At 71.4% G+C, this 208,676-nt stretch carries 180 protein-coding genes and 14 pseudogenes (1 of these 194 only partly in view); 95 read left to right on the forward strand and 99 right to left on the reverse strand.

Annotated features, from left to right (window positions below):
- A protein-coding gene (locus tag EKH77_RS31850; RefSeq protein ID WP_126917638.1) for a transglycosylase SLT domain-containing protein crosses the window boundary here: on the forward strand, nt 1-62 show its 3' end. The gene continues 595 nt to the left of window position 1, outside the view; only the last 62 of its 657 coding nucleotides appear in the window; its start codon lies beyond the left edge, outside the window; it ends in the stop codon at nt 60-62.
- An 80-nt stretch (nt 63-142) separates the two neighbouring features.
- Here the strand turns inward: EKH77_RS31850 and EKH77_RS31855 are convergent, their stop codons facing one another.
- Nucleotides 143-1,729, reverse strand: a complete 1,587-nt coding sequence (locus tag EKH77_RS31855; protein ID WP_126918424.1) for a M4 family metallopeptidase — start codon at nt 1,727-1,729, stop codon at nt 143-145.
- Between the two features lie 597 nt (nt 1,730-2,326).
- Between EKH77_RS31855 and EKH77_RS31860 the strand changes: the two genes are divergently transcribed.
- A complete protein-coding gene (locus EKH77_RS31860) occupies nt 2,327-3,052 on the forward strand; it encodes a transglycosylase SLT domain-containing protein (protein ID WP_126917639.1) in 726 nt (241 codons plus the stop codon).
- 227 nt (nt 3,053-3,279) lie between these two features.
- Here EKH77_RS31860 and EKH77_RS31865 read toward each other — a convergent pair whose 3' ends face one another.
- Nucleotides 3,280-3,627: a VOC family protein gene (locus tag EKH77_RS31865; protein ID WP_126917640.1), complete on the reverse strand. Its 348-nt coding sequence runs from the start codon at nt 3,625-3,627 to the stop codon at nt 3,280-3,282.
- Between the two features lie 325 nt (nt 3,628-3,952).
- On the opposite strand from EKH77_RS31865, the gene EKH77_RS33280 reads away from it, so the two are divergent.
- The 3 genes from EKH77_RS33280 (at nt 3,953) to EKH77_RS31875 (ending at nt 6,136) form a co-directional block, all read left to right on the forward strand.
- Nucleotides 3,953-4,123 carry a hypothetical protein gene (locus EKH77_RS33280; RefSeq protein WP_164737930.1) on the forward strand — a complete coding sequence of 57 codons (171 nt, stop codon included), beginning with the start codon at nt 3,953-3,955 and terminating at the stop codon, nt 4,121-4,123.
- 63 nt (nt 4,124-4,186) lie between these two features.
- Nucleotides 4,187-4,927: a class I SAM-dependent DNA methyltransferase gene (locus tag EKH77_RS31870; RefSeq protein ID WP_126917641.1), complete on the forward strand. Its 741-nt coding sequence runs from the start codon at nt 4,187-4,189 to the stop codon at nt 4,925-4,927.
- Between the two features lie 642 nt (nt 4,928-5,569).
- The gene (locus tag EKH77_RS31875; RefSeq protein ID WP_126917642.1) at nt 5,570-6,136 is read left to right on the forward strand and encodes a hypothetical protein; all 567 of its coding nucleotides are present in this window, start codon (nt 5,570-5,572) and stop codon (nt 6,134-6,136) included.
- A 15-nt stretch (nt 6,137-6,151) separates the two neighbouring features.
- Here the strand turns inward: EKH77_RS31875 and EKH77_RS31880 are convergent, their stop codons facing one another.
- Together EKH77_RS31880 and EKH77_RS31885 are read right to left on the reverse strand one after the other, a co-directional pair.
- Complete coding sequence (locus EKH77_RS31880) at nt 6,152-6,574, reverse strand: carboxymuconolactone decarboxylase family protein (RefSeq protein WP_240667652.1); 423 nt, start codon at nt 6,572-6,574, stop codon at nt 6,152-6,154.
- A gap of 258 nt (nt 6,575-6,832) precedes the next feature.
- Nucleotides 6,833-7,723 carry a S41 family peptidase gene (locus tag EKH77_RS31885; RefSeq protein ID WP_126917643.1) on the reverse strand — a complete coding sequence of 297 codons (891 nt, stop codon included), beginning with the start codon at nt 7,721-7,723 and terminating at the stop codon, nt 6,833-6,835.
- A 109-nt stretch (nt 7,724-7,832) separates the two neighbouring features.
- On the opposite strand from EKH77_RS31885, the gene EKH77_RS31890 reads away from it, so the two are divergent.
- The 10 genes from EKH77_RS31890 (at nt 7,833) to EKH77_RS31935 (ending at nt 20,723) form a co-directional block, all read left to right on the forward strand.
- The gene (locus tag EKH77_RS31890) at nt 7,833-8,540 is read left to right on the forward strand and encodes an RraA family protein (RefSeq protein ID WP_126917644.1); all 708 of its coding nucleotides are present in this window, start codon (nt 7,833-7,835) and stop codon (nt 8,538-8,540) included.
- Between the two features lie 156 nt (nt 8,541-8,696).
- The gene (locus EKH77_RS31895; protein ID WP_126917645.1) at nt 8,697-11,801 is read left to right on the forward strand and encodes an AfsR/SARP family transcriptional regulator; all 3,105 of its coding nucleotides are present in this window, start codon (nt 8,697-8,699) and stop codon (nt 11,799-11,801) included.
- Between the two features lie 129 nt (nt 11,802-11,930).
- Nucleotides 11,931-12,950, forward strand: a complete 1,020-nt coding sequence (locus EKH77_RS31900) for an L-tyrosine/L-tryptophan isonitrile synthase family protein (protein WP_240667653.1) — start codon at nt 11,931-11,933, stop codon at nt 12,948-12,950.
- Entirely contained in the window at nt 12,947-13,867 is a 921-nt protein-coding gene (locus EKH77_RS31905) for a TauD/TfdA dioxygenase family protein (RefSeq protein ID WP_206279971.1), read from the forward strand. Before EKH77_RS31900 ends, EKH77_RS31905 begins: the two co-directional genes overlap by 4 nt.
- The gene (locus EKH77_RS31910) at nt 13,864-15,378 is read left to right on the forward strand and encodes a 4-hydroxyphenylacetate 3-hydroxylase family protein (RefSeq protein ID WP_126917647.1); all 1,515 of its coding nucleotides are present in this window, start codon (nt 13,864-13,866) and stop codon (nt 15,376-15,378) included. The genes EKH77_RS31905 and EKH77_RS31910 overlap by 4 nt, the downstream gene beginning before the upstream one ends.
- 59 nt (nt 15,379-15,437) lie before the next feature.
- Nucleotides 15,438-17,306 carry an asparagine synthase (glutamine-hydrolyzing) gene (asnB, locus tag EKH77_RS31915; RefSeq protein ID WP_126917648.1) on the forward strand — a complete coding sequence of 623 codons (1,869 nt, stop codon included), beginning with the start codon at nt 15,438-15,440 and terminating at the stop codon, nt 17,304-17,306.
- Nucleotides 17,306-18,280: a quinone oxidoreductase family protein gene (locus EKH77_RS31920; protein ID WP_126917649.1), complete on the forward strand. Its 975-nt coding sequence runs from the start codon at nt 17,306-17,308 to the stop codon at nt 18,278-18,280. The genes asnB (EKH77_RS31915) and EKH77_RS31920 overlap by 1 nt, the downstream gene beginning before the upstream one ends.
- Nucleotides 18,281-18,308: 28 nt before the next feature.
- Entirely contained in the window at nt 18,309-19,202 is an 894-nt protein-coding gene (locus EKH77_RS31925) for a catechol 1,2-dioxygenase (protein WP_126917650.1), read from the forward strand.
- A gap of 173 nt (nt 19,203-19,375) precedes the next feature.
- Complete coding sequence (locus EKH77_RS31930) at nt 19,376-20,020, forward strand: DUF4360 domain-containing protein (RefSeq protein WP_126917651.1); 645 nt, start codon at nt 19,376-19,378, stop codon at nt 20,018-20,020.
- A gap of 52 nt (nt 20,021-20,072) precedes the next feature.
- Nucleotides 20,073-20,723 (forward strand): DUF4360 domain-containing protein, encoded by a 651-nt coding sequence (locus EKH77_RS31935; protein WP_206279972.1) that lies wholly within the window; start codon nt 20,073-20,075, stop codon nt 20,721-20,723.
- Nucleotides 20,724-20,799: 76 nt separating this feature from the next.
- Here EKH77_RS31935 and EKH77_RS31940 read toward each other — a convergent pair whose 3' ends face one another.
- Nucleotides 20,800-21,864, reverse strand: coding sequence for a cobalamin-independent methionine synthase II family protein (locus tag EKH77_RS31940; protein WP_126917652.1), 1,065 nt, complete (start codon nt 21,862-21,864; stop codon nt 20,800-20,802).
- Nucleotides 21,865-22,097: 233 nt separating this feature from the next.
- Between EKH77_RS31940 and EKH77_RS31945 the strand changes: the two genes are divergently transcribed.
- From EKH77_RS31945 to EKH77_RS31955, 3 genes are all read left to right on the forward strand, one after another.
- Nucleotides 22,098-23,060: an alpha/beta hydrolase gene (locus EKH77_RS31945; RefSeq protein WP_126917653.1), complete on the forward strand. Its 963-nt coding sequence runs from the start codon at nt 22,098-22,100 to the stop codon at nt 23,058-23,060.
- Entirely contained in the window at nt 23,057-24,244 is a 1,188-nt protein-coding gene (locus EKH77_RS31950; protein ID WP_126917654.1) for an acyltransferase family protein, read from the forward strand. Before EKH77_RS31945 ends, EKH77_RS31950 begins: the two co-directional genes overlap by 4 nt.
- 97 nt (nt 24,245-24,341) lie before the next feature.
- Nucleotides 24,342-25,265, forward strand: a complete 924-nt coding sequence (locus EKH77_RS31955; RefSeq protein ID WP_126917655.1) for a MurR/RpiR family transcriptional regulator — start codon at nt 24,342-24,344, stop codon at nt 25,263-25,265.
- Nucleotides 25,266-25,513: 248 nt separating this feature from the next.
- Here the strand turns inward: EKH77_RS31955 and EKH77_RS31960 are convergent, their stop codons facing one another.
- From EKH77_RS31960 to EKH77_RS31990, 9 genes and pseudogenes are all read right to left on the reverse strand, one after another.
- Nucleotides 25,514-26,563, reverse strand: coding sequence for a methyltransferase (locus tag EKH77_RS31960; protein ID WP_206279973.1), 1,050 nt, complete (start codon nt 26,561-26,563; stop codon nt 25,514-25,516).
- Between the two features lie 61 nt (nt 26,564-26,624).
- Nucleotides 26,625-27,029: a hypothetical protein gene (locus EKH77_RS34655; protein ID WP_346429107.1), complete on the reverse strand. Its 405-nt coding sequence runs from the start codon at nt 27,027-27,029 to the stop codon at nt 26,625-26,627.
- Nucleotides 27,030-27,208: 179 nt separating this feature from the next.
- A pseudogene (locus tag EKH77_RS34660) lies at nt 27,209-27,463 on the reverse strand (SDR family oxidoreductase); the annotation flags it as partial.
- A gap of 123 nt (nt 27,464-27,586) precedes the next feature.
- Nucleotides 27,587-28,585 (reverse strand): histidinol-phosphate transaminase, encoded by a 999-nt coding sequence (locus EKH77_RS31970; protein ID WP_126917656.1) that lies wholly within the window; start codon nt 28,583-28,585, stop codon nt 27,587-27,589.
- A 12-nt stretch (nt 28,586-28,597) separates the two neighbouring features.
- Entirely contained in the window at nt 28,598-28,819 is a 222-nt protein-coding gene (locus tag EKH77_RS34205; protein WP_240667654.1) for a BBE domain-containing protein, read from the reverse strand.
- 26 nt (nt 28,820-28,845) lie between these two features.
- Nucleotides 28,846-30,198 (reverse strand): FAD-binding protein, encoded by a 1,353-nt coding sequence (locus EKH77_RS31975; protein WP_240667655.1) that lies wholly within the window; start codon nt 30,196-30,198, stop codon nt 28,846-28,848.
- Nucleotides 30,199-30,242: 44 nt separating this feature from the next.
- Nucleotides 30,243-32,009, reverse strand: coding sequence for a thiamine pyrophosphate-binding protein (locus EKH77_RS31980; protein WP_126917657.1), 1,767 nt, complete (start codon nt 32,007-32,009; stop codon nt 30,243-30,245).
- Nucleotides 31,996-32,706 carry a hypothetical protein gene (locus EKH77_RS31985; protein ID WP_240667656.1) on the reverse strand — a complete coding sequence of 237 codons (711 nt, stop codon included), beginning with the start codon at nt 32,704-32,706 and terminating at the stop codon, nt 31,996-31,998. The genes EKH77_RS31980 and EKH77_RS31985 overlap by 14 nt, the downstream gene beginning before the upstream one ends.
- Nucleotides 32,707-32,825: 119 nt before the next feature.
- Nucleotides 32,826-33,842 carry a 3-oxoacyl-ACP synthase III family protein gene (locus EKH77_RS31990; protein ID WP_126917658.1) on the reverse strand — a complete coding sequence of 339 codons (1,017 nt, stop codon included), beginning with the start codon at nt 33,840-33,842 and terminating at the stop codon, nt 32,826-32,828.
- Nucleotides 33,843-34,146: 304 nt separating this feature from the next.
- Here EKH77_RS31990 and EKH77_RS31995 point away from each other — a divergent pair, with 304 nt between their 5' ends.
- From EKH77_RS31995 to EKH77_RS32005, 3 genes are all read left to right on the forward strand, one after another.
- On the forward strand, nt 34,147-35,088 hold the full coding sequence (locus EKH77_RS31995) for a helix-turn-helix transcriptional regulator (protein WP_126917659.1): 942 nt from the start codon (nt 34,147-34,149) through the stop codon (nt 35,086-35,088).
- A gap of 44 nt (nt 35,089-35,132) precedes the next feature.
- A complete protein-coding gene (locus EKH77_RS32000; protein ID WP_126917660.1) occupies nt 35,133-35,954 on the forward strand; it encodes an SDR family NAD(P)-dependent oxidoreductase in 822 nt (273 codons plus the stop codon).
- A gap of 133 nt (nt 35,955-36,087) precedes the next feature.
- A complete protein-coding gene (locus EKH77_RS32005; RefSeq protein WP_126917661.1) occupies nt 36,088-36,852 on the forward strand; it encodes an IclR family transcriptional regulator in 765 nt (254 codons plus the stop codon).
- Nucleotides 36,853-36,924: 72 nt separating this feature from the next.
- On the opposite strand, the gene EKH77_RS32010 is transcribed toward EKH77_RS32005, so the two are convergent.
- Entirely contained in the window at nt 36,925-38,358 is a 1,434-nt protein-coding gene (locus EKH77_RS32010) for a phosphocholine-specific phospholipase C (protein WP_126917662.1), read from the reverse strand.
- Between the two features lie 309 nt (nt 38,359-38,667).
- Between EKH77_RS32010 and EKH77_RS32015 the strand changes: the two genes are divergently transcribed.
- The 3 genes from EKH77_RS32015 to EKH77_RS32025 all read left to right on the forward strand — a co-directional run bounded on the left by EKH77_RS32015 (nt 38,668) and on the right by EKH77_RS32025 (nt 42,300).
- Nucleotides 38,668-39,558 (forward strand): DMT family transporter, encoded by an 891-nt coding sequence (locus tag EKH77_RS32015; RefSeq protein WP_206279974.1) that lies wholly within the window; start codon nt 38,668-38,670, stop codon nt 39,556-39,558.
- A gap of 171 nt (nt 39,559-39,729) precedes the next feature.
- Nucleotides 39,730-40,980 carry a cytochrome P450 gene (locus EKH77_RS32020; RefSeq protein WP_126917663.1) on the forward strand — a complete coding sequence of 417 codons (1,251 nt, stop codon included), beginning with the start codon at nt 39,730-39,732 and terminating at the stop codon, nt 40,978-40,980.
- A gap of 192 nt (nt 40,981-41,172) precedes the next feature.
- Nucleotides 41,173-42,300: an amidase domain-containing protein gene (locus EKH77_RS32025; RefSeq protein WP_240667657.1), complete on the forward strand. Its 1,128-nt coding sequence runs from the start codon at nt 41,173-41,175 to the stop codon at nt 42,298-42,300.
- Between the two features lie 70 nt (nt 42,301-42,370).
- Here EKH77_RS32025 and EKH77_RS32030 read toward each other — a convergent pair whose 3' ends face one another.
- A complete protein-coding gene (locus tag EKH77_RS32030; protein ID WP_164737978.1) occupies nt 42,371-43,117 on the reverse strand; it encodes a TetR/AcrR family transcriptional regulator in 747 nt (248 codons plus the stop codon).
- Nucleotides 43,118-43,251: 134 nt separating this feature from the next.
- Here EKH77_RS32030 and EKH77_RS32035 point away from each other — a divergent pair, with 134 nt between their 5' ends.
- Nucleotides 43,252-43,476 carry a hypothetical protein gene (locus tag EKH77_RS32035; protein ID WP_126917665.1) on the forward strand — a complete coding sequence of 75 codons (225 nt, stop codon included), beginning with the start codon at nt 43,252-43,254 and terminating at the stop codon, nt 43,474-43,476.
- A gap of 9 nt (nt 43,477-43,485) precedes the next feature.
- Here EKH77_RS32035 and EKH77_RS32040 read toward each other — a convergent pair whose 3' ends face one another.
- Both EKH77_RS32040 and EKH77_RS32045 read right to left on the reverse strand, forming a co-directional pair.
- Entirely contained in the window at nt 43,486-44,592 is a 1,107-nt protein-coding gene (locus tag EKH77_RS32040) for a PP2C family protein-serine/threonine phosphatase (RefSeq protein ID WP_126917666.1), read from the reverse strand.
- Between the two features lie 111 nt (nt 44,593-44,703).
- Complete coding sequence (locus tag EKH77_RS32045) at nt 44,704-45,900, reverse strand: PucR family transcriptional regulator (RefSeq protein ID WP_126917667.1); 1,197 nt, start codon at nt 45,898-45,900, stop codon at nt 44,704-44,706.
- 178 nt (nt 45,901-46,078) lie between these two features.
- Between EKH77_RS32045 and EKH77_RS32050 the strand changes: the two genes are divergently transcribed.
- From EKH77_RS32050 to EKH77_RS32060, 3 genes are all read left to right on the forward strand, one after another.
- A complete protein-coding gene (locus EKH77_RS32050; RefSeq protein WP_240667658.1) occupies nt 46,079-47,032 on the forward strand; it encodes an SGNH/GDSL hydrolase family protein in 954 nt (317 codons plus the stop codon).
- Nucleotides 47,033-47,254: 222 nt separating this feature from the next.
- A complete protein-coding gene (otr(A), locus tag EKH77_RS32055) occupies nt 47,255-49,237 on the forward strand; it encodes a tetracycline resistance ribosomal protection protein Otr(A) (protein ID WP_126917669.1) in 1,983 nt (660 codons plus the stop codon).
- Nucleotides 49,238-49,353: 116 nt separating this feature from the next.
- Nucleotides 49,354-50,274: an MBL fold metallo-hydrolase gene (locus EKH77_RS32060; protein ID WP_126917670.1), complete on the forward strand. Its 921-nt coding sequence runs from the start codon at nt 49,354-49,356 to the stop codon at nt 50,272-50,274.
- Here the strand turns inward: EKH77_RS32060 and EKH77_RS32065 are convergent.
- Nucleotides 50,265-51,839: an APC family permease gene (locus EKH77_RS32065; RefSeq protein WP_430981042.1), complete on the reverse strand. Its 1,575-nt coding sequence runs from the start codon at nt 51,837-51,839 to the stop codon at nt 50,265-50,267. The genes EKH77_RS32060 and EKH77_RS32065 overlap by 10 nt on opposite strands.
- A 182-nt stretch (nt 51,840-52,021) precedes the next feature.
- On the opposite strand from EKH77_RS32065, the gene EKH77_RS32070 reads away from it, so the two are divergent.
- Both EKH77_RS32070 and EKH77_RS32075 read left to right on the forward strand, forming a co-directional pair.
- On the forward strand, nt 52,022-53,251 hold the full coding sequence (locus tag EKH77_RS32070; protein ID WP_126917672.1) for a cytochrome P450: 1,230 nt from the start codon (nt 52,022-52,024) through the stop codon (nt 53,249-53,251).
- Nucleotides 53,252-53,325: 74 nt separating this feature from the next.
- Nucleotides 53,326-53,910, forward strand: coding sequence for a dihydrofolate reductase family protein (locus EKH77_RS32075; RefSeq protein WP_126917673.1), 585 nt, complete (start codon nt 53,326-53,328; stop codon nt 53,908-53,910).
- A gap of 16 nt (nt 53,911-53,926) precedes the next feature.
- Here EKH77_RS32075 and EKH77_RS32080 read toward each other — a convergent pair whose 3' ends face one another.
- Nucleotides 53,927-55,090 (reverse strand): PP2C family protein-serine/threonine phosphatase, encoded by a 1,164-nt coding sequence (locus EKH77_RS32080; RefSeq protein ID WP_240667660.1) that lies wholly within the window; start codon nt 55,088-55,090, stop codon nt 53,927-53,929.
- A 225-nt stretch (nt 55,091-55,315) separates the two neighbouring features.
- Here EKH77_RS32080 and EKH77_RS32085 point away from each other — a divergent pair, with 225 nt between their 5' ends.
- Nucleotides 55,316-56,122, forward strand: coding sequence for a class I SAM-dependent methyltransferase (locus EKH77_RS32085; RefSeq protein ID WP_126917674.1), 807 nt, complete (start codon nt 55,316-55,318; stop codon nt 56,120-56,122).
- A 307-nt stretch (nt 56,123-56,429) separates the two neighbouring features.
- Here the strand turns inward: EKH77_RS32085 and EKH77_RS32090 are convergent, their stop codons facing one another.
- The 3 genes from EKH77_RS32090 to EKH77_RS32100 all read right to left on the reverse strand — a co-directional run bounded on the left by EKH77_RS32090 (nt 56,430) and on the right by EKH77_RS32100 (nt 59,469).
- Nucleotides 56,430-57,137: a TetR/AcrR family transcriptional regulator gene (locus tag EKH77_RS32090; RefSeq protein ID WP_126917675.1), complete on the reverse strand. Its 708-nt coding sequence runs from the start codon at nt 57,135-57,137 to the stop codon at nt 56,430-56,432.
- Between the two features lie 43 nt (nt 57,138-57,180).
- Entirely contained in the window at nt 57,181-57,627 is a 447-nt protein-coding gene (locus EKH77_RS32095) for a hypothetical protein (protein ID WP_126917676.1), read from the reverse strand.
- A 93-nt stretch (nt 57,628-57,720) separates the two neighbouring features.
- Nucleotides 57,721-59,469 (reverse strand): SpoIIE family protein phosphatase, encoded by a 1,749-nt coding sequence (locus tag EKH77_RS32100; RefSeq protein ID WP_240667661.1) that lies wholly within the window; start codon nt 59,467-59,469, stop codon nt 57,721-57,723.
- Nucleotides 59,470-59,813: 344 nt separating this feature from the next.
- Between EKH77_RS32100 and EKH77_RS32105 the strand changes: the two genes are divergently transcribed.
- Complete coding sequence (locus tag EKH77_RS32105) at nt 59,814-61,385, forward strand: FAD-dependent oxidoreductase (RefSeq protein WP_126917677.1); 1,572 nt, start codon at nt 59,814-59,816, stop codon at nt 61,383-61,385.
- Nucleotides 61,386-61,418: 33 nt separating this feature from the next.
- Here EKH77_RS32105 and EKH77_RS32110 read toward each other — a convergent pair whose 3' ends face one another.
- The 4 genes from EKH77_RS32110 to EKH77_RS32125 all read right to left on the reverse strand — a co-directional run bounded on the left by EKH77_RS32110 (nt 61,419) and on the right by EKH77_RS32125 (nt 66,523).
- The gene (locus tag EKH77_RS32110; protein WP_126917678.1) at nt 61,419-63,101 is read right to left on the reverse strand and encodes a DUF885 domain-containing protein; all 1,683 of its coding nucleotides are present in this window, start codon (nt 63,099-63,101) and stop codon (nt 61,419-61,421) included.
- Between the two features lie 186 nt (nt 63,102-63,287).
- Entirely contained in the window at nt 63,288-64,061 is a 774-nt protein-coding gene (locus tag EKH77_RS32115; RefSeq protein ID WP_126917679.1) for a hypothetical protein, read from the reverse strand.
- A gap of 145 nt (nt 64,062-64,206) precedes the next feature.
- Nucleotides 64,207-65,844 (reverse strand): purple acid phosphatase family protein, encoded by a 1,638-nt coding sequence (locus tag EKH77_RS32120; RefSeq protein ID WP_126917680.1) that lies wholly within the window; start codon nt 65,842-65,844, stop codon nt 64,207-64,209.
- A 112-nt stretch (nt 65,845-65,956) separates the two neighbouring features.
- The gene (locus tag EKH77_RS32125) at nt 65,957-66,523 is read right to left on the reverse strand and encodes a DJ-1/PfpI family protein (RefSeq protein WP_126917681.1); all 567 of its coding nucleotides are present in this window, start codon (nt 66,521-66,523) and stop codon (nt 65,957-65,959) included.
- Between the two features lie 213 nt (nt 66,524-66,736).
- Between EKH77_RS32125 and EKH77_RS32130 the strand changes: the two genes are divergently transcribed.
- From EKH77_RS32130 to EKH77_RS32145, 5 genes are all read left to right on the forward strand, one after another.
- Nucleotides 66,737-67,801, forward strand: coding sequence for a radical SAM protein (locus tag EKH77_RS32130; RefSeq protein ID WP_164737931.1), 1,065 nt, complete (start codon nt 66,737-66,739; stop codon nt 67,799-67,801).
- Nucleotides 67,802-67,829: 28 nt separating this feature from the next.
- Entirely contained in the window at nt 67,830-70,580 is a 2,751-nt protein-coding gene (lanL, locus tag EKH77_RS32135; RefSeq protein ID WP_164737932.1) for a class IV lanthionine synthetase LanL, read from the forward strand.
- A gap of 1 nt (nt 70,581) precedes the next feature.
- Nucleotides 70,582-70,680, forward strand: coding sequence for an ALQxL family class IV lanthipeptide (locus EKH77_RS33490; RefSeq protein ID WP_206279975.1), 99 nt, complete (start codon nt 70,582-70,584; stop codon nt 70,678-70,680).
- A 110-nt stretch (nt 70,681-70,790) separates the two neighbouring features.
- The gene (locus tag EKH77_RS32140) at nt 70,791-71,147 is read left to right on the forward strand and encodes a DUF805 domain-containing protein (protein ID WP_126917684.1); all 357 of its coding nucleotides are present in this window, start codon (nt 70,791-70,793) and stop codon (nt 71,145-71,147) included.
- A 69-nt stretch (nt 71,148-71,216) separates the two neighbouring features.
- Nucleotides 71,217-72,296 carry a polyprenyl synthetase family protein gene (locus EKH77_RS32145; RefSeq protein WP_126917685.1) on the forward strand — a complete coding sequence of 360 codons (1,080 nt, stop codon included), beginning with the start codon at nt 71,217-71,219 and terminating at the stop codon, nt 72,294-72,296.
- 2 nt (nt 72,297-72,298) lie between these two features.
- On the opposite strand, the gene EKH77_RS32150 is transcribed toward EKH77_RS32145, so the two are convergent.
- From EKH77_RS32150 to EKH77_RS32165, 4 genes are all read right to left on the reverse strand, one after another.
- On the reverse strand, nt 72,299-72,979 hold the full coding sequence (locus EKH77_RS32150; protein WP_164737979.1) for a DedA family protein: 681 nt from the start codon (nt 72,977-72,979) through the stop codon (nt 72,299-72,301).
- A 136-nt stretch (nt 72,980-73,115) separates the two neighbouring features.
- Entirely contained in the window at nt 73,116-74,174 is a 1,059-nt protein-coding gene (locus EKH77_RS32155; RefSeq protein WP_126917686.1) for a methyltransferase, read from the reverse strand.
- A 104-nt stretch (nt 74,175-74,278) separates the two neighbouring features.
- A complete protein-coding gene (locus EKH77_RS32160) occupies nt 74,279-76,309 on the reverse strand; it encodes an APC family permease (protein ID WP_126917687.1) in 2,031 nt (676 codons plus the stop codon).
- A 104-nt stretch (nt 76,310-76,413) separates the two neighbouring features.
- Nucleotides 76,414-76,647 carry a hypothetical protein gene (locus EKH77_RS32165; RefSeq protein WP_126917688.1) on the reverse strand — a complete coding sequence of 78 codons (234 nt, stop codon included), beginning with the start codon at nt 76,645-76,647 and terminating at the stop codon, nt 76,414-76,416.
- 347 nt (nt 76,648-76,994) lie between these two features.
- Between EKH77_RS32165 and EKH77_RS32170 the strand changes: the two genes are divergently transcribed.
- From EKH77_RS32170 to EKH77_RS32210, 8 genes are all read left to right on the forward strand, one after another.
- Entirely contained in the window at nt 76,995-78,431 is a 1,437-nt protein-coding gene (locus EKH77_RS32170; RefSeq protein ID WP_126917689.1) for a WGR domain-containing protein, read from the forward strand.
- A gap of 54 nt (nt 78,432-78,485) precedes the next feature.
- Nucleotides 78,486-79,163 carry a YoaK family protein gene (locus EKH77_RS32175; protein WP_126917690.1) on the forward strand — a complete coding sequence of 226 codons (678 nt, stop codon included), beginning with the start codon at nt 78,486-78,488 and terminating at the stop codon, nt 79,161-79,163.
- A gap of 57 nt (nt 79,164-79,220) precedes the next feature.
- On the forward strand, nt 79,221-79,805 hold the full coding sequence (locus tag EKH77_RS33285; protein WP_164737933.1) for a hypothetical protein: 585 nt from the start codon (nt 79,221-79,223) through the stop codon (nt 79,803-79,805).
- Nucleotides 79,806-79,994: 189 nt separating this feature from the next.
- Entirely contained in the window at nt 79,995-81,089 is a 1,095-nt protein-coding gene (locus EKH77_RS32185) for a mechanosensitive ion channel family protein (protein WP_126917691.1), read from the forward strand.
- A 77-nt stretch (nt 81,090-81,166) separates the two neighbouring features.
- Nucleotides 81,167-81,892, forward strand: a complete 726-nt coding sequence (locus EKH77_RS32190; protein ID WP_126917692.1) for a hypothetical protein — start codon at nt 81,167-81,169, stop codon at nt 81,890-81,892.
- A gap of 155 nt (nt 81,893-82,047) precedes the next feature.
- Nucleotides 82,048-82,644 carry a dihydrofolate reductase family protein gene (locus EKH77_RS32195; RefSeq protein ID WP_126918433.1) on the forward strand — a complete coding sequence of 199 codons (597 nt, stop codon included), beginning with the start codon at nt 82,048-82,050 and terminating at the stop codon, nt 82,642-82,644.
- A gap of 276 nt (nt 82,645-82,920) precedes the next feature.
- Nucleotides 82,921-84,696 carry a protein kinase domain-containing protein gene (locus tag EKH77_RS32205; protein WP_126917694.1) on the forward strand — a complete coding sequence of 592 codons (1,776 nt, stop codon included), beginning with the start codon at nt 82,921-82,923 and terminating at the stop codon, nt 84,694-84,696.
- Between the two features lie 85 nt (nt 84,697-84,781).
- Nucleotides 84,782-85,729, forward strand: a complete 948-nt coding sequence (locus tag EKH77_RS32210; protein ID WP_126917695.1) for an RNA polymerase sigma-70 factor — start codon at nt 84,782-84,784, stop codon at nt 85,727-85,729.
- Nucleotides 85,730-85,786: 57 nt separating this feature from the next.
- On the opposite strand, the gene EKH77_RS32220 is transcribed toward EKH77_RS32210, so the two are convergent.
- Genes EKH77_RS32220 through EKH77_RS32230 form a run of 3 tightly spaced genes read right to left on the reverse strand, consistent with a single transcriptional unit; the run spans nt 85,787 to nt 87,702 of the window.
- Nucleotides 85,787-86,734, reverse strand: a complete 948-nt coding sequence (locus EKH77_RS32220; protein ID WP_126917696.1) for an NAD-dependent epimerase/dehydratase family protein — start codon at nt 86,732-86,734, stop codon at nt 85,787-85,789.
- Nucleotides 86,735-86,743: 9 nt separating this feature from the next.
- Nucleotides 86,744-87,244, reverse strand: a complete 501-nt coding sequence (locus EKH77_RS32225) for a GNAT family N-acetyltransferase (RefSeq protein ID WP_126917697.1) — start codon at nt 87,242-87,244, stop codon at nt 86,744-86,746.
- Entirely contained in the window at nt 87,241-87,702 is a 462-nt protein-coding gene (locus tag EKH77_RS32230; protein WP_126918434.1) for a MarR family winged helix-turn-helix transcriptional regulator, read from the reverse strand. The genes EKH77_RS32225 and EKH77_RS32230 overlap by 4 nt, the downstream gene beginning before the upstream one ends.
- 267 nt (nt 87,703-87,969) lie before the next feature.
- Here EKH77_RS32230 and EKH77_RS32235 point away from each other — a divergent pair, with 267 nt between their 5' ends.
- Complete coding sequence (locus EKH77_RS32235) at nt 87,970-89,037, forward strand: alkene reductase (RefSeq protein WP_126917698.1); 1,068 nt, start codon at nt 87,970-87,972, stop codon at nt 89,035-89,037.
- Nucleotides 89,038-89,066: 29 nt separating this feature from the next.
- Here EKH77_RS32235 and EKH77_RS32240 read toward each other — a convergent pair whose 3' ends face one another.
- The 4 genes from EKH77_RS32240 to EKH77_RS32255 form a co-directional block, all read right to left on the reverse strand.
- Nucleotides 89,067-89,687 (reverse strand): DinB family protein, encoded by a 621-nt coding sequence (locus EKH77_RS32240; protein WP_240667663.1) that lies wholly within the window; start codon nt 89,685-89,687, stop codon nt 89,067-89,069.
- A 358-nt stretch (nt 89,688-90,045) separates the two neighbouring features.
- Entirely contained in the window at nt 90,046-90,573 is a 528-nt protein-coding gene (locus EKH77_RS32245; protein WP_240667664.1) for a hypothetical protein, read from the reverse strand.
- 157 nt (nt 90,574-90,730) lie between these two features.
- The gene (locus EKH77_RS32250; protein WP_126917699.1) at nt 90,731-91,042 is read right to left on the reverse strand and encodes a hypothetical protein; all 312 of its coding nucleotides are present in this window, start codon (nt 91,040-91,042) and stop codon (nt 90,731-90,733) included.
- Between the two features lie 142 nt (nt 91,043-91,184).
- On the reverse strand, nt 91,185-91,718 hold the full coding sequence (locus EKH77_RS32255) for a GNAT family N-acetyltransferase (protein WP_126917700.1): 534 nt from the start codon (nt 91,716-91,718) through the stop codon (nt 91,185-91,187).
- Between the two features lie 127 nt (nt 91,719-91,845).
- Here EKH77_RS32255 and EKH77_RS32260 point away from each other — a divergent pair, with 127 nt between their 5' ends.
- The 3 genes and pseudogenes from EKH77_RS32260 (at nt 91,846) to EKH77_RS32270 (ending at nt 94,765) form a co-directional block, all read left to right on the forward strand.
- The gene (locus EKH77_RS32260) at nt 91,846-92,607 is read left to right on the forward strand and encodes a class I SAM-dependent methyltransferase (RefSeq protein WP_126917701.1); all 762 of its coding nucleotides are present in this window, start codon (nt 91,846-91,848) and stop codon (nt 92,605-92,607) included.
- Between the two features lie 182 nt (nt 92,608-92,789).
- A pseudogene (locus tag EKH77_RS32265) lies at nt 92,790-93,932 on the forward strand (TROVE domain-containing protein); the annotation flags it as partial.
- 446 nt (nt 93,933-94,378) lie between these two features.
- Nucleotides 94,379-94,765: a VOC family protein gene (locus EKH77_RS32270; RefSeq protein WP_206280064.1), complete on the forward strand. Its 387-nt coding sequence runs from the start codon at nt 94,379-94,381 to the stop codon at nt 94,763-94,765.
- An 86-nt stretch (nt 94,766-94,851) separates the two neighbouring features.
- Here EKH77_RS32270 and EKH77_RS32275 read toward each other — a convergent pair whose 3' ends face one another.
- Entirely contained in the window at nt 94,852-95,559 is a 708-nt protein-coding gene (locus EKH77_RS32275; protein ID WP_126917703.1) for an SDR family oxidoreductase, read from the reverse strand.
- A 537-nt stretch (nt 95,560-96,096) separates the two neighbouring features.
- On the opposite strand from EKH77_RS32275, the gene EKH77_RS32280 reads away from it, so the two are divergent.
- The 5 genes from EKH77_RS32280 (at nt 96,097) to EKH77_RS32300 (ending at nt 100,021) form a co-directional block, all read left to right on the forward strand.
- On the forward strand, nt 96,097-97,365 hold the full coding sequence (locus EKH77_RS32280) for a phosphatase PAP2 family protein (RefSeq protein ID WP_276319270.1): 1,269 nt from the start codon (nt 96,097-96,099) through the stop codon (nt 97,363-97,365).
- 136 nt (nt 97,366-97,501) lie between these two features.
- Nucleotides 97,502-98,071 (forward strand): TetR/AcrR family transcriptional regulator, encoded by a 570-nt coding sequence (locus EKH77_RS32285; protein ID WP_126917704.1) that lies wholly within the window; start codon nt 97,502-97,504, stop codon nt 98,069-98,071.
- A gap of 66 nt (nt 98,072-98,137) precedes the next feature.
- Nucleotides 98,138-99,325, forward strand: a complete 1,188-nt coding sequence (locus tag EKH77_RS32290) for a GDSL-type esterase/lipase family protein (RefSeq protein WP_126917705.1) — start codon at nt 98,138-98,140, stop codon at nt 99,323-99,325.
- Between the two features lie 121 nt (nt 99,326-99,446).
- Entirely contained in the window at nt 99,447-99,764 is a 318-nt protein-coding gene (locus tag EKH77_RS32295; RefSeq protein WP_126917706.1) for a DUF6247 family protein, read from the forward strand.
- Entirely contained in the window at nt 99,761-100,021 is a 261-nt protein-coding gene (locus EKH77_RS32300; protein WP_126917707.1) for a hypothetical protein, read from the forward strand. The genes EKH77_RS32295 and EKH77_RS32300 overlap by 4 nt, the downstream gene beginning before the upstream one ends.
- A gap of 29 nt (nt 100,022-100,050) precedes the next feature.
- Here EKH77_RS32300 and EKH77_RS32305 read toward each other — a convergent pair whose 3' ends face one another.
- On the reverse strand, nt 100,051-100,218 hold the full coding sequence (locus EKH77_RS32305; RefSeq protein ID WP_206279976.1) for a hypothetical protein: 168 nt from the start codon (nt 100,216-100,218) through the stop codon (nt 100,051-100,053).
- 164 nt (nt 100,219-100,382) lie between these two features.
- On the opposite strand from EKH77_RS32305, the gene EKH77_RS32310 reads away from it, so the two are divergent.
- Nucleotides 100,383-101,789 carry an alkaline phosphatase gene (locus EKH77_RS32310; protein WP_240667665.1) on the forward strand — a complete coding sequence of 469 codons (1,407 nt, stop codon included), beginning with the start codon at nt 100,383-100,385 and terminating at the stop codon, nt 101,787-101,789.
- 77 nt (nt 101,790-101,866) lie between these two features.
- On the opposite strand, the gene EKH77_RS32315 is transcribed toward EKH77_RS32310, so the two are convergent.
- Entirely contained in the window at nt 101,867-102,709 is an 843-nt protein-coding gene (locus EKH77_RS32315) for a glycoside hydrolase family 19 protein (protein WP_430981043.1), read from the reverse strand.
- A gap of 403 nt (nt 102,710-103,112) precedes the next feature.
- Here EKH77_RS32315 and EKH77_RS32320 point away from each other — a divergent pair, with 403 nt between their 5' ends.
- The gene (locus EKH77_RS32320) at nt 103,113-103,535 is read left to right on the forward strand and encodes a cysteine/serine endopeptidase inhibitor (protein WP_126917710.1); all 423 of its coding nucleotides are present in this window, start codon (nt 103,113-103,115) and stop codon (nt 103,533-103,535) included.
- Here EKH77_RS32320 and EKH77_RS32325 read toward each other — a convergent pair.
- Both EKH77_RS32325 and EKH77_RS32330 read right to left on the reverse strand, forming a co-directional pair.
- The gene (locus tag EKH77_RS32325) at nt 103,513-104,910 is read right to left on the reverse strand and encodes an MFS transporter (RefSeq protein ID WP_240667666.1); all 1,398 of its coding nucleotides are present in this window, start codon (nt 104,908-104,910) and stop codon (nt 103,513-103,515) included. The genes EKH77_RS32320 and EKH77_RS32325 overlap by 23 nt on opposite strands.
- Complete coding sequence (locus tag EKH77_RS32330) at nt 104,907-105,914, reverse strand: zinc-dependent alcohol dehydrogenase family protein (protein ID WP_126917711.1); 1,008 nt, start codon at nt 105,912-105,914, stop codon at nt 104,907-104,909. The genes EKH77_RS32325 and EKH77_RS32330 overlap by 4 nt, the downstream gene beginning before the upstream one ends.
- A gap of 189 nt (nt 105,915-106,103) precedes the next feature.
- On the opposite strand from EKH77_RS32330, the gene EKH77_RS32335 reads away from it, so the two are divergent.
- The 3 genes from EKH77_RS32335 to EKH77_RS32345 all read left to right on the forward strand — a co-directional run bounded on the left by EKH77_RS32335 (nt 106,104) and on the right by EKH77_RS32345 (nt 109,152).
- Nucleotides 106,104-107,102, forward strand: coding sequence for a LacI family DNA-binding transcriptional regulator (locus EKH77_RS32335; RefSeq protein ID WP_126917712.1), 999 nt, complete (start codon nt 106,104-106,106; stop codon nt 107,100-107,102).
- A 70-nt stretch (nt 107,103-107,172) separates the two neighbouring features.
- The gene (locus EKH77_RS32340; protein WP_126917713.1) at nt 107,173-108,114 is read left to right on the forward strand and encodes a carbohydrate kinase family protein; all 942 of its coding nucleotides are present in this window, start codon (nt 107,173-107,175) and stop codon (nt 108,112-108,114) included.
- 252 nt (nt 108,115-108,366) lie between these two features.
- Nucleotides 108,367-109,152: a VOC family protein gene (locus EKH77_RS32345; RefSeq protein ID WP_126917714.1), complete on the forward strand. Its 786-nt coding sequence runs from the start codon at nt 108,367-108,369 to the stop codon at nt 109,150-109,152.
- Nucleotides 109,153-109,175: 23 nt separating this feature from the next.
- Here EKH77_RS32345 and EKH77_RS32350 read toward each other — a convergent pair whose 3' ends face one another.
- The gene (locus EKH77_RS32350; RefSeq protein WP_240667667.1) at nt 109,176-109,550 is read right to left on the reverse strand and encodes a peptidase inhibitor family I36 protein; all 375 of its coding nucleotides are present in this window, start codon (nt 109,548-109,550) and stop codon (nt 109,176-109,178) included.
- Nucleotides 109,551-109,820: 270 nt separating this feature from the next.
- Here EKH77_RS32350 and EKH77_RS32355 point away from each other — a divergent pair, with 270 nt between their 5' ends.
- From EKH77_RS32355 to EKH77_RS32370, 4 genes are all read left to right on the forward strand, one after another.
- On the forward strand, nt 109,821-110,867 hold the full coding sequence (locus EKH77_RS32355) for an alpha/beta fold hydrolase (protein ID WP_126917716.1): 1,047 nt from the start codon (nt 109,821-109,823) through the stop codon (nt 110,865-110,867).
- A gap of 44 nt (nt 110,868-110,911) precedes the next feature.
- Nucleotides 110,912-111,109 carry a hypothetical protein gene (locus EKH77_RS32360; protein ID WP_126917717.1) on the forward strand — a complete coding sequence of 66 codons (198 nt, stop codon included), beginning with the start codon at nt 110,912-110,914 and terminating at the stop codon, nt 111,107-111,109.
- 60 nt (nt 111,110-111,169) lie between these two features.
- On the forward strand, nt 111,170-111,730 hold the full coding sequence (locus EKH77_RS32365; protein ID WP_126917718.1) for a CGNR zinc finger domain-containing protein: 561 nt from the start codon (nt 111,170-111,172) through the stop codon (nt 111,728-111,730).
- Nucleotides 111,731-111,965: 235 nt separating this feature from the next.
- The gene (locus EKH77_RS32370) at nt 111,966-115,178 is read left to right on the forward strand and encodes a bifunctional cytochrome P450/NADPH--P450 reductase (protein WP_126917719.1); all 3,213 of its coding nucleotides are present in this window, start codon (nt 111,966-111,968) and stop codon (nt 115,176-115,178) included.
- A 9-nt stretch (nt 115,179-115,187) separates the two neighbouring features.
- On the opposite strand, the gene EKH77_RS34210 is transcribed toward EKH77_RS32370, so the two are convergent.
- The 8 genes and pseudogenes from EKH77_RS34210 to EKH77_RS32405 form a co-directional block, all read right to left on the reverse strand.
- Nucleotides 115,188-115,826 carry a TetR/AcrR family transcriptional regulator gene (locus EKH77_RS34210; RefSeq protein WP_240667821.1) on the reverse strand — a complete coding sequence of 213 codons (639 nt, stop codon included), beginning with the start codon at nt 115,824-115,826 and terminating at the stop codon, nt 115,188-115,190.
- Between the two features lie 210 nt (nt 115,827-116,036).
- Nucleotides 116,037-117,179: pseudogene (locus EKH77_RS34215) on the reverse strand (MFS transporter); the annotation flags it as partial.
- A 103-nt stretch (nt 117,180-117,282) separates the two neighbouring features.
- Nucleotides 117,283-127,011: a non-ribosomal peptide synthetase gene (locus tag EKH77_RS32380; RefSeq protein WP_126917721.1), complete on the reverse strand. Its 9,729-nt coding sequence runs from the start codon at nt 127,009-127,011 to the stop codon at nt 117,283-117,285.
- A gap of 29 nt (nt 127,012-127,040) precedes the next feature.
- Complete coding sequence (locus EKH77_RS32385; protein ID WP_126917722.1) at nt 127,041-128,828, reverse strand: acyl-CoA dehydrogenase family protein; 1,788 nt, start codon at nt 128,826-128,828, stop codon at nt 127,041-127,043.
- Nucleotides 128,829-128,869: 41 nt separating this feature from the next.
- Nucleotides 128,870-130,486, reverse strand: a complete 1,617-nt coding sequence (locus EKH77_RS32390; protein WP_240667822.1) for an amino acid adenylation domain-containing protein — start codon at nt 130,484-130,486, stop codon at nt 128,870-128,872.
- 80 nt (nt 130,487-130,566) lie between these two features.
- A complete protein-coding gene (gene asnB, locus EKH77_RS32395) occupies nt 130,567-132,381 on the reverse strand; it encodes an asparagine synthase (glutamine-hydrolyzing) (RefSeq protein WP_126917724.1) in 1,815 nt (604 codons plus the stop codon).
- A 142-nt stretch (nt 132,382-132,523) separates the two neighbouring features.
- On the reverse strand, nt 132,524-133,792 hold the full coding sequence (locus EKH77_RS32400) for a cytochrome P450 family protein (RefSeq protein ID WP_126917725.1): 1,269 nt from the start codon (nt 133,790-133,792) through the stop codon (nt 132,524-132,526).
- Between the two features lie 142 nt (nt 133,793-133,934).
- On the reverse strand, nt 133,935-137,726 hold the full coding sequence (locus EKH77_RS32405) for a type I polyketide synthase (RefSeq protein ID WP_240667668.1): 3,792 nt from the start codon (nt 137,724-137,726) through the stop codon (nt 133,935-133,937).
- A 401-nt stretch (nt 137,727-138,127) separates the two neighbouring features.
- On the opposite strand from EKH77_RS32405, the gene EKH77_RS32410 reads away from it, so the two are divergent.
- Nucleotides 138,128-138,454 carry a DUF6191 domain-containing protein gene (locus EKH77_RS32410; protein WP_126917726.1) on the forward strand — a complete coding sequence of 109 codons (327 nt, stop codon included), beginning with the start codon at nt 138,128-138,130 and terminating at the stop codon, nt 138,452-138,454.
- Nucleotides 138,455-138,529: 75 nt separating this feature from the next.
- On the opposite strand, the gene EKH77_RS32415 is transcribed toward EKH77_RS32410, so the two are convergent.
- A complete protein-coding gene (locus tag EKH77_RS32415; protein WP_126917727.1) occupies nt 138,530-139,279 on the reverse strand; it encodes an SDR family oxidoreductase in 750 nt (249 codons plus the stop codon).
- Nucleotides 139,280-139,608: 329 nt separating this feature from the next.
- Here EKH77_RS32415 and EKH77_RS32420 point away from each other — a divergent pair, with 329 nt between their 5' ends.
- On the forward strand, nt 139,609-140,034 hold the full coding sequence (locus tag EKH77_RS32420; protein ID WP_126918440.1) for a contact-dependent growth inhibition system immunity protein: 426 nt from the start codon (nt 139,609-139,611) through the stop codon (nt 140,032-140,034).
- A 259-nt stretch (nt 140,035-140,293) separates the two neighbouring features.
- Here EKH77_RS32420 and EKH77_RS32425 read toward each other — a convergent pair whose 3' ends face one another.
- From EKH77_RS32425 to EKH77_RS32470, 7 genes and pseudogenes are all read right to left on the reverse strand, one after another.
- Nucleotides 140,294-140,740: a hypothetical protein gene (locus EKH77_RS32425; protein ID WP_126917728.1), complete on the reverse strand. Its 447-nt coding sequence runs from the start codon at nt 140,738-140,740 to the stop codon at nt 140,294-140,296.
- A gap of 474 nt (nt 140,741-141,214) precedes the next feature.
- Nucleotides 141,215-141,691 carry a hypothetical protein gene (locus EKH77_RS32430; RefSeq protein ID WP_240667669.1) on the reverse strand — a complete coding sequence of 159 codons (477 nt, stop codon included), beginning with the start codon at nt 141,689-141,691 and terminating at the stop codon, nt 141,215-141,217.
- A gap of 29 nt (nt 141,692-141,720) precedes the next feature.
- A pseudogene (locus tag EKH77_RS32435) lies at nt 141,721-142,077 on the reverse strand (GNAT family N-acetyltransferase); the annotation flags it as partial.
- A gap of 87 nt (nt 142,078-142,164) precedes the next feature.
- Complete coding sequence (locus tag EKH77_RS32440) at nt 142,165-143,514, reverse strand: MFS transporter (RefSeq protein WP_240667670.1); 1,350 nt, start codon at nt 143,512-143,514, stop codon at nt 142,165-142,167.
- Between the two features lie 465 nt (nt 143,515-143,979).
- A complete protein-coding gene (locus EKH77_RS32450) occupies nt 143,980-145,119 on the reverse strand; it encodes an FAD-dependent oxidoreductase (RefSeq protein ID WP_126917731.1) in 1,140 nt (379 codons plus the stop codon).
- A gap of 920 nt (nt 145,120-146,039) precedes the next feature.
- Nucleotides 146,040-146,477 carry a glutaredoxin domain-containing protein gene (locus tag EKH77_RS32465; protein WP_126917734.1) on the reverse strand — a complete coding sequence of 146 codons (438 nt, stop codon included), beginning with the start codon at nt 146,475-146,477 and terminating at the stop codon, nt 146,040-146,042.
- Nucleotides 146,478-146,979: 502 nt separating this feature from the next.
- Nucleotides 146,980-147,825, reverse strand: a complete 846-nt coding sequence (locus tag EKH77_RS32470; RefSeq protein ID WP_126917735.1) for an amidohydrolase family protein — start codon at nt 147,823-147,825, stop codon at nt 146,980-146,982.
- Nucleotides 147,826-147,913: 88 nt separating this feature from the next.
- Between EKH77_RS32470 and EKH77_RS32475 the strand changes: the two genes are divergently transcribed.
- Nucleotides 147,914-148,276 (forward strand): MerR family transcriptional regulator, encoded by a 363-nt coding sequence (locus EKH77_RS32475; protein WP_126917736.1) that lies wholly within the window; start codon nt 147,914-147,916, stop codon nt 148,274-148,276.
- A 323-nt stretch (nt 148,277-148,599) separates the two neighbouring features.
- Here the strand turns inward: EKH77_RS32475 and EKH77_RS32480 are convergent, their stop codons facing one another.
- From EKH77_RS32480 to EKH77_RS32500, 5 genes are all read right to left on the reverse strand, one after another.
- Nucleotides 148,600-149,112 carry a hypothetical protein gene (locus tag EKH77_RS32480; RefSeq protein ID WP_126917737.1) on the reverse strand — a complete coding sequence of 171 codons (513 nt, stop codon included), beginning with the start codon at nt 149,110-149,112 and terminating at the stop codon, nt 148,600-148,602.
- A gap of 137 nt (nt 149,113-149,249) precedes the next feature.
- Nucleotides 149,250-149,891, reverse strand: coding sequence for a hypothetical protein (locus EKH77_RS32485; protein ID WP_126917738.1), 642 nt, complete (start codon nt 149,889-149,891; stop codon nt 149,250-149,252).
- Nucleotides 149,892-149,910: 19 nt separating this feature from the next.
- The gene (locus EKH77_RS32490; protein WP_126917739.1) at nt 149,911-150,255 is read right to left on the reverse strand and encodes a DUF6980 family protein; all 345 of its coding nucleotides are present in this window, start codon (nt 150,253-150,255) and stop codon (nt 149,911-149,913) included.
- 110 nt (nt 150,256-150,365) lie between these two features.
- On the reverse strand, nt 150,366-155,213 hold the full coding sequence (locus tag EKH77_RS32495; protein WP_126917740.1) for a tetratricopeptide repeat protein: 4,848 nt from the start codon (nt 155,211-155,213) through the stop codon (nt 150,366-150,368).
- A gap of 78 nt (nt 155,214-155,291) precedes the next feature.
- A complete protein-coding gene (locus EKH77_RS32500) occupies nt 155,292-155,618 on the reverse strand; it encodes a trypco2 family protein (protein ID WP_126917741.1) in 327 nt (108 codons plus the stop codon).
- A gap of 206 nt (nt 155,619-155,824) precedes the next feature.
- Between EKH77_RS32500 and EKH77_RS32505 the strand changes: the two genes are divergently transcribed.
- Both EKH77_RS32505 and EKH77_RS34930 read left to right on the forward strand, forming a co-directional pair.
- A complete protein-coding gene (locus EKH77_RS32505; RefSeq protein WP_126917742.1) occupies nt 155,825-156,112 on the forward strand; it encodes a hypothetical protein in 288 nt (95 codons plus the stop codon).
- A 9-nt stretch (nt 156,113-156,121) separates the two neighbouring features.
- Nucleotides 156,122-156,316, forward strand: a pseudogene (locus EKH77_RS34930) (barstar family protein); the annotation flags it as partial.
- A 50-nt stretch (nt 156,317-156,366) separates the two neighbouring features.
- On the opposite strand, the gene EKH77_RS32510 reads toward EKH77_RS34930, so the two are convergent.
- Entirely contained in the window at nt 156,367-156,828 is a 462-nt protein-coding gene (locus EKH77_RS32510) for an SRPBCC family protein (protein WP_126917743.1), read from the reverse strand.
- A 453-nt stretch (nt 156,829-157,281) separates the two neighbouring features.
- On the opposite strand from EKH77_RS32510, the gene gvpO reads away from it, so the two are divergent.
- The 11 genes from gvpO to EKH77_RS32570 all read left to right on the forward strand — a co-directional run bounded on the left by gvpO (nt 157,282) and on the right by EKH77_RS32570 (nt 163,476).
- The gene (gvpO, locus tag EKH77_RS32520; RefSeq protein WP_126917745.1) at nt 157,282-157,554 is read left to right on the forward strand and encodes a gas vesicle protein GvpO; all 273 of its coding nucleotides are present in this window, start codon (nt 157,282-157,284) and stop codon (nt 157,552-157,554) included.
- Between the two features lie 151 nt (nt 157,555-157,705).
- Complete coding sequence (gene gvpJ, locus EKH77_RS32525) at nt 157,706-158,134, forward strand: gas vesicle protein GvpJ (protein ID WP_126917746.1); 429 nt, start codon at nt 157,706-157,708, stop codon at nt 158,132-158,134.
- Nucleotides 158,131-158,850 (forward strand): GvpL/GvpF family gas vesicle protein, encoded by a 720-nt coding sequence (locus EKH77_RS32530; protein WP_126917747.1) that lies wholly within the window; start codon nt 158,131-158,133, stop codon nt 158,848-158,850. The genes gvpJ and EKH77_RS32530 overlap by 4 nt, the downstream gene beginning before the upstream one ends.
- Nucleotides 158,850-159,065, forward strand: a complete 216-nt coding sequence (locus EKH77_RS32535; protein WP_126917748.1) for a gas vesicle protein GvpG — start codon at nt 158,850-158,852, stop codon at nt 159,063-159,065. The genes EKH77_RS32530 and EKH77_RS32535 overlap by 1 nt, the downstream gene beginning before the upstream one ends.
- A gap of 38 nt (nt 159,066-159,103) precedes the next feature.
- Complete coding sequence (locus tag EKH77_RS32540) at nt 159,104-159,466, forward strand: gas vesicle protein (protein ID WP_126917749.1); 363 nt, start codon at nt 159,104-159,106, stop codon at nt 159,464-159,466.
- A complete protein-coding gene (locus EKH77_RS32545; RefSeq protein ID WP_164737935.1) occupies nt 159,463-160,494 on the forward strand; it encodes a GvpL/GvpF family gas vesicle protein in 1,032 nt (343 codons plus the stop codon). Before EKH77_RS32540 ends, EKH77_RS32545 begins: the two co-directional genes overlap by 4 nt.
- Entirely contained in the window at nt 160,484-160,684 is a 201-nt protein-coding gene (locus EKH77_RS32550; RefSeq protein ID WP_126917751.1) for a gas vesicle protein, read from the forward strand. The genes EKH77_RS32545 and EKH77_RS32550 overlap by 11 nt, the downstream gene beginning before the upstream one ends.
- Complete coding sequence (locus EKH77_RS32555; RefSeq protein ID WP_126917752.1) at nt 160,681-160,962, forward strand: gas vesicle protein K; 282 nt, start codon at nt 160,681-160,683, stop codon at nt 160,960-160,962. The genes EKH77_RS32550 and EKH77_RS32555 overlap by 4 nt, the downstream gene beginning before the upstream one ends.
- Nucleotides 160,963-161,537: 575 nt before the next feature.
- Complete coding sequence (locus EKH77_RS32560) at nt 161,538-161,759, forward strand: hypothetical protein (protein WP_126917753.1); 222 nt, start codon at nt 161,538-161,540, stop codon at nt 161,757-161,759.
- Nucleotides 161,756-162,664, forward strand: a complete 909-nt coding sequence (locus tag EKH77_RS32565) for a sigma-70 family RNA polymerase sigma factor (protein ID WP_126917754.1) — start codon at nt 161,756-161,758, stop codon at nt 162,662-162,664. The genes EKH77_RS32560 and EKH77_RS32565 overlap by 4 nt, the downstream gene beginning before the upstream one ends.
- On the forward strand, nt 162,661-163,476 hold the full coding sequence (locus tag EKH77_RS32570; protein WP_126917755.1) for a hypothetical protein: 816 nt from the start codon (nt 162,661-162,663) through the stop codon (nt 163,474-163,476). The genes EKH77_RS32565 and EKH77_RS32570 overlap by 4 nt, the downstream gene beginning before the upstream one ends.
- Before the next feature lie 27 nt (nt 163,477-163,503).
- Here the strand turns inward: EKH77_RS32570 and EKH77_RS32575 are convergent, their stop codons facing one another.
- The 4 genes from EKH77_RS32575 to EKH77_RS32590 all read right to left on the reverse strand — a co-directional run bounded on the left by EKH77_RS32575 (nt 163,504) and on the right by EKH77_RS32590 (nt 168,120).
- Nucleotides 163,504-164,727 carry a lipase family protein gene (locus EKH77_RS32575; protein ID WP_126917756.1) on the reverse strand — a complete coding sequence of 408 codons (1,224 nt, stop codon included), beginning with the start codon at nt 164,725-164,727 and terminating at the stop codon, nt 163,504-163,506.
- A 123-nt stretch (nt 164,728-164,850) separates the two neighbouring features.
- A complete protein-coding gene (locus tag EKH77_RS34665; RefSeq protein ID WP_346429093.1) occupies nt 164,851-165,780 on the reverse strand; it encodes a hypothetical protein in 930 nt (309 codons plus the stop codon).
- 943 nt (nt 165,781-166,723) lie between these two features.
- Nucleotides 166,724-167,461, reverse strand: a complete 738-nt coding sequence (locus tag EKH77_RS32585) for a COG4705 family protein (RefSeq protein WP_126917758.1) — start codon at nt 167,459-167,461, stop codon at nt 166,724-166,726.
- 125 nt (nt 167,462-167,586) lie between these two features.
- Nucleotides 167,587-168,120 carry a hypothetical protein gene (locus EKH77_RS32590; RefSeq protein WP_126917759.1) on the reverse strand — a complete coding sequence of 178 codons (534 nt, stop codon included), beginning with the start codon at nt 168,118-168,120 and terminating at the stop codon, nt 167,587-167,589.
- A gap of 136 nt (nt 168,121-168,256) precedes the next feature.
- Here EKH77_RS32590 and EKH77_RS32595 point away from each other — a divergent pair, with 136 nt between their 5' ends.
- From EKH77_RS32595 to EKH77_RS32605, 3 genes are all read left to right on the forward strand, one after another.
- Nucleotides 168,257-168,934: a response regulator transcription factor gene (locus EKH77_RS32595; protein ID WP_126917760.1), complete on the forward strand. Its 678-nt coding sequence runs from the start codon at nt 168,257-168,259 to the stop codon at nt 168,932-168,934.
- Nucleotides 168,924-170,435, forward strand: coding sequence for a HAMP domain-containing sensor histidine kinase (locus tag EKH77_RS32600; RefSeq protein WP_126917761.1), 1,512 nt, complete (start codon nt 168,924-168,926; stop codon nt 170,433-170,435). The genes EKH77_RS32595 and EKH77_RS32600 overlap by 11 nt, the downstream gene beginning before the upstream one ends.
- Nucleotides 170,436-170,575: 140 nt before the next feature.
- Nucleotides 170,576-171,697: a bile acid:sodium symporter family protein gene (locus EKH77_RS32605; protein WP_126917762.1), complete on the forward strand. Its 1,122-nt coding sequence runs from the start codon at nt 170,576-170,578 to the stop codon at nt 171,695-171,697.
- 76 nt (nt 171,698-171,773) lie between these two features.
- Here the strand turns inward: EKH77_RS32605 and EKH77_RS32610 are convergent.
- The 6 genes and pseudogenes from EKH77_RS32610 to EKH77_RS32635 all read right to left on the reverse strand — a co-directional run.
- Nucleotides 171,774-172,274 (reverse strand): annotated as a pseudogene (locus EKH77_RS32610) (alpha/beta hydrolase); the annotation flags it as partial.
- A gap of 98 nt (nt 172,275-172,372) precedes the next feature.
- On the reverse strand, nt 172,373-173,239 hold the full coding sequence (locus EKH77_RS32615; protein WP_126917763.1) for a TauD/TfdA dioxygenase family protein: 867 nt from the start codon (nt 173,237-173,239) through the stop codon (nt 172,373-172,375).
- 21 nt (nt 173,240-173,260) lie between these two features.
- On the reverse strand, nt 173,261-174,268 hold the full coding sequence (locus EKH77_RS32620; RefSeq protein ID WP_126917764.1) for a threonine ammonia-lyase: 1,008 nt from the start codon (nt 174,266-174,268) through the stop codon (nt 173,261-173,263).
- Nucleotides 174,262-175,059, reverse strand: coding sequence for a GNAT family N-acetyltransferase (locus tag EKH77_RS32625; protein WP_164737936.1), 798 nt, complete (start codon nt 175,057-175,059; stop codon nt 174,262-174,264). Before EKH77_RS32625 ends, EKH77_RS32620 begins: the two co-directional genes overlap by 7 nt.
- Nucleotides 175,060-175,399: 340 nt before the next feature.
- Nucleotides 175,400-175,999 carry a cysteine hydrolase family protein gene (locus EKH77_RS32630; RefSeq protein WP_126917766.1) on the reverse strand — a complete coding sequence of 200 codons (600 nt, stop codon included), beginning with the start codon at nt 175,997-175,999 and terminating at the stop codon, nt 175,400-175,402.
- A 93-nt stretch (nt 176,000-176,092) separates the two neighbouring features.
- Nucleotides 176,093-177,334: an MFS transporter gene (locus EKH77_RS32635; RefSeq protein WP_126917767.1), complete on the reverse strand. Its 1,242-nt coding sequence runs from the start codon at nt 177,332-177,334 to the stop codon at nt 176,093-176,095.
- A 122-nt stretch (nt 177,335-177,456) separates the two neighbouring features.
- On the opposite strand from EKH77_RS32635, the gene EKH77_RS32640 reads away from it, so the two are divergent.
- The gene (locus EKH77_RS32640) at nt 177,457-178,392 is read left to right on the forward strand and encodes a LysR family transcriptional regulator (RefSeq protein ID WP_126917768.1); all 936 of its coding nucleotides are present in this window, start codon (nt 177,457-177,459) and stop codon (nt 178,390-178,392) included.
- A gap of 222 nt (nt 178,393-178,614) precedes the next feature.
- Here the strand turns inward: EKH77_RS32640 and EKH77_RS34935 are convergent, their stop codons facing one another.
- The 3 genes from EKH77_RS34935 to EKH77_RS32655 form a co-directional block, all read right to left on the reverse strand.
- A complete protein-coding gene (locus EKH77_RS34935) occupies nt 178,615-178,905 on the reverse strand; it encodes a CsbD family protein (protein ID WP_430981020.1) in 291 nt (96 codons plus the stop codon).
- 79 nt (nt 178,906-178,984) lie between these two features.
- Nucleotides 178,985-179,926 carry a TIGR01777 family oxidoreductase gene (locus EKH77_RS32650; RefSeq protein ID WP_126917769.1) on the reverse strand — a complete coding sequence of 314 codons (942 nt, stop codon included), beginning with the start codon at nt 179,924-179,926 and terminating at the stop codon, nt 178,985-178,987.
- Nucleotides 179,923-180,150, reverse strand: a complete 228-nt coding sequence (locus EKH77_RS32655) for a DUF4345 domain-containing protein (protein ID WP_126917770.1) — start codon at nt 180,148-180,150, stop codon at nt 179,923-179,925. The genes EKH77_RS32650 and EKH77_RS32655 overlap by 4 nt, the downstream gene beginning before the upstream one ends.
- A 212-nt stretch (nt 180,151-180,362) precedes the next feature.
- Here EKH77_RS32655 and EKH77_RS32660 point away from each other — a divergent pair, with 212 nt between their 5' ends.
- Complete coding sequence (locus EKH77_RS32660; protein ID WP_126917771.1) at nt 180,363-180,794, forward strand: GNAT family N-acetyltransferase; 432 nt, start codon at nt 180,363-180,365, stop codon at nt 180,792-180,794.
- A gap of 183 nt (nt 180,795-180,977) precedes the next feature.
- Nucleotides 180,978-181,469 (forward strand): hypothetical protein, encoded by a 492-nt coding sequence (locus tag EKH77_RS32665; RefSeq protein WP_126917772.1) that lies wholly within the window; start codon nt 180,978-180,980, stop codon nt 181,467-181,469.
- A gap of 221 nt (nt 181,470-181,690) precedes the next feature.
- On the opposite strand, the gene EKH77_RS32670 is transcribed toward EKH77_RS32665, so the two are convergent.
- On the reverse strand, nt 181,691-182,443 hold the full coding sequence (locus tag EKH77_RS32670) for a response regulator transcription factor (protein WP_164737937.1): 753 nt from the start codon (nt 182,441-182,443) through the stop codon (nt 181,691-181,693).
- A 176-nt stretch (nt 182,444-182,619) separates the two neighbouring features.
- Nucleotides 182,620-183,297, reverse strand: a complete 678-nt coding sequence (locus EKH77_RS32675) for a TetR/AcrR family transcriptional regulator (protein ID WP_240667673.1) — start codon at nt 183,295-183,297, stop codon at nt 182,620-182,622.
- A gap of 109 nt (nt 183,298-183,406) precedes the next feature.
- Between EKH77_RS32675 and EKH77_RS32680 the strand changes: the two genes are divergently transcribed.
- The 3 genes from EKH77_RS32680 (at nt 183,407) to EKH77_RS32690 (ending at nt 187,969) form a co-directional block, all read left to right on the forward strand.
- On the forward strand, nt 183,407-184,324 hold the full coding sequence (locus tag EKH77_RS32680) for an alpha/beta fold hydrolase (RefSeq protein ID WP_126917775.1): 918 nt from the start codon (nt 183,407-183,409) through the stop codon (nt 184,322-184,324).
- A gap of 394 nt (nt 184,325-184,718) precedes the next feature.
- Nucleotides 184,719-187,394, forward strand: coding sequence for a rifamycin-inactivating phosphotransferase (gene rph / locus EKH77_RS32685; RefSeq protein WP_206279977.1), 2,676 nt, complete (start codon nt 184,719-184,721; stop codon nt 187,392-187,394).
- A gap of 320 nt (nt 187,395-187,714) precedes the next feature.
- Complete coding sequence (locus tag EKH77_RS32690; RefSeq protein ID WP_126917777.1) at nt 187,715-187,969, forward strand: RICIN domain-containing protein; 255 nt, start codon at nt 187,715-187,717, stop codon at nt 187,967-187,969.
- A 167-nt stretch (nt 187,970-188,136) separates the two neighbouring features.
- On the opposite strand, the gene EKH77_RS32695 is transcribed toward EKH77_RS32690, so the two are convergent.
- The 15 genes and pseudogenes from EKH77_RS32695 to EKH77_RS33505 all read right to left on the reverse strand — a co-directional run bounded on the left by EKH77_RS32695 (nt 188,137) and on the right by EKH77_RS33505 (nt 197,700).
- Nucleotides 188,137-189,399, reverse strand: coding sequence for an IS110 family transposase (locus EKH77_RS32695; protein WP_126918442.1), 1,263 nt, complete (start codon nt 189,397-189,399; stop codon nt 188,137-188,139).
- Nucleotides 189,400-189,914: 515 nt separating this feature from the next.
- On the reverse strand, nt 189,915-190,874 hold the full coding sequence (locus EKH77_RS32700) for a D-2-hydroxyacid dehydrogenase family protein (protein ID WP_126918443.1): 960 nt from the start codon (nt 190,872-190,874) through the stop codon (nt 189,915-189,917).
- Nucleotides 190,875-191,236: 362 nt separating this feature from the next.
- Nucleotides 191,237-191,875 (reverse strand): hypothetical protein, encoded by a 639-nt coding sequence (locus EKH77_RS34225; RefSeq protein ID WP_240667833.1) that lies wholly within the window; start codon nt 191,873-191,875, stop codon nt 191,237-191,239.
- A gap of 104 nt (nt 191,876-191,979) precedes the next feature.
- Nucleotides 191,980-192,735, reverse strand: a pseudogene (locus EKH77_RS34670) (M20/M25/M40 family metallo-hydrolase); the annotation flags it as partial.
- Nucleotides 192,736-192,889: 154 nt separating this feature from the next.
- A pseudogene (locus EKH77_RS32710) lies at nt 192,890-193,198 on the reverse strand (alpha/beta hydrolase); the annotation flags it as partial.
- Nucleotides 193,199-193,442: 244 nt separating this feature from the next.
- Nucleotides 193,443-193,607 carry a CsbD family protein gene (locus EKH77_RS32720; RefSeq protein ID WP_126917778.1) on the reverse strand — a complete coding sequence of 55 codons (165 nt, stop codon included), beginning with the start codon at nt 193,605-193,607 and terminating at the stop codon, nt 193,443-193,445.
- 199 nt (nt 193,608-193,806) lie between these two features.
- Nucleotides 193,807-193,962, reverse strand: coding sequence for a DUF6131 family protein (locus EKH77_RS33295; RefSeq protein ID WP_240667824.1), 156 nt, complete (start codon nt 193,960-193,962; stop codon nt 193,807-193,809).
- Nucleotides 193,963-194,244: 282 nt separating this feature from the next.
- Entirely contained in the window at nt 194,245-194,724 is a 480-nt protein-coding gene (locus EKH77_RS32725) for a hypothetical protein (protein WP_126917779.1), read from the reverse strand.
- 72 nt (nt 194,725-194,796) lie between these two features.
- Nucleotides 194,797-195,783 (reverse strand): annotated as a pseudogene (locus EKH77_RS32730) (MFS transporter); the annotation flags it as partial.
- Nucleotides 195,784-196,101: 318 nt separating this feature from the next.
- Entirely contained in the window at nt 196,102-196,533 is a 432-nt protein-coding gene (locus EKH77_RS34940) for an SDR family NAD(P)-dependent oxidoreductase (RefSeq protein ID WP_430981044.1), read from the reverse strand.
- Nucleotides 196,484-196,591, reverse strand: a pseudogene (locus tag EKH77_RS34945) (SDR family NAD(P)-dependent oxidoreductase); the annotation flags it as partial. The pseudogene EKH77_RS34945 and the gene EKH77_RS34940, both read right to left, overlap by 50 nt.
- A gap of 83 nt (nt 196,592-196,674) precedes the next feature.
- Nucleotides 196,675-196,914: pseudogene (locus EKH77_RS34950) on the reverse strand (SDR family NAD(P)-dependent oxidoreductase); the annotation flags it as partial.
- The gene (locus tag EKH77_RS33495; RefSeq protein ID WP_206279978.1) at nt 196,914-197,165 is read right to left on the reverse strand and encodes an SDR family oxidoreductase; all 252 of its coding nucleotides are present in this window, start codon (nt 197,163-197,165) and stop codon (nt 196,914-196,916) included. The gene EKH77_RS33495 and the pseudogene EKH77_RS34950, both read right to left, overlap by 1 nt.
- Nucleotides 197,166-197,167: 2 nt before the next feature.
- A pseudogene (locus EKH77_RS34955) lies at nt 197,168-197,287 on the reverse strand (SDR family NAD(P)-dependent oxidoreductase); the annotation flags it as partial.
- 38 nt (nt 197,288-197,325) lie between these two features.
- Nucleotides 197,326-197,700 (reverse strand): SDR family NAD(P)-dependent oxidoreductase, encoded by a 375-nt coding sequence (locus tag EKH77_RS33505; protein WP_206279979.1) that lies wholly within the window; start codon nt 197,698-197,700, stop codon nt 197,326-197,328.
- Nucleotides 197,701-197,830: 130 nt separating this feature from the next.
- Here EKH77_RS33505 and EKH77_RS32745 point away from each other — a divergent pair, with 130 nt between their 5' ends.
- Entirely contained in the window at nt 197,831-198,184 is a 354-nt protein-coding gene (locus tag EKH77_RS32745) for a His/Gly/Thr/Pro-type tRNA ligase C-terminal domain-containing protein (RefSeq protein ID WP_240667676.1), read from the forward strand.
- Between the two features lie 158 nt (nt 198,185-198,342).
- On the opposite strand, the gene EKH77_RS32750 is transcribed toward EKH77_RS32745, so the two are convergent.
- Nucleotides 198,343-199,086: a class I SAM-dependent methyltransferase gene (locus tag EKH77_RS32750; RefSeq protein WP_126917781.1), complete on the reverse strand. Its 744-nt coding sequence runs from the start codon at nt 199,084-199,086 to the stop codon at nt 198,343-198,345.
- A gap of 454 nt (nt 199,087-199,540) precedes the next feature.
- On the opposite strand from EKH77_RS32750, the gene EKH77_RS32755 reads away from it, so the two are divergent.
- Complete coding sequence (locus EKH77_RS32755; RefSeq protein WP_126917782.1) at nt 199,541-200,017, forward strand: nuclear transport factor 2 family protein; 477 nt, start codon at nt 199,541-199,543, stop codon at nt 200,015-200,017.
- A 997-nt stretch (nt 200,018-201,014) separates the two neighbouring features.
- Here EKH77_RS32755 and EKH77_RS32760 read toward each other — a convergent pair.
- Nucleotides 201,015-202,435: pseudogene (locus tag EKH77_RS32760) on the reverse strand (amino acid permease); the annotation flags it as partial.
- Between the two features lie 1,076 nt (nt 202,436-203,511).
- Between EKH77_RS32760 and EKH77_RS32775 the strand changes: the two are divergent.
- Nucleotides 203,512-204,456 (forward strand): DUF5995 family protein, encoded by a 945-nt coding sequence (locus EKH77_RS32775; protein ID WP_126917783.1) that lies wholly within the window; start codon nt 203,512-203,514, stop codon nt 204,454-204,456.
- A 32-nt stretch (nt 204,457-204,488) separates the two neighbouring features.
- On the opposite strand, the pseudogene EKH77_RS32780 reads toward EKH77_RS32775, so the two are convergent.
- Nucleotides 204,489-205,004: pseudogene (locus EKH77_RS32780) on the reverse strand (hypothetical protein); the annotation flags it as partial.
- A 773-nt stretch (nt 205,005-205,777) separates the two neighbouring features.
- Between EKH77_RS32780 and EKH77_RS32785 the strand changes: the two are divergent.
- The 4 genes from EKH77_RS32785 to EKH77_RS33510 all read left to right on the forward strand — a co-directional run.
- Nucleotides 205,778-206,299, forward strand: coding sequence for a ribosome-inactivating family protein (locus EKH77_RS32785; protein WP_126917784.1), 522 nt, complete (start codon nt 205,778-205,780; stop codon nt 206,297-206,299).
- Nucleotides 206,300-206,531: 232 nt separating this feature from the next.
- Nucleotides 206,532-207,293: a hypothetical protein gene (locus EKH77_RS32790; protein ID WP_126917785.1), complete on the forward strand. Its 762-nt coding sequence runs from the start codon at nt 206,532-206,534 to the stop codon at nt 207,291-207,293.
- Between the two features lie 14 nt (nt 207,294-207,307).
- Nucleotides 207,308-208,159 (forward strand): hypothetical protein, encoded by an 852-nt coding sequence (locus tag EKH77_RS32795; RefSeq protein WP_126917786.1) that lies wholly within the window; start codon nt 207,308-207,310, stop codon nt 208,157-208,159.
- 283 nt (nt 208,160-208,442) lie between these two features.
- A partial coding sequence (locus EKH77_RS33510; protein ID WP_206279980.1) for a hypothetical protein occupies nt 208,443-208,676 on the forward strand: 234 nt, incomplete at its 3' end.

Genomic DNA, 208,676 nt, shown 5'->3' on the forward strand with positions numbered 1-208,676 from the left:
CCTCCTGCGCGTACGCCGCCGACAAGTACGGCTCGATGGACAACGTCAACTCCGCGTACTAAGAGCCACACAACCCCCACGCGTCGCGAAGGGCGGCGGCACCCCACCCCGGGGCGCCGCCGCCCTTTCGTGCTTTCGTGCGTCAGGCGACGTTGACGGCGGTCCAGGTGTCACCGACGACCTTGTACTCCGTGCTGCCGCTGCCGTAGAGGTCGGCCGCGGCCTGGAGGGTGGCCTGGCGGGCGGCCGCGTAGTCGGTGGTCGACGTCATGTACGTGGTCAGCGCCTTGTACCAGACGGCCAGGGCCTTGTCCCGGCCGATGCCGGGGACGGAGGAGCCGTCGTAGGTGGGGCTGTCGTACGTGACGCCGTTGATCGTCTTCGTGCCGCTGCCCTCCGAGAGCAGGTAGAAGTAGTGGTTGGCGATGCCCGACGAGTAGTGGACGTCGACGCCGCCGGCGTCGGGGCTCCAGTAGTCGAGGGAGGCGCCGTCCTTGCTGGGCTGGTCCATGTAGCGCAGCGGGGTGCCGTTGCCGTTGATGTCGATCTTCTCGCCGATGAGGTAGTTCCCCGGGTTGTTCGGGTTCTTGGCGAAGAACTCCACACCGGTGGCGAAGATGTCGCTGGTCGCCTCGTTGAGGCCGCCGGACTCCCCGCTGTACTCCAGGCCCGCTGTGGCCGAGGTGACACCGTGGGTCATCTCGTGGCCCGCGACGTCGAGGGAGGTCAGGGGGTGGGTGTTGCCCTGGCCGTCGCCGTAGGTCATGCAGAAGCAGCTGTCGTCCCAGAAGGCGTTCACGTAGCTGTTGCCGTAGTGGACGCGGGAGTAGGACGCGACGCCGTCGTTGCGGATGCCGTTGCGGCCGAAGGTCTGCTTGTAGAAGTCCCAGGTCTCCTGCGCGCCGTAGTGGGCGTCGACGGCGGCGGTCTGCCGGTTGCTCGCGCTGCCGTTGCCCCAGACGTCGGAGGAGTTGGTGAAGAGCGTGCCGCTGCCGGAGGAGCCCTGGCGCAGGTCGGTGGTCTGGTGCCCGCCGCGCGTGTTGTCACGCATCTGGTACGAGCTGCCGCTCTTCGTGGTGCCGATGGTGACCCGGCCGTTGTACTGCCCCGTGCCGGTGCCGGTCTCGATGCCGTCGAACGCGTAGAGCTTCTTGCCGCTGGTGGCGTCGGTGATGACGTGCAGCTGACTGGGGGTGCCGTCCTTCTGCGTGCCGGTCACCACCGACTCCCAGGCCAGCACCGGCTTGCCGGAGGCGGCCCAGACGACCTTGCGCACGGTGTCCTGGGCCGGGCGGGCGAGGCTGGCGTCGGAGGCGTGCGCGAGCGCGGTCCGCTGCGCCGTGGTGGCGGGGACCTTGGGGGTGGTGCTGGGCACGGCGATGCTCCGGGACGTCGCCTTGGTGACGGTGCGCCGGTCGCCCTTGACGTGCACGACCAGGTCGCCGCCGAGGACGGGCAGCCCCGCGTACGTCCGGTCGTAGCGGGTGTGCACGGTGCCGTCGGCGTCCTTGACGACGTCCCTGGCGACCAGCCGCTCCTGCGTGCCGAGGCCCAGCGACCGGGCGGTGGCCCCGGAACCGTCCTGGGCGGCGGATATCAGGGCGGTGCGCTGGGCGGGGGACGCCGCGGCGGCACCGGCCGACGCCGCCGTACCCGGCGCGGCGCCGGCGGTGCCGGCCTGGACGCCCGCGGCCACCATCGCGGCCGCGGCGACGAACGCCGCGCTCATCCGCGTCCGGCGGGAGGAGCGGAGGGAGGAACGGCGGTCGTCATGGGGGGTGGGTCTCACGCGAACTCCTTGGGCCCGGCCGTTTCGAACGGCCTGCTGCGGGCCCGGCGGCGGGTCGCCGCCGGGGTCGTGCCTGCTGTGCGTTCGGTGGGGTCGTGCGGGGCCCGTGCTGGGACGAGCCGTGGTGAGCGTGCCACCGAATCCGTGTACTTGGCAGGTCCACGACGAAGAGTTGGTCGTGAGTTGACCGATGGATGGGGGAATGACACCGATTACCGGACAGCGAGCGCAGCGTGTTCACACAGTCGCTCGGTGTGGGTGGCGAGGGGCTGCGCTGTGAGGCCGCTCATGGGAGCTGGATCACATACGAAGACGGATAGTGGAGCGCCGATTCGCCCTGCGGCGCGAAGCGGGGATTCTCCGGTGGTCTGAACCTGGTTTTCTTGGGTGTGGCGTAGTAGGTCACACCTTTGCCATGGGCTTTCGCCGCCGCTAACAATTACGGGGTCGCCTGGCGCCGTCGATCGAGAAACGGCGCTCTCTTCGCGCCAATGACGGCCACCGGCGATATCCGCGATTGGAAGGTTCAGCTCAGTTATGCGCTCCACCATCTCCTCCGGCTATACCGCTCTGCCCAAGGCCCACAAGATCTCCGCCACCGCTGTCCTGGTGGCCGCCGGTGCCGCTGTCGCCCTGGCCGCCGTCCCGGCCACCGCCGCCGACACCCACACGCTGAAGACGGTGGCGCAGAGCGCCGGCTCCTTCGGTGAGACCCAGCAGGCCGAGATCGCCCAGCAGACGGACGCCGCCATCGCGCAGGCCAAGACCACCGCCGAGGCCGCCACGAAGACCGCCGCCGACAAGGCCGCCGCCGACGCCAAGGCCAAGGCCGACGCGAAGGCCAAGGCCGACCAGGAGCGCGCCAACCGTTCCACCGAGCGCAAGGCCCTCAAGCCCGCCGCCCCCGCCGCCAAGCCGGCCGCCCCGGCGAAGAAGGCCTACGCGGACAACCTGGACGGCTGGATCAAGCAGTCGATGGACATCCTGAGCGCCAAGGGCATCCCGGCTTCCTACGACGGCATCAAGCGCAACGTCATGCGTGAGTCCACGGGTAACCCGCGTGCGATCAACGACTGGGACGTCAACGCCGTCAACGGTGTGCCGTCGAAGGGCCTGCTGCAGATCATCGACCCGACGTTCAAGGCGTATCACGTCGAGGGCACCTCCTGGGACATCTACGACCCGGTCGCCAACATCACCGCCTCCTGCGCCTACGCCGCCGACAAGTACGGCTCCATGGACAACGTCAACTCCGCGTACTGATCAAGGCCAGATTCCACTCGCGCGACAACCCGGCCCATTGATGGGCCGACACACCACCGCTTGCATGGCTCCGCCCACAGTTGTTCCTGCAGCTTGAGGGGGAAACCTTGCGCGAGCGAAGAGCACGCACAGCAAGACGGACGGCAAGACCGAGAGCTCGCATCACAAGTGCGGCGGCGCTGATCAGCGCCGCCGCACTCGTCGTCCCGGCGCCGCCCGCCGCGCCGTCAGCGGTGGCCCAGCACGTTGACCACCCGTCCGCTGGGGTCGCGAACGAAGAACCGCCGCACGCCCCACTCCTCGTCCTGCAAGGGGTGAATGATCTCCGCACCGTTCTCCCGCATGACCGCATAAGCCGCATCCACGTCGTCCACCTCGACGCTCATGTCGGGGGCGACAGGCGCGGTCTTGTCGCTGGTCATGACGCTGATCTGCGCTGCCGGGCTGGACGGGGAGGCGAGCGTCATGATCCAGCCGTGGTTCATGACCTCCTCGAAGCCCAGCAGGCCATAGAACTCCCGGCTCTCCTGCGCGGCCTCCGACCGGATGTTGGGCACGACACGGCGAACGGCCATCGATGACTCCAAACGAGAACGAACCTGTCTCCTGTCTCTTCCCAGGAGTACTACGGCACGTCCACCGCCGCACGCACTTTCGATACATGCTCTACAAACGACATGAAGCGGGTGCGGAACAAGTCCGGGGCGACCCGGCTCGGGTTCTCGTTGTTGCTGACAGGACGGGGACGGCGGCACCACCGCGGCGGGCGGCGGCCGCTCGCACTTCGCCGAGCTGAAGAGGGACCCCGGTGCCCCGGACCTGTTCGCGGACGTGTCGGAGAAGCTGGTCGACGCGTGACGGGCGCGGGCGTCGAAGGAGTACCCGGCGAACCTGGAGCGGATGACGCCGCCGCGGCGGGTCGCGGAGGCGGCGTTGTCGGAGCCGTCGGGCATCGTGCGGCGGGTGATCTTCCCGGTGGCCGGCGGGGAGAAGACGCTGAAGGCGCTGGAGCCGACCTCCCGCTTGACCACACCGCCGCCGACGAGGACGGCCCGGCCCCAAACCGTGTGATCGGAGCTGGTGGAAGGTAAATGCGTCGACAGCGCCCCTCGGTACCCGGCAAAGTGGCCGCCCGTGACGAGCAGTGAGCTGTGGACCCGTGCGACCGCCGACCGTTACGACGCCGAGGAGGCCGAGATGTCCTCGGTCGCCGTTCTCGGACCGACTCTCGCCTTCCTCTCCGAGCTCGCCGGAGACGGCCGGGCACTGGAGTTCGCCATCGGAACCGGACGAGTGGGCGTCCCGCTCCAGGAACGCGGCGTGCCGGTAGTGGGCATTGAACTGTCCGAGCACATGGCAGCGGTCCTGCGGCGCAAGATCGACGCGGACACGCTCCCGGTAGCCATCGGGGACATGGCCACCACCGTCGTTCCCGGCAAGTTCACCCTGGTCTACCTCGTCTACAACACCATCACGAACCTGCTCACGCAGGACGAGCAGGTCGAGTGCTTCCGCAACGCCGCACGGCATCTGGAGCCCGGCGGCCGATTTGTCATCGAGCTGGGCGTGCCGCCGCTGCGGCTCCTGCCGCCCGGCCAGGGCGCGGTGCCGTTTGACGTCTCAGAGCAGCATCTCGGCTTCGACACCTTTGACCTGGTGCAGCAGATTCTTGTCTCGCACCACTTCACCTGCGATGGTGACGACGGCCGCTACCGCCGCGGCAGCTCCCGGCACCGGTACGCCTGGCCGGCAGAGCTCGACCTGATGGCACGGATCGCTGGGCTCGAGCTGGAACATCGCGTCGCGGACTGGGACGGGGCGCCGTTCACCCAGGACTCCGCGAAGCACATCTCCGTGTGGCGCAAGCCGATCTGAGGTCGGCCACCAGGCCGTCAACGTAAGCCGAGCCTGTCTTGAAACCCCTATCGGGGGGTTCAGGCTTCGCCGGCAGATCAGTGCGCATCCGAGGGTGAGAAAGGCTTCGTGGACGTCGTCGCGTATCTCCCAGCGGATCCGCAGGCGACGGAACCAGCGCGGGTGGGCGAACGCGCGTTCGGTGCCGCGGCGGGCGATCAGCGGCTTCACGACCGAGGCCCCAGACCAGGCGGCGGTACCTGTCGTGGTCGTAGGCCACGGTCGGCCGGCACCAGGTCCGGGCGGCGCTTGGCCGGCCGCGCTTGCCTCGCACCGGCGGCACGGCCTGGAGAAGCGGGATCAGCTGACTTGGGCCCCCCTTAAGGCCCGGATGTGGGAGCCGCCGACCGCCGCCAGGGAGAGTCCAGGGCATCCGTGCTGCGGAGTTCGGCAAGCCGGACCTCGTGAAGCACGTCAGAGGCGCCGGTCGGGCGGCATCGTGCGCCGGACGGGACCCGGGGCGTCGGCGAGTGCTCCCGTGCACGAGCGTAAGGAGCGTGGGGAGGGGCTCAAGCCCGCCGCGCCCGCGCAAGCGGAACGCGTCGTTGACGCGTACACACAACCCGCTGGAGACTGTGTGCCTCATCGCTCACGGGAGGCAACATGCGAGCACGCGTCCTTGCCGTCACCCTCGTCACGGCCGCTGTGGCGGCGGCCGCCACACAGGCCGCCGCGCAGCCGTCGAAACCGCTCCCGCGAACCCCGGCCGCCTGGTGCGCGTCCCAGGGCGGCGTCGCCGGCACGTACCGGCCGTTCTACGACGCCGGCGGCAGGCTCAGCCCGCTCGGCGGGCAGCGGGAGCTGTGCGAATTCACCGCCGCCGACACGTCCCGCATCACCGTGGCCGCCGACACCCTCGACGCCGACCTGCCCACCCTCGCCGCGCTCGCGTACGTCCGCAAGCCGGCGCTGCCGCAGCACCCGCAGGGCAACCCGTCCGCCGTCTACTGCGCGAACCTGGGCGGGACGACCCAGTTCGGCAACCACAAGAGCGACGTCGGCGGCTGGATCAAGGACGGCGAGCCCCGGGACAGCGACCATCTGCGCGACATGTGCCTCTTCGCCGACGGTTCCGCGATCAGCGCCTGGGGCCTGACCTACCACACGGGCGGCGTCATCCGCGGCGCCGACCTCGCCGGCAAGTTCCGCGCCACCATCCCCGCCGCCTGACCGCGCCGCCCCGGTCTACCGTCCCCCGACCGGCAGCAGACCGCGCTCGCCGAACACCTTCTTCGCCACGAACGTCGCGTTGAGCGCCTTGGGGAAACCGCAGTAGACGGCGGAGTGCAGCATCGCCTCGACGATCTCCTCGGGCGTCAGCCCCACGTTCAGCGAGGCGTTGACGTGCACCTCCAGCTGCGGCTCGCACCCGCCGAGCGCGGTCAGCATGCCGATGGTCACCAGCTGCCGGTCCCGGGGCGCCAGGCCCGGGCGGCTGTAGATGTCGCCGAAGCCCCAGGCCGCGACCTGGTGGCCCAGCTCCGGCGAGATGTCCGCGAGCGAGGAGACGACCCGTTCGCCGGCTTCGCCGTCGATGGTGGAGAGCACCCGCATCCCCCGCTCGAAACGGTCCTGGCGGGTCTCCGCGGTCATGTTCTCGGCAGTCATGTCGTGCTCCATCCAGCTCACAGTGTCGTTCCGGCCATCCGGCGACAAACAGAAAACTAGGAGTTGGAGCACACTCCAACGCAAGTCGGCTGCTCCCGCATGTCGCCGCCTTCGCTGCCGGGGACGGCATGAATCCTGCGGCCGGATGGCCGTGGCCGGTGCCATCGCGGCTGCGACACCCGGCACCGCCGAAGTTCCGGACCGGGAAGCCGTCCCCGTCCGGTCCTACGGCCTTGGCCCTGCCCGGTCGAACGCTGCTCAGCCGATCTGCTTACGCAGGTGCTCCAGCGCCGCTTTCAGCGCGTCCCCGGCCGCGACGGCCAGGTCGGGCTCGACACCGACGCCCTCCCAGTTGGTGCCGGTGACCGGGTTGATCGAGCGGGCGGCGGGAACGGTCACGGTCACGTGCGGGGTGACCGGAATACGGTCTGTGGGGTGGGCGCCACCGCGGGTGGTCCGGCCGACCAAGGTGGCGCGCCCCAGCGCCTTGAGGTTGTACGCCAGCTCCTCTCCGCCGGAGAAGGTGAGGTCGCTGGTCAGCAGGGTGACCGGGCGGTCCAGGTAGCGCGGTGCGGCGAGGTGCCCGAGGGTCCAGTACTGGCGGGTCGAGTCAGTGGCCCGCTCGTAGATGTCGTTCAGGTGTACCCCGTCGTCAGCGAAGAAGTAACTGCACCACAACTGCACGCCTTCCGGTGAGCCGCCCCGACACTGCCGCAGGTCGATGACCAGTGCCTCGGTGGGAGCGAGCAGTCGCATGGCGGCAGCGATCGCGGGACCGCCCAGGTCGGCGGGGGCGATCATGCGCAGGTCGAGGTAGCCGATGTTGTCGTCGAGTTGCTCCACCCGCCGGATGCCGTAGTTGCTCTCCCTTGCGTACCGCGCGAAACGGGCGCGAGCGACGTCCTTCGGCTCCTCGTCCATCGACTGCGGCTCCTCGGCCCACAACAGCCGCAAATGCTTGTCCGGGCAGACATTCTGGAGGTCGTCCGTGACTCGCTCGCACAGCTCCCGCACGTCCAGGTCCTGATACGCGCCTTCGTTCAGCCGGCGCCGGATCGCAGCGTCGATGGCAGCCGTCTTTTCGGGGAACACGTAACCGGCGGTGATCCGGGCCAGCGCGGTTTCGAGTATCTCGTGATGAGTCGTCATGCGCGCGATGGTAGGTCCGAGGCGAACGGGCGCCCAACGGATTCCCGTACGTGTCCCCGCCCCTAAACTGACCGTGACCTAGGTGGACATCGCGCATGGGGGAGACCGCATGGACCAGCACGAGCTTCGGAAGCGCTGCGCGTCACTGACCACGGCCCATCTGGCCGACGCGTGCGTGCGCGCCCGGGTCCCGGTGCGCTGCGGGCCCGCCGGGCTGAGCGCCGTGGTGCCCGGCGGCCGGCTGGCCGGCCGGGTGCTGCCCGCCCGGCACGTCGGCAGCGTCGACGTCTTCCTGGAGGCGTTCGAGAACGCCGCGCCCGGCGACGTCCTCGTGGTCGACAACGACGGCCGGCTCGACGAGGCGTGCGTCGGCGACCTCGCGGTGCTGGAGGCCCGGGGCGCCGGGCTGGAGGGCGTCGTGATCTGGGGGCTGCACCGCGACACCGCCGACATCCGGGCGATCGGGCTGCCCGTCTTCAGCCTCGGGGCGATCCCGGCCGGGCCCTTGCGCCTCGACGCCCGCCCCGGTGACGCGCTGGGCTCCGCCACGGTGGGGGAGTGGACGGTGAGCCGCCGGGACGTGGTCGTCGGTGACGACGACGGCGTGCTGTTCCTTCCGGCCGACCGCGCCGGAGAGCTCCTCGCGCTCGCGGAGAGCATCCGCGACACCGAGCGCCGCCAGGCCGAACGCATTCGCGCGGGCGTCTCCCTGCGCGACCAGGTGCGCTTCGACGCCTACCTCGCCCGGCGCCGGGAGGACCCGTCCCTGACGTTCCGTGACCATCTGCGGGCCGTGGGCGGGGCCATCGAGGAGTAGTCGAGGAGCAGCGGTCCCGGTCCGTACCGCCCCTGACCACGGCAAGTGGAACATCGTCCACCGCATTCACCCTAAGGTTGAAGGACTTACATTCGTTCGAGTCGCGAACGGCGGAGCGGTGACGCGCTGTGCCCTGCGGCCGGTGGAAGGGTGGCCATGCGGGTCGATGTTCCGCGCGTCGAGTTCAAGGTGCTGGGGCCGCTCGAGGCCGTCGCGGACGGCCGGGCCCTGCCGCTCGGCGGGCCGAAACAACGCACGCTGCTCGCTACGTTGCTGGTCAACGCCAACACCGCCGTGTCCGCGGACCGTCTGTGCGACGAGATCTGGGGGGAGAGCCCGCCCGCGTCCGCCCACGCCAACGTCCGCAGCTACGTCGCCGCCTTGCGCAGGGTGCTCGGTCCCGCCTCCGGCGAGGACCGGCTGAGCCTGGGCCACCGCGGCTACCAACTGCGCGTGGACCCCGACGAGCTGGACCTGTACCGGTTCGAGGACCTGGTCGCCCGGGGACGGGTCGCGCTGGCGGAGGGCGACCAGCGAAGAGCGGTCTGCAATCTGCGGGAGGCGCTCGCGCTGTGGCGCGGCCGCGCGTTCGACCGGGTGACGCACCACGAGGCCCTCCAGATCGAGGTGGCGCGCGTCGAGGAGGCCCGGCTGACCGCCTTCGAGGACTACGCCGAGACCCGGCTCGCCCTCGGCGAACACCGGGAACTCGTCGGCCAGTTGCTGGCGCAGGTGGAGCGCGACCCGCTGCGCGAGTCACTGTGGGCCAAGCTGATGGTGGCCCAGTACCGCTGCCACCGGCCGGGCGACGCGCTCAAGTCGTACGCCCTCGCCCGCGCCGCCCTCCGGGACGAGCTCGGCCTCGAACCCGGCGACGAGCTCCGGGGACTGCACCGCGCGGTGCTCACCAGGGACCCGGCGCTGGGCGACGCGCCCGGCCGGCCCGTCCAGCCGGTACGGCCCGTGGCCGTCTGGCGGCCGGACCCCCGGCTCCCCTCCGACATCGCCGACTTCACCGGGCGCGACCTGGTGATGTCCCGCGCCGCCGCGCTCCTCGAACTCGCCGCCGCGCGTCCTGTGGGCGCGCTCCCATCCGCCGGCCCGTCCGCCGGGCCGGCCCCGGCCGCGTCCGTGGTGGTCCTCACCGGCCCCCCGGGCGTCGGCAAGACCACCCTGGCCACCCGCCTCGCCCACCTGCTGCGGCACGCCTTCCCCGACGGCCAGCTGTTCCTCCACCTGGACGGCGCGCGCGGCCCCCGGCGCACGCCCGCCGCGCTCCTCGCGGAACTGCTGCGCCGCGCGGGCGTCCCCGGCTCGTCCGTGCCCAGGGCGACCGTGGACCGCGTCGCGATGTTCCGCTCCCTGGCGGCCGACCGGAAGGCGCTGGTCGTCCTCGACGACGTACGGGACGCGGACCAGATCCGCCCGCTGCTCACCGGCGCCCCCGAATGCGCCGTCCTCGCCACCAGCAGGAACCGGCTCGCCGGCCTCGACGGTGCCCACCTCATCGACATCGCCCCCTTCGACGACGAGGAGGCGGCCACCCTGTTGTGTCGCATCATCGGCACCCGGCGCCTCGCCGTGGAACCGGAGGCGACCGAACAGGTCCTGGCGGGCTGCGCCGGTCTGCCCCTGGCCCTGCGCGTCGCGGGCGCGGCCCTCGCGAGCCGCCCCCACTGGCGGGTGAGCTGCCTGGCCGACCGTCTCGCCGAGGCACGAGGGTGCCCCGAGGAGCACCGGCACCCGGCGGGAGAACTCACCGCCCACGTCTGGCTCGCCGCCACCTACCGCGATCTGCCGTCCGACGCCGCGCGGGCCTTCCGCGCCATCGGCATGCTCCCCTCACCCGAGTTCCCCGCCTGGGCCCTCACCGCCCTCCTGACCGCCCCGCCCGGCGACCGCCCCGCGGACCCCGACCCGCACCCCTCCCATGAGCCCGGCGCCGGGTCCGGCCGTACCACCGACGCCCTGCTCGCCGCGCTGCTCGAAGCGAACCTCGTACGCGTCGCCCGTGTCGACGGTCAGGGACGGCCCCGCTACCGCACCCACGAGCTGCTGCACGCCTACGCCGCCGAGCGCGCCCTCGCCGAGGAGAGCGAGGAATGGCGGCGGGCGGCCGTGGCACGGCTGCTCGACGACTGCCTCTGCCGCGTCCGCGCCGCCGCCGAGCGGCTCGTCCGGGCGGGTACCGGCGACGTCGCCGGTACCGGGCCCGGTACCGGCGAACCCCAGAGGGCCGCGACGGACGACCCGTTCGGCTGGCTGGAGAGCGAACGGCCCGGCCTGGTCACGGCCGTCGAGTTCGCCGCCGCCTCCGGCTACGGCGCGCAGACCGCCGAACTCGCCGCCGTCATGGAGGACATCTGCCACCAACGGAACTGGTGGGACGAGTGGGAGCGGGTCGCGGAGGCCGCGCTCGACCGGGCCACCGCCGACGGCGACCCCGTCGCCGCCGCCGTCGCCCAGGGCTCCCTGGCCAGGGCCCTGGCCGTACGGGGGCAGGTGGACGAGGCCGTGACCCGCTGGGCCCCGGCCATCGAACGCCTCGACGAGCTGGGCGAGGAGCACCACGCCGCCCGGCTGCGCACCCACCGCAGCTTCGCCGTCGCCGACCGGGGCATGGCCGCCCTCGCCCACGAGGACGCCGAGACGGCCGCCGCCGTCATGGAGCGCCTCGGCGACGCGCACGGCCGGGTCGTCGCCCTGCGCAGCCTGGGCTCCGCCCTGCTGTGCCGGCAGCGCGAGGCGGCGGCCATCGACGTCCTGGAACCGGCCCTGGAGGCGGCGGAGCGGCTGGGCCACCCGCTCGCGCTCGCCGACGTCCTCCAGATGCTGGCCCGGGCCGAGATCGGGCACGGCAGGTTCGGCCGCGCCGCCCGTCATCTCCACCGGGCCCTGGCCGGGTTCCGCATGGTGCGGCACCGCCCGGGCGAGGCGTACGCCCTGCTGACGCTGGGACAGATGCACGTCGGCCTCGGTCTCGACCAGGCGCCCCGCGCGCTTGGCCCGCTCGGCGAGGCGGCGTCCATCTTCGCCGAGCTCGGCGAACGCCGGGGCGCGGCCCTCACCGCGTACTGGCTGGGCCGCACCCACGCAGCCCTCGGGGACCCGGGCCGGGGCGCGGGCCACCTCGCCGAGGCCCTGGCCGGGTTCCGGGGCCTGCGCATGCCGTACTGGGCCGAGCGCGCCCGGCTGGAGATAGCCGCCGCGCGCACCGGCACCCCGGCACGCCCCCTCGCCCAGGGAACACCCTCGGCATAGCGCCCGGCCCCCTTCACCACGGCGCGGCGCGCGGGCCCGACAGGCCCGCGCGCCGCGCCGCGTGGTCCTTGTGCGTTTCTCATGCGCCCGCCCGGCACCGTGGGAGCCACGTCCACGAAGGGAGACGCGGTGTCCGATCCAGCCGCACCCGATATCGAACTGGCCGCCGTCGAAGTACTCCGGGAGGTCCTCGCCCACCAGCGCAGACCGCGCGACGGAGGCTGCGCCGGACGGGTCTGCCTCCGGTGTGTCAGACACCACCTGGACACGGTGCGCAGCGCCATGGAGAGCGGACGGCGCATCGACTTCGTCCTGCCGGCCTTCCCGACGAAGTCGCCCAACCCCGCCAAGGTCCTCGGGCCGCTGCCCGACCTCGCCGAGGAGCTCGCCCTGCGCTTCCTCGACGGGCTGTGCGAGCGTATCGCCGCCATCCACCCGCCCGGCGCCGCCATTCTGCTCTGTTCCGACGGCCGGGTCTTCAACGACCTGCTCGGCGTGAGCGACGAGGACGTCACCGGCTACGTCCGGGGCATCGACCGGATGATCAAGAGGATCGGCGCGACCCACCTCGAGCAGTTCACCCTCGACGACGTCTACAGCGGCGCCGGCCACGTCGACATGCGCGCCATGCTGTCCTCCGGCTACGCCCCCACCGTCGAGGAGCTGCGCGAGGAGGTCCGCGCCGGAGGCGCCCCGCTGGCCATGTACCGGGGCATCACCCGGTTCATGCTGGAGGACCTCTCCGGCCCCGGCTACACCGGCACCCGGTCCGCCCTTCAGCGGCACTGCCGCAAGCTCGCCTACGGCGTCATCCAGCGGAGCAAGGCGTGGGGCGACCTGCTGGGACAGCTCTTCCCCGCCGCCGTCCGGCTGTCCATCCACCCCCAGCCCTGCGCCACGGACAAGATCGGCATCCTCCTCGCCGACACCCCCGACGTCTGGCTGACGCCCTGGCACAGCGTCGCCGTCGAGACCGGCGGCCGCTACACGCTCATGAAGCGGGCCGAGGCCGAGGCGGCGGGCGCCGCGCTGGCGTACCGGGCGGGCCGCCCCAGCCACTACGTCCTGGAACCGGCGGCCGCCGGAACGGCCCCCGCCCCCGCCCCGGCCCCCGCGCACCGCGAGCCGTGGAACAGGGCCTGCGCGTGACCACCACCCCCACCCCCACCCCCACTCCGCCCGAGGAGACCACCGTGACCGATGAGCACGGACCACTCACAGGCCCGCTCCACGACGGCCGCTACGCCGTGACGGCGATCGCCCCCTTCGGCGTGGCGATCCAGGCACCGGAACCCGGCGCCCACGTCCGCGACCTCGCCATCGACCCCCTGCGCGCGCTGGTGCGCGAACACGGCGTCCTCCTGCTGCGCGGCTTCGACACCTTCGGCACGCCCGAGAAGCTCTCCGCGTACTGCGAGCGCTGGGGCGAGCCGAGCGTCTGGCCCTTCGGCACCGTCCTGGAACTGGTCGAGAAGGAGCGGCCCGAGGACCACATCTTCGACTCCAGCTACATGCCGATGCACTGGGACGGCATGTACCGCGAGCAGATACCCGAGTTCCAGATATTCCAGTGCGTGCACGCGCCCGGCGCGGGCAACGGCGGCGAGACCACGTTCTCCGACACCGCCGCCGTGCTGCGGAACACCGACCCCGCGATCGTCGAGCAGTGGTCCCGGGTCACCGGCACCTACCAGCGCAAGATGGAGTTCTACGACAGCGTCACCGTCTCGCCGCTCGTCACCACCCACCCCCACAGCGGCACCCCCGTCATCCGCTACAACGAGCCCACGGCCACCGACGACGCCGGCTTCGTCAACCACCCCGACCTCCGCTTCACGGGCCTGCCCGAGGAGGACATCGCCGAGGCGCACCGCACCCTGCGCGCCGCCCTGTACGACCCCGCGCACCTCTACGCCCACAGCTGGCACACCGGTGACCTGGTCGTCACCGACAACTACTCGCTGCTGCACGGCCGGAACGCCTTCACCAGCGGCGCCCCCCGCCATCTGCGCCGCGTCCAGGTGCTCGGCACCCCGGCGCTGGACAACCCGGGGCTGGTGCGATGACCACCCACGACACCCTCATGACGGGCGACGAGTACCTGGAGAGCCTCCGCGACGGCCGCCAGGTCTATTTGGACGGCGAACGCGTCAAGGACGTCACCCGCCACCCCGCCTTCCGCAACTCCGCCCTGTCGGTGGCCCGGCTCTACGACGCCCTCCACGACCCGGCCACCGCCGACGTCCTCACCGGCGTCGATACGGCCACGGGCATCCGCACCCACAAGTTCTTCAGGCCCAGCCGCTCGGCCGCCGAGCTCGTCGAGGCCCGCGAGGCCATCGCCACCTGGGCGCGGATGAGCTACGGCTTCCTCGGCCGCACCCCCGAGTACAAGGCGTCCTTCATGGCCGGCCTCGGCGTCAACGCCGACTACTACGGCCCGTACGCGGCCAACGCCACCGCCTGGTACGAGGAATTCGCCCGCAAGGCCCTCTACCTCAACCACGTCATCATCAACCCGCCGGTCGACCGCAAGCGCGCCATCCACGACATGGAGGACGTCTACGTCCGCGCCGTGCGCGAGACGGACGCCGGAGTGGTCGTCAGCGGCGCGAAGATGCTGGCCACGGGCTCGGCGATCACCAATGCCGGGTTCGTCGCCCCCGTGGGCTCGGCCGCCCTCGTCCCGGGCAAGGCGGAGCCGTTCGCGCTGGTCTTCTTCGTCCGGATGGACAACCCCGGCGTGAAGCTCGTCAGCCGCACCCCCTACGCCAAGGCCGGGACGAGCCCGTTCGACGCCCCGCTCAGCAGCCGCTTCGACGAGAACGACGCCGTGCTCCTCCTCGACGAGGCGCTGATCCCTTGGGAGGACGTCCTCGTATACCGCGACATCGAGCGCGCCACCGGTTTCTACGCCACCTCCGGCTTCCCCAACCTCTACAACTTCCAGTCCGGGATCCGGCTGAGCGTCAAGCTGGAGCTGATGGCCGGGCTGCTCTCCCGGGGCACCAGGGCGAACGGCACCGACGCCTTCCGGGGCGTGCAGGCCGCCGTCGGCGAGATCGTCACCATGCGCGACATGGTGTGGGCGCTCACCTCCGCCATGGCGTACGACCCCGAGCCCGGCAGCGGCGGCACGGTCGTGCCCCGGCTGGAGCACGCCTCCGCGATGCGGATGTACAACGCCCAGATCTGGGACCGCGTCCACGAGCTCTTCGAGACCACCCTCGGCGGTGCGCCGCTGGCCGTGCCCTCCAGCGCCCGCGACCTCGCCAACCCCGAACTGCGGCCGCTCATCGACCGCTTCTACCGGGGCTCGGACACCAGCGCCGAGGACCGGATCAAGCTCCTCAAGCTGGTCTGGGACGCGATCGGCACCGAGTTCGGCGGCCGCCACGAGCTCTACGAGCGCAACTACTCGGGCAACGGCGAGCAGGTCCGGCTGGACGCGCTGCGCTGGGCCGGCAAGCGCGGCAGCCTCGCCCGCTACGAGGCCCTCGTCCAGGACTGCCTGGACGACTACGACACCGACGGCTGGCGCCGGGGGCCCTGGCAGGACCTGACCCACACCGACTGAGCGCCCCACCGACCGCCGACTGCCGACCGCCGACCGCCACCGAGAAACGGAGACACCACATGTGCGGCATCACCGGGTGGGTCGACTTCACCCGCGACCTCACCGCCGAGCACACCACCGTCACGGCCATGACCCGCACCCTGGCCGCCCGGGGACCCGACGCCGAGGGCGTCTGGCTGGACACCCACGCCGCCCTGGGCCACCGCCGCCTGGCCGTCATCGACCTGGAGCACGGCGCCCAGCCGATGCGCACCCCCGAGCGCGGCCCCGGCGACCGGCCCCGCGCCGTCGTCTCCTACGGCGGCGAGATCTACAACTTCCGGGAGCTGCGCGAGGAACTCGTCCTCCTCGGCCACCGGTTCACCACCCGCGGCGACACGGAGGTGGCGCTGCGCGCCTACCTCCAGTGGGGTGCGGACTTCGTCCACCGCCTCAACGGCATGTACTCGATCGCCATCTGGGACACCGCCCGCGAGGAACTGCTGCTCGTCCGCGACCGCCTCGGCGTCAAGCCGCTCTTCTACTACCCGACGGACGGCGGCGTCCTCTTCGGCTCCGAGCCCAAGGCGATCCTCGCCAATCCCCTGGCCGAGGCCGCCGCCGGGCCCGAGGAGCTGTGCGACGCGCTGCTGTTCCTGCGCACCCCCGGCCGGGTGCCCTTCCGGGGGATGCGCGAGGTCAAGCCGGGCCACCTGGTGCGCGTCGGCCGCTCCGGGATCACCGAGGAGCGCTACTGGGCCCTTACGGCCCGCCCCCACACCGACGACCTGCGGACGACCGTCGCCACCGTCCGCGAGCTTCTCGACGACATCGTCCCCCGGCAGATGGTCGCCGACGTGCCGCTGGTCTCGCTGCTGTCGGGAGGGCTGGACTCCAGCACCGTCACCGCGCTGGCCGCCCGGACCCGGGCCGCCGACGGGGAACGCCTGGCCACGTTCTCCGTGGACTTCACCGGCCACACCGAGAACTTCCGGGCCGACGCCATCCGCCCCACCCCCGACGGCCCCTACGCCCTGGAGGTCGCCCGGCACGTCGGCAGCGACCACCACATGATCACCCTGGACCGGGCGCGGCTCCTCGACCCGGCCGTCCGCAAGGCCGTCCTCGGCGCGTGGGACCTGCCGTTCAACTTCGCGGACCTCGACGTCTCCCTCCACCTGCTCTTCGCCGCCGTCCGCGAGCACGCGACCGTGGCCCTGTCGGGGGAGGGCGCCGACGAGGTCTTCGGCGGCTACCTGTGGTTCTCCGACCCGGAGGCGAGAGCGGCCGGCACCTTCCCCTGGCTCAAGCTGGGCGCCCACCGCGGCCTCGACCCCCGGTCGCTGTTCCACCCGTGGTTCGTGGACGGCATCGACCTCGCCGAGTACGAGGCCGACCTGTACCGCACCGCCCTGGCCGAGGTCCCGCGCCTTGCGGGGGAGAGCGCCGAGGAGCGGCGCACCCGCGAGCTCGGCTACGTCACCCTCACCCGCTGGCTGCCCATCCTGCTCGACAAGAAGGACCGCATGGGCATGGCCGTCGGCCTGGAGGGCCGGGTGCCGTTCTGCGACCACCGCCTGGTCGAGTACGTCTTCAACGTCCCCTGGGAGATGAAGACCTTCAGCGGCGAGGAGAAGGCCCTGCTGCGCGCGGCCGCCGACGGCCTGCTGCCCGAGTCGGTGCTCCGCCGCAAGAAGGCCGCCTACCCCTCGATCCAGGACCCCGCCTACGACCGCGCCCTCATCACCGGCCTCACCAAGGCGGCGGACGACGGCGGGGCGCCGCTGCGCCCCTACCTGGACGCCGGCGCGGTGGAGCGCCTCACCGGCAGGACCGCCACCGGCAGCCTCTCCGAGTTCGAGCGCATCCTCGTCGAATCCACCGTCCGGATGGACGACTGGCTGCGCACCTACGACGTCACGCTGACCGATGTGAAGGGAACGCACTGATGCACGCCATCGAGATCCGGGAGACCGGGGGACCGGAGGTCCAGCTCTACGTCGAGAAGCCCGATCCCGGGCGACCCGGCGAGGGCCAGATCCTCGTCGAGCTCGCCGCCGCCGGCGTCAACTTCATCGACCTCTACCGGCGTGAGGGCCGCTATCCGCTGCCCGTGCCCTGCGTGCCCGGCGAGGAGGGCTCCGGCGTCGTCCTCGCCGTCGGCCCCGGCGTCACCCGCTTCGCGCCCGGCGACCGGGTCGCCTGGACGACCGTGCTCGGCAGCTACGCCGAGCGGGTCCTGGTGCCCGAGGACAAGGCCATCGTGGTACCCGACGCCATCGACCTGCCGACCGCCGGCGGTGTCCTCGTCCACGGCATGACCGCCCACTTCCTCGCCCACGACTCCTACCCGGCCCGCGCGGGCGAGACCGTGCTCGTCCACGCCGCCGCCGGGGGAGTGGGCATGCTGCTCACCCAGATGCTGGGGCGGCGCGGCGTCCGCGTCATCGGCACCGTCTCCACCGGGGAGAAGGAGCGGATCGCCCGCGCCAACGGCGCCGACGAGGTCGTCCGCTACACGGAGACCGACGACCTGGCCGCCGAGGTCCGCGCGCTCACCGGCGGGGAGGGCGTCCACGCGGTCTACGACGGAGTCGGCGCCGCCACCTTCGAGGCGAGCCTCGCCTCGCTGCGCGTGCGCGGCACGCTGGTCCTCTTCGGGGGCGCGAGCGGCGCGGTGCCGCCCGTCGACGTGATGCGGCTGCTGTGGGGTGGCTCGCTGACCCTGACCCGGCCCTATCTGGAGCACTTCCGGGCCACCGTCGAGGAGTTCGAACGGCGGGCGAACGCCGTGTTCCGGGGCATCGCCGACGGCACGCTCAGGTTCACCGTCGCCGGGACGTACCCCCTCGCCGAGGCGCACCGGGCGCACACCGACCTGGCCTCCCGCGCCACCTCCGGAAAGCTCCTCCTCGTCCCGTGAAGTCCCCGTCCTGTAAAGGAGATCCGTCATGGGCGACATCGTCGGCGCGGGCCTGCTCTCGCACGCGCCCGTCATCATGTTCCCCGAGCACATACGCGTCAAGGAGAACGGCGGCCGCGACTTCACCCTCGCGACCGGGCTGCGGCACCTCCGCGAGGAGGTGATCGACACCGTCGAGCACGACACCGTCGTCGTCCTGGACTCCCACTGGGCGACCACGACCGAGACGGTGATCACCTCCCATCCGCGCCGGGCGGGCCTGTTCACCTCGGACGAGATGCCCGGGGCCATCAACCGGCTGTCCTACGACCTGCCCGGCGACCCGGAACTCGCCGACGCGGTCGCGGAGTTCGCGGCGAAGCGCCCGCTGTGGCTCGCGGCGAACGACGACCCGTATCTGCCGATCCACTACGCGACGCTCAACCTCTGGACGTACCTCGGGCGGCCGGAGACGCCCTGGGTGTCCGTCTCGATCTGCCAGACCGCGACCACCGAGGACCATCTGCGGGCCGGCGAGGTGATCGCCGAGGCCGTCGCCCACCTGGACCGGAAGGTGCTGCTGCTCGCCTCGGGCGGGCTCTCGCACCGCTTCCGGCCGCTGGCCGAGCTGCGCGACCGCATGGCCGGGGACCCGGACAACATCGTCACCCCCGAGGCCCGGGCGGCCGACGAGCAGCGGATCGCGTGGCTGGAGGAGGGCCGCCACGACCGGGTCGTGGCAACGATGCCGGAGTACCGGCGCTTCGCCCCCGAGGCGCGTTTCGGCCACTACCTGATGCTCGCCGGAGCGCTGGGCGGCGCGGAGTGCACGGCTCCGGGACGTCGCTTCAGCGCCTATGAGAGCGGTATCGGGACCGGTCAGGTCCACGTCTGGTTCGACCGCCCCGAAGCCGGCTGGCGGCACGGATCGGTCCGCCGGTGAACCACGCCGGGGCCGGGCCGCCCGCCACCTCGGCGGCAGGCCCGCCCCGGCGCTGGACCAGGCGGGGGAGCGGAGGTGGCTGGAGTTGAGCTGTACATGCCCTATGGCCGGTGCTGCCATGGACCGCGCGAAGGGCGTCCTCTCGGACACCACCCACCAGCACGGAGGTTCCCATGCTCAGACCGGTCATCGTCGGCAGCGCGGCCGTGGCGCTCCTCGGCGCCTCCTTCTCGCCCCAGGCCGCCGCGGCGTCCAAGGCTCCTCCGCCCGACCGGATCGTGATCGACGTGGTCGCGGTCAACGGCTCGGGCTGCCCCGCGGGTACGACCGCCGTGGCGGTGGCGCCCGACAACACCGCCTTCACCGTCTCCTACAGCAACTACCTCGCCCAGGTCGGCGTCGGCTCCAAGCCCACCGACTTCCGCAAGAACTGCCAGCTCGGCCTGAACATCCACGTCCCCCAGGGCTTCACCTACGCCATCTCCCGGGCGGACTACCGCGGCTTCGCCCACCTGGAGAGCGGCGCGGCGGGCCTGGAGAAGGCCAGCTACTACTTCCAGGGCCAGTCCCAGACCACCTCCGCCAGCCACCGCTTCACCGGCCCGGTCAGCGACGACTGGCAGACCTCCGACGTCACCGACGTCGCCTCCCTCGTCTACGCCCCGTGCGGCGTGCAGCGCATCCTCAACGTCAACACCGAACTGCGGGTGAGCGCGGGCAGTTCCGACCCGTCGAACACCAACAGCTTCCTCGCCATGGACTCGACCGACGGCAGCGTCAACACCCTCTACCACTTCGCCTGGAAGGAATGCCCCTGACCGGGGGCCGTCCGGTGCCCGAGCGCGCCCCTAGGCAGTGGGAGGGAACTCGATGTCGGTACCGATGACGACCGGTGGCGCGGCCGTGGCGCTCCTCGCCGCGACCTTCACTCCCGGGACGGTGGCCACGACCGTGCCGCCGCCCCCGGACCGGATCGTGATCGACGTGGTGGGAGTCAACGGGTCGGGCTGCCCGGCCGGGACGGCGCACGTGGCCGTCTCGCCGGACAACACCGCCTTCACCGTCTCGTACAGCGGCTACATCGCCCAGGTGGGCGTGGGCGCCAAGCCGACCGACTTCCGCAAGAACTGTCAGCTCAGCCTGAACGTCCACGTCCCCCAGGGCTTCACCTACGCGATCGCCAAGGCCGACTACCGCGGCTTCGCCCACCTGGAGAGCGGCGCCACCGGCCTGGAGCGGGCCAGCTACTACTTCCAGGGCCAGTCCCAGACCGCCTTCGTCAACCACCACTTCAGCGGTCCGCAGAACGACGACTGGCAGGCGTCCGACACCACGGACATCGATCAGCTGGTCTACGCCCCGTGCGGCGCCATGCGCTACTTCAACATCAACACCGAGCTGCGGGTGGACGCCGGCACCTCCGACCCCACCAGGACCACGAGTCTCATGGCGATGGACTCGACCGACGGCAGCATCAACACCCTCTACCACTTCGCGTGGAAGGAGTGTCCCAAGCCGTGAGAGGCCGCCCGTGAGGGCCCGGCCGTAGGGCGGGTGGCGCGCGCGACCGCGCGCGCCACCCGCTCGTGGTACGCGCTCACACCCCCAGTGCCGCGGCGGCCAGGGCGGTGCCCTCGACCCGGGCGCGGACCTTCGCGAACGCGGTCTCGCGGGAGGTGGAGGTGTCGTCGGCGAAGGGGGAGAACCCGCAGTCGTCGCACGTGCCCAGCCGGTCGGCGGGCAGATGGCGGGCGGCGGTCAGCACCCGGTCCCGTACCTCCTCGGGAGTCTCGACGCGCGGGTCGATGGGGTCGGTCACCCCGACGAACACCCGCACATCGGCGGGCAGGTGCTCGGCGATGACGGCCAGCACCTTGTCCGGATCGGGTTCACTCGCGAGCTGGACGTAGAAGTTCCCCGCCTTCAGCCGCAGCAGCCTCGGCAGCAGCCCGGCGTAGTCGACGTCGAGGCTGTGGGTGGAGTCCAGGTCACCGCCGGGGCAGGTGTGTACCCCGATCCGCGCCCGCTCGGCCTCGGAGAACCGCTCCAGCACCCGGTTGTTGAGCTCGACGAACTGCTCCAGCACCCCTCCGGAGGGGTCCAGCTTCAGGGAGAGGCGCCCCTCGGTGAAGTCGAGCTGCACCACGTGCGCGCCGCCCTCCAGGCAGCGCCGGATCTCCGCCTCCGCCTCGTTCGCCAGGTCGTCCAGGAACGCCTCGCGCGGGTAGCCGTCGATGCCGTCGGGCGGATAGAGCAGGCTCAGCGCCGAGGGGGCGATGACGGCCTGCTTGACCGGCACCTTCGCATGCCGCCGGGCGGCCGCCAGGTACCGGTCGGCGTGGCCGGTGTAGCGCAGCGGTCCGGCCGTCAGTCTGGGGAGCCGCCGCGTGTGCCCGTCCGCGAACGGGATCACCACGCCGTCGGGCGCCAGCCGGTCCAGCCCCGCGACGGGATACGTCGCGAAGCTGGGCTTGGCCTGCTCGCCGTCGGTGACGACCGGCGAGCCGGCCTCCTCCAGGCGGGCGATCGTGTCACGGACCGCGAGGTCCTGGGCCGCCGCGAGACCGGCGTCGTCGAGCTCGCCCGACGCGTGGGCCGCCATGGCCGCGAGCAGCTCCGGGGTACGGGGAACACTGCCGATGGGTTCCGTGGGAAGAGTCACCCCGCGAGCGTAGATAACACCCCGTACCCCATCAATCGCACAACTGACCAGTTGTGCAAGGGAATTGACGAAGCGTCGATTTCTGGCCATCCCGCGATGGCGCCGGGCCGGCCCCCTACCCGTCATACCCCGGAGCTACACGAAAGGTGGCTCCCCGGCGGGACGCCGGCCGCACGGCCGTCTCCCTACCTTCCGTACCGCACCCCACAGATCCGGTACGGAAGGACCCACCCATGGCGCCCCGCCCTCGCAGCCGCCGCCTGCGCCGCACCCTGCTCGCGGCCCTCGTCGCCGCCTCGGTGGCCGTTCCGGTGGCGGGCGCCGCCCGGCCCGCGGCCGTACCGGCACCCGCCCCGGCCCCGCTCGCCCCGCTGCGCGACACGGCCCCGGTCACGCTCGCCGAGCGCTACACCACCGGCCGCGCCGGCATCCTGGCCGCCGAACGGACCGCCACCGCCCACGGCGACCACCGGCGCGCCGCCAACCTGCGCGCCATGGCCGACCCCGCCCGGCACTTCCTCTCCTTCGACGGCCGCGACGGCGGCCGCACCGTCGAGGTCCTCGGCGACCTCTCCCACGCCGAGCGGATCGCCGTACTGATACCGGGCTCCGACACCAACCTGGACTCCTACGGGCGACTGCGCGACGGAGCCACGGCCCTCCAGCGACAGCTCGGCGACCGCGCCGCCGTCGTCGCCTGGCTCGGGTACCGGACGCCCACCCTGCTCAGTACCGACACGATCAGCCCCGGCCTCGCCGACTCCGCCGCCCCCGCCCTGCGCGGCTTCGTCCGCGAACTGCGCGCCGCCGCGCCCACGGCCCGGCTCTCCCTCCTCTGCCACTCCTACGGCTCCGTGGTCTGCGGCAGCGCCGCCCCCGGCCTGGACGTCGCGGACATCGTCCTCTTCGGCAGCCCCGGCACCGGCCGCGACAACGCCGCCGCGCTGCGCACCCGCGCCACCGTCTGGGCCGGCCGCGGCGCCGACGACTGGATCGGCGACATCCCCCACGCCCGGATCCCGCTCCACTTCACCAGCGTCGGCTTCGGCACCGACCCCGTCTCGCCCGCGTTCGGCGCCCGGGTCTTCCCGGCGGGCGACGGCGGCCACAGCGACTACCTCAAGCCCGGCTCCACATCCCTGACGAACATCGCCCGGATCGTCTCCGGCCGGACGCCCGAGGGGACGACCCGATGACCTCCCGCGCCGCCCTCCGCGACCTCGTCCGGCGCGTCGAGGCCGCCACCCCGCCCGGCCGGGACCGCGCCCTCGACGCGCTGCGCGCCCTGGCCGTCCTCGGCGTCGTCCTCGGCCACTGGCTGGTGACCGCCCTGGTCGCCGACAGCGGCACCGTCCACGGCGCGAGCCCCTTGGAGCACCTGCCCGGACTCACCCCCGCGACCTGGGTGTTCCAGACCCTGGCCGTCTTCTTCCTCGTCGGCGGGATGGTGGCCGCGCGCGGCCACGCCGCCGCCCGCGCCCGGGGCACCGGCTATGGGGTATGGCTGCGCGCCCGCGTCGCCCGGCTCTTCCGTCCCGTCGTCGCCGTGCTGACCGTCTGGGCCGTGGCGGCGGCCGCCATGCTCGCCGCCGGGACCGGCCCGGACACCGTCCGCACCCTGGGCAACCTGGTGCTCTCCCCGCTGTGGTTCCTGCTGGTCTTCACGGCGCTGACGGCCGCGACCCCGCCGGCCGCCCGGCTCCACCCGGCCTGGCCGCTCGCCGTCGTCCTCACCGTCGACGTCCTGCGCTTCGGCCTCGGCGCGCCCGCCTGGCTCGGCTGGATCGACGTGGCGGCCGGCTGGCTCGTCCCGTACTGCCTCGGCGCCGCCTGGTCCCGGCGCCTTCCCCGGAGCCGGGCGACCGGATGGGCCCTGCTGCTCGGCGGTGGCGCCGCCACCGCCGGACTCGTCCTGTACGCCGGCTACCCGGCCTCCATGGTCGGGGTCCCCGGCGCCCCCGTCTCCAACCTCAACCCGCCCACCCTCGCCGCCGTCACCTTTGGCCTCGCCCAGTGCGGCGCCGCCCTGCTGCTGCTCGGCCCGCTGCGGCGGCTCCTCACCCGCCGCCCCGCCCTCTGGGCGGCCGTGGCCCTGCTCAACCTCTCCGTGATGACGGTCTTCCTGTGGCACCAGACCGCGATGATGGCGGTCACCGCGACCGGCCTGCTCGCCGGCGGCCCGCTGCCCGGCCTCCACACCCCGCCCGACGGGCCCGGCTGGGTGCTCGCCCGGCTCGCCTGGCTGCCCGTGTTCGCGGCCGCCCTCCTGGTGTGCGTGGCCGCGTTCCGGTCGTACGAACGGGGACGCCCCCGCCGGGACCGCCGGACCACGGCCGGACACCGCACCGCCCCCGAAACGGTCCGCCCGGCCGGTTACTGAGCCCTCGACAGGCCCGCCGCATCGGTGGACGATCACCTCTCACCGGTCACGGTGCGTGGGTTATGTTGAGCCGGAGAGTCGAGAAGGGGGCACACCGGTGCGATCAGGGCAGCAGGCACGCGCGCAGGCGTCCGCGATCACCCCGGGCGGGCGGCCCCCGGGGGCCGAGCCGCCCCCGGCCGATGACGTGCGCGCCCTCTTCGGCGGCCACCGGCTGTCCCCGGCCCAGCGGCGCATCGCGCAGTACATCACCGACCACCTCACCGAGGCCGCGTTCCTGTCGATCACGGACCTGGCCGAGCGCGTGGGCGTGAGCCAGCCCTCGGTGACCCGCTTCGCCACCTCCCTGGGCTTCAACGGCTACCCCGCCCTCCGCGAGGCGCTCCAGCCCATCGCCCTGAACGCGGTCGCCGGCGCCCCCGAGGTCCGGGCGGAGAGCCGCCGCAACGAACTCCAGGCGGCCGTCGACGCCGAGATCGCCAACCTGGAGAGCCTGCGCCGCGTCTTCGCCGACACCGACCGGATCCTCGACGTCGGCCGTGAACTGGCCCGCTCGGTCCCCCTGACCGTGCTGGGCCTGCGGATCTCCGTCTCCCTGGCCGAGTACTTCGCCTACGCGGCCCGGCGCGTCCACCCCGACGTCCGCCTGGTCTCCCGGGGCGGCAGCGTCGCCTACGACGCGTTGCTCCAGTCCCGGGAGGCGGGCGGCACCTGGGTCCTCGCCTTCGCCATGCCCCGGCACGCCAAGGAGACCCTGGCGGCCGTCCGGGCCGCCCGCGGCACCGGCCTGCGTGTCGCGCTGATCACCGATCTCACCCTCGGCCCGCTGGTGGACGAGGCGGATGTGACCTTCACCGCACCCACCGGCTCCCGCCTCGTCTTCGACTCGTACGCGGCCCCGGGCGTGCTGTGCGCGGCCCTGCTCCAGGCCATGGCCGACGCCGACCCCGAGCGCACCCAGCTCCGGCTGGAGAAGTACGAGCAGGCGGCGGAGCAGCACGCCTTCTTCCTCGAGGACTGAGCGGGCCCGGACCGACCGGGCCCGTTTTCATCACCTTCGTACGCATGAATTTTTTCATGCCCTTGCGTACTCGGCGGTAAATATATTTACTTCCCCTGGCGCCCTGGTCCGGCGCCATGGTGACGACCACCAGGGACGAGTCCTCCTCATCGCCCCGCGGATGTCGTCCGGGTGGTCCGCTCCCTCGGATCCCCCACTTTCCGGCGGCCCTGGTCTCCCCCTGGACCCGGGCCGCCGGACAGAAACGTTCAGGCCTTGCGCGCCACCAGCGCCCCGTTGATCAGCGGGGCGTCGACGACGAGCCCGAGCCGGCGGACGTCCGTGAAGCCCGCCCGGTTCAGCATTTCGGTGTAGGCGGCACGGCTGCGGTTGGTGCCGGCGGCCGTCTCGACGAGCATGTTGAGGCCCGCCACGGCACCCGCGACCGGACCGGTGCCGTCGTCGTCGAGGAACGCCTCGCCGATGATGACCTCGCCCCCGGAGCCGAGCGCGTCGTGGCACTTCGCCAGGATCCGCGCGCTCTCCTCGTCGCTCCAGTCGTGGAGGATGTTGGTCAGCAGGATGGCGTCGTAGCCGGTGGGCAGGCCGTCGGCGAAGAAGTCCCCGCCCAGCGCGTCCACCCGGTCGCCCACCTCCGTCTCCGCCAGCCGCTTCTCGGCCATCCCGCTGACGAACGGCAGGTCGTAGACGGTGGCCCGCAGGTTCGGGTGGTGCGCGCACAACTCGCCGCAGAAGGAGCCCAGCCCGCCGCCGACGTCCAGCAGCCTCCGGTAGGCGCCGAAGTCGTGCGACAGGGCCATCGCCCGGGCGGTGAACACCGCACCGGAGTGCGCCGCCTTGGGGAAGAGCTCCGCCATGTGCTCGTCCTGCGGGTCGAACAGCGTCTGCTCGGTGTCCGGGTCCCAGGTGTTGGGCCGGTCGGTGCGCAGGGCGACGTCGAGCTTGCCCCACGCGTCGTACTCGCGCCGGTCGGTGAAGGTGACCAGGTCGCCGAAGAAGTAGCGCTTGCCGCGCACCAGGAATTCCTCGGACAGCTCCGAGTTGACGTACCGTCCGTCCCGTTTGTCGAGCAGCCCGAGCGAGGCGCACGCGGTCAGCAGCAGCGTCGCGGGGCGCGGGGCGAGCCCCTCGGCGCTGCCGAACTCCTCGGGCGTGGTGCCCTCGCCGCCGCTGAGCTTGGTGAACAGGTCGAAGTCGAGCGCGACCGCGAGCACCTTGGCGACGCGGAAGCCGTCCGCGATCGCCATCAGGGGCGCCGGGGTCAGCGGCTGGACGCCGGTGTACGAGTGGGTGTTCATACGACCTCCTCCCCGGGTGGCCGGCACCCGCCGGTGCCGGCCACCGCGTGTGTGGACGTGATCAGCGGGCCTGGCCGGCCCAGGCGCCCGCTCCGGCGGCCGCGCGCGCGTACGCGTCGAAGCTCCGGGGCTCACGGCCCAGCGCGTCCCGGACACCGGTGCTCAGGTGCGCGTCGAAGCCGTTGCGGATGGCCGTGAACAGGCCCAGCAACACCCCGGCGTGCTCCTCCGGGACACCGGCCTCGACCGAGCCCTTGAGGAAGGCCTCGCCGTCGAGGTCCACGAAGCGGATCTCCCGGCCCAGCACCGCCGCGATCTTCCCGGCGGCCTCGCCGAAGGTCAGCGCCTCCGGCCCGGACAGCTCGTAGACCTTGCTCGCGTGGTGGTCCTCGGTGAGCGCGGCCACGGCCACGTCGGCGATGTCCTCGACGTCGATGAAGGGCTCCTTGCCCTCACCGGTGGGCACCGCGAGGACGCCCTCCAGGATCTGCGGGAGGAAGAACGCCTCGCTGAAGTTCTGCGCGAACCACGTCGGGCGCAGGATCGTCCACTCCGCCCCGAGTCCCGCACCGCGCGCTCGGAGGTCAGGAACTTCTCGTCGCCCGCCGCGTCGATGCCGCGCGCCGACAGCAGCACCAGCCGGCGGACGCCCGCCGCCACGGCCTGCCGCACGAACGGCGGGACCACGGCCCACGCCTGGCTCGGCACGGTCGGTGCCACCAGGTAGACGGCGTGGACGCCGTCCAGCGCCGCCGCCCAGGTCGACTCGTCCTGCCAGTCGAAGCGCGTCTCACCGCTCCGGCTCGCGGCACGTACCGTCTTCCCTGCCTCCCGCAGCCGGTCCGCCACCCGGCGGCCGGTCTTGCCGGTGGCGCCCAGCACCAAGAATGTCTCGCTCATCTCGTCCTTCCCGTGCTCCGCGATCGGTTGCCCGATCGATGGGTTTTTCCTTCAGTGGTGCAGCCGGCCCGAGGTTCGGCCGGACGCGGTGGGACCCCTCCCCGTGAAGGGAGGGGCCTTTCGTCAGGCGGCCGCCGGTCCGGCGGCGCGCAGGACGAGGTCGTTGGCCTCGGGCAGGCCCACGGTCAGCCGCACGCCTTCGCCCGGGTAGCAGCGCACCAGCGCCCCGGCCCCGCCCAGCGCCGCCGCGAGGCGCTCGCTCGCGTCCCCGGCCCCGAGCCACAGGAAGTTGCCGTGGCTCGGGAAGCTGTGCCAGCCGAGACGGGCGAGCCCCTCGCGCAGCCGGTCGCGCTCGCCGACGATCGCGTCGACGCGCGCCGTGAGCTGCTCCCGCGCCCCCAGCGACGCCGCCACCCCGACCTGGGCGAGCGGGCTGATGCCGTACGGCAGCGACGCCTCCCGCAGCCGCCCCGCGAGCTCCGGCGCCGCGACGCAGTAGCCGACGCGCAGCGCGGCCAGCCCGTAGGCCTTGGAGAAGGTGCGCAGGACCAGGAGGTTGGGGTGGTCCGCGAGGTGGTCCAGCCCGTCGGGGATCCCGGGGTCGCGGGCGAACTCGTGGTACGCCTCGTCCAGGACGACCGTGACGCGCTCCGGCAGGGCCGCGAGGAAGGACTTCAGCGCGATGCGGTCGAAGACCGTGCCCGTCGGGTTGTGCGGGTTGCACAGCACCACGACCCTGGTCCGCGGTGTGACCGCGGCGAGCATTCCGTCGAGGTCCTGCTCACCGGCGGCCGTCAGCGGCACCTGCACGGCCTCGGCCCCGGCCATCCGCGTGATGATGGGATACGCGTCGAACGACCGCCACCCGTACACCACCTCGTCGCCCGGTCCCGTGCACAGGTCGAGGACCTGGAGCGCGATCCCGACCGAACCGTTGCCGACCGCCACCGCCTCACGGGCGACCCCCAGCCAGTCGGCGATCATCCCGACGAGCGTGACCGGGGTGAACTCCGGATAGCGGTTGACCGCGTCCAGCTGCGCCGCGAGGGCCTCGCGGACCTCGGGCAGTGGCGGGTAGGGGTTCTCGTTGAGGTGCAGCCGGAGCTCGTGTAATCGCGTCATCCTTCTCCGACCTCACTTCACCGGTATGGACTGGGCGTGGCGGAAGACGTCGTGCGGGTCGAAGGCCTGCTTGGCCGCGACCAGGGCCTCGAGGTTGGCGGCGTAGTAGAGCTGGTGGGCCGACAGGCCCGAGCTGTTGTACGCCGGGTCGTCGAGGTCGGTGTCCGGGTAGTTGACGTAGCAGCCGTTGGTGACGTCATTGGGCACGGGCACGCCGCCGGTCGGCGCGTACACGTCCGCGTAGAAGTCCCGGAGCCACTTCAGGTGGGGGCCTCGTCCGTGCCGGGCACCCAGGTGGTGACGTAGTGGAGCTCCATCACCGAGTCGCGGTGCGGGTAGGCCGTGGCCTCCCGGGGGCGGGTGTTGATCTTTCCCCCGAAGGTGATCATGAGGAGGCGGGCGGCCGGGTTGCCGTAGGCGACCTCACCCCCGAGGTGCCGGTACATGGCCCGCAGCTGCTCGTCCGGCAGGCAGGCGCGCTGGTAGGCCGACTTGGCCTTGAAACTGAACGTGGGGGTGTTCGGCCCCGTCAGGCTCGGCCACATCGTGGCGTGGAGCCACGGCAGTCGCAGGACCTGCGTCTTGGGCGTCAGGCCGGTGCCCGCGCTCACCGCCGCGAGGAAGTCGTTCAGCAACTGTTCGGAGTCCGGCCGCGTGGCGTCGAACTGCGCGATCATGGAGAACGAGCCCGCCGCGCGCGGCGTCGGCATGAACTGGCTGTAGAGGGCGGCGTACGGCGAGTCCGCGGCGCTGTTGTTCTCGCACCAGGTGCTGTAGTTGCGCACCAGCCGGGTGAAGCTCTCCTCCGTCACCTCGGCCCACTGCCAGGTGACCGTCGAGAGGAAGACTTCCCCGGGCGGCTTGGGCAGCAGCGTGGCCGGGTCGTTCCCCTGCACACCCGGGGCGCGGAACCAGTAGCGGGTGGCGACGCCGAAGTTGCCGCCGCCACCGCCGGTGTGGGCCCACCACAGCGCGCCCTTGGGCCGGCCCTCCTCCCAGTCCTCGCGGGTGGCCACGAGGGTGACGACCTTGCCCGCGGCGTTGACGGTGACGACCTCGACGGCGTGGAGGTAGTCGACGGTCAGGCCGTGCAGCCGCGACAGCGGACCGTGGCCGCCGCCCGCGATGTGCCCGCCGATGCCCACCGACGGGCAGGCGCCGCCGGGGATGGTGACGCCCCAGGCCTTGTACAGCGCCCGGTACACCTCGCCGAGCGTCGCGCCCGGCTCGATGGCGAAGGCGCCGCGCCGCTCGTCGAAGTAGACGGCGTTCATGTGCGACAGATCGAGGAGGAGCTTGGCGTCGATGCCGAAGCCCTCGTAGCAGTGCCCCCCGCTACGGATCGCGATCTTCTTGTCGGCCGCGAACGCCTCGCGGACCGCGTCCTCCACCTGGCGCCGGGTGTGGACCAGACGAATGGACTCCGCGTTCGAGATCCACCGCTGGTTGTACCCGCGCCGCAGGTCCGCGTAGCGGGCGTCGCCGGGCGCGACGGCTACCGCCCCGGCCCGCGCGGCGTCGTCCAGGACCGCGGCGGGCGGTGCCGTACCGAGCGCGACGCCGCCGACGGCGGCCTCCCCGGTGTCGACGACACGGCGAGTGTCCTGCTCCATCTTTCTCCCCCTGATTGTTTTCCGGTGGCGGTGTTTCCTGGTGCTCAGCCGGCGAGTACCCGGCTGTCGGTGCGGCGGCCGACGGCGTACGTCGGCTCGTCCTCCGGGAGGAAGGCCGCGAAGGGCGGCACCTCCTCGACCGGGAGCCGCAGTTCGAGGACGCCCGGCAGATGCGCGTGGGCGTCGTGGTAGTCGGCGAGCCGGACGTGGAGCTCGTCGAGGGTGCCGGCGGTGCCGACCCAGAGCCGGTCTGGGCCGCCCAGCCCGTACGCCACCGTGGCCACGTCCAGCGGCGGGTAGCGCACGGCCTCCAGCCGCGAGTCGAAGAACGTCTGCTGCCGGGTGACGCACATGCCGTGCATGTTGTTGTTGAAGACCACGTACAGCACGGGCAGCCGCTCGGCCACGGCGGTGTGCACCTCGAAGCCGTTCATCAGGAACGCCCCGTCCCCGCAGAGGACCACCGACCGGGTGCCCGGCGCCGAGCCCAGCTGGGCGCCGATGGCCGCGGCGATGCTGTAGCCCATGCCGCCCATGCCCAGCGCGATGGTCGACGAGGCGCCCTCCGGCACGTGCGCCAGATGGATCGCGGCCGAGGCGCAGTTGCCCGCGTCCAGCACGATGTGGCCGTCGCGCGGCAGGTAGGGCTCGAGGGCCCGGATCGCCTGACTCTGCCGCAGGGTGTCGCGGGCGGTGCGCGGCGAGGGCTCCCCGCCCGCGTCGGGCGCCAGCCGCGGACGGTAGCGGAGCAGCTCGTAGCCGTCGGGCGGCGCCGCCGTGAACGGCTCGGCGTCGAGCAGCTCCAGCAGCGTACGGAAGACGGCGCCGGCGTCCCGCGCGACGACCAGGCCGGGCGCGGTGGCCCGCTCCGCCTCCCCGGGGTCGATGTTGACCACGGCCAGGCGCGCCGGGTCCAGCGGGCCCAGCGGCCCCCGGGTCATCACACCGAGCCCGGTGCCGACCGCGACGACCAGGTCCGACTCCTTCAGGTAGCGGTGCGCGGAAGGGTGCCCCACCACGCCCGCCACGCCCAGGAACAGCGGGTCGTCATTGGGGAACTCGCCGCGCGCCGCCATGGTGGCGACCACCGGGACGCCCGCGCGGCGGGCGAACTCGGTGACGACGTCAGAGGCGCCGCCGCGACGCACCCCGTGCCCGATGAGCAGCGCCGGGCGCTCGGCCGAGCGCAGCGCGTCGAACAGCGGGCGGACGGTGTGCGGGGCGGCCTCGGCGGGCGCGAGCAGCGCGGACAGCTCGGCCGGGAAGTCCTCGGGGCGTGGCCCCACGGCCCTCTCGAAGACGTCCCGGGGCAGCAGCAGCGCCACCGGGCCGGGCCGGCCGGTGAGCGCCGCGACCGCGGCGGCGTGGAGCTCGGGCCAGAAGTCGGCCGGGTCCTCGATCTTGGCGACGCGCTTGGTGGTGGCCCGCAGCAGCCCGACCGCGTCGACGGTGCGGCCGATCCCGGACGAGTCCTGGAACGCGCCGCGCCCCTCCAGATGGAGCGGCGGCTGCCCGATGAGGGCGAGCACCGGGACCGACTCCGCGTAGGACTCGGCGAGCCCGGCCAGCAGGTTGACCATGCCGCCACCGGAGGTGGCGCAGCAGACGCCGAGGGTGCGGTGGACCCGCGCCCGGCCGTCGGCCATGAACGCGGCGCCGTCCTCGCGCCGCGCCATCACCGACCGCAGCCGGTCGCCGCCGAGGCGGTGGATGGCGTCGTGGACGTGCTCGATGTTGGCCCCGCTGACCCCGAAGACATAGCGGACGTCCCAGTCGCGGAGCGTGCTGACCAGCGCGTCATCCAGTCGCATCGTTCGGTCCCGACACGCTGGGGGAACCGGCCGGGCCGACGGCGCCGACCGAGAACCGGTGCTCGAGGATGCGCTTGAGGTTGGCCATCTCCACCTTGTGGATCGCGTCGAACTGCGGCCAGATGTCACCGACCCAGTACCGGTCGGTGCGCGCCCGGCCGGCGGCGATGTACTCCGGCACGTCCGTGACCTCACGGTCGTAGTAGGGGTGGCGGCAGTTGGTCCAGATGATCACCGTGCCGGGACGGCGCAGGGTCGGCCAGGCGTCGATGATGGTGAAGTAGTAGCGCATCCAGAGCTCCTGCCCCTGGTCCCAGGCGCAGGGCCAGACCACCTGGCCGTGCTGCGGGCCCTTGGTGACCTCCGCCCGGATGAAGATCTCGGTGTTGGGCTGGATGGCCTCCCGGCCCCGGTAGAGCCCGCCGCCGATGTGCCTCAGCTCCCGCATGCTGTACGACCATTCCTCCAGGGAACGGATGTCGGCGAGATAGTCGAAGACCACGTCGAAGGGGACGTCTATGTGCTCGCCGAGCGTGCAGTAGGGGCCGAATATCTCCTCGTGCGAATAGGTTTCCTTGGTCATGCCGAGCATCAGTTTGTGGATCTCTTCCGCGTCGGTGTTCTCACAGCGAATGAGATCGAGCCGGGCCAGGTCGGAATCGTCGGCGGGCGCGGCGGGATTCGGTTCAGGCGTCATGACGCCTCCTTGAATACTGTGGTCCGGAAAGGTTGTGGGAACGGTGTTTCAACGGCCGTCAAGAAGCCGTATGTGAATTCCCGGAAATCAGCGGAGCGGCACACCGTATCCGGTGGTGCTCACGCGCGGGCGGCGGGCCAGCGCAGCGTCATGGCGCTGACCATGTCCCCGCCGTTGGAGAAGGTGCCGAGGGCAAGGATGTCACCCGGCTTGACCAGGGAGTTGTCCAGCGCGTCGGCCAGGGTCACCGGGATCGATCCCGCGAAGAGATTCCCGTACTTGGCCAGCGTGTCGTGCGTGCGCGGTGGTTCGATGCCACAGCGTCGGCGCCACTCGGCGAGATATTCGTCGTTCGGCTGGTGGGTGATGAGGAGCGAGACGTCCCGGCTCTCCAGCCCGGCCCGGTCGAGGCTGATCCCCACGGCCTCCGGCACCAGGCGCATCGCGTTCTCACGCAGCGCGTCGATGCGCTCACGCGTGAAGTTGACCGTGATGGGGCCGCAGCCGCGCTCCCAGAATTGCCGGAACTGCCCGTCGACCTCATCGGGTTCGAAGCGCAGCAGCCCGTAGTTCTCCCCGTGCGACCGCTCGTACGTGGAGAGAATCGTTTGCTCTCCGGGTGCCAGCAAGGTCGCGGTGGCACCGTCGCCCAGGACGCGCGAGCGCGAGGACTTCTGGAACTCCGGCAGGCGGGAGACGAAGTTGGTGACGGTGAGCACCACGACGTTGCGGTGCTGCCCGGACTCGATGAAGGCGGCGGCCGTCCGCACCCCGGACAGCCAGGAGCAGCAGCTCGTGTCCACCTGGAGGATCATCGCGCGGTCCGCGCCGACGGCCTTCTGCACCGCCGGGCCGATGCCCGGCCAGAAGGTGTCGTTGAAGACGCAGTTGTAGATGATGAGATCCACGTCCGTGGCGGCCACACCCGTACGGTTCAGCAGCTTCTCCACGGCGAGCGCGCCGAGTTCGGCGGAGCTGTGGTCCGGGGAGGCGAAGCGGCGCTCCGCCACCCCCCGAAAAAACGGGTCGTCCCCGAGCTCGTCACCGGCCGACTGCGACCCATTGGTGACGATTCGCTCGGGGAGGAAGTTGACGACATCGATGATCTGGGCAAAGTTCGCCCGGTTGTTGCGCACCCCGTAGTCCCCCCATGTAGCAACTTCAGCCGTCGCGGGCACGGGTGAGTGCCGCAGCACCGGCCCCGACACCTCGAGTATGCGGGCGCCGACGCTCTCCGGGCCATGACGTCCCGCTGTCCTATAGTGACCTGGCAACAACCGGATAGAGGTGTCCTATAGTGACCTGGCAACAAGCGGAAAGCGTGGGAGCGAACAAGGACATTGAGAATGCCGGGGGGCAAAGTTGAGCGATCTGGATTCGACCTGCGTTTCCGTCTACACACTGGCCCTGCGACACGGTTCTTTCGACGAAGTCGCGATCATGGAAAGGCTCGGCGTCCCGCCGGACGAACTGGCCCGGGCCCGTGACACCCTCCACGGCATGGGGCTGCTCTCCGCGACCGGGGCCGGCGGCCCGCTCGTCCCCGTCCACCCCGAACTGGCCGAGGCCGTCGTGGTCGCCCCGCTCGAACGCGACATCCACGAGCACGAGCGGCGCATCGCCCACGTCCGCGGCCAGCTCCACGCGCTGCTGCCCGTCTACCTCGACAGCGCCCCCTCGCCCCACCCGCCGGACGGCACCCGCACCATCCACGACCCCGAGGAGGTCCGGCGCCAACTCGCCGCGGCCGCCCGGCGCTGCCGCGACGAGGCCGTGATGATCCAGCCGAACGGCGGCCGCGACACGGACGCCGTCCGCCACACCCGCGAGTGGAGCCTCGCCCTGCTGCGCAGGGGCGTGCGGATGCGCGTCGTCCACCAGCACGCCGAACGGGCCAGCCTGGCCACCCGCGCCTTCGTCTGCCAGGCCGCCGAGGCCGGCGCCGAGGTGCGCACCAGCGCCGAGGTCTGCGAGTACGTCGTGGTCTTCGACCGGTCCGTGGCCTTCGTGCCCCAGGCGCCGGAGGACGGCACCGACGGCGGCGCGGCGATGGTCACCAACGCGACGGTCGCCGACTTCATGCACCGCCGCTTCGAGGACGTCTGGGTCCTCGCCCAGCCCTTCGACCCTCGGGAGGCCCAGTACGAGAAGGTCGTCGACGAGCTGAACCGCACCGTGCTGCGGCTGATGGCGGCCGGCCTGAAGGACGAGGTGATCGCCCGCCGGCTCGCCATCTCCACCAGAACGTGCCGCCGTTACATGAAGGCCGCGATGGCGGAGCTCGGCGCCGTCAGCCGCTTCCAGGCCGGCGCCCGCGCCGCGCAGGTGGGGCTGCTGGGCGCCCCGGAGCGGCAGGGCCGGCCCGGCACCGCGTCCGTATGATCTTTGACGATATGTCAGCGATCAGCTCCGGAGGCGGTACGACCATGACCGATCAGCGCGTTGTCCTCGTGACCGGCGGCGGGACGGGCATCGGCGCCGCCACGGCCCGGCTCCTGCGCGCGGCCGGGCACCAGGTGGTGATCTCCGGACGCCGCCCCGAGCCGCTGCGGCGCGTCGCCGAGGAGACCGGGGCCCTGGCCCACCCCTCCGACGCCGCCGACCCCGAGGCCGTCGCGGGCCTCGTCGACGCCGCCCTGACCGCCTACGGACGGCTCGACGGCGTGGTGCTCAACGCCGGCGTCGGCCGCGGCGGCGCCGTCGGCGACCTCTCGGTCGAGGACTGGGACACCGTCATCAGCACCAACCTCACCGGCCCCTTCCTGCTCCTGCGCGCCGCCCTGCCGCACCTGCTGGAGACCCGGGGCTCCGTGGTGGCCGTCGCCTCGGTCTCCGCGCTGCGCAACGGCACGGCCAACGCCGCGTACGCCACCTCGAAGGCGGCCCTGCGCCAGCTCTGCTCCTCCCTCGCCGTCGACTACGGCCACCGGGGGCTGCGCGCCAACACCGTCTGCCCCAGCTGGATCCGCACCGAGATGGCCGACCGCCGCATGGCCCGCTTCGCCGAGGAGACGGGCCTGGGGGAGGGCGGCACCGACGCGGCGTACGAGGAGGCGACCCGGCTCCTTCCGGCGGGGCGCCCCGGTGCGCCGGAGGAGGTGGCCGAGGCGATCGCCTGGCTGCTGTCGCCCGCCGCCTCCTTCGTCAACGGCGCCACCCTCACCGTCGACGGCGGCGCGACGGCGGTCGACCCCGGCACCGCCGCGTTCGGCTTCCGTATCGAGGCCCGCGACGGCGCGGCGATGTGACGCCGCCCCGGCCCGGACGGTGGCCGCGGCTCCGCCGCCGGGCGGCCAGCGCATTTAGGGCGCGTTTAGCCCCGAGGAGTTCACTCGTTCCGGACGGCGGCATACGGAGGACGACCTCGGAAGGGGACCGGCGATGGCCAGATCCGCGGCCGGGGGGACCGGCGAGCGGCCGGTTCCCGGACGGGGTGTTCTCGAGGGGGCGTTCGCCCTGCTGGAAGCCCTGGGGCAGGCCGGGGAGGCCGGGCTGACCGCGCTGTCGGCCGACAGCGGGCTGCCCAAGACCACGGCGTACCGGCTCCTGGAGCAGCTGGTCGACCTCGGTGTCGTCGAACATCACGGCACCCGGTACCGGATGGGGTCACGGATGTTCCGCCTCGGGCTGGGCTGGCAGCCGCCACCCGGGCTGTGCGCGGCGGCGCGCGGCCCGATGCGCCGGCTGGCGCGGGCCACCGGCGCCTCGGTCGGGATCTGCGTGCTGCGCGAGGGCCGGACCCTCGCCGTCCAGGGCGTGCCCGGCATGGTGGACCACCTGGCGCCCTTCCAGCCGGGCGCGACCTGGCCCTGGTACGCCGCCGCCGGAAAGGTCCTGGTGGCCGCCGCGTCGCCGAGGGTGCCACTGGACCCGCTGCCGGCCTCCTGGCGACGGGAGGCCATGGCCATCCGCGACGGGGGAGTGGCCCTGGACCGGGAGGAGCTGGTGCCCGGCGTGTGCTGTGTCGCCGTGCCGCTGACGGCTCCGGGCGGCGAGGCCGTCGCCGGGCTGTGCGCGATGGTCGACCCGGCCCACGACCTGGGACGGCTCGCCCGCGCCGTCGCCCGGACGGGCCGGGCCGTCAGCGCGGGCCTGCGGGACCCCGCGCCCGTACGGCCTCCCATGGCACCCGCGCGGGCGTCGTGAACGACGCGACATCCCGCGGCGAGCCCGTGGCGCCGGCCCCGCGCGGGACCGGCGCCACACCGCCGGTGTCGCCTACCGCCGCGGCCGCGTACCCGGCTCCTGCGTCGGCGGCCGCTGCGCGGCCCCCGGGAACGTGGGCGCCGGCAGATGGGCGACGTCCCACTCGGCCTGGCGCAGCCGCTCCTCGGTGTCGCCCGGTAGCGCGGGCGGGGTCGCGGCGGGCGAGCCGAAACCGAAGGCCGAGGTGAGGTCACCGAAGGTACGGCGCCGCCACGCGCTGATGTTGGGCTCCCGCACCCCCGTCCAGCGCTCCAGGAAGCGCAGCACGGAGGTGTGGTCGAAGGCCTCCCCGGCGGCCCAGCCGCCCACCGTCCACGGCGAGACGACCAGGCAGGGCACGCGGAAGCCCCCGCCGATCGGCAGGCCGCCCACGAACTCGTCCTTGGTGCCCTTCGGCGGCACGGGCGGGGGCACGTGGTCGAAGAGCCCGTCGTTCTCGTCGAAGTTCAGGATGAAGACGGTTTTCCGCCACACCTCGGGGTTGTCGGCGATCGCCTCCAGCTTCTTCGCGATGAAGTCCGCGCCCGCGGCGGGCATCGAGTCGGGGTGCTCACAGCCGGCGGTGGTGGGCAGCAACCAGGAGACGGCCGGCAGCCGGTCGTTGCGCGCGTCGTCCTCGAACGTGCCCTCGGCGGACGCGCGCAGCCCCCGCTCGTACAGCGGGCTGCCCGGCTTCGCGTTCTTGAACTGCTGGAACTGCTCCAGCAGGTTCGTCCCGTAGTCGTCCTCCTGCCGGTAGACGCGCCAGCTGACCCCCGCCGCCTCCAGCCGCTCGGGGTAGGTGGTCCAGCGGTACGGCGTGGGGGCCGTGTTGCTGATGACCGGGCCGCCCCGGGTGCCCGACGGGTCGTTGGTGCCGGTCATCCAGTACAGCCGGTTGGGCCAGGTCGGCCCGAAGACCGAGCAGAAGTAGTTGTCGCAGATGGTGAAGGCCTCGGCGAGGGCGAACTGGAACGGGATGTCCTCGCGGGTGTGGTAGCCCATCACGTACGGGGCGTTCTTGCCGTCGGCGTCGGCTCTGCGGTGCGCCGGCATCCAGCGGTCCATCTTCCCGCCGTTCCACGACTCGTGCTGGATCCGCCAGGAGTGGTCGGTGGACGGGATGGCCTGCGCTTTCGTCTTGCGCGTGTCGAGGTGGAAGGGCAGCAGATAGCCCTTGGGGTTCTGCGCGTCGGGCTGGTGGAAGACGCTGCGCCCGTCGGGGAGCTTCAGGGCGTCGGGGTCGGCGAAGCCGCGGACGCCCTTGAGCGTGCCGTAGTAGTGGTCGAAGGATCTGTTCTCCTGCATCAGCAGGACCACGTGCCGGATGTCCTCGAGCGAACCACGTCGCGCCGGGCCGGCGGCCACCGCCTGCTGGACGCTCGACGGCAGCAGCGACAGCGCCGCCGCGCTCGCGGCCGTACCGGCCGCCGTGCCGAGGAGCCTGCGCCGGGTGATGTCGGGCATGGGGATCCCTCCCTGGAGTCGCGCGGTGCCACACGAATGACCGCTACGACTCTCCCGGCGCCCACACGTCAGGGGCAGGGGGGAGGAAGTGAACAAGGTGTCAATTGGCCGTAAAGGGGCGGGAGATGGCGCATACATCCGCTGGTGCTCGGGCCTCGGGGGCGCCCGGGAGCCCGTGGCGTCAGCGGCCGGACGACGGAATCGCGTGGCCGGCCCGCGCGTGGCCGGCCCGCCCCGCCCCACCGCTCTGCCAGTGTCGTCAGCGACAGCCGCCCCGGCCCCGCCCCGCCCCGTCGGAGGAGCCTTTCCGTGTCAGCGCCGTTCGCCGCTCTCTTCGCCGTGCTGGCGGCCGTGAGCAACGCCACCGCCATGGTGCTCCAGCGCGCGGCGGCACGGACCGCGCCCAAGGACGACGCCTTCAGTCTCAGGCTGGTCCGCCATCTGCTCCACCAGCCCGTGTGGTTCGGCGGCATCGCGGCCATCCTCTGCGCGGCGGTCTGTCAGGCGCTGGCCCTGACGATGGGCTCGCTGGCCCTGGTCCAGCCGATCTTCGTCACCGAGCTCCCCTTCGCGCTGCTCATCGCCGGCGTGGCCTTCCGGCGCCGGCTGCCGGGCCGGGGGTGGGCCGCCGTCATCGCCGTCACCGCCGGGATCGGGATGGCGCTGGCGGCGGCCTCGCCCTCCGGTGGGCACGCCGGCGTCGGCCTCGGGCTCTGGGGGCTGACCCTGGCCGTCGCCGCCGGCGCGATGACGCTGTGCGTCGGCGCGGCCCTGCGACGCCCCCGGGGCCGGGCCCGGGCCGCGCTCTTCGGCACCGCCGCGGCCATCGGCTACGCGCTGACCGCCGCGCTGATGAAGGCCGCCGTCCACGCCTTCGCCGCGCACGGCGCCGCCGCCTTCTTCACCACGTGGCAGACGTACGCCTTCGCCGCGTCCGGGGCCTGCTCGCTGTTCCTGCTGTCGAACGCCGTCGAGTCCGGCCCGCTGATCGCCTCGCAGCCCGCCCTCACCCTGGGCGACGCCTCGGTCAGTCTGACGCTGGGGCTCCTGGTGTACGGGGAGCGCATCCGCACCGGGTGGTGGCTGCTCCCCGCGGCGGTCGGCGCCCTGCTGGTGACGGCCGGGGTGCTGGCCCTGCCGGGAGTGGAGCCGCGGGTCCTGAAGGAACCGGCCGACGAGGACGTAACCGACGAGGCGTAGCCGGCGATGGGCCGGACGACGGACCGGGGGTCGCACCGAAGGACCGGTGAATCCCGGCCTTCTGGGGAGCATTCAGCGTTGATACGTTGATATGCACTGTTGTGGGGATCCAGGGCATCGCGGGGATCCCCACGGGTGGACCGACGAGCACCAACGAGGGCGGGCTGGAACGTGCCGGAGTCGACCGAGATCAGCCCCCTCACTTCCGCGGCCGTGTCGGCGGTGTTCCTCACGCCCGGTTCGCCGGATCTGTACCCGGTGATGAAGCGGCTGCGGGACGAGGCCCCGGTGTTCTTCAGCGAAGAGCTGAACATGTGGATCGTGTCGCGGTACGACGACGTCGCGAGGATCCTCAAGGACCCCCGGCGCTTCCCCGCCGCCACCCGGTCCTTCATCCTGGCGAGCTACCCGCCCGAGGTCCGCGAGATCCTCGCCGCCACCAGCACCTTCTCGGCCCCCAACATGGGGTTCGACGACCAGCCGGTGCACGACCGGCTGCGCAGGCCGCTCACCCAGTACTTCTCGTTCCGGGGCGTGGCGCGCCTGGAGGAGCGCATCCGCGCGATCGCCGACCGGCACCTCGACGGGATGCCCAACCGGCCCCCGGCCGACCTGGTCGAGTCGTACGCCCGCCCGCTGGCGAACAGCGTCGTCATCGAGCTGGCCGGCTTCCCGGCCGGTGACCGCGACCGCGTCCTGCGCGGCCACCGGGCCCTCAACGACTTCTTCTTCGGCAGGCCCGCCCCGGACGTCCAGCTCGACTACGCCAAGGACATCCGCGCGTGGGAGGAGTACCTGGCCGGGGTCATCGACGAGCGTCGCGGCCGCCCCGGGGACGATCTGATCAGCCTGCTCACCCGGAAGGTGTCCCAGAAGGAGGCGGACTACACCGACGAGGAGCTCGTCAGCCTCTTCAGCTTCGACATCATCACCGCCGGCATCCGGCCGAGCAGCTTCGCCCTGATCAACATGTGCGACGAGCTGCTCCGCGACCGGCGCCGCTGGGAGGGGCTGCGGGCGGAACCCGGCCGCTTCGACGCCCTGTTCGACGAGACCCTCCGCCGTTCCGGTCTGGCCACGGGGGTCTTCCGCGCCACCGCCGCCGATGTGGAGGTCGAGGGGGTCCGCATCCCGGCGGGCTCGGCCGTCTGGGCCCTGACGGCCTCGGCGAACCGGGATGAACGGCACTTCGCCGCCCCGGACTCCTTCGACCCCCACCGTCCCCACCTCGGCACCAGTCTCCACTTCTCCCACGGGCTGCACTACTGCCTCGGTGTGAACCTCGCCCGGACGGTGACCCGCGCCGGCGTCGCCGCGCTCATGCGCCGCCACCCGGGAATGCGCCGGGTCGCGGAGCGGACACCTGTGTACGAACAGGGCATCAACGTCATCGCCCCCGCCCGGTTCACCGTGGAGTGGTGACCCCCGCAAGCGGCGCCGAGCGCATTCCGGTTGACCGGTTCCCACGGTACGCCCCAAGATCTCCGGGCTCCCGTACACCCCCTTGAACAGGGATTTTTGGTGCTTGAGTCGACCATGTGACCGACGGTACGAAAACTCATGCGAAGATTCCGACTCCCGGTCCGAACGGACCGGGTGACAAGGGGAAACTTCGTGAAGAAGAGAACACTGAGCATCGCCATCGGTGCGACGCTGGCAGTGGGTGCCTCCGCCCTGTTGCTGCCCGGCGCGAACGCGTCCGAAGACCACAAGGTCGACGGCGCCACCACGGCGGCCTTCGGCCGCATCGCCGACGACGTGCTGACCCAGCGCACGGCGGCACTCGTGGACGGACAGCAGGAGCGGGGCTACAACGCCCCGCAGGAGAAGAAGGTGCGCCTCTCCAGCGGTATGGAGAGGACCGAGGGCCGTGGTGTGTCCTCGCTGTACACCCGCAAGAAGCGCCTCGCCTCCCTCGGTGAGGCGTACTCCAACGCCGACACCAAGGTCACGACGGACAAGACGACGGTCAAGGGCGACCGCGCCACGGTCGAGGTCACCGAGACCACCGTCCTGACGTACAAGAAGGTGCACGGCGACGAGCCGGGCACCACCGGCTTCACCTCCCACCACACCCTCACCTTCACCCGCGGCAAGGGTGGCAAGTGGGAGCTGACGGATCTCAAGGCCCAGGAAGACGGCCCGGGTGCCATCAACCAGCCGCAGACCGCTCCGGCCGCTCCCGCCAAGGACACCGAGGGCTTCCCCAAGGCCACCCCGGCCTCCATATCCTGGGGGGCGCGCCCGGTGCCCAAGTCCCAGAAGCCGGGCGGCTACGACTACAAGGCCATGGCCGCCTACGCCGAGAAGTACTGGCGGAACTACAACCCCCAGTACCGCTCGTACGACGCCGGCGGCGGCGACTGCACCAACTTCATCAGCCAGGCCCTGCGGGCCGGCGGCTGGAAGGACGAGCCCGGCTCGGACTCGGACTACCGCAAGTGGTGGTACAACAGCAAGGCCGAGTCGACGTCCTTCGTGGGCGCCAACGAGTGGTCCTGGTACGCCATGTCGTCGAAGCGGGTCACCAACCTGAAGAACGTCTACCAGATGGACGTCGGCGACATCCTCCAGATGGACTTCGACCGTGACGGCTCGAAGGACCACTCCATGATCGTCACGTACAAGAGCCGCGTCGGCATCCCGTACATGACGTACCACTCCACCAACACCTTCCGGAAGTCGCTGGCGAGCATCATCGCGTCCTACCCGGACGCGGTGTACTACGCCTACCGCACCTGACGGTCCGCCCGGTGGGTCCCGCTCCGGCGGGGCCCACCGGGCAACGGCCCCCGGCGGGCCGACGCGTTCGTCACGCCGTCGCCGTCAGTCCGTCGATCATGCGGTCGAGGAGACGGTCGAAGACCGCCTGCGGCGAGGAGTCGTCGACCGGGGACGCCAGGGCCGCCGCGAGCCGGGGGTAGTCGCCGCCCTCCGCGACGGACCGCAGATAGCGGGCCTGGGCCTCGAACAGGGCGCCGGGCGCGCCGCCCGTCGCCTCGATCAGCCGCTCCTGGGCCAGTTCGTACGAGACGTGGCTGGCCACGAAGCCGGTGAGCAGGCTGAAGGTCTCCAGCCGGGCCCGGGCGTCCAGGCCGGCGGGCTCGAGCACGGCGAGGACGTACTCCAGGACCCCCAGGGTGTTGGGGCCGAGCGTCTGCCGGGCGGACAGCGCCCCGGGCAGCCAGGGGTGCCGCCGCATGATCGCGCGTTGTTCCCGGCCGATCCGCCGCAGGTCCGCGCGCCAGTCCCCGGAGGGCTCGGCAGGCAGGGAATGGTCGCCGCCGACGTGATCGATCATGAGCTCCAGCAGCGTCTCCTTGTTGGGGACGTAGCTGTAGAGGGACATCGTCCCGGCCCCGACGCGGGCCGCGACCGCGCGCATGGTGACCGCGGCGAGCCCCTCGGCGTCGGCGAGGGCGACGGCCTCCGCCGTGATCGCCTCGCGGCTGTGCGCCGGCGGCCTGCCCCGGCGCGGGCGTCCGGGGCGCGACCAGAGCCGTTCCGGATCCACCCCGGCGGGACGGCCGGACGAGCCGGACGAGCCGGTACGGGCCATGGCGACCTCCCTTCCTCTTCCGGTCATACCGTGGTCATACCGTCATGAGCTATTACCGTACCCCGTACACGAAAACCAGTGGTGGTTCCGTGCCGGGGCGCATCCACCGGCCCTGACGGATCGTTGGGCCGGGCATGAGAAGGATCGTCGCTCTCGGCGTGCTCGGCACGGCCGTGCTCTGCGCCACCGCGTCCCCCGCCCACGCCGCCCGACCGGGCGCCAAGCCCGAGCCCGTCCCCCTCGGCCGGCTCGCCGCCCCGGCCGAGGCCACGCTGTGCCACGGCGAGACGAAGTCCCTGCCGGTGGTGAGCCAGTACTCCGGGGTGCTCCAGAGCGCGTGCGGCGCCCTGTCCCGCTGACGCCCCCGGTCAGCGGCAGCGCAGGACGGCCACGAGGGCGGCGTCGTCGGTGAGGGTGCCGCCCGCGTGGTGGAGCAGGTCGTCGTGGAGGCGCTGGACCAGCCGTTGCGGGTCGCGTTCCCGCCAGGCGGTGACCCGCTCGGCGAGGGGATAGAAGACGCCCCGCGCGTCACGGGACTCGGTGACCCCGTCCGTGTAGAGCAGGAGCAGGTCCCCGGCCTCGAAGGGGAAGGTCTCCACCTCGTAGTCGTCCGCCTCCATGTCCGAGCCCACGCCCAGCGGCAGGGCCGGGTCACGGACCGTCAGTGGGGTGACCCGCCCCCGGTGCACCAGCAGCGGCGGCGGGTGGCCACAGCTGATCAGCCGGATCACGGGCTCCTCGTCCGGGACGTCCAGCACCGCGGCGGTGACGAACCCCTCCTCGTTGTCCGGCTCGTCCGAGGGCGCCACGGTGTCCCAGTACACGGTGTTGTGCAGATGGGCGACGAGCCGGGCCAGCGGCGGGTTGCGGTGCGCGGCCGCGTGGAAGGCGCCGAGCAGCAGGGTCGTGGACCCGATGGCGGGCAGGCCCTTGCCCCGCACGTCGCCGATCAGGAACCGGTTGCCGTCCGGGGTGCGCGCCGTCGCGTAGAGGTCGCCGCCCATCCGCGCCTCCGCCTCCGCCGCGACGTACACCGCCGCCACCCGCAGCGGGCCGACGCGCTGGGGGAGGGGGCGCAGCAGGTACCGCTGGATGACGTCCGCCACCAGCCGCGCCCGGCCGAGCTGCCGCTCGTGCCGTTCGTGCGCGTAGCGGAAGCCCAAGACGAAGAGCGAGATGGTCAGCAGGGCGCCGATCTGGGCCTCGTGGTTCGCGGTGGTCACCCCGCCCAGAACGGCGCTGAGCACGAGCTGCGCGCCCACGGCCAGGGCCGCGACCAGGGCGACGAGCCGGGGGCTGCCGAACGTCGCCGTGATCGCCGGCGCCACCACCAGGAGCGGGCCCAACTGGATGGACTTCCCCGTCCACAGGTCGAGCACCACGATCAGCGCGATGAGCGCGAGCGGCGCCGCGATGAGCGCGGGGTTGCCGTGCCAGGGCCCCTCGGCCCTCCGCGACCGGGGCCGGAGGTGCATTCCTCCTGCATACATTTCCCGCCGACCGGGACCCGGCTCCGACACGTTTTCCGGCACGTCTTTCCGACGTGCCTCTCCGACGTTCCTTTCCCGTCCCGCCCGCGTGCGCGCTCAGGCCGGGCCGTCGGGCAGCAGCCGCAGGGCGCCGAGCGCCACGGCCAGGTCGGCGACCGCGCGCGGGTCGCGCAGGGAACGGCCCGTCAGCTCCTCCACCCGGCGCAGCCGGTAGCGGACGGTGTTGCGGTGGCAGTACAGCGGCTTCGCCGCCTCCGCCGCCGAACCGCCCGCGGCGAACCACTGCTCCAGCGTCTCCAGCAGCCGGGCGCACTCGGCGGCCGGCAGCTTCAGGACGCCGGCGAAGACCGTCCGCGCGATCCGTCCGGCCTCCTCCGGGGACGCCGCCACCAGCAGGGAGACGGGACTGTCGTCGAACCGGGCCACGCCCGCCGCCCGCCCCCGCGCCCCGGACAGCGCGAGCCGCGCCAGCCGCAGCGCCCGGGGCGTGTCCTGGAGCGCCGCGTACGGCGGGCTGACCCCGACGGGGGAGCCGGCGGCCCGGCCCAGGACGCGCAGGGCCGCCTCCTCGCCGCCCGCGCCCCGCACGGCCACCACGCCCACCTGGAGGTCGGGCAGCAGCCGCCACGCCGAGCGCGCCTCCTCGGCGAGCAGCCGGGACTCGATGCCCGGCAGCGCCTCCCGGCCCGGCGCGGGCACGTCCGCCGCCACCACGACGAACGGCCCCTCGGTCGGCAGCCCCAGCACCTGGGCCGCCTCCCAGACGGTGGTGCGGTCGGTGAGCAGCCCCGTGAACAGGGCCTCGACCAGCGCGGAACGCTCGCGCTCCCGCTGGAGCGCCAGCTCCGAGGCCGCCTCCCGGTAGGCGTCCCCGGCCGCCGCCGCGAGACCCTCGTTCACCCACCAGGCGGCCAGCGAGGCGACGGTGTCGACGGTGATGCCGTCGGCGGCCCGGACCAGGGCGGCCAGCTCGGACCACAGGAACTCGGACCCCACCCGATAGGCGTGCAGCAACTCCGCCAGCGGCGCTCCCCGCCGGGCGTGCTCACGGCCCGTGTTGCGCGCCGGGGCCAGGTCGGCTCCCCGGCGGTCGACGAGCTGACCGAGCACCAGCTCGGTGTTGTCCCGGCAGGAGGCGCCCAGTTCCACGAACGGCACCCGGTCCTCGCTGCCGTAGTAGGCCACCTGGGCCCGGATGCGCAGGGCCATGCGCTCGCTCACGTCCCGCGCGCGCCCCAGCAGCACGGCGGCGGCGGGGGCGACCTCGGCGGGCGGCGGCGAAGTGCGGTTCATGTACCGCAGGTTACAAACAGAGACGGGATCCGGGCGACGTTGTGCCCGGGGACAACGGGCCGACGTCATCACTGTGCACCGGTACGTGGCCCATGGGGCGGGAGCCCACGACGATATCCGCAACGTTACCGGCCGGTTTCGTCGTCCGTTCACCTCTCCGCACCCCCCAGGAGGACCCGTGCCCAGAGCAGCGACCACCACCAAGGACGACGGTACGGACGCCGGCCACGGCGTCACCTCCCGCCGGAAATGGCCCGCCCTGCTGGCGGGCTGCGCCCTCCTCGCCACCCCCCTGGCCACCGCCGTGGCCGGCCCCGCGCAGGCGGCGAGCCCGGCCGGCTCCGGCACTTCCTACTCCGGTACCTCCTACGTGGCCCTCGGCGACTCGTACGCCGCCGGTGCCGGCATCCCCGCCAGCTCCGGGGGCCTGTGCCTGCGCTCCGACCGCAGTTACGGCCGTCTCCTCGCCGCGAGCCTCAAACCGGTCTCGTACACGGACGTCACCTGCGCGGCGGCCAAGGTGGGCGCCCTCACCACGGCGCAGACCGACGTGGGCATCCGTGTCAACGGCCCCCAGCTCGACGCCGTGAAGCCGGACACCAAGCTCGTCACCCTCACCATCGGCGGCAACAACCTCGGCACGTCGGACCTCGGTTTCGTCGACGTCGTCGTGGCGTGCTCCGGCCTGGCCCTCACCAACCCCTTCGGGGCGCCGTGCCGCGACTTCTACAAGGACACGCTCGGCAAGCGCCTGGACGCCGTCGCCCCCCAGCTCGCCGACGGCCTCCAGCGGATCCACGCCAAGGCGCCCGGCGCCAAGGTGCTGATCGTCGGCTACCCGTCGGTCGTACCCGACGACCCGCGGACCTGCCTCGGCAAGATGCCCATCACCACCGGCGACATCGCCTATCTGCGCACCGTCCTTGGCGACCTCAACAAGATGGCCGCCAGGACCGCCGCCGCCAACGACGCCACCTTCGTCGACACCCTCACCCCGACCACGGGGCACGACCCCTGCTCGGCGGACCCCTGGATCGAGCCGCTCATTCCCGGCAAGCCCACCCTGCCGCTCCACCCCAACGCCACGGGTGAGCGCGTCAGGGCCGACGCGGTGCTCAACGCCCTCCGCTGACGACACGGACCGCGCCCCGGGGGAAAACCGTTGGACAACCCCCACGGCGACTGATTGATTTGGCCCCGCACGAGACCGTGCGGGGCCGTTTCACGGGCCATTCCACGGCCATTCACGGGCCACTTCACAGCGGACGCGGAGAGAGGGACATCATGCGGCAGGCGACCGGAGCTCCGACGACCAAGGACCGCATGCCCGCACCCATCACTGTGAAGAGCCCGTATGAACAAGCTGAACCTGGGGATCCTCGCCCACGTCGACGCCGGTAAGACCAGCCTCACCGAGCGCCTCCTCCACCGCACCGGAGTCATCGACACGGTGGGGAGCGTCGACGACGGCACCACCCAGACCGACTCCCTGGAACTGGAACGCCGCCGGGGCATCACCATCCGCTCGGCCGTCGCCGCCTTCGTCCTCGACGACCTCAAGGTCAACCTGATCGACACCCCGGGGCACTCCGACTTCATCGCCGAGGTCGAACGCGTCCTGCGCGTGCTGAACGGCGCCGTCCTGGTGGTCTCCGCCGTCGAAGGCGTACAGCCGCAGACGCGCGTCCTGATGCGCACCCTGCGCCGGCTCGCGATCCCCACCCTGGTCTTCGTCAACAAGACCGACCGCGCCGGGGCGGACACCGACGCCGTCCTCGCCGGAATCCGCAGGCGGCTCACCGGCTCCGCCGTCGCCATGACCACCGTCACGGGCCTCGGCACGCCCGCCACCCGCGTCCGCGCGCGCACCCTCGACGACCCGGCGTTCACCGGCGAACTCGCGGAGGTCCTCGCCGGCCACAGCGACGCCTTCCTGGGCTCCTACCTGGACGACACCCGCACCCTCACGCCCGAGGACTACACCGCGGAACTCGCCCGCCAGACCGCCGAGGGACTCACCCACCCGGTGTACTTCGGCTCCGCCGTCACCGGCGAGGGCATCGACGAACTCCTCTCCGGAGTACGGGATCTGCTCCCCGCCCCGGACGGCGCCCGCCCCGGCGGGGAACCGGCCGGCACCGTGTTCAAGATCGAACGCGGCTCCCGGGGCGAACGGATCGGCTACCTCCATCTGACCGCCGGCAGCCTCGCCGCCCGCGACGAGGCCGTCCTCCACCGCACCGACCACTCCGGGCACCTCACCCGGCACCCCGGCAGGATCACCTCGCTGCGCGTCTTCGAACGCGGCGCCACCACCGTCGAGGCCCGGGCGGAGGCCGGGGACATCGCACAGGTCCGGGGCCTCAAGGACCTCCGCGTCGGCGACCGGCTGGGCCCGGCGGACGGCACCGGACACACCGGCGCCTTCGCCCCGCCCGCCCTGGAGACCGTCGTCCGCCCCCTGCGACCCGAGGCCGCGCCCCGGCTCCACACGGCCCTGACGACCCTCGCCGAACAGGACCCGCACATCGAGCTCCGGCAGGACGCGGACACCGGGGGAGCCGTCCTGCGCCTCTACGGGGAGGTGCAGAAGGACATCATCCACACCACGCTCGCGGAGGAGTTCGGCGTCGCCGTCCGCTTCGAGGAAACCCGCACGGTCCACATCGAGAAGCCCACCGGCGTCGGCGCGGCACTGGAGGAGATCGGTGCCCGCACCGAGAACTACTTCTGGGCGACGGTGGGGCTCCGCGTGGAGCCCGCCGGGCCCGGCGAGGGCGTGGTGTTCCGCCTCGCCGTCGAACTGGGCTCACTGCCCCGGGCGTTCCACAAGGCCATCGAGGAGACCGTCCACGCGACCCTGCGGCACGGCCTGTACGGCTGGCAGGTCACCGACTGCCTGGTGACGCTCACCCACACCGGCTACGCCAGCCCCGTCAGCGCCGCGGACGACTTCCGCAAGGTCACCCCGCTGGTCCTGATGGACGCGCTGCGCCGGGCCGGGACGGAGGTCCACGAACCGGTCGACGCCTTCGAACTGGAGCTGCCCGCCGGCACCCTGAGCCCGGTCCTCGCCAAACTGGCCGAACTGGGCGCGACGCCCTTCCCGCCCGTCGCCGACGGCGACGTCCACCGGCTGGAGGGCCTGCTGGCGGCGGGCCGCACGCACGGCTTCGAGCAGCAGGTCCCGGCGCTCACCCAGGGGGAGGGCGTCTTCCTGTCCGCCTTCCACGGCTACCGGCCCGTCCGGGGACGCCACCCGGTGCGCCCGCGCCCGCAGGGCCCGGACCCGCTGAACCGGGACGCGTACCTGCTGCACGTGCTCAAGCGCCTGTAGCGGAACGGGGGGATCGGGCGCGCGGCCCGCCCGGTCCATGGCCGCTCGACGGGAACTCCAGCCCGGGGACGGACGATGAGCGCGACGGAACCGTCCCCGAGGACCGAGGAGGCCCCATGACCGGCCATGGACCGGGCAGCCGCGCGCCGGAGCCGCTGGAGGTCGCCGACGGCGTGTTCGCCTACGTCCAGCCCGACGGGGGCTGGTGCCTGAACAACGCCGGGCTGATCGTCTCGGCCGGCCGCTCGGCGCTGGTGGACACCGTCGCCACCGAGTCCCGCGCCCGGTCCCTGCGGACCGCCGTGCTCTCCGTAGCGCCGGCCGCCCCCGCGATCCTGGTCAACACCCACTTCCACGGCGACCACAGCTTCGGCAACTTCCTCTTCCCCGAAGCCCTGATCGTCGCGCACGAGGACACCCGCGCGTGGATGGCGCGCGCCGGGCTCCACCTGACCGGACTGTGGCCCGGCGTCGACTGGGGCGCCCTCCGCCCGGCCCTGCCGGAACTGACGTTCCGGGAGCGGGTCACCCTGCACGTCGGGGACACGGAAGCCCAGCTCCTGTCCTTCGGTCCCGCGCACACGGCGGCCGACACGGTGGTCTGGCTGCCCCGGCAGCGCGTGCTGTTCGCCGGGGACCTGGTGATGAACGGGGTGACGCCGTTCTGCCCCATGGGCTCCGTCGCCGGCTGTCTGGAGGCGCTCGACGCGCTGCGCGCGCTGGGCCCCGAGGTCGTCGTCCCCGGCCACGGCCCGGTCGCCGGGCCCGGCGTGCTCGACGACAACGAGGCCTATCTGCGCCGGCTGCGCGTGCTGGCCCGCGACGGCCTGGCGGCCGGTCTCGGCCCGCTCGCCGCCGCCCGCGCGGCGGGCCCCGGCCCGTACGCCGGCTGGGTGGACGCCGAGCGCCTGGTGCCCAACCTGTTCCGCGCGTACGCGGAGGAGCGCGGCGAGGTCCGGGGCAGCCACCTCGACATGGACGAGCTCTTCGCCCGCATGACGGAGTTCCACGGCGAGCCGCCGGCTTGTCACGCCTGAGTGTCCAGCGGGGGCGGCAACTGCCGGACACCCGAACGGACCGCCCAGAAGAAGACGCCCAGCGCGAAGAGGGCGACGGTCAGCGAGTCGTACGGCGCGGGCAGCCGGCCCGAGCCCTTGAACGTGCCGAGCCAGGAGAACAGCGTGAGCACGGCCAGGTAGACGACCAGCCAGGCCCCGGTACGCAGTTCGGCGAGGAGCGGCCCGTCCTGGCCACCCGCGCGCCGCATCACCAGGAAGATCAGCAGCCCGGCCAGGACGAGCGGCAGCGCCAGCCGCAGATCATGCCACCCCGACCAGTACACGAACTCGCTCGACACCACGAAGCTGACGGGCGCGATCCAGCGCAGCCCGGGCACCCAGCCCGCCATCCGCGCACCCGGCTGCCGCCGGAAGACCGCGGCGGCGACGGCCGACGCGGCATAGATCAGCAGATACATGTCGCCCATGATGCTGACGATGCGCTGCCAGCCGCCGAACGGCAGCAGGAAGACCACGATGACGGCGAGGTTCAGCGCCAGCGCCCGGTGCGGGATCCCGGAGCGGCCGTCGACCTTCATCAGCGCCCGGGGCAGGGTGCCGTTCTTGGCGAGGGCGTAGGTGTGCCGGGCGTCGATGGCGACGCCCACGTACGCCGAACCGCCCGGTGAGACGACCGCGTCCGCGTAGAGGAGCGTGGACAGCCAGTGGAGGTTGAAGATCAGCGCCAGCTGGCCGAAGGGCGATTCGAAGCTCACGCCCTTCCAGCCGCCGCCCAGGAGGTCCTCGGGCACGGCGAAGAGGAAGGCCAGCTGGAGCCCCAGATACATCAGCAGCGCCAGCCCGATGCCGGTGAGCACCGAGGCCGGGATGGTCCGGCGCGGGTCGCGGGCCTCGCCGGAGAAGTCCAGCGGGGCCTGGAAGCCGTTCACCGAGTACACCACGCCGCCCCCGGCGAGCGCGGACAGACAGGCGGCGTAGCCGTAGGGCGCGAAACCACCGTGGTCGGTCAGCCGCCCGGAGTGCCAGCCGGAGGCGAGCAGCGCCAGCACGGTGACGACGGGCATGACGACCTTGAAGACCGAGACGAGGTTGTTGAGCCGGGCGAACGTCCGGACCGCGAACCAGTTCAGCGCCGTCAGCAGGGTGCTCAGCGCCACGGCGACGCCCAGGCCGGAGGCGCTGAGGGTGTGGCCCGTGTAGAGGCCGGGGAGATAGTGGTTGGCGTACTGCATGATCGCGCTGATCTCGGCCGCGGTGCCGCCCACCGACAGCAGGACGGACCAGCCGACGAGCGTGCCCACCAGGCGGCCGCTGGCGTACAGCGGCCAGCGGACCGTCCCGCCGCCCTCGGGTCGTGACGCGCCGAGCTCGATCATCACGAGGGCGACGAGCCCGCACAGCACGCCCGCTCCGATCCAGGTGAGCAGGGACGCGGGGCCCGCCGTCTGGGCCGCGTACATCGCGGCGAACAGCCAGCCGGAGCCGACGATGTTGGAGAAACCGATTCCGGTCAGTCCCCAGAACCCCAGGTCGCGGCGGAGCCGCCGCTCCTGGACGGCCACTTCGGGCGTGCCGGGCTCCACCGGCAGCGAACGGTCCGACACGTGTGAGCCCTCCGGGGACGAGTGAGTGCCTGTCATATCGCTTCATACCGCAGCCTTCCCGATGTGAATCGAGCCAGCATGGCGCACTAATGGCTCTTCTGATGGCGCCAACAATGTGCCATCATGGCACCATTGGCCTCACGCCCACACCGGAGGACGCCATGCGCAACGAACCGCCCATCACCCTGCCCGAACCCGCGCCGCTCGACGGACCGCCGCTGGAGCGGCCCCAGGGCTGCCCCTTCGACCCGCCCGCCGAGCTGGCCGGGATACGCGAGAGCCGGCCGCTGCGCCGGATGCGCTATCCCGACGGCCACCTCGGCTGGTTCGCCACCGGCCACTCCGCGGTCCGCGCGATCCTGGCCGACCGCCGCTTCAGCTCCCGCTACGAACTCATGCACTTCCCCGTCGCCCTCCCCGGCCTCACCACCCTCCCCCCGGCCCCCCTCGGGGACATGACCGGCATCGACCCGCCCGAGCACACCCGCTACCGGCGCCTCCTCGCCGGGAAGTTCACCGTCCGCCGGATGCGCGCGCTCACGGCACGGGTGGAGGAGATCACCGCCGACCACCTCGACGCCATGGAGCGCGAGGGCCCCGGCCTCGACCTCGTCACGGCCTACGCCCACCCCGTACCGGCCCTGATGATCTGCGAACTGCTGGGCGTGCCCGAGGCCGAGCGCGCGGAGTTCCGGCGCCGCGCCGCGACCGTCGGCGACGGCAGCGCGTCCGTCGAGGACCAGTACGCCGCCCTGGCCGCCCTCACCGAATTCGTCCGCGAGCTGGTGACCGTCAAGCGCGCCGCCCCCACCGACGACCTGCTCAGCGATCTGACCACCACCGAGCTCACCGAAGACGAGCTCGCCGGCATAGGCAGCTTCCTCCTCTCCGCCGGGCTCGACACCACCGCGAACATGATCGGGCTCGGCGCCTTCGCCCTGCTGAGCCACCCCGCCCAGGCCGCGGCCCTCCGCTCCGACCCCGGCCTCGCCGACCAGGCCGTCGAGGAACTGCTGCGCTACCTGAGCATCGCCCACACCGGGATGCGGGCGGCCTTGGAGGACGTCGAGGTGGACGGCACCCTCATCAAGGCCGGCGAGACGGTCACCCTCTCCCTCCAGGCCGCCAACCGCGACCCCGACCGGTTCCCCGAGCCCGACGCGCTCGACCTGCGCCGCGGCGCCACCGGCCACGTCGCCTTCGGCCACGGCATCCACCAGTGCCTGGGCCAGCAACTGGCCCGCGTGGAACTGCGCGTCGCCCTGCCCGCGCTCTTCACCCGCTTCCCGACGCTGCGCCTGGCCGTCCCGCCCGAGGAGGTGCCGACGCGTGGCCCCATGAGCCTCTACGGAGTCCACCGACTGCCCGTCACCTGGGACGTTGTGGCGTAACTCCCAGTCCCGGCAGGTGAGACATCGTCAATAATGGCGTATCTGCGTCGTCGCCTACGAAATCGAGGATCACCTTGCGCAAGCTCACCTACTTCGTCGCCTGCAGCATCGACGGTTTCATCGGCGACCCGAAGGGTGACGCGTCGTCCATGTACCAGTTCGTCACCGAGGAGTTCCTGGACTTCCTGAAGACGGAATACCCGGAGACCGTCGCCGCCGGAGGCCGCGAGGCCCTCGGCTTCCAGGACCTGGAGAACCGGCGGTTCGACACGGTGGTCCAGGGCCGGGGCAGCTACCAGCTCGCCCTCGACACCGGCGTCACCAGCCCGTACGGGCACCTGCGCGAGTACGTGGCGAGCCGGACGCTCGGGGAGTCGCCCGACCCGAACGTCACCCTCATCACGGAGGACGTGCCCGGCGCGATCCGCAAGCTCAAGGCGGAGGACGGCGAGCTCGGTATCTGGCTCTGCGGCGGTTCCCAGATCGCGGGCGAACTGCTCGACGAGATCGACGAGCTGGTGATCAAGACCTATCCGCAGGTCTACGGCTCGGGCATGCCGATGTTCGGCTCGGACTTCGCGGTCACCGACTTCGCCCTGGAGTCGGTCCGCACCTTCGACAACGGCGCCCTGGTACGGACGTACAGCCGCAAGCGCTGACGCGCCGGGCGCCCGGCTAAGGCCGTGCGCGCGGGGCGATGGCGAGGACGGCCACGTCGTCGTGGAGCGCGAGGGTGTGCCGGGGGAGGTCGGCGTCGAGGAAGTCGATGACCTCCTCCGGCTCCGGGGCCGGGCGGCCGCCGAAGCGGTCGCGCAGCCGGTCCAGGAGGGGGTAGAAGTCCCCGGCCGCGTCACGTGCTTCCACCAGCCCGTCGGTGCACAGCAGCAGCACGTCACCGGGCCCGAAGGGATGGCTGTAGGCGACGGGTCCCTCGGTGCCGAGCGCCGCCAGTCCCAGGGGCAGGGCGGGCGGCCCGGCGAGGCAGCGGACCTCGCCGTCCGAGATCAGTACGGGTTCCACATGGCCGCAGTTGACGATTTCCACCCGCCGCGCGAGCGCGTCGTACTCGACGAGGATCGCGGTGACGAACAGCTCGTCGTCCGGCACCGCCGCCGCCTCGCGCGCCACGCAGCGCTCCATGCTGACGGCGATCTGCGCCAGCCCGCCCGCGTCGTGGACGGCCTGGCGGTAGCAGCCCAGCAGGTCGGCGACGGTCCGCACGGCGGCGAGCCCCTTGCCGCGGACGTCGCCGACGACGGCGCGCTCACCCGCGTCCGTCGCCCGGATGTCGAAGAGGTCGCCGCCGACCAGGGATTCGGCGGGCCGGTAGACCCCGGCCGCCAGCACCTCGCCGACCTCACGGGGCACCGGTCGCAGCAGCGTGAGCATCAGCGCCCTGGCGACCGAGCCGACCCGCACCAGCCGGGCCGCCTGCCGCCGCCGGTGCGCGGCGAGGACGGTGCCCAGGACGCCGACGACGGCGGTGGAGACGTACGCGCCCACGTAATGACGCTCCCACAGATCGTGCGACGGGCGCCCCGCGCAGCACACGCTGCCGGCCAGGGTGCCCTCCAGCGCGACGGCGAAGACCGTGACGGCGGCGACGCCGACGGGGCCGTGCGCGAAGGCGGCGATCACGGGAAGGGCGATGAGCAGGAAGCTCACGGGCCACTGCACGGGCGTGAGCGGTTCGAGCAGCAGCACGGCGGCGACGAAGACGGCGGGCAGCCACCGCATCCAGACCGGCGGCTCGGGCGCCTCCAGCAGGCCGGTGTCGCTCAGCCGCGCCGGACGGGCGACTTCGGCCCCGCAGGGGTCGTCGCGCTGCCGCTGCCTCACCCGCCACTCCTCTCGAGGTTCCCGTCGCGCGGCCCGGGGGCACGGTCACCGCGCCGCCGCGGGCACGACGCGCGGCGGCGCGTCCCGCCATTGAGCCACGGCGGCGCGCTCGTACGACGATCCCGTCAGCGGCACTCGCCCGTCCGGCCGAACGAGCCCGTTCCATCGGCCGAGGCCCCTGAAGGCGGCCTGTACGCGCCGGTGCCGGAGTCCTACTCTCGGCCCGTGACGACGACGCCGCACGGCTATGTCTTCGACAACGAGAACGAGCACGCGGCCGAGCAGCACCGCTGTCTGGCCGCCGCCTACGACCCTTTCACCACCCGCCGGCTGGCCCGGCTCGGCGTGGGCCCCGGCGCGCGGGTGCTGGAGGTGGGGGCCGGGGGCGGCAGCGTGGCCCGGTGGCTGGCCGGGCGCGTGGCGCCCACGGGATCGGTGCTGGCCACGGACGTCACCCCGCGGCACCTGGCGCCCGCGCCGGGCCTGCGGGTGCTCACGCACGACATCACCGCCGACCCGCTCCCGGAGAACGCGTTCGACGTCGTCCACGCCCGTCTGGTCCTGCTTCACCTGCCCGGACGCCTCGACGTACTCCGGCGGCTCGTGGCGGCGCTGCGGCCCGGGGGATGGCTCCAGCTCGACGAGTTCGACGAGACCACCTACGGCCCGCTGATCCCGGTGGGTGAGTCCGGGGAGGGCGCCCGGGCAGCTTACGGCGCGTACCTCCGCGCGAAGACCGCCCTGCTGGAATCCGCCGGAGCGGCGCTGACCTGGGGCCGGGACGCGGCCACCGCCCTGCACGCGACGGGGCTGACCGACATCGACGCGGAGCCCGAGGTTCAGCGCTGGCGCGCGGACTCCCCGGGCACGGCCCTCCAGATCCACAACACCCGGCACCTGTGCGACCGCTTCCTGGCGGCCGGCCTGACCGACGAGGGGCTGAAGGCCGCGCGGGCGGCCATGAGCCACCCCGACTTCCTGGCCGCCTCCTGCCTGATGTACTCGGTCCAGGGGCGGAAGCCGGGCGTCTAGGCCAAGAGAGAAGCCGGGCATCCAGGCCAAGAGACATGCGACAGCCCCCGGCGCTCCGTCCCCGACTCACGAATCTCGGTCGTCGCCTCGACTTCGCCATCGGTTCCGGGCCCTTCCGGGGGCCTAGCCAGTTTGCCGAGATGGGGGTCACTCGGACCCGATGAACGTCTCCATCGGATGGTGCGGCTCTCACCGGTTGTCTGGGTAATGGCAATTTTCCTCCCGCTATGTTCTAAGTCAAGAGGAAACCTGCCGGTAACATCCGCGATGCCCGAGTCGGCCGGGTTTTCCGCGCCGGGCCCGGTTCTCAGGCGCGGGCGGCGACCGTCCGGGCCATCCCCGGCAGGAAGTCCGTGAACAGCTCGTGCACCTCGTGCACCAGCGGCCGCAGCACCCGGAACCGGGCCAGCGACACGCCCCGGGCGGTCAGCCGGGCGCCCCGGACGGCCAGCCGGCGGCTGCGCTCGCCGCCGGGGGAGCGGTCGAAGACCCAGTACATGGTGAGCCCCATCTGCGCGAGCCACATCAGCTCCGGCAGCGCGTCGGCCAGCTCGGCCGGCACCTTCGCCCGGGAGCCCGCCAGCACCTCGCGGTGAATGGCGATGGACGCCTCCCGGGCGTGCTCCGACTCGGAGGAGAAGGGGCTGAGGGGGCTGTCGGGATCGGCGGCGTTCTTGAAGAACTGCGCCGCGAACTCGTGGTACGGCGCGGCGACGTCCAGCCACGCCAGCAGTACTCCGGCCAGCCGCGCCTCCAGATCGGTCTCCCGGTCCAGGACCTCGCGGACGGCGCTCCGGTGGTCGGCGCCGATCCGGTCGTAGAAGCCCTGGATCAGGTGCTCCTTGCCGGCGAAGTAGTAGTACGCGTTGCCGACGGAGACCCCGGCCTCCTTGGCGATGGCCCGCATCGTGGTCTTGTCGTAGCCGCGTTCCTGGAACAGCCTCAGGGCGGTCTCCAGGATCAGGGCGCGGGTCTGCTCGCTCTTGGGGGCTCGGGGCTCTTTCTCTGCTGGCACGGTCAGAGCCTAGTCGCGTGCTCGCGAGGGAGTTCCTCCGGCTTCACTGCCCGGTCGGCGGGGCCCATGGGCCGTGCGGGACGGGGTAGCCGTGCGGGGCGACGGGCCACCCCTGCGGCGGGACCGGCGGGAGCTGCCCGCGGTCCGCCATGCCGCGGCGGCGGAACTTGTTGAGCGCGTACACATTGCCCAGGTGCATCACGCCGAGCGCCAGCAGCACGACGCCGAGCTTGCGCGACAGGGTCTCGAACACCTCCCGGGCGTTCGTGACGGCGGAGTCGTCCTGGAGGTAGAGCGCCACGAATCCCAGGTTGACGAGGTAGAAGCCCACCACCAGCAGATGGTTGACGGCTCCGGCGAGCTTCTCGTCCCCGTTCAGGACATCGGCCAGGAACACCCGGCCGTTGCGGCTCAGCGTGTGGGCGACCCAGATCGTGAGTCCCAGGCCGACCAGCAGATAGATGGCGTACGCGACGACGGTGAGGTCCACGTCCCATGCCTTTCTTGAACGTGTTCAAAACTTTCTTGATCGAGACTGTAGACCTGTTTTTGAACGCGTTCAAGCCGGGGTCCGGGCCGGCTCTCAGGCCGGGTCCCGGCGCAGCCGCGCGGCGAGCAGGGCGATGTCGTCCTCGGCCGGGCCCTCGGCGAGCCGGGACAGGAGCGTGTCGAGGACACCGTCCAAGGGGCCGGTCAGCGGCAGCCGGAGTCGCGTCAGCGCGCGCAGCGACACGTCGATGTCCACCCCCCGCCGCTCCACCAGCCCGTCCGTGTACAGCAGCAGGACGCTCCCGGGCGGCATGCGCACCGTGCGCGCCTCGTAGCCGCACAGCGCGGTGCCCAGCGGGGGACCGGCCGGTACGTCCAGCAACTCGCCCTCGCGGTCCGGACGCAGCAGCACGGGCGGCAGGTGCCCGGCGCGGGCGGCCGTGATCGTGCCCGCGCCGGGATCGATCAGCGCCAGCAGGCACGTGGCGACACGGTCGAGACCGATCCGAGCGGCGTCCCGGTCGGCACGCTCCAGGATCGCGCCGGGCGACGCGCCGGACGTGCCGACGGTCCGCAGCAGGGAGCGGTACTGGCTCATGGCGACGGCCGCCGCGAAACCGTGGCCCATCACATCGCCCATCACCTGGAGGGTCCGCCCGTCGGGCAGCGCCAGCGAGTCGTACCAGTCGCCGCCGACGAGGGCGCTGCGGCCCGCCGGCAGATAGCGCGAGGCCGTCTCGACGTCCGGATGCGGGCTGCCGGGCTCCGACAGCAGGGCGCGCTGCAACTCCAGGGCCATCGCGTGCTCGTGGGTGTACCGACGGGCGTTGCTCACGGTCACCGCGGCCCGCGCGGCCAGCTCCCGCACCACCACGACGTCGTCCTCGGCGAACGGCGGCGATTCCCCCGCCCGCGACAGGATGAGCGTCCCCACCGGGTGCTGCGGCGCCGGCAGGGGCACCACCAACAGGGAGTGGATGCCGGCCGCGCGATAGGCCGCGACGCGGCCGGGGTCCGGGGCCATCCGCCGGAGCAGCTCGTCCGAGGCGAGGTTGCCCACCCACGGCTCGCCGGTGTCGAGGCACCGGCGGATCGCCGAGCCCCGCTGGACGTCCACGTGGTCGCCCGGCTCGCCGAACCGGGCCAGGTGCCGCATCAGTCGCGGCACCGCCGACAGGGCCATGCGGCGCAGCCGCAGCATGCCCGGCGCCGGGGGCGGCGTGCCGCCGGCCTCCTCCTCCGTGATCTCGACGCTCGCGGCGTCGGCCAGCGCCGGCACCAGGAAGTCGGCCAGTTCCGTGCACGTGGTCTCCACGTCGAGGGTGGTCCCGACGCGTGTGGCGGCCGTGTCGAGCAGGGCGAGCCGCTCATGGGCGGCCTCCAGCTCCGTCACGTACTGGCGCAGGCCGCTCACTTCCACGCCGATGCCGCACAGGCCCACGATCCGGCCCTCGTCCTCCAGCCGGTGGTAGACGGTCCGCCACTGGCGCTGCGCGTAGGAGGAGCGGGCGTGGGTGCGTCCCGTGACGGCGACCTCCCGGGGCAGGCCGTCCGCGAGCACCTGCCGCAGGACGTCGTCGGGCCGCTGGAGCTCGGGCAGGACGTCGCCGACGGTACGGCCCAGGAACGCGGCCGCGGGTATGCCGGACATCCGCGCCATCGCCGGGTTGACGTAGAGGTAGCGCAGCCGGGTGTCGAGCACGAAGACGGAGGCCGCGGTGCCCTCCAGCACCTTCCGCAGCAGCCGGTGCTCGCGCGCCCGCGCCGCCTTCTCGTCCGCCCCGTGCGTCGTCTCCGCCTCGGCTGGGAAGAGCCACCGAGGAGGCGGCGTGTCAGCGGCCACCGTCTCCTCCTCGTCTCACCGGCCCGAGGCGGCCACCGTCCATGCTGGCCGCCGTACCCGGGAGCCGCACGCGCGACGGCAGGCCGTCGGCCACCGGCCGGACGGCGCACCGGCGGGCATGCCGCTCCAGGCCACGCCGGTCGGCCGACATCGGCAGGCGGGCCCGGCGTTCCGGCGAACGGGTGAGAGACGGCCCGGCACACGGGGCCGGGCGACGCGGTACGGCGGACTACCGTGCGGATGCGCAGCGGCACGGCGCACCGTGGGCGTCCCGCGTACACCCGGACGGCCGTATTCGGCACCCTCCCACGCTTCGGGCGCCGTGACGCGGGCACCCGGGCGGCATGTCACGCCTTCCCGGCCCAGGCCCCCTTCCCCCCGGCGTCGCCGAGCCGTACTGGACGGCCACCACCGCCCCCACCGTGCCCGGCGCCGGCGCCCTGACGTCCGACCTCACCGTGGACGTCGCCGTCGTCGGCGGCGGCGCGACGGGGCTGAGCACCGCGTGGGAGCTCATCGAGGCCGGGCGCTCGGTCGTCGTGCTGGAGGCCGGACACCTCGCCGCCGGGAGCGCCGGCCGCGCCACCGCCCAGGTGACCGCGCTCCACCCCCTCGGCTACGCCGGGCTGGCCCGGACGCGGGGCGAGGAGGCCGCGCGGCTGTGCGCCCGCTCTATGGCCGAGGCGGTCGACAGGGTCGGCGAGATCGCGGCGGCGCTGCGCGCCGACTGCGACCTGGAGCGGCTGCCCGCCCACGCCTACGCCACCGGCACGACCCGCCACGAGAACCTTCGGGCCGAGGCCGAGGCGGCCCGCGCGGCCGGGCTCGCCGCCTCGTACACCACCGGGACCGGACTGCCCTTCACCATCACCGGCGCCGTACGCGTCGAGGACCAGGCGCAGCTCCACCCGCGCCGCTACCTGCTCGCCCTCGCCCACGACATCCTGGCGCGCGGCGGACGCGTCCACGAGAACACCCGGGTGACCGGTCTCAAGGAGGGCACGCCCTGCCGGGTGACGACCGAGCACGGCCTCGTCGTCACCGCGGCGGACGTCGTCCTCGCCACCCACCACCCCGTCCTCGACCGCGGCCTGCTGTACACCCGCCTCTCGACGCGCCGCGAACTCGCGGTGGCCGCCACGCTGCCCGTCGGGGACGACCCCGGCGGCATGTACGTCACCCGGGAGGACGGCGGCCGGTCGGTGCGCACCGCCCCGTACGACGAGGAGCGCCGCCTGCTGATCGTCACGGGCGAGTGCTCGGCCCCCGGGGACCCGGACGTGGCCCGCCGGTTCGACCGGCTCGTCCACTGGACCACCGAGCGCTTCCCGCGCGCCCGGATCCTCCACCACTGGACGGCCCAGGACCACGAATCCGCCGACGCCGTGCCGTTCGTCGGCCTCCGCCGCCCCGGGGCCGCGCACGCCTACGTCGCCACGGGGTTCGGCGGCTGGGGCCTGAGCGGCGCCGTCATGGCCGGCCGGCTCCTGACGGAGCTCGTCGTCGGACGGACGATCCCCTCGTGGGCAGGCCTGTACGACCCGTGGCGACCCGGCCGCGCGGTACGCGGAGCACCCGCCGCGCTCCGGAACCAGGTGGCCTTCGGGCGCCGCTTCCTGACGGACCGCCTGCGCGCCGGGCGCGCGGCCTCGGAGACGGACGTACCGCCCGGCGGCGGAGCCGTCGTCCGCGTCGACGGCCGCCGGTGCGCGGTCCACCGGCAGGAGGACGGCACCGTGCGCGCCGTCTCCGCGCGCTGTACGCACCTGGGCTGCCTGGTGGCGTTCAACGCCGTCGAACGGACCTGGGAATGCCCGTGCCACGGCTCCCGCTTCGCCCCCGACGGGGCCGTGCTCAACGGCCCCGCGACCCGGCCCCTGGAGATACGGGAGGCCCCCGACGCCGACGACCGGTGACCCGGCGGCGCGTCGGGCGGGACGCCGCCCGGCTCACAGCGCCGCGAGTTCGCGCTCCAGGTCGTCCAACCCCAGGGAACCCAGCGCGAGCGCCTTCATGTGCCACTCCTTGAGATCGAACCCGGCACCGCGGCGGGCGCGGGCGGCCGCCCGGCCCCGCAGCCAGGCGCGCTCGCCCAGCTTGTAGCCGATGGCCTGGCCCGGCCTGCCCAGATAGCGGGTGATCTCGCTCTCCACGTAGTCGGCGGAGTGGCCCGAGTGACGGCCGAGGAACTCCCGCCCCAGGGCGGGCGTCCAGCGCTCCCCGGGGTGGAACGGCGAGTGACGGGGGATCTCCAGCTCCAGGTGCATGCCGATGTCGATGACGACGCGCACCGCACGCATCATCTGGCCGTCGAGATGGCCGAGCCGGTGCGCCGGGTCCGTGAGGAACCCCAGCTCGTCCATGAGCCGTTCCGCGTACAGCGCCCAGCCCTCCAGGGTGGCGCCGACCCTGCCCACCTTCGTCTGGTACCGGGACAGGGTCCCGGCGGCCAGCGTCCACTGGGCCATCTGGAGATGATGGCCCGGCACACCCTCGTGGTACCACGTCGACACCAGGCCGTGGACGGGGAACCGGGTCCGGCCCAGCGTCGGGAGCCAGGTGCGCCCCGGCCGGGAGAAGTCCAGCGCCGGCTGGGTGTAGTACGGCGCGGCGGCGCCGCCCGGGGGAGCGATGCGCGCCTCCACGCGCTTGACCTGCTCGGCCAGTTCGAAGTGCGTACCGTCCAGCGCCTCGATGGCCTCGCCCATCAGCTCCTGGAGCCACCGCCGGACCTCCTCGACGCCCTCGACGGCCCGCCCGTGCCGGTCCAGCCAGGACAGCGCCTCCCACGGCGACCCGGCGCCGGGCAGCACCTTCTCCGCCTCGGCGCGCATCTCCTCCCGCAGCCGGTGGAATTCGGCCCAGCCGTACGCGTACGCCTCGTCCAGATCCAGGTCGGTTCCGCTCCAGAAGCGGGCGGCCCGTATGTACCGCTCGCGGCCCACCACGTCCGGGGCGCCCTCGACGGCGGCGGCGTAGGCGTCCCGGAACCAGTCCCGCGCCTCCGCCACGGCCGCCGTCGCCACCTCCGCTGCCGCCGACAGCTCACCCCGCAGGGTCTCGGGGCCGTCGGCGGTGAACACGGCGAAACCCCCGGTGGCCAGCCACTCCGTCAGCTGGATGACAGTGGTGGCCACTTGCCGGGGAGCCGCGGGCAGCCCCCGCCGCACGCCCTCGGCGAGCGAGGCGCGGTAGCCCTCCAGCGTGCCGGGCACCGCCCGCAGCCGCTGGGCCAGCGCGGCCCAGTCGTCCTCGGTGCCGGTGGGCATGAGCGCGAAGACCTTGCGGACGCGGTGCAGCGGTGAGGAGATGTTGTCGACCCGGCGCAGTTCCTCGCCCGCCTCGTAGTCGTCGAGCCCGGCGGTCAGCCGCTCGCGCAGCAGCTTCGCGCAGAGCCGCTCCACACCCCGGTCCGCGCCCGGGTGGGCCTCGGCCGCGGTCAGCCGCGCCAGGGTGGCGCGGGCGAGGGCGGCCCTCGCGTCGTGCCCGTCGGGGGAGAGATCCGGGAGCCGTCCCGAGCTCAGCGGGTCGCCCATGAACGTACCGACGATCGGGTCGAGCCGGACGAGGTCGTCGACGTATCCGTCGGCGACCTGCCGGGGAAGCGACGCGTCCACGGCTGCATCGGTCATACCGGCTCCCGGAATCACCCGGCGGCGCGCCTCGCCGCTCGCCTTCTCACCCTGCCCAGCGGTCAGGGCGGTGACGCGCGGCCACCGGCGCACCACGTGGATTCGCGCCAGTCGCTCCCGCGCGTCCGCGACTGCGCGCGGGACGGCGCCGGAGCCCTTGGGCTCCGGCGCCGGCGGCCGGGGTGGCTAGACGCCCGCCGCGACGTCCTCACCGGTCGCTCCGGCGACGGCTTCCGGAGCGGCGACGGCGGTGCCGGGGACCGTGTAGAACACCGACTTCTGCTGCCGTTCGCGCTCCACGTCCCCCGTCGAGACGAGGGACTCCAGCGCGTTGCGCACCACCTGGGTGCTGGCGGCGCGCTCGGGGTGCGCCTCCTCCAGCTCCTTGGTGACCTCGCCGGCCGTCCGCGGCTCGTGGTGCTGGGCCAGGAGCCCCAGGACGAGATCCCGGCGCGTGGGCCCGGTCCTCCGGCCGTTCGCCGCCGGCTTCTCGGCTGCCTTCGCCTCCGGCGCGGGGGCGGACTTGGCGCGCGCCGCCTTCGCCTTGCGGGCGCGCTGGCCGGCGGCGGCCTTCTTCGCCCGGCGCGGCCGGGGCACGGCCTGCGGAGCGGCGTCCGGCGCCGGGGCGTCACCCTCGGCCGGCGATTCTGCCGAGGCGTCGTCGGCCGTGACATCGGCCTGAGTGTCGGCCCGGGTATCGGCCTGCAGAGTGGCCGGGGCGCCGGCCGTCGGCCCGGCCTCGGCGGGCCGCTCGCCCCGTCCCGTGCCCGGGGCCGTGGTGACCGCGCCCCGCATCGTGGACAGCCACGCGGCCTCGGTCTCCAACCGCTCCAGGCGTGCCCGCAGTTCCGCGATGCTCGAGCGGATCGCCTCCCGCTCCTTGGTGTTGTTCTCCAGGTCGGCGGCGAACCGCGCCGCGTACCGCTCCTGGATGTTGGTGTCGCCGGATTCGTCGGTCACTGCAGCTCGCTCTCCTCGTAGCCGGTGTTGCTGCGGGATGTTACTCAGCCCGACCAGCCCGCGAGCGGGGTTGACCGAGGTACACCCCCTTTTTCCGGCACGATGGTGTCATCCTTGACGGTTCTTCACCATGGCGCCGCCGGTATCAGGCCCGGTGGGCGTCGGAGCGCGACCGTTCCAGGGTGAAGGTGTCGACCGGAGTGAGGTCGCCGTGGGGCCCACCGAACGTGTAGTACGTGACCCGGATGCGGGTCCGGCCCTCGTGGCGGTCGCCCGGGTCGACGTCGAAGGCCGCGAACCCGTGGGTGTACTTGTGGTCCCGCACGGCGGCCCAAGGAGCGTCCTCGGTGACGTACACCGGCTCCTTGTGACCGGAGGACGTCACCTTGTCGCTCAGGCCCATGATGACCCGGGCCTGCGGGGTGTCGAACATGTCGTCCTGCGTGGTGGCGATGTTCCCGCCCGCGCCGATGACCATGTGGACGGTCCCCTTGCCGGTGTCGATCACATCGGTCCGGGTCGACACCGGGATGGGGGTGCGCGCGTCGTTCGGGAGCGTGCCGCGCAGGGGGTGCGAACGCTCGTAGTGGTGCTCGTGACCGCAGACGACCAGGTCGACGCCGTACTGGTCGAACAGCGGGCCCCACGCCTCGCGGATCCCCAGGTCGCTGCCCGCCGACCGGGTGCTGGAGATCATCGGCTGGTGCATGCACACCACGATCCAGTCGACGCCGCGGTCGGCGCGCGCCGCCTTCAACTCGCGCTCCAGCCAGCGGCGCTGGGCGCCCCCGGAATAGCCGTGGATGTAGGTGTCGCCGCCGTCCTGGAGCGCCACCTCGTCGTTGGCGAGGCTGATGAAGCGCACCGCGCCGACGGTGAACGCGTACCACATGCCCCGGGTCTCCTCGTCCGAGGCGGCGGACGAGCCCGGCAGCGAGAAGTACGTCTGGTAGCCGGCGGCGCCGATGGGCCCGTTGCCCTTCTCGTTCTCGTGGTTGCCCGCGCACGGCATCCAGGGGCGCAGCCGCGTGGAGCGGCTGTTGTTGATGAACCAGTCCGCCCACGTCGCCGGCCGGCTCGTGCCCCACGCGCCCGCGACGGACGCGTAGCAGAGGTCGCCGTTGATCAGGTTGAACAGCGGGGCGACCCGCTCCACGGCGGAGACGATGTCCGCGGACGCCGGCGAGCCGACCTGGCTGCTGGAGTACAGCGGGAAACGGTTGACGGGGGAGGGGACGCCGTCCGGGAGGTGGATGACCCGGCGGAGGTTGGGGGTCGCCTGGTCACCGAAACTGGTGAAGGTGAAGGCGCTGCGGCCGCGCGGCGCGGTGGTGAACGATCCGGTCTCCGGGGTCGCGCCGTCGTGGCCGGCCGAGTACAGGTAGGTGGTCGCCGGGCGGAGGCCGGTGAGCCGGGCGTGGTGGACGTACACCTCCTCCTTCGACAGCGCGTCCCGGTACGTCCTCGTCTCGGCCTCGGCCACCCGCCCGTGCCCGCCGTCGGGCGAACCCAGCCGCACCTGCGGCCGGCGCACGGACTGCGGAGTGATCCAGGAGACGGTCATCTCGGTGGCGGGATCGGTGCCGAACTGGAGATGCACCCCCAGCACGCCGGGCGCCCCCAGCCGGTGGGGCCTGGACTGCAACAGCGGGCCGGTGGAGGGCTGTCCGGCGGGGGCCGTCGCCGGGGCCTGCGCGGCGGCGGCCTCCCCGGCGGCACCGACGACCGAGGCCGCCGCCGCGGCGGAGGAACCCTTGAGCACGGATCTGCGACTGACCGCCATGGAACGCCCTTTTCCGGTGGGGAGGTTGTGAGAGAGGGGCACTGTAGGCGATCGGCGCCGGTCCGAACCGTGATCGTGATCACGACAATACGAGGAATGTACCCGTCCGTTGTCAGGACTTGACGGGAGCCCGCACGCGCAGCAGCTCGACGAAGGCGCGCATCCACGCCGGGTGGTCCGGCCACGCCCGGGCGGAGACGAGGTTGCCGTCCACCACGGCCTCCGCGTCCACGAACGTGCCGCCCGCCAGCCGCACCTCGGGCGCGCAGGCCGGATAAGCGGCCGTACGACGCCCGTCGAGCACCCCGGCCGCCGCCAGGGCCAGCGCGCCGTGGCAGATCTGCGCGACGGGCTTGGCGGCGGTGAAGAAGTGCCGCACGATCCGCAGGAAGTCCTCGTCCAGCCGCAGATACTCGGGCGCCCGACCGCCGGGGATCACCAGGGCCGCGTACCCGTCCGGCTCCACGTCCGCGAACGCGACGTCGGCGTTCCAGGAGTGCCCGGGGTTCTCGGTGTACGTGTCGAAGCCGTCCGTGAAGTCGTGCACCACGAACTGGAGCTTCTTCACGGACGGCGCGGCGATGTCCACCTCGTACCCCTCCTCCAGCAGCCGCTGGTAGGGGTAGAGGACCTCCAGGTCCTCGGCGGCGTCGCCGGTGACGATCAGGACCTTGGGCATGAGGTGCTCCTTCGGCTCGCGGTTCGCGTGGGACGGCCGGGTATGCCTACCCGGCCGCGCCGACGGGGACGCCTGGGGGAGGGGATCGTGTCACCGGGCCGGAACGGCAAACCGGCCCGGCCCGGTCCGCTCAGCGGAACGACGGTCGCCGGCCGTCGCTCCCGCCGCTACGTTCAATCCCGTCCACACGCCCCCAGGGGACGGGAGTGCCCGGTGAAGGAAAACAGCGGTGGCGGCCCCACGGACATCATCTGGGAGATCACCTACGCGTGCCCCCTGCGATGTACGCACTGCTACTCGGAGTCCGGCAGACGGCCGTCCCGGCACCTCAAGGGCGAGCGGCTCCTGGAGCTGACCGACGCCCTGATCGCCCTGCGCCCCCGGAACGTCGTCCTGGCGGGCGGCGAACCCCTCGTGGTGAACGGCGTCCTCGACATCGCCCGGCGCTTCACCGACGCCGGCGTGCGGACCGCCCTCTACACCAGCGGCTGGAACGTCGACCGGGCGAAGGCCGAAGCCATCCTGACGACCTTTCAACGCGTCGCCGTGAGCCTCGACGGCACCACGCCCGAGGTCCACAACCGCATCCGGGGCCGCGACCGCTCCTTCGACCGGGCCATGAACGCGCTGCGCTTCCTTGACGAGGCCTCCCGCGAGCTCACCGCCCAAGGCGTCGCCCACGGCACGTTCGGCATCGACTGCTCCGTGATGCGCGGCAACCTCGATCAGCTCGACGAGTTCTGCACCCGGATCGCCCCGCTCCTCCCCGCGATGCGCACCCTCGTCTTCGGTCTGACCGTACCCGGAGGGCTCGCCAGCCGCGAGGAGTTCGCCGAGCACGAACTCCTCGACGACGAGCAGGTCGCCCGGCTGACCAGCCGGGAACGCACCCGGCACCTCCGCTCCCTCGCCCCCGCCGGGCTGAGCGTCATGGTCGACGACAACATGCGGCTGCTCATGCGCCCCGACGACATCGCCGCCAACGGCGTCCCGCCCGTCCTCCAGGTGGAACCGGACGGCGACGTCCGCGCCATGTCGTCCTACCTGGGCACCGTCGCCAATGTGCTGCGCGACGCCCCGGAGGTCATCTGGGAGCGCGTGGCGGCGCGGTGCGCCGACCCCTTCGTCGTCGAGGCGCTCGGCGGCGTCCGCACCATGCGGGACTGGGCGGCGGCCGCCCGCCGCCTGGACCAGCGCTTCGGCACACCGGCCGACCGGGCCAGGATCGCCGCCCGGACCGCGACCGACCTGCCGGCCCGCCTCCCGGCCCGGCCCTGAGCACCGGCGCCGGCGGAGGATCCCGACCATGGCGCACACGACGACGGCGCACACGACGACGGGAACGGGCGAACACGCGGACACCACGCTCCAGGACCGCGTCCGGTCCGTCCTCGCCGCCCACCGGCTCGACGACTGGCACCTGAGACCCGGCGCCTTCTGGTGCTCCGTCACACCACCCGGCGGAACCACCCGCGTCCAGGGCTGGAAACTCCACCTCTCCGCCACCCCACTGTCCGCCGAGGCGGTGCTGACACGGGCGGCCGAGGTGCTGGCCCGCCACCGGTGCTCGTACAAGTTCGCCGCCACACCCGCCCGGGTGGCGGAACTGTGCTCGCGCGCCGCCGACCGCGCGGGCGGCGGCAAGTTCCTCACCGTCTACCCCGACGACGACGGCCCCCGCCTGCGCGCCCTCGCCGCCGAACTGCACGACGCCACCCAGGGACTGGCCGGGCCCGGCATCCTCTCCGACCGCCCCTACCGCCCCGGCAGCCTCGTGCACTACCGCTACGGCGCCCACCGAGGCGTCACCGTTCTCGCCGACGACGCCACCCGCACGGCCATGCTCAGGGCCCCCGACGGCTCGCTGCGCCGCGACCGCCGCACCGCGTGGTTCGCCCCGCCCGACTGGGCACCCCGCGACCCCTTCACCTTCACCGAGCCCACCGAACCGGGTACTCCCGCGACGCCCCGGCCCGTCCTCCTCGACGGCCGCTACGTCGTCGAGGAAGTCATCCGGCACGCTTTCACCGGCGGGGTCTACCGGGCCACCGACCGGCACACCGGCGCGTCCGTCGTCGTCAAACAGGGCCGCCCCCACACGGACGCCACCCTCGCCGGCCGCGACATCCGCGACGCGCGGCGCCACGAGGCCGCCATGCTGGAGGAGTTCGCCGCCGGCGGTCTCACGCCTCGTCCCGTCGCCCTCTTCGAGCAGCAAGGGGACCTGTTCCTCGTCCTGGAGGACCTCCCCGGCGTCACCCTCCGCCGCTGGGTCGCGGACCGGCTCACCACCGGCGACGCCGACCGGGGCCTGCCCCACGACCTCGTCGTGCGCCTGGCCCTCCGCCTGGTGGACCTCGTCGCGTACGCGCACGGCAAGGGCTACGTACTCCGCGACCTCAACCCCGCCAACCTCCTGGTCACCGAGGACGACGAACTCCGCCTCATCGACCTGGAACTCCTCGTCCGCCACCGCGAACCCATCACCCGGGCGCACACCCCCGGCTACGCCGCTCCCGAGCAGCGCGCCGCCCCGCCCGGCGCCACCGCCTCCTTCTCCTCCGACCTCTACAGCCTCGGCGCCACCCTCTTCCACCTCGTCACCGGCGCGGACCCGCTCCTCGCCCCCGACGAACCGCCCCTGCGCACGGACCGGCAGCGGCTGGGGGAATGGCTCGGCCACCTGGGCCGGGACGACCCCACGGCGCGCCGCCTCACCCCGCTCGTCCTCGCCCTGCTGCGCACCGACCCGGCCCGGCGCCCCGCCCTCGTGGACGTCCGCCGCGCCCTCACCGGACGGGCGGCCCGACCGACGGCCCCGGCGCCGCGACCGGACCTGACTCCGCTCACCGACGGCTGTCTGGCACACCTCCTCGCGACCATGGACCCGGGCGGCACGGACCGGCTCTGGCCGCCGTCGCCCTACGGCGCGACGAGCGACGCCTTCAACGTCCAGCACGGCGCCGCCGGAGTCCTCGGCGTCCTGGCACGCGCCTGCCGCGCCGGCTCCGGCCCTGCCGTGCGCGAGGCCACCGCCGGCGCCGCCGCGTGGATCACCCGCCACGTCGGGCGCGAGCCGCGCGTCCTGCCCGGCCTGTACTTCGGCCGTTCCGGCACCGCGTGGGCCCTCCTCGACGCCGCCGAGGCCCTGGACGACCGGGCTTTGGCCGACGTCGCGGCGGCGCTCGCCCGCCGTGTGCCCCTCGCGTGGCCCAACCCCGACGTCTGCCACGGCACCGCCGGCGCGGCCCTGACCCAGCTCCGCTTCTGGGAGGCCACCGGGGCCGGCGACTTCCTGGACCGGGCCCGCGCGGGCGCCGCCGCGCTGGCCGCGGCGGCCACCCGCCGCGCCGGGCGCCTGCTCTGGCCCGTGCCGCCCGGTTGCCTGTCGGACCCCGCCGAGGTCGTCCACTACGGCTTCGCCCACGGCACTGCCGGTGTCGGCGCGTGCCTGCTCGCCGTGGGCCTGGCCACCGGGGACGGCGACCACCTCGCGCACGCCGACGCCGCCGCCCGCACCCTCCTCGCCGCCGCCGACGTGACCGACGGCGCCGCGTACTGGCCCGCCGGGCCCTCCGGCGGGCCCCGCCGGACCACCTGGTGCGGCGGATCGTCCGGCATCGGCACGTTCCTGCTGCGCATGTGGAGCGCGAGCGGCGACACCGCGTACCTCGACGCGGCCGTCCGGGCGGCGGTCGCGGTCCACCGCTCCCGCCGGCACGCGGGCACCGCCCAGTGCCACGGTCTCGCGGGCGACGGCGAGTTCCTCCTCGACCTCGCCGAAGTGTGCGGCGAACAGCGCTACCGCGACTGGGCCGAAGACCTCGCCGGGTGTCTCCACGCCCGGCACACCCTGCGGGCCGGGCGCGTCCTCGCCCCCGACGAGACCGGGACGTCGGTCCACGCCGACTACGGCACCGGGCTCGCCGGCGTGCTCGCCTTCCTGCTGCGGCTGCGGGACGGGGGTCCCCGCCTGTGGCTGCCCCGAACGCTCACCGGCGCGGGCACGACGGCCGGGCGAGCGCCCACCGCTTCGCTCGGAAAGGGGGTGACATGAGATGACACATGACGTGACCGCCCTCCAGATGCTGGAGGCCGAGCCGACCGAGGCCGCCTTCTGGCCGTGCACGGACACCGTCGTGACCGAGGAGGAGTGAGCAGCCGGGCGCCCCGGCAGCGCCATTGACCAACCCCCCGGGGCGCCCTACGTTCGGCATGAGTGCCCGGTCGTCGAGGACCGGGCCCGTCGCGCTTCCAGGGGGACAAAGTGCACTGGTACGTGGACGTGCTCAAGCGATACGCGACGTTCAGCGGGCGGGCGCGCCGCCCGGAGTTCTGGATGTTCACTCTGATCAACTTCGTCATCGGCATCCTGCTGTCCATCATCGACTCCGCGCTCGGCACGAGCCCCGTCCTAGGGCTCCTCTACAGCCTCGCCGTGCTCCTGCCCGGCCTCGCCGTCGCCGCCCGCCGGCTGCACGACACCGACCGCTCCGGCTGGTGGCTGCTGCTCAGCCTCATCCCGTTCGTCGGGGCCATCGTCCTGCTGGTCTTCCTGGCCAGTGACAGCAAGCCCCATGACAACGCCTACGGGCCGTACGTCCCCGCCCCCGCCACCGCCTGACCCCCCGCCGGGCCCGGCTCCGCCGGACGAGTGCGGGGCCACGCCCCGCACTCGCGGACAATGTCGTCCATGAACGACACCGCCACGGCCACCGCCCTCGAACGCGTCGCCGGACACCGGCACCGGTTCAACGCCCGGTTCGAGACGTACTTCGACTCCCTGGCGGCCGACCTCGGCACCCCCGCGCGGAGCCGCTTCACCCCCCGCTGCCTGGAACTCCTGCGCGACCTCTCCCTGCGCGGCGGCAAACGCCTGCGCGTCGCACTCCTCCACGAGGCCGCCCGGCTGGTCACCACCGACGACGTGCCCGGCCTGGACGAGGCCGCCCTCAGCATCGAGCTGCTCCAGACCCACGGGCTGATCCACGACGACATCATCGACGACGCCCCCGCCCGCCGCGGCGGCCCCTCGACGTACTACGCCTACCGCGAGGAGTTCCCCCGGCACGAACAGACCGCCCTGGGCCTCGCCGTCCTGGCCGGCGACCTCGCCGCCTTCCTGTCCCTGCGCGTCCTCCTGGACGCCGACATCCCCGCCGAGCTGCGCCAGGCCATGCTGCGGGTGCAGACGGACGCGGCGGCGGACACGGTCACCGGCCAGATCCTCGACCTGGAACGGGACTTCGTGCCGCTCCCCGACGAGGAGCTCCTCCACACCGTCACCGACTACAAGACCACCCGCTACTCCATCCTCGCGCCCCTGCGGCTGGGCCTCCTGGCCGCGGGCGAGGACCCCGCCCACCACGACGCGCGGCTGCGCCGCTACGCGACGCTGGTCGGCATCTACGAGCAGATGCGCGACGACTACCTGGACCTGTTCGGCGACGAGAACGTCGTCGGCAAGCCCTCGGGCTCCGACCTCCGCGCCGGCCGCCGCAGCTACGCCCTCAGCGCCGTCCTGGCCGCCGCCACCGACGACGAACGAGCCGTCGTCGAATCCGCGCTGGGCGACCCCCACGGCACGTCGGCGACCGTCGACCGCGTCCGCGAGATCGCCAGGCACCGGGGCGTCGAGGACAGGCTCCGCTCGGACATGCGCCGCTACGCCGAGGAGGCGTCCGCCGAGGCCGCCTCGTGGCACCACTGGCGCGAGGAGGCCGTGACCTTCTTCGCCCGCCTGCCGCTGTGGAGCGTGGAACGCGCGCTCTGACGCTACCGGCTCTCCGCCTCGCTCTCCCGCCGCGCCGCCGTCCGGCGGGACCGGTACAGCTCGGCCGCGACCGGGACGAGCGACACCCCGACGATCACGGCGACGGCGGGGAGGAGGTAGCGGTCGACGTTCGGGATGGACGAACCGAGGGCGTAGCCGCCCAGGATCAGCCCCGACGTCCACAGCAGGCCGCCCGTCACCTGCCACACGGTGAAGGTGCGCGCGGGCACCCGCAGGGCACCCGCCATGGGGTTGAGCACCGTGCGCACCACGGGCACGAAACGGGCCAGCACGATGGCCTTCGCGTACCCGTAGCGCTGGAGGAGGACCTCCGCCCGCTCCGCCCCCTCGCGCAGGCGCGCCGAGCGGCCGTGGGCGAGCAGGGCGCCGCCCGCCTTCCGCCCCAGCAGATAGCCGCACTGCGACCCGGCGAGCGCGCCCACGGCCGCCGAGATCAGCAGCGGCACGAGCGCCAGCCGCACGCCCGTGCCCGAGGCCCCCGTGCACAGCAGGCCCGCCGTGAACAGCAGGGAGTCACCGGGCAGGAAGAACCCGATCAGCAGCCCCGTCTCGGCGAACAGCACGATGCCCACCCCGAGCACTCCGAAGGCGGTGAGGAGCGACTGGGCGTCGAGGACGTTGACGGCCAGCGGCGAGGCCGTCACGAGCGAGGAGGGGGACAACGTCACGGCCCTTTCCAGAGGACGAGCGGGCACGGCGGACCACTGCGCCCCGGCAGATCAAGCATGCCGACAAACCCGGTGACTGTCTACCGCGCTGTAGACGTTTCCGTCGTCCGTGCCGTGTCGGACGGCCGTGTCAGACCGGCGTGGCCTCGATGAGCCGGTACCTGATCGGGTGGGGGAGCGGGGTGATGGCGCGGAGGGCGAAACCGGCCGTGTCGCACAGCGCGGAGAAGTCGTCCGCGGTGCGCTCGCGTCCGCCGACGTTCACCATCATGTTGAGGTCGGTGAGGTAAGGAAAGGCGGAGCCGTCGCCGGGCACGGTGGCCGGCAGGACCGGCTCGACCAGCAGCAGGGCGCCGTCGTCGGGGACGACCGCGCGGATGTGCCGCAGGATCGTCGCGCACCGCTCGTCGTCCCAGTCGTGGATGACGCTCTTGAGCAGGTAGAGGTCGCCGCCCGCCGGGACCGAGGCGAAGAAGTCGCCGGTCTCCAGGGTGACGCGGTCGGTGAGGCCGTCGCGGGCGAAGCGGTCGGCGGCCTGCGCGAGGCCCTCGGCGCTGTCGTGGACGACGCCGCGCGGCCCGGGGTGGGCGCGCAGGATGGCGGCGAGGAGGGTCCCGTCGCCGCCGCCGACGTCGACGACGGTGCCGAACCGGCCGAAGTCGTAGTGGTGGGGGATGGCGTCGGCGGCCATCCGGGTGGCCTGGCTCATCGCGGCGTTGAACTCGGCGGAGAGCTCCGGATGCTTCTTGAGGTGCCCGAAGAAGTCCGTGCCGAAGACGGTGTCGAAGGTGGGCCGTTCCGTCCGCACGCTCTCGTCCAGGAGGTCCCAGCCGCGGAGCATCGCGGGGTCGGTGAACATCCGGGCCACGGACAGCAGGGAGCCGGGGGTGCCGGACCGCAGCAGGTCGCCCGCCGGAGTCGTCGTGAAGGTGCCCGGCGCGCCCTCGGCGAGCAGCCGCAGGGCCGCCAGCGCGCGCAGCAGCCGGTACGTGGCCCGCGGCCGGGTGCCGAGCACCTCGGCGAGGGAGTCGGCCGTGCGTTCGCCGTCGCCGATCAGGTCGAAGACCCCCAGCCGGGTCGCGGCACCCAGGGTCTGGGCCGCCATCTGGCCGAAGGCCAGCCCCATCACGATGCCGTGGTGCTCCTCGTCCGCCGCCGTGCGCCGTCCGTGGTCGTCCGGCTCGCTCATGCCGCCCCCTCCGTTGTGGTGTTCGCGTCCGCCAACTTTTTAGGTGAGCCTAAGTCGGCGCTCACGCGGTGGCAACGGCATTGATCCGAAAGGGATTTGAGGAATCAGCCGCTCCGGTGGTGGTGCTGGTGTGTGGGGGCGGGTTCGCCGCGGCGGGTGGCGCCGGGCGCGCGGCGGGCGGGGTGGTCGGCGCGACCGGCCGAGGTGAGCTGCCAGGGCACGCTGGTGACCATGACGCCGGGGGTGAACAGCAGCCGGCTCTTGAGCCAGAGCGCGGACTGATTGTGCAGCAGGTGCTCCCACCAGTGCCCCACGACGTACTCGGGGATGAACACCCCGACCACGTCGCGCGGGCTCTCGCGCCGGAGGGAGCGGACGTACTCGACGACGGGCCGGGTGATCTCGCGGTACGGAGAGGCGATCACCTTCAGGGGCACGTCGGTGCCGAGTTCCTCCCACTGCCGTTCGAGGGACTTCGTCTCGCCCCGGTCCACCGCGACGGTCAACGCCTCCAGCCGGTCCGCCTTGAAGGCGCGGGCGTAGGCCAGGGCGCGCAGGGTCGGCTTGTGGAGGGTCGAGACCAGGACGATGCCCAGCACCCGGGAGGGCCGGATGAGTTCGCCGCGCGGATCGGTGACGGCGAGCTCCGCGGCGACGGCGTCGTAGTGGCGGCGGATGCCCCGCATCATCACCCACAGCACGATCGCGGCGACGACGGCCAGCCAGGCGCCCTGGACGAACTTGGTGGCCAGCACGATGACCAGAACGAGCCCGGTGACGACGGCGCCGGACGCGTTGATGACCCGGGCCACCTGCCCGCGCCGACGCCGCACGGGGTCGGTCTCCGCGCGCAGTTCACGGTTCCAGTGCCGGACCATGCCGGTCTGGGAGAGGGTGAAGGAGGTGAAGACGCCCAGGATGTAGAGGTGGATCAGGCTGGTGACGTCCGCGCGGTAGAACCACAGCAGCAGCCCCGCGGCCAGGGCCAGCGCGATGATGCCGTTGGAGAACGCGAGCCGGTCGCCCCGGTTGTGCAACTGGCGCGGCAGATAGCGGTGCTGGGCCAGGATCGACGCCAGCAGCGGGAAGCCGTTGAAGGCGGTGTTCGCGGCCAGGATCAGCACCAGCGCGGTGGCGGCCTGCACCAGGTAGAAGCCGACGCTGTGCTCCCCGCCGAACACGGCCGCGGCGAGCTGGGCGATCACGGTCCGCTGCGTGTACGAGCCGCAGTCGCCGGGCAGGCCGGTGAGCCGGCAGGAGTCGTCGGTGATACGCACCTTGGTGATCAGCGCGAGAGCGGTGACCCCCACGAACATGGCCACCGCGATGACGCCCATGACACTCATCGTGGTGGCCGCGTTCCTCGACTTGGGCTTGCGGAAGGCCGGAACGCCGTTGGAGATCGCCTCCACGCCCGTCAGGGCCGTACAACCGCTGGAGAAGGCCCGCAGGCACAGCATGACCAGCGCGAAACCCGCCAGACCCGCGTCCCGCGGGTCGGCGGTGACACCGAACCCGGCGCTCTCCGACACCGGAGGACGGCCCACCGCGTAGCGGAACAGCCCGGTGACCACCATGATCAGCACGGCGGTGATGAAGAGGTACGTGGGCGCCGCGAAGGCCTGCCCGGACTCGCGCATCCCCCGCAGGTTCACCCCGGTGAGCAGCGCGACGAACCCGACCGCCATCAGCACCCGGTACCCCGCCAGCTCGGGCACGGCCGAGATGGTGTTGTCGACCCCGGACGCGACGGACACCGCGACCGTCATGACATAGTCGACCAGCAGTGACGCGGCGACAACCAGACCGGCCGCATCCCCGAGGTTCGTCGAGACCACCTCGTAGGAGCCGCCACCGCTCGGATAGGCGTGCACCACCTGGCGGTAGGAGAGCACCACCACCGCCATCAGAGCCACCACCGCGGCCGCGATCCACGGCGTGAAGTGGAGATACGCCATGCCACCGAGGGTGAGGACGAGGAGGATCTCCTGGGTGGCGTAGGCCACGGAGGACAGCGGGTCGGAGGCGAAGATGGGCAGGGCGAGCCGCTTGGGCAGCAACGTCTCGTGCAGTTCCTCGCTGCGCATGGCCCGGCCGATCGCCAGCCGCTTCAGGAGCCCCGTCATCTTGACCATGGCGAGAGCCTAAGTCCTGTATGACCGTCATATGGCGATATGAGGCGCTGTGCGCGGCGTGGCCACCTCCGGCGTCGTCCCGGCCTTCTCCGGGGGCGCGGAACCTAGCGGCGGCTGTAGGCCAGGAGCAGCACGACGGCGACCAGCGTCACGATCAGCGTGCTCGCGGAGGGCCACGACCCGGGGTCGGTGGCGCCCTCGATCCTGTCGCCGTCGGGGGCGCCGCCCCCGTGCGCGTCCCTGCGGTGCTGGTCCCGCTCCACTTCGGCCTGGTGCTTCGTGGAGACCTCGTCCCAGGTGATACCGCATTTGTCGCACCGGTACTTGTACACGGACACAGTGCCTCCCCCTTTCCGACGCGCTGCCGCGTCATCGCCGGGAATCCGTGGGGTTCCCGAACCCTAGTGCGGGCTCCGCGGGACCTGGAAGGCGATCGGGTGGTCTTCGCCCGATCGAGGGAGAACCCGTAACGGGACGGTGGGGGAGGTGAGCCTGAAGCGTCCACGGGGGCTCGCGCATCGAGCCGGTGCGCCGAGCCTCGTGCGCCGAGCCTCGTGCGTCGGGCCTCGCGGGCCGGGCCTCGTGCGTCGAGTCTCGCGGGCCGGGGCCGATTGTCAGTGGTCGCCCCTAGCGTTTCTCCCAGCTGACAGCCGGTCACCGTGACCGGCGGGAGAGGGGCCGAGCCATGTCCGGAACCAGGACGACCACCTATCTGGAGCTGTCCCAGGAGGGCGGCGGGGCGCACAAGTTCTACGAGGTGACGGTCGACGCGACGACCGTCACGGTCCGCTACGGACGCATCGGCGCCGCCGGCCAGACGCAGACCTCCACCTTCCCCAGCGTCGAGCGGGCCCGGGCCGCCGCGGCGAAGAAGGTCGGCGAGAAGGTCCGCAAGGGCTACGCCCCCGCCGTGCCCGGCGGCCGCGCCGCCCGCCCGGTGACCCGACGCCAGGTCGCCTCCGCGCCCTCCACCGCCCGGGCCGTGGCGCCGGTGCTGTGGCGGTTCCGCACGGGCGCCCCGGCGTTCGGCATCCACGTCGACGAGGACCGCTGCTGGGTCGGCAACCAGGACGGCGACGTCTACACCCTCGGCCACGACGGCGAGGTCCTCGCCCGCTACCGGCTCCCCGACGGCGTCAAGTGCCTCGTCGCGGACGACTTCTGGATCTACGCGGGCTGCGACGACGGCACCGTCTACGACCTCTCCGCCAAACTGCCCTTCGCCGCGTACCAGATCGCTTCCGACGTCGACATCTTCTGGCTCGACATCCACGAGGGCGTCCTCAACGTGGCCGACCGCGACGGCGGGCTGACCGTCATCGACCACGAGGACGAATACCAGTGGTCGCGCAAGAGCCGCGGCGGCCACGCCTGGATGGTCCGCCGCGACGCGCGCGCCGTCTACCACGGCCACAGTGCCGGCGTCACGGCCTACGCCCAGGACGGCGGCGGCGAGCTGTGGCACACCCGCACCACGGGCGCGGTGCTCTTCGGCTGGCAGGAGGACCACGCCGTCTACGCGGGCACCAACCGCACCGTCGTCCAGCGCCTGGCCAAGGCCGACGGCGCCATAGAGGCCACCTACGCCTGCGACTCGGCGGTCTACTCCTGCGCGACCGCCCCGGGCGGCCGCTACGTCTTCGCCGGCGACTCGTCGTCGTCCGTCTACTGCTTCGCCGCGGACGGCACACGGCTGTGGAAGCTCGGCACGGGCAGCGGCTCGGCCCTGTCCATGCAGTACCTCGACGAGAAGCTGTACATGGTCACCACCGACGGCTCCCTGGTGTGCGTCGACGCGAGCGAGGCGGCCATCGCGGCGGCCCAGTCCGGCACGGTGCCGACGCCCCTCGACATCAAGTCGGCCGCCGCCCTGCCGACGTACGCGCCCGCCACCACGGTCCAGAGCGTGTCGGCGGTGCCCGCCGGCGGCATCGTCGTCGAATGCGTCCAGCAGGGCGGCAGGCTGCGCGTCCACGTGGTCTCCGACGGCTACGACCCCACGTGGAACGTCCAGTTCCCGCGCGCCGTACGGCTGCCGGGCGCCCGCTATGTCGTCGAGGAGCTCTCGCCCGCGTCGGGCGGGTTCTACCGGGTCCGGGGCGAGATCAAGCGCGTCCTGTGACGGCCGGAGGATGAGCCGGGAAGAGGGGCCCGGCTCCGCTATCGTGCACACCGTATGACGAAGATGCTGCACCGGGCCGCCGAGCGGCTCTTCCCGGACGGCGCCAACCGGTACGGCGCCCTGCCCGCCCTCCTCGTTCTGCTGACGGTCGTCAGCGGAATCGTCGACGCCGTGAGCTTCCTCGGACTGGGCCATGTCTTCGTCGCCAACATGACGGGGAACGTCGTCTTCCTCGGCTTCGCCCTGGCCGGCGCCTCGGACCTGTCGGCCCGCCACTCCCTGCTGGCCGTCGGCTCCTTCGTCGCGGGGGCGTGGGCGACCGGACGCGCGGCCGGCCGGATCACAGCCAAGGGACGGCTGTTCGTCTCCGTCACCGCCGCCCACACCACGCTCGTCGGCGCGGCGCTCGCCGTGGTCCTCACGACCGGACATCGCGGCGGTGAGGTACAGGCAGCGCTCATCGCACTCCTGGCCTGTGGCATGGGGATGCAGAACGCTGTCGTCCGCAGGATCGCCGTGCCCGACCTGAAGACCACCGTCCTCACCTTCACGATCACCGGCCTCGCCGACGACCCGTTCGGCGCCCCCACGGTGCGCCGTCTCGCCTCCCTCGCCGCGATGTTCACGGGCGCCCTGTGCGGCGCCGCCCTCCACCTCGGCCCCGGGCCCGCCGCCGCGCTGACGGCGGCGACGGCGCTGCTGGCCACCGCCACGGTGGCCGCGCTGACCTGACGACCGGTCGGGCGCCCCGGCGCACGGGTGCCCGAACGGGCCGCGCATCATGAGTGCGTGCACACGAAAACAGCAGGTCGTAGCGTATGGACGTGGTCGGCGGTGGCCGCCTCGTGGGCGGGGCTGGTCGTGGAGATATCGCTCGTGGCGACCGTCCTGTTCCTGTGGGGAATCGCGCACCTCCCGCCCGACGCGGACAGCCCCGCGCTCACCGTTGTCACCCTGCCGCTCTGGCTCGGCGTCCTGGCGGTCCTCTCCGCGATCCTCACCCTGCTGCTCGTCATGCCCGCCGCCACCCTGGCGTACCTGGTGGGCACCCGGGGCGGGGGCGGCGACGCCTGGTGGTGGACGCCCGCCGGAGCCGCCGTGGTGGCGGGCGCGGCCGTGGGCGCGACGGGCCTGGCGGCGGGCGTGGAGGCCGGGGCCGTCGGCGCGCCCGAGGTGTACGCGTGGTGGTGGCTGGCCGTCACGGCGCTCGTCGTTCCGGCGGCACTTCTGGCCCGCCTCTCCGCGCTCCGTACGGCGCGGGGCCGCCCGGGCGGTCTGGCGCGCCCCGTGCTCACCAAGGGCTGCGGCGGCGTCGTGGCCTTCTTCGCCGTCGCGGTGGCCGTGATGCTGCTGGTGGACACGGTCGTCAACTGACCCGGGCGTGCGGGCCCGGTACCCCCGTGGTGCAGGATGAATGATCGCGCCGGGCCGTCCCCGGACCCGGCGCGACCGTGATTTCGGGACAGGCAGGTACAACTTGATGAATCGTTACTCCGGATCGCCGTCTCCGGCAGTGGCGTGGGACGCCGTGGCACCGCTCTCCGGAGCCGAGGGAGGACGCCGGTGAACCGGGCGCTGACTTTGCACGACGCCATCGTCGCGGGCATCTGGGTGGCCGTCGGCCTCGCCGCGGCCCTCGTCCTGCGGGTGATCCTGCGCTGGCTCGCCGAGCGGGCCCTGCGGACCAAGTGGGAGGGCGACGACATCATCGTCGACATCCTGCGCACGATCGCCCCGTGGTCCGCGGTGGCGGGCGGCCTGGCCGCGGCGGCCGCGGCCCTTCCGCTGAACCGTCCGGTCGGGCACATCGTCAACGAGACCCTGACGACGTCCATCGTCGTGGCCGCGACCCTCACCGCCGCCCGCGTGGTCGGCGGCCTGGTGCGGACCGTGGCGCAGTCGCGGTCCGGAGTGGCCGGATCGGCCACCATATTCGTCAACATCACACGCATCGTGGTGATGGCGATGGGCTTCCTCGTCATCCTCCAGACGCTCGGCATATCCATCGCTCCGCTGCTCACCGCCCTCGGCGTGGGCGGTCTCGCGATCGCCCTCGCGCTGAAGGACACCCTGGCGAACCTGTTCGCGGGCGTGCACATCCTCGTCTCGAAGACCGTCCAGCCCGGTGACTACATCCGGCTCAGCAGCGGTGAGGAGGGTTATGTCGTCGACGTCAACTGGCGCAACACGGTGGTGGAGCAGCTCAACAACAACCGGGTCATCATCCCGAACGCCAAGCTCGCCGGCACCAACATGACCAACTTCACCCGGCCCGAGCAGAAGCTGTCCGTCACCGTTCAGGTGGGCGTCGGCTACGAGAGCGACCTCGAGCACGTCGAGGAGGTCACCATCGAGGTGGCCGAGAAGGTGATGAAGGAGGTACCCGGCGCCGTCCCCGACCACGAGCCGGCCGTCCGTTTCCACACCTTCGGCGACTCCCGGATCGGCTTCACGGTGATCCTCGGGGTCGGCGAATTCAGCGACAAGTACCGCATCAAGCACGAGTTCATCAAGCGACTCCATGAGCGCTATCGCGCCGAGGGCATCCGCATCCCCGCACCGGAGCGCACCGTCTCCCTCCGCCAGGGCGGCGAGGCCGCGATCCCGCACCCCCGGGTGTCCCCCGACACGGCGGACCTGCCGCGCCCCGCGGCCTGAACGACGATCACAGACGATCACATGCGTACCCGGCTTCGTCGGTTTCGTCGGCGACGCGGGAGAACGGGAGGAAACACGTGCGCGCCGCTCGATGGAGGACACGGAACGGCGGCTGGGCCCTTGCCGTCGCCCTGACCCTGGGAGCCACGGCCGGTTGCGGCGGCGGTACGGACGCGCGCGACGCGGACCGCCCCACCGCCGCGGGTACGGCGAAGCCCACGGGAACCGGGAAGCCCGTGGGAAGCGAATCTCCCACCACTCCGGACACGGTCCTGGACGCCCAGGCCCTGCGGCGCGCGCTGCCCGACCTCCAGAGCATGCCGACGGGTTGGAGGGCCGGATTGGTGCCGCTCGGCGTCCGGGACGTACCGGAGGCGGAGCGCTGCCGGAAGGACGGCGAGCCGCAGGAGAACTGCACGCTCCACGGGAGCCGGGGCATGGCGCAGTACCGGCCCCAGGGCGATGCCGGCGTCGTCGACATCACCCTGCTCGCCTACCCCGACCTGCGGACGTCGGAGACCGCCTACCAGAACCGCACCGGCTCCGAGGCGGACCGGGGCAGCGCCCTCTCCATGCCCCGCGTCGGCAACGAGAGCGCGGCCTTCGCCCACCCGCGAGCCCCCTACGCCGGGCCGAACATCACGCTGACGGTACGGGTGGGAACCGCCATCGCCGGCCTGACCTACCAGGACGCGGACAAGAACCCGGACAGCTCGCGCGCCCTCCTGTCGGTGGCCCGCATGCAGGCGAAACGCCTCCTCCAGACGGAGCAGGGCCAGCCCGCCACCGCGATCGCCGAATGACGCGACGGGCCGTGCCGGGTTCGCCGGGCGCGGCCCGTGTCGTCGCCGCGCACGGGCATTGTCAGTGGTCGATGCGACGATCTCTCAAGAGACGATCCCTCAAGGGGCGTGCGGCGGGTGCCGCGGCCGTGCGGATCGAGGACGAGGAGCGAGTCGTGCGCATCGTGGTGAGCGAGTTCATCAGCCTGGACGGCATCGTGCAGGCACCGGGCGGGCCCGAGGAGGACACCGACGGCGGGTTCGCCCACGGCGGCTGGTCGCACCCGTTCTTCGAACCGGAGACGGTGGGCGGCGCCTTCGCGGACGCCTTGACGAAAGCCGAGGCACTGCTGTTCGGCCGTCGCACCTGGCAGACGATGGCGGCCGCCTGGCCGGAGCGCGCGGGCGACCCGTTCGCCGACCGGATGAACGCCATCCCCAAGCACGTCGTCAGCCACACCCTGCGCGACGACCAGCTGGCCTGGCACAACACCACCCGTATCCCCGGTGACCAGGTGCTCGTCCGCATCCGCGAACTCCGCGCGACCGAGGGCGGCGACCTGCTCGTCATGGGCAGCCCCACCCTCGTCCGGACCCTCCTCCGGGAGAACCTGGTCGACGAACTCCGGCTCATGATCATGCCGGTGCTCCTCGGCGGCGGAAAGACGATCTTCCCCGGCGACGGCGAGCTGCGCTCCCTGGAGCTGGTCTCGACGGTCACCAGCGGCACGGGCGTCCACGTGTGCACCTACCGGCCGACGGCCGGGAAGTAGCACCCCGACGCTCCGGTGAGCGTCACCCCGGAGTACGGGTCTGGCGCGGCCCCGAGGGCGCGGTGCCGCGCAAGGGCACGGCGGCCATCACCGGCCTGTGGCTGGCGTCGGTGGGCACGCACTTCGCCCTGGGCCTGTGGATCGACCATGCCGCCGTGTGACCGGTCGCCCCGAGCGGCCGGAGCGGGGCGATCCCAGCGTGACCTGGGTGGCCTGTATCGGGTCGTGATGCTTCACAGGCGGACATTTTGTTGCCAGCATCGAGGAAGCAGTTGTGTGTCGTCGCAACGGGGGCGCGACCTGATGAGCCTGATGAAACCCTTGCTGCCCGCCGACCCACGGGTGGTCGGATCGTACCGGCTGGTGGCACGCCTGGGCGGCGGGGGAATGGGACAGGTCTTCCTCGGGCGCTCCCGTGGCGGCCGGACGGTCGCGGTGAAGCTGGTACGGCCGGAGCTCGCCGGGGACCCGGTGTTCCGCAGGCGGTTCGCCCAGGAGGTCGACGCCGCCGGCCGGGTCAACGGCTTCTACACCGCGCAAGTGGTGGAGGCGGACACCGGCGCCGACCCACCATGGCTGGTCACGTCCTACATCCCCGGCCCGTCCCTGCGCGACGCGGTCGACCGCTGCGGCCCACTGCCCGCCGCCACGGTCGCCGTGCTCGGGGCCGGACTGGCCGAGGGACTGGGCGCCATCCACGGCTGCGATCTGGTGCACCGCGACCTCAAGCCCGCGAACGTGATCCTCGCCGAGGACGGTCCCCGCGTCATCGACTTCGGGATCGCCCGCGCACTGGACGCCACCTCCCGCGTCACCCAGTCGGGAGTGATCGGCACCCCGCCCTTCATGTCCCCCGAACAGCTCCAGGGCCGCGAGGCCACCATGGCCAGCGACGTGTTCTCCCTGTCCGCCGTGCTGGCCTATGCCGCCACCGGACGCGGCCCGTTCGGTGACGGCCCCACCGCTTCCGTCGTCTACCGCGTCGTCCATGACGAGCCCGACCTGCTCGGCGTTCCTCCCGAGCTCGCCCCACTGATCGCGGCGGGCCTGGCCAAGGCCCCGGGCAAACGGCCCGGCGTCCGCGAGATCCTGGACCACTGCGCCGCGCACGTCGGCACCACCACGATGTGGCTCCCGCCCGCCGTCACCGACCTGATCACCGAACAGGCGGCACGAACCAGGGCCCTGACCACGGAGGTGGCTCTCCCACCACGACCACTTGCCCCCGCGGCTCCCGCTGTCCCCGCGGCCCCCACGCCCCCCACGCCCCCCGCGAAGGAACCGTCGCGACAGGCCCGGACCGTCAGGGCCCGCTTCAGCGTGGTCTCCGGCTACGACACCCTCTTCATGCCGACGATCCCGGTCGGCCGGTGGGACGGCATCCGGAACGTGACCGTGGTCCGCCCACGCAAGAGGGCGGGCGAGGCGGTCGCCCTCGGCGACCCCTTGCTCGAGGTGGTCGCGGACCGCGACGAATACGTGATCACCTCACCGGTCCGGGGAGTCCTGCGGGCCATGTACCACCGCCCGGGGGAGTCCTTGCGCACCGGCGCCACGATCGCGGTGTTCAGGGCCCGTACGACGCCCACCCCGGCCGTCGCCGCCGGGCGGCCGCCCGAGAAGAACGCGAGCCAAGCCGCCGCCAGCACCGGCCCCACCCACGGCGGACGGCCCTTCCGACGGCGCCTCTCCGCGCGCCACGCGCTGATCGGGTCCCTCGTCCTCGCCGTCGCGCTGGCCGTCATGGCCCTGGTGAGCGTGGAGAGCAGCCTTTTCGAGAAGGGGATCTACACGGCTCAGGCGGGTGACTGCGTCGCCGAGGAGATCAAGTCGACCCACACGGAGTGGTACACCATGCCCTGCCTCCTCATGCGAGCACGCGACTCCTGGAACCACGAGGGCTCCAAGCACTTCTTCAAGGTGTTCCACCGCATCGAAGCGCCGGCCGGCAAGGCGATCGACGACGTCTGCGCCCAGCACCTCACGGACCCGGCGGCCGGGTACCGGACGACCGACTGGGGCGACATGGCCCTGTGCGTGACACTCCTGTGAGACAGGAACACGCATCGTGTGGCACAAGTCACCGGCGTCGGCGTCACGAATCCGGCCCGCGCGGTGTCTACATGGTGAGTCATATATGCAGGGGAGAGGCGACAATCGGCATGCGGGGTGGGCGTTGAGCACGGGGCGGGATTTCGCGGAGTGCCGGCCGCTGCTGTTCACGATCGCGTACGAGATCCTCGGCAGCGCGGCGGACGCCGAGGACGTGGTGCAGGACAGTTATCTCCGCTGGCACGGTGTGGACCAGGAGCGCGTCGAGCACCCGCGCGCGTACCTGGTGCGTACGGTCACCCGGCAGGCGCTGAACCATCTGCGCACGACCCGGCGCCGGCGCGAGGACTACGTGGGGCCCTGGCTTCCCGAACCGGTCCGCACCGAACCGGACGTGAGCGAGGACGCCGTGCTCGCGGAGTCGGTGTCCATGGCGATGCTGCTGGTGCTGGAGACACTGAGCCCGGACGAGCGCGCGGTGTTCGTGCTCCGCGAGGTGTTCGGCTACTCCCACCGTGAGGTCGCCGGCATGGTCGGCAAGACGGAGACCACGGCCCGTCAGATCGCGCACCGCGCCCGCGAGCACGTGCGGTCGAGGCGCAGGCGTTTCCACCACGACCCTCGCGCCGCACAGGAGATCGTCGGCCGCTTCCTGAGCGCGGCCGGCACGGGTGACGTCGCGGCCCTGATGAGCCTGATGGCGCCGGGCGTCGTCCACGTCTCCGACGGCGGAGGCCGGGTCAGCGCCGCCCGCCGCCCGGTCGTGGGACGCGAGAAAGTCGCACGGTTTGTCGCCGGGCTCGCCAGGACGAGCGCGGCCGGAGCCCGGGCGGAGTTCACGAACTGCAACGCCCTGCCCGCGTTGTTGGTCAGCCTGGACGACCGGCTCGACAACGTGCTGATCTTCGAGATCGAGGACAACCTGATCCAGGGCATGTACGCCGTGCGCAACCCCGACAAACTCGGGGCGGCCGTCGCCCCGCGCCCGCTCGACCGGGGGAGGGGCGACGAGGCGGCGGCCGGGAACCCGTGAGGGAAGGGAAGCCGCCACCGCCGCCGCCGGGTGCCCGGGTGCCGGGGTGCCCGGGTGTCACCGGGTGGTGGCCAGTCGCTCACGCCACCAGTCCACCGTCGCCTTCACCTGTTCGGCGACAGGCGTGGCGCGCACGGCGAACGCGGCTTCGTAAGCGCTCGCATCGATGACGAACGGCCGGTCGAACTGGTAGCGGATCTCCTTGAGTTCGCGGATCAGCGGCGAGAACACCGACGCGACACCCAGCACGGCGGGCGGCAGCCCGCGCACCGCGACCGGCCCCGTTCCCGCCTGATCCGCGAGGCGGCCGACCATGTCCCGGACGGACAGCGCGGGCTCCGTCGGGACGTGCCACGCCCGCCCCCACGCCCGCTCCTCACCGGCGACCTCGACCAGAGCCGCGGCCACGTCGGGGAGATAGCTCCAGCTGTGCGGGGCGTCGGGGTTCCCGAGCGTGGAGACCGCCTTGCCGCGCAACAGCCGTGGCACGACCCGCGCGGCCAGATGCCCGCCGTCGGTCACGACGGGCCCGAAAAAGTCCGAGGCCCGCACTTCGACCGCCTTGATACGACCCTGCTCGTGCAGTTTCCGCGCCTGCTCCCACACGGCCGCGCGCACCCGCCCCTTGGGCCCGGTGGCGGCGAGCGGCAGCTCCTCGGTCATGGGACCGTGACCGTTCACGGGCCCGTAGCCGTAGAGGTTGCCCAGCATGACCAGGACGGCCCCGGTGTCCTCGGCCGCCGCGCAGAGCGACGAGGCCAGCGGCGGCCACTCACTCGCCCAGCGATGGTAGGGCGGTGCGGCGCAGCTGTAGAGCGCGGCCGCGCCCCGCACGGCCTCGCTCAGCCGCTCGCTGTCCGCCGCGTCCAACGCGACGTGCTCGATGCCGGGCTCCGGGCTTCGACCCGACCTGGTGACGACCCGTACCGAATGGCCCCGCTCGGCCAGCAGCCGGGCGGTGGCGGCCCCGGCGGGCCCGAATCCTATGACGACATGAAGGTTCACCCGCGAACACTAACGTGAGTGGGTGTCACGGCACCGAGGTGGACGATCCCCGCCCACCTCGTACTGGAGCAGACGCGGCGAGTTCTCGAAGCCGTGCCGGGAGTACGCGGGGACGGCCCGGTCGCTCGAGTGCACCGTCACCCGCTCCAGGCCCAGCTCACGCGCCCATGCCAGGACCGCCTCGATCAGTTCCCCACCCAGGCCGCGGTCACGCTCACCCGGCACCACGTACACGCACTGCACGTCCCCCGACGTCCGCGTGAACGCCCCCGGGTGCGGCACGCGCCCGGTGATCGCCAACCACGCCATGCCGATGACCACGTCGCCCCGGACCAGCACCACGCACCGGTGCGTGGACTCGTTCTCCCGCGCCCACGTCACGAAGCGGGGCACGAACTCGTCCAGCGCGGCGTCGGGAGTCCCGTACTTCTCTCGCACCCAATGCCAGCGAAGCGCGGCGACCGCCGACAACTCCTCGCTCCGGCAGGGGCGGACGGCGATATCGTTCATGCCTTCATCCTGGCGTTGGCACGAGCGAGGTTGACCTCGAACCGCTCGAGTGCGCCCGCGGCGGCCTCACGCTCCGCGCCGGTGAGGCCGTCGGTGGTGAGGCTCTCCAGCTCGTCCCAGACGCGTTCGACTTCCCGGCGCAGTGCCTGACTGGCGGGCGTGGGCTCGATGATGGCGGCCCGTTTGTCGGTGGGGCTGGGGCGGCGGCGGACGAAACCGGCGCTCTCCAGGCGCTTCACCGTACGGGTCATGGTGGCGGCGTCGGAGTCGAGGAGCCGGACGAGATCGGCCTGACGCTGGGGGCCGAGATCCCACAGCTGCATCATCACCAGCTCCTGGCCGGGGTGCAGCCCGACGCGGCGCAGGAGCTGCCCGGCGAGCATGCGGTGCAGCCGGGCGACGCGGAAGATCGCATGGCTGATCGGCCCGGCGCCGGCGGACGAGGGAACCGTGACCATGGCCGCGCCGCGCCCCGCCGTACCGGCGGCGTCGGGCCGCGTCCTCTTGTGGGCGGCTTCCTTCATGGACCAGGCATCCCTTCTAGCGGCAGTATCTGCTCGGACAGCTAAAAGCCTAGCTGCGAGGCGGCCGTGACGCAGACCACCCTCTGCCGGGAATGCCGACGCGAGAGTACTTGTTCGGACAGGTAAATCGGATCCGCTGCCGATCCGCACGGCCCACGGTCGGCAGTCCCCGGACGCCGGCCCGAGCAAAGGACTAGTGACATGACCACTGCGTTCGAACCGTTCCTGCTGGGCGGCGTGCGCCTGGCCAACCGCATCGCCATGGCCCCCATGACCCGCAGCCGCGCCGGCGTGGGCGGCACGGCCACGGAATCGACGGCGGTGTACTACGCCCAGCGCGCCGGCGCGGGGCTGATCGTCACGGAGGGGACCCAGCCGTCGGTCGTCGGCCAGGGCTACCCCGACACCCCGGGCCTCCACTCGGCCGAACAGGTCGCCGCCTGGCGGCCGGTGACCGACGCCGTGCACCGCGACGGCGGCGTGATCTACGCGCAGCTCATGCACACCGGACGCATCGGCCACCCCAGCCTCCTGCCCGACGGTGTCGTCCCCGTCGGCCCGTCACCCGTCGCCGCCAAGGGCCAGGTCTTCACCCACGAGGGCCCGAAGGCGTTCGTCACGCCGCGGGAGCTCACCGACGAGGAGATCCGGCGGACGATCGCCGACTTCGCCGACGCCGCCCGCAACGCGATCGACGCCGGCTTCGACGGTGTGGAGATCCACGGTGCGAACGGCTACCTCGTCCACCAGTTCCTCGCGCCCAACTCCAACCGGCGCACCGACGCGTGGGGTGGCACGACCGAGGGCCGGATCCGCTTCGCGGTCGAGGTGGCCACGGCCGTCGCGGAGGCCATCGGCGGCCACCGGGTGGGCTTCCGTATCTCTCCCGGCAACCCCTTCAACGACATCGCCGAAGAAAACCTCGAGGAGACCTACGGCGCACTCGTGCGCGCGCTCGCGCCGCTGGAACTGGCGTACCTCCACCTGATGGAGGGCCCGCACCGGGGCCTCACCCTGAACCTGCGCGAGAACTGGCCGGGCGCGTTCATCCTCAACCCCTTCACCCACCCGGAGACGACCGGCCCCGACGCGCTCGCCCTGATCAAGGACGGCACCACGGACCTCGTCTCCTTCGGCTCGATGTTCCTGGCCAACCCCGACCTCCCCCACCGCCTGCAGCAGGGCGGCCCCTTCAACACGCCTGACCCGACCACCTTCTACGGCGGTGACGACCAGGGCTACACCGACTACCCGTCACTGACGGCCTGACCCTAGGTTGTTCCGGCGGGGTCGCGGGGTCACCGCTGTCGCGCCCGGTAAAGATCCCGTATCAGCGCGATCTCCGCGCCGTGGTGCAGCAACTCCTGGTTGACCCACCACACGACATCGACGAACGGTTCCTCGGCGTCGCTCCCATGGGGATAGGCGCAGTACCCCACGGTGTCGAGCACGGAATCGTCGTCGATGCCGAGCAGTGCCTTCCGCCAGGCGGCCGCGCCCGCGTCGAACGCCGCGATCGCCCCCGCGACCTCCCCGTGGTCGAGGTAGTCGTCTCGGGTCAGCACGTGGCCGCCCGCCGTGTGGTCCGCGCGTAGGGTCAGCATCTCGCTGAGGTGGCTCAGGCGCCAGGCGATGGTGGTGAACGGCGGCGGCCAGGGGTGCGGGTACGGCGCGGCGTCGCGGCCCCATTCGCCCCTACCGGCCAGGAAGGTCGCTCGCGGCCCCGGTCCGTCCACGCGCCGCCGGACCGACCAGCAGCCCGGGACCGGTTCCCAGAGGAACTCGGCATCGGCCATGGGGCCGACCTCGGTGTCGGCCCCGTCGCCGCTGTCCATGACGGGACCCGTCAGCCGGTCGGCGAGGCGCTTCCGCGCGAAGTCGAACTGCTTCAGCAAGGGCACGAGACGGGACGGGATCACAAGACGCTCCTGCGGCCGGCGGGTCGGCCCGTTGAGGAAGGACGATCTGCTGACCCGCCAGCCTGCCAGAGCCGGCACCGGCACCGCGTCCCAATTTCCGAGGCCTGATCAGGACAGCGCGGCGATGAGCTCTTCGCGGCACGTGACACGGCGGACAGCATTATCCCGGCCCCTACCGTGTCAACCCCCTAGATATGGGGATGTTCGCTCTCGCGAGCACGCGGGATCCTCGTCGATGAGCGGCCCGAACAGGGCCCCGGGCCCCGGCTCCGAGGGGGAGGGAGCCGGGTCCCGCCCCCGTCCGGCCCGGAACGCCCGGGCTGAGCGGTGAGGCGAAGCGGTGAGGCGCGGAGCCCGGTCAGTGACCGGCGGCCTTGACGAGGGCGACGACGGTGCCGATCGCCGCGTCCGCCACCCCGGCCAGCAGTGCGACAGCCGTGTGGGCGCCCATGCGGACGCCTCCGTACCAGCCCCACGCGAACAACACCCCCACGCTCACCCCCGCCGCGGTGAGGAGCGCCGTCCGCAACTCCATCGCCCCGAGAGCGGACAGCGCGATGAGGACCAGCGGTCCGACAGCCGAGAGCAGCAGCGGGCTGGACACGAACAGCGTCTGCCGGAGTTGCCGCCCGCTGTCTTCCGGCCCGTGCATGACCCGATGCGCTTGCCCGTCCGCGACGATGGAAGTCAGCCACAGCCCCACCGCTGTGACCGCGACCGACACGGCGGCACCCCTCGGTCCGGCATGCCCGGAATGCGCCAGGCCCACCACCACCGCGATCATGGTGATCGTCGCGTAGAGACGTTCCTTCAACCTGGACGCGATCAGGACGGCATGATCCAGGTCCTGCCCGGGCCACCCGGATTCCGGGGCCGTGTCGTCCATGGCGCCCACCGTACGGTGGGTCGCCGACGCCGAGCGCCAACCGTTCCGGGGCATCCCCCGGCCGGCCCAGCGTTCGCGCGGCTCGACCACCGCCCCGTGTGCTCCGGGCGGTCACCCGGAGAACACGGGGCGGATCACGCGGCGAAGCCGCTCGTCGTCAGTGGGTGTACAGCCACCAGTAGTACTTGTACTGGTCGTTGTTGTATTCGCGCTTGCACTGGTATTCGTGCCAGTTGCCGTGGTCCTGGCCGTCCTTGCCGGCCTTGCGGCAGGTCTGCTCGTCGGCGTACGGGCCGTGCTTGTCCCAGTGCTCCTTCACCGGGTCGACCTGCTGGCTCGTGGCGCTGCCGCTCGGGCTCGGGGACTCATCCGACGGAGCCGCGACGGCCGCCCCCGCCGTACCGGCCAGCAACAGCACCGCGGTGACGGTCGCCGCCGCCGGTGCGAGGCGGAAGGTCCTCGACTTCATGGGCTTACCTCTTTCCTTGGCATCTGCCCCGATAGTGGGCGCGGAACGCGGCCGCCGGAACGGGCGTACGGGGGCGGGACGCCGAGGACGGCCCGCGCGGGCGGGCTCGAACCTCACGCGGCGTGGGGAAGGAGGTGGGTTGTCACGCGACGGCTTTCGCCCGGCCCTGTGTCGCGGCGCGACAGCAGGTCAACACCTGCGTGACAGTGCCGTCGTCCTCTTCGATGTCCCGGACGTGCTCGAAGCCGATCCTGCCCAGCAGGGCCAGCGAGGCATGGTTCCGCGCGGCCACGGTGGCGTGCACCTCGGGCAGCCCGAGCGTGTCGAAGCCGTAGGCGACGAGCTTCTCCGCCAGCTCGGTCCCCAAGCCGTTACCCCATGCCGTGGGGATCAGGGCGTAGACGATCTCGTGGCCACCGACCACATCGGTCGGTTTGATCTCGGCATGCCCGATCAGGACTCCGTCCCGGCGCACAGCCCAGACGTCGAAAAGCTTCCGGGCGTAGACCTTGGTGAAGATCCGCCCGAACAGGGCCCGGTCGTCCGCCTCGGAGGCCGGGCCGTCGCCCATCCACTGGGACACCCTCGTGTCCTGGAACAGAGCGACGAAGCCTTCTTCGTCCTCCGGTACGTACGGCTCCAGCAACAGGCGCGCGGTGCGCAGAGTCGGGATCATGAACGGCGACGGTAGCCACACGGCACAGAGCGGGGCAATCCACTTTCCCGTGTGCGCCTGACCCGTGCGCGCCGACCCGCAGTCAATCCGGTCGCGGATCCCCAGCACGAACTGGAATGATCCAGACATGGGACGAACCTTCGAGGAGCTGGTGGCGGAGGCGGAAGAGGCCCCCGTGACGGGCTGGGACTTCTCCTGGCTCGACGGCCGGGCCACCGAGCAGCGCCCGTCATGGGGTTATCAGCACATGATGGGCGAGCGCATGGCGCATGCCGCGGCGGCCCTGGACATCCAGACCGGCGGGGGAGAGGTACTCGCCGGGGTGCCGAAGCTACCGCCGCTGGTGGTGGCCACGGAGTCGTGGCCGCCGAACGTGGTCAAGGCCACCCGGCTGCTGCACCCCCTCGGCGCGGCCGTCGTCCACGACGAGGACGAGCCACCGCTGCCGTTCGCTGACGAAGCCTTCGACCTGGTCGTCAGCCGGCACCCGGTGACGGTGTGGTGGGAGGAGATCGCCCGGGTGCTCAGGCCCGGGGGTACGTACTTCTCCCAGCAGGTCGGTCCCGCGAGCGTCTTCGAACTGGTCGAGTACTTCCTGGGCCCGCAGCCGGAGGAGGTGCGCCGCAAGCGGCACCCCGACGACGCCCGCCGCGCGGCGGAGGCCGCCGGGCTGGAGGTCGTCGATGTCCGCGCGGAATCCCTGCGCACCGAGTTCCTCGACGTCGGCGCGGTCGTCTACTTCCTCCGCAAGGTGATCTGGATGGTCCCGGACTTCACCGTCGACCGGTACCGGGACCGCCTGCGCGAGCTGCACGAACGCATCCACAGCGAGGGCCCCTTCGTGGCACACACCGCGCGGTTCCTCATCGAGGCCCGCAAGCCTTACTGACTCCCGGGGTGGGCATCCGTCGGCACCGTCAAGAACCCTTGGCGGCGGCCGGGTGTCCGGTGCGCAGGTGACGGTTACTTCTCGGAACAGCCGGCCGCGGGTTCTCGGCCGCCCTCCGCCGTGCTTCCCCGCATGAGTCCGCATGAATCTTCATGAGCCAGGAAGAATTCGGGGGAATTCACATGGCACGCTTCAACACCCGTGCCGCCACGCCGGCCCGCCCGGCCTCGCTTGTGACCACGACGGGGCACACCCGCACCCACCCCGGCGGCAAGGGGCACGCGCGCGACGACCGCTCCGAGCTGTTCCTGCACGCGGTCGCCGACTTCGTCTCCCAGCAGACCCACTATGAGAAGACCACGGATCGCGACGATCGGTTCGCCGCGCTCGTGAGCAGGCTCGCCGTCGAGGACGCCGCGTGGACCGCCGGCCTCCTGGGACGGCTGCGCGGCGACGGCCGGATGCGCACCGCCTTGCTCGTCGGCGCCGCCGAGTACGTCAAGGCCCGGCTGGACGCGGGCGCCACTGACGGCTCCACGGACGACGGCCCGACGAACCGTCAGCGAACTGTTCGGGGACGCCCTCGACTGCCGCCACAACCCGGACAGCGCCCGCCCGCCCGCCTCGGACCGCACCCTCGCCGCGCACCAGGCGTTGATGGTCGTGCCCGTCGCGGAACGCCGCGCCCTGATCACCGGCCCCGTCGGCGCTGAGCGGCTCGCGGACGCGGGCATGACCTGGGAGGCCGGCATACCTCCATGGGCACCATGGCCCTCGTCCGCAACCTGCGGAACTTCGACGAGGCCGGCGTGTCCGACGAAGTCGCCCAGCGGGTGGCCGCCCGGATCGCCGATCCGCAGGAGGTGGCCCGGTCCGGGCAGTTCCCCTTCCTGTACCTGGCCGCGTACCAGCACGCCCCGTCGCTGCGCTGGGCCTGGTCGCTCGAGCAGGCCCTCGGCCACTCGCTGGCGAACGTCCCGGCGCTCCCCGGCCGGACCCTGATCCCGGTGGACCGCTCCGGCTCCATGTGGTCGCCGCTGTCCGACCGGTCCCGGCTCAACCGCGCGGACGCCGCCGCCGTCTGCGGCACGGCGGTGTCGATGCGCGCCGCGCACGCCGACCTCGTCGAGTTCGGCACGACCAGCGCGCCTGTGGTCCACCGCGAGGGCGAGTCGGTCCTCGAGGTACTGGAACGCTTCGGCAGCCTGGGCGGTACCGACACCACGGAGGCCGTGCGCCGGCACTACCGGGGCCAGGACCGCGTCCTGATCGTCACCGACGAGCAGGCCGCGTACCGCCACGCGCACGGCCCGACCGAGCGGGTCCTGCGGAGACGGGCAGCCCGCATCCGGGCTCTGGGGATCACACCTTGTCCCGCCGGTGTGCCGAAGCTCCCTGGCGAGGCCGGGCTCACCGCGTGGGGTTCAGGTCGTCGAGCTCCGCCATCACATCGGCGAGCGTTGCCTCAGCTAGACACGCAAGTGACAACGGACAGTTTCGCGGCGGCATGACGGAGGATGTCTTCCAGGCACTCGCGGACCACCCCCGACGCACAATCTCGACGAGCTGTCCGAGCGGAACAGTCACGCGCTCTGCGAGGTCTGCGCCCGCCCCAACCATGAGGAACGCGCTGAGCCTGCCGCACTGGAGGCGACCGGAGCTGGTGCGCGCACGCCGCCAGGGCGGCTACACGTTCCATGACCTGCACACCGAACCGCTTGAGCAGATCGCCGTCCGGTGGCTCAGGCGCGAACCCGCCGGAGGCATCATGATCAGCATTCACGTGACCAGCGTCTTCGTCGACGACCAGAGCAGGGCCCTGACCTTCTACACCGACAAGCTGGGCTTCGAGAAGAAGAACGACATCCCCATGGGGCCGGCACGCTGGCTCACCCTCGTCTCCCCGGCCGCCCGCGACGGCGTCGAGCTGCTGCTCGAGCCGGATACCCACCCGGTGGCCAAGCAGTACAAGGAAGGCCTGATGGCGGACGGAGTCCCGGCCGCCTCCTTCTCCGTGGACGACATCCACGCGGAGCACACGCGCCTGACCGGCCTCGGCGTCAAGTTCACCCAGCCGCCGACGCTCATGGAACCGTTCACGACGGCGGTTCTCGACGACACCTGCGGCAACCTCATTCAGCTGACACAGCTGCCGTAAGCCCGCGCTTGAGTTTGACCTCCGGTCCGGCGATGGAACGGGAGTGGCTGCCCCGCCTCGCCGCCCCGCCGCCCCGCCGCCCCGGCTCACCAGGGGATCGGCCCGTCGACGTCGAAGTAGCCTCCGGTGGGGCCGTCCGGGCCCAGTCGTGCCATGCGGACGATGATCTCGGCGCCCTCCTCGACGGTCTGCGTGCCGGAGTGCTGGTTCAGGTCCGTGGCCGTGTAGCCGGGCTCCACCGCGTTCACCCGCATGTTCGGGAAGGCCTTCGCGTACTGCACGGTGATCATGTTGACCGCGGCCTTCGAGGCCGGATAGGCGACGCCGGGGTAACCGAAGCCCGGCGTGTCCGGGTCGGCGGCGCGGGTCAGCGAGGCCAGGCCGCTGCTCACGTTGACCACGACCGGCGCGGCGGACCGCTGGAGCAGCGGCAGGAACGCATGGGTGACACGCACGACGCCGAAGACGTTCGTGTCGAAGACCCGTCGCATCATGTCGGCGGTGATCTCCGCCGGCCCGGCCACACCTCCGTCCGGCGTCCGCTCCTCGATGCCGGCGTTGTTGATCAGGACGTCCAGTCCGCCGTCGGCCTCGATCGTCTTCGCCGCGGCGGCGACGGAGGCGTCGTCGGTGACGTCGAGGACGACCATCCGTGCCCCCAGCCGCTCCGCCGCCCGGCGGCCCCGCTCGGCGTCCCGGCTGCCGATGTAGACCGTGTGGCCCGCCGCGAGAAGACGGCGGGCGGTTTCGTGGCCGAGACCCTTGTTCGCTCCGGTGATCAGCGTTGTCGTCATGATCCCAGTCTTCTCCCAGATGGCGCGGCGAGCCAAGGGCGTACCGTCCGATCACGTCGGCACCGACGGAACGCCCCGTCCCGGTCGGCGCCCCGGCGACAACCGCCTCAAGGCCCGTAACCTTGCGGCGATATGGCGGACCTATCGCGCTGCCGGAGCCCAGGGACTCATGGCGACCGGCCCGGTCGAGGACGAGATCGCGGTGAAGACCGGACCCGCACCGACACGCTGCCGGCGGGGCGGCGGCGGGGCGGCGGCCAGGTGGCCGGGACGCGATCCGCGCCCGGCGCGAGTGCGCCAGCGGGAGTGGCCTTCGCGCCACCCATGACCGGCCAAACCCGCCCCCAACCGCTCCGATAGCATGTTCGATCACAAGACGACCGCCCCCGACGCCCGCCCTTCACCCGAAAACATGTCACCCAGCGCGACAAGCACTCCCTTTACCCAATATCTAACAAAACGGCCGGACAATTGATATCTACAGACTCGCGAATAAATCGTAGATCTGCGTTCTCCGCGTGGCGTCAACCACGGGTAATACTGTGGACCGTGGCGAGTGTGGTGGCCCTCGGATTCCTTGTCGCGCTGGAGATCGCCGCGCGTCACTACGGAATGCGCGGGCCGATTACCAACCAGGCGCGCGAGGTGATATTCGCTCCCAAATCGGGGCCGCTGCTGTACGCCAGCATGGCGTTGATGATGGTGGTGCTCACCTGGCGGGAACGAATGATCGCGGCCGGTGTCGCGGTCGGCATCGACGTCGTCTTCTTTCTGGTGCGGTGGGCGTTCGACGCCAAGATGATGTTCGGCAACGGCGCGCTGTGGGTGGTCCTGGGCTACGCGGTCATCGCTGTCACGCGCCGCACCGGCCGGGAACGCGCCCTGCTGCTGAAGGGCGTCGGGCTGGGACTGCTGCTGGTCGCCGGTCGCAAGACAGGCGACACCTGGCTGCTCGTCACCTCGAAGACCCGCCCGACGGTCCTCGACCAGTACGTGGCGACCGCGGACCACGCGCTGGGCGACCCGTCGTGGCTCGCGGGCCGGATCGTCAGGGCCACCGGCCCGATCGGCGACCACATCCTCGACTACGTCTACATCCAGCTCGCGGTGGCGGCGGTCGTCGTCGCGCTGTACCAGCTGCGCAACGTGGCGGCCGAGCGCCGCTTCCCGAGTCACCACCTGGTGCGCACGTTCCTGGTGATCGGCCTCCTCGGCCCCGGCATCTACATGATCTTCCCGGTGGTCGGGCCGATCTTCGCCTACGGCGCCGACGGCGGGCACTGGGCGGTGGCCGATCTGTGGCCGAACACGCCGCCCACCGGTGTGCCGCACCACATGCCGTTCAACGAGATCACCCCGCGCAACTGCATGCCCAGCCTGCATACGGCGTGGGCCACTGCGATATTCATCCATTCCCGCAGGGGCCCGCGAATTCTGCGCTTCTTCGGTGTGTTCTGGCTGATCGCCACGCTCGGCGCGACGCTGGGATTCGGTTACCACTACGGCACGGACATCGTCGCCGGCGTCGTGTTCACGCTCACGATCGAGGCGGCTCTGCGCTCGCTCGAGCGCGGCTGGGACCGGTCGGGAATCCAGCTGGTCGCCTACGGTGCGGCGGTCTTCACCGCCCTCCTGCTGTCGTACCGCTATCTGTCGGTGGAAATGGCCGAGCAGCCGTGGGTGTTCGGACCGCTGATCATGCTGTCGATGATCTCGGTGATCTACGGCTACATACGGACCACCAAGCTGTGGGAACCGAAAGCCACGCCGGCACGGCAGCCGGAACCACAGCCCGAGCTGGTCTGAGCCTCTGGAGCCACTAGGGCCTCTGGAGCCATGAGGGCTTCTGGGGCCACGAGGCCCCTGGAGCCACACGCCCCTCCCGCTTGCCTAAAGCCTTTAGGTAACTGCATAATCGGTTCAGGCGAACGGGAGGGACGCTATGGCACGCGCGGGACTGACCACGGAACGCCTCGTGCAGGCGGGAGCGGAGCTGGCCGACGAGGTCGGCTTCGACGAGGTGACCGTCTCGGCACTGGCCAGACGGTTCGACGTCAAGGTCGCGAGCCTCTACTCGCACCTGAAGAACTCCCAGGACCTGAAGACCAGGATCGCCCTGCTCGCCCTGGAGGAACTCGCCGACCGCGCCGCCGACGCCCTCGCCGGGCGGGCCGGCAAGGACGCGCTGACCGCCTTCGCCGACGTCTACCGCGACTACGCCCGTGAGCACCCCGGCCGCTACACCGCGGCCCGGCTCAGGCTGGACCCCGAGACGGCGGCCGCGAGCGCCGGCGTCCGGCACGCCCGGATGATGCGGGCGATCCTGCGCGGCTACGACCTGACGGAGCCGGACCAGACCCACGCGGTACGGCTGCTGGGCAGCGTCTTCCACGGCTACGTCAGCCTGGAGGCGAGCGGCGGTTTCAGCCACAGCGCCCCCGGCTCGCAGGAGTCCTGGGAGTGGACCCTGGACGCCCTCGACGCCCTGCTGCGCGCCCGGCCCTCCTCCTGACCCGAAAACGCGCCCGACAAGCGGACCGACAAGCCGACCGACAGGCCCGACCGACAGGCTGAGAGCATGCACACCGCCGAGCACGACTGGATCACCACGCCCATCACCGCGGACATCCTCCGCGGCGCCCTCGACCTGGAACGCACCCCCCACGGCCTGCTGCCGCACCGGCTGCCCGCCCGGGCCCGCGCCCAGTGCGCCGACGGGCAACTCGCCATGGCGGAGTCCCAGCCCTCCGGCGTACGGCTGGCCTTCCGGACGGGGGCCACCGCCGTCGAGCTCGACACGCTGCCCACCAAGCGCGTCTACGTGGGAGTGCCGCCCCGCCCCGACGGCGTGTACGACCTGCTCGTCGACGGCCGCCTGACCAGGCAGGCCCATGTGACCGGCGGAAACACCCTGACCATCGACATGGCCACCGGAACCGCCGAGCACCGGCCCGGCCCGGCCGGCACCGTCCGCTTCACCGGCCTGCCCGAAGGCGTCAAGAACGTCGAGATCTGGCTGCCGCACAACGAGACCACCGAACTCGTCGCCCTGCGCACCGATGCCCCCGTCGAGCCCATACCGGACCGGGGCCGCAGGGTGTGGCTGCATCACGGCAGCTCGATCAGCCACGGCTCCGACGCCGCGAGCCCCAGCACCACCTGGCCCGCGCTCGCCGCCTCCCTCGGCGGCGTGGAACTGATCAACCTGGGCCTGGGCGGCGGCGCCCTGCTCGATCCGTTCACCGCCCGCGCCCTGCGCGACACCCCCGCGGACCTGATCAGCCTCAAGCTCGGCATCAACCTCGTCAACAGCGACCTGATGCGCCTGCGCGCCTTCGCCCCCGCTGTCCACGGCTTCCTCGACACCATCCGCGACGGCCACCCGATCACACCCCTGCTGGTCGTCTCGCCCATCCTGTGCCCCATCCACGAGGACACCCCCGGGCCCAGCGCCCCGGACTTCGCCGCCCTGAGCGGCGGACGACTGCTCTTCCGGGCCACGGGCGACCCGGCGGAGCGCGCCGGCGGGAAACTGACCCTCACCGTCATCCGCGACGAACTGGCCCGCATCGTGCGGCAGCGGGCGGCCGACGACCCGAACCTCCACCATCTCGACGGCCGTGACCTCTACGGCCAGGACGATGCCGCCGAACTGCCCCTGCCCGACCGGCTCCATCCGGACGCGGCCACTCACCGCCTCATCGGTGAGCGCTTCGCCGGGCGGGCCTTCACCACCGGCGGCCCCTTCGCGGACCACACCGCCTGATACTGGGGGAGCCTGACACCGGGGAGGGGGAGAAGGAGGGATGGCCGAAGTGCTCCGTTCCCGTCACGCCCGTCGTATCCCCGGCGGCTACTGTGGCGTTGAGATTCGCATGGAGGATCCCATGAGCGCCCGGCCCGACCACGCACCGGCCCCGCCGTCCGTCCCACCGCCCGCCCCCGCTCCCGCCGCGGCCGTGCGACTGCTCGCGCGCATCCGTGCCGACCGCCGCGCCGAGCGGTGGGTGCCGGCCTTCGAGCAGGACTGGGCGAAGGCCCTGGAAGACGCCCGCTACAGCTACAGCCTCACGCCCGTCCACGATGTCGTGCGCGCGTGGCAGGCGCGCCTGGCCGTCACCCCGGCCGTCGACGCGTTCCTCGCCGCCGGCATGGACGATTCCGACGGCGTCGCGTCGGAGGACGCGCTCGGGATCCGCCCGTGAGCGACGCGGCCTGGCCGGCGCGGCTGTCGCCGAAGGCTCTCGGCGTGCTGGACGCCCTTCCGGAGCCCGTCCGCGAGACACTCCGCGACGTGCTGGACATCGCCTCCCGTGACCCGTGGTCCTTCCCGGCCTTCGACCGCCGGGACCCCGAGGGCGAGGACGTGCGCTCAGCCGCGATCGGGCACCTCACCGCCGTCTACTGGATCAACCGCGCGGCCGCGCGTCTGCACGTCATCGACATCGTCTGGCTCGGCTGACGGACGACCCCGACGCCCGTGCCTCACGGCTACGGTCTCGCGTCGGGCGGCGGCCCGTCGTCGGTCACCGACGACAGGTTCTGGACCTTCCGCGCCTTGTCGACGATGGCCGGCACCGCGTCCAGCGCGGCGGGCGAGAGTCCCTGGGTGCGCGGGGCGAGGTCGCGCACCCGGACGTCGCGCAGCGCCGTGGCCAACCTCAGCTGCGAGCCGACACGTTCGGCCAGTGCCCCTTGTTGACAATTGATCCATGGCACGGCGTACGCTCGCGTGCCAACCCATTCGCTCGAGTGGGCGGCGCGTGGCTCCGAGCCGCCCACGGTCCTGCGAACCCGGTCCCGCGCACTCGGAGGTCAGCACATTGAACGCAGCCACCCACTTACGGCTCTTCCGCACCTCCCGCAACACACCGACCGCCCGTCGCCCCCGTCGCGCCCGCCTTGTGTGGGGCGCCGCGGCACTCCTCGTCGCCGGCGCCGCCCTGCCCACGGCGGCCGCGCCGACGGGCGGGGGGAACGCCGATCACAACCCCCGCAAGGCCAGAAACGTCATCCTGCTCATCGGCGACGGCATGGGCGACCAGGAAGTCACCCTGGCCCGCGACTACACCGTCGGCGCCGGCGGCCGCCTCGCCCTCGACCGCTTCCCCGCGACCGGCAAATACACCACGTACTCCGTCGACAGCAAGGGCCGCCCCGACTACGTCACCGACTCGGCGGCGAGCGCCAGCGGCTGGTCCACGGGCCGCAAGACCGTCAACGGCCGCGTCTCGAAGACGCCGGACACCGACGTCGCCGTGCCCACCGTCCTCGAACTCGCCCGCCGCAAGGGCCTGGCCACCGGATCGGTCACCACCGACGAGCTCACCGGCGCCACCCCCGCCGCCATGGCCTCCCACGTCACCGAGCGCGGCTGCCAGGGCCCGGCCGACATGGCCCGCTGCCCACGCGACACCATCGGCCGCGGCGGGCCCGGCTCCATCGCCGAACAGTCCGTACGGCTGCGCCCGGACGTGCTCCTCGGTGGCGGCCGGCAGCGCTTCGACCAGAGGATCACCGAAGGCCCGTACCGGGGGCTGACCGTGACCCAGCAGGCGGAGAAGCAGGGCTACCACGTCGTCACCGACGAGCGCGGGCTGCGGGCCGCCGGGCCGGACCGCCCGCTGCTCGGCCTGTTCTCGCCGGACTCGCTCCCGGTGGAGTGGAGCGGCAAACGCGCGGCCGCCGGTGGCACCCCGCCGCAGCGCTGTGTCACCAACCCCGCGCGCCCGGCCGGCACCCCGACCCTGGCGGAGCTGGCCACCAAGGCGATCGGGCTGCTGGAGGCCAGGACGAAGGACCGGAGCGGGCCGGACAAGGGCTTCTTCCTCCAGGTCGAGGGCGCCTCCATCGACAAGCAGGCCCACGAGGCCGACCCCTGCGGGCAGATCGGGGAGACCGCCGCGTTCGACCGCGCCGTCAAGGCCGCCCAGGACTACGCCGCCCGCCACCCCGACACCCTGGTGGTCGCCACCGCCGACCACGCCCACAGCACCCAGATCCTCCCCGTCGACGTCAACCCGCCCGGGCTGTCGGCCACCCTCGTCACCGACGAGGGCAGCAGGGTCAAGGTCGGCTACTCCACCACCGACACACCCCAGGATGGCCAGGAGCACACCGGCACCCAGGTGGGCATCTCGGCCCGGGGCCCGAATTCGGACCGCGTCCAGGGAGTCACCGACCAGACCGAGCTGTTCACCACGATCACGACCGCGCTCGGACTGCGCTGACCGCGCGAGGAAATCCGGGCAACCCGTGGCGGTTTCCGGGAAAAGAATTCCCGGAAACCGCCGCGGGATTCCCGCCGTCAGCAGTACAGGTTGCCACCCGGCGTCACGCCGAGGAGCGACGTGAATCGCTGATAGCTCGACACCCGGCTCTGGACCTGGCCGGGGTTGCCGCCATTGCATTCCAGGGAGCCGTTGATGCTGCGGATCGTCTCCCCGAATCCACGGCTGTTGACCATGGCGTCGTGCGGGGTCATGGTGCCGGGGCCGCGCTGGGTGTTCCAGTACCACAGCGCGGTCTTCCAGGAGACGGCCGCGTCGGTCTGGACGAGCGAGGGGTTGTTGAGCAGGTTGATGCCGAGGGCGTCACCCGCCGCCTTGTAGTTGAAGTTCCAGCTGAGCTGGAGCGGTCCCCGGCCGTAGTAGGCGCTCTGGCCGGCCGGGCAGCCGTAGGGCTGGTTGCGGTCGCAGTAGTGGGGGTAGTTGGCGGTGTTCTGCTCGACGACGTAGACCAGTCCGCCGGTCTCGTGGTCGACGTTGGCGAGGAAGGCGGCGGCCTCCTGCTGCTTGATCTCCTTGCTGCCCGTGTTGGCGAATCCGGGGTACGCGCTCAGCGCGGCGACGAGCCCGCTGTAGGTGTAGAAGGCGTTCCGCCTCGGGAACATCTGGTTGAACTGCGCCTCGCTCACCGGGAAGGCGCCGGGCTTGCCGGGATCGCCGCCTCCCTGACAGGTGTACGGGTCCCAGTACCACGTGCTGATGACCGGGTCGTACCCGGGGTTGTCGTGCTCCGCGATGTAGTACCGCCCGTCGGTGTACCGGACGACCGTGCCGGTCGTGTACCAGGTACCCGCGGTCCAGGTCTTCGCGTTGTCGCAGGGGCCGGCGGCGCTCGCCGTGGTGGCGGGGGCGAGGACGGCCATGCCGATCAGGGCCAGTAAGCCCAGCAGCAGGGCCGCGACGCGGTTTCTTCTCACGATGGCTCCTAGTGGGGATCGAGCGAATCGCTGACGGCGAATCAGAGCCGCGAGTGGCGGTCTGCGGGATCTCTCACCGTCGCGAAGTGCAGTGAATATCCGGGCGAGTTTGGATGTCAACAGCAGGTATCGCCACCGGCCTAACTCGCCGTATTTACCCATGACTTCAGGACAACTGCGGCGGAAGGGGCTTGCGAGGGCCTTGAGCGGCGTGGCAACCATATGCCGGAAGCCGGACGCGTGCCGAGGAAATGCCGCTGTCCCAAGGCTTCGTGCGGCGATGAGCCGCCACTGACGCCTCTCCGGGCAAAAGGTTGCCCGAATGGCCCTTGAAATCGAGGAGAGATTTATGCGTGACTTCAAGCGTGCGCGCTACGCGGCCGCTGTCCTGGCCGCCGCGGCCACCGGCATCGCGCTCGGCGCGGGACCGGCGGCGGCGGACGTCCCGATCGGCCGGGCCGTGACGGGCAAGATGACCTACTACACCGACAAGGGCTACGGCGCCTGCGGAACTCCCATCGACGCGACCTCCCAGGACCTGGTCGCGGTCTCGGCCGCGTGGTGGACGTCCGGCAACCCCAACAACGACCCGCTCTGCAAGGGCATATCGGTGGAAGTGAGCTACAACGGCAAGTCCATCAGAGTGCCGGTCAAGGACAAGTGCCCCTCGTGCGACCGCAACCACATCGACCTGAGCCAAACGGCCTTCCAGAAGCTGGCTCCGCTCGACAAGGGCGTGGTCAACGGCATCACCTGGAAGTTCGTCCGCTGACGGAGGCGGGCCCCGGGCGCTGCTGACCTCGGGGGCGGGGAGCACGGCGTTCCCCGCCCCCACCGGGCACGTCCCCCGCACCGTCCGTCGGCGGCACCGGCAGCCCGTCCCCCGGGGACGTGACCCGCAGGCACAGCACAGCGTTGAGCAGCAGCAGTGCCGCGTAGACCCACACCAGGCCCCGGAAGCCGAACGAACCGTATGTCACCGTCCCGATCAGTGGGCCGACCGCGACGCTCAGCCCGGCGCCCAGGGTATACACGCCCATCACCTGGCCCTGTCGCTCCGGCGCCTGGGCGATCATCATCGCGGGCAGCGGTACGTACCCCGCCAGCCCCGCGCCGTAGACGGCGACCGCGACCGCCGCCACCGGGAAGTCGTAACCGGCCGCGGCGGGCAGGTAGTAGCAGAGCAGACAGCCGACGGCGCCGAGCACGCCACCGAACAGGGCACAGGTCTTGCGCCCGCTCCAGTTGTCGCCCAGCACACCGAACACCAGCAGGGCGCCCAGGTTGGCGACCATCATGACGACGAGCAGGGAGTTCCACTCCCCGTCGCTGAAACCCAGGTCCCGCACGAAGAAGGGCATGAAGACCCACATGCCGAACGACGGTGTGGTGTTGATGAGCCGGATGACCAGGCTCACGCCCAGCTTCGGCTTCTCCACCAGGATCCGGAACGTGCCGGCCAGCTCGGCCCGCGCGTCCCGGCCCGGCGCCAGGCCGCTGAACCCCGTCCGCTCGCGGAGCAGCAACAGGACGACGAGAGAGCCCGCGAGGATCACCGCCAGGGACAGCCACAGCGTCCGGTAGAAGCCGAGGGACGGCGTGACCGCGGCGAAGACGAAGGAGCCGATGATCGGGTACCCCGAGCTGTAGCAGAACCAGAACCAGCCGACCGCCTTGCTCTGGTGGTCCCTCGGCGCCACCGCCATGACCCACGACAGGAAGCCGTAGGCGAACATCGGATAGCCGAAGCCACGCAGCCCGTACGTGACCATGACGAGCCAGTAGCTCCCCGCCGGGACGGCGACCCCCAGCATCAGGGCGTGGAACAGCACCCAGATCACCGCCCCCGCCGCCATCACCCGCCGGGGGCCCCACCGGTCGGACAGCAGACCCGCGCCCAGGAACGAGGCCACGGCCGCGGTGACGCCGTAGACGGTGATGATCGCGCCGGCGCCGGTCGCGGAGAACCCGAGGTCGTCGCCGAAGTACTTCGACAGATAGCTCGTCTCCACCCCGTCGCCGATCATGAACAGCAACAGGCCGACGTACCCCCAGAAGAGGGGCCGGGGGATGCCCATCCGGTCCAGCGTGTGCCGTGCGGTGGGGGAGTGGGGTGCGAGGCCGCCCGGCCCGTTCCGGCCGCTCATGACGTCCTCGTCCCCGTCGGCACGATGTGGAGCTTGCGGCCGGTTCCGGCGCGGAAGGCGGCCACCGCCTCGTCGAAGCCCTCCAGCCCGAAGACATCGCTGACCAGCGGGTCCAGGTCGAGCCCGGCGGCGAGCAGGTCGATGGCGGGCTGGAAGCTGTTGTGCACGGCCATCGAGCCGATGATGTCGATCTCGCGGTTGTAGACCGCGAAGGGGGAGAAGGCAGCGGTGCGCGCCGGGTCGGCGACACCGAACTGGAGGAACGTGCCGCCCTTGCGGACCCGGGTGAGCCCGTCCTCGATGGCGGCGACGACGCCGGTCGCGTCGATGACGACCTCGAAGCCCTGCGGCCGGTCCAGCACGTCCGCGTCCGTCGCCACGGCGTCCGCCGCGAACGACTCGGCGAAGGCCAGCCGTTCCGCGTTGACGTCGACCACCGAGACGGAGGCGGCGCCCGCGCCGCGCACCACCGCGGCCATCATCAGCCCCATGGTGCCCGCGCCGTAGATCAGATAGTGCTCGCCGGGGCGGCGCGGCAGCCGGTTGAGGCCGTGCACCGCGCATGACAGCGGTTCGACCAGGCCCGCGGCCGCGTCGGACAGCTCGTCCGGCAGGACGTAGGCGCAGCGGGCCGGCACGGCGACGAATTCGGCGAAGCCGCCGTCACGCGTGACGCCGATCGCGCTGTAGTCGTCGCAGAGGTTGCCGCGCCCGATACGGCAGTAGTGGCAGGCCCCGCAGGGGAGGTTGGGGTCGACGGCGACCCGGGCGCCCACCGCCGGCGCCGTCACGCCCGCGCCGAGGGCCACGACCCGCCCGGTCAGCTCGTGCCCGGGCACCAGCGGATACCCGGCGGAGGGCAGTTCGCCGCCCAGGATGTGCATGTCCGTGCCGCACAGGCCGCACGACGACACTTCGACGACGACCTCGCCGGGGGCCGGGACGGGATCGGCTGTTTCGGTCAACCGTGCCTCACCGGGACCGGTGACCACTACTGCTCGCATCGGCTCGCTCCTCACTTCCTTGTGCGGACTTCCTTGTGCGGTGGCGGGACCGTAACCTCGACGTAAACGCTTGCGCAAGCGTTTACGTCGAAGAAGCCATGAGGTAATTTCGAGATCGGCATCGACGACGGCAGCGGCGGACGACGACAACAGCGGTGGACACCCCGCCGCACAGGAGGCTCGGGGACCATGGCAACGATGGCGGACGTGGCCCGGCACGCGGGCGTCTCCGTGGCCACCGTCTCCCACGTCCTCAACGCGACCCGCCCCGTGCGCCCCGCCACGCGCGACGCCGTCCGGGTCGCCATCGACGAACTGGGCTACACCCACAACACCCTCGCCCGCTCCCTGGTGACCTCCCGTACGAAGTCCATCGGGCTCGCCGTCTCCGCCATCAGCAACCCGTACTTCACCGAGATCTTCCAGGGCGTCGAGGCGAGCACCCTCCAAGCCGGCTACAGCCTCCTCATCGTGGACCCGCACGACGACCCGGAACACGAGCTCAAGGCCGTCCGGCTGCTCCACGAGCGGCGAGTCGACGGCATGATCGTCGCCCCGTCCGCCGCCCCCGGCGCCATGCTCGACCACCTCGACCGGATGAAGGTGCCCACCGTCTTCCTCGACCGCCTCGTGGGCGACGCCTACGACCAGGTGTGCGCGGAGAACGAGGCGCCGATGGCCCGACTGGTCGCCCACCTGGCCGAGCGGGGACACACCCGCATCGCCCTGATCGCCGGAACACCCGGCCTCAGCACCACCACCGAACGCGTCGCCGGCTACCGCACCGGCCTGGCCGAGGCCGGCCTCCCGTACCGCCCCGAACTCGTCGTCGACGGCAACTCCCAGGCCGCCGGCGCCGAACGGGCCACCCACCACCTCCTCGGCCTCGACCGGCCGCCCACCGCCCTGGTGACCGCCAACAACGCCATGACCATCGGCGCCCTCCAGGCCCTGCGCGCGACGGGCCGCAGCGCCCCCGGCGACATGGCGCTCGCCTGCTTCGACGACTTCTCCTGGGCCGACCTGTTCGAACCCCGCCTCACCGCCATCGCCCAGCCCAGCCGCGACATCGGCGCGGCAGCGGTCGGCCTGCTCCTGGACCGGCTCGCCGACCCCGACCGCGCCCCCCGCACCCTCCGGCTGCCCTGCGCCTTCGTGCACCGCGGCTCCTGCGGCTGCACGGACTGAAGTGCCGACCGAAGCCCTGACCGACGCTCACATCCGCTGACCAAGACCTGTCGAAAGGCACCGACCACACATGATCATCGTCGCCGGGGAAGCCCTCATCGACCTCGTCCCCGCAGGGCCCGCCACCGACGACGAGCTGCCCGCCCTCCTGCCCCGGCGCGGCGGCGGACCCTACAACACCGCCGTCGCCCTCGCCCGCCTCGGCTCCCCGGCCGCCTTCTGCTCCCGGCTGTCCACCGACCACTTCGGTGAGGCACTCCTGCGCGCCCTGACGGCGGACGGCGTGGACACCTCCCTGGTCCAGCGCGGCCCCGAACCCACCACCCTGGCGGTGGCGCACATCGGCGAGGGCGGCTCGGCCACCTACACCTTCCACGCGGAGGGCACCGCCGACCGCCTCTTCCGGCTCCCCGCCGGCCTCCCCCCGGCGGCCCGCGCCATCTCCTTCGGCACCTGCTCCCTCGTCCTGGAGCCGGGAGCCGGGGCGTACGAGGAACTGATGCGCCGCGCGTCCGGGAACGGCCTGTTCACCGCGCTCGACCCGAACATCCGGCCGGGCCTCATCCCCGACGCCGACGCCTACCGGGCCCGCTTCCGCTCCTGGCTGCCCCACACCACCGTGCTCAAGCTCTCCGAGGAGGACGCGGCCTGGCTCGCGGAATCCACCGACCTCGAGGCCGCCGTCGATGAGTGGCTCGCGTCGGGTCCGTACGCCGTCGTGCTCACCCGGGGCGGCGCCGGCCTGACCGTCCGCACCCGCGACGGCGTCGAGGTGTCCGTCCCCGGCACGGAGACGGACGTCGTGGACACCATAGGAGCGGGCGACACCGTCAACGCCGCGCTGTTGCACCGCCTCGACCACCACGGCGCGCTCACGGGCACGCCCGCCCTGGACGCGGACCAATGGCGCGACGTCCTGGCCTTCGCCGCCCGCGCCGCCGCGCTGACCTGCTCCCGGGCGGGCGCCCAGCCGCCGTACGCCTCGGAACTCGAGGGCCCGATCCCGCGCTGACCCGCCTGACCGCTGACCGCTGATTGACGCGACGAGCCGGCGCCCGCCCCCACTTCCGCCCGGCCCGGGCGGCGCGGGCCGCTGGGAAGCGGGATGCGTGCACACCGGAGCGCGTCGGCCTCCGGCACGCCGGACGGCGCCTCGGCGGGATTGTCAGTGCCCCCTGCCATGCTGAGAGCCGATCGTCTCCCGCAAGGCCCGCCCGGCCCCCGCCGGGCGCACCGACACGCTCCCGCGGCCGAAAGGGCACCCATGCTGACGTCCACCCAAGTCCCCGGCGGGCCGGCCTGGCTCGACCTCGGCACCCCCGACATCGACGCCGCCGTCGCCTTCTACGGCGCGGTCTTCGGCTGGGAGTACGCCTCGGCCGGCCCCGCCGTCGGCTACGGCTTCTTCCGGCTCGGCGGCAGAACCGTCGCCGGTGTCGGGCCCCTGACGGAGGAGGGGGCCGGCTCGGCCTGGACGGTGTACTTCCGCGCGGAGGACGCCGATGCCACGGCGAAGGCCGTGGAGCAGGCGGGCGGCACGGTCCGCATCGCGCCGGGTGACGTCTTCACCGCCGGCCGGATGGCCGGCTTCACCGACCCCACCGGCGCCGAGTTCGCGGTCTGGCAGGCCCGTGACGTGCGGGGGCTGGATCTGGTCAACGAGCCGGGCTCGGTCAGCTGGGTCGAGCTGTACACGACGGACCTGGCCGCGGCGGACGCGTTCTACCGTGCCGTCCTGCCCTGGGACACCCGGGACCTGCCGGTGGGCGGCGGCCTCCAGTACAAGGTCGCCGGGCCTGCGGGCGGCGGAGTGGAGACCGTGCACGGTGGCCTCATGCAGCTGCCCGAGGGGCACCTGGCGGCGGGTTCCCGCTCCGAATGGCACCCCTATTTCGAGGTCGCCGACTGCGACGCAGCGGTGGCCTCGGCGGCGGGGCACGGTGCCATCGTCCTCATCGAGGCCATGGACGCCCCGGGCATCGGACGCGTGGGCATGTTCCTCGACCCCTTCGGAGCCCCGTTCGCGGTGATCAGAAGCGCCGAGTCCTGACTTCGCCTCGAGGCCCGGCGTGGTCAGCGCCCCTCGCCGGGCGGCGTGCCGCAGCTCGGACCGCCCGGGCCGTCGAACTGCACGGAGCTGAGGAAGTCCCGGTAGGCGGGGAAGAAGTTGCCCTTGCCGGTCGGCCCGGCGGACGTGACGGTCGTGCAGCCGGTGTAGTTGGCGTCGGACCAGAGATGGATGGTCGAAGATGTGCGGTTCCAGTCCGATTCTGCCCGGTCGTTCATGCCGAGAGGGGCGAGGTCCGGCGTGCTTCCGCGTAGCTGGATCATCTCGCCGGTGCCGTCGAGGCCCGAGAACATGCAGTAGTAGCCGACAGGGCAACGGTCGTACCCGCCGGCGGCGTGGGCTGTGGAGACCGGCAGCACGGTGCCGGCCAGTGCGGCCACCGGAACGAGCAGTGTACGCAAGGCGTTTCTCATGTTCGTGTGTCTCCCCGGGCCGGATGACGAAGCCGCGTTGACGAGCCGTTGCGTCAAGGATCGAGGAACCGGCGCTCGGCGCCAAGGGCTGTGCCCACGTTCACCCCTGGGGGTATGTGTCGTGAATTCCTCGCCTCGGCCGCCGATTTCCCGTCACCTGTTTGACCGGTGACGTCAGTCTGTGTGACAGTCGGCCATCGAAGAAGCCGGCGCACATGAACGCACGGAGTGATTCGCATGATCAACAGACGTGACTTCGGCAAGGCCGTGGGGCTGGGCACGAGCGCGGCCGCCGTTTCGCTGACCGGACTGGGGGGCTCGTGGAGCGCGTCCGCCGAGACCCGGAGCGCGTCCGGGACACCGACGCCGACATCGGCAGCCACCCTTCCGCAGCTGAAGCAGATCAAGGCCGGCCTGCTGAACGTCGGCTACGCCGAACTGGGCCCCACCCACGGGCCCGTGGTCATCTGTTTGCACGGCTGGCCGTACGACATCCACAGCTACGTCGACGTCGCCCCTCTGCTGGCCGAGGAGGGCTACCGGGTGATCGTCCCGTATCTGCGCGGTCACGGCACGACGCGCTTCCTCTCCGGCCGGACGTTCCGGAACGGCCAGCAGTCGGCCCTCGCCGTCGACCTCATCGCCCTGATGGACGCCCTGAAGGTGGAGAAGGCCGTTCTGGCAGGCTTCGACTGGGGCTCGCGCACCGCCGACATCGTCGCCGCGCTCCACCCCGAACGCTGCAAGGCCCTTGTCTCGGTGGGCGGGTACCTCATCACCGATCGCCAGGCGAATCTGAAGCCGCTGGCCCCCGAAGCCGAACACGCCTGGTGGTACCAGTACTACTTCGCCACCGAACGAGGCCGGCTCGCCATGGAGGACAAGGCCCTGCGGCACGACCTGACCAGGCTCGTCTGGGACACCGTCTCCCCTACGTGGGAGTTCGACGACGCCACGTTCGAGCGCACCGCGGCAGCGTTCGACAATCCCGACTACGCGTCCGTCGTCATCCACAACTACCGCTGGCGGCTGAGCCTCGCCGACGGCGAGCGCCGCTACGACGGACTCGAGAAGCGGCTCGCCGCGCGGCCGGTCATCGAGGTACCCACCGTCACCCTCGACCCCGAACGGGACCCCTTCACGGCTCCGGGCGCCGACGCCTCGTACCGCGACAGGTTCACGGGCGCGTACGAGCACCGAACCCTGACGGGGATCGGCCACAACCTGCCCCAGGAGGCGCCCGAAGCCTTCGCCCAGGCCGTCGTCGACGCCGACCGATTCTGACGAAGCATCCGGAAGTATCCGCCCGAGATTGAACGGAGTCCGACATGGAACACGGCAGCAACACCGACACCACTGCCGTGGCGGCACGCCGAGCGCGCTTCGGCCGGCTGCCCGAGCGAATCCGCTACGAGGACATGGTCGAGGAAAGGGCGGCCTCGGTGAACGACTCGGCGCGTCACGCCCACGACTCCGAGGGGTCGTGGAAGTTCTTCTCCTGCGTCGCCGTCGACCTCGGCCTCTGAGCGGAGCGCCGGCGGCGGATCTTGCTCGACGCCACACCAGTCACCTGCCAGACTGGTGATGTGAATCTCGACCATGTCTTCGTATGCGGTAATCCGGCACTTGACTTCGCCGCGACGCTGCGAGCGCGCCGCTCGGTGCGCTTCGAGATGTTCACGACGCCCGGCAGGCTGAACGCCTGGCACGTGGAGTCCGGCCTCGTCGACGCGGTCTCCCCCGGGCAGGAGGCCGACGTCGAGCAGGCGAGGGCCGTACGGGAGGCGATCTACCAGCTCGTCACAGCCCGTCGGCTCGGGCAGGAGTACGACAGGGCGGCGCTGACCGTCGTGAACAACGCGGCACGCAAGCCGCCCGCGGTGCCGCAGCTCACTCCGGCGGGGCGATGGACGCAGGCGACGCCGGAAGAAGCCCTCTCCATGGTGGCGCGGCACGCCGTCGAGCTCCTGAACGGGGCGGACGTGCCCCTGCTCAAGGAGTGCGGCAACCCGGAGTGCACCCGCACCTACATCGACCGCTCGCGGGGCATGCGCCGGCAGTGGTGCGGGATGGACTCCTGCGGCAACAAGATCAAGGCAGCCGCGTACCGCGCCCGCAAGAAGACCACGCCCGCAACGTCCCGCTGAGCCGGTCCGATCCGCCTCCGCTCGAATCCGAGCCGCGATCCGCCGCACGTCCGGCTCCCGTTCCACCCCCTCCCCGTTCCGCCCGGATCGTCTTCCGGCCGACGCCGCGTACCCCCTCACCGGTTGAGTCGACCAGCCGTGTCCAGCAACACAATCGCTCGACATTGTCGACTGACAATGTCGTCTGTACGTTGGGCCCCACTCGACTGCTGGAGTGCGACGAAAGGCAAGGCCCATGACGCACACCCCCGTTGGCGCCGCCCGGACGATCCCCGAGCGGCCGGCGCTGCCCCTGATCGGCCATGCCCTCGACCTGCTCAGGGGCGCCGACGGCCACGCCCTTCTGATGAAGGAGGTCAAGGAGCTGGGGCCGGTGTTCCGGCTCCGCGCCTTCGGGACCGAGACCGTCGTCGTCGGCGGCCTGGAGCTGGTGACGGAGCTGTCGGACGAGTCCCGGTTCCGCAAGAGCCTGTCCCCGGACCTGATCGAGGTCCGCCGGTTCGCCGGGGACGGCCTGTTCACGGCCTTCGGCCACGAGCCGAACTGGCGCAAGGCCCACGACATCCTGATGCCGGCGTTCTCGCTCGGCGCGATGCGCGACTACCACGGCACCATGCTCCGGGTCGCCCGGTCCCTGATCGCCGAGTGGGACCGGGCCGCCGGGGAACGGGCGGTGAACGTGCCCGAGGACATGACCCGGCTGACCTTCGACACCATCGGACTGTGCGGCTTCGGCTACGACTTCCAGTCGTTCCGCCGGGACCGGCTCCACCCCTTCGTCGACGCGATGTCACGGACGCTGGCCTTCGCCCAGGAACGGGTCGAATCCATCCCGGGCGCGGAGCTGTTCAAGCGGAAGCAGGCCGAGCGGTTCCGCCGGGACGTCGAGCTGATGACGGATCTGGTCGACGAGGTCGTCCGGCGGCGCAGGGCATCCGGCGACACGAGCACGGACGACCTGCTGGGCCGGATGCTGCACACCCGGGACACGGTGACCGGCGACCCCCTGGACGACGTGAACATCCGCAACCAGGTGATCACCTTCCTCATCGCCGGGCACGAGACCACCAGCGGCGCCCTGTCCTTCGCCCTCCACTATCTGACCAAACACCCCGAAGTGCTCGCGCGGGCCCAGGCCGAGGTGGACGCCCTGTGGGGGGACACGGACACCCCGGAACCCGACTACGGCGACATAGGCAGGCTCACCTACATCCGGCAGGTGCTCAACGAGAGCCTGCGGCTGTGGCCGACCGCACCCGGCTTCGCCGTGGAACCCCTTGAGGACACCGTCATCGGCGGCGAGTACGCCGTGCGCAAGGGGCAGACGCTGACGATCTACACCCCGGCCCTCCACCGCGACCCCGCCTGGGGCGAGAACGTCGAACTGTTCGACCCCGAGCGCTTCACGCCCGAGCGGGAGGAGAAGCGCTCGGTCCACCTGTTCAAGCCGTTCGGCAACGGCGAACGCGCCTGCATCGGCCGCCAGTTCGCCCTCCACGAGGCCACCCTGCTGCTCGGCCTGCTGACGCACCGCTACCGGCTGATCGACCACGCCGACTACCAACTGAAGATCAAACAAACCCTCACCATCAAGCCCGACGGCTTCACCCTCGAACTGGCCCGGCGCACCGACGACGAGCGCCGCCGCCCCACGGCCGCCGCGAGCGACGCCCCCGCCGGCCGGGACGGTTCCCCGACCCGACGGGCCACGGGCACCGCGCTCACCCTTCTGCACGGCTCCAACCTCGGCACCTGCGCGGGCATCGCCCGCGATCTGGCCGCGGCCGGTGACGAACGCGGGTTCGCTCCGACCGTGACACCCCTCGACGACTACGCGTCAGGCGAGAGGCTGAGCGCCGTCGAGGGCCCGGTCGTGATCGTGGCCGCCTCCTACAACGGCAGGCCCACCGACGACGCCGCCGAGTTCGTCGCGTCGCTGGACGGACTCGAGCCCGGCTCGCTCGATGGCGTCCAGTACGCCGTGCTCGGCGTCGGCGACCGCAACTGGGCGGCCACCTATCAGCGCGTCCCCTCCCTCATCGACGAGCGCCTGACGGCGGCCGGCGCCACCCCACTGCTGGAGCGCGGCGCCGCCGACGCCTCCGGTGACTTCGCGGGCGCCGTGGGCCGGTGGACGGACGACCTGTGGACCGCCTTGCTGGAGCGGTACGGCCACCCAACGGCCGCCGGGCCGGAGGAGCCCCAGGGGCACCCGGGCCTGTACGAGATCCAGGACGCCTTCGAGTCGGTCACCGGCGAACTCGCGGCACGGCACGGCGTACAGCCGATGGAAGTGCTCGACGCCTACGAACTCGTCGACATGAGCCATGAACTCGGCCGGTCCAAGCGCTTCCTGAGGCTGCGGCTGCCCGAGGGCGTCACCTACCGCACCGGCGACCACCTGGCCGTGCTCCCGAGCAACCCGGCCGCCCTCGTACGGCGGGTCGCCGACCGGTTCGGCCTCGACCTGGACCGTACCGTCCGGCTCCACGCGCGCCGCCGCGGCGGCGACTCCCTGCCCGTCGACCGCCCGCTGACCCTGCGCCGGCTGCTGACCGACTTCGTGGAGCTGCAGGACCCCGCCACCCGGGAACAGATCGCCGTGCTCGCCGAGCACACCGCCTGCCCACCCGAGAAGCGCCCTCTCGCCGAACTCGCCGCGGCGGACCCCGAGACCTTCCGCGCACGCGTGACGGCCGCCGGACGCAGCGTCCTGGACCTGCTGGAACACCACCGCGCCTGCGAGCTGCCCTTCGCCCGCTTCCTGGAACTGCTCCCGGTCCTCCGCCCGCGCCACTACTCGATCTCCTCGTCCGCCCAGGCGTCGCCCGGCGAGGTGGACCTCATGGTGTCGCTGCTCGCCGCACCCCACCGAAGCGGCGAGGGCACCTTCCGCGGCATCGCCTCCCATCACCTCCGGAACGTGACGGCGGGTGACACCCTTCATGCCCGCGTCCTGCCGTGCGGCGAGACCTTCCGGCTCCCCGAGGACCCGTCCGTGCCGGTCGTCCTGGTCGGCGCGGGCACCGGGCTGGCACCCTTCCGGGGTGCGATCCTCGACCGGCTGTACACCCGGTCGGCCGGAGCGCTGCTGTGCTACTTCGGCTGCGACCACCCCGACGTCGACTACCTCCACCGCGAGGAGTTCGAAGCCGCCGAGGCGGCCGGAGCCGTGAGCATGCGCCCGGCCTTCATGCACGCGCCCGAGAACGGCGCCCGCTTCGTCCAGGACCGCATCACGCGGGAGAGCGAGGAGATCTGGGCCGTACTGAAAGCCGGCGGCCTGGTCCGCGTCTGCGGCGACGGCCGCCGCATGGCCCCCGCCGTGCGGGAGGCGCTCATGACCGTCCACCGTGAGCACACCGGCGGGTCCGACGAGGAGGCCGCCACCTGGCTGGTCTCCCTCGCCGAGTCCGGTCGCTACGCCGAGGACGTCTGGGCCGGCTGACGACGTCCGTCAGCCCGCCACCCGCCGGCCCGTCGGCATCTCCGCCGGCTCCAGCCGCCCCCCGGCCAGGGCGAGCGTCGCGGAGACCAGGACCCGGAGGCCGACGTCCTCCGAGAACTCGTCCGGCGCGTAGAGGCGCTGCAGCGTCAGCCCGTCGAAGCCGGCGAGGAAGAACCGCGCGATCGTCTCCGCGGGCTGGGCGAGCTCGTACCCGGCCCGCGCCGCCGCCTCGGACACCAGCCTCGCCGTCACCTCGCCCACCCCCCGGTAGTAGCCCTCGTAGGCCTCGCTCAGACCGGGGGTCCGCAGGGCGAGCATGCTCAGCTCGGTGAGCAGCCGGTAGCGGGTCGGCTCCTCCCGCACGGTGCGCCACGAGGCGTGGGCCAGCGCGGCGATCGTCTCCTCGAATCCGGCGTCCTCGGGCGTCGCCCGCTCGACCCGCGCGGTCAGATCGTCGGTGAGCCGCTCCAGGACCGCCCGGTACAGGTCCGCCTTCGTACCGAAGGTGTAGTGGACCGTGGCCTGCGCGACGCCGAGCTCGGCGGCGATGGCCCGTGTGCTGCCGGCGGCGACGCCCTCCCTGGTCATGAGGTCGATGGCCGCTTTGATCAGCTGAGGGCGGCGCTCGGCCGCGGAGACGTGAGCCATCGCCCCATCGTACCGACCCAGTCGGACGAACGAGTCGTACGACCAGGTCGAGGTCCCCGTCTCAGCCGTCCACCTCCCGCCGCCGGGCGGCGGACGCGGCGCCCACGAGGAAGAGCGCGGCCCCGAAGGCCTGGACGATCGCCAGCCCCATGAACGTCCGCTGGATGCCCGCGGATTCCACGGCGGTGCCCGCCGCCGCCAGGCCCAGAGTGCCCCCGACAGCGCGCCGGCCGCGATCACGGTGAGGGTGGAGGAACGCAGCGGCGCCGGGATGGCGGCGGTGCGCACCGCCGCCATCGGGGCGTTCGACACACCGTTCAACAGCCCCACCACGACCAGGAAGACCGTCAGCGCACCCGGCCCCAGCGGAAGCAGCAGGGCCAGGAAGGCGATGCCCTGGCCCGCCCGGCCGAGGACGGCCAGGCGCAGGTTGGACAGCCGGCGCAGGGCGGGCCCCACCAGGAAGGTGCCCAGCAGCGCGCCGCCGCCGAAGGCGCCCAGCAGCACACCGGACAGGGTCGACGATCCGTGCCGCAGCAGGACGAAGACGGGGATGAGCGCGAACAGGGCCTGCCAGGCGCTCTCGCCGAGGATCTGGGCGAGCGTCCAGTGGCCGAGCATCCGGTCCCGGAACAGGACGGCCATGCTGTCGCGCAGCCGGCCGCGGCGCGGTGCCACGGCGATGGGAAGGTCGCGCGGCAGGCCCCAGCGGAGCAGGATCGCGGAGCACAGGAAGCTGAGTGCGTCCAGGAACAGCACGGCCGGGGCCCCCATCGCCGCGATGAGCAGTCCGGCGGCCGGCGGTCCGAGCAGGATGGTCAGGCGGGTGGCGCCCTGGAGGCGGGCGTTCGCCTTGCTGAGCAGCGTCTCGTCGTCGCCGACGAGGGCGGGCAGGATGGCCTGCTGGCTGGCCACGTAGGGGGCGAAGAAGGAGCCCACCGCGAAGAGCAGCACCATGAACACCGGCGTGCCGAGCAGTCCGGCCGAGTGCAGCAGCGGCACCAGGGCGATCAGCGGCGCGCGGGCGGTGTCGGCGAGCAGCAGCACCTTCCGGGGGCCCAGCCGTCCCGCGAGGGAGGCACCCAGCAGGCCGAAGACCGCGACGGCGACCATCTGAGCGGCCATCACCTTGCTCATGGCGGCCGGCGACCCGGTGCTCTGCAGGGCGAACCACGGCAGTGCGACGGCGCTCAGCTGGGAGCCCGTCATCGACAGCACCTCCGCGCACAGCAGCGTCCGGAGCGTGGCCCGGTGGTCGGCCATGGCCGTGGCCGTGGCTGTGGTCGCGGTTGCCGGAGTCGGCGGTGAGGCGGCGGGGCTTGTCGATTCCATGTCGTCCTTCGCGGATTCCATGTCGTCCCTTTCGGTTGGTGGAGGCGGATCCCCGGGCCCCTTCGGGCCCGGGCCGCGCCGCCCGAGGAGGTCTCGGGGGCGCGGCCCGGGCCGGCGGGGGCGGTCAGCGGCGGCGCTGGGCCTGCCGTGCGGCGGCGGCGCTGCGGGAGCGGGCCGCCCGGTCGCGCAGGTCGATCCGGGCCCGGGACCCGTCGGCCCCCGTCGCGTCCGCCGGCCTCGGGTGGTCGCCGAGGGCGTCCGCGAGGGCCGCGACCGTCGGGTGCTCGAAGAGCCGCGAGATCGGCAGGTCCCGCTCGAGCACGGCCGTCAGCCGGCTGTGCAGCTTGGCCAGCAGCAGGGAGTTGCCGCCCAGGTCGTAGAAGTTGTCGTGGGCGCCGACCTCGGCCAGGCCCAGGACTTCCGACCACACCTCGGCGATCCGCCGCGCCAGACCCGTGCCGGGCGCGACCCAGTCGGAGCGGGTCGCCAGGTCCTCGCGCCCCGGCCGGGGCAGCGCGGCCTCGTCGACCTTGCCGTTGGGCGTCAGCGGCAGCGCGTCCAGCCAGACGGCGGCCTCGGGGACCATGAAGGCGGGCAGTTTGGCGCGCAGCCGCCCGATCAGCTCCGTCGCCTCCGGGCGCCGCCCGGTGCCCGGCACCAGATAGGCCGTCAGCGCCGGGGAGCGCTTCGGGTCCGCCTGCACCCGGGCCAGGGCCACCTCGGGCTCGGCCAGCAGGACGGCCTCGATCTCGCCCGGCTCGATCCGGTAGCCACGGACCTTGACCTGCCGGTCGGCGCGGCCGAGGAACTCCACGGTGCCGTCGGGCAGCCGCCGGCCGAGGTCGCCGGTGCGGTAGACCACTCCGGGCTCGCCGTCCGGCCCCGTGGGGCGGAAACGCTCGGCGGTGAGTCCGGGCCGGCGCCAGTAGCCCGCGGCGACGAGGGCGCCGCCCAGGCAGATCTCGCCCACCACACCGGCCGGGCAGCGCCGGCCCCGGGCGTCGAGGATCAGGGCCTCCACCCCGGCGAGCGGCCGGCCCAGCCGGTTCAGCGGGCCCTCCTGGTCGCCGGTGAACTCGTGGTGCAGCGCGAACACGGTGGTCTCGGTGGGCCCGTAGACGTTGCGCACCCGGTAGGGGAGATCGGTGGGCGGCCACTGGGTGAAGGCCGCGCCGCCCACCAGGAGGTGGCGCAGGTGCCGGGGCGCCGGGGTGCCCGCGTTCCACATGGCCTCGGCGAGCGGGGTCATCACCAGGCAGGTGGAGATCCGCCGCTCGTCCAGCCAGCTCGCGAGCTCGGGGGCGAGCACCGGGCCCTCCAGCGGGACCACGCAGCCGCCCGAACCGAGGGCCGACCAGATGTCCCACTGCGAGGCGTCGAAGCCGGGGCTGAGGACCTGGGCGACGCGGTCGTGCGGCCCGAGGCCGAACGACTCACGGCCCCACAGCACCAGCCGCCCGAGGCCGCCGTGGCGGACGGCGACGCCCTTGGGGCGGCCGGTCGTGCCGGAGGTGTAGATGACGTAGGCCGTGGACTCGGGATCGGGGACGCGCAGGGTCACCGGGGAGGCGGTGATATCCATGGCGAGGGCGCCGCTGACATCGAGCACCGGGCGGCCCGTGGCGGCGAGCCGCGCGCGCAACGCCGGGTCGTCGGTCAGGACGGCGCAGGCGTCCAGGTCGTCCAGGATGAAGTCGATCCGGTCGTCGGGGTGTCCCGGCTCGATCGGGGAGAACGCGGCCCCGGCCTGCCACGCGGCCAGCATCGCCACGGGCAGTGCGGCGCCCCGGCCGAGCACGAGCGCGACCACGGGATCGGTGGCGCGCAGATGCGGACGGATCCGGTCGGCGAGCGCGTCGGCGCGTTCGGCCAGGCTCCGGTAGTCGAGCGTGCCGTCGGCCGTCTCCACCGCCGGCGCCCCGGGCTGCCGCGCGCACCAGTGGGCCACGAGCTCGGGCACGGTGGTGACGGGCGGCGCGGCCGGGCCGCGCTCGGCCGCCAGGAGCGGCGCGAGGTCGGTGCCGGTCAGCTCCAGTTCGTCGATGGGCGCGTCCAGCCGGTCGGGCAGCGCGTTCATGATCCGGCCGAGGAGCGTGGCGAACTGGGCCACGTCGGCGGGCCGGTAGCGGTCGCCCCGGTAGGTCACCACACCGCTGAGCGCGCTTCCGTCGATGGTGAGCACCACGGTCAGCCCGAGCTTGCCGAGGAAGCCGGCGCCCTGCCGGTCGAAGTCGAAGGGCGTCAGCGGCCGGCCGGCCAGGGTGGGCTGCCGGTCGCTCGCGGTCTCCAGGCTCAGCTGGACGTCGGCGTACGGGGTGCGGCCCGGCCTGCGGGGCGGGTTGAGGCGGTCGACGATCTCCTCGAAGGGCGCGTCCCGGTGCTCCACGGCGCCCAGCAGCTCGGCGCGCATCGCGTTCAGCAGGTCGAGCACCGTCGCCCCGTCGGCGGGACGCGACCGCAGGACGACCGTGTCCAGGCACGGCCCCAGCAGATCGGCGAACTCCGGCTCGTCACGGTGGGCGAGCGGCCCGGCGAAGACCACGTCGTCCGTGCCGGTCCAGCGGTGCAGCAGCGTGGCCAGGGCGGCGGCCGCCGTCAGGTACGGGGTGAAGCCGTGCTCCCGCAGCAGCGGACGCCAGCGCTCCAGCAGACCGTCGGCCAGGGGGATCGGCACGGCGCCGTTGGGGCCGCTCGTCCGGGGCGCGGGGAAGTCCAGGTACGGCGGGGCCCCGGCCAGGTGCTCGGCCCAGTGGGCGAGGTCGGCGGCGCGCTGCGAGCCCTCCCGCCGGGCCTCCTGGGCCGCGACGTAGTCCCGGTACTGAACCCGCCCGCGCGGGGCGGCCGCGCCGGGCGAAGCGACGTCCACGGCCACGTCTGCGACCACCTCTGAGGCTGCCGGGAGCAGCCGGAGCGGCTCGCCGCCGACGGCGGCCGGCAGCCCGAGACCGTCCAGGGGCAGGTCCAGCAGCTCGGGCAGTCCGGCGAGCAGTCGGCCGAACGCCTCGGCCAGCAGCCGGACGTCCTCGGCGGCGAACCGGTCGCCCCGGTAGGAGAAGGCGCCGGAGAGCGTGCCGTCCTGCTCGGAGAGGGTGACGGTCAGCGCGAACTTGGTCTCCTGCTCCCAGAAGGAGTCGAAGAACAGCGGGCGCAGCTCGCTGCCGCCGAGCACGGTGCGACGGCCGCTGAGCAGGTTCATGTTCAGCGCGACGTCCGCGTAGGGCGTCCGGCCCGGGCGCCGCTCCGGCCGCAGCCGCTCCATCAGTTCGTCGAAGGGGGCGCCGCGGTGCTCGAACGCCTCCAGCACCTCGGACCGCATGGCCCGCACCGCGTCCCGCAGCGTTGCGTCCACGGTGGGACGTGACCGCAGCACCGTCAGGTCCAGGCAGGGCCCGAGGAGCTCGGCGAAGCGGCCTCGGTCGCGGGTGGAGACGGGGACGCCGAAAGTGACGTCCGGGCGGCCGGTCCAGCGGTGCAGCAGGACGGCCAGCGCCGTGGCGGCGGCCATGAACCAGGACACGCCCTGCTCGGACTGCAGCCGGCGCAGCCGCTCCATGGTGTTCGCCGGCAGCGGGATCGCGACCGCGCCGTTCGGCCCGGGCACCGTCGGCTCGGGCAGGTGGGCGTACGCGGGGGCGCCGGCGAGCCGTTCGGTGGCGTGGGCGAGGTCGGCGGCGCGGCGATCGCCGTCGCGTTCGGCCTCCTGGTCGGCCACGAAGTCGCGGTACTGGACGGCGGGCGGCTCGGCCGCCCGGCCCTGGGCGACCGCGTTCCAGGACCGCTCCAGTTCGCGCAGCAGCACCGGCACCGACTCGCCGTCGACCACCAGGTGGTGGAGGCAGAGCAACAGGACGCGGTCCGTGCCGCCGGTGTCCGCCAGGGCCACCCGCAGCAGCCGGCCCGAGGCCGGGTCGAAGGGGCGGCGCGCCGCCCGGTCGAGCCAGTCCCGCAGACCGTCGTCGGGCGCGACGGCGGCCCGCAGGTCGAGCGGCTCGATCTCGGGGCTCCACGCCTCGCCGATCAGCTGGCGCAGCCGGTCCCCGTGCTCCACGAAGCGGGTGCGCAGGATCTCCTGGCGCCGGATCAGGTCGTCCAGCGCCCGGCGCAGCAGACCGGCGTCGAGCCCGGCCTCGGCCCGCCAGGCGAGCACCACGTTGTAGCGGGCGTCGTCCGGGGCGGCGCGCTCGGCCAGCCAGATGCGCTCCTGGAAACCGGAGGCGGGCAGCAACTGCCCCGTCGTCGCCTCGTCCGCACCAGCGGAAGCGGCGCCCGTGGGGGCCGTTCCCGTGTGGGCGTCGACCAGGTCGGCGAAGTCCTGCAGCCGGGGGCTCTCGAAGAGGGTACGCAAGGGGAGAGCGGGGCCGAAGTCGCGGGTGACCCGGCCCAGCATCCGCACGGCCAGCAACGAGTGGCCGCCGAGGGCGAAGAAGGAGTCGTCCGCGCCGACCGAGGGCACGCCCAGCAGTTCGGCCCACAGGGCGGCCAGCGTCCGCGCGGTGGGGGTGCGCGGCTCGCCCGTCCCGGCGCTCTCCAGCGGCACGCCGTCGGCGCGCAGGGCCGCCGTGTCCAGCTTGCCGTTGGCGGTCAGCCGGATCTCCGGCACGGTGCGGAACCGGGCCGGGATCATGTACTCGGGCAGCTTGGCCCCCAGGTGCCGGCGCAAATCGGCCCCGGTCGGCGGCTCACCGGCGGTCAGCAGATAGGCGACGAGCCGGTCGTCCTCGACCAGCACGGTGGCGTCCGCCACGGCCGGGTGCTCGCGCAGACAGGACTGGATCTCGCCGAGCTCGATGCGGTAACCGCGAAGCTGCACCTGCGAGTCGCCGCGGCCGAGGTACTCCAGGGAGCCGTCGGGGCGGTAGCGGGCCAGGTCACCGCTGCGGAAGAGGGTGCCGCCACCGAACAGATCCGGCACGAAGCGCTCGGCGGTCAGCTCCGGGCGACCCAGATAGCCGGCCGTGACGCCCTCGCCGCCGACCAGGATCTCGCCGACGGCCCCCACCGGCAGCAACCGGCCCCGGGTGCGCGGATCGACCAGGTGGACGGTGGTGGTCGGGATGGGGGTGCCGATCACACTGCGGTCGGCGTCCGCGTCGGCCCGGGTGACGGTGCGGACGGTCACGTGCACGGTCGTCTCGGTGATCCCGTACATGTTGACCAGCCGGACCTGCGGGCGGCGGTCCAGCCAGCCGCCGAGCATCGCGGGCTGGAGCTGCTCCCCGCCGAAGATCACATAGCGCAGGTGGTCGAGCGGGGCCGGGGACTCCTCCTCCACCGCGAGCAACTGCCGGAAGGCGCTGGGCGTCTGGTTGAGGACGGTGACCCGCTCCCGCTGCAGCAGTCGCCAGAACTGCCGGGCGTCGCGGGCCTCTTCCTCCGGGACGACGACCACCCGGCCACCGTGGGCCAGCCCGCAGAACAGCTCCCACACCGAGAAGTCGAAGGCGTACGAGTGGAACATCGTCCACACGTCGGCGGAGCCGAAACTGAAGGGGAAACGGTCGTTGACCATGAGCCGGACGGCGTTGCGGTGGCTGACCACGACGCCCTTGGGGCGCCCGGTGGTGCCGGAGGTGTAGATGCAGTACGCGGGGGAGTCGGGGCCGGTGTCGGGCAGCGCCGCGCCGTCGGCGCCGGGCGTCGCGGCGAGCTCCTCGGACGTCACCACGGTGCCCGTGAAGCCGGGTTGCCCGGCTGTGCCCTTCTCGGACGTCACCACCACGCCCGTGAAGTCAAGACGTCCGGCCGTGTCCTCGTCGGCCACCACGAAGCGGGTGCCGGAGTCGGAGAGGATGAAGGACTGCCGCTCGGCCGGCACCGCCGGGTCGATCGGCAGGTACGCCGCCCCCGCCAGCAGGACCGCCAGCATCGCCTCGGCCTGGGCCAGGCCCCGGGGCAGCAGCAGGGCCACCAGCTCGCCCGGCCGGACCCCGCGCGCCACCAGGCCCCTGGCGAGCAGCTCCGCGCGGGCCCGCAGCTCACCGTAGGTGCGGTGCTCCTGCCCGTGGGACAGGGCCACCGCCTGCGGCCGCACGGAGGCCTGCTCGCGCACCAGCGCGTGCAGCGTGGTCCGCGGGTACTTGGCCTCGGTGGCGTTCCACACCGCCAGCTGGGTGTGCGCCTCCTGCTCGGTCAGCGGATCGGCCTCGCCGACCGGCTGCCCGGGCGCGGCGAGCAGCTGCTCCAGCAGCCGCCCGTAGTGCTCGGCCATCAACTGGATCTGCGGCTCGTCGAAGTACAGGCCGTTGAAGACCAGCCGGCCGTCCAGGGCGGCGCCGTCGGGGCGCAGGAAGAGCGTCAGGTCGTACTTGCCGTAGCCGCTGCCCTCCTCGACGAGCCGCGCGCCGGTGCCGTCGGGGAGGATGAGGGAGCGCGGTCCGGCGGCGTAGCAGAAGAACACGTCGAACAGTGCGGTCCGGCTCATGTCCTTGCCGGGGTCGAGCCGTGCCACGAGCTCGTCGAAGGCGGCGAGCGGGTGGTTGCGGGCGCGGTCGAGCGCGGTGCCGGCCGCGGCGGCCAGATCGTCGAACGAGGCCGAGACCGGGGTACTCAGCCTCAGCGGCAGCAGGTTCGCCAGCGGCCCCACGACCGTGCCGGATCCGTCCCGGCGGTTGGCGTCGGCGACGCCGAGCACCATCTCGTCCTGGCCGGAGTACCAGCTCAGCAGCACGGCGAAGGCGGCGAGCAGCACCTGCTCCTCGCTCAGCCCCCGCTCCGCCGCGAAGCGTTCGAGCGGCAGGCTCGCGGGCAGGCGCAGCGGGACGGACTGCTCCCGGTAGACGTGCACCGCCTCGCGCGGGCGACGCTCGGGCAGCCGCAGCGGGTCGATGTCGCCGCGCAGCTCCTCGGCGCGGGCGGTGAGGTCGCGCTCCTTGCGGTCCTCCAGGAGGGCCTCCAGCCAGTCGCGGTAGCCGGGACCCGCGTCCGGTGAGGCGTCGGGTGCGGCGTCGGGGGCGGTCAGGATCTGCTCGGCGAGGACGGTCAGGGAGACCCGGTCGACCACCGCCTGGTGCCCGGCCAGCGCGAGCCACGCCCCACCGTCGGTGTCGGGCTGGACGGCCACGCGCAGCAGCGGACCGGCGGCCAGGTCGAAGGGCTCGGCGGCCCAGGCGCGCAGGGCGGCGGGAACGGCGTCGACGGGATCGGCGTGGCCGGCGTGGTCGGCCACCGGCTCGAACCAGTGCGGCGCGATGCGGGTGCCGGAGGTGACGCACTGGGCGATCCGGTCGTCGACGAGGACCAGAGTGGTCCGCAGCGCCTCGTGGGCCCGCTCCACCCGGGTCACCGCCGCGCGCAGCGCCTCGGGCTCGGGCGCCCGGTCGAGCCGTACGTACAGCGGCAGGTTGTGGTAGACGGGCGGCCCGTCGTAGACCACACCGCGCTCGAAGTGGTCGATGAAGCCCATCCGGCCCTGGTGCGCGGAGGCCGGGTGGAGCGCACCGGCCTCGACGGGCTCCGGGGCCCGCACGACCGGCCCGACGGCCGCGTAGCAGTCGGCGAGTTCCCGCAGGAAGACACCGGCCGAACCGCCGTCCCACACGAGGTGGTGGAGACAGACGAACAGCACCTGGTCGTCCTCGCCCAACTGGACCAGCGCCGCCGTCAGCAGCCGCCCCGAGGCGGGCTCGAACGCGTGGTGGGCCAGCCCGTTCAGCCGCTCGCGCAGGACGTCCTCGCGGTCGTCGCGGCCGCGCAGGTCGAGGAACTCCGGCTCCGGCGACCACGGCTCGTCGACGACCTGCCGCAGGCGCCCGTCGTGCTCCACGAAGGACGTGCGCAGGATCTCGTGCCGGGATACCAGCAGGGCCAGCGCCCGCGCGAGGGCACCCTTCTCCAGCCCGCCGGGTATGCGCCAGGCGAGCGGCACGTTGTACGCGGCGCTCCCTGGCTCCAGCCGCTCGGCCAGCCAGATCCGCTCCTGGAAACCGGAGGCGGGGAACGACGACCGGGGCTCCTTGGCCGCCACTACCTCGGCCGCCGCCTCCTCGGCCTCCTCCTCGAGCGGTCCGGGGGTGCGCAGGGTGTCGATGTGGGCGGCGAGCTCGCCCAGACGGGGGTGCTCGAAGACGGCGCGGACGGAGGTGTCGAGATCGAGGCGCCGGGTGATGGCGTCGGCGAGCTCGGCGGCGAGCAGAGAGTGTCCGCCGAGTTCGAAGAAGGAGTCGTCGGGAGTGATGCCGTCGATGCCGAGGACGTCCTGCCACAGCTCGATCAGCGCGGTGGTGGTGGCGCTGTCCGCCGAGGCCGCCTGCCTGGCGGCGGCGACCTCGGAACCGGAACCGGAGCCGGAGTCTGAATCGACTGTGCCGAAGCGGACCCGGGGCGCCCGCTCCCCGAGTCGCTCGCGCAGCAGGTCGGTCAGCTGCGTGGCGGGCACGTCGGCGGTGGCGGCCGGGTCGAGGGTCAGGCGGGCGGCGAGTTCGGCGTCGCCGCCGGTCGGCGTCACCACGGCGTGTCGCACGGCGGGGTGGTCGCACAGCAGGGCGGCCACCTCGCGGGTGTTCACCGGGCCCGTCACCGCGTCGACGCGCTCGCCGAGCGCGCCCACGGGCGCGTGCGGGTCCGTTGCGACGGCGGTCAGCACCTCGGTGTAGTGCGCCGCCATCATCGCCACCAGGGTGGGACCGCAGGCCCCGGAGGGGTCCTTCCACAGCACATGGGTGCCGCCGGAGTCCTCCCGGACCATGACGGCGAGGGTGTAGTCGGCGCTGCTCTCCATGTCGAGCAGGCTCAGCACGCACCCCACCCCGTCGGGCGCCCCGTCCGGCCGCAGCTCGAACCGCTGCACGTCGACGTCCTGGCGCAGCCCGGCGTGCCAGTACTGGAAGACCGTCTGGTGGCTGCGCGCGTGCGCCTGCCAGCCGGTGAGGCCGACCTCGCGCAGGATCGCCGGCAGCGGCAGGTCGCCGTTGGCCATCGCGGCCTTGACGTCGCCGCGCAGGGCGCGGATCAGCTCGGCGTAGCTCTCCGTTCCCCCGACCCGTCGGCGGATGGGCAGGGCGTTGACGAAGTAGCCGACCTTGTCGCGCAGTTCCCCGGCCGAGCGGCCGTGGTACGGGATCGAGGCCAGCAGGTCGTCCTCGCCCGCGAAGCGCCGCAGCAGCGCGAAATACGCGCCGAGGAGCACGGTGAAGTACGACACGCCGAGCTCCTCGGCCCGCGCCCGCAGGCGCGGCACCAGGGGGGCGGGCACCTCGGTGCTGAGCACGGTGTAGCCGGGCTCGTCGACGCTCGCGGGCAGTTCGTAGCCGGTGCCGTCGCCGAGCGCCGTGCGCCAGTGGGCGCGCTGTGCGTCGCCGGCGGAGGTGTCGGTTAGTTCGCGGGAGCGCCGGGCGAAGGCGGTCAGCGGCCCGATGTGGTCGGCCGGGGCCAGGGGCTGCCCGGCGTAGGCGCGGCGCAGCGCGTCCAGCAGCAGCAGGACCGAGGCGCCGTCGTGGACCAGGTGGTGCACGGCGATCAGCAGCACGCTCCCCTCGTCGCCGTGCAGCACGTCGACCCGCGCCAGCGGGCCTGCGGTCAGGTCGAACGGGCGCTGCCAGGTGGCCCGTACAGCCTGCACCGGGTCGCCCGGGACGGTGTGCTCGGTCACCGGGATCGGCGGCGCGTCGGCCCAGCTCAGCCGGGGGCCTCCCGGGCCCTCCACGACCCGCGCGCGCAGCTGCGGGTACGCCTCGCCGAGCGCGGCGACGGCGCGGCGCAGCCGCCGCGGGTCGAGCGTGCCCGTGACGCGGTACGGGGTCGGGATGATGTGCGTCCACTGGAGCGGGTCGAGCCGCCAGGAGATCCACATGGCCTCCTGGCCGACCGAGAGCGGGAGTTCGCTGCCGGTCGTGGGGACCCCGGGGGCGTCGGTCATGGTCGGTTCCTCGCTCATCGGTTCCTCGTTCATCGGACGGCCCCGGTGGTGCCGGTGGTGTTCGGGTGGTGGTTCGATACGGCGGTGGCCAGCCGGTCGACGGCGGCGGAAATGTTGTCCTCGCCCTCCCCGCCCTCCTCCTGCGCGCGCTCGTGGCGCAGCGCGGCGAGACGGGCCCGGGCGGCGGTGCAGTACACGTCGGCCAGGTCCTGGACCTCCTGGTCGCCCGAGGTGCCGGGGCTCGCTGCCCGCGCCAGGGTGAGCGACATCGTCAGCAGCTCGGTGGCCGTGCGGTTCAGCAGGATCATCAGCCTCTGCCTGGCGGCGAGTCCGGCGCGGTCGGGGTGGCGACGCGTCAGTTCGAGACAGTCGCGGCCGAAGCGGTGGACCTGCTCCTGGACGAACGTCAGGTGCGCCAGGTTGCGGGCCGACAGCGCGTGGTCGTCACCGAAGCCGGCCAGCAACGGGGCCTGATTCGCGGCGAGCTCGGCCGCGTGGTCGGGTTCGGGGTAGTAGTAGGACAGCAGGGTGCGCGACGCGCTCCAGTGGTCCAGCAGGAAGTCCACCCCGCCGGTGATCCGCAGGCCGCGCACGTCCCGGAAGGCCCGCTCCACGGCGTGCGGGGGCGCCTGCCGGTCCCGCTTGCTCCGCGCGGTCTCGTAGCCCGCGCCGCCGAGCATCGACAGGGTCCGCTCCGCGACCCGCCAGCCGAGGACCGAGCAGATGTTCTTGGATGCGTTCTGCTCAAACTTGAGGTTGACGTCCGTGCCGTTGTCCTCGCCCAGCAGGCTCCAGCGGGCCGTGCTCTCCAGCGCGAAGATCTCCGCCTGGCTCTCGGCGAGACGGCGCTGGATCTCCTCGTACTCGCCGAGCCCCCGGCCGTCCACCGACCGGCCGGCCGTGAAGTCCCGCGCCCATGACAGGCAGAGTTTCGCGGTGGCCAGCGAAGGGGCGGCGATGATGTACAGCCGCCCACGGACCACCAGCAGCGAGACCGCCGGGGTCAGCCGCGAGGTGTGCTCCGGGTCGGGCTCGGCGAGCGCCAGCTCGGCCGGCACGCGCACGTCGTCCAGGTCGAGCCCGCCGAAGGGCAACCCGCGCATGCCCATCAGCTCCTGGGGGCCGGTGCGCCGCACCCCGGGCGTGTCGGCGTCGACGAAGAACAGCCGGTTGCGTTCGGTGCCGTCGGGATCCCGAACCGAGGCGGTGACGCCGAACAGACCCCCGGCCGGGGCGTTGACGACCTGGATCTTCCGCCCGTTGAGCAGATAGGCCGCGCCGTCCTCCACCACGGTCGCCGTCGTGCCGCGCCCCTGGTTGGCGGCGCCCTCCGGCTCGGTGTCGGCGCTGCCGGACAGACCGCCCGCCAGCACGTGCGCCCTGACCCGGTCGGCCAGCGGCCCCGGCGGAAGCACCGGCAGGAAGGCGCCCGCGCCCAGGGCGTTCTCGATGCCCAGCAGCACCGCCACCGGGAAGCACCGGGAGGCGGCCTCCTCGATGACCCGGAACGTGTTGTACGAGGACAGCCCGTGGCCGCCCACGTCGGAGCCGGCCTGGAGCCGGAGGTAGCCGCGCTCGGCCAGTTCGGCCAGGAAGCCGTCCGGCAGGGCGCCGTCGGCCTCGACCTCGTCGGGGTCGATCCGCTCGCGCAGCAGGGCGCCGACGGCGGCCACCGCCGCGTCGCCGCGCTCACGGTCCTCGGGCCGCTGCTCGGGGAAGGGGTGGATCAGGTCCCAGCGGAACCGGCCCTGGTACAGCTCCTCCAGGAAGCTGGGCCGGTCGGGGTCGCTGGCGAGGTTGCGGGTGCGTGGAGCCATCACGGTCCTTCGGGACGTACGGAAGGTCGGGTCGTGTCGTGTCAGCGGGTGGTCGCCGCCGGCCGGGGCGCGTGCCCCTGCCACGCGGAGAGCGCCTTGCGGTCGGTCTTGCCGGACGGGTTGACCGGCAGTTCGGGCAGGCGCACGAACCGCCCGGGGACCATGTGCGCGGGCAGCGCCCGGCGGGCGTACGCGGCCAGCCGCTCGGAGCGCTCCCGCTCGTCGCGCTCACCGTCCCCCCGCGCGGTGGCGTCGGGCGTGGTGTAGAAGGCGGTGAGCATCGGTTCGCCGATCCGGCTGACCGTTCTGACCACCACCAGCTCCCGGACGCCCGGCGCGTCCTGGAGCCGGGCCTCGACCTCGCCGAGCTCGATCCGGAAGCCGTTGATCTTCACCTGGTCGTCGGCCCGCCCGGCGAAGCAGAACATGCCGTCCGGCAGCAGCCGGGCCAGGTCGCCGCTGCGGTAGTGGCGCCGGGTGCCGCCGCCGGGGACGGGCAGCAGCGGGAAGCGCTCGGCGGTCAGCTCGGGCCGGTTCAGGTAACCCAGCGCCACTCCGTCACCGGCCACCACGATCTCGCCGGTCTCACCGGGGCGGACCGGCGCTCCGTCCTCACCGACGACCCGGAACTCCCAGCCGTCCAGCGGTTCGCCGATGTCGAACGCGAACGCGTCGCCCCCGGGCGCGTCCTCCGCCCGGTCCAGCTCCTCGTCGGTGAAGAGCCGGTAGGTGACGAACACGGTCGCCTCGGTGATGCCGTAGGTGTTGACGAACCGGGTCGACCGGCCCACCGTCTCCCGCCAGGCCCGCACGTCCCGGATGTCGACGGACTCCCCACCGAAGATCACGTACCGCAGGGCCGACGGCACCGCGTCGGCGCGCCGGGCCGCCCGGGTCAGATGGCGGAAGACCGAGGGCACCACGTTGAAGACGGTCACGGCCTCGTCGGTCAGCAGCCGCAGCGTCGCCTGCGGCGAGGCCGCCGTCGCGTGCGGCACCACGACGAGCGTGCCGCCGCTCAGCAACGAGCCCCAGATCTCCCACACCGAGAAGTCGAAGGAGTACGAGTGGAAGAGGGTCCACACGTCGCCCTCGCGCAGCTCGTAGCGGCGGGCGCAGGCCCGGACCATGGCCGCCACGTTGCGGTGCGGCACCCGCACCCCCTTGGGACGGCCGGTGGAACCCGAGGTGTAGATGACGTACGCGGGCGCGTCCGGCGTCACGTCGTCTGGGGCCATGGGGGGAGCGGCCGGCGGGCCGTCGGGCCGGTCGAGCCCGTCCAGGCGCAGGACCGGCAGCTCCGCGAGCTCGGAGGGCACCTCCTGGTCGGAGACGATCAGGGCGAGCCGGGCGTCGCGGGCGGTGAACAGCAGGCGCTCGGCCGGGTACGAGGGATCGAGCGGCACGTAGGTGTGCCCGCTCTTGAGCACCGCGAGCATCGCGACGACCACATCGGCCCCGCGCTCCAGGTGCAGCCCGACCAGCGCTCCGGGCCGCGGGCAGCGGCGGCGCAGCTCGGCCGCCAGCCAGTCGGAACGGAGCTTGGCCTCGGCATAGGTGAGCGAGCCGTGGGCATCGCGCAGCGCGACCCGGTCGGGGTGGCGCCCGGCACGCTCGTCGAACAGCTCGTGCAGCAGTGGACGGTCGGGTCCGGTCATCGTCACGTGGGCCTTCACTGGAGTCGGGACGGTGGGGGCGGTCGGGGCGGTGGCGCGGGATACGGAAACGGGAGGGGCGTTCACAGCGCCAGCACGATCTGACGGGTGCGCATCCAGCCGTCCAGCTGGAGCACCATCTCCACGTCGGCACGCCCCAGCCAGCCGCCGCGGTCCAGCGCCCTGGGATCGTCCGCCGTGCGCTGGGCCGCCGACAGGTCCAGCAGCGGCAGCACCGGCGCGCCCGGGTCCTCCAGCAGCCGGCGCAGCCGGGCGGTCAGCGACTGCTTGTACCCCGCGTGGTAGGTGATCGGGAACGGCACCTTGGGCCGGTCCAGCACGGAGGCGGGCAGCAGGTCCCTGGCGATCGTCCGCAGCAGGCTCTTGTCCCGGCCGTCGAAGGACTTCATCCGCCAGGGGACGTTGTACAGGTAGCCGAACAGCCGGTGGTCGGAGAACGGGAAGCGGACCTGGAGCCCCGCCGCGGCGCCCAGCCGCTCGGAGTGGTTGACCGCCTGCTCGTACAGCCTGGTCATGTGCAGGTGGTCGATCTCGCGGGCCCGCCGGTCGTCGTCGGGCGCGCCGGACAGGTGCTGCACCTCGTCCACGGCCTCCTGGTAGCGCTCCGCGCAGAAGGACGCGAACCCCAGCTCGTCCAGCAGCCCCGCGTCGAAGAGCCCGTTGCCGATGCCGTGCGCCATGCCGAAGGTGCGCGCCCGCTCGATCCACGGGAAGGTGCGATGCCCGGCGGACGCCCGCTCCTGCTCGCTGATCAGCCCGCCGAACACCGCGTCGGCGGCCTCCCCGCTGAGCGCCACCGGCGAGTGCTCGGCGACGCGCCGGTAGAACAGGTACGGGGTGAGGTTCTTGTCGCCGAAGGGGGACGGGAAGTCCTTGGCGGCCAGGACCGCGTCGAGGACCAGCGGATCCGTCAGCTCTCCCGGCTCGACCAGCACCTCGCGGTGGTCGCAGCCGACGCGTTCCACCACCGCCTGGGCGAAGGGCCGGTCGGGCACCGCCGCCGCGCTGTCACCGAAGGACACCGTGAAGGTGCGCGGGGCACCGCCCGCGACCTCGGCGACCAGACCGGTCAGGGCACTGGAGTCCAGCCCGCCGGAGAGCAGCACCGACGGTGTGCCGGCGCCCGCCTCCCGCGCGATCGCGTCGTCGAGCAGGCCGCGCGCCGTCTCGATGGTCCCCGCCAGGTCCTGGGTGTGCGGACGGGCCTCCAGCGCCCAGTAGCGCCGCTCGGTGACCCCGTCCCGGCCGAACCGCACCACGTGCGCGGGCCTGACCTCGCGCAGACCGCGCAGCACCGCGTGCCCGGGGCGGCGCACCTGCGCCAGCACCGAGCACAGCCCCTCGGCGTCCAGCTCGGTGCTCACCAGCGGGTGCGCCGCAAGCGCCGCCACCTCCGAGGCGAACAGCACGCCCTCGGGCAGCGGCAGATAGCTCAGCGGCTTGACGCCGAAGCGGTCGCGGCACAGCAGCAGCGCGGACTCCCGCACGTCCCAGACCGCGAACGCGAACATTCCCTCCAGACGCTCGGCCGCCGCCGGCCCCCAGCGCAGATAGGCCCGCAGCACCAGCTCGGCGTCGGTCTCCAACGGCCCCCGGCGGCCGTCCGAGGCCAGCAGGGAGCGGAGCTCGGAGGCGTTGTAGAGCACGCCGTCGAAGGTGATGACGGCGATCGGCTCGCCGTCCTCGCGGACGACGGCGGGCTGCGCGCCCGCCCGGTCCAGCGCGTCGGCGCGGTGGCCGAGCACGGCGGAGCGGCTGGACCACAGCGCCTCGCCGTGGCGGCCTCGGGTGACGAGGCGGGCCGTCATCACAGCGGCGGCCGCACCTTCACGGGTCAGGTCGCGGCCGCGGTCGACCCAACCGGCGATCCCGGACATAGCAGTACCTCTCGAAGGAAGAACGGGGGAGAACTGAAGGAATGGGGGAGGGGGCGCGGGGGCCGGGGCAGACGGTGTACTGCGCGAGGCGCCGGTGCGCCCCGACCCGACCTGCCGCGACCCGACCCGCCCCGGCCCCAGGTCAGTCGACGCGCAGCGGCAGTTCGCTCACCCCGCGCACCGAACCGGCCCGCCAGTGGAGCTCGTCGGCCGGCACCGCGAGCCGCAGCTTCGGGTAGCGGTGCAGCGCCGTGGCGAGGGTGATCTCGACCTCGAGCTGGGCCAGCCGGGCGCCGATGCAGTAGTGCAGTCCGTAGCCGAAGCCGAGCTGCTTGGCGGTCGCCGTCCGGGTCACGTCGAAACGGTCGGGCTCCGGCCAGTGCCGCGGATCGCGGTTGGCGGCGGCGACCCCGAGGACCACGTAGGAGCCCTGGGGGATCGTCACACCGCCGATCTCGACGTCCTCCAGCGCGTAGCGGTTCAGCCCCGGGTTGACCGGGCCCTCGAAGCGCAGCACCTCGTCGACGGCGCCCGCCAGCAGCGAGGAGTCGGCGCGCACCGCCGCCAGCTGGTCGGGGTGGCGGAGCAGTGAGAGCACCGCGCTGCTGATCAGCTGAGCCGAGGTCTCGTAACCGCCGAAGAGCAACAGTCCGGCCATGCTGACCAGTTCGTCGTCGGTCAGCCCCTGCCCGTCCTCCGGAACCTTGGCGAGCTCGCTGAAGAGGTCGGGTCCGGGTTCGGCGCGGCGGGCCGTGACCAGCGAGCGCACATAGGCGTCGAAGGCGTCCAGCGCCTCGATCGTCCGGCGGGCGGCCTCGTCGTCCGGCACGAAACCGCCGAGGACGCGAGCGGCGGTGCGGAACAGGTCGGCGTCCGAGGACGGCACGCCGAGCAGCTCGCAGATCACCGTGATCGGCAGCTGGTTGGACACCGCCTCCACCAGGTCGAACTCGCTCTGCCCGGCGAGGGCGTCGAAGAGCTCGTCGGTGATCTCCTGGATCCGCGAGCGCATGCCCTCGATCCGCTTGGCGCTGAAGGCCCGGACGACCAGCTTGCGCAGCCGGTCGTGGTCCGGCGGGTCGAGGTTGGCCATCGCGCGGCCGAGCAGGGCGCTGGTGCGCAGCGCCACCTGCCAGCTCGGCGGCAGCGGCTCGGGCGGCAGCACCTTCGCCAGGCCGCGGGCGAGCTCGTTGCTGAGCCGGGGGTCGGCCAGCGCGGCCATCACCTCGTCGTAGCGGGTGATCAGCCAGCGCTCGGTGCCGTTGGGCAGCTTCACCCGGTGGACCGGGCCGGCCTCGCGCAGCCGGGCCAGCTCGGGGAAGGGGTCGCGGGTGAAGTCGGCGTCGAGTTCATGGACGGTGGGGGCGGCGCCCGCGAGGTGCGGGCAGCTCGCCCGGTCGGTATCTGACACGGGAATCCTCGTCTGTCTCGGATCGGTCGGATCGGTCGGATCGGTCGGGTCGGTTGGATCGGTGGGGTCGGTCGGGTCGGTTGGCTGGTTCGGGTTGGTCGGTGTTTCGCGCAGGTAGGTCTGGGGCCCGTCCGGGCGAGGCTCAGCCCAGCGCGTCGAGGTGCGCGCTCAGCCGGCCGGCGAGGGTGGCGGCGTGCTCGGGGCTCAGGGCCGACCAGTGGTCGCCGGGCACCGGCTCGACCCGCACTCCACCCCTGTACAGCGGGGCGAGGCGCCGGGCGAGCTCGGCGCACACGGCCTCGTCGGCCGCCGCCTTGAAGAGCACCAGGTCGCACGGCGCGGGCCGGGGCCGGTGCCGCAGCATCGCGGTGAGGTTCGCGTTGTGCACGCGGACGAGGCCGGACACGCCGGCGGCCGTGGTGAGGGCGGGGCCGCCGCCACCGAGGAGCCTCGAACGGCCGCGCTTGACGCGGGCCTCCAGCTGGAAGGACAGGGCTTGCTTCAGCCAGCTCGGCAGGGTGGCGACCGGTCGGCCGCCGGTGTCCGGCAGGTAGCCGTCGATGGCCAGCAGCAGCTCCACCCGGGCGCCTTCGGCGGCGAGCTGACGGGACATCTCATGGGCCACCATCGCACCGAACGACCAGCCTCCCAGCAGGTAGGGGCCGTCCGGGCGGGCACGGCGCAGGACGCCGATCTGATGGGCGGCGATCTGCTCCAGCCGGTACAGCGTGCGGCGCCGGTCGCGCATCCCCGGCGACTCGAGGCCGTAGACGGGACGGGAGCCGTCCAGCGCGGCCGCCAAGTGGCGGTAGCTCAGCGTGCCGCCGTCCGACGCCGCGATCAGGAACAACGGGGCACGCGGGCCGCCCTCGCGCAGCAGGGTAAGCCCCGGCACGTCGGCCACGGCGGTTCGATCGGAGCTGCTGGTGTCCGGTGTCGTCCGCTCCCGCACCATGGCGACGAGCTGACCGAAGGTCAGGGAGGTGGCCACGGCAGAGGCCGGCACCTGGACCCCGGTCCGCGCCCTGACCTCGGCCAGCAGGCCCACGACCATCAGGGACGAGCCGCCCTGCTCGTAGTAGTCGTCCCCGTCGAGCACCGAGTCGGCCCCGAGGGAGGCACGCCACACCTCGGCCAGCCGCCGGGCCAGGTCGTCGGATCGGTCCGGTTCGGCCCCGGGCCGTCGTACGGCGGTGGCGGCGACGCGCACCGGCGCCTGCCCGCCCCCGACGGGCTCCGCTCCTACGGGCACCTCCCCGGCGGCCTCGACCGGGTCCCGGTGGGGCGCCGGCCGGGAGCGGGTCCCATCCATCGGATGGGGCGGCAACGACACCAGCCGACCCCGCCCGCCACCCGGACGCACCTCCTCCCAGGGCACCTCCACCCCGCTCTCCCACAGCCGCCCCAGCCCCCGCAGCACGGCGGACTCCTCCTGCTCCGGGTCACGGCCGAGCAGGGGCACGGCCGTGCCCCCATCGGCCCGCGCACCAGCCGCAACGCCGCTGCCGACGGCCTGCCGGCTCAGCGCGTCCCCCGGCCCGAGTTCCACCAGGACCCGCGCGCCCCCGCCGGTCAGGGTGCGCAGCCCGTCCGCCAGCCGGACCGTGCCCAGGAGCTGCCCGGCCCAGTACGCGGGGTCGCCCACGGCGGCCGGTTCGGCCCAGCCGCCCGTCAGGTTGGAGACGAACGGCACCTGGGGCGCCCGGCGCGCGGTCCCGGCCACCGCACGGCGCAGCACGTCGGCCGAGGAGGCCATCGACGACGAGTGGAAGGCGTGCTCGGTCGTCAGGAGGCGCCCTTCGACGCCCTGCCCGCGCTGCGCCACGGCAAGCTCCGTGATCGCCCGCACCGAGCCGGAGAGGACGACATGGTCGCCGCCGTCCACGGCGAGGGAAACGTCCGGGCCGAGCAGCGCGGCGGCCCGCTCCGCGTCGATCCGCAGCGCCAGCATCCGTCCCGGAGGGGCCTCGTGCATGGCCCGGGCGCGCTCCCAGACCAGACCGAGCGCGTCCGCCGGGCTCCAGACCCCGGCCACCGCGGCGGCGGTGTACTCGCCGACGCTGTGCCCGAACAACGCGGCCGGACGCACTTCCCAGCTCTCCAACTGCCGGGCGAGTCCGTAGCCCAGGACGAACAGACCGAGCTGCTGGTGCCTGGTGTCGGCGAACCACTCCGCCGGGGTGGCCGGGTCGAGCACGGGCGCGAGGTCCACGTCGAAGCGGCGCCGGGCCTGCGCCCGGAAGTCCTCGAACACGTCCCGGAACACCGGCAGCAGGGCGTGCGCCCCCCGCCCGTACCCCGCTCGGAGCGCACCCTGGCCGGGGAAGAGGAAGGCCGTCTCGGGATCCCGCCCGGCGACCGCGGACCGCTCGGCCTCGCGCAGCCGCCGCGCGGTCGTGGCGGGCCGGTCGGCCACCACCGTCACCCGGTGCCGGAACCGGCGCCGGGCGGCGAGGGTACGGGCGACGTCGCCGAGGGCGGGGACGGGGGCGTCCGACGCGTCGAGCTGTTCGTCAAGCCGATCGGCGAGGCGCTCGCGCAGGGAGGCGAGCGCCTCGGGCGAGGACGCCGACAGACATAGGACGGCCGGCTCTGCCATCGACTCGCCCCCGGACAACCCGGCCGACGGCGGCGCCTCGCCGAGCACCAGGTGCGCGTTGGTCCCGCCGACCCCGAACGAGCTCACCCCGGCCAGCCGCGGCCCTTCGCTCACCCAGGGCCGCAGCTCCGTGCTGATCCTGAACGGGGTGGTGTCCAGCTTGAGTTCGGGGTTGGGGCGCTCGAAGTGCGGGGTCGGCACGAACTCGCGGTGGTGGAGCATCAACGCGGTCTTGATCAACCCGGCGACTCCGGACGCGGCACCGGTGTGACCGATGTTGGCCTTCGCGGCACCGAGAAGACAGGGCGAATCGCGGCCCTCGCGGCCGGTTTCCGTCCGGTACGCGGCGGTGAGCGCGGCCAGCTCGACGGGGTCGCCCACTCGCGTCCCGGTACCGTGGGCCTCCACGTAACCGATCCGCTCCGGATCCACCCCGGCCTGGGCCAGCGCCAGCTCGATCACGTCACGCTGCCCGGTCACCGAGGGAGCGGTGAAGCCGATCTTCTCACCGCCGTCGTTGTTGACCGCCGAACCGTGGATCACCGCGATGACCCGGTCCCCTTGCGCCAGGGCGTCGGACAGCCGCTTGAGCACCACCACACCCACGCCACTGCTGCTCACCGTGCCACTGGCGGAAGCGTCGAAGGGCCGGCAAACACCGTCACGGGACAGGATGTTCCCGTCCTGGTACAGGTAGCCCCCGGCCTCCGGGAGCCGCACCGTCACACCCCCGGCCAGCGCCGTGTCGCACTCGTAGCCGAGCAGTGCGCGACAGGCCTGGTGCACGGCGACCAGGGAGGTCGAGCAGGCGGTCTGCACGGTGACGGCGGGTCCGCGCAGCCCCAGCTTGTAGGCGACCCGGGTGGCCAGGAAGTCCTTCTCGTACCCGATGATCCGCATGGTGGCCCGGGCCGGGTCCGCACCGGCCACCGGCGGCGCGGCGGCGACGTCGCACCCGGCGTACACACCGATCCACCCCTCGGCCCGTGCGGGATCGACTCCGGCGTCGTCCAGCGCCTGGGCCGCGCACTCCAGGAACACCCGCTGCTGCGGATCGATCCCCTCGGCCTCGGACGCGCTGTAACCGAAGTGCTCCCAGTCGAACCGGTCACCGTCGGCGATCACACCACGTGCCGGCACGAAGTCGGGGTGGTCGGCCAGCACCGGGTCCACCCCCGCGGCGAGCAACTCGTCCCGGCCGAACCGGCTGATGCTGTCCGTACCGTCCCGCAGGTTGCGCCAGAACTCCTCGACGTCCCGGGCCCCGGGAAGACGGCAGGACATTCCGGTGATCGCGATCGCGTTTTCCAGGCCCATCGCGTCGTCAAGGCTCATCGGCACAACCCCTCTCCGCAGCACACGCGTATTCGCCTGCTGACGTCCTGGGACGCTAGCCACGGACGATCTATGGAAGATCTACGAGAAGTTGACGCACACCAGGACAGCCACTACGCGAGCGGTGCGCCTCGGGGTGCCCCGTTGATTCACTGGCCCCAGGCCGGTCGCGCACGATACTGGTCGTTCTAGCCCCGGTATTCACGAGTCCGCCGACCCGGATTCGGGCCGGCCGGCTGCCGTGTTCATTGCCCCCGATGGCAGAAGACCCCCACATACACCCAGATCACTGCACTGGGCCCGCCCGAGGCAAAACCTGCCCTCCGGCACCGGTGGAGTGAGTCATCAGCCCCGTTCCAAATCGGTTGGAACGTGAGTGCGACGGCTGACGTTGTCAGCTCATGATGCGCTTGCTGACAAGCCCGTTCGTGGTGCTGATCGTGGTGATACCGCTGTTCGTCCTGGCGGCCGTCCAGTATGTCGTCCGGCAGGCTCGGCGCCGGGGGTGGCTGCCTGGCCGTTCCAAGGAACGGGAGCGGGGGAGCCGGGGCATGGGTGCCACGGCCACGGAGGAACTGCACGCTTTGATCTACCCGAGCAAGCGGGCCCAACTGGAACAGCGCCGCATCGAGTTGGTGCTGCGGGACGACGAGCAGGATGGCGCCCCGCGAACCGGGATCGACCTCGACGCCGGGGTGGCACGTCTTGAGCGCCACGGGCCGGCCTGATGCCGCGGCCGCGGTGGCCGGGTGCCGGTTTTTCATCCCTGGCGGCCGGCCAGGGCTGGGCAGAGCCGGGAGCTGTCAGCGCAGGGCGTAGCCGCCGTCGGGGTAGAGCGTCGAGCCGGTCATGAACGTGTTGGTGAACAGGAAGAGCACCGCGTCAGCGATCTCGCTCTCGGTGCCGGGCCGGCGCAGCAGGGCGTCACGCTCGTATTGGGCGAAGCTGGCCTGGCGTATATGGGCGGGCCGCTGCGCCCAGAGATTGCCGTCGATGGTGCCGGGCGACACGACATTGACACGGACGGGCGCGAGCTCCACCGCGAGTCCGCGCCCGAGCCCCTCGATGGCCGCGTTGCAGGCCACATAGGCGGGTGCGGCAGCCGGGGGACGGACGCTCGCGGCGCCGGACATCAACACGACAGAGGCGTGGGAGGTCAGCTTCGCGGTCGCGTGCTTGACCGCGTGGTACTGCCCCCAGAATTTCGAGACGAAGGGGCTCTCGGCCTCGCTGTCGGTGAGCTCTCGCATGGGGCCCACCTGGTAGGAGGCAGCAGGAGTGAAGAGGTGGTCGATCCGGTCGATGGAGTCGAAGAACGCGGCCAGCGAGTCCTGGTCGGTGGTGTCGACCACACCCCAACGCACCTGCTCCCCGAGTGACTTCGCCGCCTCCTCCAGCTTCCCGGCGCTCCGCCCGCCGATCACAACGCGCGCCCCACTGGCGACTGCCCGGCGAGCAACCTCCAACCCGATGCCCGACCCTCCGCCGATGATGACGACGTCGCGGTCGGCGAGCGGGGCGGGGAGGGGGGTGGGGGCGGAGGGGATGGTCATGCGGTTCGCCTTTCGATGGGGCGCGGACTCTGCCTGCCTGAACCCCACCGGTGATCGTTTCATTCCGGCACTCGGTAGCCGGCACGACCCGGCCCTGAACCGAACCGGCAAAGCGGCAGGTATGGGCCTGGTGGCCGCGCCTCCCCCCCCGGTCAGAGCACGGCGTCCACCATGGCGAGCCCAAGGCGGGGCTTGCGTAGCTCCTCGATGCCCGGCAGCGCTCGGGCGGCATCGTGTACGTTCGCACGGCCGTTTCCCCGCACCTCGCTGACCTGGGCTGCGGGCCACTTGCGGCGCTGACCCGGGACCAGGGTCTGTTTGAAATGTTGATGGGGGACAATGGGCAGGTGACTGGACCTGAACGTGAATCTCGCTCGTTGGAGGAGATTGAGGGTGCCCGCTGGCCTGCCCCGCCTGCGGACGTCACTCGTCTCGTTGCCGAGGTACATGCTTTGCGCCGCAGGCCGATAAGCGTGCTCAGCCCCGAGGACCTCCGGTTGCTGATCGGGCAGAACGTCGGCCTGCCTCACCTCCTTCCCAGAGCCTTCGAGCTACTCCATGCCGATCCGCTGGTGGAAGGTGACCTTTATGAAGGCGACCTGCTGTCGACTGTACTGACCAGGGACCGGGCAGCATGGGCCGGAGTACCGCAAGCTGCTCGTGCGCTTCGCCTGCTCCTCTCCACCACGCACGACATCCCTCCTGGCCTGCAGGGCGAAGTCGATGGCTTTCTCGCTCTGACCACCGACCAGTGACCCTGCCCGCCACCGCACCATCCCAGCGGGCAACTCCGGGCCGCATGCCGTAGTGGCTGGCGTATCCGTGTCAGCGGGACGGTCGCTTCGTAGTGGATCGCGAGCTTGCAGTATCGCGTGGCCACGCCTCGGCCCTGCTTGAGCCGCCCGATCCGGCATGCGATCCCGTGGCAGTCCTTGTACTGCCCGGCGTCGAAGCCGGGAGGCCGAGTACCCGCCGAGCCATAGTCGTCCGGATCGGCCGCAAGGCCGACTGGCCTCAGTGCGAACCCCCTTTCTCACCGCGCCGGTGCCAAACTGCCATCGACACGCAGCCCGCCGCGCCCGCGAGGCTCGTCAGGAGAACCGGGTTGACCGCTGAGGGAATGGAGTCGACTGGAGCGTGAACGTCGGAGACGCAGCGGGCCTCCAGCGGAAACCAGCTGTTCTCCACACGGGGGTGAGGGGGCACGGCCGAAGGGTCGGGGTCGTCGGGAAACCTCACCACCGGGCACCAGTCGGGCCAGGGGGACAGGAACATGGCCCCCACCCCCACTCCGTACGCCAGCACCGCGCAGCACAGCAGCCAGCCCGCCCCTTCCGCCCAGGCAGCGGCACCGCTCTTGCGGGTAAGCCGCCGGGTCACCACAACGCGTACAGCCTTCATGAACAGCAGGCAACCAATTACGGGCACGGCAAGAAGAAGCATCATAATCACGACAAGCACGTGATCACCATGTCATATGGCCTGCGCGGGAGTATTGGTCAGGTTGAACCCTCAGATCTGGGCGGCCTTGTATACGCCTCGCGCACGGTGGCGGCATGGACGCCGCGTGACAGCCGAAGAGCGACGGAAAGGGGGTTCCCTGGTCCACCCCCGCACCCGTACCTTCGTCGGCTCGTTCCAGGACAGGTGGCGGGCGTCCGACGTTACCGATGACATGGCCCTCGTCATCCGCAGCGATCAGTGCGCGGAGGGCGCCGACGACCACTCCCGGGCGGTACCGAGCTGGTCGGCAGGCCGGGCCGGCGGCGGACGGATTCGGCGCCCGTTGCCGCGAGCAGCCCGGCGCTCCGAGGGCGGAGAGGACGCCCGGAACGTGCCCCCACTCGCCGCCCCGCTGGGCCAGCAGCCAGCAGGTCGCGGCGGTCAACGGCAGGGAGATGGAGTCCAGCGTTGACTGCGACCTCCTTGCGGATGTCAGTCCCACGCATTGAAGAGAACTCCGCCCAGCGTGGTGACGCCGTGGTAGCGGACCTGACGCCACTCGCCCTGTGTAAGCAATGAGGTATCAATGCGCGAGAGTGGCGTGGCGAGTTTTTCGCTGCCGAGGACCATGAAACCCAGTGCGGTGAATGAGCTGGCCCAAGACGGCGGCACGAGGAACTCCTCCTCGTGCCAGTCCCCACGTGATTGGGCGAAGGCGATCCAAGGGAAATGGGCATGGCACAAGACGATGCTCACGCCCGCGCTTTGAACGACCTCTGCGGTGTGGAAGGTCCGGGGATAAGCCCGTTCCTCCACCTTGCCCACTTCGCCTCCGGCGATGCGGGCAGCGGTATGCAGGGCGGCACGGAACGCCCGAAGGTCAGTCTTCGGGAGCAGGCCGTCTTCCGGCTGGAAGAATCCTGTCGCCCCGCGCGGCAGCGTGAATCCGATGTCTTCCTTGTTGGCCATGTCGCTCATTCTGCCTGGCCGCCAAGGCCTCATCGGCCTGGGGCGGCTTGAGCATGAGGAACTTGTGCTCGATGCGCGAAAGCCCGTGATGCACACATCCACGCGGTCCAAGGGCCGGTGATGACGGCTGCTAGTGGCTTTGCGTAACAGCGGCTGAGTTCATCGAAGCGGTAGTGCCCGAACTTGGCGCAGGGCTCGTAGCCGCTGGAAACGTAGAGAGAGACGGCCGCTGTCAGGTTGATGCCGGTTTCCAGCACCATCCGGGTGCGGTCCGATGCCCGGGCGTTGTCCTCAAGGGTGGCCGGCATTCTCCTGGCGAGACCACGGCCGCGAGCCTCCGGGATCACATACATACGCTTGATCTCGGCGTCGCCTCCGCGTATTCCGGGATCGACACATGTCGAGTACCTGATCGGTTTGAGTCTGAAATTCGTATCCGCGCAGGGCAGAAGATGGTCACCGGGCCGCCGGTCTCACGGGACGGGGGCACCCTGGTCGGCGTCGGGACGGGGACCAGCTGTTCGAGCAGTCGGGTGAGCCAGGACGTCTTGCCCACCAGGACGGTCCATCTGGCGCCATTTCGGCCGGAGCCCTGCCAGGTTCGTGGTGAGGAAGTACGCGGTGCCGCAGACGAGCAGCACCGGCACGAGTCCGACAGCGGTCACCGTGGGCCCGGCGAGCAGTCCGCCGAGAGGGATCCCGGCCCAGGCCAGCGAGTCACCGAGCGCGTTGACCCGGCCCAGCATGCGGCGTGGGACCCTCTCGACGAGGACGGCCCCCAGCACTGGGTTGACGAAGCCGGCACCGAACCCGCTGACCGCGAAGACGGCCAGTACCACCCCCAGCGGAGCATCGAAGGTGAGGATCAGGAACCTCGGTGCCCCGGCCAGCAGGAACCCGGTGAGAACCACCACCCGCCGCCGCAGCCGGTGCGCGACCAACGCGGCGATCAGGCTCCCGCCGACCGCCGCGGCCCCCATCACGCTGCCCATCAGGCCGATCGTGGTCGGCCCATTGCCGGACTCCCTGGCCCAGACGGGTACGAGCACCGAGGTGATCGCCGCGTCCAGCAGGTTGGTGATGCCGCACATGACGACGACGGTGAGCAGCAGAGGCTCGCCGCGCAGGAAGGTGAAGCCTTCGCCGAACCGCCGCCAGTAGCCCGGTTCCGTTCCCCCGGCAGGCGAGGGGGCTTCCTCGACGGCGTGTCCCATGCCGCGAGGCAGCGCGAGTTTGATGATCACCGACCCGAGGGCGAAGCAGCCCGCGTTGACGGCGAGTCCGGTCAGGGGGCCGAGCAGCGCCACCAGGGATCCGCCGACCGCCAGGCCGACGGCGGAGGCGAGCCGCTCGATCACACCGGCCAGACCGGTGGCCCGCTCCAGCGGCACTCGGCCACGCTCAGCCGCCTCCGGGACCATCACCTCCTTGGCCAGATCGCCGGGTCCCCGGGCCGCACCGATCAGCGCGACCAGAACCAGCAGAAGGGGAAAGGAGAGCAGGTCCAGGGCGTGGAGCAGGGGAACCGCGGCGGTGGCGGTCGCGCTGGCCAGATCGGTGGTCCAGGAAACGGCCTGCGGGCCGATCCGGTCCACCAGCGGTCCGGTGAACGCCTTGACCACCACGTAAGGAGTCATCTCACAGAAGGCGACCAGTCCGGTCTGCGTGGCGCTGCCGGTTGTGACGAGGACGAACCAGGGCAGCGCCACAACGGAGATTCGTGTGCCGGTCAGCGACACAACCATGGCGGCCAGCACCCCGCCCAGCGGCCGTAAGGACCTCTTGCCGGGTATGCTGCCGGCCTCCGAGGCGTCGTCGGTCATGACGTCTGGCTTCCTTGCTCTTCCTGAGGGCCGGAAGGAAGCGACGACGCGGCAGGCGCGTCCAGTTCGGGCAGGATCTGCGTGATCACGGTGACCCGTTCGGCTCCCTCGGGGGGCACTCGCCGCCGTCTCCGGCGCGTCTCGCCGGTAGCGCGCGATGACTTCCGTCAACTCCCGGTACAGGGCGGCGGCTTCCTCGGGCGTGAGCCGCAGGGCCCAGTCGCTCGAGGTGCCAGCCATGCTGCACAGGCTAGACCGCAAAGGGTTCTTCGCAATGTGGTCTTTGCGAGGAACCCTTTGCGGTTCTCCTGGTTTGTGGGGCCATGTATCAGCGAGCGACGGCAGTCGCTCAGGCGGCCCGGAGGGCGGCGCGGATGGCCTCCGTGGCCGACGTAGCGGAAGCGCCGAGGAGGCAGGAGCCGAGCGAGGGAGGCAAGGGCAGCTCAGGTTCGGGGCTTGAGCGGCTCATCGACCCTTCTCGCCGGTCATTTTGATCAGGCCGTGGGCTGTGTTGCCATCGGAGTCGATCCGGTGGAACTCCACCCCTTCAAAAGCGGCGACCTCGGCGCTGCGGGAGAACATGGCCTGCTCGTACTCGGTGAGCGCTGCCTCGATGTCGTCGGGGTACGCGGCGAGGGCCTTGCCGAGCTCGGCGCCGTCGAGCATGGCCAGGTTGGCGCCTTCGCCGTTCGGGGCCGCGAGGTGGGCGGCGTCACCGACGAGGGTCACTCCCGGGACCCGGTCCCACCGGTGCTCGTCCGGCAGGGTGTAGAGGGGGCGCAGGACCGGCGCGGTGTCGCTGTCGGTGATCAGGGCGGTGAGCTCCGGTGCCCAGCCGTCGAACTCCGCCGCGATCCGCGCGGTGGCCGCGGCGGTATCGGTGAAGTCGATGGCGGCGAACCAGTCCTGCGGCTCGGACAGCCCCACGTAGGCGTGCAGGGTGTCGCCTTTTTCCCGGTGGGCGAAGATCTCCCTGCCCGACGTGGTGACGATCAGCGACCCGCCACCGACGGCCTTCGCGACGGCCGGGTGCCGGGTGTCGGCGTCGAACAGGTAGGTGTCGACGCACGACGTGCCGGTGTACTGGGGTACGGCGGTGGAGAGCAGCGGCCGGACCCGCGACCACGCACCGTCCGCGCCGACCAGCAGGCTCGTGACGACGGTGCCGCCGTCGGTGAACGTCACCTCGTGGCGGCCCTCACCGAGGGTACGGGTGCCGATGACCTTGTGCCCCCACCGGACAGTGCCGTCCGGGAGCGAGTCGAGCAAGATCCGTCGCAGATCCCCTCGCTGCACCTCGGGGCGTCCCCCTGTGCCGTCGTCGGCTTTGTCGAACAGAACGGTCCCGTCCCGGTCGAGGACCCGCATCGCCTGGCGGCCCTCGAGGACGATGGCGCGGAACTCGTCCATCAGACCGGCCGCCTGGAGGGCGAGCTGCCCGTTGTAGTCGTGGATGTCGAGCATCCCACCCTGCGAACGCGCGTCGGGGGAGGGCTCCGCCTCGTAGACCGTGACGGGTATTCCGTGGACGTGCAGGACGCGGGCGAGCGTGAGTCCGCCGAGTCCGGCGCCGATGATTGTGACGGGAGTGGCGGGAGTGGGCATGATGGCTCCTCGGGGTCGGGCTGCCGGGCGACTCCGGCCGGCCGTTTCCCCAAAGGTGCCGGACCCCTCCGACGAGCCATCGACATCGGGCCGACAGCCCCGACACGCGACCGACACTGACACCGACACCGCAGATCAGCCCTGACAGCTACCGAAATGCCGGCGCCAGGTGCTGACGTAGCACGGCGTCACCGAGCGGATCCTGTCGTCGCCGTACATGAGCCAGGCGGTTCCGCTGGCTCGGAGCACGGCGAGGTCGGCTCGCGCTGCCTCGTTCACCTCTGGGTATGCCTCGCGTTTGGAGGGCTCGTGCTCGTGCTCGGCCAGCGCCCGGCAGATGGCGGTTCCTTTTGTTCGGGTCGTGCGGCCGGTCCGAACATCGAAGAAAGGCCGGCCCTCGTTCCATGGGGCCATAAGGACAGATGGCCGGACGGGGCCACCGTCGCTTGGACCGCTAGGGCAGCGCCAGCACGCACTGGGAGTGGGCGATTTCGCTCTCCAACGCGGGCACGTCTACACCACGATCCTGATCGACATCGAGACCGGGCATCCCGTCGACGTCCTGCCCGACCGCACGGCGCGCGGCCCCCTCTGAGGAGTACCTCCTTCTGCGCGAGCGCGTGGTCAAGCTCCTCGGCCCGATTCCGGAACCCGTCTGAGTTGATACCCGGACAACCAACAAACCTTCCCTAAAAGTTGATCAGAGTCTCTTGGGCTCGCCGCTCTCAGGGCCGCGACTGCACGGGCATGACCGGCGACTGGTCAGGCGTCGACCTGTGGTATTCCCCATCCGGGGACCGATGAGGCATGACAGGCAGCGGAGAACCCCTCCCCAAAGGGCTGCCCACACAGATCGTGTCAAACCAGCTGACCGTCTATGGCGCCGGCGGGCGCCTTGCCGGTATGCCGCCCCTCTCGAGTCACGCGGAAGGGTAGCGCTGTGCGCGCACCCATTCAGGGGCCGGGTTGATATACGGCTGGCCAGCCACGACGACAGTCGGCACCGTCTCATTGCCGCCGTTGGCTGCCCTGACCGCTGCTGCTCCAGTCGGGTCGCGCCAGATGTCGACCCAGTGCAGCCGGCGGGCGCTACGACCCAACCGGATGCGCAGTCGCAAACAATACTTGCAGCCCGGCCGCCAGAAGACGATCGGTCGACCGTCGACCGCGCTGCGGCGCTGTGCTTCCAGCGCACCGATCGACCCCGGGAAGACCAGAGGCGAGTGCACACCTGCGAGCAGCACGAATACCAACAGGAGCGCAGTGGCTGCGCCTGGTTTTCCCGTGAGGGTCAGCCCCGTCGCAACGGCCAAGCCGCAGCTCCCAAACAACATCGGCAAGACCCAAGTACGTGTCATGAGGACGCAGGTTATCGTCGCTGAACCGTTCGGCTCGGATGACGGTCGGCTGGCCATGCTGGGATCTCTCTCAGTCGACCTGGAAAACGGACTGGACCGGCGTGAAAGGCGCAGCTCTGCTTCCCACCGGACGAAGCCGCAGTTCCCCTTGACCTGCTGAACACGGCGACGCAGGCACTGGCCGACTCTTCCTAACGACCGTCACCTTGCGGACGGCGCTGACCACAGCCGGGCACCGGCTGCTGATCGAACCGGACGCGTTGAGGAAGGCAGTCGCAGGCGGTTTCACTCTCTACGACTCCCTCATCGAGGCATCAACCGACGCCGTGACCTGCTCCCCACTAGCCCGCACACGAAGCAAGGCCAGCCACTGGCCTCCTGCCCACCGTCCTCAGTTCATGGGCGTACACAGGTGGCGCATGATCGCCATCATGGCCCGCCCGCCCGCAGGCCCGCGCGCGCATTGGGGAGCACCGCCAATCTGCACGTGGCGTCGATACCATCACCCGTCACTCCGCCACCCGCCAACTGGCCCGGCCATCCGCACGGGAGGCAGAGGATGCTCACAGTCCCAGCAACTGAGCCGAGTTGCCCCCAGCACCCGTTCCCGCACCTCACCGCTGGGCGTCACCCGCTCCACCATCGCGCGTGCCAGGACCGGGTCCCCGTACGGGGCGTCCGATCCGAACAACGTCCGTTCCGGGATCTCGCGGATCGCCAGCCGTAGGGCGAAGACGATGTTCGCCGTCGACAGCTCCAGGTACATGTTCGGCGTATCCCGTACGAGCTCGATGGCCGTCATCCAGTGCTGGCCGCCGACCTGGCTGACGACCAGGGGGACCGACGGGTAGCGGGCCGAGAGGCGGGCCAGTGTGTGCAGGTCGGGCTCTGTCGTGGGGGCGGAGCCGTGGACGACGACGGGCAGGCCGCCGTGGTCGTGGGCCGCGCGCAGCACCGGTTCGACCGTGGCCGCGCCGCCCGGCGGCGGGGTGAGTTCGCCGATGCCGTGCAGGCCCCGGTCGACCACGTCCCGTGCCACTGCTTCGGCGATGTCTTCCGGACTGGCGTCCAGCCGGACCGAGCCGAAGCCGATGAAGCGGTCCGGGTGCGCGGCCAGTGCCGCGGCCAGTTCCTGCTGGGCGCGGGCGAAGCTGTCGGCCCCGTTCCCCGAGCCTTCGAGCGCGCGGTGCAGTACCGCCATCTCCCGGCGCAACCCGGCAAGGTCCGTCGCCCGCTCCGGGTGCGGGCGGGTGGGGAACAGCACCGCGCGGTCGACACCGGCTTCGTCCAGCAACGCGATGTGGTTCGCCACCGGGTCGTGGACGTGGCTGTGTGCATCGATAATCATCGAGGTCTCCTGAGCTGTCGGTAGCCAGGAGGCCAACGTCGCACCTTGTCATGGTGGCAAGGTCAAACCGGGGGAGAGGTTGGACGGAGTGCTCATCGGGGAACTGGCTGAACGCACTGGCACCAGCGAGCGGCTGTTGCGCCACTACGAGCGCGGTGGGCTCCTTCTGCCCGACCGGCTCCCGAACGGCTACCGCTGGTACGACGAGTCGCACGTGGAGGTCGTGCGAAGGATCCGCGCCCTCCTCGCAGCCGGGCTGCCCGTCCGCACCATCCGTGCCCTGCTGCCTTGCACGGCCCGCGCCGGGGAGGCCGTGCACCCGTGCCCGGGGGTGCTGGACACCCTGCGCTCCCGGCTGGCAGACCTCGATGCCCGAGCTGCCGAACTCGACGAGGCGCGTGCGGTGCTGCGCGCGACGATCGCGGGGACGCAACGCGTCGATGTTGCCTAGGTGTCGGCTGTAAGTGCTCGCTCGACAGCGGTCGATTGGCTATGCCGTCGATTGGCCATGTCACTGTCCCCTCTTGAAGAGGGTTGGGTCGACGAGCAGCGGAGGCTGCTTGGGTGGGTGCTGAAGGAAGGGCCGAGCGAGGTCCTGCAATTCCCGCCAGGCAGCGCCGACCGTCACAACCGGAGCGAAGCCGCATACGAACGGCCGGGCAGCTGTGCCCTGCCGTGCCCGGGGCAGGCAGGTCCCGCCTGGGCGCCTGGTCGCGTGGCCGGCAGCGTCCCCGGGCCAGACAGACGCGTGGCTGCCGCGGCCTTGGCGACGCGCTATGCCGCCAGTTCGTACGTTTCCAGCCGCTTGATCATGCGACGTACGATCAGCAACGGGATCACCCCGAAGAAGCCGAACGACATGTCGAAGAGCTGCCAGTAGACCGGAATCCCGCGGATGTGACCGCAGATCAGCGCCAGCGGCACAATCGCCCCGCAGGCAATCATTCCGAATTCGACGACCCAGATATTACGGACCGGGTCACGGTACGGGCCGTAGAAGGCGATGGCGATGACGAGGTGGGCGAAGGCGAGCCAGTCGGTGCCGTAGAGCACGAACGGGTACTTCCCGTCCGTCGCCTCAAGTCCCTCCCGTACCCGGCCGATCCACTCCATCAGTCCCGGCAACCATTCGGGAACGGGTGAGCCGTCGGATCTCAGGGCCTCGTCCAGCCATCGCATTTCGGTGACCAAGGGAAAGGCTGTGAGTCCGCTCAGGGCGAGGCCCACGATAAAGATGACCAGCCAGATCCGAATACGACGCCGGAGCGCCGTCTCTCGCCCGTTCATGATCAGAGTTTACGCCTCGCTGATCGCCCGGATATTCCAGGGGCAGGCGTGGCGGCTCGGGCACGGTCGGTTGCTTTCACGCGCTCGCGTCGGGGTTCCCGAACTCCCATGCCGCCGAGGGACGCCAGCCATACCAGTCAGTCGAAGTACACGACCAGCCGGACGCCGCTGCCGCCGAAACGGCCGGCCAGTGCCCGCATGACCGCGAATACGTGCTCCCAGCCGGTGCCCGGCCCGAGGACGTCCCGGCGCGTGAAACGCTGGTAGCAGAACCTCGTCGCGCCGGAGGCCCACTCGCCGTACGGCTCGCCGTACGGCGCCCCGAGCGGGCTGACGCCCAGGGGAGGCGCGCCGTGCCGTTCCACGAATTCTGTCGGCCACTGGTCGCGCACGACGTAGCGGGCTTCGATGGACGGCGTGTCACCCTCCCGCGCGATGAGGACACCACGAACGCCTTCGGGGGAGAGGCCCAAGTCAGCCTGGTCCAGTTCCTCCCAGCTCACCCAGGTCGGGCTGTTCACTGCCGCATCGAGGGCCTTGGCCTGTTCGAATTCCTCACGTATGGCGGTGGACGCGTCAGCGGGTAGGCCCCGGCCCGCGGCGAGAGGTTCCCAGCCCGCGTAGTCGCGGACGCCGAAGAGGCAGCCGAACGCCGCGTAATCCTGCCCGGGGTACAGCGGGGACAGGTCCATCGCACGCTGCCACGGCTCCCACTCGTACCAGTCTTCGTCGGCGCACGGATGCCGGACCTCGATGCAACCGTAGATGTCGGTACTCACGGCGGGCAGTCCAGGGGTCTCAGGAGCGGTCGGGAGTGCTGCCGGTTCGGTGGTTGCGGGGGGATGAGTCCAGCCAGCGGGCGTCCTGGAACTCCGCGGGGACCTCGTCCTCCCATGGATCGATCCCGCGGCGTTCCAGTTCGTCAAACCACCGTTCCCGCTGCGACTCGGGAAGACGGCGTCCGCACCAGGGGCAGAACTCGATGATGACGCTCGCTGTGCCACCGTCGTGGATGATCAGGCCGTATTCCTGGAACTTGGTGCTGAAGCCGATCAGCGTGTCCGGGCAGGCGTAGACGTCGTCGTGCTCGTGGCAGCGTACGTCGACGTGGCTGTTCATCGCCTCGCAGCAGTGGTTGGTCATGACCTCGGCTTCTCGTTGATCCGTGGACATGACAATAACAAGTACTTCCGGGCGTCGGACGGCTGCCATAAAGCACCAGAAATCAGGCTGTCAGGTGATGCGAGGCGATCTCACTCCGGGCCGGCGGTGAGGCGCGCATGGGTCTCCGTCACTACATCGAGGTAGGGGGCGGCGAGCCCCGGTTCGTTCTCGGCGATCGCCTGCCACAGGGGAGCCGCTTCGGTGATGGCGTCTCTCGCCTCCTCCCGTTGAGTGTCCGCGAGCAGCCGGGTCCTGGCGTAGGCGTAGAGCGCGAAGGCGAGGTGGTCTTCGTGTGCCGCGCGGTGGCGGGCGGCCAGGCCGCGGCTCAGGGAAACCGCCCGGGCGGTGGCGTCCAGGGCCTCCGTGTGCCGCCCGGCCTCGCTCAGCCGCAGGCCGTGGTGGGCGAGTGCCCAGACCAGAACCGGTCCGTCGGCCGCCGCTCCGGCCGTCGCCACCTGCTCGGACACGGCCAGGGCCTCTACGGAGACGCGGAAGGCCTCCTCACGCGCCGGTGAGCCGAGTGCCAGGAGGCGGCCGAGGTCGATCAGCACCAGGGCCAGCACTCTGCCGTGGGCGGGATCGGCACCCATCAGGTCGCGGGCAATGGTGACGGCCTCCTGGGCGTACGCCAGGCCCTCGGCCGCCCGGCCCCCTTCCACGAGGTGCACGCCCAGGCCGGAGCGGGCCAGGCCACGGACGACGTCGCGTCCGCCGACGGAGGGCACAGCATCCGCGGCGGTGACGGCCCGTCGCAGGGTCTCCTCGGCCTCCCGCCGGCCGACGTTGTGCTGGAGGCAGCCGAGGAGCCACAGCGAGTGCGCCAGCAGCGGACTCTCGTAGGCATCGTCTCGCCGCGCGAGGTCGCCGAGCAGTTCGGTCGCCTCTTCGGCGACGGGCAGCGCCTCGGTACGCCGTCCCGCCTCGATCAGGTACGTCGCCAGACATGACAGGGCCGTGCGCAGCCGGGGAGAAGGCTCTGCGAAGCCATCCCTGGACGGCTGCCGGAGCGCGGTGACGGCTCTGCGCATGACGCGCGCCGCGTCGTCCGGGCGGCCCGCCGCGGAGAGCTGGGTGCCGAGCACGAACAGTTCCTCGCCGTACGCCGACGCGGAGTCGGTGTCCTCCTCCCGCTCCAGCCCCAGCAGACGGCCACTGACCTCGATGGATTCCTCCAGCGTGGCCAGTGCTTCGGCGGTCTGGCCGGCCCGGGACCGCATGAGCCAGAGACCGGACAGAGCCATGGCGAACCCGCGCGCGTACCCGTTCGCGTCCTCCTTCTCGTCCTGATCCTCCTTTACGAGCCCGCGATACAGCTCCACCGCCTCGGCCGCCACAGCCACGGCGTCCTCCGTCCGCCCGACGTCGCACAGACAGTGCATCCTGGCCAGCAGTGCGCCCGCCAGGACGGACCGTGACCGTGACCGCGACCTGCCGAGCGGATCCGCTGTCACCGAACGGCGGCGGATGCCGACCACTTCGTCCAGCGCCGCCAGGGCCTCGTCCGCTCTCCCGAGGGTGTTCAGCCGCCGGGAGAGGTTGGTCAGAGCGCTCGCCAGGTCGTCGAGCGGGGCGTCGGGGCGCTGCCCGACGAGCGCGCGGTACAGGCCGACCGACTCCTCGCCGGCCCGTAAGGCGTCCTCCGGGTGCCCGGTCTCCTCCAGTTGGCCGGCCAACGTGTCCAGGCTCATGGCGAGATCGGCCCTGAACGCCCCGGGTTCCGCCGTGAACAGGGGCTGGTAGAGACCGACCGCCTCCCGGGCGGCCTCCAGCGCGTCAGCCGGCCGCCCCGCGTCGTTCAACCGATGGGCGTAGGTGTTGAGGGAGTTGGCGAGCCGGTGCCGGAATCCGGTGGGTTCCTTCTCGACCAGATGCCGGTAGAGGCCGACGGCCTCGGCGGCCCGTGCCAGGGCTTCGTCCGGCCGTCCTGCCCCGGCCAGGTCGATGGCGAGGGAGTGCACGCTGAGCGCGAGGTCGGCGAGGTACACACCGGGACGCTCACCGGCCAGCCGGCGCCGGATCTCGACGGCCTCCTCGGTCGCCGCCAGCGCGGCCTTCGGCCTGCCCGCGAGATGCAAGCAGTTGGAGTACGTGCTCAGGCTGCGGGCGACACCGTTGCGGAAGGCGTCGGGGCGTCGCTCGGCCAGGGACCGGTAGCAGGTGACGGCCTCCTCGCTCACCGGCACCGCCTCCTCGACGCGTCCGCACTCCATCAGCCAGATGGCCCGGTTGTTCAGGGCGGCGGCAAGTTCCGGCAGGGCGCCGTCGCCGTGTTCGTCGGCCAGCTCGCGTCGGATGCCGACTTCCTCGTCCATCGCCGCCAGCGCCGCCTCGGGTCGGCCCAGCTCGCCCTCGGCCTGGGCGAGAGCGCCCAGGCCATGGGCCAGACCGGACCGGAACTCGTGCGCGTCCGGCCGGGCGAGACGCAGCTCACCGTAGATCTCCACGGCTTCCTGGGCGGATGCCAAGGCATCTTCCCGCTTGCCCAGAGCGCGCGCGGTCAGCGAAAGGTTGTGCAGGACGGCGGCGAGGTGTGGCCGGTAGGCGGCCGGATCCTCCCGCGCCAGCCGCCGGTAGAGCCCGACGGCCTCGCCGGTGGCCTCGTACGCCTCCCGGGTGCGTCCCACATCACCGAGGCGGCCGGTCAGCCGGCGCAGCATCAGGGCGAGGCCGGGCAGGCAGGCGGCGTCCTCACGGGCCCGCTCGCGATGGCTCTCGACGAGCCGCTCGGTCACCTTCGCGGCCAGTGGGCCCAGCGCGTGCGTCGGGCGCGGCAGGCGGTCGGCCAGTTCCAGTAAGTCTTCCGGCATGGCACTGGGCTCGTCGGCCAGCCGGTCCAACGCCGACACCAGCGGTCGTGGCCGCTCGACGTGTGTGGCGACGTTGATCGCCGGTTGTGTCAGCACGTTTCGACGGCTCACGCACAACTCCGTGAGGTGTTCGTCGAGAGCGTCGCGGTGGGCGGGGTGGGCGGCCGCCCGGGTGTAGACGGTGAGCAGCTGGGCGATCTGGGCGTCGGTGAGGTCGTATGGTCGGCGGTCGTGTGGTCCACGGCCGTCCGCCGTCACGTCGTCGCCGAGCAGGTCCTGTGCCAGGTCGGGGTTCTTGGCCAGCCGCTCTCCGACGAAGTACTCGGCCAGCCGGTCCGGCCGTAGGGAGCCCCAGGCTTTGCCGTCGCGGGGTGGGTAGAGCGCTGCGATCCAGCCGGTGAGGGCCCGGTGGCACGCTCGTCCGTGGTCCCTGAGGTAGGAGATGCGGCCGAGGAGGGCTTCCGCCTGGCGGGGGGAGTCGGCGCCGCACAGGAAGGCCGCGGCGAGGGCGTCCTTGCGGGTCTCCTCGTCCAGCTGTATCAGTGGGTGCTGCTGGGCGGGGCTCTCCCAGTAGTTGGCCTCATGGTCGAGCAGTCGCTGTTCCACGCGCACGGTCTTGCGGCCGGCAGTGGCGACCGGCTGGATGCCGGCCACCGGTTCCGTCAGGGCCCCTGACTGAGCCGCGGCGGCATGAACGGCCTCGTCCAGGAGGTCGGCCAGCGCGGTCATATGAAGCGCGAGCGCCGTGTCCAGCCCGGGACCGTCCAGCCGGTCGGGCCAGCGCCGCACAGCGTCGGTCACCGTCGCGGCGACCTTCGGCCACGTGTGGTGCTCCTGCCCGCGCACGTGCGGCAGGGCCCGGGCCAGATACTCCACGGCGTCCCGGTAGGCATCGGCGCGGCCTTCGAGGTTCGGTTCCAGCGGTGGTAGCGGGGTCTCGGTCAAGTCCTCGAGGAGGTCGCGGGTGTCGCTGTTCACCCGCCGCGCGGGCTGCCACCAGTCGTCGTCGGCGGTGCGGGCGAGCAGCAACACCTTGAACGGCGTCGAGAGCGGGCGGGAGACGATCATCTTGAGCAGGGCGGTCAGCTGCTCGACACGCGTCTCGGCGTAGTCGAGGACCACCAGCAACGCGACAGCCGTGTCGCCGAGCGCCGCCATGTCCTCGGCCTTCGCGTCGCTCTTCAGCCACACCACCGTCGAGCGGTCGCTCTCCAGCCGGGCCGTCAGTTCAAGGGCCAGACGGGTCTTGCCCTGTCCTCCCGGCCCGTGCACGAGACGCACATCGAGGCCGGGTTCCTCGCACCACAGCCGCAACTCCGCGAGCAGCTCTTCGCGACCGCGGAAGGGAACCACGGCATGCTTGGCCTCCAGCAGCGCCGCGGGCGACGCCGGTAAGGCGCGCGCCGCGCGGCGGTCCCCGGCCCTGGGCGAGAGGCCGGACAGGTGTGCCCACTCGGCCGGTTCGAGTACGGTCCCTACGCCGTGCTCCGCCAGGACCCGGCGGAAGCCGTCGTCGCCGAGCAGGACGTAGGCCGGTGCCACTTCCAGCCGAGTGTGCGCGAAACCGCTGAAGTCCGTGCAGACCACCCCGGTGAGGAGCCCGTCGCAGAACATGGCCGCGCCCGACAGGCCCGCCCAGGGCGAGATCGCCTGCCCGGACGGGTCGGTGCACGGAGCGGCCCGCTCCGTAAGGCGCATGAGGTAGCGGTTGTTGACGGAGCGATCCGCGCGGTTGACGGTTCCCTGCTCGTGCAGGATCTCCACCGCCTGATGCTCCCGCTGGACGACGGCCGGCAGGCCCCAGGTCTCGCAGCCGGTCGCGGGCCGGTGGGTGACGAGCCGCCCCCACCGAACGGGTGCGACCGGCCGCGGTGCCCCATCCGTGTCGGGGTGCCCGTCCTCGAAACGGTCGTCGAAACGCAGGAGGGCCGCGTCGTCGCGTCCCCCGGGTGTGCCCCGCCAGGCCACCGTCGCGGCGTACTGTCCGTCCTTGCCGGGACGGAAGAACGTCACCGCCCCGCCCACCGCCGGCACGACGTGTGCCGAGGTCAGGACGAGTCCCGGAGCGATGACGTACCCCGACCCCAGCCCCTCGGGCCCGTCGACCCCGACCATGAGATCGCTGCTCACCGTGATGCCCCCCCGTACGTGAATCTCCGCGCCCGGAGACGGGCCCGGCCCTTTGCCCCTCGGCTGCCCCTCGGCGCGTCACTCCTCGATACGGCCGGACACGTCACCCGGCCCCGGGGCCGCCAGCCGCCTTCTGTGGATCAAGACGTCCCCGTCAGGACCCTGAGGTGTCAGCGCCACCTTCACCCGGTGCGTACGGCCCCGCGCCAGTCCCGCCTCGCCGTCACCGGAGACCACCCACGCCCTGAAGCCCGCCTTCGCCTTGACGTCCTGACGGAGTTCGACGGTGAATTCCAGCTCTATCGGGCCCACCTGGAAAGTGATCCCCTGCCCGTTGCCACAGGCCGCGGCCTCGGTCAGCTCGTCACGCAAGGCGGCCACCGCAGCCGCGAGTTCGATCTCCATGCCTGTGCGTCCCCCCGAGCATTGGCTGCAGACGTGTCCCGGCGGCACGCCGCCGAAGACCTCATAGACGGTACAGGCGCGGCGACGGAGAGAGGTGGGATTCGCCGACGCTGCTCGCCGTGATCCGCCGGGCTGGATCGGCGGGGCACCGGTGAGAGGATTACTTCCTTGGCCGGCGTGGGCTGATGAAGGGATGGGTGAATGCGATGGACGAGCCGTTCCTGATGCGTGTCGAGGATGTCTTCCGCCGAGGCCAGGGCCGGGTGGTCATGCTGACGGGCCGGATCGAGCGCGGGCGGGTTCGTAAAGGTGACGAGGTGGAGATCGTCGGATACGGCGGCGGCGCGATCGTTCCCGTCGAAGGCATAGAGGAGGGCTGTGGCCGGCACGCCGGCGAGGCGAGTCCCGTCGCCCTTGAGGAAGGCCAGACCTTTGCTTTCCGGCACCACGGTCGCGCCGCCGGCTCGGGAACCGTGACCCGGCTTCCGCACTGAACCAGCGCGGTACCTGACGACGAGACGCTCGACCCCCGGCTGCTTGAGGACGCCGACAGCCAGGGGCAGCTCCTTGCGAGAGGCAGCCTCGTGCTCACGGGCTTGGACGACTACGAAGGCTCACCCGAGGGACACAGGGGTCGCGTCCGCGCGCACGACGGGCGCCACTGGCTCGGCTTGTGCCGACCTGTTCGGAGAGGTCTTCGACGTCCTCGCTCACGTCGGCATGCAACACACACAAGCCTGAGCCGGTGTCAGCCTCCCGGCCGGATCCGGCCGCGCCAGGCTCCCGTCTCGATACTGCGGTTCTCCACGAATTCCTTGAAGCGCCTCATGTCACCTTTGGCGCGCCGGTCGATGGTTCCGGTCAGGTCGGCGGCCTTCTCCGCGACCCCGCTCGGTTCGACCTCCATCACCAGTTCCACGCGGGTACGTGTGTCGTCCACGCGCTGGAAGTGCACCGTGCCCCTCTGCCGGGTGTCGCCGCCGACGGTACGCCAGGTGATCCGTTCGTCGGCGAGCTGGTCGACGATTTCCGTGTCGAATTCTCGCCGGATGCCGCCGATCTTGGTGGTCCAGTGATTGTGCCGGGCGTCGAGCTGTCGCACTTCCTCGACGCCTTCCATGAAGTTCGGGAATTCCTCGAATTGTGTCCACTGGTTGTAGGCGGTGCGGAGAGGCACGTCCACTTCTACGGTCTCCTTGACCGTCGTCATCACAGGTCCTCGCTTCCTCGCTGTCGTCGCGGAAGCGCGGCGCCAGGGGTCGCCGCGCCCTGTCCACCGTCCGCGTACCCGCTCACGCTCGTGTAATGCGTGCCGGATCGGCGCGGGGTTCCTGAACGCCGCCCCCGCCCCCGCTACCACCCCCGCCATCGTCACCACCCACGCGCCCGCGCCATCTTGAAAGGGCGGCATTTTCAGGGTTTGAGAATGCGGCGGAATGGTAGGCGCGTGGCAAGGCCCTCGACAGCTGATGCGGAGGTGCTTATGACCGACTCACCCGGCCGGCCCAGAAGGTCCGGCCAGCCCAGAAAGCCCAGTCAGTCCAACAGGGAAGCCAGCCAGTCCGACAAGCCCGACGATCCCGATCAGCCCGACCAGCCTGATCAGCCCGACAATCCCGGCAGGCTCGCGACATCCCAGCCCCCCGCCAAAGGTTCCGACGGGATGGCGAACCCGCAGGAGCTCACAGCCGTACAAGTATTGCGAGCGGCAAGTGAACAACTCGCCGAGCTGACGGGGCTGCGGACCGAGGGCATCAGCCGGCTGGAGCGGACGGACGCCGGGTGGGTGGCGGAAGCCGAGGTGGTGGAGGTCGCCCGGATCCCCGAGACCATGAGCGTGATGGGGCTCTACGAGGTGACCCTCGATCCAGCAGGCATGCTGACCGGCTACCGGCGGGTGCGGCGCTACGAGCGCGGCAGGACCGACTCCCGCTGAAGTGGCCATGTCGAAGTGGCATGCCGAAGTGACCACGCTGAAGTGACCATCCGGCAGCCGAGGCGACCGTTTCGCCGACCTGGTGCGCCCTCGCCGGGCCCACCACCCTGCCGGGCCGTCGCGGTGCGACGGCCGAGAGGAAGTGTCCACGATGAGTGTTGTCCCGCCCCCGCAGACCGGGGGAGCAGGAGGCACCAGCGGCCTCTATGACGTCCTGGAGCTGGTGCTCGACCGAGGCCTGGTGATCGACGCGTTCGTGCGCGTCTCCCTGGTCGGTATCGAGATCCTCAAGGTCGACGTGCGCGTGGTGGTCGCCAGCGTCGACACGTACCTGCGCTTCGCCGAGGCGTGCAACCGCCTCGACCTGGAGGCCGGCCCCCACCGCAGCGCCGGCCTGCCCGAGCTGGTGGGCCAGATCACCGAGGGCGGCGCCGAGCACGGCGCGCGGGGCAAGACGAAGGGCGCGCTCTCCGGCGCCGCCCAGGCCGTCTCCGACGCCTTCCACCGCACACCCGACGAAGGCGAGAGCCGCGGCCGCGGCACCGCCGCCTCCCGCAGGAAGAAGGAGGAGAGCGAGTGAGCACCTACGTGTACTGCATCGCCCGCAGTGGCGACGTCGACCTGCCCGAAGACCTCACCGGGATCGGCGATCCACCCCTGCCGGTACGACAACTGGAGCAGGCCGGGCTGACCGCGGTCGTCAGCGACTGCCCGGACCGGCTGCGCCCCAAGCGGCGTGACCTGCTGGCACACCAGCGGGTGCTGGCCGAGGTGGGCCGGAAATCCGCCGCGCTGCCGATGCGATTCGGCAGCGTCGCCGAGGCGGACGACGACGTCCGTGACGTGCTCCGGGAGCACGCCGACGGGTACCAGGAACAGCTTCAGCGGCTGGAAGGCCGGGTGGAGTACAACGTCAAGGCCGCACACCAGCAGGAAGCGGTGCTGCACCTCGTCCTCGCACAGAACCCGGACCTCCGGGCGCGCGCCGAAGCCGACCGGAGCAATGGTGGCGGCACCTACGAGGAGCGGCTGCGGTTCGGCGAACTGGTGGCCACCGCCGTCCGGGAGCGCGAGACGGTGGACGCGGAGGCGGTGCGCCAGGCCCTGGAGCCCGCCGCGGAAAGCCTCCGGGTGGGGCCCGAGAGCACCGGCTGGTTCGTCAACCTCTCCTTCCTGATCGCACAGCCACGCGCGGAACACCTGCTGACAGCCGTGCGACGGCTCGCCGATGAACGTCCGCACCTGGAACTGCGCGTGAACGGCCCGCTGCCGCCCTACAGCTTCACCGATATCTGATGCTCATCGGCTGGGTGCTGCGACAGCTCCTCGCCGAGGCCGAACGCATCGCCCGCGACCCGGCCGTGATCCGGGACGAACTGTCCCGACTGGAAGCGGAGCTGTCGGCGGGCCGGATCAGCGAGGAGGAGTTCGACCAGCGGGAAGACGAGCTCCTGGACCGCATGGAGGAGACGCGCCGGTACACCAACGGGTACACCAACGGGACGCACTGACGACGGACAACCGCACCGCAGGAAGAGGCACAGCGGCCATGACCGGTATCCACTCCCAGCGTTTCCCCGATACGCCTTCCCCCTCCGGCAGCTCCGCCAACCTCGCCGACATCCTGGAGCGCGTGCTCGACAAGGGTGTAGTGATCGCCGGGGACATCCGGGTCAACTTGCTCGACATCGAGCTGCTGACCATCAAACTGCGCCTGATCGTGGTCTCCGTGGACAAGGCCAAGGAGATGGGGATCGACTGGTGGGAGAGCGATCCCGCCCTCTCTTCCGGCGCGCGTCGCCGCGCGCTGGCGACCGAGAACGAGCTGCTGCGCACCCGCATCGCCGAGCTCGAGGCCCGGCAGCAGCGACCGCAGCCGCACGAGGCGCACGACGGGAAGGAACAGCGGTGAACAACCCCAGCGGCCCCAGCGATGCCACCGACCGCGCAGAAGCAGCCAACGACTGCCCTCATGACACCTCGGCAGGGCTTCTCTACCTCTACGCCGTCGCCCGCCATGCGGACCTGGTCGGCCAGTACCTCACGCGCCCGCCCCACGCCCAGCCGGTGACCGGTGTGGCAGGTGAGCCCGTACGACTCGTACGGCACCTGGACCTGGTGGGGGTGGCGGGCCGGGTGCCCGCCACCGACTTCGACGAGGAACCGCTGCATCGTCACCTGGAGGATCTCGACTGGCTCGCCGCGGTGGCCCATCGGCACCAAGCCGTGGTCGAGGCGGCATCGTCGGCAGCGGCGGCCGGTGTGCTACCGCTGCGGCTGGCCACCGTCTACCGGGATGCGGCGAGCCTGCGCCGCATGTTCCAGGCCCGGCACGAAGCGCTGACCACGGCACTGGACCACCTCGACGGCAAGGTGGAGTGGGGCGTCAAGATCTACACCCTGCCCAGCCCGGAGACGGAAGCGCGCACAGCACCGGACAGCGCCGCCGCACCGGACAGTGCCACCGCACCAGCCGGCGCCGCAGCACGGGACAGCGCCACCGCACCGGCCACCGGCGGCGATGGCGGGCCGAAGGCACCCGCAGCGGAGTCCGACCAGGCCCGGTCCGCCGCCGCCCCCGGTGTCGGCCGTGCCTACCTGAGGCGACGAGGAGCCGAACGCCGCGCGGACGAGGACCGGGCCCGCCAGGCCGATGACGCGGTGCGGCAGATCCACACCGCCTTGGCGGCCTCGGCCGAGGCCGCTCACCTGCACCCACCCCAGAACTCCAGCCTCTCCGTCCACCCCGGGCGCAACCTACTGAACGCCTCCTATCTGGTACGGCGGGACGACGACTCCGCCTTCACCGCGAAGGTGCGCGCACAGGTCGAGCGCGCCCCGGCCTCGGGGCTCATGGTCGAGCTGACCGGCCCCTGGGTGCCGTACTCCTTCGTCGCCGCGACCACCGGCCTTGCGGACGGCACCACCGATGACCGGTGACCGACCGCTGCCGGCCGAACGGCTGTCCCTGGTCGACCTGCTGGACCGGCTGCTGGCCGGGGGAGTGGTGATCGCGGGCGACATCACCCTGCGAATCGCGGACGTCGACCTGGTCCGTGTGAACCTCCGTGCCCTCATCGGCTCGGTGGACGCCCGGCTTCCGTCGCCCTGGGAGGAACACCACACATGACCCGGCGCATGGAACTGGACCAGGACACGGTGGAACGCGACCTCATGCGGCTGGTGCTGACAGTGATCGAACTGCTCCGCCAGCTGATGGAGCGTCAAGCCTTGCGCCGCGTCGAACAAGGCGATCTCTCGGAGGAGCAGGAGGAACGCATCGGGCTGACTCTTATGCTGCTCGCAGACCGCATGACCGAACTTCGCGACCGCTACGGCCTTACGCCGGACGACCTCAACCTCGACCTCGGCCCCCTCGGCCCGCTCCTGCCGCCGGCCGACCGGTGACGCGGGCCCCACGGCACGCCCGCGGCACGTCCACAGCACGCTCACGCCACCCCAGGTGAACCCACCGCGGCTACCTGTCGCCCAGGAAGCGCCGCAGGACACCATGTAATCCGCCGCGTAATCCGCCGCGTCAGTGTCAGCGCCCTGCGCTACGGTCGTCTCCCCTGCGAAGGGGTGCTCCGTTCCCGCCCGGTCTCCAACTCAGGCCGGGCGGGAACGGGCGGCACGCGCCCCCTTCATTCTCGGCACGGGGGCCGAGCCTCTTCCGGACGGAAGGGCGACACCAAGGTGTCCTGTCTCCATATGACAGGGGTCTCCGGTGGGATTGCAAGGAAAATCGGGAACTTCACCCGTCCAACCTTCCCGGTGTGCTTACGCGCGCTGAAACGGCTACTCCGGGCGCCGACCCGGCACCCCATGGACTCTAAAGTTCCGCGATTCCTTGATCACGTGGCGTAGCGGGTCATGGCCGGTCCATGCTGATGCTCCCCTCAACTGCGGTTCGGCACCCGCAGGTTGGCAGGGGTACTGCTGATGCGGCTCCGGATGGCTGCGGCATGACACAAAGGAGTGTGATGGACACCAGGAAAGTAGCGCTGCTCTTGGTGCTGGCCATGATGGTGTTCGGCTGGAGCACGGTGATGGCGGCGATGGGCCATGTGACGCTGATTGCTTCGCTGGCGCCCGTCCTGGGTCTGACCGTGACCCAGGTGCTACGTGGGTTTCCCCCGCGGTCCTCGTCCGCCTCCGGGCACCGTGTGGCGTCGGTGCCCGACAAGGAGGACGACGCCCCGTGACGACGTCGATCAACACACCGGGCCCGGCCTCCGAGCCGGGCCCGGTCCGTCCCGGCCGCAAGCTCGGCCCCATCGCCTCCACCGTCGGCAGCTCCCATCGTGCCTGGCTGGAGCCGACCCGCGAGCACTACCTCGCCAGCGGCCACACCCTCAGCGACCTGAGCATTCGTGTTCCGTTGGCCAAGTCCAAGCTCTCCGAGCTGCTGCGTGGTGTGGGCCACTACCCGCGCTGGGAGGTCATCCACCGCCTGGCCACCGAGCTGAACATCCCAGGCTGGCCCCTGTACCGGCTGTGGAAGCAAGCGGCTCTCGACGCCGGCAAGAGCCGGGACTGGGTGGAACGGTCCACCGAAGGGACCATCGCCCTGGCCACCGCCCGGTCCGGACCGCCCCTGGAACACGACGCCCTGCGTTCAATGGTGGAAGAGTGCTACCGACTTTATGCCGGGGCCTTCCTGCACGATGAGGCGCTCGACGCCGCGGTGGAGGACACCTTCGCCATCCTCTGGCTCTCCTTCGACGACGCCCTCGCCAGCCCGGACATCCGCCGCTACGCCTGGAACATCCTGCGCGCCACCGTCCAGGCCAAGGCCGACCACCGCGACCAGCGGCCCTTACTGGGCGAGGCCGCCTTCGATACCGTCGCCTTGAGCGCGCAGACCTCTCTGGAGGGAGAGGCGGCCCAGCTGGCCGAGAGCCTGGAGCTGTTCACCGCGATCAGCAGACTGCCCGCTGCCCAGCTCGACGTCGTGGTGCTGCGACACATGTGCGGGTTCAGCCCCGAGAAGGTCTCCGACCTCCTCGGCATCCCGATTGCCGCCGTACGGTCCGACGAGCGCCACGCCGAACGCTTCCTGGCCGACACCATCGAGCTGCCGCACCACACCGGAGGACCCACCTCATGACATCGCTCGAAGACATCCTGGCCAGGGCACTGCTCGTCCGCCACCGCCCTGTACCCCGCGACACCGTCCCACCCCGTGAAGCCCAACCAGGCACCCGGTCGCCCGTCACGCCGGGCGCGACGCCGAGGGTGTCCGCGGCCGAGGACCTGCGCGCCCTGTGTGAAACCCTGGTCACCCACACCCCCGTCACCGCGGTTGCCGCCTTCGTCACCGACCAGGTCCCCGAACCCAGCAGCGCCCTGGTGCTGGCCTGCGTCCTGCAGCTGACCGACACCGGCGACGGCGCCCGGTTCTGGTGGCAGTACGCCGCCGGTGCCGGCCAGCCCGCCGCCGCGTACTGCCTCTACCTCCACCATCTCGCCCTCGGCGAGACCCACACCGCCCGCTGGTGGCACAACCAGACCGACGACGTGAAGCCCCACACCGGTGCTGTGGGCACCACCATCCACTGGGACGGCAGGCCCGTCGTACTGCGTCACGACGACGAGGCGGCCACCAGCACGATTCTGCGGGTCCTGCGTCGTCTCGCCAGACACACCACCCGCACACGTTCCGCCGTCGTCGGCGAACTGATGGACTACGTGCCCACCGCCGTCGCCGTCGGCTACCTTCGTGAACCCGGAAGCGAGCTGCCTCTGCCCGGCCCCCAGTTCGCCCACGAGATCCGCGCCTTGCTGGACGCGGCCACCGAGCGACCCGACGGGCCCAGCGATCTACCGGCCCACCCCCACGACCACCTCCGACTACGGCGGGACACCTCCCGGTCCACGCTGCGGGTCCACCGACAGATGGGCGAGGCCGCGACCCACTGAAGGCAGCGGAACCGTGAAAGGAGGAAGTTACAGCCCCGTCGGCTTGGCCGACTCGTCGAAGAACCTGACGATCCGGGGCAGGGCCTGCCGCACCGATCCATTGTGGTCGTAGTCCCCGACGTCGGTCAGCCGGCGTGCGGCGCCGTTCCCCGCCAGCTGGTCGGCGCAGTACTCCGCGTGGCTGAAGTCGACGTCCTTGTCGCCCCGGCCGTGGAAGATCTCCACCGGTACGTCCGGTCGCCAGTCGCAGGTGTTGTCCATCAGGCGCAGCCTGTCCTTGAGGACGCCGGCGGGCTTGCGGACCTTGTTCAGGAAGTCCTCCGTGAACAGGTCCTTGGACGCCGCCGGGAGTTCGCCGGCGATCTGTGCAGTGGTGTGATGGCCGTCGAAGAGGGTCTCCACCTTGCTGTCGTAAGGGGAGCGGAAGACGTCGCCGGGTGACGTGTAAAGGCCGTACATCTTGTTCCAGGCAGTGATGAAGTACGCGAGGTAGAGGCCGGATTTGACGATCTTGTCATTGGCCGCGGCGGCCTCGAAGGCCGAGAGGTCGAAGGGACCGCTGACCGGGGCGAGTGCCCCGAGCCGGAAGTAGTGGTCGGCACCTTCCTGTTGAAGCGCCCGGCCCACCAGCATGGTCGCGGGCCCGCCCTGCGAGAACCCGCTGACCTGAACCTTCCGCTTCAGCTCCCGGCCGTCCCGGTGGGCGACGGTCCGCGCCGCGCGCAACCCGTCCACCGAGGCCGCGACCGTGGCCCGCGGGTCACCGTAGGGGTGGAAGCCCTCACCCGAGCCGAGGCCCACATAATCGGGCGCCGAAACGGCCCGCCCGGTCGACGCGAACAACAGCGCGGCGAGCCGGTCGTTCGACTTCGGATTCTCCGAGGCGACGTCCTTACGGTAGACGGTGGTGCCGTGGAGCCAGGAGACGGTGGTCAGGTGGCGCGCACCGTTCTTGGGTAAAACGACGAGCTGGCTCGCGGTCGTGGGGGCGCCCGCGCTGTCCGTGGTGCGGTAGGTGACCCGATGGGCGGTCACGCCATAGCGGACCTGGGACGAGTCGATCTTTCCCTTGAGCTCCCCGACCACATCCTGCTCTGTCAGGTCAGCCACTTGCTCGACAGAGACGACAGCCCCACCTTGCGCTTGTCCGCCGTGAGTGCCGGCTGCCGAGGCCGGAGCGACCAGGGCGGGCACACTGCCGAGCAGCGCCGCACCGGTCAAGACGCGGACTTTCATTCGACGTGAAGTCATGGATGGATCATGCCGGTTGGCAACACCACCGGGGCATGGAGCGACCCCCCGGGCCGTGAGGGGGGATATCCCCCTCACGCGGTTGGGGGCCGGGCCCTACGGCTGCTGTGGCGCCCTCGCGCGTTACAGCAGCCCTCCCAGCGGCAAGGCCCGTTCCGCTAGCTGTCCGCGCAGCCTGTCTCCGGCGGTGTCGGCTTCGGCGAGCCAGCCGGCGGCGATGAGCAGGCCGGCCTGCTCGGCGATCTGTTCGGGTGGCAGGGCGCAGAACACGGCGAGCTGGTCCAGGCGCAGCCCATCGTCGTCGGCATGTCCCAGGCGGCCATCCGGGCGGGTGTGGGCGGCGGTGTACAGGGCGAGGAGCCGGCCCGCCGCAGTGGCCTTCTTTTTGCGGATCTTCCGGTCGCCCACCACCTTCTGAGCCCAGCCGGAGATCCTCGCCCGGGTGGTCTTGCCGAAGGCGAACGGACGGGACTGCTCGGGCAGCAGCGCCGGAACAGTGATGGCAACGGGGTCCTCGGGGCGGGAGGCCATCAGCTCGGCGACGGTGCCGGGCAGACGCAGCCAGTCGGACGCGACCAGCCGCTCGACCACCTGCTCGGCATCGCCCTGGAGCCAGCCGGTCAGGTCCTGGCCCGTGACATTCCCGATGCCGGCGCGCGCGGACCGCAAGGTGAGCATGAGCACCGCCAGGCGCACCTCGGCCTCCGGGTGCGGGGAGTGGGCAGCGACATAGTCCAGCACGGTACGGGCGCTCGCGGCCTGGGAGCGGGTCAGCAGCCGCTCCACCACCGGCCCGTCGCCGAGGGGCTGGCCGGTGCGGTTGGCGTGCATCTCGAGGGTGGTCTGCGCGGCCTTCTCGGCGCGCCTGGCCTCGTGGCGCAGGGAGTCGTCACCGCTCGCATCGGCCCACAGGTCGAAGGCGCGGGCCTTGCGATCGTGGAGGGTGGCGAGGACGGTGAGATCGGGTTCGGTGCGCTGCTGGTAGGCGCGGAACGCGTCCCCGAGCTCGATGAGCTCCAGGCGCAGCACCTCGGGCTCGAGGTCACGCGGCACGATGCGCTGGGCGATCTTCCCCGACCGCTTCGCCCGCCGGGACGCTGCGACTGGTCGGGTTGCGCGGGCACGGGGCACCGGCGCCGGTGAGGCGGTCGCACACGACGAAGCACCAGCGGCGGGGGAGGAGCCGTGGTGGTCGGAGAAAGCCGCTGCCAGACCATCCCGCCCCCTGCCGCCTGCGGGACCCTCTTCCACGTCCGGCTTCTGCGGCGCCTGGACCGTTTCCATCTGTTCGGTGCGGGCCGAGGGTGGGGCAGTGGTCAGGACGCGGCAGTCGGGGGTGGCGGCCGCACACCGCGCGCACGTCTCCGCGATCCGCCACAGCCTTCCGGCCCGGTCCGCGTACACGGTCAGGACCGCCGGACCCTCGCACCGCACCGCTCCCGCCGCCGGCGGCGCGCCGCCTGGCCGTCCGGCGGCAGAGCCGGGGGTGTGCCACGCGCAGCCTGCGGCACGGCATGCGCACCACGCGTCGCCGCGCGGCCCACCGCCCTCGCGGATACGGGCCAGGTGCTCCTTGACGTGGCCGATCGCGGCCTTGCGCCCCACAGCGGCGCCGCCGGGAAAGCGCTGATCGGCGCAGGCCGGGCGGGAGCAGGAAAGCCTCACCGCGCCGACGGAGGGGCGACCGTCAGGGTCCAGACGCACCGTCCACACCCGTCCCACGACGCGCTCTTCCTGCCGTGTACCGGCCTCCACTGCCACGGCGCACCTCCCGTGTTCCTTGATCCGTTGCCTCGGCGTAGATCCCATCATCGGGGATGTCGGTCCGTCAGCCACCGGATATCGGGCTTTCAACACCGGTGTGCCCTGTTCGCGTACAAGGAGGCCGGCACTGCTGTATGATCCGCGCCCCCGGTGGGCGCCTCTCGGTTAATGGGGGATGGGGAACTGGGCAGGTGCGGGCTGCGACGTCGCCCCGGTCGGACGACAGGAACCCTCAGTCCGATGCCCGCAGGACGCGTCGCTCGCCGGCGCTCAGCCAGGCCACGCTCGCCGCGATGACCACCGCGAGGACGAGGCTGACCGGCCCGGTGCCGAGGTCCAGGCCCCCGCGCTCGTGGTTGACGCCGGCCCAGTCGGCGAAGCACGCGCCGAGCGGCCGGGTGAGCACATAGGCCCACCAGAACGTCAGGACCGACGAAACGGCGGTGAAGCGGTGGGCGAACGCGGGCAGGGCGATCAGGGCGGCGAACAGCAGCCCGGAGGGCAGATAGCCCCAGCCCAAGGTGGCCGCGGCCAGGTCTCCGACCGCCGTGCCGAGGGCGAAGGTGGCCATGACCGCGCACCAGTAGAACACCTCCCGGCGACCGCCCGCGACCGTCTCCACGGCGAGCGTCCCCTCCATCCGGCGCCACAGGACGAACACCAGGGCCAAGGCCACGGCGAACGCCGTCGCGGAGGCGGCGTAGGGCACGCCGAGGGCGACGTGCGCGACGTCGGCGGCCATGGTGCCGAACACGCTCACCATGATCACCGCTGCCCAGTACACGGCCGGGACATAGCGGCGGGCGCGTCCCTGCGCGATCAGCGTGACGCCCAGCAACAGGGCGGCCGAGCCGACCGCCGGGACGGGCCCGAGTGTTCGGGCGAGGTAGTCGGAGGTGGTCTCGCCCATGCCAGTGGTGAGGATCTTGACGATCCAGAACACCGCCGTCACCTGCGGGACCTTGCTCATGACCGGCCGCGCCGGCACAGACTGGCGGCGGTGGGCCGCTCGGGTGGGTGTCAAGGCGCCCAAGACGACGGCGCTCCCTTCTGTACGGCGCGGCCGGGCCGCACCCGGTCGGTGGGTGGAGTGGGTCAGCCGTCGAGGACGGTGTTGCCGGTGATCGTGTCGCCGGCTCCGTCGATGGTCACCGCGTGCCGCACGCCGTCGGCGCCCAGAACCACGACCCGCCAGGCACGGCCACCTCCCTGCTCGGTGACCGGCTTCAGCGACTCCACCTTGCCGCCGGACACCGCCGACGAGGCCTTGGTCAGCGCGTCGGCCGCGCTGGTCGACGGCAACGGTGCCGGCGCCGCGTGGTCGGCCCGCCCGCCGTCCTTGCGGTCCTCACGGTCGTCCCCGCCGTCGTGCCATCCCCGGTCACCCGCAGCCGTCCTACGGTCGTGACCGTGACCGTGGCCCTCCTCACCCTCGTGGTGGTGATGGGCCACCGCCGCTGCCGCGCCACCACCGATCACCAGCACGGCCGCCCCGGCCGCCACCCAGCGCACCGACCGGCAGCGCACCCACCGGCCGGCACGCCCCGAACCCGTACGCGTCCTGCCCGCGCCCGCGGCCTTCGGCTCTTCCTGCGGCAACGTTTCACCCGTCTCTATGGGCTCGCTCATGACACACCCCGATCCTCGCCAGGCCCGGGACGACCCCGGGCGACACCGGCAGGATGTCCGTGCGTTGCTGAAGATCGGCTGAAGAACAGCGGACGCCGTCAACTGCCCGGTCCGGCGACCTGCGACCCTGGTGGGCATGCGAGTACTGGTGGTGGAGGACGAACGCCGGCTGGCCCTGGCGCTGCGGCACGGGCTGACCGCCCAGGGGTTCACGGTCGACGTCGCCCACGACGGCCCCTCCGGCCTGGCCCAGGCCATGGAGCACGCCTACGACGTGGTCGTGCTCGACGTCATGCTGCCCGGTCTCAACGGCTACCGGGTGTGCTCACGCCTGCGGGCCTGCGGCAGTGACGTCGGCATCCTGATGCTCACCGCCAAGGACGGCGAATGGGACGAGGCCGAGGCGCTCGACACCGGCGCCGACGACTACCTGTCCAAACCGTTCTCTTTCGTCGTGCTCGTCGCCCGCCTCAAGGCGCTGGCCCGCCGCATCGGCAGCCGCGCGCCCCGGCGCACCGTCCTGGGCGACCTCGTGGTCGACTCCGCCGCCCGCACCTGCACGCGCGCCGGCACCACGATCCCCCTCACGCCCCGCGAATTCGCCATACTCGACCACCTCGCCCGCCGGGCCGGCGAGGCCGTCTCCAAACGGGAGATCCTCGACGCCGGCTGGGACAACGCCCTCGACAGCGACCCCAACACCGTCGAGGTCCACGTCAGCGCCCTGCGTCGCAAGATCGACACCGCCTTCGGGCGAGCCGCGGTCCAGACCGTCCGCGGCGCCGGGTACCGACTGGCGGCCGATGGTGGCTGACCAGACCTCCGCCGGCGCACCCACCGGCGCCGCACGCCACCGACTGCGCGCGGCTGTCCACCGTCACCTGGCCCGCCACCCCAGCGCCGCGGCCCTCGTCGACCGTCTGACACCACGCTCGGTCCGCGCCCGCACCACCCTCGCCGCCTGCGCCAGCGTCGCCGTCGTCCTTTCCATAGCCTCGGCCGCCGTCATCGTCCTGCTGCGCGTCAATCTGGAACGCACCGTCGAGGCCGACGCCCGCGAGCAGGCCCAGGCGGTCGCCCGCCTCGCCACCGACGGTCACCTCACCAGCCCGCTTCCCCTCGACCACGGCACCGACTTCATCCAGGTCGTCGACGCGGAGCACACGGTGGTCGCCGCCAGCCAGAACCTCACCGGCCACTCACCACTCGCCGTCCCCGTCGGCCATTCCAACGGCCACAGAACCTTCAACCTCGACGCCCGGGGCCACGCACACCACCACCAGCGCGTCACCAGCATCGCCGCCACCACCCCCACCGGCCCTGTCACCGTTTACGTCGGCGCGTCCCTGCGCACCGCCGACGCCGCCGAAGACCTCACCACCGCCGCCCTCGCCGTACTGAGCACGGTTCTACTGGTCACCGTCGGCGTCCTCACCTGGCGCGCGACCGGCCGTGCCCTGCGCCCGGTCGAGGCCATCCGCGCCGAAGTCGCCGCCATCGGGGACCGTGACCTCAACCGCCGGGTCCCCGAACCCCGCAGCGACGACGAGATCGCCCGTCTCGCCGACACCATGAACGCCATGCTCCAGCGCCTCGAGGCCGCAGGCACACGGCAGCGCCGCTTCATCGCGGACGCCTCCCACGAACTGCGCAGCCCCCTGACCGTCCTGCGCACCCAACTCGAGGTCGCCCTCGCCCACTCCGACCCCGAGGTCCACACGGACCTGGTGGCCGGCGCCCTGGAGGACACCGAACGCCTGCAAGCACTCGCCGCCGACCTCCTGCTGCTCGCCCGCCTGGACACCACCGACCACGACTGGCCCGACGAACCCGTCGACCTCGCCGACCTGGTGCAATCCACAGTCACAGCCCGCGGCGCCGAACCCCACCAGGTCACCGTCCACGCCTCGACGTCGATCACCATCCCCGGCAACCCGCTGTGGCTGCGTCGGCTGCTGACAAACCTGCTCGACAACGCCCAACGCCACGCCCGCAGTCACATCACCGTCCGCCTCACCGCCGACCGGGGCTCCGGCCATGCCGTCCTGGACGTGACCAACGACGGTCCGCCGATCGAGCCCGCCGACCGCGAGAAGATCTTCGAACGGTTCGCCCGCCTCGACGACGCCCGCAGCCGCGACGACGGCGGTACCGGCCTCGGCCTCCCCATCGCCCGCGACATCGCGGCCATCCACAAAGGCACCCTGGCCGTCCTCGACGTCCCGGGAGCGACCACCTTTCGCACCCGACTGCCCATCCCGCCTGAACCGCTCCAAGGCGCACAGGCCATCGGGGATGCTTCGTTGGGCTGCTGATGCTGTCACGCTCGTGGGTCTCCCGTGCCTCCGAAATGGTGACTCACAGGGCGCACGCGGAGATATGCGCTCTCTCAGATGCCTTGATGCGCCCATCGAGCGAGCGATCGTAGCAATGTGTGACCAATAGACTTTCATGTGTGACGGCTGTCGTGAAGGTTGTGCAACGGTGGCTGCTGGGGTTGATGCTGGCCTGTTACGTGCTGGCCGGCGTGTTCCCGGCCCCCGGCGAGGCGCTCCGGAAACTGGCGCTCCCGGTCCATGTGGGTGCGGGCGCTCTGACCGTGCCGATGGTGTTGTTGGCAGTGATGCTGTTCAACGCGGGTCTGGGGGTTCGCGTCGCCGAGCTGCGGGTGGTGGCGTGCCGTCCCGTGCGGCTGGTGCTGGGCATCGCCACCAACGCTCTGCTGCCCTTGCTCGTACTTCCTCCGATCGCCCTTGTCCTGCGTACCTGGCCTGACCCGGCCGAGGTGGAGGGGCTGGTGGTCGGGCTCATGTTGGTGCTGGCGATGCCGATCGCCGGCGGCGCCGCTTCCTGGGGGCAGAACGCGGGCGGCAACGTTCCCTTGGCCGTCGCGATGGTGATCGGTTCCACCCTGCTCAGCCCGCTCACCGTCCCGCTCGGGATGCACGTGGCCGGTCACCTGGTCGGCCCGTACGGTGCCGGTGCTCTGGACGACACCACCAAGGTCGACATCATCGCCCGGACCGGGGCGGGGGTCTTCGCGCTGGTGTCGGTGGTGCTGCCCTGCCTGGCCGGGGTCGCCGTGCGGATGCTGCTCGGAGAGGACCGGGCCCGCCGCGTCCTGCCCGTGGCCAAAGCCGTCAACATCGTGAACATCCTGCTGCTCTGCTACAGCAACGCGGCCGGTGCCCTGGGACAAGCCCTCGCCCACCCGGACTGGGACCTGCTGGCGCTCGTGCTCGGCTTGTCCGGCGCGGTGTGCCTCCTGGCCTTCGTCTGCGGCCGGTGGATGTCCTACTGGACGCGCTGTGACCAGCCGGACGGAATCTCCCTCACCTTCGCCACCGGCATGAACAACAGCAGCGCGGCAGCAGTGCTGGCCGCCTCCTGGTTCTCCCACCGCCCCGAGGTGCTGCTGCCGATCCTCTCCTACAGCCTGCTGCAGAAAATCATCGCCGGGGCGGCAGGGAAGCCACCCCGCCCCCATCCGGGCAAAGAACCTCGCTCTACGGCTGGTGCCCGAGGTATGACTTCGGGGCGACTGCCGACAAGCCGGGTGTTTGAACGGCATGAGTAGAAACAGAACAGAGCCAGGCCGACCTGGGCCGCGGTAGTGGTGCCAACTCGCAACCCGAACACCACTACCGCTCACGTCAGGCCGACGCGGTCACCGCTCGGCCGAGGTGCCGGGCGAAGAACCGGGCCCCGCTGTTGGCCTCGAACCGGGGCAGTTCCTTGTGCTTGCCCGCGTTGATGTGCAGGGACTTCTCCTTCGAGGAGAAGGCGTCGAACAGTGCGAGGCCGTCCTCGCGCGAGATGTGCTCGTCGTCCCACTGCAGGTCGAACTCGATCGGGATGGTGATCTGCTCGGCCTTCTCGGCCAGGACGTCGGGCCAGTGCTGGCCGAAGACCGCGGCTGTGATCCTGGGGTCGGCTGCCACGAACGGTATTCCGATCGCGGTGCCCATGTTGATGCCCCAGTAGCCGACCGGCTCGTCGACGCCGATCTCCGGAAGCCGCTGGAGAGCGTCCAGCGTCGCCCGCCACTCGGGCACGGCGAGCTCGGCCAGGTGGGCGTTGTAGCGGACGACGATCGGGCCTTCCGGCTCGCCCGCCGCCCTAGCCCGGAACAGCTCGGCGATCTCCTGCTCGTCAGTGCCTTGTTGTCGAGGCGCTCCGGGCGACACTCTTTTCCCTGTCGCGCCCCTGCTCGTCGAGGCAGGGGCGCGACGTGGCGGGTGGGGAGAGGTGGTCAGAGCTTGAGGAAGGGCTTCTCTCCCGCGATGTTGAGGCGGTGCATCAGGCGCTCGTGCGGGAAGTAGTCCGCGACCGCGAGGTGCTGGGTGCAGCGGTTGTCCCAGATCACCAGGTCGCCCTGGGTCCAACGGTGCCGGTAGATCAGCTCGTTGGTCTCGATGTGGCGACGGAGGAAGTCCAGCAGCGCCCGGCTCTCGGACTCGGTCACGCCGTTGATCCGCGTCACATACGGATTGGAGATGTACAGCGCCCGGCGCCCCGTCTCGGGGTGCGTACGGATCAGCGGGTGCTCCACAGGGTCCTGGCCCGCGAACTGCTGGTCCGGGTCGATGCCCTTCTTGCGCAGCGACTTCTGAAGGTTGCCGTAGTCCGGGCCGAACGCCTTGCGCACGTCGTGCGTCGCGGTCAGCTGGAGCAGCAGCTCCTGCATGGGCGCGGACAGCGTCTCGTACGCCAGGTACATGTTGCCGTAGAGGGTGTCTCCGCCGACCTTGGGCGTGACCTTGGCGTAGAGGGAGGTACCGAGCGGGGGCTCGGACCAGCCGCTGTTGTCGGTGTGCCAGTCGTTCAGCCCCGGCGGCTTCTGCTCGTTGTTGTGGAGCACCATCACCTCGGGATGGCCCTCAACGGTCATCGGCAGCAGGTGGCTGTGCGTCATCAGCGGCCCGAAGCGTGCCGTGAACGACTTCTGCTGCTCGACCGAAATGTCCTGTCCCGGAAATACCAGCACGTTGTACTGGTGGAAGGCGTCCTGGACCGTCTTCCACGCCTGGTCCGAAACGTCCTGCGACAAATCGAGACCCGTGACCCGAGCCCCGATGGCGGGGCTTACCGGCTCGATGACGGGCAGAGTTCCACTCATGTTGATATCGCTCCTCTAAGGCTAGGAAATGGGCGTGGTCAGAGGCTGACCGGTGGTGGTCAGGGTGTGCAGCAGGACGTCGGGATCGATGACGCCGCCGCTGACGACGGCTACGGGGTTGCGCCAGGCGTACGAGGAGGAGTTCTTCAGCGCGGCCGCGTACGCCGCGGCTCCCGCGCCCTCACAGACGATCTTGTCGGCGAACGCCAGCGACGACAGCGCCTCCGCGATCTCCTGCGGAGTCACCGTGAACACCCCGGCCAATTTGTCCTTGAGCCGCTCGAACTGATCCGGAATGACGAAGCTCGCGCCGATGCCGTCCACGAACGACCGCTCGTACTCCACATCCGTGGGCCGTCCCGCGCGCAGCGACGCGGACAGCGGGGCTCCGGTGCTGATCTCCACGGCGTAGACGGGGACCTTCAAATAGGTCGCCAGACTGTAGGCGAGGTTCCCGCCGCCGTAGGGCACCAGCACCGCGTCCACGTCCGGCAGATCGTCCTGGATCTCCATTCCGATCGTCGCGATACCCAGCGAGACGTACGGATCACTCTCCGAGGAGAGGAAGAAACCCGGCAGGTCGGGGAAGGAGGCGGAGACCATCGTGCGGCGCCAGACCGGGTACGGAACCTGCACGATCCGCGTCCTGGGGTTGTACGCCAGAATCTGCGACCGCTTCGCTTCCGGAATCGAATCCGGCACCACCACCGTGTACGCAAGATCCAGTTCCGACGTCACGTGCGCCAGGCCCTGCGCGAAATTGCCCGAGCTGCCTGTCACAACGCCGTCGCGGACGATGCGGGCCCACACCTCCGGACGGAACCGCCGGTACGCGTGCAGCGCGCTGAGCGCACCTCGGGCCTTGAAAGAATTGGTGACCTGAAGGTTCTCGCACTTCAGGTGAATGTCCACCGGACTCGGCGCCTTCGCCCGCAGCAAGGGCGTACGACGAATGTGCGGGTCGATGAGTTCACGCACACGCCGCACCGATGCGGGGGAAATCGCCTCGGATAACGGGGATTTCAGCATATGACTTTCGCTATCGAGTAGGAAAACTCCTCGGTCAGACCGAGCTTCCGGGCCAGCGCGATACTCGGCGCCTTGTCCGCGTGACACGTCATGACCGAGCGCAGGCCCTGCTCGCCGCCCCAGCGACTGGCGGCGGCGAGGACCACGAACGCCAGGCCCTTGCGGCGGTGGTCCGGATGGGTGTGGATACCGAGCTCGATCAGCCCGCCGCCGATGACGCCATGTGCGTCTGCCGCCACCCGGCCGTCCTTGACCAGGGCGAAGCCGACCGCATGCTCGGCGTACTGGGCACTCGTGCCGAAGATACTCCGCGCCATCGGGGAATCGAGGCCGGAGAAGGTCTCCGTGTCGATCCGCACCAGCTCGTAGCCATCGGGGACGGCCGGCGAAGGGGCGATGAAGTCGGAATGGGCATGGGTGAAGTGCAGCCGCCGCCCAGCGGTGAAGCCGGCCTGCTTCGCCCAGGCGCTGGTCTCAGGGCCCGGCGGGTGGACGAGCTGTACGTCGCCGTGCCCGGCGAGCAGCACCTTGGCCTCGGCGAAAAAGGCGGGAGTCATGGCCCCGGCGGCAAGGCAGAACGGTGCTGTGGTGGCGACCAGACAGGTTACGGGCGCGCCATTCCGGAAGTGCGCCCAGGCCCTGCCCGGGATGGCTCCGTCGATGACCGCGTGGACGAAAGCCAGATTGGGATAGTCGGTGTCGAACAGAGAGACAAGACGCGGTAAGTCGGCTGTGGCCACCTCGACCAGCCGCGCCTGGTCCGAGGCGGGGACTGGCGGGGCAGCGCTCATTGGTTCTCCATCGGGGCTCTCCATAGGCTTCGGAAAACGGGGCGGGCGGGACAAACGCACGCGGATTCGCTCCCAGGGGCCTGCAAAATTCTAGGGAAGAGCTGTAATCGGTGGGTAACTGGCTCGATTGCGACCCTCGTTGACATAGGGCGGATATCCGAGTTCACCGAGGTCACGGCGGGGATGCCATCGTGTTCAACTGCGTCAGTCCTGGGCTGATGCCCCGCAGCGGACGGGAATGGGCCGGGCCTATCGCTGCTTCTGCCGCAGCCAGGCGGTGGCCGCCACGGCGACCACACGCAGCTCACCTTGGCCTCCGAGTTTCCCGCGCGTGCGGGAGTCAGGCAGCCCGGAGCAGAGCGTGGAGCTCGGCGGTGTCGACGATGTGGGCCCGTGAGAGGAGAACTCGACGAAGGAGGACGTTATGGACTTCGGTGTCCGGGTCGGCGACACCGTCGGACAGGACGTAGAGCTGGTAGTCGCGGTCGGCCGCGTCGATGACGGTGGACAGGACGGCGCCGCTGGTACTGATGCCGCAGACGACAAGCGTGGTGATGCCGCGCTCGCGCAGCTGCTGGTCGAGGTCGGTGGTGGACATGCCGCCGTAGCGGGTCTTGCGCACGATGATGTCGCCATCCTGGGGAGCCAGACGCTCGTGGACGGCGGTGGCAGGGTCCTCGTGGTGCATGACGCGGTGTTGGGCCAGTGGGGCGAAGGACTTGTTGACGACCGGGATCGCGTCCCAGTCGGCCTCGGTGAAGCCGACGCGTACGTAGACGATGGTGCCGCCCTGCGTACGAACGTCGGCGATGGCCCCTTCCACGCGACCGAGCAGGGCCTCGCGGTCCCCGCCTTCAGGCAGTGCGGCCAGTATCGCGGGCTGGAAGTCCATGACGAGAAGAGCGGTGTGCGCGGGGTCAAGCGCGGGGGCAGTGCTCACGTGAGTGTTCTCCTTATTGGTGGATGTGCCTGGTCGACGCGGACGCACACTGACGAAGCAACTGCGGCCTGCGGATTTCAGTAATGAGTTTGGCTACGCAGCCAATTCCGGTTCGTGCTGCGGCGTCGTCTGGTCGCGGCGGGGAAGCAGGAGCGGGGTGGCCAGGATGAGCAGTCCCGCGACCGTGAGGGCGGTACGTGGGCTGGTGACATCGGCAAGCAGCCCGCCGAGCGCGGTGCAGGTGGCGATGGACGCCTGCTGGCCGATCGACCAGGCCGACAGGGTGCGGGCGACGAGATGCTTGGGCGTGCGTTCGAGCCGGTAGGTGGCGAGCACCGGGGTGTACAGGCTCATGTTGATGATGATCGCCAGCTCGACAACCATCACGGTGACGAGGCCGACGACGCCGGGACGGACGAAGGCCAGGCCGATCAGCCAGATGGCGCGCAGGGTGCCGACGGTTCGGAAGACCCAGTGCCGGCCATAGCGGGCCACGACACGGTGGGCCAGCCGTGAGCCGATGAGTCCGCCAATACAGGGGGCGGCGAAGGCGAGGCCGTACTGCCAGGGCGGGAACTCGAGCTGGCGGAGCAGGAGCACGGCCAGCAGCGGCTCGGTGGCCATGATCAGACCGGAGACGAGCATGTTGTTGAGGTAGAGGGCCCGAAGACCGGGATCACCCATGATGTGCCGCCAGCCGTCGAGCAGCGCGCCGGCCCGGACCTGGCTCGTGCCGGTCGGTCGCGGTGCCTCCTCCCGGCCGCCACCGATCGCGGTGATGCCCAGCGCGGAGAGCAGGTAGCTGAGCGCGTCGGCCACCACGGTGGTGACCGGCCCGAACAGGCCGATCGCCGCCCCGCCCAGCGGCGGCCCGACCGCGATGGAGCTCCAGTTCGTGGACTCGAACCGAGCGTTGGCGACGAGCAGGTCATCCGGCCGGACGAGGGCCTTGAGGTAGGCGCCGCCGGCCGCGTTGAACGCGATCTTGGCCGCGGCGACCACGACCGAGATCACGAGCAGCTGGACGAAACCGAGCCGGCCGAAGGCATAGGCGACCGGGATCGTCGCCATGACCGCGAACCGGGTCAGGTCCATCGCGATCATGACCGAGCGCTTGCGCCGGAACTCCACCCACGGCGCGAGCGGCACCGCGATCAGCGCGCCCACCGCAGGTCCCACCGCGGACAGCGCGGACACCTCGGCGGGGCCGGCGTGCAACACCAGCACGGCGATCAGCGGCAATGCCCCGAACCCCAGCCCGGACCCATAAGCGCTCACCGCATACGCCGCCCACAGCCAGCCGAACCGCCGGCCCAACCGTCTCCTGCCCACCATGCTCTCCCACCCGAACAATCCGAGGTTGACCAATGAGAGCTAACCGAGGACCACAACAGCAGGTCAAACAACCAGTCCGGCGACACTTCACAACCACCAGTTGTTCACTAAGGTGAATCAGCGTGGACCTAGAAGCCGTACGTACCTTCGTCGCCGTCGCGGAAGCGGGCCAGTTCCGGAAAGCCGCCGTCGACCTGTCGATCACCCAGCAAGCCGTCTCCAAGCGCATCGCCGCGCTGGAGCGCGATCTCGGGGTACGGCTGTTCACCCGCACACCGCGCGGCGCCGAGCCCACCATCGACGGGCAGGCGTTCCTGCCCCACGCGCGCGAGCTGCTGCGCGTCGCCGAGCGCGCGGTCGCGTCCGTGCGCACCGGCCGCCGCCCACTGCGCGTCGACGTGATCAACTCGCGCGGCGCGGCCTCGGGCCTGATGCGCGGCTTCCACCAGGCGCACCCCGAGGTCGACCTCAACGTCGTGATGCTGTTCGACGTCGACACGGCCGTCGCCGCCATCCGCTCCGGCACGATCGACGCGTCCTTCCGCGCCGTCGCCGCGCCCGGCCGGCCCCTTCCCGAGGACATCGAGTCCGTCCGGGTCCTCGACGAACCGCTCCAGCTCCTCACCGGCCCCGCCCACGCGCTTGCGTCCGCCCGTTCGGTGACCCTCGCCCAGCTCGCCGGGCACCGGATCTGGATGCCCGGCATCGTTCCCGGCACCGAGTGGGCCGCCTACTACGACGACCTCGTCGCCGAATTCGGCCTCACCATCGAGGCGACCGGCCCCAACTTCGGCTCCGACGCCCTCCTCGACACCATCGCCGACACCCCGGCGCTGGCCACGTTCATGAGCGAGCAGACCCGCCTCGTCTGGCCCGCCGACCACGGCCTGCGCCGCATCCCGGTGACCGACCCCACGCCCGTCTACCCACACTCACTCCTCTGGCACCGCGACAACCCCCACCCGGCACTGACCACCCTCCGCTCCCACCTCGCCACCACAGCCGCTGGCCACGACGCCACCGGGACCTGGGTGCCGAGCTGGGTGATGCCGCGCTGACCGCCGCCACGGAAGTGACTCCCGAACGCACCTCGAAAGGCACTCCTGGACTGGAGCGCCTGGCCACCGACGCGTTAACGGGCCGGCCCGGCATCCCGCAGAGTTCCTGCCGATCCGATGCCCGTTGCCCGTCGGTGCCGAGACGTTGGCGGGCCCGACGGCGCTGTCGAGCCTCTTCCGTGGCTCAGCGCCCCCCTACCCCCTAGTTGCCGAGCCGGGCTATCACCTGCCGCCTGACTTCTTGATCTTCCCCACGATCTCCTGTGCCTTGCCGTGGAGCTTTTCGGCCTTGCCCTCGGCCTCCATGCGCTGGTCACCGACGACCTTGCCGAAAGTCTCCTTCACCTTCCCTTGAGCTGCTTGGCCTTGCCCTGCGCCTTGCTCATGACCAGACCTTCCCTCCCGCTGCGAATGAGATCTCTCTACCCTCCTACCGCCTACCCACCATCCTCCAAGCCAGGCCCCGCTCAGGTCGCCGCCTGCAAAGCCTGTGGACGAGGGCTTGCTGACCAAGGAGGCCAGGCCGAGAAGCAGAACGCCGAACGCGTGACGGCGCTGGAGCGTTCGCCACCCGGCCGAGGGGAAGCAGACCTCACCTGTGACGCACGCGGTGCACCAGCTCGGCAGCTGCCCGCGGCCAGTGTCCGTACGTGAAGGAGAAGCCGCTTTCCAATAGGCGCCCCGGAACGACGCGACGGCTCTTGAGGAGCAGTTCGGTGTCCGAGCGCAGAGCGAAGGCACCGATCTCCGCCATCCACTTCGTGGCGGGCAACCCCGCCGGCCTGCCCCATGCCTTACGCAGGACGCGCATGAACTCCCGCTGCGGAAGCGGCTCGGGAGCGGCGAGGTTCACCGCGCCTGTGAGGTCGTCCCGGTCGATCAGGAACTCGACGGCCCGGACGAAGTCGCGGTCGTGGATCCACGAGATGTACTGGGCACCGCCGACTACCGGACCGCCCAGCCCCAGCCTGGCCAACCACAACAGGACGTCGAAGACACCACCCCGGTCCGGACTCATCACCATCGCCGAGCGCAGGGCGACCTTACGCGTCTCAGGCGTCGATGCCTCCCGCTGCGCCTGCTCCCAGCACCGGGCGATGTCGACACTGAATCCCCAGTAGCCCGGCACGTGCGGCTCGTCGCCGCCGATGATGCCGGTCCGCTCGTCATTGGGCGCGTCGAAACGGTGGGCATAGATCGTGGCGGTACTCATCTGCAGCCAGACACGAGGCGGTCGGCGTGCGGCGCCTATGGCCTCACCGACCACACGAGCCGAATCCACGCGGGAGTCCATCATCTCCCGCAGGTTCGCTTCGGTGTAACGACAGCTGACGCTACGCCCGGCGAGGTTCACCACGACGTCGCAGCCGTCGACCTCCTTCACCCAGGGGCCCGGAGTCCGGCCGTCCCAGCCGACCTCGCCGGCGCGCACCGGATGTCGGGTGAGGACCACGACCTCGCGGTCGGTGGCTGTCAGGGCGCGACGCAGGATCGTTCCCACCTGGCCGGTCCCACCTGCTATCACAACCTTCATCTCACCTCCGGGGCTTGAGGTCGAGGACCGTTGAGCCGCGTACACCAGGCGACGCCGTACCCCAGGAAGATCGCACCGTAGAACCGTTCCCTGCTGTCGACGGTCGCGTCGGCGAAGCACTCACCCGGTACAGAGGCGCTACCGGCGACGAGATGCGTGGCGCCGATCGCTATCGAAGCGACTCCCATGACGAGCCGGAGCCACCTGAGAATCCGGTGCTGCATGATCCGCCCCTTAGTAGACAAATATCTACTAACTGGGTAACGAACGTACGGCAATGGCGAAGAAAACGTCAACTGGGCTGGAGAACCTGGAGGGAAACCCGTGGGCCCTGGGCTGTTACTCCGAGAATTCCGGACCGGCGCCTGCCCCACCCGTCACCCCGGCATGCCCACACTCACACCGACCTGACCAAGCACTACTAGTGTGTGCGGCTATGAAGATCATCGAGCTCTCTCCCGGCGACCCGCGCCTCAACTCCGACCTCCTGCCCGTCCTGCGCCAGCTGCGCCCGCACCTCACCGAAGAAGTCTTCCGGGAGGTGTACGAGGAGGGGCACGCGCAAGGGCTGCGCTTCACCGCCGCCTACGACGACAACGGGATGTGCGTGGGTGTCGCCGGTTGGCGCATAACCGTCAACACCAGCACGCTGCGCATGCTCTACGTCGACGACCTCGTCACCGCCGCCGAGGCCCGTTCCACGGGCGCCGGGCACCAGCTCCTGGAGCACTTGCAGACGCGTGCCCGCGAGGCCGGCTGCCACCAGTTCCGGCTGGACTCCGGCACCCACCGCACCGACGCCCACCGCTTCTACTTCCGCGAGCGCATGGTCGTCGACGCCTTCCACTTCGGTAAGAAGCTGGACTGACCTTTACAGGGCCCGCTGCGTCAGGTGCGTGAGGATCGCCGGGCGAGCCCGAAGAGCGGTCTTGGCGGGGAATCGCCGACCGACCTTGGGGTGGCCGCGGACGTCTCTTGACAGTCGGGGCGGCTGCCACGACGGTTGTCGCGCCCCAAAGGCCCGAGCTTCTTCGGAATCCGTGGAGGAAGAATGACGAAACGTTCATGGTGCGCCGCAGCCCTGGCCCTGATGCTCGTCTCCTCCGCCGGGGTGGCGACCGCGTCCGCGGCCACGACCCCGGAGACCGCGTCGCACGGCTCGGCAACGAAGCCGCAGAGAGACAGACCCGACCTGAACGGCCTGCGCATCAAGGCCGTCAACGCCCCGAACATCTACCTGGTCCTCGACGGCAGGCGCCACTGGATACCCAACCCGGCCACCTACAACAACCTGTTCCGTGACTGGAACGGCGTCGTGTCGGTCCTCGACGTCGGGGAAATCACGGCCGGCGGCGCGCTGAGCGACGGCGCGTTCCTCGGCAAGGCTTCGGGCCGGCCCGAGGTCTATCTGTTCAGCAACGGCATCAAGCGCTGGGTCACCAGTCCGGCGGCGATGGACAAGTACTACTTCGCCTGGAACAAGATCCAGAACCTGCCCGTCGAGGCGGTCAACTCCATCCCGAACGGCCCGTCCATCTCCTGATACACCACACTCCGCCGACAGGGCCCGCCGGACCCGGATCACTCTCGAACTGGGCCGATGGTTGCCCCGATGCGGTCCGCCGCGCTCGCCTGTGTCCCAGGTGAGGCTTGTGCTGCTTATGACGCCATGGCATGGCTCTGCTATGCAGAAGAACTGGCACCCCCGGCTGTGGCTGGCGAGTTAGTGGTGGTGGCGGTCTACCGAAAGGAGGGGAAGCCGCCTCAGGGCACCAGCCCGTGCTGCTTGGCCAGTAGGACGGTGGAGACCCGGTTGTTGGTGCCGAGTTTCCGGTAGACCTTCTCGAGGTGACGGTTGACTGTATGCGGGGAGATGAGCAGACGGTGAGCGATGCCATGAGTCGTCAGGCCCTCCGCCAGCAGGCTCAGCACCGTCAGCTCGCGTGGCGTCAGGTCGTGCCTGATGGAAACGGAGAGTGGTGCGGCGGCGCGGAGGCGGTGGAGCTCACGGGCTTGGCTGTCGACGGTCAGGATCAGGGGCTGGATGCGGGTTGCCAAGGCGAGGTCGCGGTCGGTGAACTCACGGTCCCGCCCCAGGATGAGGGAGCGCAACACCAGCGGGTCCCCGGGAGTGGGCAGGCCGAGCTGTTCCCCGCCCCCGGGCCCCCGGACTGAGTCGTACCAAGGGGAATGGCGCCATTTCTCGCTGATGCGGCTCAAAATGACGGGGCTTGTGCCGCCGGACGCCACGTGGAGCGTCAACGGATGCTGGTCCGGACTGGGGTAGCGTTCGGTGAGCTCCAAGGCAATAGGGCCATGCGATTCCGGCGCCCAGGCTTCCGTCCGAAGGACGCGCTCAGCGATGTCCAGGCCGGACAACATCACCCCTGTGCAGTCGAAGACTTCGCGCAATTGCTTGGTGACCAGCGGCCATATCGTTTCCGGGTCGGTGTTTCCGAGGACCGCCACCGCGAGGTCCAGTATTTGCTCATAGTCCCGCACGTGAAGCTGCCCCATGGGGAAAGTCTGTGAGGTACCTCCTCGGGGCACAAGGCCATGGCGGCCCTGCTGCCTGGCGGCATCCCCGCCGGCAGGCCTGCGCATGGTGCCTGTTCCCCGACAATGTCGCCAGGCAGGCCCTCCAGCTCCTGGCCATGCCCTGACTGGCCTCTATCCCTGCGGATCGGCTGTGTTCAGCCGAGGAGGCCGTCGAGTATGCGGGCCATGGCGTCGTCGAAGGGGTCGGTGGTCGCGGTGCTGTCCGCTACCGGGGTGCCGACGAGCGCGGCGGTGATCCGGGGGTGGGTGCCGGCGGCCGCGACATGGCGCAGGTATGCGGTGCTGCGGGCCGTGTCGACGGTGGTGGCCGCGCTTTCGTTCTGGACGATCATCGCGGTCACCGCGTTGAGGAGGGCGAAGGCCTCCAGCTTCCGAGCGGCCGGTGCCGGGTGGTCGGCGAGGAATTCCAAGAAGCGGTCCAGGACGTCCACCGCGTGCGGGCCCAGCGCCGGGCGGGTGGCGATCAGACCCGGCAGCCAGGGGTGGCGGCGCATGATCCGCCGAGTCTGGCGGGCGACGGTGAGCAGGTCGGCCCGCCAGTCCCCGCCAGGCTCATTCAGCTCGTACTCCGAGGCAGTGGCGTCGGTCATCAGGTCCAGCAAGTCGTCGCGAGTGGCGACGTAGCGGTAGAGCGAGGCCGCGCCCGTGCCGAGCTGCGCGGCGACCCGGCGCATGGAGACCGCGTCGAGGCCCTCACGGTCGGCGAGGGCGATCGCGGCGGAGGTGATCTCGGCGCGGCTGCGCTCGGCCGGTCGGCCGACCGCCGCGCGTTCGGGCCGCAGCCAGATCACCGTCTCGTTCGCAACTGACACGTCACCTCCGGTGCAACCATTCATGGTTGCACCAGCTTAAGCCTTTGCGTACAGTGTTCGCAAAATTCGCGAACACTGTACGCAAACAAAGCCTCGGAAGGAGCACAGGATGGCGACGCGGTATGCGCGCAACGGCAGGGTCCGGATCGCCTTCGAAGAGCTCGGCGGAACCGGTGGCGACCCGTTGCTGCTCGTCATGGGCCTCGGGGCCTCACGCTTCTGGTGGCCGCAAGGCCTGGCGGACGAACTCGTACGACGCGGGTTCCACGTGGTCGCCTACGACCAGCGCGACGCGGGCGAATCCACCCATTTCCCCGGCCGGCGCCGGGCTCACCCGCTCGTCGCGCTGCTCCGACGCGAGGCGCCCGCCTACACCGCCGAAGACCTCACCGACGACGCGATCGCCGTGCTGGACGCCCTCGGCTGGAAGCGTGCCCACCTCTTCGGGCACTCCATGGGCGGGCTGATCGCCCAACGCATCGCCATCCGACACCGCACACGGGTCCGGACACTCACCAGCTCCTCCGCCGTACCGAGCGACGTCCGAGGTCTCAGCGTGCTGCGGTACGTCCGCCTCGGTACAGTCGCCCGCTTCACCCGGCTGCGCCACCCACGGACGCCCGAAGGGGAGCTTGCCCTGGCTTTGGACGTCACCAGGCTCCTGGCCGCACCCGGGCAGGGCACCAACGAGGGCGACGTCCGCGAGTTCGTCCGCCGCGAGGCCGCCCACGGGGTCGTCAGCTTCCGCGACGACGAGGCTCAGAGCCGACAGATCGGCGCCAAATGGCACGGCGGCGCACTCGGCGACATCATCGCACCCACGCTCGTCCTCCACGGCGAAGGAGATCCGCTGCTGCGTACCACTGCCGCCCGCGACATCGCCGCAGCCATCCCGGGCGCCCGGCTGCGAACAGTGCCTGACGTCGGGCACTACCTCGGCCGTGACACGTGGGCCACCTACGCCTCCGAAGTGCGCGCGATCGCAAATGCGGCGACGCTGCCGGCGCAACTGTCGGATGCGGAGTAGGAATTCGACTCGGCCACATCTACCGATCCATGAGGATGGCCCGTACCTCGAAGGGCTGCGGCAGCGGTTCGAGGGGTGAAGCGGCTTGCCTACCGGGAGAGAGTTTCTCGTTCCGCGACTGGACCGTAGGCCGATAGGACATCCGCCCCGGGGCAACGACGCGCACGCGTACCTGCGCGCGGCGCGCTACCGCTCAGCGAGAAACCTGTCAGTCCCTTTGGGTGGAAAAAGACAAAGGCAAGGAGAGCTCTCTCCTTGCCACTCTCAACATATAGCGCACTGGGGGCTTGCCGCAAGGCCCGGGTCATGGCGCAGAATCATCGGCCGATGCCAGAAACTCGCGGAAGTGGGGGGCACGACGGGTGTGGGTTGTTGTGGGCATATGGGGGACGCGATGAGATCGAACCAGCGGTGGGACCAGCAGCACGTGTTGGATTTTCAAGAGGTGGACGAGACGCAGATCGCGGTCGTCGGAGGCAAGGGCGCACACCTCGGCGGGCTGTCGCGGATCGAAGGCATCCACGTGCCGGGTGGTTTTTGCGTGACGACGGACGCCTTCCGGCGGGTCATGGCGGAAGCGCCGTCGATCGACGACCGGCTCGATCAGTTGTCGCGCTTGAATCCGGACGACCGGGAAGCGATCCGCACGCTCAGCGCGCAGATTCGTCGGACCATCGAAGGGATCGCCATCCCGGGCGATATCGCGGCGCCGATCACCCGCGCGCTCGCCCGGTTCGGCGAGCAAGCCGCCTACGCCGTCCGGTCCAGCGCGACGGCGGAGGACCTGCCGACGGCCTCCTTCGCCGGCCAGCAGGACACGTACCTGAATGTCGTGGGGACGACGGCGATCCTCCAGCACATCAGCCGGTGCTGGGCCTCGCTGTTCACCGAGCGGGCCGTGGTCTACCGCCAGCGGAACGGCATCGACCACCGTACGGTCCACATGGCCGTGGTCGTGCAGCAGATGGTCTTCCCTCATGCGGCCGGCATCCTGTTCACGGCCGACCCCGTCACGGGCAACCGGAAGGTCGCCACCGTGGACGCCGGCTTCGGCCTAGGTGAGGCCCTGGTCTCAGGCCTGGTAAACCCGGACGTCTTCACGGTGCGACACGGCACGGTGCGGCACGACGAAGTCGTCACCAAGACGATCGCCGCCAAACAGCGTGCCGTGCACGCCCTGCCGACCGGCGGCACGCAGGAAGTGGCGATCGACTCGCGGCTGCAGGATCAGCCGGCGCTGACGGACGCGCAGGCCGTGCGGCTCGTGCAACTCGGGCGGCGGATCGAAGCGCACTTCGGCCGCCCCCAGGACATCGAATGGTGCCGGGTCGATGACGACTTCCAGATTGTTCAGAGCCGGCCGATCACGACACTGTTCCCCATCCCCGATGCCGGCGACCAGGAGAACCACGTCTACGTCTCCGTCGGTCATCAGCAGATGATGACCGACCCCATGAAGCCCCTGGGGCTCTCCATGTGGCAGCTCACGGCCATGGTGCCGATGCACGAGGCGGGCGGAAGGCTGTTCGTCGACGTCACCCGCCGCCTGGCCTCGCCCGCGAGCCGCGCCGCCCTCCTGGACGTCATAGGGAGAGGCGATCCGCTGGTCAGGGACGCTCTGGAGACCGTTCTCAGCCGTGACGACTTCGTCCCGTCGCTCCCGGACGCCGGTCCCGGAGGGCCGGCGGCCGGCGGTGCGCCCGCCCCCATCGAGACCGATCCGGCCATCGTCACCGAGCTGATCGAGCGCAGCCAGGTATCCATCGCCGCCCTGGAGCGCGACATCCGGACGAAGACCGGGCCGGCGCTGTTCGACTTCCTGCTGGAAGCCTTCGAGGAGCACAAGCGAGTCCTCAGGGACCCGCTGAGCCTTCAGGTGATCATGGCGGGGATGGAGGCCACGTGGTGGCTCAACGACAAGCTGCAGGAGTGGCTGGGCGAGAAGAACGCGGCTGACACGCTCACGCTGTCGGCGCCCGGCAACGTCACATCGGAGATGGGACTGGCACTGCTCGACGTCGCGGACGTGATCCGCCCGCTGCCGGAGGTGGTGGTGTTCCTGCAGGGCGTCGGGCACGAGGGCATCGGCCACGGGGGCGTCGGTGACGAGCGCGTAGAGGGCGCGGGTTTCCTGGACGAGCTGGCGAAACTCCCGGGTGGAACCGAAGCGCGCGACGCCATAGAGGCCTATCTCGACCGGTACGGCATGCGCTGCGTCGGCGAGATCGACATCACGAGGCCCCGTTGGCGCGAGCGTCCCACCACGCTCGTGCCCGTGATCCTCGACAACGTCAGGAACTTCGAGCCGGGCGCCGCCGAGCGGCGTTTCGAGCAAGGGCGGCAGAAGGCGCGGAAGAAGGAACAGGACGTGCTGTCACGCTTGCGGGCCCTGCCGGACGGGGACCGGAAAGCCGACGAGGCCAAGCGGATGATCGACAGGGTCAGAACCTTCATCGGGTACCGGGAGTACCCGAAGTACGGCATCATCAGCCGCTACTTCGTCTACAAGCGGGCCCTGCTGGAGGAGGCCGAGCGGCTCGTGCAGGCCGGCGTGCTTCCTGAGAAGGAGGACATCTTCTACCTCACGTTCCAGGAACTCCACGAGGTCGTGCGCTCGCACCAGGTGGACGACCGGCTCATCCAGCAGCGCAAGGAGGCGTTCCGGTCATACCTCGCGCTCACACCGCCCCGGGTGCTCACATCGGATGGTGAGGCCGTCACCGGGTCGTATCGGCGCGACGACGTGCCGGCCGGCGCCCTGATCGGCCTACCGGTTTCCGCCGGGACCATCGAGGGCAGGGCCCGTGTCGTCCTTGACATGGCGGAGGCCGATCTCGAAGCGGGCGACATCCTGGTCACGACCTTCACGGACCCCAGCTGGTCGCCGCTGTTCGTCGGAATCGCGGGCCTGGTGACGGAGGTGGGCGGCCTGATGACTCATGGCGCGGTGATCGCCCGGGAGTACGGCTTGCCGGCCGTCGTGGGCGTGGAGCAGGCCACCCGGCTGATCCGCGACGGGCAACGGATCCGCGTGCACGGAACCGACGGGTACGTGGAGATCCTGCCTTGATCGAGCACACACCGAGAAGCCCGTCACCTTCCACGGCGGCGGCACCTGAGCGACGGGATCCCCGTCCTCGCGACGGAACCCCGCCCCCGTCCCGCTGACCGCCATGGCCGCTGACTGCCACGGTGACGCCGGTATCGGTCGCGCCCTGTCCGAGAACGCACAGGGTCGTCCAAAAGGCTTCTCGACCCACGTCGGAACTTCCAGGACTTTGGCAACGGAGGCGGCAACCAGCCTCTCCCGAGCCATCCGCCCGGTCTACGGACAGGGAGGTTCGGCCCGTGCCCACCACGCCAGTGGCATCAGCGAAGGAGCACCACATCATGGCGCGGAATCACGCCAAGCACATGGTCGCTCTCGCGGTCGGCGTTGCCTCACTCATCGGAGGCAGCCTCGTAACGGCCGTGCCGGCCGACGCACAAGCCAAGCCCGGCGGCCCAGGCCTCGCGGCGAGCGGCGGCTACTTCGTCAACGTCGACAGCGGCAAGTGCCTGGACGCCGTGTGGAGCCACACCAACGGCACCGTCGTAAACCAGTGGGACTGCTACGGAGGGGCGACCCAACTCTGGCACGGGTGAAACCCGCACAGCGGCCGTCACTGGTTGCCGACCAGCGACGGCCGCTGCGCGAGTCGCCCGATCCGGAAGGCGGGGCACTCGAACGGCCTGCAGAAAACGGTGGCGGTCTCAGCCACGGACAAACCAGGCGTGCACGGGACGGTCAAGACATCTCACGGCGCTAAGAGTCAAGCTGGGGCGGCTTCAAGGAAGGGGGTGAAGGCGCGTTGTTCGTTGAAGGGCTGCCCGGTCTGGAGGCAGTGGTAGAGCCGGCCGAGCATGCGGTTGAAGAGATTGCGCTGGGCGGCCGCGTGCCAGTCGCCGTGTTCGCTACGGCGCCGGTAGTGGGCTCCTGCGCCGGGCGAGGCGTCGATGGCGGCGAAGACCCACAGGTAGCCAGCATGGACGAGGCGGTCGTTCTTGACGAATCGGCGGCCGACGTAGCGTTTCTTGCCCGAGGCCCGGGTGATGGGGGCCGATCCGGCGTATGCCTTCAGGGCGCGTGCGTCAGCGAAACGGGAACGGTCATCGCCGATCTCCGCGAGCACTCGGGCGCCGAGAAGGCTGCCGAGGCCGGGGAAGCTGGTGATCACGTCAGCGTCCGGGTGCTGCTGAAAAGATGGCTCGACCGCCTCGGCGAGGTCGTCGACGCCTTCCGCGGCGGCGTCAAGCTGGCGGAGGAGAGCAAGCATCTGCCGCCCCATGGCCTCCTCCGCCAGCGGAGGCTCCAGCGGAGGCTGGTGAGCGTACTCGGCTCGGAAGACTTCCCGCAGGCGTATGGTCTCGGCCTCCGTGCGGCGCTGGCGGCCGCCGCGCTTGAGCGCGGCCGTGATCTGGGTCTTCGTCATCTTCGCGGCCCTGGCCGGGGTGGGTGCGACGGCCAGGATGGCCCGGGCCTCGGGGTGGGCGAGGCCGCCCTTGCGGCCGGTGACGAAGGCGTCCAGCGCGGCGGGGTAGTACTCGCGCAGCAGCGAGCGGAGCTGGTTGGCGACCGTCTGGCGGTTCCAGACCGCGTCCTGCTGGGCGCGGGCGAGCACCGCGACGGCCCGGGCGAGTTCGCTGTCGGTCGGCAGCGGACGGTGCATGTGCAGGTCCGTGCGCAGGATGTTCGCCAAGACCAGGGCATCGCCGGGGTCGGACTTCTTGCGGCTGACGCCGTGGCGGTCGCGGTAGCGGGAAGCGGCGAGTGGGTTGATCGCGAAGACCTGCCGCTTGCCGGCCCGCAGGACCGACACGAGCAAGCCGCGGGAGGTCTCGATCGCCACCGGTATCGGCTCGGCCTCGGTGTCGCCGTGTTCGGCGAGCAGGTCCAGCAGCTTGCGGTAGCCGGTCACGTCGTCGCTGACGCGGGCCTTGGCGAGCATCTTTCCGGTGTCGTCGACCAGGGCGACGTCGTGATGCTTCTCCGCCCAGCCAATGCCGCAGAACACCCTCACATTCGTGCCTTTCATCCGGTTGTTCGCGCTGGTCACGAGCGCATGCGGGCCACGCGGCGACCTAATGCCAGGACTCGTCGGTCCGCCATCTCACAAGCCGTTCGACGCATGCTGGTGGGTTTCGTGACGGTCCGGAGGGCGCCGGGGGCTGCCTGTCTTGACCAAGGTCTCAACGGACCGAAGGGGTGTCGGAGTCACCCCGGCGCCCACCAGACCGCCACGAAGCTCACCACGGAGACGGTGTCGGCCTTCGGTGAGACCTCTCCGGGTCAGGAGAAGGTGGGGGCCAACCGGCATACGGAGGAAATGTGCCGTTGAGCCAAGCGTCCGCAGGTCGCAGCGTTGTGACAGCTCGCCGGGTTGGCGCAGTAAACCGCGCATTCACCGCGACAGCGGTCGCGATGACCTGCGGGAACGCGACTCATGGACAAGATCGGATGCCCGCATGTACTGCGGCTGCCTGTTTCTGCCGTATTCCGGTAGGCCCCCTACAGGGCCCGGAGTGGTACCGAGCCGCGTAACAGGCGGCGTCAGCCGAGGCGGCGGATCGGAGTGTCGGCCAGATAGGCCTCGATGTCCTCGACGGCGTGGCCGTAGTACGTGCGGTAGTTGCTCTGCGATACGTAGCCGAGGTGCGGGGTGGCCAGCAGGCGGGGTGCGGTGCGCATCGGGTGGTCCGCGGGGAGCGGTTCCACGTCGAAGACGTCGACTCCGGCGCCAGCGATCCGGCCCTCGTGCAGCGCGGCGAGCAGGGCGTCCTGGTCGACGAGGCCCGCACGGGAGGTGTTGATCAGGTAGGCGGTGGGCTTGAGCAGCGCCAGTTCCGGGGCGCCGAGGATGCCCCGGGTGCGGTCGCCGAGCACGAGGTGCAGCGAGACGAAGTCGCTGGTTTGGAGCAACTCTTCTTTAGAAGCGGCAAGTTGGACGCCCACCTCGTCGGCATGGTCCTTGGTGAGGTGCTGGCTCCAGGCCGTCACCTCCATGCCGAAGGCGAGGCCGACCTGGGCGACCCGGCTGCCGATCTTTCCGAGGCCGAGCAGTCCGAGCCGGCGACCGTGCAGGTCGGCGCCGACGGTGGACTGCCAGGGGCCGCCACCACGCAGCATGTTGTTCTCGGTAACCACGGAGCGGGCCAGGCCCAGCAGCAGGGCCCAGGTCAGCTCCACCGGCGGGGTGGAGGTGCTCTTGGTGCCGCACACCGTGACGCCATTGCGCTCTGCGGCCGCGTAGTCGATGACCGAGTTACGCATGCCGGAGGCGATGAGCAGCTTGAGTCGAGGCAGCCTGTCGAGCAAGGAGGCCGGGAACGGGACCCGTTCGCGCAGGGTCACGATGATGTCGAAGTCGGCAACCGCCGAGACGAGCTCGCCCTCGGAGGCGACGTGTCCGGTGAGGCTTACGACCTCGACCCGGTCCTGAACGGGGCTCCAGTCGGCCAGGGTGGTGGCGACGTCCTGGAAGTCGTCGAGCACGGCGCAGCGCAGGCGCATATCAGTCCTCTCCATAGGGTCTGAGGGTGGGTCGGAAGGAGGATAGATCGGCGGGGGTGGTATCCAGGCCCTCGGAGGAGATAGGCATGAGAGCCGCCCCACGTGGGGCGGCTCTCATGCCTATCTCCTCCGAGGGCCTCACAACGCGGCGACCTGCGGGCTCTTGGCTCAACGGCGCGTTTCCTCCGTATGCCGGTCGGCCCCCAAGATGAGACATCCGTTCCGATCAGTCCGGGACCCAACCTTGCGGAGCGCGTCTCGGACCTCGTACGCACTGCATTAGGGGTATACCGGACACCGCTGGTCCTGTGCCCTGTGGAGCACCGGGAAAGGCTCCGGCCCCGGGGCCGGCCCCGGGGGCCTTACGGCTGGGGCGTGCAGAAAGCGACCGGGCTGCGCAGGCCGGAGTGGTTGAACGCGCGGATGCCGAAGAACACGTTGTCCTTGGACAGGTCGACGGCGTACCGGGTCACGTTCCCGGCTCGGATGACGTGGGTCCACTCCGGTTCGGTGGTCTCCCGCCACACCACCTCGTACCCGGCGAGGTCCGGCTCGGGGCCTCGTTCCCACGCCAGCTCGGTGGAGTTGCCGAGGGCGGCGGTGCGGATCTTCGCGCCGCGCGGGGTACCGGGGGCCTGGGCGAGCGACCACAGGGCGGCCGCGTTCACCCGGGCCACTCGGGCGATGAAGCCGAAGTCGCAGAACTCGGGCAGGTCCCCGTACTGCTTGCCGTCCACCATCCGCACGTCCTGGTGCTGGTGCGCGTAGTTCTCGGCGGGCTCGGTGAACCGCGCCGCCGGAAAGCCCTGCTGCAGGAACGGGATGTGGTCGCCGCTGCGCAGATAGCGGTCGCGGCGAAAGATCACCCGCACCCGCATTCCCGTCGCGTCGTTCTCGGCGGTGTCCCGGACGAACCGGGCCAGCTGGCGCGAGGACGAGTCGTTCTCGCCGCCCACCGAGCGCCGCACCTCGGCCTGCTCCGGCGTCTCCGCGGTCGGCACCCCCTCGGCGAACAGCCGGATCGTATACGGGTCGCGCGAACCGTCCTCGGCGGTCGGGCTCCCACGATGTCGTTGGTGAACATGCCTTGTACGTCGGCCTGCCGGCCCCGGTACGTCCGCGCCATGTGCCCGGCCCCGTACAGCCCCTGCTCCTCACCCGCCACCGCCGCGAACACCAGGGTCGCGGCCGGCCTCCGGGTCGCGAAGACCCGGGCGAGTTCCAGGACGACGGCCACGCCGGAGGCGTCGTCGTCGGCGCCGGGCGCGTCGCCGGTGGCGTTCATGGGGTCGCTGTTCCGCGAGTCGTAGTGCCCGGAGACCACGTAGATCCGGTCGGGCGTGACCGACCCACGCAGCGTGGCGACGACATTGGTGATCCTGGTCGCCACCGGGACACGGGGAGCGGGCTGCTGTACGTACGACTGGAGCTCCACGGTCATCCGGCCAGCGGATGCCTGCGCGCGGCGGCGCAGCTCGGCGAGGAGCCAGTCGCGGGCCGCGCCGACGCCGCGTACGGGATCGTCCTGGGCGGACAGGGTATGCCGGGTGCCGAAGGAGACCAGTTTGCGGACGGTCGCCTCGATACGGTGCGGGTCGATCTCCCGCAGCAGTGCGCGGAGTTCGCGCGAAGAGGGTTGTTCGGTGGGCCGGTGGCGGGCGGGGCCTGGGGGCCGCGCCGGCCCGGACTGTGCTGGTCCCGCCGCTGGTGACATCGCCGCTGCCGACGACAGCCCCAGGGTCGTCGCACCGACCGTGGCCGCGCCGAGCACCGTACGCCGCGCCGTGCCTCCTCTGCCGTGTCCGCTGTTCCCCTCGTGACCGCTGTGTCTGCTGCCCGCGTTCTCGCCCGGCTGCGTCATGCCGCCATCGTCACGCCCGCCTCAACACCCCCGCAAGGTCCGGTTTCGGCCCGGCGAGAAGGGCTGTCGGGCCCGAGCCCGAGGGTGCCAGTTCCGGGCCCTGCAAGGGAAAGTCGGGGAGCGCTCATCGGACGGTGGTGAGGCAGGCGGTATATCAGTCGGTGAGCTTGTCGATGGCTGGGTCGGTGTACTGCTCCTTGTCGTATAGGTCGACGTGGCTGGCCCCCTCGATCCGGTGGAGTTCCTTGGGGCCGGTGGCGCGCTGGTGGATCTCGACGGCCATCCAGGAGGTGACGGCGCGACTGCCGACGATCTGGAGCAGGAGCCGAGGGGCGATGAGCGGGACGGCGTGGAAGGCGTCGAAGGACGCCGGCTTGTCAACGCTTCGCCAGTCGAGGAACTTCGCGGAGCGTTCGTGCCGGCCACGAGGAGTGCAGCAGTACTCGAAGCCTTCGACACAGTGCCCGGCTCGTCGGCGAACTTTCCTCCAACGACCTCGACTTCGCTGCCTGGTGGACCGAACGCCGTGTCAACAGCGCCAGTTGCGGCACCTCGCCGGAGCCGAATCCCTCCCCCTGACCACCGGGGATGACAGTGTGTCCTGCGGGCTGCGCGCCACTGGCTGGCGCGCAGCCGACCGGGTGTTCCTTGTGGGGGCTCAGGGCCTTGCGGTGGCGCCTATCCCTCTCGCCGGGGGAGAGCCGAGTTCAGGTGTCGGTCGACTTCTTGATCTTCTCGGCGGCCTCCTGTGTCTTGCCATGGAGCTCTTCGGCCTTGCCCTCGGCTTGCAGGCGTCGGTTGCCGGTGGCCTTGCCGGTGGTCTCCTTCGCCTTTCCCTTGAGCTGTTTGGCCTTGCCCTGTGCCTTGCTCATGGCTCTGCCTTCCTTCCTGCTGCGATAGTGGTGTGGTTTTCCTTCCGTCACGCCGGGCGTGCGTCCCCCCTGGGGACCTCGAACCGCAATGGACGCCGCGTCCGTTGCGGCGGCGTGCCGGGCTGGGGGTGTTCGTCGCCCCCGGATATCGGATGGCGGACGGGCCACCGATCGTTGTGTTCGCGCGCCACCCCCGCTTCTACCAGTAGTGCCGGTGGCCGCCGATCGCGTGTCCGGCCGCACCGAGGACCCATAGGGCGGCGCCGATGACGAGCAGGGCTGCACCGATGGTCCACAGGATGGAGATGCCGGTCAGGAATCCGATGACGAGGAAGAGGATCCCGAGGACGATCACGATGCCCTCCACTTGTAGGGAAAGTCTCTCAACCACCCTCCTACCCTTGTTCCTTCAGAACATGGCCCTGCGCGGGCTGGCACGTGCGGGAACGGACCCCACGCCTTCACCACGACCGGGCACCCAGCGACCTCGTCCTGCCCTCTCCGCCACGTTTGCGATACACACAGTCCGGGTGGGTTTCCAGTCCTCGCGAGAGGGGCCGGGAACCCACCCGGACTCTTTGTGCTGGGCGGTGGAGTGGGGCGAAGCCGGAGAGCGTTGCCCCACTGCCGGGTGGGATCACCCGCGATTGCCGAGTTCGGCCAGCCGGACGGCGTGGCCGGGGATGTTCTGCTTGGCGCGGATGTCGATGAGGCCGGACCACGTCAGCTGGGAGTCGGAGACATGCTGGCCGTCGCGGTCGTGGATGCGCAGCTGAGTATCGGCGCTCCAGGATCCCTCGGGTATCAGCTCCAGCAGGTCCATCAATTCCACGGCATTGCGGTGCAGTACCTCGATGCGCTGAGGGTGGGTCGTGCCGGCGATCAGGTCGTCGATGGCCTGGGCATCCATGGCGGGCTGATTGTCCACGACGACGCTGGTGGCGCCGCCGAGCAGCTCGCGTGCCGCGGTCGTCAGGACACGATCGCTGAGAGCGATGTGCGCCAGCAACCACGCCACATCAGCGTGCTCGGCGTCCGTGATCGGCAAGGCGTCGGTGATGCCTTCAGCCGCTTTGACGAGTCTTTGGTAGGCATCGGTGAGGTCGGTGAGATTCATCAGCGGTCTCTTCCAGGAGTTCCAAGTCATGTGAGCCGGTATCGGTACCGGCCTGGGGCCGCATGCGTGTCGTCAGGCGGTCTGCTTGCGGCGGGAGAGAGCGACCAGGTCGATGAGGCAGAGGACGGCGACGACGGCGGAGAACCACTGAACGGCCTGAAGGAGGGGAATGGCGCGGGCGAGAAGGCCGACGCCGATGACGGGTACGCCGACGCCGAGGTAGACCACGACGTAGAAGCTGGAGATGACGTCGGCGTGGCGGTCCGGGGGAGCGGTGCGGTTGACCTCGGTGATGCTGCCGAGGAAGGCCATGCCCTGGCCGACGCCGCCGATGACCGTGGCCACGAGCAGCAGCGGCAGGGAGGAGATACCCCCGGCGACAGCGAGCAGGACGAGGCCGGTGGCAAGGAGCGCGAGGCCCGTGATCTGGAGGATGCGTGCCTGCTTGCCGTAGGAGAGGAGCTGGGCGAGGCAGGAGCAGGCGAGCATGAGGGTGACGGCACCGCCGGCGAGCGCGAGGCTGGTGCTGCCGGAGAGCTTGGTGACATAGGTGGGCACCAGGGCGAGGAAGAGCCCGACGACGGTGAAGGCAAGGAAGCCGGCCGTGCCGCTGGTGCCGAAGACGCCGCGCACGGACGGGGGGATCGACGGGCGCCGGGGCCGCCACTTGGTGGCGGGGCGGGCGACCGGCAGGAGCAGCACGGCGATGAACGCCGGCACCAGCAGGATGATCTCGACGATGAACGGGAGCTTGTAGGGCGCGGGCGCGTACTGAGCGAGGATGCCCGCGAGGAGGGGGCCGGTGCCCAGGCCGCCGACGGAGGCGACGGTGGAGACCAGCGCGGCGCGGCGGCGGTTGCCGGTGGGTTCGGCCTCGTTGAGGGCGGCGGTCAGCGCGCCGGAGGCCGCGCCGACGGCGAGGCCCTGGAGCAGGCGGGCGCCGAAGAGCCAGGCGACGCTGGTGGCCATGGCGAAGGCGGCGGAGCCCAGTGCGGCGACGATCACGGCGGGGACCAGGACCTTGCGCCGGCCGATGGCGTCGGAGAGCGGCCCGCCCTTCGCGAGTGGCTGCGCCGGGCCCTCTTCCGAGAGAACGCCGCCGGGCGTTCAACCTGAACGACAGGCTACTCCCGTGAGGGAGGTGACCTGAAGGAAGCATGGCGTGACCATCCTGCAGATGCTCGAGGCCGAGCGGGCTGAGAGCGGCTTCTGGGCGTGCACGGACACTGCCGTGACCACCGACGGCGCGTGGACGACGAGTGACGACGAGACCGCGCAGGCGCGTCGGCCTGATGCTTTATTACCCCGGGGCCACCGTCCGGCGCGCCGACACACGGCACGAAGCGGCAGCACGCCGCAGCCCCGTCCGCGTACCGCTCACCTCCGGGTCACGGCCGAACCGGCGGTCACGCCGCCGTCGACGACGATGGTCTGGCCGGTGGCATAGCCGGACAGCGGGCTCAGCAGCCAGGCGGCCGCGTTGGCCACCTCCTCGCAGGAGCCCAGCCGGCCCAGCGACGCCCGGCGCGCACGCTGGTCCAGTGCGTCCGGGTCGCGGTAGAGATCGCGCAGCAGTGGCGTGTCGGTGGAGCCGGGGCTGACCACGTTGACGCGGATGCCGTCGCCTGCATACTGCAGCGCCGCGGATTTGCTCAGCCCGATCACGGCGTGTTTGGTCGCCGAGTACAGCGGGCTCTGGGGTATAGCCGAGGTGCCCCGCCACCGAGGCGCAGTTGACGACGGCCCCGCCGCCGGTGGCCAGCATGGCCCGGATCTGGGCCCGCGTGCACGCCCACACCCCGCGCAGATTGGTGCCCACCACGCTGTCGAAGTTCCCGGCCGTGTCCTGGTGCAGCGGGTTGAACACGCCGAACGTGCCCGCGTCTGAACGCCCCGTCCAGCCGCCCGAACCAGTCGGGGGCCTCGGCCACGCACGTGTACCCGCTCCTCGTTCGCCACGTCACAGGGCGCCACCAGGACCTCGGAGGCGGGCAGATCTTCGGCGGTCTCCCGCAGGGTCTCCGCCCCGCGGCCGACGAGGACGACCCGGGCGCCGAGTCCCACGAACAGCCGGGCCGCCGCCCGGCCGATCCCGCTGCCCGCTCCGGTGACCATCACGACCCGCTGGCCGAGTTCCAGGCTCATGGGGTGCCCCACTCCGTTCGTGTCCATCAGATGTTTCGTGTCCATCAGATGTGCAGTCCGCCGTTGACGTCGACGACCGTGCCGGTGGTGTAGCCCGCGTGCTCGCCGCACAGGTGCCGCACCATCCCCGCCGCCTCGGCGACGGTCCAGAAGCGGCCGGCCGGGATGTGGCTGACCCGCTCGGCGGTCCAGCTCTCGGGCCGGTCCTCCCCGGCCCGGCGAATGCGCTCGGTGCCGATGACCCGTGCGCGACGGCGTTGACCGTGATGCCGTGCGGGGTCAGTTCGAAGGCGCACTGCTTGGTGAACCCGATGACGCCCGCCTTGGCCGCGATGTACGCGGCGTTGCTGAAGCGGGTGTACGTACGGCCCGCCACCGACGCGAGGTTGACGACCCGCCCCCAGCCCGCGGCGACCATCGTGGGCACGCACAGCCGCGTCAGAGTGAAGACGCTCGTCAGGTTGTGGGTGACCCGTGCTCGAGGCCGGCCTCCGTCAGCTCGGTCAGGGGGCGTGTCCGGGTGTCACCGCCGACGCCGTTGACCAGGACACCGGGCCGCAGGCCGGCCGGCAGCGCGGCGAACGCCGCCTCCAGGGCCCGTACGTCGGTCACGTCGGCCACCAGGGAGTCGCAGGCCAGTCGGTCGCCGAGCTCCCCGGCGACGCGCCGCACCGCCTCCGCGTCGTGGTCCACCAGGATCAGCCGCATGCCCTCGGCGGCCAGGCCCCGGGCCACCTCGGCGCAGATTCCGCCGCCGGCGCCCGTGACCAGGGCCACGTCGCGTGGTGCTGTCACCGTCATGTCGTCCTCCAGCCGGTGTCCGGCCGCCATGTCGCCAGGCACCTCGTGCGCCGCAGCAGTTCCTCGGTGGGTTCGACGCCGGTGCCCGGACCGGCCAGGGGCAGGACCCGGTGCGCCTACCTCACCTCACCTCACCGAACACTTCGCCGGCGCCTTCCCGGTGTGGCTCGCCCCGGAGCAGGTCCGCGTCATCCTCATCGTGGACGAACTCACCGACTACGCCCGCGAGGTGCGTGACGCGCTCCTCGACGCGGACATCCGCGCCGACATCGACACCGGCGACGGCCGCCTCAACGCCAAGGTACGCACGGCCGTCACTCGCAAGATCCCGCTGATCGTCGTCGTGGGCCGCCGCGAGGCCGAGGAACGCTCCGTGACCGTATGCGACCGCTCGGGCAAGGAGACCCCGATGCCCCTGGACGCGTTCGTCGCGCATGTCACCGACCTCGTAAGGACCAAGAGCCTGGACGGCGCGGGCCACCTGCGCCCCGAAACCGGCACGGCGACGGTCTGACGGAACACCGGGCGCGGGGGGCATGCGCCTCCAGAGGCCATCGGTCCGCAGGATCGCCAGTCGCCCGGTCCGTTCCGGCGGGGTTCGTGCCGTCCCGAGGCCTTCTGCGGGTCGGCACCGTACGGGAACTGCTCGAGCCCGGCCTGCCCGCTGGTCGGTCAGGTGCGGCAGCGCAGCATTTCCAGTGGCGGGTGTGCGAGGAGGTCCGCCCAGAAGTCCTCGCCGAACTGTCGGATGCCGGCTTCGGAGATCTGCAGTGGAATCCACTCCACTTCACCGAACGCGGTTGCCCGCAGGCACTCCTCGTAGACCTCTCGCCGCGGAGCTGTGGTGACGATGCTGATCGGCTGAGGGTCGAGGAGAGCCGTGACCCGCGCCCGCGGGCCTGTCTCGGTTTCCTCGCCGGTCGGTTCGCAGCGGAATCCGTACTTGTCCAGGGACGGGCAGTCGAACCGGTAGTCGGGTTTCTGGGCGAGCATGAAGAACTCTCCACCCTTTACCAGGTTCCGATGGATGTTGCGGCACATCCGTTTCATCGCCGCGATGCCCTCGGCATAGTTGAGACATTGCACTGCCACCGCGATGTCGAAGCGCTGGCCGACAGGCCGCAGCTCGGCCACGTCACCGACTTCGTAGCGCACACCCAGCGGATCACGCCGCTCGATCTCCCGCGCGGCGGCGATCATCGCTTCGGAGATGTCGACACCCAGGACGTCCGTGGCACCACGCCGCTTGAGCTCCCGGCTGTAGAAACCGGTACCGCACGCCAGGTCGAGAACCGACCTTCCGCTCACGGCCCCAACCATGCCGAGAAGGCTCGGTACCTCCCCGTAACGTGTCAGCGGCAGGGACTTGAACCCCTCGAACGCCTCACCGATCCCGTCGTACTGCTGCGCGCTCACGTGCCGCCCCTTTCTGCGTTTCGTCCTGTACGGGTCACGTCGGCCTTCCGGATTCACAGGCCGACCGGGGATGCAGTCGCGGCAGAAAGTCTCCTCCGCCTCTGTCCAGCCGCCGTATTGGCAGATGGCACGAAATAACCGGCCGCGTGACCTCCCGTCGTCCAACCCGCCCCGGCGCCCGACGATGGCCCCACCCTCCTGAACCGTTGGACACTGGCTGGCGGGCGCGCCCCACCGTCAGGTCCGGTCCGCCCGACAGGGTCGCTGCTGCCGGTAGCCAGCCAGGTCGGGCTTGGCGAGTTCGTTGTCGACCTCGACGTTGATCGTGCCGGAGAAGTTAACGTTCTCGCCAGGATGTGGCTCGCCTTGAGGGAGGTCGGCGTGCGGCCTCCCTTGTCGGGGCTGGGTTGAAAACAAGTCGTCGGCGAGCGGGCATGGATGGTAGGCAGTGGGAATGACTACTCACGGCCTTGACGTCATGGAGCATTTTGTCGCGGAACGTGCCTGCGAGCGTTTGATTCTGGAATTCGTTCGCCGGCTCGACCTTGGTGAGCCGGGCACCGTGTGCGAGCTCTTCACCCCCGACGGAGCCTGGGAATGGCCGTATGACGGGCGCCGGATTGAAGGCCGGGAAGCCCTGCGCGCCTACTTCGGTTCGCGACCGACGGATCGCTTGTCCCGCCGGATGTGCACGAACATCCTGGTTACCGTCGACTCGCCGGACACTGCGGCGGCGACCACATACTTCGCGACCTACAGGGTCGACGGGTATACCGACGGGGCGCTGGTTCCGCCTCGGTTACCCGCGAACGTCGGCCACTACGAGGATACGTTCCGTAAGATCGACGGCGTCTGGCTCCTGGCGAAGCGGACCCTCATCCTGCCCTTCGGCGGGCCGACGGAACACCTTGCCAGTCCCAGCCGGCCCTGAGCGGAGTCGTGATGATCAGACAACAAGAGTGAACCCGCCTCTGATCGGGCCGGGGTGGACTCAGTGGTGCTCGCGGGTGAGTGGTGCCACCACAGCCGGATGCTCGCCCGGCGAGACACCGATGCCGGATAGATGGTGCCCATGACGACAGCGGGATGGCAATGTCCAGCAGTAGCTTGACGCTCGCGATCACGGGCATGGGAACTGTACTGCCCAGCCAGCGCATGACGTTGAGCACTTCGCGCAGGCTGTCGGCCAGCAGCATCACGGCCAGCGCTGCGACGATCAGCCGCAACCCCGTGGAGAGTGGCCGGCCAACCGTCCGTGCGTAGCGCAAGGTCCATCGACGGCGGCCCAGTGTCGGTGACGTCGGCCGGGGTGACCATGACCAGCAACCGGCTACCGGGCGCAGGCCGCCGGTAGCCGCCCTCGGCAGTCTGGGTGTAGATGCCTGGTAGACGATGAACTCGGCCTCAAGCCAGGTCTTTACGGTCAGCCCGCGGCCGGCCAGCCGCACGAGCTGGTGGCGCAGCATCTGTCGTGGCGTTATATCGAGGGGCTGCCTCTTGCTGCACTGCGCATCGACGTGCCAGCACCGTGCGCGGCATCCACGGCAGGGAGCGGATGGCGGAAAGACCGGGGACGGCACGGAGGTCTTGGTAGCCGCTTTCCCAAGAGGTCAGGGTGAAGCCGCCTGCCGGGGCCATGTCGACGTCGGTGGCGAGTACGTGGGCGCACATGTCGGGTCCTCGGTGGCGATGCGGTCGGGGAAGTGACGGGCGCCGTGCCGCTTGGCCTTCAGTCGGCCCTGGAGGTCAGGCAGCGCGACCGGCATCGTGTCCACCTGCCTGGACCGGACGCGCTCTCGATGTTTGTCAAGGCTGAGCCGACCGGTGGTATGGCCTGGAGTCGTCCGCTCGCTGCTGGAGGTGACGCCGGTTGGTGCGGGGTGGTCATCAGACGATCTCTTCCTCGAGTCCGGCGGTCTCGCGGGCGTTGCTGTAGGCGGGGTCTCGTAGGAGCGTCGGCCGGCTACACGCCACCAGATGGTGGCCAGCAGCAGGACCGCGGCCAGGGCGACGGGGGCGTAGTTGAAGGTCTCGGTCGTCACCGGGTAGCTCTGAGGGAGCAGAAAGAGCACGGTCATGAAGGTCACCCAGAGCACGGCGATCCCGCCGACGAAGGGGCCCCAGCTGCCCAGGGTCCAGGGGCCGGGGCGGAAGGTGCGGCGGTTGCGAAGGCGCAGGAAGATCGGGATGGCGTAGGCGGGGGTGATGCCGATGACGTTGATGGCGGTGACCGCGCCGTAGGCGGTGGTGCTGTACAGGGACGGGGCCGCGAGGACGCCGGCGACGACGACGGACAGCCACACGGCGTGGACGGGTGTGCGGGTGCGGTCGGAGACCCGTCGCCACCATCGTGACCCCGGCAGGGCGCCGTCCCGGGAGAAGGCGAAGACCATTCGGGAGCACGCGGCGACCTCGGCGTTGCCGCAGAACAGCTGGGCCACGATCACGATGAGTAGGAGGATCTTCGCGCCACTGGTGCCGAGGGCGTCGAGGAAGATTTGCGCGGGCGGCACGCCTGTGTCGGTGTTCTGGGTGCCGCTGTAGTCCTGGATGGCGAAGGTGAGGCCGGCGAGGAGTACGCCGCCGGCGAGCCAGGACCAGGTGATGGCACGGACAATGCCGCGGGCGGCGTTGATCTGCGCGCCGGTGGTCTCCTCCGACAGGTGGGCGGAGGCGTCGTAGCCGGAGAAGGTGTACTGGGCGAGCAACAGGCCGATCAGGATCACGTACCAGTGCGAGTTCCAGCCGGTGTCGTTGACGAACTTCCCGAAGACGAACGATGCGGACTGGTGGTGTGAGGGCACGGCCCACAGCACGCCGACGATGACGGCGACGCCGGTGATGTGCCACCAGACGCTGATGGAGTTGAGGATGCTGACCAGGCGGACGCCGAAGAGGTTGAGCAGACCGTGCAGGAGAAGGATGCACAGGTAGATGACCATGGTCTTGCCGGGTGTCGGCTCGAAGCCCCATTGAAGGTTGGCGAAGGCGCCGGTGAACAGGGCGGCTCCGTAGTCGATGCCGGCGATGGCCCGAGAAGGCCGAGCAGATTGAGCCAGCCGGTGTACCAGCCCCATCTCTTCGAGCCGAGCTGATCCGCCATGTAGTACAAGGCGCCCGAGGTCGGGTACGCGCTGGTGACCTCTGCGAGGCCCGCGCCAACGAACATGACCATGATGCCGACGGCGATCCAGCCCCACATCATCACCGCTGGCCCACCCGTGTTGAGGCCAAAGCCGTACAGGGTCATGCAGCCGGACAGGACGGAGATGACCGAGAAGCTGATGGCAAAATTACCGAACGATCCCATACGCCGGGTGAGGACCGGCTTGTACCCGAGCGTGCGCAGTAATTCGTCGTCGCGTGGGTCCTGCGGCTGCCGTTCGACAAGGCGGAGTCGTCGGCTGCGGATGGACACGAAAGACCTCCAACTTTGGGGACTGGCGCACCGTCCTCAAAGGCGGTCGCGCCCATGACAACTGATCAGTTCGACGTTCCCGCCGCAGCCAAGCACTGGCCCGCGCACGCAGGAAAGCGACGGCGGCCGACTCCGGACGGTAGGAATCGTCGGCGACGTGGATCCATGGCTGCAAGACCGCATGAGGCCCCAGGGCTTCGAACACCATCGCCGCGTCGACGTACTGATGCACAGCCTCAGCGGAACCGACTGCGCGACCGCGGCGAATCCGTCCCGGCCTGTCGGCGGCAGCCGCGGCCCTGCTGGCCGCTGCCTCAGGCTCTGGCCTCGATGTCGTCCTGATCTTCCGCGAGCAGCCGCGAGCATTGGGAGGATGCGGCCGAGGCTCTGGCTGCGCCGCTCACAGCCCAGGAACTCAGGAGGGTGACCGGTGAACTCGCTCTGAAAGGAGGTACAGGCCCTGACGGAGTCTGCCCACGGCCGGGCGGCCAAGGCACTGGGCCTCACCTGCACGGGTCCGCTGAGATGGGGCTTGCTCGGCGTCACCCTCGCACGCCGAGCTGGGGACCGATGGCTACAGGTGAGCCGGACGGCGAAGACGAACACGGGCAGGAAGCGGGGGAGGGCGTCGTGGGGGCCTCTCTGCTCGTGCCCCAAGATATCCCGCGCCCCGCCTGCGCGGGGTGCACGACTGGCGGGATCGACGGCGAGTGGGAAGACCTGGACTACCTCACGCAACCCGTCGTGTCCCTGGACTGAGCCGACATCGACCACGACCCGGAGTTCCCTGACGAGCGGTGGCGGACCTTCGCCAAGTCCTTGCCCTGCTCGCCGAAGCGCAGGGAGTGAGGACGACCGTCCGGGACGAGTGGATCGAACGAGCCTTCCCCCAGTTCCTCGGCATCCAGGCCCCCGCCCGGTGCTCCCGTGGCTATGCTGGACCAGTGGGCCGCCGTCGACGAGGGCTGCGAGTCCACCGTCCCCTCTGGCCTTCTGGAGGCCGCCGCGTGCCCACCCTCGTAAGGACGATCGCGGCAGCGGCCACGATGACCCTTCTGTACGTTGTCAGCCCGCCAACAGCCCAAGCCGCCGCCCTGGGCGGCCAGGTACAGCCCGGGGCGGTGTCCTGCGCGGGGTCCGTGCCGGGCTGCGTGCGGAGGCTCGAACACACCTTGGCCACCGTCCGCGACGAACTGGGCTGCGACCACCGCGCGCCCTTCGCCGCGCTGTACGTGCGCGTTCAGGAATCGTTGCAGCACGTCCTGCGGGACCGCCCCACGTTCTTCACGGAGCCGACGTGGGCGGCCCGCGACCTCAACGCCGCGTTCGTCAGCCGCTACCTGGACGCCTACCGGTCCGACCGGAACGGACAGCCGGTGCCGCGTGCTTGGAGCATCGCCTTCACCGTGGCACGCACGGGGCAGACCAATGCCGCACAGGACGCCCTGCTGGGAGCCAACGCGCACATCCAGCGTGACATGTCCTACGTACTGGCCGAGCTCGGCCTCGTCGCCCCGAACGGGATCTCGCGCAAAGCCGACTTCGACCGTGCCCAGGCTGTTCTCGACCGCGCGTACGAGCCCGCCGTCCAGGACCTCACCCGCCACTACGACCCGCTCCTCGCCGCGGCGGACGCCCGGTGGAACCCGGTCGCGAACCTCACCGCGCACGAACTCCTCGTACTGTGGCGGCGCAACGCCTGGCACTACGCCGAGCGCCTGACCGCGGCCGCCACCCCCGAGGAGTTCCGCAGGGTCTCCGCGGCCATTGAGGACAACGCCGCCGCCTGGGGAACCCTGCTGGCCGCCGTACAGGTACCGGGCTACCGCCTCGTACGGGACGGCTACTGCCGTGGCGGCCGGACCGGGACGCCGGTGTCCCCGTCGCGGGCCTGGACGCCACCGCAGTTGCCCGCGTCGCTGGCATCGGGCCGCCTCCCGCGGGGAGACTGAACGACACGCTTCTCCAGCGGCAGGACAAGCGACTGGATGCTCCAGCGGTACGGATGCTCGGGCTCGTCGGGGCAGGCGAATATGTTGAGCTCGCCCCAGCGGCCCACAGTGATCCCCGTCGGCATGGCGCAATGGTGAGTGGGCCGGTTCCGGTCCTCCAGCGGATTCCAGCTTCCGCTGCCGCCGTCCCATTCCGAACTGTCGGTGGTCAGCAGCAGGCGCATCGGTGCCGCGCAGGTCAAGCAGTCCATCGGGTACGGATCGGTCGCGTGCCAGGAGGCGAAGCCGCCCACGCGCCAGCCGGGCGGGATGGACAGGTCGTACTGGTAGCCGGGCGGCTCTGTCGCGCATCCGTCCACCGCCTGCTCGGCCTCCTCTTCGAGTTCGAGGGCTTCCTCCCAGGCGTCGATCCGGGCGTAAAGTTCCCCAGACAGAAGGCCGGCGAACGGGCAGGTGGCCACCTGCTCCGGGTGCAGCACACAGGGCTCGGGCACGAAGCCGTCGGACCCGACGACCAGCGGCTGCGGCGGCGCGGTCAGCACCTCGCCACTCGCCTTTTCGAAGCGTTCACGACGCCGGGCTTCGCTTTGGGCCCGAACAATGCGGCGGGCACCTACTACGGGCGGACGGCTGGCATCGGCCAGGTCAACCCGCCGAAGCTGCGGATCAGGTACACCAAGTAACTCCGCGACAGCCAGCCAACTCGACACACGACCCCAACGACGGCTAGGGGAAAGCCACAGCGAGGCTTATCCCGATTATCATTTGCTAACCTTTCCTTTAGCGAGACTTGACCGGGCCATTGTTGACGCTTCGACAATCCTGCTGAAGTCGGTTGACGTTTACTGGCACCGAGGCTGCATGTCGGCATCCCCCACCGTGGGTGTTGCCCTGGCCTCCTCGATGATGCTTGTGCACGTCTGATGGTCTCGCGTCCCCAGTGAACGGTTCGGTCATGCCGCTGACGCCGCCTTCTCTCTCGCCTGGTGCGGGAGACGGGCGGCGTCGGCGGTCTGGCCCGGCGAATGCGAGAAGAAGAGATGAGACCGGTCTTCAAGAGGCCGACCCGAGTGGCCATTGCCGGCCTGCTCGCCACGGCTGTCGTGGTGGGGGCCGCCGCCCCTGCGGCGCTGGCCGCACCATTGCCCGCACCTCAGCCCGGCCCCAATGAGGCTGTACAGGCGCATGCGCGTGCCGTCCTCACTGGAGCCGCCGCTCGCACCGGTACCGCGGCTCCCGCTGACGCGAACAGCATGAAGGCGTTCCCGGCGTGGGCCACCGTCGAGGAATACGGGCAATTCCTTGACATGTTGCGCACCGAATACAACAAGTCCTCCAAGGAGAGCCACTTCTCCGTCGACTTCCAGCTCGAGGGGACGCCAAGGTCTCCCTGTGGTTCAGGCGCGCGGACCTCTACTTCGAGGGCTGGACAGCCGGCGACACGTTCTACTACTTCAAGGACGCGCAGGTGCCGCCCGCCGTCAAGTCGGCCAAGTCGCCGCTCAAGAATCTCGGCTTCGGCGCCGGCTATGACGCCCTGGGTGTCGAGGCAGGACGCACGCTGGGGCAGACGTCGTTCCAGACGGCGCTCGTCACGCTCGGCAATGCGGAGAAGAAGCTGAAGGAGCCGAAGGGGTTCCCGAAGGAGCAGCTCGGGGATCTCATCCTGCTCGGCCCGGAAATGGCCCGGTTCGACGGGTTCGCCAGTACTGTCAAGAAGAACTGGGAAACGGGGGATGGGTTGCCTCGTCGAAGCTTGTCGACACCATCAAGAGCTGGGACGGTCTCACCAAACTCGCGGCCGGTGAGGGTGGGGACGTCCGCATCGGCGGCCAGAACATGACCCAGGAGCTGGCTGAGAGGATCCTCGGGAAGGACGGGGCGCGCTGGCGGCCTCCGGCGGGGAGACCACCGGCGGCCGTGTCTCGTGCGTAAAGAACCCTGGAAAGCGGTCCAAACGTTCCGTCGATCCGTGTGAAGAGGCGGTGGCTGCGGGCCAGCGGCTGAAGGAGCGTGTTGAGGAGCGTGCGAAGGAGCTCTGCGACGGCTCAAGCGGGGCATCGTGCCTAGGGACGGTGGACTGGGAGAAGGTCCGCAAGGAACTCAAGGCGGACGCCGAGGACCTGGTGGAGAAGAAGCTCCGCACTGTCGACAACGTCAAGGACGTCACGCTCGGCAAGGACTTCTCGGTAGCCCTGGGCGATGCCTCCGGGTTCTACCTGCCGTATGACAAGACCCGCGAGGCCGTGTCCGGCCCCTCCGGTTCGGACAGTGGTCACTCGGGCATTAGCCTGACGAAGCTGGGGGACGCGGCGGGCAAAGCCATGTGGGTCAAGGGCGTTGCCGATGCTTTCACGTCCGACAGCAGCGACCTGGAGAAGGCCGCGGCGCTCACCGCGATGATGCCCGCAGTGGGCAACCTCATGCAGCTGTCTTCTGACGCGGTCAATCAGGACTGGACCCACCTCGGCTTCGACGCGACGTTCGTGCTGCTGGAGGGCGTCGAGTTCCTGGGCCTGGAGGCGGCCGGCCCGGTCGGATGGGCTGTGGCGGCGGTCGAGTTCATCGTGGACCAGTTCATCGGCTTCGCGAAGAAGGACGCGGAGAAGGCCGCGATGCTGGACACGATGCAGCAGCGGTGGCATGACGGCGTCATGAGTGTCGTCTCGGACACCGGCGACAAGGGCTGGATGGCAGGCGGCGGTGCCCGCACTGTCGTGCAGTCCGCAGTGGCCATGATGCAAACGATCGAGGTCCAGCGCGCCACGGCCAAGGGACTGGCCCGCGTCATTAACACCGCCGACGCCTCCGGAGGATCCCGGACGGTGCGGACCTGAGTAAGCAGACCTGGGTGGGAGACCAGCAGTTCGCCGACGCCGACGCCAGGGTCGACGCCCTGTCCGCAAGGTCGGTCGCCGAGATCCGCAAGGCGGTAGCCCGCAGCCTCACGGAGAAACTCAACAAACTCTGGGAAAACAAGGACACCCAGGCGAAATTCGTGACCCCGTTCGGGGAGAGGTGGGCCGAGCTGAGCTACGACGGTCACATCGACGGCCGTGCCCGCAAGGTAGCGGCCTGCGAGAAGGACAGCCGCGGCAATGAAGGACCCTGGTACGACGAGCAGGCATGCGCGATCTGGAACTTCACCCCGAAGCCCATCGACGCCGCTGAAGTCGAGAAGGCCCTCAAGGGCATGGGCTGGGTGGATGCCGGGTTCCTGCCCTTCGACACCCCCATCCTGCTGCAGACCACCGGCAGGTACCTCACCGCCGATGTGAACGCCAAAAAGCTGACCCACATCGACAAGCCCACCGGAACCGATACCGGTCTCTTCGTCTACCGCCGCAACGGACAGCTCAGCACCAAAGACGGCCAGTGGTGCGTGGAGTCCCAGGGCAAGAACATCGGCGAGCCCTATGGCGCGTGGGGCGAGGTCGCTCTGGCCGCATGCCAGAACAAACCCACCCAGAGGTGGCAGCTCGAGCCGGACAACCGGATCACCAACGTCGGCAACGGAACCTTCCTCGCTGTCGAGGCGGAACTGGACCCGAACGAGGACTGTGACGGCTGGGACCACATCTGCAACACCTACCGTCCCAAGGACCGCGTGGTCACCAACGACGTAGACCCGGGGCGCAACGGGCGCCACCGCGACTACGAGACCTGGCAGGCGATCACGCCACCCCCAGCACAGCGACGCTGACCGCTGCGCACTCGGATGGCTCTTACGGATTTCGCCAATCCGTAAGAGCCATCCGGGGCCCTGGCTGCATCCCTCTGACGGCGGCCCCGCTCGTACACCGAGCGGGGCCGCCTCAATGTGGGTCGGCCGCCGCTACTTCGCCCCGTGCGGCTGCCTCTGTCCGGATGTCGCCGAGTAGTTCCCGCACCGCTGCCAGAGAGGTGGATGAGGCCGTCCCGCTGGAGTGTGCGGCCTGTCCTTGGGGTAAGTCCGGGCACCTCTCCATAAATGCGAGAATTCCAGTGTGAATATCCCAAAAGAGCTGTCCGTCGTCGAGAGCGCCTTCATGCTGAACGCGTTCGAGATCGACATCCTCCCCGGAGTCCGCGGCGACCTGGACGAGCCTCTCGCATCCGCGCCTCCGGGAGACCTGGCCCCTATCCTTCTCTCGTTGGTCGAAAGGGGCTGGATCGAGGTGTGCCGGGTGATTCCGTGGACGAGTCCGGACGGACGGTCCGGCTTCCAGCCCAGCACACCC

It is taken from the genome of Streptomyces luteoverticillatus (genome assembly GCF_003970715.1).
Classification (GTDB): domain Bacteria; phylum Actinomycetota; class Actinomycetes; order Streptomycetales; family Streptomycetaceae; genus Streptomyces; species Streptomyces abikoensis.

Excerpts from the sequence above, each read along its gene's own strand:
- EKH77_RS31855 (WP_126918424.1), bottom strand. The coding sequence starts at position 1,729 with ATGAGCGCGGCGTTCGTCGCCGCGGCCGCGATGGTGGCCGCGGGCGTC.
- EKH77_RS31860 (WP_126917639.1), top strand. The coding sequence starts at position 2,327 with ATGCGCTCCACCATCTCCTCCGGCTATACCGCTCTGCCCAAGGCCCAC.
- EKH77_RS31865 (WP_126917640.1), bottom strand. The coding sequence starts at position 3,627 with ATGGCCGTTCGCCGTGTCGTGCCCAACATCCGGTCGGAGGCCGCGCAG.
- EKH77_RS33280 (WP_164737930.1), top strand. The coding sequence starts at position 3,953 with ATGACGCCGCCGCGGCGGGTCGCGGAGGCGGCGTTGTCGGAGCCGTCG.
- EKH77_RS31875 (WP_126917642.1), top strand. The coding sequence starts at position 5,570 with ATGCGAGCACGCGTCCTTGCCGTCACCCTCGTCACGGCCGCTGTGGCG.
- EKH77_RS31880 (WP_240667652.1), bottom strand. The coding sequence starts at position 6,574 with ATGACTGCCGAGAACATGACCGCGGAGACCCGCCAGGACCGTTTCGAG.
- EKH77_RS31885 (WP_126917643.1), bottom strand. The coding sequence starts at position 7,723 with ATGACGACTCATCACGAGATACTCGAAACCGCGCTGGCCCGGATCACC.
- EKH77_RS31890 (WP_126917644.1), top strand. The coding sequence starts at position 7,833 with ATGGACCAGCACGAGCTTCGGAAGCGCTGCGCGTCACTGACCACGGCC.
- EKH77_RS31895 (WP_126917645.1), top strand. The coding sequence starts at position 8,697 with ATGCGGGTCGATGTTCCGCGCGTCGAGTTCAAGGTGCTGGGGCCGCTC.
- EKH77_RS31910 (WP_126917647.1), top strand. The coding sequence starts at position 13,864 with ATGACCACCCACGACACCCTCATGACGGGCGACGAGTACCTGGAGAGC.
- asnB (WP_126917648.1), top strand. The coding sequence starts at position 15,438 with ATGTGCGGCATCACCGGGTGGGTCGACTTCACCCGCGACCTCACCGCC.
- EKH77_RS31920 (WP_126917649.1), top strand. The coding sequence starts at position 17,306 with ATGCACGCCATCGAGATCCGGGAGACCGGGGGACCGGAGGTCCAGCTC.
- EKH77_RS31925 (WP_126917650.1), top strand. The coding sequence starts at position 18,309 with ATGGGCGACATCGTCGGCGCGGGCCTGCTCTCGCACGCGCCCGTCATC.
- EKH77_RS31930 (WP_126917651.1), top strand. The coding sequence starts at position 19,376 with ATGCTCAGACCGGTCATCGTCGGCAGCGCGGCCGTGGCGCTCCTCGGC.
- EKH77_RS31935 (WP_206279972.1), top strand. The coding sequence starts at position 20,073 with ATGTCGGTACCGATGACGACCGGTGGCGCGGCCGTGGCGCTCCTCGCC.
- EKH77_RS31945 (WP_126917653.1), top strand. The coding sequence starts at position 22,098 with ATGGCGCCCCGCCCTCGCAGCCGCCGCCTGCGCCGCACCCTGCTCGCG.
- EKH77_RS31950 (WP_126917654.1), top strand. The coding sequence starts at position 23,057 with ATGACCTCCCGCGCCGCCCTCCGCGACCTCGTCCGGCGCGTCGAGGCC.
- EKH77_RS31960 (WP_206279973.1), bottom strand. The coding sequence starts at position 26,563 with ATGAACACCCACTCGTACACCGGCGTCCAGCCGCTGACCCCGGCGCCC.
- EKH77_RS31970 (WP_126917656.1), bottom strand. The coding sequence starts at position 28,585 with ATGACGCGATTACACGAGCTCCGGCTGCACCTCAACGAGAACCCCTAC.
- EKH77_RS31975 (WP_240667655.1), bottom strand. The coding sequence starts at position 30,198 with ATGGAGCAGGACACTCGCCGTGTCGTCGACACCGGGGAGGCCGCCGTC.
- EKH77_RS31980 (WP_126917657.1), bottom strand. The coding sequence starts at position 32,009 with ATGCGACTGGATGACGCGCTGGTCAGCACGCTCCGCGACTGGGACGTC.
- EKH77_RS31985 (WP_240667656.1), bottom strand. The coding sequence starts at position 32,706 with ATGACGCCTGAACCGAATCCCGCCGCGCCCGCCGACGATTCCGACCTG.
- EKH77_RS31995 (WP_126917659.1), top strand. The coding sequence starts at position 34,147 with ATGGAAAGGCTCGGCGTCCCGCCGGACGAACTGGCCCGGGCCCGTGAC.
- EKH77_RS32000 (WP_126917660.1), top strand. The coding sequence starts at position 35,133 with ATGACCGATCAGCGCGTTGTCCTCGTGACCGGCGGCGGGACGGGCATC.
- EKH77_RS32005 (WP_126917661.1), top strand. The coding sequence starts at position 36,088 with ATGGCCAGATCCGCGGCCGGGGGGACCGGCGAGCGGCCGGTTCCCGGA.
- EKH77_RS32010 (WP_126917662.1), bottom strand. The coding sequence starts at position 38,358 with ATGCCCGACATCACCCGGCGCAGGCTCCTCGGCACGGCGGCCGGTACG.
- EKH77_RS32030 (WP_164737978.1), bottom strand. The coding sequence starts at position 43,117 with ATGGCCCGTACCGGCTCGTCCGGCTCGTCCGGCCGTCCCGCCGGGGTG.
- EKH77_RS32035 (WP_126917665.1), top strand. The coding sequence starts at position 43,252 with ATGAGAAGGATCGTCGCTCTCGGCGTGCTCGGCACGGCCGTGCTCTGC.
- EKH77_RS32040 (WP_126917666.1), bottom strand. The coding sequence starts at position 44,592 with ATGCACCTCCGGCCCCGGTCGCGGAGGGCCGAGGGGCCCTGGCACGGC.
- EKH77_RS32045 (WP_126917667.1), bottom strand. The coding sequence starts at position 45,900 with ATGAACCGCACTTCGCCGCCGCCCGCCGAGGTCGCCCCCGCCGCCGCC.
- EKH77_RS32060 (WP_126917670.1), top strand. The coding sequence starts at position 49,354 with ATGACCGGCCATGGACCGGGCAGCCGCGCGCCGGAGCCGCTGGAGGTC.
- EKH77_RS32070 (WP_126917672.1), top strand. The coding sequence starts at position 52,022 with ATGCGCAACGAACCGCCCATCACCCTGCCCGAACCCGCGCCGCTCGAC.
- EKH77_RS32105 (WP_126917677.1), top strand. The coding sequence starts at position 59,814 with ATGTCACGCCTTCCCGGCCCAGGCCCCCTTCCCCCCGGCGTCGCCGAG.
- EKH77_RS32110 (WP_126917678.1), bottom strand. The coding sequence starts at position 63,101 with ATGACCGATGCAGCCGTGGACGCGTCGCTTCCCCGGCAGGTCGCCGAC.
- EKH77_RS32120 (WP_126917680.1), bottom strand. The coding sequence starts at position 65,844 with ATGGCGGTCAGTCGCAGATCCGTGCTCAAGGGTTCCTCCGCCGCGGCG.
- EKH77_RS32125 (WP_126917681.1), bottom strand. The coding sequence starts at position 66,523 with ATGCCCAAGGTCCTGATCGTCACCGGCGACGCCGCCGAGGACCTGGAG.
- lanL (WP_164737932.1), top strand. The coding sequence starts at position 67,830 with ATGGCGCACACGACGACGGCGCACACGACGACGGGAACGGGCGAACAC.
- EKH77_RS33490 (WP_206279975.1), top strand. The coding sequence starts at position 70,582 with ATGACACATGACGTGACCGCCCTCCAGATGCTGGAGGCCGAGCCGACC.
- EKH77_RS32145 (WP_126917685.1), top strand. The coding sequence starts at position 71,217 with ATGAACGACACCGCCACGGCCACCGCCCTCGAACGCGTCGCCGGACAC.
- EKH77_RS32155 (WP_126917686.1), bottom strand. The coding sequence starts at position 74,174 with ATGAGCGAGCCGGACGACCACGGACGGCGCACGGCGGCGGACGAGGAG.
- EKH77_RS32160 (WP_126917687.1), bottom strand. The coding sequence starts at position 76,309 with ATGGTCAAGATGACGGGGCTCCTGAAGCGGCTGGCGATCGGCCGGGCC.
- EKH77_RS32170 (WP_126917689.1), top strand. The coding sequence starts at position 76,995 with ATGTCCGGAACCAGGACGACCACCTATCTGGAGCTGTCCCAGGAGGGC.
- EKH77_RS32175 (WP_126917690.1), top strand. The coding sequence starts at position 78,486 with ATGACGAAGATGCTGCACCGGGCCGCCGAGCGGCTCTTCCCGGACGGC.
- EKH77_RS32210 (WP_126917695.1), top strand. The coding sequence starts at position 84,782 with ATGCAGGGGAGAGGCGACAATCGGCATGCGGGGTGGGCGTTGAGCACG.
- EKH77_RS32225 (WP_126917697.1), bottom strand. The coding sequence starts at position 87,244 with ATGAACGATATCGCCGTCCGCCCCTGCCGGAGCGAGGAGTTGTCGGCG.
- EKH77_RS32230 (WP_126918434.1), bottom strand. The coding sequence starts at position 87,702 with ATGGTCACGGTTCCCTCGTCCGCCGGCGCCGGGCCGATCAGCCATGCG.
- EKH77_RS32235 (WP_126917698.1), top strand. The coding sequence starts at position 87,970 with ATGACCACTGCGTTCGAACCGTTCCTGCTGGGCGGCGTGCGCCTGGCC.
- EKH77_RS32245 (WP_240667664.1), bottom strand. The coding sequence starts at position 90,573 with ATGGACGACACGGCCCCGGAATCCGGGTGGCCCGGGCAGGACCTGGAT.
- EKH77_RS32250 (WP_126917699.1), bottom strand. The coding sequence starts at position 91,042 with ATGAAGTCGAGGACCTTCCGCCTCGCACCGGCGGCGGCGACCGTCACC.
- EKH77_RS32255 (WP_126917700.1), bottom strand. The coding sequence starts at position 91,718 with ATGATCCCGACTCTGCGCACCGCGCGCCTGTTGCTGGAGCCGTACGTA.
- EKH77_RS32260 (WP_126917701.1), top strand. The coding sequence starts at position 91,846 with ATGGGACGAACCTTCGAGGAGCTGGTGGCGGAGGCGGAAGAGGCCCCC.
- EKH77_RS32275 (WP_126917703.1), bottom strand. The coding sequence starts at position 95,559 with ATGACGACAACGCTGATCACCGGAGCGAACAAGGGTCTCGGCCACGAA.
- EKH77_RS32285 (WP_126917704.1), top strand. The coding sequence starts at position 97,502 with ATGGCACGCGCGGGACTGACCACGGAACGCCTCGTGCAGGCGGGAGCG.
- EKH77_RS32290 (WP_126917705.1), top strand. The coding sequence starts at position 98,138 with ATGCACACCGCCGAGCACGACTGGATCACCACGCCCATCACCGCGGAC.
- EKH77_RS32295 (WP_126917706.1), top strand. The coding sequence starts at position 99,447 with ATGAGCGCCCGGCCCGACCACGCACCGGCCCCGCCGTCCGTCCCACCG.
- EKH77_RS32315 (WP_430981043.1), bottom strand. The coding sequence starts at position 102,709 with ATGGCCGTCCTCGCCCCCGCCACCACGGCGAGCGCCGCCGGCCCCTGC.
- EKH77_RS32320 (WP_126917710.1), top strand. The coding sequence starts at position 103,113 with ATGCGTGACTTCAAGCGTGCGCGCTACGCGGCCGCTGTCCTGGCCGCC.
- EKH77_RS32325 (WP_240667666.1), bottom strand. The coding sequence starts at position 104,910 with ATGAGCGGCCGGAACGGGCCGGGCGGCCTCGCACCCCACTCCCCCACC.
- EKH77_RS32330 (WP_126917711.1), bottom strand. The coding sequence starts at position 105,914 with ATGCGAGCAGTAGTGGTCACCGGTCCCGGTGAGGCACGGTTGACCGAA.
- EKH77_RS32335 (WP_126917712.1), top strand. The coding sequence starts at position 106,104 with ATGGCAACGATGGCGGACGTGGCCCGGCACGCGGGCGTCTCCGTGGCC.
- EKH77_RS32340 (WP_126917713.1), top strand. The coding sequence starts at position 107,173 with ATGATCATCGTCGCCGGGGAAGCCCTCATCGACCTCGTCCCCGCAGGG.
- EKH77_RS32345 (WP_126917714.1), top strand. The coding sequence starts at position 108,367 with ATGCTGACGTCCACCCAAGTCCCCGGCGGGCCGGCCTGGCTCGACCTC.
- EKH77_RS32355 (WP_126917716.1), top strand. The coding sequence starts at position 109,821 with ATGATCAACAGACGTGACTTCGGCAAGGCCGTGGGGCTGGGCACGAGC.
- EKH77_RS32360 (WP_126917717.1), top strand. The coding sequence starts at position 110,912 with ATGGAACACGGCAGCAACACCGACACCACTGCCGTGGCGGCACGCCGA.
- EKH77_RS32370 (WP_126917719.1), top strand. The coding sequence starts at position 111,966 with ATGACGCACACCCCCGTTGGCGCCGCCCGGACGATCCCCGAGCGGCCG.
- EKH77_RS34210 (WP_240667821.1), bottom strand. The coding sequence starts at position 115,826 with ATGGCTCACGTCTCCGCGGCCGAGCGCCGCCCTCAGCTGATCAAAGCG.
- EKH77_RS32380 (WP_126917721.1), bottom strand. The coding sequence starts at position 127,011 with ATGACCGACGCCCCCGGGGTCCCCACGACCGGCAGCGAACTCCCGCTC.
- EKH77_RS32385 (WP_126917722.1), bottom strand. The coding sequence starts at position 128,828 with ATGGCTCCACGCACCCGCAACCTCGCCAGCGACCCCGACCGGCCCAGC.
- EKH77_RS32390 (WP_240667822.1), bottom strand. The coding sequence starts at position 130,486 with ATGACCGGACCCGACCGTCCACTGCTGCACGAGCTGTTCGACGAGCGT.
- asnB (WP_126917724.1), bottom strand. The coding sequence starts at position 132,381 with ATGTCCGGGATCGCCGGTTGGGTCGACCGCGGCCGCGACCTGACCCGT.
- EKH77_RS32405 (WP_240667668.1), bottom strand. The coding sequence starts at position 137,726 with ATGAGCCTTGACGACGCGATGGGCCTGGAAAACGCGATCGCGATCACC.
- EKH77_RS32410 (WP_126917726.1), top strand. The coding sequence starts at position 138,128 with ATGATGCGCTTGCTGACAAGCCCGTTCGTGGTGCTGATCGTGGTGATA.
- EKH77_RS32415 (WP_126917727.1), bottom strand. The coding sequence starts at position 139,279 with ATGACCATCCCCTCCGCCCCCACCCCCCTCCCCGCCCCGCTCGCCGAC.
- EKH77_RS32420 (WP_126918440.1), top strand. The coding sequence starts at position 139,609 with ATGGGGGACAATGGGCAGGTGACTGGACCTGAACGTGAATCTCGCTCG.
- EKH77_RS32430 (WP_240667669.1), bottom strand. The coding sequence starts at position 141,691 with ATGGCCAACAAGGAAGACATCGGATTCACGCTGCCGCGCGGGGCGACA.
- EKH77_RS32440 (WP_240667670.1), bottom strand. The coding sequence starts at position 143,514 with ATGACCGACGACGCCTCGGAGGCCGGCAGCATACCCGGCAAGAGGTCC.
- EKH77_RS32450 (WP_126917731.1), bottom strand. The coding sequence starts at position 145,119 with ATGCCCACTCCCGCCACTCCCGTCACAATCATCGGCGCCGGACTCGGC.
- EKH77_RS32465 (WP_126917734.1), bottom strand. The coding sequence starts at position 146,477 with ATGACACGTACTTGGGTCTTGCCGATGTTGTTTGGGAGCTGCGGCTTG.
- EKH77_RS32470 (WP_126917735.1), bottom strand. The coding sequence starts at position 147,825 with ATGATTATCGATGCACACAGCCACGTCCACGACCCGGTGGCGAACCAC.
- EKH77_RS32480 (WP_126917737.1), bottom strand. The coding sequence starts at position 149,112 with ATGAACGGGCGAGAGACGGCGCTCCGGCGTCGTATTCGGATCTGGCTG.
- EKH77_RS32490 (WP_126917739.1), bottom strand. The coding sequence starts at position 150,255 with ATGACCAACCACTGCTGCGAGGCGATGAACAGCCACGTCGACGTACGC.
- EKH77_RS32500 (WP_126917741.1), bottom strand. The coding sequence starts at position 155,618 with ATGGAGATCGAACTCGCGGCTGCGGTGGCCGCCTTGCGTGACGAGCTG.
- EKH77_RS32505 (WP_126917742.1), top strand. The coding sequence starts at position 155,825 with ATGGACGAGCCGTTCCTGATGCGTGTCGAGGATGTCTTCCGCCGAGGC.
- EKH77_RS32510 (WP_126917743.1), bottom strand. The coding sequence starts at position 156,828 with ATGACGACGGTCAAGGAGACCGTAGAAGTGGACGTGCCTCTCCGCACC.
- gvpO (WP_126917745.1), top strand. The coding sequence starts at position 157,282 with ATGGCGAACCCGCAGGAGCTCACAGCCGTACAAGTATTGCGAGCGGCA.
- gvpJ (WP_126917746.1), top strand. The coding sequence starts at position 157,706 with ATGAGTGTTGTCCCGCCCCCGCAGACCGGGGGAGCAGGAGGCACCAGC.
- EKH77_RS32535 (WP_126917748.1), top strand. The coding sequence starts at position 158,850 with ATGCTCATCGGCTGGGTGCTGCGACAGCTCCTCGCCGAGGCCGAACGC.
- EKH77_RS32540 (WP_126917749.1), top strand. The coding sequence starts at position 159,104 with ATGACCGGTATCCACTCCCAGCGTTTCCCCGATACGCCTTCCCCCTCC.
- EKH77_RS32550 (WP_126917751.1), top strand. The coding sequence starts at position 160,484 with ATGACCGGTGACCGACCGCTGCCGGCCGAACGGCTGTCCCTGGTCGAC.
- EKH77_RS32555 (WP_126917752.1), top strand. The coding sequence starts at position 160,681 with ATGACCCGGCGCATGGAACTGGACCAGGACACGGTGGAACGCGACCTC.
- EKH77_RS32560 (WP_126917753.1), top strand. The coding sequence starts at position 161,538 with ATGGACACCAGGAAAGTAGCGCTGCTCTTGGTGCTGGCCATGATGGTG.
- EKH77_RS32570 (WP_126917755.1), top strand. The coding sequence starts at position 162,661 with ATGACATCGCTCGAAGACATCCTGGCCAGGGCACTGCTCGTCCGCCAC.
- EKH77_RS32575 (WP_126917756.1), bottom strand. The coding sequence starts at position 164,727 with ATGACTTCACGTCGAATGAAAGTCCGCGTCTTGACCGGTGCGGCGCTG.
- EKH77_RS32585 (WP_126917758.1), bottom strand. The coding sequence starts at position 167,461 with ATGAGCAAGGTCCCGCAGGTGACGGCGGTGTTCTGGATCGTCAAGATC.
- EKH77_RS32590 (WP_126917759.1), bottom strand. The coding sequence starts at position 168,120 with ATGAGCGAGCCCATAGAGACGGGTGAAACGTTGCCGCAGGAAGAGCCG.
- EKH77_RS32595 (WP_126917760.1), top strand. The coding sequence starts at position 168,257 with ATGCGAGTACTGGTGGTGGAGGACGAACGCCGGCTGGCCCTGGCGCTG.
- EKH77_RS32600 (WP_126917761.1), top strand. The coding sequence starts at position 168,924 with ATGGTGGCTGACCAGACCTCCGCCGGCGCACCCACCGGCGCCGCACGC.
- EKH77_RS32615 (WP_126917763.1), bottom strand. The coding sequence starts at position 173,239 with ATGAGTGGAACTCTGCCCGTCATCGAGCCGGTAAGCCCCGCCATCGGG.
- EKH77_RS32620 (WP_126917764.1), bottom strand. The coding sequence starts at position 174,268 with ATGCTGAAATCCCCGTTATCCGAGGCGATTTCCCCCGCATCGGTGCGG.
- EKH77_RS32625 (WP_164737936.1), bottom strand. The coding sequence starts at position 175,059 with ATGAGCGCTGCCCCGCCAGTCCCCGCCTCGGACCAGGCGCGGCTGGTC.
- EKH77_RS32635 (WP_126917767.1), bottom strand. The coding sequence starts at position 177,334 with ATGGTGGGCAGGAGACGGTTGGGCCGGCGGTTCGGCTGGCTGTGGGCG.
- EKH77_RS32650 (WP_126917769.1), bottom strand. The coding sequence starts at position 179,926 with ATGAAGGTTGTGATAGCAGGTGGGACCGGCCAGGTGGGAACGATCCTG.
- EKH77_RS32655 (WP_126917770.1), bottom strand. The coding sequence starts at position 180,150 with ATGCAGCACCGGATTCTCAGGTGGCTCCGGCTCGTCATGGGAGTCGCT.
- EKH77_RS32660 (WP_126917771.1), top strand. The coding sequence starts at position 180,363 with ATGAAGATCATCGAGCTCTCTCCCGGCGACCCGCGCCTCAACTCCGAC.
- EKH77_RS32665 (WP_126917772.1), top strand. The coding sequence starts at position 180,978 with ATGACGAAACGTTCATGGTGCGCCGCAGCCCTGGCCCTGATGCTCGTC.
- EKH77_RS32670 (WP_164737937.1), bottom strand. The coding sequence starts at position 182,443 with ATGGGGCAGCTTCACGTGCGGGACTATGAGCAAATACTGGACCTCGCG.
- EKH77_RS32680 (WP_126917775.1), top strand. The coding sequence starts at position 183,407 with ATGGCGACGCGGTATGCGCGCAACGGCAGGGTCCGGATCGCCTTCGAA.
- rph (WP_206279977.1), top strand. The coding sequence starts at position 184,719 with ATGAGATCGAACCAGCGGTGGGACCAGCAGCACGTGTTGGATTTTCAA.
- EKH77_RS32690 (WP_126917777.1), top strand. The coding sequence starts at position 187,715 with ATGGCGCGGAATCACGCCAAGCACATGGTCGCTCTCGCGGTCGGCGTT.
- EKH77_RS32695 (WP_126918442.1), bottom strand. The coding sequence starts at position 189,399 with ATGAAAGGCACGAATGTGAGGGTGTTCTGCGGCATTGGCTGGGCGGAG.
- EKH77_RS32700 (WP_126918443.1), bottom strand. The coding sequence starts at position 190,874 with ATGCGCCTGCGCTGCGCCGTGCTCGACGACTTCCAGGACGTCGCCACC.
- EKH77_RS32720 (WP_126917778.1), bottom strand. The coding sequence starts at position 193,607 with ATGAGCAAGGCACAGGGCAAGGCCAAACAGCTCAAGGGAAAGGCGAAG.
- EKH77_RS32725 (WP_126917779.1), bottom strand. The coding sequence starts at position 194,724 with ATGAATCTCACCGACCTCACCGATGCCTACCAAAGACTCGTCAAAGCG.
- EKH77_RS33505 (WP_206279979.1), bottom strand. The coding sequence starts at position 197,700 with ATGGCGGCCGGACACCGGCTGGAGGACGACATGACGGTGACAGCACCA.
- EKH77_RS32755 (WP_126917782.1), top strand. The coding sequence starts at position 199,541 with ATGACTACTCACGGCCTTGACGTCATGGAGCATTTTGTCGCGGAACGT.